Source organism: Salinibacterium sp. SWN167 (genome assembly GCF_015864665.1).
Classification (GTDB): Bacteria; Actinomycetota; Actinomycetes; order Actinomycetales; family Microbacteriaceae; genus Rhodoglobus.
The window spans coordinates 340130-570815 of record NZ_JADYWU010000001.1; the positions used below are offsets into that span (position 1 = coordinate 340130).

The 230686-nt window shown below is 62.5% G+C and carries 203 protein-coding genes (1 of these 203 only partly in view); 110 read left to right on the forward strand and 93 right to left on the reverse strand.

Annotated elements, in window-relative coordinates:
* Positions 1-43 precede the first annotated feature (43 nt).
* Complete coding sequence (locus tag I6E60_RS01655; RefSeq protein WP_197178545.1) at positions 44-808, forward strand: CDP-alcohol phosphatidyltransferase family protein; 765 nt, start codon at positions 44-46, stop codon at positions 806-808.
* Positions 809-859: 51 nt separating this feature from the next.
* Here I6E60_RS01655 and I6E60_RS01660 read toward each other — a convergent pair whose 3' ends face one another.
* From I6E60_RS01660 to I6E60_RS01670, 3 genes are read right to left on the reverse strand one after another with little or no spacing between them, the layout of a single operon-like run.
* Positions 860-1786: a hypothetical protein gene (locus tag I6E60_RS01660; protein ID WP_231601094.1), complete on the reverse strand. Its 927-nt coding sequence runs from the start codon at positions 1784-1786 to the stop codon at positions 860-862.
* Positions 1783-2886 carry a Gfo/Idh/MocA family protein gene (locus I6E60_RS01665; RefSeq protein WP_197178547.1) on the reverse strand — a complete coding sequence of 368 codons (1104 nt, stop codon included), beginning with the start codon at positions 2884-2886 and terminating at the stop codon, positions 1783-1785. The genes I6E60_RS01660 and I6E60_RS01665 overlap by 4 nt, the downstream gene beginning before the upstream one ends.
* Positions 2883-4073 carry a DUF1972 domain-containing protein gene (locus tag I6E60_RS01670; protein WP_197178549.1) on the reverse strand — a complete coding sequence of 397 codons (1191 nt, stop codon included), beginning with the start codon at positions 4071-4073 and terminating at the stop codon, positions 2883-2885. The genes I6E60_RS01665 and I6E60_RS01670 overlap by 4 nt, the downstream gene beginning before the upstream one ends.
* Before the next feature lie 170 nt (positions 4074-4243).
* On the opposite strand from I6E60_RS01670, the gene I6E60_RS01675 reads away from it, so the two are divergent.
* The 3 genes from I6E60_RS01675 to I6E60_RS01685 all read left to right on the forward strand — a co-directional run bounded on the left by I6E60_RS01675 (position 4244) and on the right by I6E60_RS01685 (position 11606).
* Positions 4244-4921 (forward strand): hypothetical protein, encoded by a 678-nt coding sequence (locus tag I6E60_RS01675; RefSeq protein ID WP_197122452.1) that lies wholly within the window; start codon positions 4244-4246, stop codon positions 4919-4921.
* A 137-nt stretch (positions 4922-5058) separates the two neighbouring features.
* Positions 5059-10389, forward strand: a complete 5331-nt coding sequence (locus I6E60_RS01680) for a PKD domain-containing protein (RefSeq protein ID WP_197178551.1) — start codon at positions 5059-5061, stop codon at positions 10387-10389.
* 11 nt (positions 10390-10400) lie between these two features.
* Positions 10401-11606, forward strand: a complete 1206-nt coding sequence (locus I6E60_RS01685) for a hypothetical protein (RefSeq protein ID WP_197178553.1) — start codon at positions 10401-10403, stop codon at positions 11604-11606.
* On the opposite strand, the gene I6E60_RS14620 is transcribed toward I6E60_RS01685, so the two are convergent.
* Positions 11603-13354 carry a right-handed parallel beta-helix repeat-containing protein gene (locus tag I6E60_RS14620; protein WP_197178555.1) on the reverse strand — a complete coding sequence of 584 codons (1752 nt, stop codon included), beginning with the start codon at positions 13352-13354 and terminating at the stop codon, positions 11603-11605. The genes I6E60_RS01685 and I6E60_RS14620 overlap by 4 nt on opposite strands.
* A 169-nt stretch (positions 13355-13523) precedes the next feature.
* Here I6E60_RS14620 and I6E60_RS01695 point away from each other — a divergent pair, with 169 nt between their 5' ends.
* From I6E60_RS01695 to I6E60_RS01725, 7 genes are all read left to right on the forward strand, one after another.
* Entirely contained in the window at positions 13524-15113 is a 1590-nt protein-coding gene (locus I6E60_RS01695; RefSeq protein WP_197178556.1) for a Wzz/FepE/Etk N-terminal domain-containing protein, read from the forward strand.
* Complete coding sequence (locus tag I6E60_RS01700; protein WP_197122462.1) at positions 15113-16375, forward strand: O-antigen ligase; 1263 nt, start codon at positions 15113-15115, stop codon at positions 16373-16375. Before I6E60_RS01695 ends, I6E60_RS01700 begins: the two co-directional genes overlap by 1 nt.
* A 13-nt stretch (positions 16376-16388) precedes the next feature.
* On the forward strand, positions 16389-16832 hold the full coding sequence (locus I6E60_RS01705; protein ID WP_197122464.1) for an adenylyltransferase/cytidyltransferase family protein: 444 nt from the start codon (positions 16389-16391) through the stop codon (positions 16830-16832).
* Positions 16833-16942: 110 nt separating this feature from the next.
* On the forward strand, positions 16943-17587 hold the full coding sequence (locus I6E60_RS01710) for a peroxiredoxin-like family protein (RefSeq protein ID WP_197122466.1): 645 nt from the start codon (positions 16943-16945) through the stop codon (positions 17585-17587).
* 67 nt (positions 17588-17654) lie between these two features.
* A complete protein-coding gene (locus tag I6E60_RS01715; RefSeq protein ID WP_197178557.1) occupies positions 17655-17843 on the forward strand; it encodes a hypothetical protein in 189 nt (62 codons plus the stop codon).
* Between the two features lie 6 nt (positions 17844-17849).
* Positions 17850-18614 (forward strand): SGNH/GDSL hydrolase family protein, encoded by a 765-nt coding sequence (locus I6E60_RS01720; protein WP_197122468.1) that lies wholly within the window; start codon positions 17850-17852, stop codon positions 18612-18614.
* 54 nt (positions 18615-18668) lie between these two features.
* On the forward strand, positions 18669-19106 hold the full coding sequence (locus I6E60_RS01725; protein WP_197122470.1) for an OsmC family protein: 438 nt from the start codon (positions 18669-18671) through the stop codon (positions 19104-19106).
* 14 nt (positions 19107-19120) lie between these two features.
* On the opposite strand, the gene I6E60_RS01730 is transcribed toward I6E60_RS01725, so the two are convergent.
* Together I6E60_RS01730 and I6E60_RS01735 are read right to left on the reverse strand one after the other, a co-directional pair.
* A complete protein-coding gene (locus I6E60_RS01730; protein ID WP_197178558.1) occupies positions 19121-19738 on the reverse strand; it encodes a bifunctional 4-hydroxy-2-oxoglutarate aldolase/2-dehydro-3-deoxy-phosphogluconate aldolase in 618 nt (205 codons plus the stop codon).
* A 42-nt stretch (positions 19739-19780) separates the two neighbouring features.
* Entirely contained in the window at positions 19781-20701 is a 921-nt protein-coding gene (locus I6E60_RS01735) for a sugar kinase (protein ID WP_197178559.1), read from the reverse strand.
* An 89-nt stretch (positions 20702-20790) separates the two neighbouring features.
* On the opposite strand from I6E60_RS01735, the gene I6E60_RS01740 reads away from it, so the two are divergent.
* The 3 genes from I6E60_RS01740 to I6E60_RS01750 are packed head-to-tail and all read left to right on the forward strand — an operon-like array spanning position 20791 to position 23058.
* Positions 20791-21528: an IclR family transcriptional regulator gene (locus I6E60_RS01740; protein ID WP_197178560.1), complete on the forward strand. Its 738-nt coding sequence runs from the start codon at positions 20791-20793 to the stop codon at positions 21526-21528.
* A 43-nt stretch (positions 21529-21571) separates the two neighbouring features.
* On the forward strand, positions 21572-21763 hold the full coding sequence (locus tag I6E60_RS01745) for a hypothetical protein (RefSeq protein WP_197178562.1): 192 nt from the start codon (positions 21572-21574) through the stop codon (positions 21761-21763).
* A gap of 8 nt (positions 21764-21771) precedes the next feature.
* Positions 21772-23058 (forward strand): MFS transporter, encoded by a 1287-nt coding sequence (locus tag I6E60_RS01750; protein WP_197178564.1) that lies wholly within the window; start codon positions 21772-21774, stop codon positions 23056-23058.
* A 52-nt stretch (positions 23059-23110) separates the two neighbouring features.
* Here I6E60_RS01750 and I6E60_RS01755 read toward each other — a convergent pair whose 3' ends face one another.
* Entirely contained in the window at positions 23111-23878 is a 768-nt protein-coding gene (locus I6E60_RS01755) for a DNA alkylation repair protein (protein WP_197178566.1), read from the reverse strand.
* Positions 23879-23922: 44 nt separating this feature from the next.
* Positions 23923-24951 carry an L-glyceraldehyde 3-phosphate reductase gene (gene mgrA, locus I6E60_RS01760; protein ID WP_197178568.1) on the reverse strand — a complete coding sequence of 343 codons (1029 nt, stop codon included), beginning with the start codon at positions 24949-24951 and terminating at the stop codon, positions 23923-23925.
* Positions 24952-25075: 124 nt separating this feature from the next.
* On the opposite strand from mgrA, the gene I6E60_RS01765 reads away from it, so the two are divergent.
* Positions 25076-25783, forward strand: a complete 708-nt coding sequence (locus tag I6E60_RS01765) for a TVP38/TMEM64 family protein (protein ID WP_197122479.1) — start codon at positions 25076-25078, stop codon at positions 25781-25783.
* A 44-nt stretch (positions 25784-25827) separates the two neighbouring features.
* Here the strand turns inward: I6E60_RS01765 and I6E60_RS01770 are convergent, their stop codons facing one another.
* From I6E60_RS01770 to I6E60_RS01785, 4 genes are read right to left on the reverse strand one after another with little or no spacing between them, the layout of a single operon-like run.
* Entirely contained in the window at positions 25828-26964 is a 1137-nt protein-coding gene (locus tag I6E60_RS01770) for an ABC transporter ATP-binding protein (RefSeq protein WP_197178570.1), read from the reverse strand.
* Positions 26961-27845, reverse strand: a complete 885-nt coding sequence (locus I6E60_RS01775; RefSeq protein WP_231601240.1) for an ABC transporter permease — start codon at positions 27843-27845, stop codon at positions 26961-26963. Before I6E60_RS01775 ends, I6E60_RS01770 begins: the two co-directional genes overlap by 4 nt.
* The gene (locus I6E60_RS01780; RefSeq protein WP_231601095.1) at positions 27842-28666 is read right to left on the reverse strand and encodes an ABC transporter permease; all 825 of its coding nucleotides are present in this window, start codon (positions 28664-28666) and stop codon (positions 27842-27844) included. Before I6E60_RS01780 ends, I6E60_RS01775 begins: the two co-directional genes overlap by 4 nt.
* Before the next feature lie 35 nt (positions 28667-28701).
* A complete protein-coding gene (locus I6E60_RS01785; RefSeq protein ID WP_197178573.1) occupies positions 28702-29982 on the reverse strand; it encodes an ABC transporter substrate-binding protein in 1281 nt (426 codons plus the stop codon).
* Between the two features lie 144 nt (positions 29983-30126).
* Between I6E60_RS01785 and I6E60_RS01790 the strand changes: the two genes are divergently transcribed.
* Both I6E60_RS01790 and I6E60_RS01795 read left to right on the forward strand, forming a co-directional pair.
* On the forward strand, positions 30127-30834 hold the full coding sequence (locus I6E60_RS01790; protein WP_197178575.1) for a TVP38/TMEM64 family protein: 708 nt from the start codon (positions 30127-30129) through the stop codon (positions 30832-30834).
* A 2-nt stretch (positions 30835-30836) separates the two neighbouring features.
* Positions 30837-31505 (forward strand): CDP-alcohol phosphatidyltransferase family protein, encoded by a 669-nt coding sequence (locus I6E60_RS01795; protein ID WP_197122488.1) that lies wholly within the window; start codon positions 30837-30839, stop codon positions 31503-31505.
* Here the strand turns inward: I6E60_RS01795 and I6E60_RS01800 are convergent.
* A complete protein-coding gene (locus I6E60_RS01800) occupies positions 31502-32941 on the reverse strand; it encodes an NAD(P)/FAD-dependent oxidoreductase (protein ID WP_197178577.1) in 1440 nt (479 codons plus the stop codon). The two genes, I6E60_RS01795 and I6E60_RS01800, sit on opposite strands and share 4 nt — an antisense overlap.
* Before the next feature lie 112 nt (positions 32942-33053).
* Between I6E60_RS01800 and I6E60_RS01805 the strand changes: the two genes are divergently transcribed.
* The 8 genes from I6E60_RS01805 to I6E60_RS01840 all read left to right on the forward strand — a co-directional run bounded on the left by I6E60_RS01805 (position 33054) and on the right by I6E60_RS01840 (position 40668).
* Entirely contained in the window at positions 33054-33803 is a 750-nt protein-coding gene (locus I6E60_RS01805) for a flavodoxin family protein (RefSeq protein WP_197178579.1), read from the forward strand.
* A gap of 108 nt (positions 33804-33911) precedes the next feature.
* Positions 33912-34607 (forward strand): Crp/Fnr family transcriptional regulator, encoded by a 696-nt coding sequence (locus tag I6E60_RS01810; protein WP_197123594.1) that lies wholly within the window; start codon positions 33912-33914, stop codon positions 34605-34607.
* Positions 34608-34690: 83 nt separating this feature from the next.
* A complete protein-coding gene (locus tag I6E60_RS01815; protein ID WP_197122492.1) occupies positions 34691-35356 on the forward strand; it encodes a hypothetical protein in 666 nt (221 codons plus the stop codon).
* Positions 35357-35470: 114 nt separating this feature from the next.
* Positions 35471-36124 carry a hypothetical protein gene (locus I6E60_RS01820; protein ID WP_197178581.1) on the forward strand — a complete coding sequence of 218 codons (654 nt, stop codon included), beginning with the start codon at positions 35471-35473 and terminating at the stop codon, positions 36122-36124.
* Positions 36125-36338: 214 nt separating this feature from the next.
* A complete protein-coding gene (locus I6E60_RS01825; protein WP_307841768.1) occupies positions 36339-37442 on the forward strand; it encodes an ABC transporter substrate-binding protein in 1104 nt (367 codons plus the stop codon).
* A 71-nt stretch (positions 37443-37513) separates the two neighbouring features.
* A complete protein-coding gene (locus tag I6E60_RS01830) occupies positions 37514-38314 on the forward strand; it encodes an ABC transporter ATP-binding protein (RefSeq protein WP_197122494.1) in 801 nt (266 codons plus the stop codon).
* Between the two features lie 22 nt (positions 38315-38336).
* Positions 38337-39194: an ABC transporter permease gene (locus I6E60_RS01835; protein WP_197178583.1), complete on the forward strand. Its 858-nt coding sequence runs from the start codon at positions 38337-38339 to the stop codon at positions 39192-39194.
* Between the two features lie 106 nt (positions 39195-39300).
* Complete coding sequence (locus I6E60_RS01840; RefSeq protein ID WP_197122496.1) at positions 39301-40668, forward strand: NtaA/DmoA family FMN-dependent monooxygenase; 1368 nt, start codon at positions 39301-39303, stop codon at positions 40666-40668.
* On the opposite strand, the gene I6E60_RS01845 is transcribed toward I6E60_RS01840, so the two are convergent.
* The gene (locus tag I6E60_RS01845; RefSeq protein ID WP_197122497.1) at positions 40665-41264 is read right to left on the reverse strand and encodes a PadR family transcriptional regulator; all 600 of its coding nucleotides are present in this window, start codon (positions 41262-41264) and stop codon (positions 40665-40667) included. The two genes, I6E60_RS01840 and I6E60_RS01845, sit on opposite strands and share 4 nt — an antisense overlap.
* A 141-nt stretch (positions 41265-41405) precedes the next feature.
* On the opposite strand from I6E60_RS01845, the gene I6E60_RS01850 reads away from it, so the two are divergent.
* The 4 genes from I6E60_RS01850 (at position 41406) to I6E60_RS01865 (ending at position 43776) form a co-directional block, all read left to right on the forward strand.
* A complete protein-coding gene (locus tag I6E60_RS01850; protein ID WP_197122498.1) occupies positions 41406-41900 on the forward strand; it encodes a flavin reductase family protein in 495 nt (164 codons plus the stop codon).
* Positions 41901-41942: 42 nt separating this feature from the next.
* Complete coding sequence (locus I6E60_RS01855; protein WP_197122500.1) at positions 41943-42350, forward strand: riboflavin kinase; 408 nt, start codon at positions 41943-41945, stop codon at positions 42348-42350.
* Between the two features lie 66 nt (positions 42351-42416).
* Positions 42417-43022, forward strand: a complete 606-nt coding sequence (gene dcd, locus I6E60_RS01860; protein WP_197122501.1) for a dCTP deaminase — start codon at positions 42417-42419, stop codon at positions 43020-43022.
* Between the two features lie 88 nt (positions 43023-43110).
* Complete coding sequence (locus I6E60_RS01865; protein WP_197122502.1) at positions 43111-43776, forward strand: hypothetical protein; 666 nt, start codon at positions 43111-43113, stop codon at positions 43774-43776.
* On the opposite strand, the gene idi is transcribed toward I6E60_RS01865, so the two are convergent.
* The gene (idi, locus tag I6E60_RS01870; RefSeq protein WP_197178585.1) at positions 43773-44303 is read right to left on the reverse strand and encodes an isopentenyl-diphosphate Delta-isomerase; all 531 of its coding nucleotides are present in this window, start codon (positions 44301-44303) and stop codon (positions 43773-43775) included. The genes I6E60_RS01865 and idi overlap by 4 nt on opposite strands.
* Positions 44304-44409: 106 nt before the next feature.
* On the opposite strand from idi, the gene I6E60_RS01875 reads away from it, so the two are divergent.
* From I6E60_RS01875 to I6E60_RS01895, 5 genes are read left to right on the forward strand one after another with little or no spacing between them, the layout of a single operon-like run.
* Positions 44410-45276 (forward strand): squalene/phytoene synthase family protein, encoded by an 867-nt coding sequence (locus I6E60_RS01875; RefSeq protein WP_197122504.1) that lies wholly within the window; start codon positions 44410-44412, stop codon positions 45274-45276.
* Entirely contained in the window at positions 45273-46862 is a 1590-nt protein-coding gene (gene crtI, locus I6E60_RS01880) for a phytoene desaturase family protein (protein ID WP_197178588.1), read from the forward strand. Before I6E60_RS01875 ends, crtI begins: the two co-directional genes overlap by 4 nt.
* Entirely contained in the window at positions 46859-47227 is a 369-nt protein-coding gene (locus I6E60_RS01885) for a lycopene cyclase domain-containing protein (RefSeq protein ID WP_197178590.1), read from the forward strand. Before crtI ends, I6E60_RS01885 begins: the two co-directional genes overlap by 4 nt.
* Entirely contained in the window at positions 47224-47535 is a 312-nt protein-coding gene (locus I6E60_RS01890) for a lycopene cyclase domain-containing protein (protein WP_197178592.1), read from the forward strand. Before I6E60_RS01885 ends, I6E60_RS01890 begins: the two co-directional genes overlap by 4 nt.
* Positions 47528-48385, forward strand: a complete 858-nt coding sequence (locus tag I6E60_RS01895; RefSeq protein WP_197122509.1) for a prenyltransferase — start codon at positions 47528-47530, stop codon at positions 48383-48385. Before I6E60_RS01890 ends, I6E60_RS01895 begins: the two co-directional genes overlap by 8 nt.
* A 26-nt stretch (positions 48386-48411) precedes the next feature.
* Here the strand turns inward: I6E60_RS01895 and I6E60_RS01900 are convergent, their stop codons facing one another.
* The 6 genes from I6E60_RS01900 to I6E60_RS01925 all read right to left on the reverse strand — a co-directional run bounded on the left by I6E60_RS01900 (position 48412) and on the right by I6E60_RS01925 (position 54553).
* Entirely contained in the window at positions 48412-49800 is a 1389-nt protein-coding gene (locus I6E60_RS01900) for a bifunctional dTDP-4-dehydrorhamnose 3,5-epimerase family protein/NAD(P)-dependent oxidoreductase (RefSeq protein WP_197178594.1), read from the reverse strand.
* Between the two features lie 2 nt (positions 49801-49802).
* Positions 49803-50801, reverse strand: a complete 999-nt coding sequence (rfbB, locus tag I6E60_RS01905; protein WP_197122513.1) for a dTDP-glucose 4,6-dehydratase — start codon at positions 50799-50801, stop codon at positions 49803-49805.
* A 5-nt stretch (positions 50802-50806) separates the two neighbouring features.
* Positions 50807-51676: a glucose-1-phosphate thymidylyltransferase RfbA gene (gene rfbA, locus I6E60_RS01910; protein WP_197122515.1), complete on the reverse strand. Its 870-nt coding sequence runs from the start codon at positions 51674-51676 to the stop codon at positions 50807-50809.
* A gap of 61 nt (positions 51677-51737) precedes the next feature.
* Positions 51738-52187 (reverse strand): hypothetical protein, encoded by a 450-nt coding sequence (locus I6E60_RS01915; RefSeq protein WP_197122517.1) that lies wholly within the window; start codon positions 52185-52187, stop codon positions 51738-51740.
* 28 nt (positions 52188-52215) lie between these two features.
* On the reverse strand, positions 52216-53019 hold the full coding sequence (locus tag I6E60_RS01920) for an isocitrate lyase/phosphoenolpyruvate mutase family protein (protein WP_197122519.1): 804 nt from the start codon (positions 53017-53019) through the stop codon (positions 52216-52218).
* Between the two features lie 76 nt (positions 53020-53095).
* Entirely contained in the window at positions 53096-54553 is a 1458-nt protein-coding gene (locus I6E60_RS01925) for an MFS transporter (RefSeq protein WP_231601096.1), read from the reverse strand.
* A 499-nt stretch (positions 54554-55052) separates the two neighbouring features.
* Here I6E60_RS01925 and I6E60_RS01930 point away from each other — a divergent pair, with 499 nt between their 5' ends.
* The 17 genes from I6E60_RS01930 to I6E60_RS02010 all read left to right on the forward strand — a co-directional run bounded on the left by I6E60_RS01930 (position 55053) and on the right by I6E60_RS02010 (position 85363).
* Entirely contained in the window at positions 55053-62309 is a 7257-nt protein-coding gene (locus I6E60_RS01930; RefSeq protein WP_197178596.1) for an SdrD B-like domain-containing protein, read from the forward strand.
* Positions 62310-62637: 328 nt separating this feature from the next.
* Positions 62638-69915, forward strand: a complete 7278-nt coding sequence (locus I6E60_RS01935; RefSeq protein ID WP_197178598.1) for an SdrD B-like domain-containing protein — start codon at positions 62638-62640, stop codon at positions 69913-69915.
* Positions 69916-70130: 215 nt separating this feature from the next.
* Entirely contained in the window at positions 70131-71999 is a 1869-nt protein-coding gene (dnaK, locus tag I6E60_RS01940) for a molecular chaperone DnaK (protein ID WP_197156076.1), read from the forward strand.
* Positions 72000-72650: a nucleotide exchange factor GrpE gene (locus tag I6E60_RS01945; protein ID WP_231601098.1), complete on the forward strand. Its 651-nt coding sequence runs from the start codon at positions 72000-72002 to the stop codon at positions 72648-72650.
* A gap of 17 nt (positions 72651-72667) precedes the next feature.
* Complete coding sequence (locus I6E60_RS01950; RefSeq protein WP_197178600.1) at positions 72668-73678, forward strand: DnaJ C-terminal domain-containing protein; 1011 nt, start codon at positions 72668-72670, stop codon at positions 73676-73678.
* 5 nt (positions 73679-73683) lie between these two features.
* A complete protein-coding gene (locus I6E60_RS01955) occupies positions 73684-74118 on the forward strand; it encodes a heat shock protein transcriptional repressor HspR (RefSeq protein ID WP_197122530.1) in 435 nt (144 codons plus the stop codon).
* A gap of 16 nt (positions 74119-74134) precedes the next feature.
* Positions 74135-74917 carry a YqjF family protein gene (locus tag I6E60_RS01960; protein WP_231601099.1) on the forward strand — a complete coding sequence of 261 codons (783 nt, stop codon included), beginning with the start codon at positions 74135-74137 and terminating at the stop codon, positions 74915-74917.
* A gap of 241 nt (positions 74918-75158) precedes the next feature.
* The gene (locus I6E60_RS01965; protein WP_129072489.1) at positions 75159-76004 is read left to right on the forward strand and encodes a nitrilase-related carbon-nitrogen hydrolase; all 846 of its coding nucleotides are present in this window, start codon (positions 75159-75161) and stop codon (positions 76002-76004) included.
* Between the two features lie 74 nt (positions 76005-76078).
* A complete protein-coding gene (gene hydA, locus I6E60_RS01970) occupies positions 76079-77542 on the forward strand; it encodes a dihydropyrimidinase (protein ID WP_197178603.1) in 1464 nt (487 codons plus the stop codon).
* Positions 77543-77623: 81 nt separating this feature from the next.
* Positions 77624-78640, forward strand: coding sequence for a TIGR03842 family LLM class F420-dependent oxidoreductase (locus tag I6E60_RS01975; protein WP_197122535.1), 1017 nt, complete (start codon positions 77624-77626; stop codon positions 78638-78640).
* A gap of 4 nt (positions 78641-78644) precedes the next feature.
* Complete coding sequence (locus I6E60_RS01980; protein ID WP_197122537.1) at positions 78645-79598, forward strand: ABC transporter permease; 954 nt, start codon at positions 78645-78647, stop codon at positions 79596-79598.
* Positions 79595-80488 carry an ABC transporter ATP-binding protein gene (locus I6E60_RS01985; protein ID WP_197122539.1) on the forward strand — a complete coding sequence of 298 codons (894 nt, stop codon included), beginning with the start codon at positions 79595-79597 and terminating at the stop codon, positions 80486-80488. The genes I6E60_RS01980 and I6E60_RS01985 overlap by 4 nt, the downstream gene beginning before the upstream one ends.
* Positions 80485-81330: an ABC transporter permease gene (locus tag I6E60_RS01990; RefSeq protein ID WP_197122541.1), complete on the forward strand. Its 846-nt coding sequence runs from the start codon at positions 80485-80487 to the stop codon at positions 81328-81330. The genes I6E60_RS01985 and I6E60_RS01990 overlap by 4 nt, the downstream gene beginning before the upstream one ends.
* A 90-nt stretch (positions 81331-81420) precedes the next feature.
* Positions 81421-82563 carry an ABC transporter substrate-binding protein gene (locus I6E60_RS01995; protein WP_197122542.1) on the forward strand — a complete coding sequence of 381 codons (1143 nt, stop codon included), beginning with the start codon at positions 81421-81423 and terminating at the stop codon, positions 82561-82563.
* A gap of 150 nt (positions 82564-82713) precedes the next feature.
* Positions 82714-84039, forward strand: coding sequence for an aspartate aminotransferase family protein (locus I6E60_RS02000; RefSeq protein WP_197178605.1), 1326 nt, complete (start codon positions 82714-82716; stop codon positions 84037-84039).
* 131 nt (positions 84040-84170) lie between these two features.
* Positions 84171-84665 (forward strand): DUF6153 family protein, encoded by a 495-nt coding sequence (locus I6E60_RS02005; RefSeq protein ID WP_197178607.1) that lies wholly within the window; start codon positions 84171-84173, stop codon positions 84663-84665.
* Positions 84666-84754: 89 nt separating this feature from the next.
* The gene (locus I6E60_RS02010; protein WP_197178609.1) at positions 84755-85363 is read left to right on the forward strand and encodes a DUF305 domain-containing protein; all 609 of its coding nucleotides are present in this window, start codon (positions 84755-84757) and stop codon (positions 85361-85363) included.
* A gap of 56 nt (positions 85364-85419) precedes the next feature.
* On the opposite strand, the gene I6E60_RS02015 is transcribed toward I6E60_RS02010, so the two are convergent.
* The 6 genes from I6E60_RS02015 to I6E60_RS02040 all read right to left on the reverse strand — a co-directional run bounded on the left by I6E60_RS02015 (position 85420) and on the right by I6E60_RS02040 (position 90227).
* The gene (locus I6E60_RS02015; RefSeq protein WP_197178611.1) at positions 85420-85824 is read right to left on the reverse strand and encodes a PIN domain-containing protein; all 405 of its coding nucleotides are present in this window, start codon (positions 85822-85824) and stop codon (positions 85420-85422) included.
* Complete coding sequence (locus tag I6E60_RS02020; RefSeq protein WP_197178613.1) at positions 85824-86033, reverse strand: type II toxin-antitoxin system VapB family antitoxin; 210 nt, start codon at positions 86031-86033, stop codon at positions 85824-85826. Before I6E60_RS02020 ends, I6E60_RS02015 begins: the two co-directional genes overlap by 1 nt.
* A gap of 65 nt (positions 86034-86098) precedes the next feature.
* Positions 86099-86911 carry an ABC transporter permease gene (locus tag I6E60_RS02025; RefSeq protein ID WP_197178615.1) on the reverse strand — a complete coding sequence of 271 codons (813 nt, stop codon included), beginning with the start codon at positions 86909-86911 and terminating at the stop codon, positions 86099-86101.
* A gap of 7 nt (positions 86912-86918) precedes the next feature.
* On the reverse strand, positions 86919-87746 hold the full coding sequence (locus I6E60_RS02030) for an ABC transporter permease (protein WP_197178616.1): 828 nt from the start codon (positions 87744-87746) through the stop codon (positions 86919-86921).
* A 117-nt stretch (positions 87747-87863) separates the two neighbouring features.
* Complete coding sequence (locus tag I6E60_RS02035) at positions 87864-89042, reverse strand: extracellular solute-binding protein (RefSeq protein WP_197178617.1); 1179 nt, start codon at positions 89040-89042, stop codon at positions 87864-87866.
* A gap of 126 nt (positions 89043-89168) precedes the next feature.
* Entirely contained in the window at positions 89169-90227 is a 1059-nt protein-coding gene (locus I6E60_RS02040) for an ABC transporter ATP-binding protein (protein ID WP_197178618.1), read from the reverse strand.
* 131 nt (positions 90228-90358) lie between these two features.
* On the opposite strand from I6E60_RS02040, the gene I6E60_RS02045 reads away from it, so the two are divergent.
* The 3 genes from I6E60_RS02045 to I6E60_RS02055 all read left to right on the forward strand — a co-directional run bounded on the left by I6E60_RS02045 (position 90359) and on the right by I6E60_RS02055 (position 92682).
* The gene (locus I6E60_RS02045; protein ID WP_197178619.1) at positions 90359-91162 is read left to right on the forward strand and encodes a FadR/GntR family transcriptional regulator; all 804 of its coding nucleotides are present in this window, start codon (positions 90359-90361) and stop codon (positions 91160-91162) included.
* 97 nt (positions 91163-91259) lie between these two features.
* Positions 91260-91964, forward strand: a complete 705-nt coding sequence (locus I6E60_RS02050) for a cache domain-containing protein (RefSeq protein WP_197122556.1) — start codon at positions 91260-91262, stop codon at positions 91962-91964.
* A 70-nt stretch (positions 91965-92034) separates the two neighbouring features.
* Positions 92035-92682, forward strand: coding sequence for an N-acetyltransferase (locus I6E60_RS02055; RefSeq protein ID WP_197178620.1), 648 nt, complete (start codon positions 92035-92037; stop codon positions 92680-92682).
* Between the two features lie 71 nt (positions 92683-92753).
* Here I6E60_RS02055 and I6E60_RS02060 read toward each other — a convergent pair whose 3' ends face one another.
* Complete coding sequence (locus tag I6E60_RS02060; protein ID WP_197122560.1) at positions 92754-93335, reverse strand: NADPH-dependent FMN reductase; 582 nt, start codon at positions 93333-93335, stop codon at positions 92754-92756.
* A 105-nt stretch (positions 93336-93440) separates the two neighbouring features.
* On the opposite strand from I6E60_RS02060, the gene I6E60_RS02065 reads away from it, so the two are divergent.
* Positions 93441-93932 (forward strand): MarR family winged helix-turn-helix transcriptional regulator, encoded by a 492-nt coding sequence (locus I6E60_RS02065; RefSeq protein ID WP_197178622.1) that lies wholly within the window; start codon positions 93441-93443, stop codon positions 93930-93932.
* Positions 93933-93974: 42 nt separating this feature from the next.
* Here I6E60_RS02065 and I6E60_RS02070 read toward each other — a convergent pair whose 3' ends face one another.
* The 6 genes from I6E60_RS02070 to I6E60_RS02095 form a co-directional block, all read right to left on the reverse strand.
* Positions 93975-94238 carry a hypothetical protein gene (locus I6E60_RS02070; RefSeq protein WP_307841769.1) on the reverse strand — a complete coding sequence of 88 codons (264 nt, stop codon included), beginning with the start codon at positions 94236-94238 and terminating at the stop codon, positions 93975-93977.
* Positions 94239-94311: 73 nt separating this feature from the next.
* Positions 94312-94560 (reverse strand): hypothetical protein, encoded by a 249-nt coding sequence (locus I6E60_RS02075; RefSeq protein WP_197178624.1) that lies wholly within the window; start codon positions 94558-94560, stop codon positions 94312-94314.
* Positions 94557-95147 (reverse strand): GNAT family N-acetyltransferase, encoded by a 591-nt coding sequence (locus I6E60_RS02080; RefSeq protein ID WP_231601100.1) that lies wholly within the window; start codon positions 95145-95147, stop codon positions 94557-94559. The genes I6E60_RS02075 and I6E60_RS02080 overlap by 4 nt, the downstream gene beginning before the upstream one ends.
* A gap of 51 nt (positions 95148-95198) precedes the next feature.
* Positions 95199-95531: a hypothetical protein gene (locus I6E60_RS02085; protein ID WP_197178626.1), complete on the reverse strand. Its 333-nt coding sequence runs from the start codon at positions 95529-95531 to the stop codon at positions 95199-95201.
* Positions 95528-96226, reverse strand: coding sequence for a hypothetical protein (locus I6E60_RS02090; protein WP_197178629.1), 699 nt, complete (start codon positions 96224-96226; stop codon positions 95528-95530). The genes I6E60_RS02085 and I6E60_RS02090 overlap by 4 nt, the downstream gene beginning before the upstream one ends.
* Positions 96227-96428: 202 nt before the next feature.
* Complete coding sequence (locus I6E60_RS02095) at positions 96429-97184, reverse strand: hypothetical protein (RefSeq protein WP_197178631.1); 756 nt, start codon at positions 97182-97184, stop codon at positions 96429-96431.
* 71 nt (positions 97185-97255) lie between these two features.
* On the opposite strand from I6E60_RS02095, the gene I6E60_RS02100 reads away from it, so the two are divergent.
* The gene (locus I6E60_RS02100) at positions 97256-98068 is read left to right on the forward strand and encodes a shikimate 5-dehydrogenase (protein ID WP_197178641.1); all 813 of its coding nucleotides are present in this window, start codon (positions 97256-97258) and stop codon (positions 98066-98068) included.
* A gap of 70 nt (positions 98069-98138) precedes the next feature.
* The gene (locus I6E60_RS02105) at positions 98139-98402 is read left to right on the forward strand and encodes a ribbon-helix-helix domain-containing protein (protein ID WP_197178643.1); all 264 of its coding nucleotides are present in this window, start codon (positions 98139-98141) and stop codon (positions 98400-98402) included.
* Positions 98403-98536: 134 nt separating this feature from the next.
* Here I6E60_RS02105 and I6E60_RS02110 read toward each other — a convergent pair whose 3' ends face one another.
* Together I6E60_RS02110 and I6E60_RS02115 are read right to left on the reverse strand one after the other, a co-directional pair.
* Positions 98537-100570 carry a S8 family serine peptidase gene (locus I6E60_RS02110; RefSeq protein ID WP_197178644.1) on the reverse strand — a complete coding sequence of 678 codons (2034 nt, stop codon included), beginning with the start codon at positions 100568-100570 and terminating at the stop codon, positions 98537-98539.
* Positions 100571-101021: 451 nt separating this feature from the next.
* Positions 101022-101990 carry an AAA family ATPase gene (locus I6E60_RS02115; RefSeq protein WP_197178645.1) on the reverse strand — a complete coding sequence of 323 codons (969 nt, stop codon included), beginning with the start codon at positions 101988-101990 and terminating at the stop codon, positions 101022-101024.
* A gap of 488 nt (positions 101991-102478) precedes the next feature.
* Here I6E60_RS02115 and I6E60_RS02120 point away from each other — a divergent pair, with 488 nt between their 5' ends.
* Both I6E60_RS02120 and I6E60_RS02125 read left to right on the forward strand, forming a co-directional pair.
* On the forward strand, positions 102479-103507 hold the full coding sequence (locus I6E60_RS02120; protein ID WP_197178646.1) for a YaaC family protein: 1029 nt from the start codon (positions 102479-102481) through the stop codon (positions 103505-103507).
* A gap of 759 nt (positions 103508-104266) precedes the next feature.
* Positions 104267-104755: a hypothetical protein gene (locus I6E60_RS02125; RefSeq protein WP_197178647.1), complete on the forward strand. Its 489-nt coding sequence runs from the start codon at positions 104267-104269 to the stop codon at positions 104753-104755.
* Between the two features lie 189 nt (positions 104756-104944).
* Here the strand turns inward: I6E60_RS02125 and I6E60_RS02130 are convergent, their stop codons facing one another.
* The 3 genes from I6E60_RS02130 to gabT all read right to left on the reverse strand — a co-directional run bounded on the left by I6E60_RS02130 (position 104945) and on the right by gabT (position 109290).
* The gene (locus tag I6E60_RS02130) at positions 104945-106081 is read right to left on the reverse strand and encodes a class I SAM-dependent methyltransferase (RefSeq protein WP_197178648.1); all 1137 of its coding nucleotides are present in this window, start codon (positions 106079-106081) and stop codon (positions 104945-104947) included.
* Between the two features lie 265 nt (positions 106082-106346).
* A complete protein-coding gene (locus I6E60_RS02135) occupies positions 106347-107813 on the reverse strand; it encodes an NAD-dependent succinate-semialdehyde dehydrogenase (protein ID WP_197178649.1) in 1467 nt (488 codons plus the stop codon).
* A 118-nt stretch (positions 107814-107931) separates the two neighbouring features.
* A complete protein-coding gene (gene gabT / locus I6E60_RS02140; RefSeq protein ID WP_197178652.1) occupies positions 107932-109290 on the reverse strand; it encodes a 4-aminobutyrate--2-oxoglutarate transaminase in 1359 nt (452 codons plus the stop codon).
* Between the two features lie 162 nt (positions 109291-109452).
* On the opposite strand from gabT, the gene I6E60_RS02145 reads away from it, so the two are divergent.
* Both I6E60_RS02145 and I6E60_RS02150 read left to right on the forward strand, forming a co-directional pair.
* Complete coding sequence (locus I6E60_RS02145; RefSeq protein WP_197178653.1) at positions 109453-110988, forward strand: PucR family transcriptional regulator; 1536 nt, start codon at positions 109453-109455, stop codon at positions 110986-110988.
* A 164-nt stretch (positions 110989-111152) separates the two neighbouring features.
* Positions 111153-112517: an NAD-dependent succinate-semialdehyde dehydrogenase gene (locus I6E60_RS02150; RefSeq protein WP_197178656.1), complete on the forward strand. Its 1365-nt coding sequence runs from the start codon at positions 111153-111155 to the stop codon at positions 112515-112517.
* A 562-nt stretch (positions 112518-113079) separates the two neighbouring features.
* On the opposite strand, the gene I6E60_RS02155 is transcribed toward I6E60_RS02150, so the two are convergent.
* Together I6E60_RS02155 and I6E60_RS02160 are read right to left on the reverse strand one after the other, a co-directional pair.
* The gene (locus I6E60_RS02155; RefSeq protein WP_197178658.1) at positions 113080-115881 is read right to left on the reverse strand and encodes a hypothetical protein; all 2802 of its coding nucleotides are present in this window, start codon (positions 115879-115881) and stop codon (positions 113080-113082) included.
* A complete protein-coding gene (locus I6E60_RS02160; RefSeq protein WP_197178660.1) occupies positions 115878-117737 on the reverse strand; it encodes an HSP90 family protein in 1860 nt (619 codons plus the stop codon). The genes I6E60_RS02155 and I6E60_RS02160 overlap by 4 nt, the downstream gene beginning before the upstream one ends.
* 119 nt (positions 117738-117856) lie before the next feature.
* Between I6E60_RS02160 and I6E60_RS02165 the strand changes: the two genes are divergently transcribed.
* Positions 117857-120019 (forward strand): ATP-dependent Clp protease ATP-binding subunit, encoded by a 2163-nt coding sequence (locus I6E60_RS02165; protein ID WP_197122597.1) that lies wholly within the window; start codon positions 117857-117859, stop codon positions 120017-120019.
* 87 nt (positions 120020-120106) lie between these two features.
* On the opposite strand, the gene I6E60_RS02170 is transcribed toward I6E60_RS02165, so the two are convergent.
* Positions 120107-120943, reverse strand: a complete 837-nt coding sequence (locus I6E60_RS02170) for an exodeoxyribonuclease III (RefSeq protein ID WP_197122599.1) — start codon at positions 120941-120943, stop codon at positions 120107-120109.
* 71 nt (positions 120944-121014) lie between these two features.
* On the opposite strand from I6E60_RS02170, the gene I6E60_RS02175 reads away from it, so the two are divergent.
* From I6E60_RS02175 to I6E60_RS02185, 3 genes are read left to right on the forward strand one after another with little or no spacing between them, the layout of a single operon-like run.
* On the forward strand, positions 121015-121158 hold the full coding sequence (locus tag I6E60_RS02175) for a hypothetical protein (protein ID WP_197122600.1): 144 nt from the start codon (positions 121015-121017) through the stop codon (positions 121156-121158).
* 30 nt (positions 121159-121188) lie between these two features.
* A complete protein-coding gene (pyrE, locus tag I6E60_RS02180; RefSeq protein WP_197122602.1) occupies positions 121189-121740 on the forward strand; it encodes an orotate phosphoribosyltransferase in 552 nt (183 codons plus the stop codon).
* On the forward strand, positions 121737-123113 hold the full coding sequence (locus I6E60_RS02185) for a septum formation family protein (RefSeq protein WP_307841770.1): 1377 nt from the start codon (positions 121737-121739) through the stop codon (positions 123111-123113). Before pyrE ends, I6E60_RS02185 begins: the two co-directional genes overlap by 4 nt.
* Positions 123114-123120: 7 nt before the next feature.
* On the opposite strand, the gene I6E60_RS02190 is transcribed toward I6E60_RS02185, so the two are convergent.
* Entirely contained in the window at positions 123121-123894 is a 774-nt protein-coding gene (locus tag I6E60_RS02190) for an HAD-IIA family hydrolase (protein ID WP_197122604.1), read from the reverse strand.
* The gene (locus I6E60_RS02195; RefSeq protein ID WP_197178662.1) at positions 123891-124754 is read right to left on the reverse strand and encodes a site-specific DNA-methyltransferase; all 864 of its coding nucleotides are present in this window, start codon (positions 124752-124754) and stop codon (positions 123891-123893) included. The genes I6E60_RS02190 and I6E60_RS02195 overlap by 4 nt, the downstream gene beginning before the upstream one ends.
* Before the next feature lie 292 nt (positions 124755-125046).
* On the opposite strand from I6E60_RS02195, the gene I6E60_RS02200 reads away from it, so the two are divergent.
* The 3 genes from I6E60_RS02200 to I6E60_RS02210 all read left to right on the forward strand — a co-directional run bounded on the left by I6E60_RS02200 (position 125047) and on the right by I6E60_RS02210 (position 144386).
* Complete coding sequence (locus I6E60_RS02200; RefSeq protein ID WP_197178664.1) at positions 125047-143211, forward strand: DUF11 domain-containing protein; 18165 nt, start codon at positions 125047-125049, stop codon at positions 143209-143211.
* A complete protein-coding gene (locus I6E60_RS02205) occupies positions 143208-143657 on the forward strand; it encodes a hypothetical protein (RefSeq protein ID WP_197178665.1) in 450 nt (149 codons plus the stop codon). Before I6E60_RS02200 ends, I6E60_RS02205 begins: the two co-directional genes overlap by 4 nt.
* Positions 143658-143750: 93 nt before the next feature.
* Positions 143751-144386 carry a TrmH family RNA methyltransferase gene (locus I6E60_RS02210; protein WP_197178666.1) on the forward strand — a complete coding sequence of 212 codons (636 nt, stop codon included), beginning with the start codon at positions 143751-143753 and terminating at the stop codon, positions 144384-144386.
* A gap of 37 nt (positions 144387-144423) precedes the next feature.
* On the opposite strand, the gene I6E60_RS02215 is transcribed toward I6E60_RS02210, so the two are convergent.
* Both I6E60_RS02215 and I6E60_RS02220 read right to left on the reverse strand, forming a co-directional pair.
* The gene (locus I6E60_RS02215) at positions 144424-146760 is read right to left on the reverse strand and encodes a beta-glucosidase (protein ID WP_197122614.1); all 2337 of its coding nucleotides are present in this window, start codon (positions 146758-146760) and stop codon (positions 144424-144426) included.
* The gene (locus I6E60_RS02220) at positions 146757-147791 is read right to left on the reverse strand and encodes a LacI family DNA-binding transcriptional regulator (RefSeq protein WP_197122616.1); all 1035 of its coding nucleotides are present in this window, start codon (positions 147789-147791) and stop codon (positions 146757-146759) included. Before I6E60_RS02220 ends, I6E60_RS02215 begins: the two co-directional genes overlap by 4 nt.
* A gap of 222 nt (positions 147792-148013) precedes the next feature.
* Here I6E60_RS02220 and I6E60_RS02225 point away from each other — a divergent pair, with 222 nt between their 5' ends.
* From I6E60_RS02225 to I6E60_RS02265, 9 genes are all read left to right on the forward strand, one after another.
* Positions 148014-149282 carry an extracellular solute-binding protein gene (locus tag I6E60_RS02225; RefSeq protein ID WP_197122618.1) on the forward strand — a complete coding sequence of 423 codons (1269 nt, stop codon included), beginning with the start codon at positions 148014-148016 and terminating at the stop codon, positions 149280-149282.
* On the forward strand, positions 149279-150220 hold the full coding sequence (locus I6E60_RS02230) for a carbohydrate ABC transporter permease (RefSeq protein ID WP_197122620.1): 942 nt from the start codon (positions 149279-149281) through the stop codon (positions 150218-150220). The genes I6E60_RS02225 and I6E60_RS02230 overlap by 4 nt, the downstream gene beginning before the upstream one ends.
* Positions 150220-151137 (forward strand): carbohydrate ABC transporter permease, encoded by a 918-nt coding sequence (locus tag I6E60_RS02235; protein WP_197122622.1) that lies wholly within the window; start codon positions 150220-150222, stop codon positions 151135-151137. Before I6E60_RS02230 ends, I6E60_RS02235 begins: the two co-directional genes overlap by 1 nt.
* Positions 151134-152102, forward strand: a complete 969-nt coding sequence (locus I6E60_RS02240; protein WP_197122624.1) for a sugar phosphate isomerase/epimerase — start codon at positions 151134-151136, stop codon at positions 152100-152102. The genes I6E60_RS02235 and I6E60_RS02240 overlap by 4 nt, the downstream gene beginning before the upstream one ends.
* Before the next feature lie 2 nt (positions 152103-152104).
* The gene (locus I6E60_RS02245; protein ID WP_231600515.1) at positions 152105-152989 is read left to right on the forward strand and encodes an NAD(P)-dependent oxidoreductase; all 885 of its coding nucleotides are present in this window, start codon (positions 152105-152107) and stop codon (positions 152987-152989) included.
* Complete coding sequence (locus I6E60_RS02250) at positions 152986-154701, forward strand: dihydroxyacetone kinase family protein (RefSeq protein WP_197122626.1); 1716 nt, start codon at positions 152986-152988, stop codon at positions 154699-154701. The genes I6E60_RS02245 and I6E60_RS02250 overlap by 4 nt, the downstream gene beginning before the upstream one ends.
* Positions 154698-155177 (forward strand): ribose-5-phosphate isomerase, encoded by a 480-nt coding sequence (locus tag I6E60_RS02255; RefSeq protein WP_197122628.1) that lies wholly within the window; start codon positions 154698-154700, stop codon positions 155175-155177. Before I6E60_RS02250 ends, I6E60_RS02255 begins: the two co-directional genes overlap by 4 nt.
* A 69-nt stretch (positions 155178-155246) precedes the next feature.
* Positions 155247-156305: a D-2-hydroxyacid dehydrogenase gene (locus tag I6E60_RS02260; RefSeq protein WP_307784199.1), complete on the forward strand. Its 1059-nt coding sequence runs from the start codon at positions 155247-155249 to the stop codon at positions 156303-156305.
* A 72-nt stretch (positions 156306-156377) separates the two neighbouring features.
* Positions 156378-157625, forward strand: coding sequence for an FAD-binding oxidoreductase (locus I6E60_RS02265; RefSeq protein ID WP_197178667.1), 1248 nt, complete (start codon positions 156378-156380; stop codon positions 157623-157625).
* Here I6E60_RS02265 and I6E60_RS02270 read toward each other — a convergent pair.
* Together I6E60_RS02270 and I6E60_RS02275 are read right to left on the reverse strand one after the other, a co-directional pair.
* Entirely contained in the window at positions 157622-158038 is a 417-nt protein-coding gene (locus tag I6E60_RS02270) for a protealysin inhibitor emfourin (RefSeq protein ID WP_197178668.1), read from the reverse strand. The two genes, I6E60_RS02265 and I6E60_RS02270, sit on opposite strands and share 4 nt — an antisense overlap.
* 141 nt (positions 158039-158179) lie before the next feature.
* On the reverse strand, positions 158180-159286 hold the full coding sequence (locus I6E60_RS02275; RefSeq protein WP_197178669.1) for a M4 family metallopeptidase: 1107 nt from the start codon (positions 159284-159286) through the stop codon (positions 158180-158182).
* A gap of 168 nt (positions 159287-159454) precedes the next feature.
* Between I6E60_RS02275 and I6E60_RS02280 the strand changes: the two genes are divergently transcribed.
* From I6E60_RS02280 to I6E60_RS02290, 3 genes are all read left to right on the forward strand, one after another.
* The gene (locus I6E60_RS02280; RefSeq protein ID WP_197122636.1) at positions 159455-160741 is read left to right on the forward strand and encodes an adenylosuccinate synthase; all 1287 of its coding nucleotides are present in this window, start codon (positions 159455-159457) and stop codon (positions 160739-160741) included.
* Between the two features lie 196 nt (positions 160742-160937).
* Entirely contained in the window at positions 160938-161666 is a 729-nt protein-coding gene (locus tag I6E60_RS02285; protein ID WP_197178670.1) for a GNAT family N-acetyltransferase, read from the forward strand.
* Positions 161663-162622, forward strand: a complete 960-nt coding sequence (locus I6E60_RS02290; RefSeq protein WP_307841771.1) for a DMT family transporter — start codon at positions 161663-161665, stop codon at positions 162620-162622. The genes I6E60_RS02285 and I6E60_RS02290 overlap by 4 nt, the downstream gene beginning before the upstream one ends.
* Here the strand turns inward: I6E60_RS02290 and pgm are convergent.
* The gene (gene pgm, locus I6E60_RS02295; RefSeq protein WP_197178672.1) at positions 162612-164261 is read right to left on the reverse strand and encodes a phosphoglucomutase (alpha-D-glucose-1,6-bisphosphate-dependent); all 1650 of its coding nucleotides are present in this window, start codon (positions 164259-164261) and stop codon (positions 162612-162614) included. The genes I6E60_RS02290 and pgm overlap by 11 nt on opposite strands.
* 82 nt (positions 164262-164343) lie before the next feature.
* On the opposite strand from pgm, the gene I6E60_RS02300 reads away from it, so the two are divergent.
* Positions 164344-164688, forward strand: coding sequence for a chorismate mutase (locus tag I6E60_RS02300; RefSeq protein WP_197122645.1), 345 nt, complete (start codon positions 164344-164346; stop codon positions 164686-164688).
* A gap of 12 nt (positions 164689-164700) precedes the next feature.
* On the opposite strand, the gene I6E60_RS02305 is transcribed toward I6E60_RS02300, so the two are convergent.
* Both I6E60_RS02305 and purL read right to left on the reverse strand, forming a co-directional pair.
* Positions 164701-165537 (reverse strand): redoxin domain-containing protein, encoded by an 837-nt coding sequence (locus I6E60_RS02305; protein ID WP_197178674.1) that lies wholly within the window; start codon positions 165535-165537, stop codon positions 164701-164703.
* A 1-nt stretch (position 165538) separates the two neighbouring features.
* A complete protein-coding gene (purL, locus tag I6E60_RS02310; RefSeq protein WP_197123608.1) occupies positions 165539-167791 on the reverse strand; it encodes a phosphoribosylformylglycinamidine synthase subunit PurL in 2253 nt (750 codons plus the stop codon).
* A gap of 288 nt (positions 167792-168079) precedes the next feature.
* On the opposite strand from purL, the gene I6E60_RS02315 reads away from it, so the two are divergent.
* Positions 168080-168403: a YciI family protein gene (locus tag I6E60_RS02315; RefSeq protein ID WP_197178676.1), complete on the forward strand. Its 324-nt coding sequence runs from the start codon at positions 168080-168082 to the stop codon at positions 168401-168403.
* Positions 168404-168489: 86 nt separating this feature from the next.
* Here the strand turns inward: I6E60_RS02315 and I6E60_RS02320 are convergent, their stop codons facing one another.
* The 6 genes from I6E60_RS02320 to I6E60_RS02345 all read right to left on the reverse strand — a co-directional run bounded on the left by I6E60_RS02320 (position 168490) and on the right by I6E60_RS02345 (position 171870).
* Positions 168490-168885 carry a hypothetical protein gene (locus I6E60_RS02320; RefSeq protein ID WP_231601101.1) on the reverse strand — a complete coding sequence of 132 codons (396 nt, stop codon included), beginning with the start codon at positions 168883-168885 and terminating at the stop codon, positions 168490-168492.
* Positions 168886-168960: 75 nt separating this feature from the next.
* On the reverse strand, positions 168961-169362 hold the full coding sequence (locus I6E60_RS02325) for a hypothetical protein (protein ID WP_197178678.1): 402 nt from the start codon (positions 169360-169362) through the stop codon (positions 168961-168963).
* 16 nt (positions 169363-169378) lie between these two features.
* Entirely contained in the window at positions 169379-169615 is a 237-nt protein-coding gene (locus I6E60_RS02330; protein ID WP_197178680.1) for a hypothetical protein, read from the reverse strand.
* Positions 169616-169681: 66 nt separating this feature from the next.
* A complete protein-coding gene (locus tag I6E60_RS02335; RefSeq protein WP_197178682.1) occupies positions 169682-170263 on the reverse strand; it encodes a hypothetical protein in 582 nt (193 codons plus the stop codon).
* Positions 170264-170311: 48 nt separating this feature from the next.
* The gene (locus I6E60_RS02340; RefSeq protein ID WP_231601102.1) at positions 170312-171202 is read right to left on the reverse strand and encodes an ABC transporter ATP-binding protein; all 891 of its coding nucleotides are present in this window, start codon (positions 171200-171202) and stop codon (positions 170312-170314) included.
* Positions 171199-171870: a FadR/GntR family transcriptional regulator gene (locus tag I6E60_RS02345; protein WP_197178684.1), complete on the reverse strand. Its 672-nt coding sequence runs from the start codon at positions 171868-171870 to the stop codon at positions 171199-171201. The genes I6E60_RS02340 and I6E60_RS02345 overlap by 4 nt, the downstream gene beginning before the upstream one ends.
* 140 nt (positions 171871-172010) lie before the next feature.
* On the opposite strand from I6E60_RS02345, the gene I6E60_RS02350 reads away from it, so the two are divergent.
* The gene (locus I6E60_RS02350) at positions 172011-172478 is read left to right on the forward strand and encodes a DUF1643 domain-containing protein (protein ID WP_197122662.1); all 468 of its coding nucleotides are present in this window, start codon (positions 172011-172013) and stop codon (positions 172476-172478) included.
* A 50-nt stretch (positions 172479-172528) separates the two neighbouring features.
* On the opposite strand, the gene I6E60_RS02355 is transcribed toward I6E60_RS02350, so the two are convergent.
* Positions 172529-172849: a type II toxin-antitoxin system RelE/ParE family toxin gene (locus I6E60_RS02355; protein ID WP_197178686.1), complete on the reverse strand. Its 321-nt coding sequence runs from the start codon at positions 172847-172849 to the stop codon at positions 172529-172531.
* Positions 172846-173082 (reverse strand): type II toxin-antitoxin system ParD family antitoxin, encoded by a 237-nt coding sequence (locus I6E60_RS02360; RefSeq protein ID WP_197180001.1) that lies wholly within the window; start codon positions 173080-173082, stop codon positions 172846-172848. The genes I6E60_RS02355 and I6E60_RS02360 overlap by 4 nt, the downstream gene beginning before the upstream one ends.
* A 133-nt stretch (positions 173083-173215) precedes the next feature.
* On the opposite strand from I6E60_RS02360, the gene I6E60_RS02365 reads away from it, so the two are divergent.
* Together I6E60_RS02365 and I6E60_RS02370 are read left to right on the forward strand one after the other, a co-directional pair.
* Positions 173216-173665, forward strand: coding sequence for a Fur family transcriptional regulator (locus tag I6E60_RS02365; protein ID WP_197178688.1), 450 nt, complete (start codon positions 173216-173218; stop codon positions 173663-173665).
* Positions 173666-173742: 77 nt separating this feature from the next.
* Positions 173743-175242, forward strand: a complete 1500-nt coding sequence (locus I6E60_RS02370; protein WP_197178690.1) for a catalase — start codon at positions 173743-173745, stop codon at positions 175240-175242.
* 122 nt (positions 175243-175364) lie between these two features.
* Here the strand turns inward: I6E60_RS02370 and I6E60_RS02375 are convergent, their stop codons facing one another.
* The 3 genes from I6E60_RS02375 to I6E60_RS14595 form a co-directional block, all read right to left on the reverse strand.
* The gene (locus tag I6E60_RS02375) at positions 175365-176105 is read right to left on the reverse strand and encodes a sulfite exporter TauE/SafE family protein (protein ID WP_197178692.1); all 741 of its coding nucleotides are present in this window, start codon (positions 176103-176105) and stop codon (positions 175365-175367) included.
* A 94-nt stretch (positions 176106-176199) separates the two neighbouring features.
* Positions 176200-176664 (reverse strand): GNAT family N-acetyltransferase, encoded by a 465-nt coding sequence (locus I6E60_RS02380; RefSeq protein WP_197178694.1) that lies wholly within the window; start codon positions 176662-176664, stop codon positions 176200-176202.
* Between the two features lie 64 nt (positions 176665-176728).
* A complete protein-coding gene (locus I6E60_RS14595) occupies positions 176729-177697 on the reverse strand; it encodes a phage tail protein (RefSeq protein WP_197178697.1) in 969 nt (322 codons plus the stop codon).
* Positions 177698-177812: 115 nt separating this feature from the next.
* Here I6E60_RS14595 and I6E60_RS02390 point away from each other — a divergent pair, with 115 nt between their 5' ends.
* Positions 177813-180041, forward strand: coding sequence for a beta-glucosidase (locus I6E60_RS02390; RefSeq protein ID WP_197178700.1), 2229 nt, complete (start codon positions 177813-177815; stop codon positions 180039-180041).
* Here the strand turns inward: I6E60_RS02390 and I6E60_RS02395 are convergent.
* Positions 180028-181491: a glycosyltransferase gene (locus I6E60_RS02395; protein ID WP_197178702.1), complete on the reverse strand. Its 1464-nt coding sequence runs from the start codon at positions 181489-181491 to the stop codon at positions 180028-180030. The two genes, I6E60_RS02390 and I6E60_RS02395, sit on opposite strands and share 14 nt — an antisense overlap.
* A 70-nt stretch (positions 181492-181561) precedes the next feature.
* The gene (locus I6E60_RS02400; RefSeq protein WP_197178704.1) at positions 181562-182944 is read right to left on the reverse strand and encodes a DUF2254 domain-containing protein; all 1383 of its coding nucleotides are present in this window, start codon (positions 182942-182944) and stop codon (positions 181562-181564) included.
* Between the two features lie 95 nt (positions 182945-183039).
* Here I6E60_RS02400 and I6E60_RS02405 point away from each other — a divergent pair, with 95 nt between their 5' ends.
* The gene (locus tag I6E60_RS02405; protein ID WP_197178706.1) at positions 183040-184275 is read left to right on the forward strand and encodes a mechanosensitive ion channel family protein; all 1236 of its coding nucleotides are present in this window, start codon (positions 183040-183042) and stop codon (positions 184273-184275) included.
* 12 nt (positions 184276-184287) lie between these two features.
* Positions 184288-185130 (forward strand): type II CAAX prenyl endopeptidase Rce1 family protein, encoded by an 843-nt coding sequence (locus tag I6E60_RS02410; RefSeq protein ID WP_197178708.1) that lies wholly within the window; start codon positions 184288-184290, stop codon positions 185128-185130.
* Between the two features lie 49 nt (positions 185131-185179).
* Here I6E60_RS02410 and I6E60_RS02415 read toward each other — a convergent pair whose 3' ends face one another.
* The 3 genes from I6E60_RS02415 to purS are packed head-to-tail and all read right to left on the reverse strand — an operon-like array spanning position 185180 to position 186633.
* Positions 185180-185644 carry a DUF3817 domain-containing protein gene (locus tag I6E60_RS02415; protein WP_197178711.1) on the reverse strand — a complete coding sequence of 155 codons (465 nt, stop codon included), beginning with the start codon at positions 185642-185644 and terminating at the stop codon, positions 185180-185182.
* Positions 185645-185662: 18 nt separating this feature from the next.
* Positions 185663-186361, reverse strand: coding sequence for a phosphoribosylformylglycinamidine synthase subunit PurQ (gene purQ, locus I6E60_RS02420; protein WP_197122684.1), 699 nt, complete (start codon positions 186359-186361; stop codon positions 185663-185665).
* Entirely contained in the window at positions 186361-186633 is a 273-nt protein-coding gene (purS, locus tag I6E60_RS02425; protein ID WP_010204162.1) for a phosphoribosylformylglycinamidine synthase subunit PurS, read from the reverse strand. The genes purQ and purS overlap by 1 nt, the downstream gene beginning before the upstream one ends.
* Before the next feature lie 75 nt (positions 186634-186708).
* On the opposite strand from purS, the gene I6E60_RS02430 reads away from it, so the two are divergent.
* Positions 186709-187974 (forward strand): MFS transporter, encoded by a 1266-nt coding sequence (locus I6E60_RS02430; protein WP_231601103.1) that lies wholly within the window; start codon positions 186709-186711, stop codon positions 187972-187974.
* On the opposite strand, the gene I6E60_RS02435 is transcribed toward I6E60_RS02430, so the two are convergent.
* Entirely contained in the window at positions 187934-188491 is a 558-nt protein-coding gene (locus I6E60_RS02435; protein WP_197122685.1) for a YceI family protein, read from the reverse strand. The two genes, I6E60_RS02430 and I6E60_RS02435, sit on opposite strands and share 41 nt — an antisense overlap.
* A gap of 71 nt (positions 188492-188562) precedes the next feature.
* Here I6E60_RS02435 and I6E60_RS02440 point away from each other — a divergent pair, with 71 nt between their 5' ends.
* Positions 188563-189573, forward strand: coding sequence for a serine hydrolase (locus I6E60_RS02440; protein WP_197178713.1), 1011 nt, complete (start codon positions 188563-188565; stop codon positions 189571-189573).
* Between the two features lie 49 nt (positions 189574-189622).
* On the opposite strand, the gene I6E60_RS02445 is transcribed toward I6E60_RS02440, so the two are convergent.
* From I6E60_RS02445 to I6E60_RS02470, 6 genes are all read right to left on the reverse strand, one after another.
* Positions 189623-189973, reverse strand: a complete 351-nt coding sequence (locus I6E60_RS02445; RefSeq protein WP_197122687.1) for a cytoplasmic protein — start codon at positions 189971-189973, stop codon at positions 189623-189625.
* 39 nt (positions 189974-190012) lie between these two features.
* Entirely contained in the window at positions 190013-190900 is an 888-nt protein-coding gene (locus I6E60_RS02450) for a VOC family protein (RefSeq protein WP_197178714.1), read from the reverse strand.
* Between the two features lie 71 nt (positions 190901-190971).
* Positions 190972-192174 (reverse strand): pyridoxal phosphate-dependent aminotransferase, encoded by a 1203-nt coding sequence (locus tag I6E60_RS02455; protein WP_197122691.1) that lies wholly within the window; start codon positions 192172-192174, stop codon positions 190972-190974.
* 23 nt (positions 192175-192197) lie between these two features.
* Positions 192198-192767, reverse strand: coding sequence for an Lrp/AsnC family transcriptional regulator (locus tag I6E60_RS02460; RefSeq protein ID WP_197178715.1), 570 nt, complete (start codon positions 192765-192767; stop codon positions 192198-192200).
* Complete coding sequence (locus tag I6E60_RS02465; protein WP_197178716.1) at positions 192760-194109, reverse strand: M20/M25/M40 family metallo-hydrolase; 1350 nt, start codon at positions 194107-194109, stop codon at positions 192760-192762. Before I6E60_RS02465 ends, I6E60_RS02460 begins: the two co-directional genes overlap by 8 nt.
* A 2-nt stretch (positions 194110-194111) precedes the next feature.
* Entirely contained in the window at positions 194112-195272 is a 1161-nt protein-coding gene (locus I6E60_RS02470; RefSeq protein WP_197178717.1) for a Xaa-Pro peptidase family protein, read from the reverse strand.
* A 254-nt stretch (positions 195273-195526) separates the two neighbouring features.
* Between I6E60_RS02470 and I6E60_RS02475 the strand changes: the two genes are divergently transcribed.
* Positions 195527-197137 carry an ABC transporter substrate-binding protein gene (locus tag I6E60_RS02475; RefSeq protein WP_197178718.1) on the forward strand — a complete coding sequence of 537 codons (1611 nt, stop codon included), beginning with the start codon at positions 195527-195529 and terminating at the stop codon, positions 197135-197137.
* Between the two features lie 73 nt (positions 197138-197210).
* Here the strand turns inward: I6E60_RS02475 and I6E60_RS02480 are convergent, their stop codons facing one another.
* On the reverse strand, positions 197211-198314 hold the full coding sequence (locus I6E60_RS02480; RefSeq protein WP_197178719.1) for a TIGR03617 family F420-dependent LLM class oxidoreductase: 1104 nt from the start codon (positions 198312-198314) through the stop codon (positions 197211-197213).
* Between the two features lie 460 nt (positions 198315-198774).
* On the opposite strand from I6E60_RS02480, the gene dctP reads away from it, so the two are divergent.
* The 3 genes from dctP to I6E60_RS02495 all read left to right on the forward strand — a co-directional run bounded on the left by dctP (position 198775) and on the right by I6E60_RS02495 (position 202244).
* Positions 198775-200022 (forward strand): TRAP transporter substrate-binding protein DctP, encoded by a 1248-nt coding sequence (dctP, locus tag I6E60_RS02485; protein ID WP_197178721.1) that lies wholly within the window; start codon positions 198775-198777, stop codon positions 200020-200022.
* Positions 200023-200132: 110 nt separating this feature from the next.
* Positions 200133-200723 (forward strand): TRAP transporter small permease, encoded by a 591-nt coding sequence (locus I6E60_RS02490; protein ID WP_197122705.1) that lies wholly within the window; start codon positions 200133-200135, stop codon positions 200721-200723.
* 9 nt (positions 200724-200732) lie between these two features.
* Positions 200733-202244: a TRAP transporter large permease gene (locus I6E60_RS02495; RefSeq protein WP_197122707.1), complete on the forward strand. Its 1512-nt coding sequence runs from the start codon at positions 200733-200735 to the stop codon at positions 202242-202244.
* Positions 202245-202315: 71 nt separating this feature from the next.
* Here the strand turns inward: I6E60_RS02495 and I6E60_RS02500 are convergent, their stop codons facing one another.
* The 5 genes from I6E60_RS02500 to I6E60_RS02520 all read right to left on the reverse strand — a co-directional run bounded on the left by I6E60_RS02500 (position 202316) and on the right by I6E60_RS02520 (position 207158).
* Positions 202316-202714: a Zn-ribbon domain-containing OB-fold protein gene (locus I6E60_RS02500; protein WP_197178722.1), complete on the reverse strand. Its 399-nt coding sequence runs from the start codon at positions 202712-202714 to the stop codon at positions 202316-202318.
* Positions 202715-202723: 9 nt separating this feature from the next.
* Positions 202724-203896 carry a thiolase family protein gene (locus tag I6E60_RS02505; RefSeq protein ID WP_197122711.1) on the reverse strand — a complete coding sequence of 391 codons (1173 nt, stop codon included), beginning with the start codon at positions 203894-203896 and terminating at the stop codon, positions 202724-202726.
* Entirely contained in the window at positions 203893-204714 is an 822-nt protein-coding gene (locus I6E60_RS02510; RefSeq protein WP_197122713.1) for an enoyl-CoA hydratase-related protein, read from the reverse strand. The genes I6E60_RS02505 and I6E60_RS02510 overlap by 4 nt, the downstream gene beginning before the upstream one ends.
* Before the next feature lie 43 nt (positions 204715-204757).
* Positions 204758-205864, reverse strand: coding sequence for an enoyl-CoA hydratase/isomerase family protein (locus tag I6E60_RS02515; protein WP_231601104.1), 1107 nt, complete (start codon positions 205862-205864; stop codon positions 204758-204760).
* Between the two features lie 256 nt (positions 205865-206120).
* On the reverse strand, positions 206121-207158 hold the full coding sequence (locus I6E60_RS02520) for an MBL fold metallo-hydrolase (protein WP_197122717.1): 1038 nt from the start codon (positions 207156-207158) through the stop codon (positions 206121-206123).
* A gap of 152 nt (positions 207159-207310) precedes the next feature.
* Between I6E60_RS02520 and I6E60_RS02525 the strand changes: the two genes are divergently transcribed.
* Entirely contained in the window at positions 207311-208294 is a 984-nt protein-coding gene (locus I6E60_RS02525) for an oxidoreductase (protein ID WP_197178723.1), read from the forward strand.
* A 35-nt stretch (positions 208295-208329) separates the two neighbouring features.
* Here I6E60_RS02525 and I6E60_RS02530 read toward each other — a convergent pair whose 3' ends face one another.
* The 6 genes from I6E60_RS02530 to I6E60_RS02555 form a co-directional block, all read right to left on the reverse strand.
* Positions 208330-209406, reverse strand: coding sequence for an alkene reductase (locus tag I6E60_RS02530; RefSeq protein ID WP_197178724.1), 1077 nt, complete (start codon positions 209404-209406; stop codon positions 208330-208332).
* Between the two features lie 78 nt (positions 209407-209484).
* Complete coding sequence (locus tag I6E60_RS02535; RefSeq protein WP_197178725.1) at positions 209485-209973, reverse strand: N-acetyltransferase; 489 nt, start codon at positions 209971-209973, stop codon at positions 209485-209487.
* 48 nt (positions 209974-210021) lie between these two features.
* The gene (locus I6E60_RS02540) at positions 210022-210657 is read right to left on the reverse strand and encodes a hypothetical protein (RefSeq protein ID WP_231601105.1); all 636 of its coding nucleotides are present in this window, start codon (positions 210655-210657) and stop codon (positions 210022-210024) included.
* 10 nt (positions 210658-210667) lie between these two features.
* Positions 210668-211009 carry a hypothetical protein gene (locus I6E60_RS02545; RefSeq protein WP_197178727.1) on the reverse strand — a complete coding sequence of 114 codons (342 nt, stop codon included), beginning with the start codon at positions 211007-211009 and terminating at the stop codon, positions 210668-210670.
* A 125-nt stretch (positions 211010-211134) separates the two neighbouring features.
* A complete protein-coding gene (locus I6E60_RS02550; RefSeq protein ID WP_231600524.1) occupies positions 211135-211599 on the reverse strand; it encodes a Clp protease N-terminal domain-containing protein in 465 nt (154 codons plus the stop codon).
* The gene (locus tag I6E60_RS02555) at positions 211589-211807 is read right to left on the reverse strand and encodes a helix-turn-helix domain-containing protein (RefSeq protein WP_129072396.1); all 219 of its coding nucleotides are present in this window, start codon (positions 211805-211807) and stop codon (positions 211589-211591) included. Before I6E60_RS02555 ends, I6E60_RS02550 begins: the two co-directional genes overlap by 11 nt.
* A 215-nt stretch (positions 211808-212022) precedes the next feature.
* Here I6E60_RS02555 and I6E60_RS02560 point away from each other — a divergent pair, with 215 nt between their 5' ends.
* Complete coding sequence (locus I6E60_RS02560; protein ID WP_197178729.1) at positions 212023-213675, forward strand: molybdopterin-dependent oxidoreductase; 1653 nt, start codon at positions 212023-212025, stop codon at positions 213673-213675.
* A gap of 65 nt (positions 213676-213740) precedes the next feature.
* On the opposite strand, the gene I6E60_RS02565 is transcribed toward I6E60_RS02560, so the two are convergent.
* Positions 213741-214109, reverse strand: a complete 369-nt coding sequence (locus tag I6E60_RS02565; protein WP_197178731.1) for a VOC family protein — start codon at positions 214107-214109, stop codon at positions 213741-213743.
* Positions 214110-214169: 60 nt separating this feature from the next.
* On the opposite strand from I6E60_RS02565, the gene I6E60_RS02570 reads away from it, so the two are divergent.
* The 3 genes from I6E60_RS02570 (at position 214170) to I6E60_RS02580 (ending at position 215640) form a co-directional block, all read left to right on the forward strand.
* Positions 214170-214658: a MarR family winged helix-turn-helix transcriptional regulator gene (locus I6E60_RS02570; protein ID WP_197178732.1), complete on the forward strand. Its 489-nt coding sequence runs from the start codon at positions 214170-214172 to the stop codon at positions 214656-214658.
* Positions 214589-215236 (forward strand): DUF4166 domain-containing protein, encoded by a 648-nt coding sequence (locus I6E60_RS02575; RefSeq protein ID WP_307841772.1) that lies wholly within the window; start codon positions 214589-214591, stop codon positions 215234-215236. The genes I6E60_RS02570 and I6E60_RS02575 overlap by 70 nt, the downstream gene beginning before the upstream one ends.
* Before the next feature lie 65 nt (positions 215237-215301).
* Positions 215302-215640: a hypothetical protein gene (locus I6E60_RS02580; RefSeq protein ID WP_197178733.1), complete on the forward strand. Its 339-nt coding sequence runs from the start codon at positions 215302-215304 to the stop codon at positions 215638-215640.
* Positions 215641-215647: 7 nt separating this feature from the next.
* On the opposite strand, the gene I6E60_RS02585 is transcribed toward I6E60_RS02580, so the two are convergent.
* The gene (locus I6E60_RS02585; protein WP_197178734.1) at positions 215648-216046 is read right to left on the reverse strand and encodes a hypothetical protein; all 399 of its coding nucleotides are present in this window, start codon (positions 216044-216046) and stop codon (positions 215648-215650) included.
* A gap of 107 nt (positions 216047-216153) precedes the next feature.
* Here I6E60_RS02585 and I6E60_RS02590 point away from each other — a divergent pair, with 107 nt between their 5' ends.
* Positions 216154-216657, forward strand: coding sequence for a GNAT family N-acetyltransferase (locus I6E60_RS02590; RefSeq protein ID WP_197178735.1), 504 nt, complete (start codon positions 216154-216156; stop codon positions 216655-216657).
* 63 nt (positions 216658-216720) lie between these two features.
* On the opposite strand, the gene I6E60_RS02595 is transcribed toward I6E60_RS02590, so the two are convergent.
* Together I6E60_RS02595 and purD are read right to left on the reverse strand one after the other, a co-directional pair.
* Positions 216721-217641, reverse strand: coding sequence for a phosphoribosylaminoimidazolesuccinocarboxamide synthase (locus I6E60_RS02595; RefSeq protein ID WP_374189210.1), 921 nt, complete (start codon positions 217639-217641; stop codon positions 216721-216723).
* On the reverse strand, positions 217638-218888 hold the full coding sequence (gene purD, locus I6E60_RS02600; protein ID WP_197178736.1) for a phosphoribosylamine--glycine ligase: 1251 nt from the start codon (positions 218886-218888) through the stop codon (positions 217638-217640). The genes I6E60_RS02595 and purD overlap by 4 nt, the downstream gene beginning before the upstream one ends.
* 67 nt (positions 218889-218955) lie before the next feature.
* On the opposite strand from purD, the gene I6E60_RS02605 reads away from it, so the two are divergent.
* Both I6E60_RS02605 and I6E60_RS02610 read left to right on the forward strand, forming a co-directional pair.
* Positions 218956-219309: a sterol carrier family protein gene (locus I6E60_RS02605; protein ID WP_197122740.1), complete on the forward strand. Its 354-nt coding sequence runs from the start codon at positions 218956-218958 to the stop codon at positions 219307-219309.
* Between the two features lie 14 nt (positions 219310-219323).
* The gene (locus I6E60_RS02610) at positions 219324-219686 is read left to right on the forward strand and encodes a hypothetical protein (protein ID WP_197155800.1); all 363 of its coding nucleotides are present in this window, start codon (positions 219324-219326) and stop codon (positions 219684-219686) included.
* Positions 219687-219762: 76 nt separating this feature from the next.
* On the opposite strand, the gene purF is transcribed toward I6E60_RS02610, so the two are convergent.
* A complete protein-coding gene (gene purF, locus I6E60_RS02615; protein WP_197178737.1) occupies positions 219763-221220 on the reverse strand; it encodes an amidophosphoribosyltransferase in 1458 nt (485 codons plus the stop codon).
* A gap of 140 nt (positions 221221-221360) precedes the next feature.
* Here purF and purM point away from each other — a divergent pair, with 140 nt between their 5' ends.
* From purM to I6E60_RS02630, 3 genes are all read left to right on the forward strand, one after another.
* Entirely contained in the window at positions 221361-222467 is a 1107-nt protein-coding gene (purM, locus tag I6E60_RS02620; RefSeq protein ID WP_010204103.1) for a phosphoribosylformylglycinamidine cyclo-ligase, read from the forward strand.
* 70 nt (positions 222468-222537) lie between these two features.
* Entirely contained in the window at positions 222538-223437 is a 900-nt protein-coding gene (locus I6E60_RS02625; RefSeq protein ID WP_197178738.1) for an EamA family transporter, read from the forward strand.
* 84 nt (positions 223438-223521) lie between these two features.
* Complete coding sequence (locus I6E60_RS02630; protein ID WP_197178739.1) at positions 223522-224874, forward strand: aminotransferase class V-fold PLP-dependent enzyme; 1353 nt, start codon at positions 223522-223524, stop codon at positions 224872-224874.
* A gap of 80 nt (positions 224875-224954) precedes the next feature.
* On the opposite strand, the gene I6E60_RS02635 is transcribed toward I6E60_RS02630, so the two are convergent.
* Positions 224955-225188 carry a DUF3073 domain-containing protein gene (locus I6E60_RS02635; protein ID WP_197122748.1) on the reverse strand — a complete coding sequence of 78 codons (234 nt, stop codon included), beginning with the start codon at positions 225186-225188 and terminating at the stop codon, positions 224955-224957.
* Between the two features lie 155 nt (positions 225189-225343).
* On the opposite strand from I6E60_RS02635, the gene I6E60_RS02640 reads away from it, so the two are divergent.
* Positions 225344-226465: an NAD(P)-binding domain-containing protein gene (locus I6E60_RS02640; protein ID WP_197122750.1), complete on the forward strand. Its 1122-nt coding sequence runs from the start codon at positions 225344-225346 to the stop codon at positions 226463-226465.
* 84 nt (positions 226466-226549) lie between these two features.
* Complete coding sequence (locus I6E60_RS02645) at positions 226550-227710, forward strand: AAA family ATPase (RefSeq protein ID WP_197178742.1); 1161 nt, start codon at positions 226550-226552, stop codon at positions 227708-227710.
* 24 nt (positions 227711-227734) lie between these two features.
* On the opposite strand, the gene I6E60_RS02650 is transcribed toward I6E60_RS02645, so the two are convergent.
* Entirely contained in the window at positions 227735-228628 is an 894-nt protein-coding gene (locus tag I6E60_RS02650; RefSeq protein WP_197178744.1) for a LysR family transcriptional regulator, read from the reverse strand.
* A gap of 127 nt (positions 228629-228755) precedes the next feature.
* Between I6E60_RS02650 and I6E60_RS02655 the strand changes: the two genes are divergently transcribed.
* The 3 genes in view from I6E60_RS02655 to I6E60_RS02665 are tightly spaced (each overlapping or abutting the next) and all read left to right on the forward strand, a layout consistent with a single transcriptional unit that may run on beyond the window.
* Positions 228756-229667: a pseudouridine-5'-phosphate glycosidase gene (locus I6E60_RS02655; RefSeq protein WP_197178746.1), complete on the forward strand. Its 912-nt coding sequence runs from the start codon at positions 228756-228758 to the stop codon at positions 229665-229667.
* Positions 229606-230565 (forward strand): carbohydrate kinase family protein, encoded by a 960-nt coding sequence (locus I6E60_RS02660; protein ID WP_231601106.1) that lies wholly within the window; start codon positions 229606-229608, stop codon positions 230563-230565. Before I6E60_RS02655 ends, I6E60_RS02660 begins: the two co-directional genes overlap by 62 nt.
* Positions 230562-230686 carry the 5' end (the start) of a phosphoribosylanthranilate isomerase gene (locus tag I6E60_RS02665; protein WP_197122760.1) on the forward strand. 493 nt of this gene lie beyond the right edge of the window, so the window shows 125 of its 618 coding nt (coding positions 1-125); its start codon is at positions 230562-230564; its stop codon lies beyond the right edge, outside the window. The genes I6E60_RS02660 and I6E60_RS02665 overlap by 4 nt, the downstream gene beginning before the upstream one ends.

Below are 230686 nucleotides of genomic sequence, written 5' to 3' on the forward strand. Positions count from 1 at the left end.
GACAGCTCTCGACCCAGCCCCGAGCCTAGGGCTATGGTGAAACATGACCGCCACAGGGGAACGCCCAGAAGTGCCGGAAACATTCGGCGCGATTGTCCGCTCGCTCGCGTCTGCTCAGAAGCCTGGGCGGGGTGCTCCGCCGTATTCTCGGTGGATCAACCGCCGCCTTGGACGCCTCCTCGCCGCCGCGGCCTATCTCGCCGGCCGCACGCCCAACCAGGTCACGGGTCTCAGCGCCCTCATGACGGCGATCGCGCTTGTGCTCGTGGCAACCGTGCAGCCGAGCTGGTGGCTTGGCATCCTCGTGGCCTTCCTGCTATTGCTCGGGTACGCCCTCGACTCTGCTGACGGCCAACTGGCGCGGTTGCGCGGCGGCGGTACGAAAGCGGGAGAGTGGCTCGACCACGTGGTCGACGCGTTCAAGATCGTGATTTTCCATGGTGTCATCCTGATCTCGCTGTACCGTTTCGACACTGGATGGCCCGACACCATCTTGCTGATTCCGCTCGGCTTCATCGTGGTGTCGTCGGTGTTCTTCTTCGCGATGATTCTCACCGATCAGTTGCGCCGCATTGCCTCCGCCGAGCGCGGGCGCGCCTATGCCAAGCCCAGTGGTGGTGGCGGCTGGCTGCAGACGATTGTCGCGATTCCCACCGACTACGCCGTGCTGTGCCTCAGCTTTGTTCTCTTTGGCTGGATGGACGGCTTCGTGGTGTTCTATGGCCTGCTGTTTCTCGCCAACGCGCTCATTCTCCTCGCTGTGCTTGGGCGCTGGTTTCGGCAGTTGCGCGCGATCGACGCGAGTTAGCACAGCCGGTTAGGCTCCCACGCTCGCCGCACGAATCGTTGCCGACGCGAGCTAGTTTTCGAACTCGCGCACGAGCGCAACGGTGCTCTCGATGTGAGAACGACTGGATGCCCCAAACACGATTGATTCGATTCCGGGCTGCGCAGAGATCCACTCCAGTGCCTCTCGCGGCGGGATCGCTCCCGACGCAAACACCGACATCGCGACAGCACGGAACGGCCGCTTGGCCAACGCATCCTGATACGCCTCGACGCCGCCCGACATCCGGAAGCCGATCTTGTTGATGTTGGAACACACGAGAGGATTCTCGATGCCGGCCTGATCGAGGTGATCGAGTAGCATCGGCAGGTTCATCGTGATGAAGCCGGGCTCGGCGCCGTAGCGCGTGCGCACGTGGTTCGCGAAGATCGCAAAGGCATCGGTAAAGCCGAGCCCCAGCAGCAGATCGACTACGACGTTCTGCAACCAGACCACCGGGGTGCGCACGCCAGCGAAGCCAGCCATTTCGGCATCCACCAGCAGGGTGATGATGCCCTCGATGTCTTTCTTGGCGAGCGAACGACCGCCGCGCATCATCGCGTTGAGCATGCCTTCATCGGGCATGAAGCGATTGAGAGCGCCCAGAATGCCGCTCTCGGTCACGGCGTCGGCATACTTGTGCGCGTAGGGCATGCAGGGGAAGAACGAGAACCCGTCGTAGCGTTCCGGCTCAGCCCGCACTCGCTCCACCACGTCGGCGATGCGATCGTGCGTCGTGCACATGAGGGTGCGGATGCCGCTGGCGTAGGCATCGTCGATGACCGCCATGATCGCATCCAGATCCTGAAAGCGCATGGCCTGCTCGCGCGCTTTCTCCTCGGAGCGGTGGTTGATGCCAAAGAACTGGTTATCGCCAAACAGCACCGGGTCGAGTTTCGACGAACCGGGAGTGGTGAGCGGGCCGCCGGAGTCGGCGGTGCGCGGTGCGGTGGTGCTCATGAGCGTCTCCCTAGAAGGCTTCCGCGGCGGGCTTTGGGCGAGGTCGAAGCCGTGGTCTCTCCGACGAGGGTGGTCGTGGCGGGCCCGGCAGCGGCATCCGCTGTCAGCAGTTCGATGATGCGGTCGGTGATGGCAGCACTCGCGAAGTCGTTGGTGGCGGGCAGCGAGGGGTCACCGATGCGCTGCACGAAGTGATCGAGTTGGGCGCTGTACTCCTCTCCGCGGAGGTAGAACCACACCTCATCGGTGAGCTCGGTGGTCGACCTGATCGTCCAGCCGGGTTCGTAGCCCTCGAGTTCGGGGGCGGTGCTGCGCAGGTAGACCTGAATCTCTTGGCGGTCGGCAATGATCTTGCCCTGCGTGCCGAAGATGCTCACCCGGGTGGTCATCTTGCGGTACGACTCATCCGACCAGTTCACCGAGAGCTGCCCGCTCACACCGTCGGCGAAATAGATCGTGCTGTAGACCTCGTCTTCGGTACTCTCCGAAAAGACGCTGCCCAGAATCGTGCCGCCGACGCCGGTCGCGTTGCCAACAAACCACGTCGCGAGGTCGAGCGGATGCGCGGCATAGTCATAGAGACAACCGCCGCCCTCGGTGCGCTTGCTGCGCCACGTCGTGCCCTTCGCCTTGAGCACGACCGGGCCATACGATTCGGCCTGCAGGTGAGTGACCCGGCCGATCGCGCCCGTCTCCAACAGCCGTTTGGCCTCGCGGAAGGTGCCGACGAAGCGGTTGTGATAGCCGACCTGCGTGACGAGGCCACGGACGGCTGCCACTCCCGCAAGCTCGGCGGACTCCGCGGCGGTGAGCGTGAGGGGCTTCTCGCAAAATACGTGAAGCCCGCGGTCGAGAGCCGTGCGCACCATCGCCGCATGAAACCGGGTCGGGGTCGCGATGAGCACCGCATCGAGTTCAACGCTGTCGAGCATCTTCTCGAAATCGGTGAAGGTCTTCAGGCCCGTGTACTTCGACAGCACCCCCAAGATGTAGCCAGCCGAATCGACAACCGCCTCCACCGAGACGTCCGGATGCGCCCGAATCATCGACAAGTGTGAGAGCCCCATTTTGCCGAGCCCGACCACGCCCACGCGGATCATGCGTTCGCTCCGGGTCGCGGCGACGGGGTCGAGCGCGGAGCCGAGACGGGAGCCGTGCCAGCGGGAAGGTGCTCGGCGAGGAGCTCCGCGTACTGCCCCGCGACGCGTTCCCACGTGAATTCGGTGGCGTGCCTGGCGCGGCTGGCGGCCGCGAGCGAAGCCCGGCGATCGGGCGCCGAGAGCAGCATCGTGATGTGGGCGGCTGCGTCATCCACGCCCGAAAAATAGAGTGCACCGTCACCGGCAACCCAACGGTTGTAGGGATTGTCGTGAGCGATCACCGCATTGCCGGCGGCCATCGCTTCGACGAGCGAGGGGTTGGTGCCGCCCACCGTGTGGCCGTGCAGGTAGCCCAGGGAATGGAATCTCAAAGACGACACCTCATCGGGTTCGTAAATCGGGCCGACGAACAGCACCTCGTCGCTGGCGGCTTCGCGCACCGCCCGCGCATAGGGATCGCTGTCGTCGTAGGTGCCGAAGATCGCCAACTGGTGATCGCGGCGTTCTCGGGAAAACGCGGTGACAAGTTCGAGAATCGTGTTCTCGGGGATGGGCCGACAGATGAGCGTGAGATAGCGTCCGGGCGTGAGGCCGCGACTCGTCACGGGGAGGGTATCTGCCGCCGTTACGGCATGGGCTCCATAGGTGATCGTCACGATTTTCGAGCGACGGGCGCGCGTGGCCAAGTAGGTTTCGATCACCGGATGATCGGCAATGAGTCGATTGCCCACCCAACAGGCGATCCGTTCGTTTATCCACAGAATTGCCTGCCGACCTTTGCCCCAGCGCGAACGAGACCACTCGATGCCATCCATGTTGATGACATTCGGGATGCGCTTGAGACGCTGCAGGATGTTGAACACGGCCGTGTTGTACCCAAACGTGAGGCAGATATCCCGGTGTCGAATCGCATGCCGGATTGAGGTGAGGTCGAAGCGTGCGGTGCCCAACCATCCTTCGCGTTGTTCCGGAATCAGCACCCGTTCGATGCCGTGCCACAGGTCTGTCGTGATGGCGCCGGTGCCCGGAACTTGGCAGTAAACAACAGGGCGCCAGCCGTGGTCACGCAGAAAAATGGCGACGTTCTCGGCGGCAGTTTCAAAGCCACCGTAGGCGGCAGGAATGCCGTGAGTTCCGAGGAGGCGAACGATCGGTTCGCGCTCGGCAGGGGGGCGTGGGCCGTTCAACTTTCCCTCCTCCGTTGACGGACTCAAGAACTTCGACCAGACTCCCCACTGTCTGGCTTGGAAGTGTACGCCGCTCACGTTTCTCTCTGTGGCCCCAGAACGGGGGGTACGGTGTTGAAAGGCGCGGGTGTACCGTCCAGTACCGACCACTCCCGAGGCACGGAGCTGCCATGACTATGTCGAAGCACCCAGGAACCGAGTTAGAGCCTGAAGCTGTGGCGGCCACGCCGTCGTGGCTAGGCACTCGCCCCCGTCGCGTGATTGCGGCCGGCATCGTGATTGCGCTCCTTGTCGTGCTCGGGGTGGTGCTGTTTGGGCAGTTTGCGCCGACCGCGACTCCCGGCGCTGCGCCCGCGGCGACGCCGAGCGCTGGGGCGTCAACCGAGTCGCCAGCAGCGACGGCGACAGCGACAGCGGCACCGGTCGACGGGCCAGCCGTGCCCGATGTCACACCCGTTCCGATCGAGGAGCCTGCGGATGTCACCGCCGGCCTCGTGGCAAAAGTCACGAAGGTTGAGGAGGTCGATGGCACCGCTCGCGGCCCCGGTGAAGTCGCCGGTCCGTCGTTGCGCGTCACGGTCACGATGACGAACTCGACCGCGTCAGTGGTCTCGTTGCGCACCACGGTCATCAGTTGTTACTTTGGCGCCGATCGCACGCCGGCGCCCGAACTTCGCGAGCCCGGAGGGGCACCGCTGCCGGCATCCCTCGCGGCGAATTCGGCGATTGACGGTGTGTATATTTTCACTGTTCCTGCTGATCAGCGCGGCAATGTCACGCTTCTGGTTGACTACTCCGTCGACGTGCAACCGGTTGTTTTCCAAGGGGATATTGCGGACCTGCTGTAACGATCGGTCTACCCACCTCGGCGGGCGACCCCCGAAACGTGACCCCCTTTTGGGGGGCACCCAAAAGGGGCGGAGGGGGAGTATGGTGACCCACCAAGTGGAACCTGAATAGCCACAAACCCCCGAGAAGGCACATCATGCGCTTAACCCGCCGGATGCCACCGAACCCGCTGAGGCTTGTTTCCGCCGCAGCGGCGATGACATTAATTGCGACTTTGCTCACCGTAACGCTGCCCACCGCAGCTGTTGCCGACACTGCGGCTGCCCCGCCTGTGCCCACCACTGTGTCCACTGATCCCTTACCCACGCCCCAGATCAATGGTGTGGTCTGGGACCAGGTCATCGTGGGCAACACCGTCTACGCGTCTGGCGATTTCAGCTCAGCCCGCCCCTATGGTTCGCCCGCGGGCACCAACGAGCAGAGTCGCTCGTACGTGCTCGCGTACAATCTCACGACTGGCGCCCTGCTGCCGTGGGCTCCGACGTTTAACGGGCAAGTTCGTGCACTGGCCGCATCTCCCGACGGAAGCCGGCTCTATGCGGTCGGCGACTTCACATCGGTGAACGGCGTCTCGAAAAGTCGCATCGTTGCGTTCAGTACCGCCACGGGGGAAATCTACGGCGGCTTCGACGCTGGCGCGAACTATCGCGTTTATGCGGTCGTAGCCACGAACACTCAGGTCTTCTTTTCGGGACCATTCACCTCGGTCAGTGGCAACACTCGCCTCGGCGGCGCGGCAGCTCTCGCGACGAACGGCAGCGTGACCTCCTGGGCTCCCGAGCTCGCCGGCGGTCGTGCCTTCGGCATCGTTGTCTCCCCAGACGAATCCAAAGTCGTGATTGGCGGAGACTTCACGACCGTGAACGGATCGAGCGATCCCGGCTACGGCCTTGCCATGGTCGATTCCACGGTCGGAGCACTCATCACGCCCTTCGCCACCAACAATCAGGTGCGTAACGCTGGCCTCAACGCCGCCATTTTCTCGCTCGCGTCTGACGGCGACAGCTTCTACGGTTCCGGTTATGTCTATGGCTCTGGCGGCAACCTTGAGGGCGTCTTTCGGTCGAACTGGTCGGATGGCGAACTTGTCTGGGTCAACGACTGCCACGGTGATACCTACTCGGTTGCACCCTCGCCCAACGGAGCCATCTATGCCGCTGGCCACTCGCATTACTGCGGCAATATCGATGCCTTCCCGCAGACAAACCCCTGGTCGTTCAACCGCGGAATCGCGTTCTCGAAAGACGCCACGGGCAGCATCTCGCGCGACCCGTACGGCTACCACGACTGGTCGGGCAACTCGAGCCCCTCGCTCCTGAACTTCTTCCCCGAGATCAACCTCGGAACCTTCACCGGCCAATACCAGGGACCGTGGGATGTCGCGACGAACGGTGAGTACACCGTCTTCGGCGGAGAGTTCACTCGCGTCAACGGCCAAAACCAGCAGGGGCTTCTGCGGTTCGCCGTGCCCGAGATCGCGCCCAACCTCGACGGACCACGACTAACCGGTGCCGACCTCGTTCCCTCGATGAGTTCTCCCGCTCCCGGCACAATCGCGCTGAGCTGGACCGCCGACTGGGACCGTGACAACGAGAACCTCACGTACCACCTCATCCGCGATGGCAAGAGTGGTTCGCCGATTTACGTGACCGAGCAGGCGTCGCGATTCTACGACCGGCCGACCATGACGTACGTGGATACCGGCCTCACGCCGGGCCAGACGTACACCTATCGTTTGCGCGCGATCGACCCGTACGGCAACAACGGCTGGGGTTCGACCGTGTCGTTCACTGCGGGGGCCACTGGCCAGTTGAGCGATTACGCGACGGCTGTGATGGAGGATCAGCCCTCCCACTACTGGCGCCTCGGCGAGAGTGGAAACACCGTGGTGGATAGCGTCGCTCGCGACAACGCGACGGCGACCAATAATGTGGGCTTCGGAACATCCGGAGCAATCATCGGCGACAGCAACACCGCTGCAACCTTCACGGGAAGCTCGAACAGCTATGCCGGATCGAACACCCAAATCTGGCGCGACAACACCTTCTCGGTCGAAGCCTGGTTCAAGACCGGCACCAACTCCGGCGGCAAGATCGTCGGCTTCGGTAACCGCCAAACCGGCAACTCGAGCAACTACGACCGCCATGTGTACATGGACAGTTCGGGCCGCCTGAACTTCGGTGTCTACACCGGCAGCACTCGCGTCGTGCAAAGTGCGAAGTCGTACAACGACAACGAGTGGCATCAGGTCGTCGCCAGTATGGGCGCCGATGGAATGGAAATGTTCGTCGACGGAGTGCGTGTTGGTGTAGATCCCGACGTGGTGTGGGGCCAGAACTACTGGGGCTACTGGCGCATCGGTGGAGACCGCAGTTGGAGTGGCTCTGACTACTTCAACGGTGCCATCGATGAAGTGGCCGTGTACCCGAACCCCCTCACCGCGGCCCAAATTCAGAACCACTTCGAGCTCTCGGGCCGGTCGCTCTCCGGACCGCCCGCACCGACCGACGCCTACGGTGCTGCGGTCTACAACGCGAGCCCGCAGCTGTATTGGCGACTCGGTGAAGCCTCCGGTGCCGTCGTGAATGATGCAGGACTGCAGGGGATCGATGGAGCCCTCAGCGGAACCTACACCCGCAACGTGCCCGGTGCTCTTGGGGGCACGAGTGACTCGGCAACCCAGTTCACACAGGCGCTCGCGGCAACGACGACCTCGCTGCCCAACCCCTCGACGTATTCGAGCGAAGTGTGGTTCAGAACTACGAGCGCTACGGGCGGAAAACTCGTGGAGTTCGGATCCTCCGCCACCGGCACCGCCAGCAACTATGGCGACCACGTGATGATGCGCAACGACGGAACGCTCGTGTTCGGAACGGGCAACAGCACCGTTTCGAGCACCGCCTCGTACAACGACGGCCAGTGGCATCAGGCGGTAGCGACCCAGGGATCAGCAGGGCTGCAACTGTTCGTGGATGGCGCGGTCGTGGCATCCAGTGCGGCAACACCGACCCAAACGTTCTCGGGCTACTGGCGCCTGGGCCGCGGTAACACGGTCGGAGTGGCATCGTCGAACTACTTCAACGGGGATCTCGATGAGTTCGCGGTGTACCAAACGGTGTTGACCCCGAGCGAAGTCAGCTCACACTTCTTGATCGGAACAGCGAATGAAGCACCGCTTGCGGAGTTCACGCACGCGGAGAGCGACCTTGTCGCGAGCTTCGACGCGACCGGATCGAGCGACCCCGACGGCACGATCGACGCCTACGAATGGGACTTCGGTGACAGTGAATCGAGCACGGATGCCGTGGTCGACCACACCTATGCCGCCGCGGGAACCTACGACGTCACCCTCACGGTGACCGACAACAAGGGAGCCTCGGCAACCGCCTCCGCCACAGTGACGGTGTTGGCTCCGAATGTGGCGCCGACTGCAGCCTTCACGAGCGAAACCACCGACAACGTGGTGAGCTTCGACGCGAGCGGTTCGGCCGATAGCGACGGCACGATTGGCTCGTTTGCGTGGGACTTTGGTGATGGAGCATCCGACAGCGGAGAGAGTACCTCGCACCTCTACGCTGCGGCCGGCGACTACACCGTGACTCTCACGGTGACCGATAACCAGGGTGCGACGGGAACGATCAGCCACGTCGTGACGGCCCTCGATCCGCCCGTCGTCACCGTGCTGGCCCGCGACGAGTTCGCTCGCTCCGAAACCTCTGGCTGGGGCACAGCTCTCGTCGGCGGTGACTGGTCGACGAACAGCAACGGCAACTTCTCGGTCGAATCGGATGTCGGTGTCGTGAACCACAGTTCGTCGGGTACCACCCGGCACGCGTGGTTGCCGAGCGTCTCCACGGACGACGTGACGGTGAGCGCCAGCATCTCGATTGACAAGGCGATCACGGGCGGCGGTGCCTACACCGGCATCACGATGCGCGAAGTCGGCAACGGGTTCTACCAAGCCCGCGTGCGCTACTTCTCCAACGGCACCCTCGCCTTCCAGCTGCTGAGTGGCAGTTCGACCAACATTGCGTACACGGATGTTGTGGGCCTCACTTTCAGCCCCGGCGACGTGCTGCTCGTGAAAGCGCAAACCTTCGGAACTTCGCCCACGACAATTCGCGGCAAGGTCTGGAAGCAGGGAACTCCTGAGCCCAGCGACTGGACCCTCACGGCAACGTCGTCGGTAGCGAACCTGCAGACCGCGGGTGCGGTCGGTCAGTACAGCTACCTGTCTGGCTCAGCCACGAATGCTCCCGTGCACGTGAGCTACGACTCGTTCCTAGCGACTGCAGGCCATGCCGACGAGCCCGTGACGCCGACGAACTTGTTGCCCACGGTATCGTTCACTAGCTCGGTGAACCTATTGACGGCGAGCTTCGACTCGAGTGCATCTAGCGACCCCGATGGCAGCATCGCCTCTCGATCCTGGGACTTCGGAGATGGTCAGTCGAGCACGGCAACGAGCCCCGATCACACGTACGCGGCGGCGGGCACCTATCAAGTCACGGTGACAGTGACGGACAACCAGGGTGCAACAGATGCGGTAACTCACCCGATAACGGTGAGCTCGACTCCGGCGAATCAGGCTCCCACCGCCGCGTTCACCTCGTCGGCGACCGCGCTCGCCGTGGCGTTCGATGCGACAGGATCGACGGATGCCGATGGCAGCATCGCGAGCTACGCCTGGGACTTCGGGGATGGCCAGAGCGACACCGGCGCCACGCCTTCGCACACCTACGCGAGCTCGGGCACCTACACCGTGGTGCTCACGGTGACGGATGACGAGGCCGCGACGGGCACGGTCAGTCACGATGTGGTCGTGACGGCACCGCCCGGTGCCGCGTTCGCGGAGGACACCTTCGAGCGCACGGTTGCCGCCGGTTGGGGCAGCGCGGATACGGGAGGTGCGTGGTCGTCGAGCACGAACTCGACCTACACCGTAGGTAACGGTGCTGGCGCCTTCGTGCACACGAGCACCGGCACCACTCGCCGCGCGTTGCTCGAGGGCGTGAGCGAAACCTCGGTCGAAGCGCAGGTGGAGATCACGGTCGACAAGGTCGCCGAGTCTGGGCACATTGTCGTCGGCGTGATCGGTCGTCAGGTCGGGTCGGCGTTCTATCAAGCGCGGCTGCGCCTGCAAACGGGCGGCGTCGTCGGGCTGCAAATCATGGCGGGCTCCACGGTGGTGCTGGCCAACATGAATGTGCCGGGGATGACCTACGCGGCCGGAGACACCTTCATCCTGAAGACCAGTGTGGAGGGCACGAGCCCGACCACGATTTCGGCCAAGTTGTGGAAGGAGGGAGACACCGAGCCGGCCGCCTGGCAGCTCGTGACTACCGATTCCACGGCAGCGCTGCAGGCGGCAGGTTCGGTCGGATTTGAGAGTTACCTCTCGGGTTCGGCACCCAACGCCCCCGTGACCGTGAGGTTCGATAACTTCAGCGCGCGGCCCGTGCAGTAGGCAGCCTGAGCGTGGCAGGCAGACGGTCGGCCCTGGGAGCAATCGGCTCTCAGGGAATGCAGGCTCTCTCGAGCTTCACGATTCAGGTGCTTGTCGCGCGCACTCTCGGCTTCGACGGGCTGGGCGCCTTCGCCATCGCGTACGGCGTGATGGTGCTCGTCGCCGGGCTTGCGAGTGGGATGGTCGGCGACTCGCTCGTCGTACTGGAGCGGCGTGCTCCGGCCGTGCGCTCGGCGCTGCAGCAGTTCGCTCTCGGAATTGCTGCGGTGACCGCGGTTCTTTCCGCAGCGATCGCGGGAGCATCCGGTCTCATGGATGTCGCCACCGCCGTCATGTTCGGAGCCGGCGTCGCCCTCTTCGCGCTCGAAGAACTCATGCGTCGACTGCTCATGGCCGGCTTCGGGTTCTGGCGCGTCATGATGATCGACTTCGCGTCGTTCGCGGTCGCGCTCGCCGTGATCGGGTTGAGTGCGCTCGCCGGAGCCCTCAGCCTCTTCGCGTTTCTCGGGGCGGTTGCGGCAGGCCAGCTCGCCGCTCTCGGGCTCGGCGCAGTGCTGCTGCCGCGGGAAGAACGCTTCGTCGTAGGCTTCGTGCGTGGGGGCGTTGGCACCGTCTTTCGCTACGGCAGCTGGCGGGCGGGCCAACAGTTCCTCCGCCCCGCCCTGCTCACCGTCGTGCGCACCCTCGTCACCGTGCTCGCCAGCCTCGCCGCGACCGGACTGCTCGAGGCGGGCCGCGTGTTCGTCGCCCCGGCCACCCTCGCGGTCAGCGGCCTCAGCTCGTATCTCTTTGTCTCCTTCGCGCGTGACAACAGCAAGCCCCTGGCCGAGAAACTACGGCGAGCGGATCGTGCCGTCAGTACTCTGGTCAGCCTCACCGTGGTCGTCGGCGCTCTGCTCGTCGCGCTGCTGCCGTGGGGAGGCGCACTGCTCTTTGGCACCGCGCCCGACCTGCTCGCCGTGATCGGGTGGATCGCCTACACCGCGTCTATTGCCGCCGTGACTCCGTATGGTGCGCTCGCGGCGGTCGGCGGAAAGCAGGCGGCCGTATTTGGAATTCGGGCGGCCGATACCGTTCTCGCCATCGGATTCGTGAGCGCGGTGTTGCTGGCCGGGGGAGACGTGCAGTGGGTTCCGGCGGCGTTGGCTGCGGCATCCATTTTGGGCGGTCTCGGTATTCGGTGGCTGATCCTGGTGCCGCTCGTGCGGGCGGGCTAGCGCTCGATGACGCTGCCGTCGAGGTGCTCGAGCCCGGTCTGCTCCTGCCCGGTGCCGCGCGCGAAGTCAGCGAGCGAGCTGAACGGCGTGACCCCGATCGCGTTGGTCGGCCACGCGATGAGCGTGCGCGGTTCGAGTTCAGTCGCGCGCACGTAGAGGTTGTTGTCGACGGTGATGCCGAAGTCGCGGGCGCTGCGGGTGCGGGAGTAGTCCTCGATCCAGATGAGAGCTTCACTGCTGCCGACGAGAGTGTTGCCGACGATGCTCACGTCGGTGCCGACCCACGTCATCTCGGGGTCATCCCGATACCGCTCGTCGTGGCCGGCCTCGTTGTCGTCGCTCTTGAGCCGTTCGTCTTGCAGCACGGCGATGGCGTTGCGGCTGCCCACCACGATGTTGTCGCGAATCTCGACGCTGCTCGTGTCGTTGATCTTCATGCCAAAGATGCGGTTGTCGGCGAGGTAATTGTCGGCCACCAGTGCGCGGGCCGAGATCTCGAGAAAGAGACCATGCCCGGCATTGCCCACGAAGGTGTTGCCCGTGATGGTCAGGTCGCGGCAGGACTGATCGAACCAGAGCGCCGTCGCGTTGTTGTCGGAGAAGTCGGAGTTGCGAATCTCAACCGTGCGCGAGCGCGTGAGTTTGAACCCGCCAGCGACGGGTGCACGGTTGAACCACTCGGTGTTGTTGCCGGATGCCTTCAACCCATCGACCAGCAGATTGTCGGCGTAGTTGGCTGCCACCCCGATCATCCCGCTCTCGGTAACCGTCACCTGGCGGATCGTCGTGTTGGCCGCCGTGATGAACAGCCCCGTCGTGGCCGACTCGGTGATCACCACGTTCTCGATTGTCACGTCGGGGCGCTCAACCGTGACCGCGCCAAAATCGGGCACCGACGGTGCAAAGCGACGCACGCCAATCCCGCGAATCGTTGACCCTTCTGCTCGGATGCTCAGGGCCCGCTGCAGCGTGCTCGCCCTCACGGTGTGGCCGCTGGGGTTCTCGCCGATGTACAGCACGCCCGTGCTCTCGTCGTGGAAGAAGCTCGACGCCGTCACCTCGTCGCGCGAGCCGACCTGCGTGAGCGGGGCGTCATCCAGCCACAATTGATCCGGATGCGCGGCGAGCGGATGCTCGGCAGTCACGAAGTTCCAGTACTGCTCAGTGTTGTCGGGAGCGCCCCGCTCGTAGGTGGGGCTCGAGTCGAAGACGGTGCCCCAGGCCACTGACCAGAGTTCGCCACCGGACTGCGTGACGTCAGGCTGCCAGCCCTCCACAATCTCGCTGCCATCAAGCCAGACGACCTCACCCGGATACGACTGCACCGTCAGCGGCACACCTTCGGCAATCGTGAACGCCTCGTGGTACTCGCCGGCGCGCAACACGATCATGCCGCCCGCGGTAACCCGCGCCAGCGCCGTCTTGATCGTGCGGAGCGGTGACTCGAGGCTGCCGTCCGCGTCGTTGTCGCCCGAGGGCGAGACGAAGAGAGCGCCAGCCTGGATGTCGTAGCTGGTGGTTCCGAGTTCGGCTGCTCCGGCATCCGCAGCCCTCGCCGCAACATCGTCGGGGGCGCCGACGCCCTCGACAACAGGAACGTTCGTTCGAGCGGTGCTGTTGGCGCTGCCGCCGAGAGATGAGACCACTAGAGCACTCGCAGCGATGGCGAGAGCGAGCACGATTGCGACCGCAGCGAAGACCTGTCGGCGTCGAAAACGCCGATTCGTCGTGCCTGTCGCAACGCTCACTAGCGCTCCTTATGGCGTGAAAACCGCAGCAATCGGGGGTGCGCTGCGGAATCGATCCGGTATCTATTCTCCCAGAATCGCCCGGAAGCTACTAGGGTAAGGAAACCTGCAACGCTTGTTCAGCACACTGTCGTGCTGATTGTTACCCATCCCGATTGGGGTTCAACGCGTGGAAAGTTTGAGCTATCTCGAAATTTTCCGGCAGCGATGGCGTGCGATCCTTATTGCTGTCGTGGTCGGAGTGGGTTCCGCTGCGCTTATTGCGTTCAGCATCGCGCCGACCTACACGTCGACCGCCACTCTCTTCTTGTCGGTGAAAGACGTCAACGCCACGCTCGCGGAGCGATCGCAATTCTCCCTTGCTCGGGTCAACTCATACACCGACCTCGTGCGCAGCTCCGAGGTTCTTGAGCCGGTCATTTCAGACCTCGGCCTCGACCTCACGGTGCAAGAGTTGCGCAGTCAGGTCTCGGCAACCAACCCCAACAGCACCGTCAACATCAACATCGCTGCTCAGGCCAGTAGCGCTCAGGATGCCGCCCGCATTGCCAACGCGGTTGCTGACAGTCTGTCGCGCCTTGTTTCCCGCGTCGAAAATTTCGGCACGTTCTCGGTCTCGCTTGAGCGACTCATCCCGGCGCTGCCGCCAGCGGCACCGAGCGCTCCGCAGAAGACGGTCATTCTGGGTCTCGGCCTGGTTGCGGGGCTCGCCGCCGGCGCTGTACTTGCCCTGCTTTTGGCGCGCTTCGACCGTCGGATGCGTCAACCCAGTGATGTGCGCCGCGTCACAGGATTGCCCGTGCTGGCGGCCGTTCCGCGAGGGCATCGTCGCTCGCGAGGCAACGGTGCTGACCCCGAGTCGACAGTAGAGGCTGCGTACACAGAAGCTCTCGCCCGCATCACCCAGGCCAACGGTGGCACGGTGCCGCGCATCCTGTTGCTCGCGCCGGCCGGAGCCACAGCCAATCACGCTTCGGTCTCGTTGGGCGTTGTCGGTGCAGTTTCTGCAACCGGCAGGCAAGCGCTCTTTGTCGAAGCGGAAGTTTCTGGGGGCGATGACACCGCCCTTGGCCACTTCGCCGGCACCGCAGGACTCGCTGAACTGCTCAATGAGTCGACGACTCTGCCTGAAGTCACGCGCACGCTCGATGGTTCGGAGGCACTATTCGTCTCCGCCGGGGTCGCCGAAACGACCGAAGTTGCCGCCGACAAGACCCTGCGATCGGTGCTCACGCGGCTCATTTCGCGAGCGGATGTTGTGATCACGCAAGCGACAGCCGAGAGTCGCCCGCTGAGCATTCCCCTCATCGCCCCGTTCGTGGAGGTGGCCATGATCGTGGTTCGCTACAACCACACCTCCGAGGCTGAACTTGCGCAGACGGTCAGCCAGCTTCGTATTGCCGGTGTTCGCCCGCTCGGTGTCGTGCTGACGGATGTGCCGAATGCTCGCCACCTCGAACTGATGGCGACGTGGACTCCGGATGACTTCGCAGGCGGCGCCGCGAAAGCGCACGTGCATTTGCGGCGCAAGGCCAGCAAGCCCGCGGCGCCCACAGCGACCGCTACTGCCACCGCGGACCCTTCAACGGACACCAAGGTTGGTCCGGACAGGAAGAAGAACATGGCATCCGAATCCTCACCTTCGCCGACGCCCGTACCGAAGCCGTCACCGCCTAAGCCTGCCCCGCCCTCAGGACGCACAGAAACTGCCGCTGCCGCCGAGCGCTCAAGCGAGAATGAACGCGTGGTCGTGGACTAATGATCGCGACAGAACAGCGGGAGCGCAGTACCGTCTCACGTTCCTTGATCGGAACGTGGCTCCTCGTTGTTCTGAGTGTCGTCTCGTGGCGACCCGATGCCCTTTTTGATGGCGGCTTTGACGTCGTGGTCATCGCAAAGGCCCTTGTCGCCTTTACAGCTTTTCTGTGCGCAGTAGCGATTCATTCGCGTGCTCGTGTGCACGCGCGAGTCGGCGTGCGATCGGTCATCCTGCTCTTCATCGTTGTGGGGCTCTCGTGCGTTGGCGCACTGGCAACAGATAGCGCGATGCCGTCGCTCGTGCTCGCGGTGCGCATCGTGCTGCTCGCCGCAACCGTGTACGTGCTGGCGAGCAGTGCTGCGCCGCTTGAGGTGTTGACGTCCCTGTTCATTGCGATGGGCATCCTGACTCTTATCGGTGCGGCGAGCGGGCTACCCGAGTTTCTGAGCGACGGCCGACTGCCGAGTGGCATCCCCGCCATGAAGCCCAACGAGCTCGCCGGGCTTGCCGCGCCGCCTCTGCTTGCGATTGCGATCGATATCGCGCGGCGCGGTCTCACGCCGCGCAAGTCGGTGCTGCTCGTGACATTCGCAGCGATTCTGCTGGCCACCGGATCTCGCACCACCCTGATCGTCGTCGTCATCGCGATGGTGCTGGCCGTCGTGCTGGCGTGGCCGGTTCCGCACTCCACGGGCATCGCGCTCATTCTGCTCGTGCCTGTCTCCTATGCGATGGTGGCGTTCACGAATGTGGTGTCTGAGGTCGCTATTCGCGGGCAGGATGTCAGTGAACTCGCCACTCTCAGTTCCCGCACGATTGCGTGGCAAGCCGTCTTCAGCATCCCGATGGACACCTGGCACAAGTGGATCGGCGTCGGCCTCGCCGCTAAGACCATTGAGGTCGATCAGCGCTGGTGGGATGTTCAAGTGCTCGACAGCAGTTGGATCTCCATCCTGTCGCAGGCTGGCATCCTCGGCCTGATCGCAGTCGGCATCTGGGTGCTATTCACGCTGAGGGACAGTCTCAAGAATCGCGAACTTCGCACCCTCACGCTTCCCCTGCTCGTTCTGCTTCTCGTGCGCAGTGCGCTCGAGAACGGCCTCATCGAGTCGAGTGTGATCTTCACACTCTTCTTCCTCACGTCGCTCCTCCTCGAGCGAGGGCACCGCTACCCCTTCGAACACGACCGCTCCGTGCGGTTCGCGCTCGCCGTGGCACCGCTGCCTACCCCCACCACAGAACTCACGCCTTCCCCGACCTGAACCCGGTGAGCATATGTCTCAAAGAATTGGATACGCCGCAGGAGCCTACGATCTCTTTCACGTTGGCCACCTCAACATTCTCAAACGCGCCAAAGAACAGTGCGACTACCTGATCGCCGGTGTTGTCTCCGACGAAATGCTGGAGCAGACCAAGAAAATGCGCCCCACAGTTCCCCTTGAGGAGCGCTTAGAAATCGTGCGCAGCATCTGTTATGTGGATGAGGCGGTCGCCGAAACGGTGCCAGACAAGTTGGAGATGTGGCGTCGTTTGCAGTTCACTCTGTTCTTCAAGGGCGACGACTGGCGCGGCACCGAAAAGGGGCTGAAGTTGGAGCGAGAGTTCGCTGCCGTCGGGGTAGAGGTTGTGTACTTCCCGTACACCGCCAATACGTCGAGCACCGGCCTGCGGCGGGCGCTGGAGTTGATTGAAGAGATGTCGGCTCGCGCTCGGGCGTAGTGGAGCAAGCGCCCCCGATTCACGCGGCAACTATTCAGACACCCGGAATAGCGTGGCGTTGCGGGCGGTTCACCCCTGCAACGACTTTTTCCCCAATTTTTTGGAGCGCCATGAATCTCACCCAGCAGCTTAAAGAACGTGCCGACAACAGTGCGGCAACAAAATCTGCCGAAGACAGCGCGACTCTCACGAACTCGGTGACCGAAGTCGAAAAGGCTGGCATCGTCAACAACGCGCTCAAGGTCGGCGATACCGCTCCCGACTTTGCGCTGCCGGATGCCGAAGGCAACACGGTACGCCTGAGCGAACTGCTCGAAAAGGGCCCGGTCGCAATCGCGTTCTACCGCGGCTCCTGGTGCCCCTACTGCAACCTCGAGCTCAAGGCGCTGCAGGAGACTCTGCCCGAGTTCCGTGCCGCCGGAGCAACCCTGGTAGCTATCTCGCCCCAAACTCCCGACGAATCCCTCTCTCTCGAAGAGAAGCACAACCTCGAGTTTCCGGTGCTCTCCGACGGCGAGCTTGAAGCGATCAACGGCTTCGGACTCCTTCACCCCGTGGATGACCGCACCAAGGCCTTCTACGAGAAGTCCGGCTACGACCTCGTGAAGTCCAACGGTGCGACCGGGTGGCAGCTGCCGCTCCCCGCCACCTACGTGATCAAGCAGGACGGCACCATCACGTTCGCGTTCGTGCAGGCCGACTACAAGTTGCGTGCCGAGCCCTCCGATGTGGTTGCGGCCATCAAGTCCCTTTAGGTCGTTGGCCACGCGCCGACCTCTGGCGCGCGGCCGCCGCCCTCCGGCTCAGGCGTAGGCTGGCGGGATGATTGAAACTCAGACACTTTTCGATGGCAGTTGGGCGTGGATTGCCCTCGCTATTGTCACCGCCGGCCTTGCGGAAATGAAGCATCGTCGGCGCTGGGTGTGGTTTCTTCTCGCCCTTATTTTCGGGCCGATCGCCACTGCGCTCGTCGTGATCTGGCGCCGCCCCGATTCCCCCTTCGGAAGGTAACGCAGTATGTCTCACCAGTTCGCTAGCTACGTCGCCATTGGTGACAGTTTCACCGAGGGCGTCGGAGATGAACTGCCGGATGGTCGGGTGCGCGGTTGGGCAGATCAGGTTGCTCTCGGGCTCGCGCTCGCCTCGCCCGAGCCGGTCACCTACGCCAACCTCGCGATTCGAGGCCGCCTTCTGGCGCCCATCGCGGGGGAGCAGCTGCAGGCAGCGGTTGCCCTCCGGCCTCAGCTGATGAGCCTCAACGGCGGCGGAAACGACATCATGCGCCCCAAAGTTTCGCTGGAGTCGATCACCGACCAGCTGCTGGCCGCCGTCGACACGGCGACCGCCAGCGGCATCCACGTTCTCCTGCTCAGCGGCGGCAACCCGAGCAAGCACTTGCCGTTTGGTTCGGTAATGGCCACGCGCGGCGACAACCTTGCGCGAGAAGTGATGGCGCGGGCGTCGAAGGACAACGTGACGTTCGTCAACAACTGGGCCGACCAGGAGCTTACGAAACTGCAGTACTGGTCCGTTGACAAGCTGCACCTCAACGCGCGCGGGCATGCGCGGGTGGCGAGCAACGTGTTGTCGGCACTCGAGATTCCGGTGCCCGACTTCGCCGCCGATGAGGGGCCAGCGGATGATGCCCGCCCCCGCACCGCAGCCTACTGGCGTGAATACGTGCTCCCGTGGATCGGCCGCCGTCTCACGGGGCGTTCCTCGGGTGACAACCGCGAACCGAAGAGTGCAACCCTGCAGCCCGTGGAAGTCGAGGGGCGCTAGGTTTTTCCGGCGGCGTTGGCGAGGCTGGCGCCGCACAACGATGAAGGAGCTCTCATGACAACGGCACCGACGACGTACGAAGTACACGGGCGAAGTGTCGCCGGGCAGGAGGCGTCGATTCAGGCCGGGAATCAGACGATTCCGATCGATGCGCTGTGGGGTTCCGCAGAGTCTTCTGCGCTGCCGGGGCCAGCAGATCTACTCGCGTCAGCGTTGGCCGCATGCATGCTCAAGAACCTCGAGCGATCCGGTGCGCTCATCCCGTTCAGCTACGAGAGCGCTGAAATTGATGTTCGCGCTCGACGCCAAGATGCGCCGCCGAAATTCGTCGAGTTCGAATACGAAATCCGCCTTGTCACGAACGAAGACGAACGACGGGTCGAAATGTTGCACCGCAACCTCAGCCACTACGGCACCGTGTACAACACGCTCGCGGCAGTTGCCGACGTGCACGGCACCATCGTTGTGGTCAAGCCCTCCGCCGAGAGCTAGGCGCGCGCGGCGAGCTAGTTGCGAGCGGCCAGCAGTTTCGCCAGGCGGGGCAACTGGGTTTCGTCGGCGAGTGCCGAACCGACCGCAACGACCTTCGCGCCCGCTGCGAGGTAGTCGCCCGCGTTACTGGCATCCATTCCGCCGGTCGCGACGAAGTTCATTCCGGGGAACGGGCCGCGCATGACACCGAACCAGTTCGTGCCCAAGAGGGACGCCGGAAAAGCCTTCACCCAGGTGAGGCCAGCGGCTTGTGCGGTCTGAACCTCGGTGGCGGAGGCGACGCCCGGCAGCGGCGGCATGCCCGCTTCGAACGAGGCGCGAACGACCTCAAGGTCGAAGCCGGGGCTGACGGTGAACGCCGCTCCGGCATCCGCGGCTTGGCGAACGTGTTCGAGGGTGACGACGGTTCCGGCGCCAACGGCCTTGCCGAGTTCCTTGCCCGCGGCGACGACGGCGCGCAACGCTTCAACGTCTTCATCGCTCTGGATGGGCACCTCTACGGAGTCGATGCCAAGCTCCCACGCGGTGCGTGCCAGAGCAACACTGCGCTCGACGCCGAAGCCGCGCAGGATCGCCATGAGGGGCTGACCGTCGAAGAGCTGGTCGAGCGAGGCGTTAGAGATCTGAGTCATGGAAAGTGCCTTTCAGGAGCGATCGAGAGTTGCGGTGAGTAACTAGAGCGTGGGGAGGTCGGTTGTGGATTGCAGTACGAGGGCTGCGCGATCGTGGCCGAGGCTGAGGCGCTGTTCGGCGGTGCTGCCGGCAAGGTAGCCGGAGAGGTAACCGGCCGCGAAAGCGTCGCCGGCGCCGACAGCTTCAACGACGTCGACCTTGTGGGCGGGAACGAAGACGCGGTCGTCGCCGCTGAATTCAGTGGCGCCGACATCGCCGTCTTTGATGACGAGGATGCGGGGGTCGGGCAGCAGGGCCCGCACGGCATCCGGCGTCGTGGTTCCCCACAGCACTTCGGCTTCATCGAGGCCGACGAGCACGATGTCGCACTGCTGGGCGAGAGCAAGAAGGGTGGGGCCGGCTTCGGAGACTGGCCAGAGCGCGGCGCGGTAGTTCACGTCGAAGCTGAGGGTCGTGGCGCTATGCTTCGCGCGGTCGATTACCGACTCGATGAGGGCATTACAGGTCGGCGACAACGACGGGGTGATACCCGAGATGTGGGTGAGGGCTGCCTGCTCGAAGGGGACATCAGTGAGGTCATTGGGTGTCATCGCCGACGCGGCAGAACCCGCGCGGTAGTAGATCACGCCATTGCCGGGATCTTTGAAGTAGAAACCCGTGGGGGCGTCGTCGCTGAACTTCACGAGGCTCGTGTCGACTCCGCGCTCGCGGAGTTGGCGTTCGACGCGACGACCGAAAGCATCCGCTCCCAGGTGGCTTACCCACGCCGCATGGTGACCGAGAGCGGAGAGGTGCACGGCCAAGTTGGATTCGGCGCCACCGGTCTCGAGGCGGAACAGCTCGGCTGTTTCGAGAGGCTCGGCAACGGTGGGCGTGATGAGCACCATCGTCTCGCCGATGGAGATGATCTCTGGTTGCGTCGTCGTCTGCATGGTGTGTTCCACAGCTCCACTATCGACCATATGCGCAGTCTGTGCAACACTGTTGCATATAGTGCAACATACGCGAGCGGGTCAGGATTTCGTTTGCGCAGCAAGGAGAGGGAGCCCGGATGTCGCAGAGCGTTCGTCGTGCAGCACGCATTGTCGATTCAATAGCCCTTCGCCCGGCCAGCGTTAGTGAGCTCGCCGAGGAGTTCGGAGTGCACCGCTCCACGATGTTCCGCGAGGTGCAGTCGCTCGAAGAGGTCGGCTATCTGCGCAAGCGAAAGAATGGCGAGTACGTGCTCGGCCTGCACCTCATCGCGCTCGCCCACCAGGCATCCGACAGTCTCGATTTGCGCGAGATCGCCCACGATCGCCTTGTGAAATTGCATCGCACGGTCGGCAACACCCTCCACCTCGCTGCCCTTGTGGACCACAGCATTGTCTACGTCGACAAGGTCGAAGACACCAGCGGCGTGCGCATGTATTCGCGCATCGGCAGCCCGGCACGGCCGTACTGCAGTGGCGTCGGCAAGGCGATTCTCGCTGAACTGTCGGCGAGCGATCGGGATGCGGTGCTGCGGGATGCGGTCTGGGAACCGTTCACGGCCAAGACCCTCACGACGCGCCCCGAGCTCGACGCTGAACTCGAGCGCGTCGCCGCCCGCGGCTGGGCAGTAGACGACGGCGAGTTCGAAGACTTCGTGAACTGCGTCGCCGTACCCATCTATGGGCCAGCCGGTGTCGTCGGCGCACTCTCGAACACCGCAATTCGGATGGCGGCCGACCTGAATGCCCTCAGAGCGCATCTGCCGCTGCTGCAGAGCGTCGCGCGTGAGATCTCGGCGGAGCTCGGTGGCGCCTGAGTGCGACCGGAATTTTCCTCGCATATTCGCTTAGGGTTGCAGCATGGCCAAGATCACCGTCCTCCTCTATCGCCTCGGCGCGACGGCAGCGAGTATCGCGCAGAGCGTTGTGCAAGCAAACGGTGGTGGCAATGGCGACCCTCAGGTCTTCGACGAAACATCGAAGCGCGCCGCGAAGCCGGTCGCGCCTGCAGCAGAGCAGCCTGAGATCACCGAGAAGCGCCACGACAGTTAGTTCGATCGATGACAGGCACACCGCGGTTTCTCGTCAGTAGAAACTTCGCGCTGCTGTGGGTAGCTCAAGCCACTTCATCGTTCGGTGAGTTTGTCCTCGGTGCCACCGTCACGGTGTGGCTTGTGCTTGACCTCGCGAATGGTGACCCGCTACTCCCGACTTACATCGCAGCTGTGGTGATTGCGGCATCCGCACCGCGTTTGCTGGTGGCGCCATTCGCGGGGGTGTGGGTAGACCGGTGGCAGGCCAAGCGCACCATGATCGGGGCTGATGTAATGCGTGCCGCCCTCGTCGCTCCGGTCATTGTGGTCGCAGCGATCACGCCGGGCAAAGAACTGATGATCGGTTCACTGCTCGGACTGCTTGTGGGCATATCGGTGCTCTCGCAGTTTTTCAATCCCGCACGCGCTGCCCTCATGCAGGTGGTCATCCCTGCTTCGCGGCGCGTGGATGCGTCGAGCAAGAGCATGTTCGCGGGTTTGGGCGTTGCGGCAATCGCGGCTGCGCTCGGCCCCACACTGTTCGCGCTCTACGGTGCTATTCCGGCGCTCACAATAACCATGCTGAGCTTCCTGGTGTCCGCGCTCGTCATTACCCAAACGAGAAAGCTCGCGGCAATACCGATCTCAGATCCCGAAATCACGTCGTTCTGGTCTCGCTTTCGGCGTGGCCTCGCCACAGCATGGCGAGTGCATTCGGTGCGGCTGGTGATCATTGGTGTTGGCCTTTACGGCGTCTCGTTGGGAATCAACAACGCCGTGTTGGCTCTCTTCGCCCTCGAAACGCTTCACCTCAGCGCCGCGCAGTATGGAATTGTTGCTGCGGCCTTCTCGGTCGGCGGTCTTATTGGCGCCGTTCTCGCCACGCCGCTTCTGAGTAGGGTCGGAAGTGAGCGGCTCTTTCCTGCCGCGATCGTCTTGCTCGGGCTGTCCTATTTCGGTTACGCCCTGACCCGTAACTTCTGGCCGGCGTCGGCGCTGATGCTGCTTTTGGGAGTCATATTTGCGATCTACGTGGTGGCCCAAGGGCCGATTCTGCAGGCAGCCACCCCGCCGGGATTCATGGGGCGCATCACGGCAGTGAGCGTGCCCATTCTTGGCCTCTCCTCAACGCTAGCGACGGTCATCACCTCGCAGCTTCTCGCGTGGGCCTCGCTGCGCGCTTCCGCAGCGGGAGTGACCTTGGACCCACAGGCGTACGCCGTGGCTATCGCCGTAGGTGCGGCGGTGCTGTGCGTCGGTGGCGCGGCGATGGCGGTCGGTTCGCGGCGAAGATTGCGTGAATCGAGGCCGTAGGCTCCCCGTTTGAGCGCAACAGGACCGGTGCAAGCCCCGAGGCAAGCCCGAACTAAGCGAGCGAAGCGCGCACGTGGTCGCGCTCGGGCTGGGGCAAGCGCTCCGTAGCGCGACGAATGGCGGGCGGCGGCATGCTCGACGCGTGCGTCTTCAGAAACGCAAGTACGGCATCCGGATGCATGGCCAGCAGTTCGCGCAGCACCCACCCGAGCGCGCTCGACACGGTTTTGCGCCGGTCGTCCACGCAGTTGGCGAGTAGGCGAAGGCAGGGGTCGATCGGCAGGAAGACGGCGTTCTTGCCGCTGTAATGGATGAGACTCACCATCGCGATGCGCCGGTGCCACTCACTGTCGGAGCGGCTCCACTCGTCGAGGACGGGATACACACGCTCCGGCTGGTCAGCCAGCGCGAACGAGTACAGCCGGGCAAGGTCATCGGCGTGAGCCCAGTTGTCGATGCGATCGATCCAGCCGACGGCGGTGCCCCAGAACGCGGCGCTGTCAGTCGTGGTCCACGAACGCGCGCCCATGCGCCGGCGATAGAAATCGAGCGCCGCAAACATCACATCGCCGTTGGCGGCAAGATTCCAGATCTCATCCCAGGCCACGAGAACGGATGCCGCATCCTGGTCGGTGAATGAGAAGCCAGCCGCGCCTCGGCGGCGCCGGTCGGTCGTGCGCAGACCGAAGTACTCGAACTCGGAGCGACGATCGGCCCGCACGAGTTCGCCGCGTTCGGGCGAGATGCCGGTCTCTGCAGCGTGCGCGGAAAGCGCACCGAGTACCTCGTCGTAGTGCTGCTGCGCCGTGGGAGAGCTCACGCTCTAACCTCCCACAGCGACTGCAGCTGGCGGGCGATGGCGGGTTAGGAAACCGCGCTCGACGCCGCCCACAGGTTGATGCCGGCATCCTTGGCGTGCTCGTCGATCGCTGCCAGTTCGGCTGGCTCGAACGAGAGGTTCTGCACTGCGGCAAGGTTCTGCTCCAGCTGCGAAACACTCGAAGCACCGATCAGCGCGGAGGTGACGCGGTCGTTGCGCAACGCCCACGAGATCGCGAGCTGCGCGAGCGACTGGCCGCGGCCGGAGGCGATGTCGTTGAGTGCCTTCACTCGGCCGAGCGTTTCGTCGTTGAGCATTCCCGACTTGAGCGAGCCGCCCTTGGCTGCCCGCGAGTCGGCGGGAACCTCGCCGAGATAGCGATCGGTGAGCAGTCCCTGAGCGAGCGGCGAGAAGGCAATAACACCGAGGCCGAGTTCCTCAACCGTGTCGAGGAGGCCGTCTTCAACCCAGCGGTTGAACATCGAATAGGAGGGCTGGTGGATGACCAGGGGCGTTCCGAGGTCGTTCATGATGCGCACGGCTTCCCGCGTGAGTTCGGGGGAGTAGCTCGAGATGCCGGCGTAGAGTGCGCGGCCCGAAGTGACGGCGGTGTGAAGCGCGCCCATCGTCTCCTCGAGGGGAGTGTCGGGGTCGGCGCGGTGCGAGTAGAAGATGTCGACGTAGTCGAGACCGAGTCGGTTCAGGGACTGGTCGAGGCTCGCGAGCAAGTACTTGCGCGATCCCATCACGCCATACGGCCCCGGCCACATGTCGTAGCCGGCCTTGCTCGAGATGATCATCTCGTCGCGGTAGGGGCGGAAATCTTCGCGCAGAATCTGGCCGAAGTTCGATTCGGCAGAACCGGCGGGAGGGCCGTAGTTGTTGGCGAGGTCGAAGTGGGTGACACCGAGATCGAACGCGCGGCGCAGAATCGCGCGCTGGTTGGCGAGAGGCTTGTCATCCCCAAAGTTTTGCCAGAGTCCCAGCGAGACGGCGGGCAGTTTTAGGCCACTACGCCCCACACGGCGGTAGGGCATCGGTTCGTAACGGGCATCATCAGCGACATAGACCATTCGCTAATGCTGCCATAAATTTCCTCACGAAAGCAGGGAACGGGAGTTCCTCATCGGGACCAGTGTGCTGCTGAGTAAGCCCGATCACACACCTCGGGTCCAGGGGAGCCGTAGCATTGGGCTCATGACAAAGCCCCGCGCCTCAACTTTGTGGCGCGCTGGCGTTCTTGTCGCAATCCTCGTGGCGATCGTGATCGTCGCGTTGACCGTGCAGATCCCCTCTACGGATGAGATTCACGAATGGACGAAGAGCGCAGGAAGCCCGGGGATCGCCATCTTTGTGGCTGGGTACGCGCTTCTCACGCTCACTCCGATACCGAAAAGTGTGCTCAGTATCGCGGGTGGGGTTGCCTGGGGGCTCTGGATCGGCAGTCTCATCGTGCTGATCGGCGCCCTGATCGGCGCTGCGCTTTCGTTCTGGCTCGGACGATACTTGGGGCGGGATGCCGTCGAGCACTTCACGGGCGGGCGAGTGCGCGTTGTCGATGACATGTTTCAGCGCCGGGGCCTGCTGTCGGTGATTGCCCTACGCCTCATCCCCGTGCTCCCGTTTACCCTCATCAACTACGCCGCAGGGCTGACCGCCGTGCGCGTGCGGGATTACGCCCTCGGTACTGTCATCGGCATCATCCCGGGGACGCTCGCGTATGTCGCGGTGGGCGCTTACGGTGCAGAGCTCAATGACGGTTTTTACTTCGCGCTCGGAGCCATCGGGGTCCTCGCGGTCGCTGGTGTACTTGTGGTCAAGCGCCTCCGCAAGGACGATCCCACGTCGCAGCTCGAGCCCATCACGTCAGCAGTCGACGAGCAGATCGTGCCCGATAAGGCCTAACGCTCGGCGGGTGAGCTGTGCTGCCAGCTTCGGCGATTGCGCGGCTAAGAGAGAACCGTCCAGAGCGCTTCGCACGGCAGAGAAACCGTGACGGAATCGCCCGCTGCGAGAAGATTGCCGGGGGCGGCCTCGGTGCGGATCTCGGCGTCGCCGACTCGAACGAGAAGCTCGCGACGCGGGCCGCGCTGAATGGCCGAGGTGACGACGCCGTACAGCTCGCGCGGGCCCCGACTCTGGCACGCGGTGGCATCTGAATCGCGAGTGACAGGTGGCGAGGCATCCGTTCGGTTATCGGGGACGCGCGCTGAAGCAGAGACCGCTTCCTGGCGGAAGACGAGCGTTGCGGGGCCCGATTCAACCGTGGAACTGATGGCGACGGCGCCGATCGCGGAATGATGCACCCCGTTCCTGACCTCCCCGGCGAACGCATTCTTGCCGCCAAGAAGTCGAGCAACCGCGAGCGATGCCGGCCGGTGAAAAACATTGTCGACGGTGTCGTGTTGCAGCAACTGACCGTTCTCAAGGACAACGACCCGTTCGGCCATCGCGCTCGCCTCATCGCGGTCGTGGGTAACGAAGAGGATGGTCGGATTCACGGCCTCCCGGATGCTCGCAATCATGGCGTGCATCTCATCCTTGAGTCCAGGGTCGAGGGCGCTAAACGGTTCGTCGAGCAGCAGCACGGATGGCTGTGCGGCGAGAGCTCGTGCCACAGCGATTCTCTGCTGCTGGCCGCCCGAAAGCGAGTGTGGCGAGCGGGATGCGAATGCCCCCATCTGCACCAGCTCTAGGTGCTCGCGGGCGCGCTCCCTAGCCTGCCCGCGGCTGAGTCCTGCCGCGCGATCGGCGAAGGCGACATTGTCGAGAACCGTTAGATGCGGAAACAGAAGCGGGCGCTGGAACACCATCGAGATACCGCGCTGCTCTGGAAGAAGCGCGGTGACATCCCGACCGCTGAGGCGTACTTGGCCACCATTGGCATCCTCGAGGCCGGCGATGATGCGCAAGATCGTGCTCTTGCCTGAACCGCTCGGCCCCACAATCGCGGTGCTCGTGCCCGGCAAAATATCGAGGTTCACCTCGCGCAGCGCGGCAGGGGAGGCGGCCGAGTAACTCTTCGTGATGCCCGTGAGGGTGATCGCAGAGGTCTCCACGTCAGTGGTCTGGGCGTGAGTGGTCATCGTTGCTTCCCTGGGTCGAGATTGCGGGTGCGAGCAATGAAGCCCAACAGAATGAGGGGTGGAATGACCGCGGAGAGCGACAACACCGCCACGCTTGATTCGTTGCCGACACCGGATGCACTTGAGGCAATGATCAGCGGCAGCGTAATCATGTGGCCGCCTCCCACCACGAGCGTGATGAGGTAATCGCTCCAGCCGACCAAGAACGCCAAGAATGCAGAGCGTGCCAACGCCGGAGCGATTAGGGGGAGGTGGATGCGCCACAGTGTGAGCCGTGAGCTCGCCCCGAGCGTGCGGGCTGCGTCATCGAAGCCGTCGTCATAAGCGGCGTAGGCGGCGCGCATCGAGAACGTTGTGTACGGAATCGCCACCGCAACGAGCACGAGAACGACGCCGACTGCCGGGGGTACCCACGCACGCAACAGCAGCACATTGAGGCCGAGCACCGCGGCAAACGGCGGCAGCAACACAGGAGAGAAGAGCAGAACGGTAATCGCCTTGCCGAAGCGAACGTGACCGCGCGAGAGCGCGCGGGCGGCCATCGCTCCGAGCGGGGTCGCGATCGCGGCCACTACGAGCGACAACAGCAGCGAGTGGAGGAAGGCGCGGCCGCCGCCGTTGGCGATTGCGGCGGTGAGGCCGTCGGTGCCGGCTTCCATCGGAAATGCGGCGGGGTGCATCCATTGGTTGGCGAACGACCACAGCATGAGGGGTAAAAACGGCAGCGCAAACCACAGCGCGATGAGCGCGGTCGAGACGATACGCAGCACACGGGCAACGCCGCGAGACTGAGTCAGCGGGCTGCCGTGGTCGCCGGGCATCCGCCGGGGTGGGTGCACGACCGGCTTGTCGAGGCTGACGCTCGTGGTGCTGACGCTCATTGCCACGCTCGCATTCGCCGAAGCCCGAGCATGGCTACGCCCACGATCGCCGCAGTGAGAAGCAGAGTAATCACGGCAACGGCGGCAGCCTCGGGCCGAGCGGTGAGGCTTGCCGAGTTGAATAGCCGCAGCGCCATGACCGAGAGCGGCTCGGGGTAGGTCTTGCCGAGCAACCACGCGACCTCGTAAGAACCCAGCGTGTACGCAAACGCGATAGCGGATGCCACGAGCAGCGAAGGGGCGGCGAGCGGAAACAGCACGAGTCGTAGTCTCGCCCCGCGGCTCGCACCGAGCACAGCGGCAGTTTCGTCGTAGGACGTGATGCGGGTGGCGAGGGTGCCGACAATGATGAGCGCGACGAAGGCGGATTCTTTCCACGCGTACTCCGCGATCACGGCGAACCAGGTGGGGCCGGCGACGAGCGCGGGCCACGATTCTGGCGGGATGCCGAGAATACGGGCGAGCACGCCAGAGTCGGAGAGCAGAAGGCCGACGCTCGCAGCTCCGACGAGGTGAGGCACGGTGACGGCCGCAGCGCTGAGTGCGCCCACGATGCGGCCACCCCAGTTGCCCGAGATGATGAGCACGGCGGTGAAGAACCCGACGACCGCAGCGATCGTGGTTGACACGACGGCGATCCCAAGAGAAAGCAGCGCGGAGCCGAGCAGGTTGTCGGTGCTTTCGAAGGCGTCAACGCTCAACGCGGGCGTGCCCACGAGTGGCATGAGACCGAGACTTTGCACCACAGTGGTGCCGATGCCTCCGATCACTACGATCGCGACCGGAATGATCGCCGGGAGCACGAGAAGCGTGGCGCGCATCCCCTGGCGTCGCGGCCGACTCTGCACCGCCGTCATCAACGCGCAGCGATCGTAGTGCGCCAACCGTCATCGAGTGCAGGAACCCATTCGGCCGAGAGTTCGGGGTTGGCATTCTGCGAGAGGATGTCGAAGGTTGGCACAACAGGCGACTGCGGCAGGGCATCGAACAGGGCGCGATCATCGGCGGAAAGCGCATCCAGATCCAGCACAGTGAACTGGCCCCACACGGCAGGGTCAGCCTTCGCGACCTGCTGCTCAACCGACAGAGCCTCGTTGGCGACGACCATCGCGCCAGCGATGTTGCCGGAGTTGCTGGGGATGCCGAAGAAGCTGGCATTGCCCAGCGTTCCGTCCTCCACCGTGAGCACTCGTGTGGTCTCGGGGAGCGTGCCGTTCTCCACGAGTGCGGTGAGCGTGGCGGGACCATACGTCATCATCATGTCGATCTCGCCATCGGCAAACAGCTTCGTCAGTTGTTCCGAGGTTGCGGGATAGGTGGTGCCTTCGCGCCACAGTGACGGCGCGAGCTGGTCGAGTCGTTCGTAGAGCGCAGGGGAAAGTTCGGCGAAAGCGTCATCGCTGTAGACCGAAGGAACATTCTCATAACCGCCCGAGACGCTGTAGAGCACCTCGCGTAAGAAAGCGGATCCCGTGAAGTCGGGAGCAGCCGGGTAGGTGAAGCGACCGGGGTTATCTTCGGCCCAGTCGAGGATGCCCTCAATGGTGGTTGGTGGGTTCGGCACCGTGGCCTCGTTGTAGACGAAGGAGAATTGCGCCTTGTGCCAGGGAGCCTCGCAGCCATCCACAGGAGTGCCGAAGTCTTCGGTGAGCAGTGGGTCAGAGTCGGAGACCAAGGTCATGTTGGGCAGCAGATCTGTCCACTCGCAGAACCAGGCATCAGCCTGTTTGCCAGTGCGGAAGTTGTCGCCGTTGATCCACACGAGGTCAACAGCACCATCCGTATTACGGCCAGCCTGCAGCTCAGTAAAAACGCGGTTGAGCGCATCCTTGGTGTCGGCAATCGGAACACGTTCGAGCGTGACGCCCTGCGCCGCCGCAGCTGGAGCAAGAACGTCATCAACGTACGCGTTGCCCTGATCGTCACCGCCCCACATCCACAACTTCACGGTCTGGCCGTCGGCAGCGATCTGCACATCAGCCCAATCAAAGAACTCAGGACCTCTCGGAGTGTTTGTCGGTGCCGAGCACGCGCTCAGGGCCAACGCGGTCACTGCTGCAGTAGCAAGCACGGGGAGGATGCGGCGGCGGGCAGTGGTGGGGGAAGCCGCACGACGAAACGGTAGCCAGATCTGCACGCAGGTGCTCCTAAGTAATTGAGGGCTCACGGGAAACTGTCGAGATGCCCCGCACAGCGCACTCCAGATTAAGCGCGAACAACTTATTACTTCAGTAAGCCACATCACATACGGACTTCATAGCTCCGACATAGCATTGCTGAAATGAAAAACAAACGCGCCTCAGCGCTCTGGAAAGCTGGCGCGTTCGTCGTGTTCCTCGTGGCCATTGTCATTGTGGCGTTCACGGTTGAGATTCCGAGCGTTGAAGAGATTCAAGCGGCAGCAGAAGGCACCGGCGTGCTGGGCGCCGTAATCTTCATCCTTATTTATGCGGTCCTCACCCTGACTCCAGCGCCCAAAGCCGTGATCAGTATTGCCGCAGGGCTCGCGTGGGGTCTGTGGATCGGCACCCTACTCGTGCTCGTGGGCGCCGTTATTGGGGCAGCCCTCTCCTTCTGGATCGGTCGCGTGCTCGGACGCGAAGCTGTTGAGCAGTACACGGGCGGCAAGGTTCGCGCCGTTGACGAGATGCTGCAGAAACGCGGCTTGCTCTCCATGATTGCGCTGCGCCTCATCCCTCTCATTCCTTTCACTGTTATCAACTACGCCGCTGGCCTCACCGCCGTGCGAGTGCGCGACTACATGATCGGCACCGCCGTCGGCATCATCCCCGGCACCATGGCGTTCGTCGCGGTCGGGGCCTATGGCGCTGAACTCAACACCGGGTTCTTCATCGCTCTCGGAGCGCTCGGCGTGCTCACGATCGGCGGCGGCATTGTTGCCGCACGACTGCGCAAGAAAGATGCTGCGACTGCCGCAGCCGCCGGTGATGAGGATGCCGCCAAAGAGCTCAACGCGGAGAACAACTAGCCGTGCTGGATGCCCAACTGCGCCGAGCGGTCAGTCGACCGCTCAACGGCATGGCATCCGCCCTCGACGTGCCTTGGATCACGCCCGACCGCATCACGATCGCCGGGCTCGTTGTCGGCCTGAGTAGTGCTGCGCTCGCCGCAACGCAATGGTGGAGCCTCGCGCTCATCGCGTGGCTGCTGTCGCGAGTGCTGGATGGGCTCGACGGAACTCTTGCTCGACGGCGGCTCGCTGCGGCATCCGCTTCGGGTCGGGATGGCGTTGATGCCTCGAGCTCCGCTGCTGCGAGCCAAGCGGGCGGCTTTCTCGATATCGTCGCCGACTTCGTGGTCTACGGCGCGACGGTTCTCGGCGTTGCGATCGGTGCGACCACCGCATTCGGGGCGCCCTGGTGGCCGTTCTTGCTCGTCATGTTCAGCTACTACCTCAACGGGGCCGCGTTTCTCGCGTTCTCCTCGATAGCTGAACGCACCGGCCGAACAGTCTCAGACGAAGACAACCGCTCGCTTTTCTTCCTCGGTCGTATTGCCGAAGGCGGCGAGACGGTATTTACTCACGCACTCTGGCTGATCGTGCCGTTCTTTGCATGGCAGATCGCGATTGTGTGGAGCATCATCGTGTTCGTCAGCGCCACCCAGCGGATGATCGTCGGCTACCGCCTGCTGCGCTAGTCTTTCGGCTTTCCCAACGTTGCCCGGCGAACCCGAGCCAACAGTTGGATAGCTGACTTCACGACGCCGCTCTTCAAACGGTATTGAACGTCAGCGATGGCCGCATTCCAGAGGGCATCGCTGAAGGTCGGGTAGGCGTGGGTCGCCGAGGCGAGCGCGCTCGTGGAGAGTTTCGCGCTGACGGCGAGTGTGAGCTCTCCGAGGCTTTCGCCCGCGCGCGGTCCGACGATGGTGCCGCCAAGTACCCGGCCGCGAGTATCGACGACGATCTGCGCGAAACCCTCTTCTTCACCTTCGGCAATGGCGCGGTCCGTTGAGAGGTGTTCGCCGGTGTAAACGCGGTGCTTGCCGGGCACGGCATCCGCCGCGGTGATACCGACGGCTGCGATTTCGGGCGAGGTGAACGTGACGCGGGGCACGAGCTGGTCATTGAACTTGCGGCGTAGGCCCAGGGCCGCGTTGGTGCCTGCAATACTGCCGCTTACTCCGGCGATGTGGCTAAACTTTGGCAACCCGGCGGCGTCGCCGGCCGACCAGATGTGCGGGTTGGAACTGCGCAGCGAGGCATCGACATCGATGAATCCCTCGGCCGTGATGTTTACGCCAGCGGCCTCGGGGGCGAGAGTCCCCACCCGGGTTGAGCGTCCGATCGCGGCAAGCAGGCGGTCGAAGGGCACACGGCTGCCGTCGTCGAGCACGAGCTCTCCGGCTAGTCCGTCGGTCGAGATGACCTCGGCGGCAGAGCGGCCGTTGAGCACGGTGATGCCGTCGCCGTCGAACGTCGCCTGCAGGATGCTGCTGGAACGCTCATCCTCAGTGGGAAGGATGCGGTCGCGGCGGTTCACAATCGTCACGGCGGAACCGAGTCGGGCCATTGCTTGGCCGAGTTCACTTGCGATCGCACCGCCGCCCAGCACGACGAGGCGGGGTGGTAGTTCGTCGAGTTCCCAAATGCTGTCGCTCGTGAGCATCTCGATGCTGTCGGTGCCGGCGAACTTGGGGAGGCGCGGTTCGGTTCCCGTCGCGATCACGGCCTGCACGAACGTGTGGCGAGTGCCATCGATTTCTAGCGAGTGGCGGCCAGTAAAGTGAGCATCCCCGTGGATGACCTCGATGCCGAACTCGGCAAAAGCCTCGGCGGAATCGTGCGGCTCGATCGTGGCAATCGCATCCTCGACGTGCCCCATCGCCCGCGCAAAGTCGATTGTTACGTTGTCGGCGGTGATGCCGAAGCGTTCAGAAGTCCGCATGACGTGAGCGGCATGCGCTGTAGCGATCAGTGACTTCGAGGGAACGCAGCCGGTCCAGAGGCAGTCCCCACCGAGGCGGTGGCGTTCGACCATCAACACCCGTGCACCGAATCGGGCGGCGGTCTTGCTAGCGACAATTCCGGCGCTGCCGGAGCCGATGACGATGAGATCCCACTGAGCGGGCATGCGTGTTCCTTTCGAGAGGGCGTTTGCCCCAGTCATGTTTAGCAGCGCATTGTTCAGCGAACCGTACGCTAGATCACAGTTCGCAGGGAGGGCTCGCCCGTAACATCGGGTCATGGCTACCGAAACTAACGTGAACACCGTTCCTGCTGACGCTCCCCGCTACGACGGGCTGAAGGCCGTCTTCATCAACTGCACGCTCAAGAAGAGCCCCGAGATGAGCCACACCCAGGGCCTCATGGATTCAAGCATCCAGCTGATGCGCAGTGCCGGAGTGCACGTCGATAACGTGCGCTTCATCGACCACGACGTTGCCATCGGTGTCTACCCCGACATGCGCGAGCACGGCTGGGAGAAGGATGCCTGGATGGACGAAGTCTGGCCTCTTATCGAAGCGGCCGACATCCTCGTCATCGGTGGACCGATCTGGCTGGGCGACAACTCCTCTGTCACCCGGATGCTAATCGAGCGTCTCTACGCGATGAGTGGCGAGTTCAACGACAAGGGCCAGTACGTGTTCTATGGCAAGGTCGGCGGCGCGCTCTTCACCGGCAACGAGGATGGCGTGAAGCACTCCGCCATGTCGGTGCTCTACAGCCTTCAGCACATTGGCTACGTCATTCCTCCCGCAGCGGATGCTGGCTGGCTCGGCGAAATCGGCCCCGGCCCCAGCTACCTCGACGAAGGCTCGGGCGGCCTCGAGAACGACTTCACGAACCGCAACACGACCTTCATGTCGTGGAACCTCATGCATTTGGCATCGATCCTCAAGAACGCCGGCGGTATCCCCGCTTACGGAAACACCCGCAAGGCGTGGAACGACGGCGAGCACTTCGGCTTCGAAGCTAACCCCGAGTACCGGTAACCCTCAAGTGAGCATGTCATGATGGATCCGTGCGGCGAGAGAGTGGCGTCAGCCCCCCTGGCGGGCGAACGCCCGTGGTCGCCGCAGCGAAGGGATCCTGAACCACTCATGCCGATCGACAACGGTTCGTTTAGCTGCCTCAGCGAAGTCGACCTGTTCGCCGACCTGTCGCCTGCCGAGATCGAGCAGATGGACCGCATGGCGCCCTCGCGCTCGTACTCGCTCGGCGAAATGGTATTCAGTCAGAGCCAGCCGGTGACCGCTCTTTTCATTTTGAAAAAGGGTCGCATCCGCATCTTTCGGGTCACCGAAGACGGTAAGGCACTCACGATGGCGATCCTCGAGCCGGGCGCAGTCTTTGGCGAAATGATGATGGTCGGCCAGCGCATGTACGACAACTACGCCGAAGCGATCGACGACGTTGAGATCTGTCTCATGAACACGGCGGATGTTGAGCGCTACCTCATCGCCGACCCACGCATCGCAATCCGCATCTCGCGCCACCTGGGCGAGCAAGTCGTTCGGCTCGAGGAGCGCCTCACTGACCTTGCATTGCGTCCGCTGCAGTCGCGCGTGTGCAGCACGCTGTTGCGCCTCGCCGAGGCGGCCCCCAATTCGCGCTTCACGCATCCCACGATCCGTCTGAGCCACGACCAGCTGGCCGGGCTTCTCGGTGCGACCCGCGAATCCACGAGCAAGGCCATGTCTGATCTGGCCAGCCGCGGCATCATCCGGCAGGGGCGGGCTCGCGTGGTGATCCTCGATGCGGATGCTCTGGGCCAGCTAGCTCGCCAGTCAGGCTAGTGGCACTCGCGGGTATTTCACGTCCTCGATGAAGTAACTATTACTCTCTTCCGCCTAGCTGGTCGCGGGGCTACTCTTCAACTATGAACACTGGATGCGATGAAAACTCGGTGACCGGGCGACGTCACGGCGGGCGGGTGACAGCTGCCGCAGCATCCGCACTGATCGCAGTGTTGGCGCTTGCCGGCTGTGTGCCGTCGGGATCAACGTCGTCGACAAGTTCCTCGAGCGTTCCCACCGCCTCGTCAACGCCGAGCTCGACGCCGCTACCCACGCCGGAGCCGTTGATCATCCCCGGCTGCGACACGTTGCTGCCGCTGAGCACCGCCAAGGGTCTGCTCTCTACAAGCACTCAAAAACTTGACGAGCAAGATAGTTTCACGCTGAACGGCGGCGAGTTGCCAGAGATCGCGGCCGTGATGACAGATGCCACGATTGCAAAGAATTGCATTTGGGGCGTGCCGAATTCCGACGGCTACTTCTCGGTGGCTATCGGTGATATCGCTGAGCCTGATCTCTCTGATCTCAAGGGCGCGCTGGCCGCCAGCGGCTATCAGGGCACCACAATCAACAATGTGGCCACTCTGGAGTTCACGACGGAGAACGAAATTGGAACGACCGCGGCCACTCACCTGTTTACCGGCGACCTCTGGATTCACGCCACAGGCACCTCAGTTGACCTGACGAACGCTGCCGCGACGGCTGTTCTTGATCAAATGCGCCTCGCGAACCCCACCCGCACGTACTGAGTGACACTGAAGCAGACCATTTCGTAGCAATTCTCACATTTTGGCCACAACTCTGTAGCTGGCAGACAGGTGGGTCTACCCTTCTGGCATAACGACGGATGCGAGGAGAGCCCCATGAGTGAGCAACTACGACCTGTCCAAGTTTCGATCGCTGCGGCATCCGCTGCCCTGATCGTGCTGGCCTTGACCGGCTGCGTGCAGTCTGAGACGGATGCCGCGATAGACAGCGCGACGGAACCGTCGCTGGCGCCGTCAAGCGCACCGACCGAACCTACCGCTGAACCAACTCCCGTTGTGGAGTCGCTCGTGATTCCCGAGTGCTCGACGATGGTGCCCCTCGATGTCGCCAAGAGCTCCTTCTCTGAATCCACGGTCCTTTTAGCGGAGGAGAATTTTCTGGACGTGAACGAGTGGTCTATGCCCGAAGAGGCTGCTGCGATCTCGAATGCATCGGTCGCGAAGGACTGCTGGTGGGGAGTGCCCCGCGGCGATGGGTTCTTTGGGCTCGCGGTCATCGATATTGACTCCACCCACCGCGCGACGCTAGCTTCCGCCCTGCTCGACGAAGGGGCAGTGGAGACAGCGTTAGGGAGCGTGACTGTATTGAACGTGTTGACCTTGAGTGGGTTGAACGACATCTATGACACTCACTATTTCGCCGACGACGTGTGGATTCACGGCACCGCCAATAATGACCGGCTGTCTACAAAGCTTGCGGATGCTGCCCTCGAGCAGATTCGCGTAGCGAATCCCACGCGCGCCTACTGACTCCACCTTTCCTCCGCTAACGTCAGTAGCAACCACTTCTGCGCTCCCGGGGCGCACGATCTGTCTACCCGCAGCACAGCAATCACCGCGGATGGCCGATGGGGGATGGCAACCAAAGCGACCGTAAATCAAGTTTGCACAGTCAATCTTGATCATGTACGTTTTGTCTAGCCATCCAATGACGGATAAGGCCTAGGAAGGAACCTGGATCCAAGTGAACACAACTCTTGATTCCAAGAAACTGCGAGGCCTCGGCATCGCATCGCTCTTGGTAACAGCACTCACGCTCTCCGCCTGCACAGCACCAGCAGAAGAATCCACGCCCGACGCCGGTGACCTCCTGATCTCTCAGGAAGCCTGCGACCGCAACGCCGCGGTCGGCACCATCACCTACATCTCCGGCTACGGCTACTCGGCCAGTGCCGGTCAGCTCGACGTCTTCTTGGCCGACGAGCTCGGCTACTTCAAGGACCTGTGCCTCGACGTAGAGATCAACGCGTCCGGCGCGAACGGGCAGCAGCTCGTCTCGTCAGGGCAAGCAGAATTCACGGCCCTTGGTTCGGCATCCGATGTCATGCTCGCTGCGGCGAACAGCAAGAACCTCACCGCGGTCGCGACCTACGGCAACACCCCGCCGTTCTCGATCTTCGCCAACGAGAAGATTAAGATCCTCAAGGACCTCGAAGGTGGTTCGCTCGGCTACTTCATCAACCTCACTCCGATCGCTTCCGCCATGCTGGATGCCGCTGACGTCGATGTCAGCAAGGTCGAACTGATCAAGATGACCAACTACGACCCGACCGTGGTTACTCGCGGCCAGGTCGACGCCATCGTCGGCTACGCCTCGAACCAGCCCGAGAACCTTCGCGCTCAGGGCCTACCGTTCAGCGAGTTCTTCCCCTCTGACGTTGGTGTTGAGGGCACGTACAACGTCATGGAGGTCAACTCCGAGTTTCTCGCCGACAACCGCGAAGTCGCCGCTGACTTTATGCGCGCCTCACTCCACGCCCTGCAGTTCTGCCTCGACAGCTCCGACGAATGCATCGACATGATCGCGCAGCTCGCCGAAGACAACGGTCAAGGTTCTGCCTTCCCGCGTGATCAGCTCGAGCGCACCTGGAATGTGGAATCGCAGTGGGTCAAGGACAGCAACAGTGGGCTCCCCGGAACCCAAACTGCCGCTGACTGGGCTGCCGAATACGAACTCGTCAAGAAGTTTGGAAACGTCGACAACCTGCCCGCCATCACCGACATGATGGATGAAACGCTCGTCGCTGATCTCTATGCAGGTGGCGAACTGATCTGGCCGGGAAACTAACCCGACCACCCCACTCGGATGCCGCACCACCCACCCGGTGCGGCATCCGGCATCACAACCAGGGAGTAACTGTGGAAACCGCACAGCCACACGCCGGCGTTCATATCGAGAACGTCTCTAAGAGCTTCGGCCCCGAGGGGGCACGCACGCTCGTGCTCAACCATGTGAGCCTCTCGATCAAGATGGGCGAGTTCGTTTCGGTGATTGGCCCGAGCGGCTGCGGAAAGTCGACACTGCTCAAAACTGTTGCCGGCCTCATCGATGCCGACAGCGGCGTCGTCAAGGTCGACGGGATGACGGTGAAAGCCGCGACGAAGAACAAGATGATCGGTCTTGTTCCTCAGTCTCCGGCGCTGCTCCCGTGGCGCACCGTGCTCGACAATGTGCGCCTGCCGATGACGGTGAACCCGAAAGCGAACGCGAACCGCAATCTGCGTGACCCCCGCGAGATTCTGGAGTCCTTCGGTCTAGGGGCCGCGCTCGACAAGTATCCCGGTCAGCTCTCCGGCGGAATGCAGCAGCGCGTCGCTATTGCCCGCGCTTTCGTGTTCGACCCGAGCGTGCTGCTCATGGATGAGCCCTTTTCGGCGCTCGATGAGATGAACCGTGACGCTCAACGGCTGGGTCTCCTCGATTTCTGGCAGTCCAACCGCAAGGCCGTCATGTTCGTGACTCACTCGGTGCCCGAGGCGATCATGCTCTCCGACCGCATCGTCGTGATGGGCGCGCACCCCGGTCACATCGCCGAAATCATCGACGTTCCCCTGCCGCGGCCTCGCACGATCGACGTGTACGCGACCGACGAGTTCCGCGACCTTGAAGGCCACGTGCGCGAAACACTGCGCGAAGTGATGGGACAAAAGAGTGCCTAAGTCACGCAAGAACGAGGACAGCATGTCAGCAACCGATACGTCGACTCTCGCGGTTCAGGCCGCGACGAGTGCAACGGGCCGCCGCATCTCACCGCTGGCGTCCGCCAAGCTCAAGCAGAACCTGCGCTGGACCAACTGGGCTCCCGCCGTGATCACCTTCGTGATCGCGGCTGCGCTCTGGCAGATCACGGCGATCGCGAATCCGTATGTGATCCCCACGATCGACCAGGTCTGGATGAGCCTCATCAAGGACGCCGACACATACTGGGCCAACATGCTCGTGACGGGTCTTGAGGTTGCCGTGGGCGCCAGCTCGGGCATCATCGCCGGCTTCATTCTGGCGATCATCATGGCCGAGTTCCAGGTTATGGAACGCGCCGTCATGCCGCTCGTCGTGGTCGTGATGGTCACGCCGATCGTCGCTATCGCTCCGGCTCTGGTCGTCGCGTTCGGCTTCGGCATGACCCCGAAGTTCATCGTGACCGCGCTGGTCGTGTTCTTCCCCATGCTCGTCAACTCGCTTGCCGGGCTGCGGGATGTGGATGACCGTGCGCTCGACGTGATGAAGACACTGCATGCCAGCCGCTGGGAGATCTTCCGCGACCTGCGTTTCACCGGTTCAATGCCCTATGTCTTCGCGGGGCTGCGCATTGCGCTTCCGCTCGCGATTGTCGGTGCGGCTGTCGCCGAGTTCGTCGCGGCCGGCCAGCAAGCAGGCCTCGGATCCCTCGTGACCATCGCCGCCGCGCAAGCAAATCTGCCTGTTACCTGGGCCAGCATCGCGCTGCTTTGCCTCATGGGCGTCATCCTGATTTCTCTCCTCGCTCTCGTTCGCAAGCGAGTGCTCTGGTGGAGCGACGGAGCCGCTGTGGGTCGCTAAATCCCCACGCGCGGCAGCTTTTCCCACCACCACTCTGCCCGCCACTACTCTGCCCTTTTCCGCACCCCCACCCCCAGAATTTCTCCCCACCACGAAAGGTTCCATCATGAAGAAGCTTCGCTTCGGTCTATTCGAAAACCCTCAGGCCAACGACTCGGGAACGTCGACCTGGCGTCATCCCGACAACAAGCGGGACATGTTCGACCGCCTCGACTACTGGCGTGAAATCACGACCATCTGCGAAGAGGCCGGCTTCGACTTCATGTTCTTGGCGGATGCCTGGGGCTGGGCCGACGTCAACGGCGAGCGTCCCGAGATCTGCTCGGTCGAGGGCCTCGACCTGCCGCGTCTCGACCCCGCGATTCTGGCTGCTGCCCTCATCTCGACCACCACGAATCTCGGACTCGTGCTCACGGGATCCACTCTTCTTGAACAGCCCTACGCCTTTGCTCGTCGCATTGCGAGCCTCGACCACCTCTCGGGCGGTCGCATCGGCTGGAACGTCGTCACGACGGGAACCGCTGAGACGGCATCGCAGGCGTTCGGTGTTCCGATGGTGGCGCACGATGAGCGCTACGACATGGCCGATGACTTCATGGAGGTCGTCTACAAACTGTGGGAGGGCGCGTGGGAGCGTGACGCTCTTGAGCGCGACAAGAACGGTCGCTTCGCCGACCCCGCCAAGGTTCACCGCATTGAGCACGACGGCCCGTACTTTAAGTCGCACGGCTACGGAAACTCCTCGTACTCACCGCAGGGCACCCCGGTGCTCTTCCAGGCCGGCACCTCACCGCGCGGCCGCGAGTTCGGTGGCAAGCATGGCGAGGCAGTCTTCCTCGGGGGCGGTGCTGTGGAGAAGGTCGCTGAGCAGGTGGCATCCATTCGTGAAGAAGCCGTCAAGAACGGTCGTGCTGCCGACTCGGTCAAGATCATGTCCGCCTTCACGTGCGTGATCGGCGACACCGAAGATGAAGCAAAGGCCAAGCTGCAAGAGGTGTTGGATGCGGAGAGCCCCGACGTGGCCGTCGCCTCCTACGCGTGGTTCACGGGCCTCGATCTGTCTTCCTTCGACCCGGCGACGCCGATGAAGGAGCTGCACACCGAGCTTTCGCAGACCCAGATCACCCGCTTCGGCGACCAGACGGTTGGCGATGTCCTGGCGCAGTGGCACGGCAACGGTGTGCGCAGCAAGCCCTTCGTGGGCACGGCTGAGCAGATCGCTGACGAGATGATCGCTCTCGCTGAGGGCGCCGACCTCGATGGCTTCTTGTTGACGCCGATGATTCAGCCGAGCTCAACCGTCGAGTTCATCGAGAAGGTGCTGCCAATTTTGCGGGAGCGCGGGGTTGCTGGTGAAGGCTATGACGCTCCGACGCTGCGCGAGCGCCTGCTCGGCACCGACGACTCGATCTTGCGCGATGACCACCCTGGAGCGGCGTACCGCGCAACGGCCGCGGTTGAAGCGAAGAACTAGCTCGTAGCGCGGCGAGCGGGACGGTCGCCATCTTCTCCGGCAAAGACGTAGTCGCCAGAGCGGATGCGGTCGATCACGTCTCGAGCCCACTGCTGTTCTCCGCGCAAGCGAGAGGTCGCCAGTTCGAAGATTTCGCGCACGTAGGCGGGAGTCGAGGTCGAGGTTGCAACATCACCAATGTGGTACGCGTTGCTGGCAATGCGGGCGTCGATTTCGGTGACGCGGTGTTCGAGGCCGGCGAGCACTTCTTCGCGCTGCAGGGCGTACATGAACGAGGTGAGCACCATGACGGGCTTGGTGTCGAAGACTTCGACTGTCCACAGGGCGTCGCGCAGCATCCGGAGCAATTCGACTTCGCCAGCTTCGGTCATGCGGTAGGTCGTGCGCTCGGGGCGGTTGCCGGCAGACTCGGTGCCGTTCTCGGCGAGATAGCCATCGTTCGTGAGCGACCGCAGGGCGTTGTAGATCGAGCCGGGCTGAATGTTGGCCCATTCGTCGATGTGCCAGGTCATCAGTTCACGGCGCAGAAAGTAGCCGTGAACTGGTTGGAACTGGTTCACAGCTCCCAGTACGACGAGGCGAGTTGTAGTCGACATGCCCCCAATGGTAGGGCAAGGGGTCCGCTCGCAGGGCAGAAAGTCAGTTGTTTACATGATCAAAAATGACTAACATGTAGTCATATGTTCAAACTTGACTAGCGGTCGCTGGTTGAACATTTCAAGCAAAGGAGTCCGCCCATGTCGCACAAGACCACTGCGGAAGAAGTATCCCCTCAAGTCGCGCTTCGACGAGCGCTCTCGCTCTTTCCGACTGGTGTCGTCGCCCTCGCCGCGGTTGTTGACGGCCAGCCCACCGGCATCGCGGTGAACTCCTTTATCTCCGTTTCTCTCGAACCGCCGCTAGTCGCGGTCTGCCCCGCGCGCACCTCGACTACCTGGCCCGTGTTGGCTCGTGCCACGCGCATCGGGCTGAGCGTTCTCGGCGCCGATCAAGAGCAGACGGCGCGCAGCCTCGCCTCGCGCACGGGCGATCGCTTCGCCAACATTGACTGGCGTGCAACCGAGGGTGGGGCCATCCACATGGACGGTGCGGCGCTGTGGCTCGAGTGTGAGATTCGCCATAGCTTCGATGGGGGCGACCACGAGATTGTGACTCTCGAAGTTATCCACTCCGAGGCTTTTCCCGAAGTTACCCCTCTTGTCTTTCACCTCAGCCAGTTTCGCGGGCTGTAGGTCGCGAAAGTGCTCGACGTGCTCGCCGCTAGGGTTGAGCTAATGGAGCATCCACCGACGCTGAGTTTTCGCGGCACCGTCGTGCACGGTGATAAGCGCGGGCGCGAGCTGGGGTTTCCCACGGCGAACATTTCGATCGGCGACCACGCTGATCTTCCCGTCGATGGCGTTTACGCCTGCTGGGTCACTTTTCCGCCGGCGACCGAGGCTCATGGCGCGACCATCAGCATCGGTGACAACCCCACTTTTGACGACGTGACCGAGCGTCGGGTCGAAGCCTTTATCCACGATTTCGATGGCGACCTCTATGGGGCCGAGGTCGAGTTCACGGTGCACTCGTGGCTGCGCGGAATGTTCCGCTACGAGAGCCTCGACGAACTGATCGAGAAGACAGCGGCGGATGTCGCGGCCTCCCGCATCGCTCTCGCTCTTCCGTCTCAGCTCCCGTAGCTTTCACGTCTCCCCACATTTGCTCATCTGAGCATCTTTGCCCTGGGATTTCGTTAGTCTTAGGCCATGCTTCTCAGTGATCGCGACATCCGGGCCGAACTCGCCTCTGGCCGCATCGGCCTAGACCCTCTCGATCTCGACATGGTGCAACCGTCGAGTGTCGATGTGCGGCTCGACCGCTTCTTCCGCCTCTTCGATAACCACAAATACCCGTTCATTGACCCGGCCGTTGATCAGCCCGATCTCACTCACCTGATGGAGGTGGATGCCGACCAGCCGTTCATCCTTCACCCCGGTGAGTTTGTGCTCGGTTCCACGTTCGAACTCGTCACTTTGCCCGATGATGTTGCTGCTCGCCTCGAGGGCAAGAGCTCACTGGGGCGCCTCGGTCTGCTCACGCACTCCACTGCGGGCTTCGTTGACCCTGGCTTCTCGGGTCACGTCACCCTCGAGCTCAGCAATGTTGCAACGCTGCCGATCAAGCTCTGGCCCGGCATGAAAATCGGGCAACTATGCTTCATCAAGACCACGTCGCCGGTGGAATCGCCCTACGGCTCAGGCCAGTACGGTTCGCGCTACCAGGGTCAGCGTGGTCCTACGGCCAGCCGCAGCTTCCAGAACTTTCACCGCACCGATGTGCGGGCGAATGATGCGGGTTCGCTCGGGGGCTAAACCTGTTCTAGTGACGCGTGAGTGAACCTTAGATCACGATTCGGATTCTCATACTTGTTTAATCCTCACTCTCACCTAATGTCGTCTTATGAACACATTCGGGGATTCGGGATCACACACTGCACGACTGACCACGCGAAGGATTGTCGCTACAGCATCCGCGGTTGTGGTCGCTCTCGTGCTGGCTGGATGCACGAACCCTGTGGGCGAAGGTACTCTCTCATTCGAGCCCACAGCGACTCCCGTTGAATCCACTTCAGCGCCTGTCGCTGAGCCGCTCGTGATCCCGTCCTGTGAGGAATTGCTCCCCTTGAGCCAGGTGGCGCAAGAGATGGGCGACACCACTGAACTCTTGCGGGTAGAGAACACCGGCGAGTTCGAGCTCGCGTGGCCTGGTCGCTATGAAGGGTTCGAGGACTTCTTGGCGGAGGTCCCGCTGAGCCAACAGTGCACCTGGGCTCCCACGGGGAGTTTTGAAGTCTTCGTAGAGCTGATGGTCGCCGATACCTCGAACACTGACCTCGACGCGCTGCGTGCTCACATTCTGGATTCCGGCTACGTAGCGGCTGAGAACGGTGGGGTTGAGACATACACCGGGCAAGCCGAGGGCTCATCGCGCGATCGATTCCCGACCCATCTTCTCGTCGACGACCTGTGGATCTACGTCACGCCCTATAGCCAGGAACTGGCCCTCAGCTACGGCAACGGTGCGCTCGAGCAGATTGCCGCAGCTAACCCGACTCGCGGCTACTAACCGTCGAGCTGCTCCAGCTGCTCCAACTGCCAGCCGAGCCACGGGCTGAAGGCGAACGGCGTACCGGCCACGGCGGCGTGCAGCGATTGCGGATCAACCCACTCGAATTCGTCGACTTCGTTGGGGTTCGGGGCTGCGGCATCCGCCGTCACTGCACGGTAGACGGGGCAAATCTCGTTCTCGACGATGCCGGAGGAGTCGACGGCGCGGTAGCGAAAGTCGGGCAGTACGAGCTGAACGTCACCGACGGTGATGCCGAGCTCGTACTTGGCCCGGCGGATGATCGCCGCAGCCATAGCTTCACCGGGGGCCGGGTGCCCGCAGAACGAGTTCGTCCAGACACCGGGCCAGGTGAGTTTCGAGAGCGCGCGACGGGTGACCAGCACCTTGCCGTCCGCGTTGTAGACGTGGCACGAGAACGCGAGGTGCAGGGCAGTGTCGGTCGTGTGAACGAGGGCCTTGTCGGCAACACCAATGTGTTCGCCGGACTCGGAGAGAAGTACAACCTGCTCAGGGATTTCACTCATGATCGCGATAGTCTGCCTAGGTGGAAAGAATCGAAATGCCGCACCTCATGTGTCGGCCTGCACTCAGCCTAACTAATGCGCTTGGGCGTGCGGACGGCGGGTGCGCGTGAGCTCGCGCCTCAAGCTGTACGACCGCGTTGCTGAAGACGCGGCGAGCATCGTCATTCGCAGCTATTCCACGTCGTTTTCTGCGGCATCCCGCCTGCTGGGCGTGGAGGTTCGGCAGCACGTCGAGAACATTTACGCACTGGTTCGCGTCGCCGATGAGATCGTCGACGGCGGTGCCGAAGAAGCCGGCCTCGACGTGATTGCCACGAGCCGCCAGTTGAATGAACTCGAGAAGGAAACCGAAAACGCGATCGCGAGCGGTTTCAGCTCGAACCTCATCGTTCATGCCTTCGCCCTCACCGCGCGCGAGGTGGCCTTCGGCCCAGAACTCACGGCTCCCTTCTTCGAGTCGATGCGCATGGATCTTAACCAGAAAGAGCACGACCAGGCCAGCTTCGACCGCTACGTATACGGCTCTGCCGAAGTCGTGGGGCTCATGTGCCTGTGCGCTTTCTTGCACGGCCACGAGGTCAGCGACGAGCAGCGCGCCAAGTTTGTGCACGGCGCACGAGCGCTGGGCGCAGCCTTTCAGAAGGTCAACTTCTTGCGCGACTTGGCCGACGACTTTGAGACTCTCGGTCGCAGCTACTTTCCGGGCGTCGACGTTGCAACGTTCACCGAAGCCGAGAAGATCCGGCTGCTCGACGACCTCGATGCCGATCTGCGGGATGCCGCGATCGGCTCAGAACTGCCGGCGAGCAGCAAGAAGGCTGTTGCGCTCGCCCACTCTCTCTTTGCCCAACTCTCCACGCGCATCCGGGCTACTCCGGCCAGCGAACTGGTGAAGACGCGGGTGCGCGTTCCGAATGTTGTTAAGCTGCGGTTGGCTGCGGTCGCCGCGATGGGAGTGACCCCTCGACCATGAGTGACGTTGTTGTAATTGGTGGCGGTATTGCCGGGTTAGCGAGTGCGGCATTGCTCGCGAAAGAAGGCCATTCGGTCACGCTGCTGGAGGGCCGCCCGGAGGTGGGCGGCCGCGCTGGTTCGTGGGAGCACGAGGGTTTCCGTTTCGACACGGGCCCGTCGTGGTACCTGATGCCTGAGGTCTTCGACCACTTCTACAAGCTGATGGGCACGACTGCCGCCGAGCAACTCTCGCTCGTCACCCTCGACCCCGGTTACCGGGTTTATTTTGAGGGAGAGAAAGAATCCCTCGACATCTCCACCGATCTCGAAGAGAACCTCGCGCTATTCGAGAGCATCGAGCGCGGTTCGGGCGCCCGCATGCGCAAGTACTTGGCCTCGGCCGAAGACACCTACGAGCTCGCTAAAAAGTACTTTCTCTACACGAGCTTCGCCGACCTGCGCACGAGTGCGACGAAAGAGGTGCTTGCCAAGGCGGCCCGCTTTATCCGTTTGCTTATCGAACCCCTGTCGAAGCTGGTTGCTCGCACCGTCAAAGACGACCGGTTGCGCAAAGTGCTCGGCTACCCGGCTGTCTTCCTCGGTTCCTCGCCGTACCTCACGCCGAGCATGTATCACCTCATGAGCCACCTCGACCTGTCAGATGGTGTGCTCTACCCGATGGGCGGCTTCACCCGGGTGATCGAAAGCATCGCTGACATCGCGCGGGCTGCTGGCGTCGACATCCGCACCGGTTCGAAGGTCACGCGCATCGTGACAGTCGATGGCGTTGCAACAGGTGTTGAGTACACGGATGCCGCGGGCAAGCGTCACACCCTGAACGCCGAGACCGTGGTCTCGGCCGCCGACCTCCACCACACTGAGACCACCATGCTGGAGTCAAGCGAGCAAACCTATCCCGCTGAGTACTGGGAGAAGAAGGTTCCCGGCCCCAGCGCGCTGCTGTTGTACTTGGGTGTGAAGGGCGAACTGCCCGAGCTCGAGCACCACACGCTGCTGTTCATGAAGGACTGGCAACAGGGCTTCGAGGCCATCTTTGGCAACGAACCCAAGGTGCCCGAGCCGGCATCGCTCTACATTTGCAAGCCCAGTGGCGTTGACCCGCATGTGGCACCCGAGGGATACGAGAATGTGTTTGTGCTCGTGCCAATTCCGGCCGACCCTGCCATTGGCCACGGTCAACTCGCAGGCGCCGGAGCTGGCGATGCGCGCATCGAAAAGCTCGCCGACTCGGTGATCTCGCAGATCAGTGAGTGGACCGGCATCCCCGACCTCGCCGACCGCATCACGGTGCGCCGCACGGTAGGCCCTGGCGACTTCGCCGATGACCTCAACGCGTGGCGCGGCACCGCCCTCGGCCCGGCGCACACGCTCAAGCAGAGCGCGTTCTTCCGCGCCGGCAATGTGAGCAAGAAGGTCAAGGGTCTCTACTATGTGGGTGGGTCCACCATCCCCGGCATCGGCCTTCCTATGTGTCTGATTAGTGCCGAAGTGCTCGTGAAGCGCCTGCGCGGCGACACCTCTGCTGGCCCGCTCGCTGAGCCGTTGACGCCCGTGGTCGCACCTCAACCGAGGCCCTGGCCGTGATTGTTCTCTACCTTCTTGCTCTGCTGATTTCCCTCACGGGAATGGTCGTGCTCGATCGGCGCTTTTCGCTGTTCTTCTGGCGGGATGCCCGGCGCGCCCGCATCGTGCTGCCGGTCGGCGTGCTCTTCTTTCTTGTCTGGGATCTTCTCGGTGTCGGCCTCGGCATCTTCTTCCGCGGCGAGACCGAGTTCATGACCGGACTGCTGGTGGCACCGGAGGTTCCGCTCGAAGAAGTCTTCTTCCTCACGCTGCTCTGCTATCTCACGATGAACGTCTACGGCGCCCTCTCGCGGGAACGCCCACATCCCTCCGTTCATCCCGCGGGCACTGGTTCGGCGGCCACCACCGAGGGGCGAGCGTCATGACCTACTGGCTCCTGAATGCCGTCTTTTTGGTGATCGTGGCGGCGCTCGCGGTGGCCGCGATCGCCACCTCACGCGCCCCGCGGTGGCGTGCAATTGCGATCACCGCCGGTATTCTGCTCGTGATGACCGCGGTCTTCGACAACGTGATGATCTCGGTCGGCCTGGTGGGGTACAGCGCGGATGCCATCAGTGGTGCTTTCATCGGTGTCGCTCCGCTCGAAGATTTCGCCTACACAATCGCCGCCGTCGTCGGGCTGCCGTGCTTGTGGACGCTGCTGGGTTCTCGCCGAAAGGACTCCCATGCTTAAGGATCTGTTCCTCTCCTCGCGACCGCTCAGCTGGGTCAACACGGCCTTCCCTTTTGCGGCCGCGTACTACCTGACCACCGGCGCCATCGACCTCACGTTCGTACTCGGCACCATCTTCTTCCTCGTGCCCTACAACTTGGCGATGTACGGCATCAACGACGTTTTCGACTACGAGTCCGACCTGCGCAACCCGCGCAAGGGAGGAGTCGAGGGTGCGCTTCTCGACCCGCGGATGCACCGGCCCACGCTCATCGCCGCCGCCGTCACGACCATCCCGTTCCTGATCTATCTCGTGGTGGTCGGTAACCCTCTCTCGTGGCTCGTGCTACTGATCAGCATGTTTGCGGTCGTCGCCTATTCGGCCAAGGGTTTGCGCTTCAAGGAGCGCCCGTTCCTTGACTCGCTCACCTCGAGCACCCACTTTGTCTCGCCCGCGATTTACGCGCTCGTTCTCGCCGGTGCCGTTTTTACGCCGCAGCTCTGGGCGGTACTGGGAGCTTTCTTCCTCTGGGGGATCGCCTCGCACGCCTTCGGAGCGGTGCAAGATGTGCTTGCCGACCGCGCGGCAGCCATCTCGTCCATCGCGACCGTCATTGGGGCGCGAGCCACCACCCGCTTCGCCGTTGTCGCGTACTTGGCCGGCGGCATCCTGCTGCTGTTTGCTGATTGGCCCGGCCCGCCCGCGGCGCTCCTCGTACTGCCCTATGCGGCCATGTGCGCACGATTCTGGAACATCACGGATGCCACCGCCGAGTCAGCGAACCGTGGCTGGAAGAACTTTCTGGCCCTCAACTTCATCACCGGGTTCTTCGTGACGATGCTGCTCATCTGGTGGGTGTTCATCCGCTAGCTTCTGGTTATCGCAGCGCTGAAGCTCTAATCCCGCACGCCACCACGGCCCAGATATTCTCTGAGCGCAACATCAGCATCCCGCGCCCTGAAGCCGGTGGCCTCAATCTTGGTGAGGTCGAGCACACTATTGAGTGGTCGAGGAGCGCCCTGAGCTGTGGCGAAATACTCGGCCGATTCGACTCCGGTCACGCGAGCTGCGTCGTGACCGGTCAGCTCAAAGATCCGTTGGGCTATGGCGGCCCACGATTGTGGCTGGCCCGCATTGGTCACGTTGTAGGTTCCAAACGCTGCGCGAGTAGCAATCAGATGGCGGATGCCCGCTGCGAGATCACTCGCAAAAGTGAGCCGCCCGACCTGGTCGTTGACCACGGACGGAGAGCTGCCGCGCTCGGCAAGGGAGGCCATGGTGCGCACGAAGTTGGCTCCTTCGCCGATGATCCAACTGGTGCGCACGATGTAGTGCCGCGGTACGGTCGAGACGATGGCGTCTGCCGCTGCCTTCGTTTGCCCATAGACGTTAAGCGGTGACGCCGGCTCCGTCTCCGGGTGCGGTGCGGTTGTGCCATCGAAGACGTAGTCGCTGGAGATGTGGATGAGGGTCAGGCGATGCTCCGTCGCAATGCGAGCAAGGGCTGCCGTGGCGGTCACGTTGATAGCCCATGCTGCGGCACGACCTTGTGCCGTTTCGGCGGCATCCACTGCGGTGTAGGCGGCGGCGTTGATCACGACGTCGTAGTCGGGCCAATGGATGTGGTCGAAGCATCCGCTGTCGCTGAGGTCAATGTGGTCACGAGTCGCAAACTCGGCTGTCGGTATCGTTTCGCGGAGTGCCGTGCCCAGCTGGCCTGCCGCTCCAAGCACCAGTGTTCTGCGAGGAGCGAGGGGGGCTACCGCCGTGAGCCGCGGATGCGACCGGTCCTTGTCGCTGAGTTCGGCATCCTGCAGGGGGATCGGCCAGTCGACGGCAATGCTCTCGTCGGCAAGGTTGAGGAAGGTGTAGCTGGCGCTGGAGCTCCAGTGCTCGTTGACGAGATAGCTATAGGCGGTGTCAGGCTCAAGTGTTTGGTAGGCATTGCCGACGCCGCGGGGAATGTAGATGGCGCGTGCCGCGTCGAGCTCCGCGGTAAATACTGTGCCGAACGTGGCGCCAGCACGGAGGTCGACCCAAGCTCCAAAAATGCGTCCTGTGGCAACCGACACGAGTTTGTCCCACGGTTCAGCGTGGATGCCACGAGTCGTTCCGATGGCGCCGTTGAAGGAGATGTTGTGTTGCACTGGGCCAAAGTCAGGAAGCCCAGCAGCGATCATTTTTTCGCGCTGCCAGTTCTCTTTGAACCAGCCACGATTGTCGCCGTGCACCGGCAGCTCTAGCAGCAGCAGTCCGGGGATAGGGGTCTCTGTAACGTGGGGCATCGCTACCGAGCCTGCGACAGATAGCGAGCCTCGGTGGCGGCCTTCTGCGGCTGCCACCAGTCTTCGTTGTCGCGGTACCACTGCACGGTTGCCTCGATACCGACCTCAAAATTGGAGAACTGCGGCATCCATCCGAGTTCAGTGCGAAGTTTCGTGGAGTCGATGGCGTAGCGCACATCGTGCCCGGGGCGCTCCGCAACGTGATCGTAGGCATCCGTCGGTTGGCCGAGGGCAGTAAGGATCAGCTCCATGACTTCTCGATTGTTTTTCTCGCCGTCAGCCCCGATGAGATACGTCTCGCCGATGTGGCCTCGCTCGAGAATCGTCAGCACGGCAGCGGAGTGGTCGGCGGCGTGAATCCAATCCCGCACGTTGAGGCCATCGCCATAAAGCTTGGGGCGCTCACCGGTGAGCACATTGGTAATCTGGCGAGGAATGAACTTCTCAACGTGCTGGCGTGGGCCGTAGTTGTTGGAGCAGTTGCTGATGGTGGCCTGCACACCAAATGACCGAACCCACGCGCGCACGAGAAGGTCTGATCCTGCTTTGGTCGATGAGTACGGGCTCGACGGGTTGTAGGGAGTCTGCTCGGTAAAGCGGCTCGGGTCATCAAGCTCGAGATCGCCATAGACCTCATCGGTGGAGACATGGTGAAAACGCTTCTGGTGGCGTCGCACCGCTTCGAGCAGGATGTAGGTGCCCACGATGTTGGTGTCGAGAAACGGCCGTGGGTCGTCGAGCGAATTGTCATTGTGAGATTCGGCGGCGTAGTGCACCACGATGTCGGTTCCGGCGACGAGCGCGTCAACCACCGAGGCGTCGGTGATGTCGCCCCGGACAAAGCTGAACCGTGCCGCATCAAGCCCGTCGAGCGACGCACGATTACCGGCATAGGTCATTTTGTCGAGCACGGTGACGTGATGGTCGGTGTTCTCGAGAATGTAGTGGACGAAATTCGAACCGATGAATCCAGCGCCGCCGGTCACAAGCATCCTGCTCATCTGGTCTACCTCCCGCGTTCGAGCATTTCGAGCAAATACGAGCCGTATCCCGATTTAGTGAGGCGTTCGGCGCGCTCACGAAGTTCGTCGTCGGTCAGCAATCCTCGGCGCCATGCGACTTCTTCGGGGCAGCCAATTTTGAGCCCCTGACGTCGGGAGATCGTGCGGACATAGTCACTGGCATCCGTCATCGAATCAAAGGTTCCGGTGTCGAGCCAGGCCGTTCCTCGCGGCAAAACTTCGACCTTGAGTTTTCCGGCGTTGAGGTAGGCGCTGTTCACGTCGGTGATTTCATATTCGCCGCGGGCGGAAGGGGTGAGCCCGGCGGCGATATCGAGCACGTCATTGTCATAGAAGTAGAGCCCGGGCACGGCGTAGTTGCTTTTCGGATGGGCCGGCTTCTCATCGAGGGAGACAGCGATAAATTGAGAATCGAATTCGACAACGCCATAGGCTTCGGGCTCCGCTACCCAGTAAGCGAAGATGGCAGCGCCGTCGATGTCGGCAAAGCGGCTGAGCTGAGAACCGAGGCCCGGTCCATAGAAGATGTTGTCGCCCAATACCAGCGCCACGGAATCATTGCCCACAAAGTCGGCACCAATAACGAAGGCTTGGGCGAGCCCGTTCGGTTCGGGCTGCACGGCGAAAGTCAGAGAAATACCGAACTGCGAGCCATCGCCGAGGAGTTTCACGAACTGCTCCGCGTCATGCGGGGTGGTGATGATCAGGATGTCGTTGATGCCGGCAAGCATCAGCGTAGACAGGGGGTAATAAATCATCGGCTTGTCATAGATGGGCACGAGCTGTTTGGAAATGCTCAGCGTTATCGGGTGGAGCCGTGTTCCAGACCCGCCTGCAAGGATTATTCCCTTCATGAACCCAGTATTGTGCGCCAGCTGTACATCGCCTAGCGCTTTACAGGATTGGTCCGCAGTCCTACTGGTTCTGAACGGTGAGGTTTTTGGCCATGGTCTCGAGCACTGTGACTGTGGTCTCGTATTGCTCAGGGGTGACGCCTTCAGTCGCCTTTTGGCGGCCCGCGGCGATCACGACGGTGAGGCGGTCGACAACAACACGGCCGCGATCGGTGAGTTCAAACAGTGCGCCGTCGGTTGTGAGCCACTCGCTCTCGACAAGTTCATTGAGCGACTCGAGCGACGTGGTGTGCAACCCCTGCGTCGGGGGCACAGCGCCGTTTGCGCGGTCTAAGAACGGCGCGATTTCGATGTCGAGAAGCTCGACACCGGCAGCGCCTTTCGACAGCACAGTGAGCAGTTGCCATTGGCGGCGAGTAATTCCGTGCTCTTCGAGGGTGGTGGCGAAGAGCTCATCAATGATGCGATCGACGAGCTTCACCCAGTAACTGATGGGTTGTTGCGTGTCCATAATCCGACAGTACTCCTCGTGCCGCGAATTAGTAGACGAAACCGAGTTCTTCGGGGTAGTCGCCCAGAGCAGTGAGCTGGGTAGCCGCCTGCTGCAGGTGAGACAGGGTGAGACCGAGCGTGCGCGGTCCAAAGCTCACGCGAGCTACGCCGAGCTCGGCGAGAGTTTTTAGCGGCACATATCCTGTTCCGCCAATCACCGAAATGGGCCCATCGATCTGAGCGATCGCTTGGGCGACCATTTGCTCGTTAGTGAGGCCGAGAACGAAAATGCAGTCGGCGCCAGCGGCAAGGTAGGTGTTTGCGCGGGCGACCATGTCATCCCATTCGCCGCCACCGGCCAACACATCAACGCGGGCGTTGATCGCGATGGGCACACCGGTAGCGTCGCCAGCTGCGCGGGCCGCAGCGACCCGTGCAGCAGCGTGGTCGAGGTCGAACAGCGGAGCTTTGGCCGGGCCCGAGCTGTCTTCGATGTTCAGCCCAGCAGCGCCAGCCGCGATCAATCGTTCGACGTTTACTTGCACGCCGTCGGCATCCGGCGAGTAGCCCTTTTCGAAGTCCACCGAGACGGGGATTTCGACGGCAGTACAGATAATGGATGCCGCCTCGATGGCCTGATCAACGGTGAGGCCTTCGCCGTCGGAAACTCCGCGGGCGAAACTCACGGCATGGCTTGCGGTGGCAAGGGCGCGAACGCCGGGAGCCTCGGCAACCACGCGGGCGGTGATGGCATCCCACACGTTGGAGACAATCAGGGGCGTGCCAGGGATGTGGAGTGAGCGGAGAAGTTCGGCGCGGGCGGCGGGGGAGCTGGGGGCGATTTCAGTCATGCTCCCAGCATGCTCCGCGTGCGCGCTGGACACCAGTGAATTTCAGACGCGACCAGCAAACTCTCGGCAACGCGAGCTAGTCGATCACTGACTGTTTCGCCTTCACCGGCAGCATCAGCACGAGGCCGGCGAGCAGCACGATCACGATTCCGATGATGCCGTAGCGGGTGTCGCCGGTCATGGCGACGAAGAGCGTGAAGAGTCCAGGGGCGAGGAAGCTCACGGCGCGGCCAGTCGTGGCGTAGAGGCCGAAGATTTCGCCCTCGCGGCCGACTGGAGTAACGCGAGCGAGGAAGCTACGGCTTGCCGCCTGCACCGGTCCGACGAACAGTGTCAGGAAGAGGCCAGCGATCCAGAACCCGGTTTGGGCATCGCCGACGAAAAGCACCGCGAGGCCGGCGAGCACGAGGCCGATGAGAGAGCCGATGATCACATTCTTAGCCCCAAGCTTGTCGTCGAGCCATCCGCCTACAAAGGTTCCGATGCCAGCGACGAGGTTGGCGGCGACGGCGAAGTAGATGACCTCGCTCGGGCTGAAGCCAAACACCTGCGCCGCAATGATCGCGCCGAACGTGAAGACGGCGGCGAGGCCATCACGGAACACCGCGCTCGCGAGCAAGAACATGAGAACCTGCGGGCTCTTCTTGGCGAGGGTCTTGATAGTGCCGAAGAGCTTGGCGTAGCTGCCGAAGAAGCTCACGCGGTTCTCGCGGGCGCCAGCAGGAATCTCGGGCACTGCAATCAGCACGGGGATGGCGAAGATCGCGAACCACACCGCGGAGGCAAGCACGGCGTACCGCACATCGAGCGCACCGCCATCAGCGCCGAAGGGCACATTGAGCAGACCGTTACCGGTTTCGCTTCCAAAGTTCTGAATAAACAGCACGAGCAGGACGATCAGCAGCACGATTCCGCCGATGTAGCCGAGCCCCCAACCGAACCCAGAGACGCGGCCCACTGTCTTAGGGGTGGACACCTGCACGAGCATCGCGTTGTAGTTGACGCTCGCAAACTCAAAGAAGATATTGCCAGCCGCGAGGAGTGCGGCGCCCAGATAGATATACGACGGCACGGGCACCACGAAGAACATGGCACCCATTGCGACCACAACGAGGCCTGTATTAATAGCAAGCCACAATTTTCGGCGACCGGAACCATCCGAACGTTGACCCAAAATGGGAGCGAGGACGGCGACGAGGATGCCCGCAATGGTGAGTGCGCCCGAGATGATGGTGGTGTTGTTGGCTTTGGCCAGAACGAGCGCCGGGTTCTTGTCATCGTCGGCCGCTGCGGCCACGATCTCGGGGTCAATGAATAGACCACTCGCCAGGTACGTACTGAAGACGAAGGTTGTGACGACCGCGTTGAAGGCTGCGGAGCCCCAATCCCAGAGCGCCCACGCGCGCACGCGGCTCTTGGGGATCGGTGAATCAGCGAGGAGTCCCTGCCCGACAGTGCCGATTGCTCGCGTGTTCGAGACGCGCGGAACAGCAGGCACGCTAGGGACGTCGTTGTCGGGAGTCTTGTCCGTCATGCGAACAGGCTAGTGGTGTGCGGTAAACAATGGGGGCTGAAGTTGCGATGCGCGTGTTGGGCTGCCCAATTCTTCACGAAATCAGCGTCGCAAGCTAGACCACTTGCCGGTCGTTGGGGTGCCCGCGGCGGTGAGCGGAGCCTCGGCGATGGGCATTGTTCGTCGGCAGTCGTCCCGGCGCTCTTAGGCTCCGCCCGATGCCAGATTGTGAGAGATAGTCGCGTGATTCAGGGGAAGTTGTGCGGTTTTGTCACAAGAGACATTTCGAATCAATGTGAAGATTTCGGTATCAATGAGGACAATTCGGGGTACGTTTAACGAAGTAGACGTCTTCGTATACCCCATCACCCGGGTTTGTCGAATGGTCTAGTCGTGTTCGATGCGGAGATCTGGCCGTGTCGGGACGTCCCGACTTCAGCCCGTGCATTTCTGCCCTCTCACGACGGTGGATCTGTTTGATCTCTGTGATCAAATCACCCGCAATGTAAGGCCATTACCTGTGAAGCTTTTTCTCCGCCCACTGCTCGTCGCCGCGTTAATCGCAGCGAGTGTCACCGTTCCCGTCACTGCTGCAAGTGCGGCAGGCAACCCCGACGTGCAGCTTGATCGTGAGGTGAGCGCCTCCACTCTGTACGGCAGTGATGTCTCGGTCACGCTCTCGGCGCAGCAGTCATCGGTCCCGGCGATCAACGCCTACAACCTAACTTTCACTGACATTCTGCCGGTGGGCGCTACGCTGACCGACTCGACTTACCCCGTGAGTGAACAGATCCTGTTGTCGGATGGAACGACCAAGGTCATTTGGAGCAACGTCGCTGACCTTTCAGCGGGCATCGTGGTGCCGCTGACCTACTCCTTTGCGTATGACCTTGTCAGCTATGACGTGGATGACTCCTTCACGAGCACCGCTGAAGCCTTCGTCAACTCCAACCCTCGCATCGTCGATGAGTTCGATCCCGTCACCGGCGAGGTTGACGAAGCCACTCGCACCGGCTGGGATACGGCAACCTCCACCACTACGTTGGTGCCGTTCGAGCTCAAGAAGCGCGAACCGAGTACCGAGGGGGAACTCCAGCGCGGCGTTCACGACAACAAAACGGTCTACACGCTCGAAATCACCAACAACAGCGTTAATGACAGCACCAATTTTTCGATCGTTGACTACCTTCCGGCCGGTCTCGAATTCCTCGGATGCTCCAACCAGGACAACACGACCGCAACCGTCGAGGAGTACGCCGGTTCCGGTCGCATCGACGACACCCCGTTGCCGGCTGCTGTTGATTGCAACGGTTTCGTCCCCACGTCTTCGACGGTGACCGTTGACCCCGACGGAGCGGGTCCGCTCCCTAACGCTGTTTACACGAGGGTTGAGTGGTCCTCTCTAGGCACTATCGCCGCCGGCGCGACGCTGACCATTAAGTACGCCGCCGCTATCCCGCTGCGGGAGAACGAAGCATCCGCGCTCAACGCCACCGCGAACCTCGACAACAACACGGGTCCACTCACCGAAGAAGAGCAGCAACTCAAGAACTACGCGGTTGCCACGGGAACCTACGGGGCGTCGGTATACACCGATGACGACACGGCGACAGTGACTGCCGAAGACGTCGCCATTCAGAAGTCCGTCGATCAGCCGGCCATCGCGCAGGGCGGTACGAGCATCTGGTCGCTTGACTTCCAGTCCTCGGAATACGCGCTATCCACGAGCATCCTTTCGGTGGTCGACACGATTCCGGATGGCCTCGACTACGTCGCGAGCTCGCTAACTCCTGAATCGGTAGTGACCAATGCCGACGGAACGATTACCGTCTCGTGGGATGCGGCCGCGTTCGCAGGGGCATCCGCATCCGGCACGATCACTATTACGACGACAACACGCACTGCCTACCGCAACGGTGGTGGCCCGGTGAGTTCCAACGACTCGTGGACGAACTCGGTCGCCCTCGTGGGGACCGCGGAAATCATCACGGACAGCGGAGCGAACACTTCGACCCTTCCTGTGATCGATGAGTCGAGTGCAGGCCAGACCGCGCAGGGTGTCAGCATAAACAAACGCGTCGCTCAGCCGTCGGACATTGCGACTACGTGTGGGGCTGAATCTGGTCTGGCCTTCAGCGAGACCGTTACTGGTCCGTTCCATCCCGGCGACCTCGTGTGTTACGAATTGACCGTTGACTTTCCCGGGATTCTCGACTCCCTCGAAGTTAGCGTGGCCGACTTCTTGCCCGCCGGTTTCACCTATGAAGCTTTCGAGTACACCTCGGCCAGCACCTTGACGGCAGCCGATGGCATCGTCTTCTCCAATGACGCGGGCTCACCTCTGCTCAACTGGAACGTGGGCGAGGTGGATGCCTCGGCCGAATTCCAGGTTCTTGTTTCTGCCAGAATCACCGATCCGGCGGCGATCACTGATGGTTCGATCACCGCGAACATCATGAAGATGACCTACAAGAACACCGCCGGCGATGTGTTCCAGCTGCGCGATCACGCGGACACACTTGTCGAGAAGCCGATCGTCGCTGTGGCCAAAGGCATCACAGAACTCAACACGAATCCCATCAGCGGCGCGCCCGTTGACACCCTCACGGTGCAGGCGACTGATCGGGTGACCTACTCCATCACCGTGACCAACGAGGGAAGCCAAGCGGCCGAGAACATCTCGATCCGAGACAACCTGCCCGCGCTTCTGGAATGCTCCGACATTGAGAACATCAGCGACGCCGGTGCGTGTGGTTCTCCGGCACCCGTGCGCTCCATTGAGTGGATCGTCCCTGGCCCCGTTGCTGCCGGTGGCAGCTACACCGTGACCTACGACGTGATCACCCCGGCAGACTCGTCGCTGGGTGATGTGTTCCTCAACACCACCGGTGTTCGCAACTACGAAGGCGACACCAACAACGGCGACCCACAGGTCTACGTTCCCGAGAGCAATATCGATCCCACTCTCGAAGACGACGCGAACGGCGACGAGGCGACCGACACGGCGACCGCTAACGTCGACCGGCCCACCGTCGTGAAGACCGCGACGACCTCGATCGACGAGGGGGGAAACAACGCTGCTTCCGAAGCGACGACCGGCGAACTCATCACCTACACGGTGACCACCACAATTCCTGAGGGCGGAAGCGCTTACGAAAACCCAGCGGTAACCGACACGATCAGCGATGACCTCGAGATCGTGGGCACCCCGACCTTTACGGTGGGCGGCAGCGCCCCGCAGAACGCGACGGTAAGCGGCCAACTCGTCACGGCGCCGTTGGGGGCGACGTACACAAACGCGGCCAACAGCGGTGACGACCTTGTCGTGCTCACGATTGTCGTGCGCGTGCTCGATGCGAGCGGCCCCGTCCGTGGCGATGTTGTCTCCAATAACGCCACCTTCGCATGGGACCACGTCGATGGCTCGAGCGATTCCGGGGTGAGTGACAGCGTCACGACGACCATCGTTGAGCCTGACATTTCACTGCAGAAGAGCAGCAATGCTGTCGGCGGCGAGGTGGTTGCGGGTCAGCTTGTTGAGTACACCCTTGAACTGCGCAATAGCGGCGCGGCGGATGTCTCGACAGCCCACGACACTGTCGTCGTTGACACCTTGCCCGATGAGGTTCAGCCCGTCGACGCTGCCGGCGATCCCGTCACTGCTGACGCTACGCTCCCCGGTGGTGGCGTGTGGGACGAAAGCGCCCGCACGATCACGTTTACCGTCGCGAGCATTGCGCCCGGCGCAGGCCCCGACCTCACGTATAGCGTTCTGGTCGATGACCCCCTGCGTGGCGGCGCGACCATCGTGAACACGGTGGATGCGACCACAACCTCGATCGCCGGAACTGATCCCGACGAGCGCACCTCCGACTCCGTGCTCGGAACGGAAGCGGGCGGCTACCAAGACTCCAGCATCGTAACTTTGCAGACACCGGGAGTGCACGTCAGTAAGACTGCGACTCCCGCTACGCTGACGATTGGTGAGGTCGTTACCTACACCGTCGAAGTGACCGTCCCGGCGAGCGTTGTTGCTGACGACACGACCATCATCGACACCATGCCCGCCAATGTTCGGTTCGGTGCGTTCGTTGATTCAGCGTGTGACCAAGATGGCACGCCGTGTGCGGCAACCACCGAGGTCATCGGTTCGCCGAGTTCGACCGACCGCACCATTGGTTTCTTCATCGGTGACTTCGACCCTGCTGCGGCTGAAGACCGTGTCATCACCTTCCGGTACACCGGAATCGTGACGACGGCGGCCACAGACGGCAGCACGCTCGTGAACACTGCTCGTCCCTACTGGAACGACACCAACGTCATCACGGGCACGCCGACTACGGTGCCTGACCCTGCAGATTTCGATGCCGTGGGATCGCCGTCGACCGCGAACACTGCGGTTGTCGAACCGACGCTCACGATCGACAAGGCTGTCGCCGGACAGATTGATGACTCTGACGCTCGCCGTGCCAAGCCTGGTGATCCTCTTGAGTACACGATCGTCGTGACCAATACGGGCACGTCGCCCGCATTCGACGTCACGGTGACGGATGCTCCGGATGACCGGGTCACAGCATTCACCACGGTCGACCCGGCCGGTGTCACGAACACCGACGCTGACCCGTCAGATGGAACTCTGAGCTGGAACATCCCCGGCCCGATCGCCGTTGGCGCTTCGGTGACCATCACGTACACGGTGACGATGCCTCTCCTCGACGAGGTCGATGAAGTGGTGAGCGGTGCAGAGATCGTCAACACCGCGGACATCCCGGAATACTTCGGTGTTCCTGCAGCGGACCGCGACGCTCTGATCGACTACAACACCTACGACGACGTGACCGCTGATGTGGTGAGTGTCGAGCTCGACCTCGCCTCGATCGGTGACTACATCTGGTACGACGTCAACAATGACGGTGTGCAAGATGCCACGGAGCCGCTGCTCGAAGGCGTCGGCGTCACCGTCGTCTATCTCGGTGCTGACGGAATCTTTGGCACTACCGACGACGAAACCTTCACCACGGCCGCTGACAGTGCCGGCGAGTACCTCGTCGAAAACGTGCCGGGCGGCACTTACCGCGTCACGGTCGATGCTGCGACTCTTCCGGCTGGAATGACTCCAAGCTATGACCTCGACGGAACCACGCTCACTCCTAACGGCGTGTGGCAAGGAACGCTCGCTCAGAACGCTGCGAAGCGCGACGTGGACTTCGGTTACACCGGTACCGGCTCGATCGGCGACTACATCTGGTTCGATCAGAACTCGGATGGCGTTCAAGATTCCAATGAGCCTGGGCTCCCCGGCGCGACCGCCACAGTCATTTCGGGTGGGCTCGACGGCGACCTCGCGACTACTGCCGACAACCTGACCTTCACGACCTCGACGGATAGCGACGGAAAGTACTCGGTAGGCAACTTGCCCGCTGGTCCCTACACCGTCACCGTGAGCGACCTTCCTTCGGGATATGCCGTGGTCTCCGACCCCAACGGGGGAACGAGCTCGACGTCGACCACCTCATTGACGGCCGGCCAGAACCGCGTCGATCAAGACTTCGGGTACAACGGCACCGCATCCATCGGTGACTATGTCTGGCTCGATCGCAACAACGATGGCGTTCAAGATCCCACTGAGCGTGGCATCAACGGTGCTCAGGTTCAGCTGACGTGGTTCGGCGAAGACGGCATTGAAGGCACCAGCGACGATGGTGTGTTCACGACGACTACCGACGCTCTGGGCGCCTACCTCTTCCCGAACTTGTTGCCGGGAGAGTATTCCGTCGAAATTCTGGGCGGATTGCCTGACGGAGTCGACAACAGCTTCGACCGTGATGGCAACAACGACTCGCAGACTTCGGTGACGTTGGACGTTGGCGACGCCGTGACGGATGTTGACTTCGGCTACTTTGCCGACTCCGTTATCGGAGACCGTGTCTGGTGGGACCGCGATGCTGACGGAGTTCAGGATGTTGGGGAGCCCGGCCTCGGCAACGTTGACATCAGCGTCACTTACTTTGGTGCCGACGGCGTCGCGGGCGGAACTGGCGCCAACGCCGACGTCGTCTACACCACGCAGACTGACGCAGACGGCGACTGGATCGTCATCAACATTCCTGACGGCGAGTACCTCGTAGAGGTGACCGGCGGCATTGCCTCTGGCTTCGTCCCGACCTACGACGACGACAGCGCAACTGTTGGTCTCGGTAACCAGTCGCAGATCACGCTCGATGCCTCCGACCTCAACCAAGACTTTGGTTACGCCGGTGACTCGAGCATTTCCGACACGGTCTGGCTCGACCTCGACAAAGACGGCGTGAAGGATGCTGGTGAGCCTGGTCTCCCCGGTGTCGATGTGACTCTGGTTTGGTTTGGTCCGGATGGAGTGGCTGGCGGGGGCGACGACGTCACGTTCGTCGAAACCACCGATGCCAACGGCGAGTACCTGTTCGATGGGCTCCCCGAGGGCAACTACACGGTCACGGTAGACACCGCGACTTTGCCGGCTGGGCTGCTCCCCACCTTTGACGCTGACGCTGGCGCCAACCAGCCGACGCCGGGAACGCCTGCTTCGGGCGTTGCAGCGAACTCAACGACAGCCGTAGCGCTGCCGGCGGGCACCGATCTCGACACCATCGACTTCGGCTATGCCGCGACAGGGTCACTCGGTGACACGGTCTGGCTGGACCAGAACGGCGACGGCGTTGTTGATTCTGACGAAGCCGGAATCCCCGACGTTGGCGTAACGCTCACATGGGCTGGCCTCGACGGCATCCTCGGTAACGCCGACGACGTGGTCTCGACTACGACGACGGATGAGAATGGAAACTACCTCTTCGAGGACCTTCCGATCGGAACGTTCACGGTGGAGTTGTCGAACCTGCCCGCAGGAGTCGTAGCGACATCCGACCCAGACGGTGGTTTCGATGACTCAGCGCAGGTCACCCTCTCCGCCAGCGAAGAGAACCTCGACCAGGACTTCGGCTACCGCGGTGACGCAGGTGTCGGCGATCTGCTCTGGCTCGACGTCGACAACGATGGGGTGCAGGGCACTAATGAGCCTGGCCTTCCCGGAATCGTGATCACTGTCACGAGCCCCGGCACCGATGGAGTGTTCGGCACGGCTGATGACATCGTCATTATGACGACGACAGATGAGAACGGCAACTACCTCGAAGAGGGGCTGCCTGCCGGAGAAGTGCAGGTCTCATATGACCCCACGACACTCCCCGAGGGATACGTGCCCAGTGCTGATCTCGATGGTGGTGACTTCTTCGACACGACGGCAACGTTGGTCTCCGGAGAGACGCTGCTGGATGTCGACTTCATTGTTATCGGAAGCGCCACCCTCACCGGAGTCGTGTTCGATGACCCTGATGGGGACGGCACCCGTGACAGCGGAGAAGCAGGCATTCCGGATGCCACGGTTGATGTGGTCTGGGCTGGGCCGAACGGTCCCGTCACGATTACGGTAATCACCGACGCAAATGGCGAGTGGATCCTCACGAACCTGCCGGCGGGAACCTACACGGCAACAGTCGACCTCGACACAGTTGATCCTGACTACCGGCCGACTACGGGAACATCGTCGACGGTAGAGTTGCCGGCCTTTGGTTCGCGCTCCGTCATTCAGGGTCTCACGACGATGTTGCTCGCGTTCACCGGCACCAATATCGCTTGGGGCGGTGGGCTTGCGGTGCTTCTGTTGCTTGCGGGGCTTCTGCTCGTTGTGACGCGAGCTCGTGCTGGCGGCAGAGAGACGCGGGCGTTGACAACAGGCAAGTAGTAGCGATTGCACGATAGGCGCGGTGAGTGCGCGGGACCGGATGGTTCTGTTCGCACTCACCGCGTTTGTCGTTGTGGTGGGGTAGCTGGGCGTTAGTTTGGCCTTGTCCTCTATAGGGCCCACAAAGAGGGGGACGTAGACGCTTCTGTGTACCCCTTTTTGTGGGCTATTGGGTGGACTAGGTCTCGTTTAGGCTTGAAATCGGTTTACCTGACGGGCACCCGATATTTCGCTCGTCTGGAACGAACCAACCCGACACCACCCGAGTTCTCTACGGCCTACTTCCCGATATTAGGTAGGCCCTAGGTCAATCCTTAAGGCCTTACCCGTGAAGTTTTTGCTGCGCCCATTGCTCGTCCTTGCCCTGATTGTGACGGGAATAACAGTTCCGGCTGCCGTCGCTACGGCAGCGGGCACCCCCGACGTTCAACTTGACCGCACAGTGAGTGCGTCAACGCTGTACGGCGACGACGTCTCGGTCACGCTCTCGGCGCAGCAAACCTCGGGTAGCAACGCCTACAACCTGACGTTCACTGACGTGCTGCCAGCGGGGGCGACACTCGTGGACTCCACCTATCCGGTGAGCGAAACCATCGCGCTGGCGGGCGGCGCAACGAAGCTCATCTGGAACAACGTGGCAGACCTCTCGTCGGGAGTCGTCGTGCCGTTGACCTACTCCTTCTCCTACAACACCAGCACCTACGATGTGGACGACTCGTTCACGAGCACCGCCGAGGCTTTCGTTAACTCGAACCCTCGTGTGCTCGTAAAGTTCAACGCACTCACGGGCGATGTTCTCACCAGCTCGCGAACCGGGTGGGCAACTGATGAGTCGACGACGACTCTCGTTCCCTTCCTTCTCGACAAGATCGAGCCGAGCACCGAGTCTGAGCTTCACCGCGGTGTGCACGACAACAAGACCGTGTACACCCTCGAGATCACCAACAACGGCGTTAACCCCACCACCAACTTCTCCATCATCGACTACCTGCCGGCCGGTCTTGAATTCCTCGGTTGTTCGACTCAAGATAATAGTGCCGACGGCACCGAAGAGTATCCCGGTGCCGGTCGCATCGATGACACTGCGTTCCCCGCGGCCGTTGACTGCGATAGTTTTGTGCCCTCGACGTCGACCGTCACGGTTGACCCGGATGGCAGCGGCCCGTTGCTGAACGACGTCTACACCAAGGTGGAGTGGAATTCCCTCGGAACCCTCGCTGCGGGCGAGACTGCGACGATCGTGTACGCGGCAGCTATCCCGCTGCGCGAGAACGTTGCCTTCACGGGTGAAGCCACCGCGAACCTCGACAACAACACGGGGGACCTTACTGAAGACGAGCAGCAGCTCACGAACTACGCGGTTGCGGCCGGCACCTACGCGGGCACCGTCTACACGGATGCCGACGCGGCCACTATTTCTGCTGAAGATGTCGCCATCCGCAAGTCCGTTGACGATTCCGACATTTCGCAAGGTGCCACGAGCATCTGGACGCTCTCATTCGACTCCTCTGAGTACGCCCTCGCGACGAGCATCATCACGGTAACCGACACCATTCCTGACGGCCTCGATTACGTCACCAGCTCGCTGACTCCAGAGTCGGTAGTGACGAACGCCGACGGAACCATCACCGTGTCGTGGGATGCCGCAGCTTTTGTGGCGGCATCCTCGCTCGAGGAGATCACCGTAGAGACGCTCACGCGTTCGAACTACCGCGTGCGTAACGGCGCCGGTCCCGTGAGCTCGAACGACTCCTGGACCAACACTGTTGAGCTCGGCGCCGACGCTGAGATCATCACCGACAACGACGGAACAACGTCGACTCTTGCTGTTGTTGACGCGTCAAGTGCGGGGCAAACGGCCCAGGGAATCACGATCGACAAGAAGGTCGCTGAGCCCGCTGAGATGTTGACTCCGTGTGACGCGAGCTCTGCACTCACCTTCAGCGACGGCGTCACTGGCCCGTTCCACCCGGGCGACAGGGTTTGCTATGAACTGACCGTCACGTTCCCCGGAAGCCTCGACACTCTGGATAACACCGTCAATGACTTTCTGCCCGCGGGATTCACTTTTGAGTCGTTCGCTTATGGAAGCGACCACCACGACATCGATGCCGCGGACATCACGTTCGTGAACCCGCCGGTATCGGCCACTGACCCGACTCCGTCGTCTCTCTTGACGTGGACCATCGGCGATGTGAATGCCGCTGCTGTCTTCCAGGTTCTGGTGACGGCGAAAATCACCGACCCTGCCGCGATCGCTGATGGCGACATCACGGCGAACATTATGAAGATGACGTACCAGAACACCGCGGGGGATGTGTTCCAGTTGCGTGATCAGGCAGACACTCGTATCGAGAAGCCGATCGTCACGCTCAGCAAGGGCATCACGCACCTCAACACTGTTGCGGTTGCCAATGGCCCGCTCGATACTCTTGCGGTTCAGGCAACGGACCGCGTGACCTACGCGGTTGTCATCACGAACTCCGGCAGCCAGGACTCCGAGAACGTGTCCATTCGTGACAACCTGCCCTCGTTGCTGGAATGCTCCGAGATCGAGAACATCAGTGACTCTGGTGTCTGTGGCGCCTCGACGTCGCTTCCGCGCTCTATCGAGTGGACGATACCGTCGTTGGATGCCGGGGACTCGTACACGGTTACTTACGATGTGATCACTCCCGCTGATTCTTCGGCTGGCGATATCTTCGTCAACACTGCTGGGGTGCGCAACTACGAGGCCGAGACCAACTCTGGTGGCCAGCAGGTGTACGTTCCCGTCAACAACATTGACCCGACGCTTGAGGCGAGCGCGAACAGCGTTGAGGCCAAGGACACCGCGAGTGTAAACCTGCGTCGTCCGACACTGCTGAAGTCATTTACGACCTCGATCAACGAGTCAGGCAACAACCTCGGCACTCAGGCCACGATTGGTGAGACAGTCACCTACACCGTGAAGACCACAATTCCCGAGGGGTCGTCGGTCTACGTCAACCCGACCGTTACTGACACTCTCAGCAGCCGGTACGCAATCGTGGGAACACCGACCTTCACTGTGAATGGTGGTGCTTCGCAGAACGCCACCGTTGCCGGACAGAAAGTCACCGCATTGATCGGCGCCGACTACGTCAACGCCCCCAATAGCGGTGACGATGACGTCATTCTGACGATCACCGCACGCGTGCTCGATATCGCAGGACCCAAGCGTGGCGATGGCATCACCAACCGCGCGTCGCTCACGTGGCAACGAGTGAACGGCACTAACGATTCGCAGCTGAGCAACACTACGACGACGCGAATCGTTGAGCCCGACATTAACCTCACCAAAAAGAGCAACGCTGTTTCTGGACAGGTTGAAGCTGGCCAGATCGTGACGTACACGCTCGAACTGCGAAACAGTAACGCGTCGAACGTGTCGACCGCGTACGACACCACTGTTGTCGACCACGTGCCGAACACTGTTCAGCCGGTTAACGCCAGCAATGTTCCCGTAACGACCGACCAGACTTTGCCCGGTGGCGGAATCTGGGACGAGAGTGAGCGCACGATCACGTTCACTGTCGCATCGATCCTGCGCGGCCAAGGCCCTGACCTGACCTACAGCGTTCGCATTGTTGACCCGCTTCTGAGTGGTGCGACGATCGTCAACACGGTCGACGCTATTACGTCGTCAATTGCCGGCGGAAACCCGAACGAGCGCACAGCGCTATCACCGCTCGGAACCGAAGCGGGCGGCTACCAGGCCAACGACGACCTCACGCTGCGGGCTCCCGAGCTCGGTGTGAGCAAATCGGCAACGCCGTCGTCACGCACCATCGGTGAGGTCATTACCTACACCGTCGACGTGACCATCCCCAAGGATGTTGTTGCCTACGACGCAACCATCATCGACACGATGCCCACCAACGTGCGCTTCGGTGAGTTCGTGAGCTCGACGTGCGATCAGGCTGGCTCGCCCTGTGCTGAGTCCGCTGCGCTGATCGGTTCGCCGACCACGACGGACCGCACCATTGGCTACTTCATCGGTGACATCGATCCCGCTGAGGCTGAAGTGCGCACCGTCACGATTACCTACACCGGGATCGTCACGACTGCTGCGGCATCCGGAAACACCCTGACCAACACGGTTCGTCCGTACTGGAACAACACCGACACGATCACGGGTTCGCCCACGACCGTTCCGGCGCCGGGTGACTTCGACAAGGTGGGCACTCCGTCAACCGCGAACGTCTCGGTCATCGAACCGCGACTGACGATCGACAAGGATGTTGCTGGCCAGGCCGGAGACTCTGACACTCGTCGTGCCAAGCCGGGCGAAGATCTCGAGTACACGATCGTCGTGCGCAACGCGGGCAACTCGCCCGCCTACGACGTGACCGTCACTGACACCCCCGACTCTCGCGTCACGGACTACACGTCTGCTGCCGTTGTGGGCGTTACCCCCACCGACATCGACCCGTCAGATGGAACTCTGGGCTGGACTATCGCTGGCCCGATTGCGGCGGGCGCGTCGGTGACGATCAAATACACCGTCACGATGCCCGTCGTCGACGAAACGAGCGAACTCGTTTCGGCGCGCGAAGTCATCAACACCGCTGACGTTCCTCACTACTTCGGTGTGGCCCCGAGCGCGCAGGTGACCGGTATCGACTACAAGGACTACGACAACGTGACTCCGGATGTCGTGAGCGTCGAACTTGACCTCGCCTCCATCGGTGACTACGTCTGGTTCGACGTCAACAACGACGGTGTTCAGGATTCCACTGAGCCCGTTCTTGCGGGCGTCGGCGTCACGGTTGTCTACGCGGGAATTGACGGCATCTTCGGCAACACCGACGACGAGACCTTCACCCGCACGACCGACAGCAACGGCGAATACCTTGTCACCCAGCTGCCCGGTGGGTCATACCGTGTAACCGTGGATGCGTCCACGCTTCCCGCTGGAATGACTCCGAGCTACGACCTCGACGGCACCACCGCAACGCCTAACGGCGTGTGGCAGGGAACCCTCGCCGAGAACGACAAGAAGCGCGACGTCGACTTCGGTTACACGGGATCCGGCTCGATTGGTGACTTCATCTGGTTCGACCAGAACAAGGACGGCGTTCAGGACGCCAACGAGCCCGGACTTCCGGGCGCGACGGTCACGGTAGTGTTTGGCGGCCTCGATGGCGACCTCGCCACGACCGCTGACAACATCACGTACACGACGTCGACGGATGAAGACGGCAAGTACCTCGTAGAGAACCTGCCTGCAGGCCCCTACACCGTCACTGTCAGCGACCTGCCTGCGGGCTACTCGGTTGTTTCCGACCCCGACGGCGGCACGAGCGCGACCTCGACGACGTCATTGACGGCCGGCCAGAACCGTGTCGACCAAGACTTCGGTTACGCGGGCACCGCATCCATCGGTGACTTCGTGTGGATCGACCGCAACGGCGACGGCGTGCAAGACAGCACTGAGCCCGGCATCTTCGGTGCCACCGTTGAGCTGACCTGGTTCGGCGAAGACGGCGTGCTCGGCGGTGGCGATGACGGCGTGTTCACGACGACGACTGACGGCGACGGCCTCTACAGCTTCCCCAACCTGCTCCCCGGCAACTTCTCCGTCGCAGTGACGGGCGGGCTGCCTGCTGGCGCCACCAACAGCTTCGACCTCGATGGCGACAACGACTCCGAAACGCCGGTCTCGCTAACGATCGGTCAAGCGGTGACCACCGTCGACTTTGGCTACGACGTCACGTCCGTAATCGGCGACCGCGTCTGGTGGGACCGCAACAAGGATGGCGTGCAAGACAGCAACGAGCCCGGGTTGGCTGGCGTGAAGATTCTCGTCACCTACCTGGGAACAGATGGTGTTCTTGGCGGATCCGGCGCTGCTGGTGACATCGAGTTCGAGGCAACGACAGACAGCAACGGTGACTGGACTGTCACTGAGATCCCCGACGGGAACTTCATCGTCGAGGTTGTCAGTGGCGTGCCTGCTGGCTTCAGCCCGACCTTCGACAACGACAGCGGAACCGCGTCGCCCGACGAAGAGTCTGCGGTGACGCTGGTTGGCTCTGACCTCAACCAGGACTTCGGCTACGCCGGAGACTCGAGCATCTCCGATACGGTGTGGCTCGACCTCAACAAGGATGGCGTCAAGGATGCTGGCGAGCCTGGCTTGCCTGACGCTGAGGTAACCCTCGTCTGGTTCGGCCCGGATGGCGTAGCAGGTGGCGGCGATGACGTCACGTTCGTCGAAATCACCGACTCCAACGGTGAGTACCTCTTCGATGGTCTGCCCGAGGGCAACTACACCGCCACGGTTGACACGACGACGCTGCCTGCTGGCGTAACCCCGACATTTGATGCGGATGCTGGCCCCAACCAGCCGACGGCGACCACGGTTGCTTCCGGCGTTGGCCCGAACTCCACCACTGCGGTCTCGCTGCCTGCAGCGACCGATCTCGACAACATCGACTTCGGTTACATCGGTACCGGAAAGATTGGCGACACCGTCTGGCTCGACCAGAACGGTGACGGCATCCTTGACGACACTGAGTCCGGCATCGCCGAGGTGGATGTCACGCTCACGTGGGCTGGCCTCGACGGCATCCTCGGCAATGAGGACGACGTTGAGTCGACAACGAAGACGGATGCTTCGGGCAACTACCTCTTCGAAGACCTTCCTTCAGGACTCTTCACTGTTGAACTCTCGAACCTGCCCGCAGGCCTGACGTCGACAGTTGACCCTGACGGCGGAGCTGACGACGTCTCTGAGCTCACGCTCACCGGTGGCGAAGAGAACCTGGATCAGGACTTCGGCTACCGCGGTGACGCGGGAGTCGGCGATCTGCTCTGGCTCGATGTCAACAACGACGGTATCCAGGGCACCAATGAGCCTGGCCTCCCTGGCATCGTGATGACCGTTACGAGCCCCGGCTTCGACGGAATCTTCGGTAACGAAGACGACATCATCGTGACAACCACGACCGATGAGAACGGCAACTACCTCGTTGAGGGACTGCCGGCTGGCGAAGTGAAGGTCTCCTATGACGCGACGACGCTAACCGAAGGTTATGTGCCGAGCTCAGACCTCGACGGCGATGTGCTCTTCGAGACGACGGCAACGCTCGTCTCGGGCGAGACCCGCCTCGATGTTGACTTCATCGTGGTCGGTAGCGCAACGCTCAACGGTGTTGTATTCGATGACCCGAACGGCAACGGCGTTCGTGACAGCGGCGACCGCGGCATCCCCAATGCTGAGTTGGATGTTATCTGGGACGGCCCGAACGGGCCCGTCACCGTGCGCGTCACCACCGACGAGAACGGTGCGTGGGAACTCACGAACCTTCCCGCCGGAACGTACACAGCAACAGTCGACCTTTCGTCGGTCGACGCCGAGTACCGCCCGTCAACGGGTACTACTTCAACGGTCGAGCTGCCCGCCTTTGGTGAGCGCTCGGTCATCCAAGGACTCACTACGCTGATGCTCGCCTTCACGGGTTCGAGCATCGCCGCCGGAGGCCTGCTTGCTGGACTGCTCTTGTTGAGTGGATTGCTCTTCCTTCTGCCGACACGTCGGGTGCGTGGCGGAGGGAAACAACTCCTCGCTATCGAGAAGTAGCGGTTACAGCAGCAAGCGAGAAGGCGCGATGAGCGCACCGGGCGTCGGGCTCGGTGTACTCATCGCGCCTTTCGTTGTAACCGGTGACGAACATCACCTTGAGTCACTCCCACTCAACTTTCAGCTATTCGGCTTGACTCTCGACGCGTGCAGGAGCAAACTTGATACAGCGCGACTCAAGTTCGTGCTTCACGAGACTTAAGGAGTAAGAGCACATGGCTCGAGCAGTAGGTATTGACCTCGGAACCACCAACTCGGTAGTTGCCGTCCTCGAAGGTGGAGAACCCACCGTCATTGCAAACGCCGAAGGAATGCGCACCACGCCTTCCGTCGTCGCATTCACCAAGGATGGCGAAGTCCTCGTTGGTGAAACCGCTAAGCGCCAGGCCGTCACTAACGTCGATCGCACTATCGCATCCGTCAAGCGCCACATCGGTACTGACTGGACCGTCAAGATCGACGACAAGAAGTACACCCCGCAGGAAATTTCCGCTCGTACGCTTGCCAAGCTCAAGCGCGATGCCGAACAGTACCTGGGTGAAGACGTCACTGACGCAGTAATCACCGTTCCCGCTTACTTCAACGACGCTGAGCGTCAGGCGACGAAGGAAGCCGGTGAGATCGCGGGACTCAACGTTCTGCGCATCATCAACGAGCCCACCGCTGCTGCACTCGCGTACGGCCTCGACAAGGGCAAGGAGGACGAACTCATCCTGGTCTTCGACCTCGGTGGTGGAACGTTCGACGTTTCGCTGCTCGAAGTGGGCAAGGACGACGACTTCTCCACCATCCAGGTCAAGTCGACCTCGGGTGACAACCGCCTCGGTGGTGACGACTGGGATGCCCGCGTTGTCGACTACCTGATCCAGCGCTTCAAGGACTCGACCGGTGTTGACGTCTCAGGCGACAAGATCGCGAAGCAGCGCCTCAAGGAAGCTGCCGAGCAGGCCAAGAAGGAACTCTCGTCGCAGATGACGGCAAGCATCCAGCTTCCCTACCTCTCGCTCACCGAGAACGGTCCGGCCAACCTCGACGAGACTCTCTCGCGCGCCAAGTTCGAAGAACTGACCGCAGACCTCCTCGAGCGTGTCAAGAAGCCCTTCAACGATGTCATCAAGGAAGCCGGCGTCAAGCTGAGCGATGTTTCACACGTTGTACTCGTGGGTGGATCGACTCGTATGCCCGCCGTTGTTGAGCTCGTCAAGAAGCTCACCGGTGGCAAGGAACCGAACAAGGGCGTCAACCCTGATGAGGTCGTAGCCGTTGGTGCTGCACTTCAGGCTGGCGTGCTGAAGGGTGAGCGCAAGGACGTTCTGCTCATCGACGTCACCCCGCTGAGCCTCGGTATCGAGACCAAGGGCGGAATGATGACCAAGCTCATCGACCGCAACACCGCGATCCCGACCAAGCGCAGCGAGACTTTCACCACGGCGGATGACAACCAGCCTTCCGTGTCGATTCAGGTCTTCCAGGGTGAGCGTGAGTTCACTCGCGACAACAAGAACCTCGGAACGTTCGAGCTCACCGGCATCGCGCCGGCGCCTCGTGGCATCCCGCAGGTTGAGGTCACCTTCGACATCGACGCTAACGGCATCGTGCACGTGTCCGCCAAGGACAAGGGCACTGGCAAGGAGCAGTCGATGGTTATCACGGGCGGTTCAAGCCTGTCGAAGGAAGACATCGAGCGCATGGTTCGCGAAGGTGAAGAGCACGCTGCAGAAGACAAGGCTCGCCGTGAGGCAGCCGAGGTCCGCAACAACGCTGAACAGCTTGCGTACTCCACCGGAAAGCTCATCACCGACAACGCTGAGAAGCTGCCGGAAGATGTGAAGACCGAGGTTCAGGCTGATGTTGACGCGCTCAACACTGCGCTCGCCGGTGACGACGAAGCAGAGGTCAAGACCGCGTTCGACAAGCTCACCGAGAGCCAGCAGAAGCTGGGCGAAGCAATCTACAAGCACCAGGAAGAAAACCCTGAGGCCGCTGCAGAGGGCGACACCGCGACCGCTGATGAAAGCTCTGACGAAGACATCGTCGACGCTGAAGTTGTTGACGAAGACGAAGCTGACACGGACAAGAAGTAGATGCCTGACAAAAACAAGGACCACGACGATAACCAGGATCCGGTGACTCACGACGACAGTCGTGTTGATCCGGAAACCGGCGACGTGAGTGCGGCCGACTCGGCTGCTGCAGAGCACTCTGCAGCAGCCGAGGGGCAGCCTTCCTCCGACAAGGAGCCTGCTGCGGACGCTACGAAGGCCGCCGATGAGTTGAGTCAAGAAGACAAGCGTCTTCTTGAGGAAGCTAGTCGGGACCTCGTCGCTGAGATGCGCGATCAGATGTTGCGCGCCCAGGCTGAGCTGGTGAACTTCCGCACTCGCGTTGAGCGGGATCGAGTAGCGAACCGCGAAGCCGTGATCGCCGACGTCATCCGGTCGTTGCTGCCTGCCCTCGATGATCTCGATCGTGCCGACAAACACGGCGACATTATCGAAGGCACCCCCATCGCTCTTGTTGCGCAGAAGATCAACTCAAGTTTTGAACGCTTCGGCTTGCGCAAGATCGGCGAAAAGGGCGAAGTCTTTGATCCTGCGTTCCACGAGGCTGTTGTTCATTTGAACGATCCTGAGGCGACCGAGAACACGATCGCTGATGTCGTTGAGCCGGGCTACATTCTTGGTGAGCGCGTTGTTCGTGCCGCGAAGGTTGCTGTCTCCGGCCCCACTGATTAGGGCGGGGGTGGCGTGTAGTGGCTAGCCAAGATTGGTTCGATAAGGACTTCTACAAGGTGCTTGGAGTATCGAAAGATATCTCTGAGGCCGAGTTGAAAAAGACCTATCGCAAACTCGCGCGTCAGTTTCACCCGGATTCGAACCCGGGAGATCCGAAAGCCGAAGAGCGCTTCAAGGAAATTAGTGAAGCGCACTCCGTGCTTTCTGATCCTGAAACGCGCAAAGAATACGATCAGGTTCGTGCCATGGGCTCGGGCGCTCGCTTCCAAGCGGGCGGCCAAGGCGGTCAGGCCGGCGGCTTCGAGGATGTCTTTGGTGGGATGTTTGGCGGTGGCCAGAGTTATGGCGGCCAGAGTTATGGCGGCGGTCAGGGCTATGGGGGAGGTCAGTCGAGCGCGAGCTTCGAAGACCTTCTTGGTGGCATGTTCGGCGGTCAAGCCGGTCCCGGTGGTGGCCCCGGATTCCGGGGTGGCCCCGCAAAGGGCCGCGATTTGGCAGCAAATACGACGCTAGATTTTGCGACCGCGATTAACGGCGAAACGATCAAGCTCCAGCCAGCCGGCGGTCGTCCGATGAACGTCAAGATTCCTGCGGGAGTCAGCGACGGTCAGAAGATCCGCCTCAAGGGCAAAGGCGAGGCGAGCCCCAATGGTGGCCCCGCTGGCGACCTGGTGCTCACAGTCGCTGTGCGCAAGCATCCGGTGTTCGAACGTGACGGCAACAACCTTCGGGTTGTCGTGCCCGTGACGTTTGCAGAAGCTGTGCTCGGCGCCACTATTGAGGTGCCGACGCTGAGCGGTGCACCGGTGAAGCTGAAAGTTGCGCCGGGAACCCCGAGCGGGCGAGTATTGCGCGTAAAAGGTCGCGGGGTCGCTACGACGAAGGCAACTGGAGACCTGCTTGCCGAAGTGCAAGTGGCCGTGCCTAGTCACGTTCCGGATGCCGCGCTCAAGCACCTCAAGGCCTTTGCTGAAGCGATGCCCGCAGAAAACCCGCGGGACGATCTGATTGCTAGAGCCAGGAGCTAATAGTCATGGATGAGCTGAGCCCCGCCTTTGCTATCGCCGTTGCGGCGGAGTTGGCGGGCATGCATCCGCAGACGCTGCGACAGTACGACCGTCTGGGTCTCGTGTCTCCCACGAGAACCAGCGGTCGTTCGCGGCGCTACTCCATGCGCGACGTGATGCAGTTGCGCGAGATCGCAGCCCTCAGTGCTGAAGGTCTCAACCTTGAAGGCATCAAACGAATCCTCGATCTTGAGAATCAAGTGACGGAACTCAGCACGCGCGTTCGCGAACTCGAAGCGGCGCTTGCTGATGAACTCCTTTCGAAGCCCGGCCGCCGCGTCTTCGCCGCCGGTTCTGCTGGTGAGGTGATCTCGCTCAAAGCGGGAACCCGCGCCGAACGCGCCGACCAGGTCGAACTGTGGCGACCTTTCCTGCGGCGCGATAACCAACTTCCGTGGTGATCGTGAGCACCCGATGATGATCCGTGAAGCTCCACCACTCGGCGGTTCCCCCATCTTGCGGCAGCGCTGGAGCGAGGTGACATTCTTGCACTGGCAGGTTGATCCGGCCATGGTGGCTCCGCTGCTGCCGGAGGGATGCCGTCCCGACACGCTCAACGGCAGCACGTGGGTGGGACTCATCGCCTTTCAAATGTCGCAAAGTTCGTTCTTTGGTGGCCCCCGCATCCCGTGGCTCGGCGACTTTCCCGAAGTCAACGTGCGCCTCTACTCTGTTGATGCCCATGGACGACGCGGAGTGGTCTTCCTTTCCCTCGAGGCGTCGCACCTGATTCCAGTGCTCACCGCGCGGCTTGCTTTTGGGCTGCCGTACCAGTGGGCATCGATGAAGATCGGGCAGCGAGACGGACAGATTGCTTACAAAACGAAACGTCACGGACGACCGGATGCGGCATCCCACATCATTGTGAAACCGGTAGCTGACCCGGCGGCGAGCGTTGCGCTCGCGGCTGACCCTCTGGCAACGTTTCTGACCGCGCGGTGGGGGTTTCACGAAACTCATCGTGGACGCACGATCTACTCGCGCAACCACCACGAACCGTGGCCGTTGCAACCGGCCGAACTGGTCTACCTCGATGATGGTTTGCTCGCCGCTGCGGACTTTGAGGGTCTAGCCGATCGCGTTCCCGACTCGGTGATGTACGCGAGCGATGTTACGACGGTGTTTGCGGCACCCCGTCAGCCGGCCCTTGCGCGCCAGCCTCGACCGAGTGCAATCTGGACATCCGCGCCTTCTGCGTAGGTATTTGCAGAAATATTGTGGAATTGCATAGACAATTTTGTGCAACATGGTCTCATCAGCACAAATGAGCATTGCCTCTTGCTCTCGACAGGGACATGATGAGTAACCACACCGTCACACAAGCACAACACGATTGAAACGATGAACCTAGAGAATAAGGGCACGGGGATAGTTCCCGTTCGCGCGTCATTTTCTCGGTTTATCGCCGCAGGCAACGACGCCGAATAACGCAGGAGGCACCATGACGACAGTTCGCGCAGCAATCACACAGACCACTTGGACGGGCGACAAAGAGTCGATGCTCGACAAGCACGAGCAGTTTGCTCGGGATGCGAAGGCGCAAGGCGCCCAGATCATCTGCTTCCAAGAGCTTTTCTACGGTCCGTATTTTGGGATCACTCAGGACAAGAAGTATTACCGTTACGCCGAGCCTGTTGATGGCCCGATCGTTACGCGCTTCCAAGCCCTGGCTAAAGAGCTCGACATGGTCATGATTCTGCCGATCTATGAAGAAGCGATGACGGGTGTGTATTACAACACCGCCGTCGTTGTTGATTCGGATGGCACGAACCTCGGTTCGTACCGCAAGCACCACATCCCTCACCTCGACAAGTTCTGGGAGAAGTTCTACTTCACGCCCGGCAACTTGGGCTTCCCGATGTTCAACACCGCCGTCGGCAAGGTGGGCGTTCACATCTGTTACGACCGCCACTTCCCCGAGGGATGGCGCGAACTGGGCTTGAACGGCGCCGAGATCGTCTTCAACCCCAACGCGACGAAGCCCGGCCTCTCCAACCGTCTCTGGGAGGTCGAAGGCCCCGCAGCAGCAGTGGCCAACGGCTACTTCGTACTTCAGCCCAACCGTGTCGGCCTCGAAGACAACGAGTACGGCGACGAAGCCGTTGACTTCTACGGCACCAGCCAGGTCATCGACCCCCGCGGAAACTTCGTAGGCGAACGTGGCTCAGGAACCGATGAAGAGATCATGATTCGCGATCTCGACATGGACCTCGTGCAGGAGATGCGCGACGACTGGCAGTTCTACCGTGACCGTCGCCCCGACGCGTACCTGTCGATCCCTAAATAAGCCATAACTTCAACCCCCAGGTTGTTTTGGTGCCCGGGGAACAGTAGGCACACGACATCGCAGAGGAGCGAATCATGGCCACCACTCTCATTTCCGGCGGTACGGTCGTCAGCTCAACGGGGCGCGCCCCAGCAGACGTCCTGATCGACGGCGAAGTAATCAAGGCAGTGCTGTCACCAGGCAGCACGCTTTTTGGAACTGACATTGCGGCATCCGTCGACAAGGTCATTGATGCCACGGGAAAGTACGTCATTCCCGGTGGCATCGACGCGCATACGCATATGGAGCTGCCCTTCGGCGGCACCGCGGCAATCGATACCTTCGAGACGGGCACTCGCGCTGCGGCGTGGGGCGGTACGACCTCGATCATCGACTTCGCTGTGCAGACCTATGGGGAGCGTCTTCAGGATTCGCTCGCCGCGTGGCATGGCAAAGCTGCCGGCAACTGCGCCATCGACTACGGCTTTCACCAGATCGTCGGCGACGTCAACGCTGAGTCGCTCAAGGCGATGGAAAAGCTGCCAGACGAGGGCATCACGAGCTTCAAGATGTTCATGGCGTACCCGGGCGTTTTCTACTCGGATGATGCACAAATTCTGAAGGCTATGCAGGTGTCGCGCGACACCGGCCTGATGACGATGATGCATGCCGAGAATGGTCCCGTCATTGACGTTCTCGCCGAGCAGCTCATCGAACAGGGCAAGACTGACCCGTACTATCACGGTGTCGCTCGTGCCTGGGAAATGGAAGAGGAAGCGACGCACCGCGCGATCATGCTCGCGAAGCTCACCGGTGCTCCGCTCTACATCGTTCACGTCAGCGCAAAGCAAGCTGTCGAACAGATCGCCGGCGCTCGCGACCGTGGCCAGAACGTGTTCGCCGAAACCTGCCCGCAGTATCTCTACCTGAGTCTTGAAGAACAGCTGGGTGCTCAAAGTGAGCAGTACGGTCACTTCGAAGGCGCTAAGTGGGTGTGCTCGACTCCGATTCGTTCACGCGAAGAGGGACATCAGGATGCCATGTGGCAGTCGCTGCGCACTAACGATGTGCAGATGGTTTCCACCGACCACTGCCCGTTCTGCATGAAGGACCAGAAAGAGCTGGGACTCGGCGACTTCCGCAAGATTCCGAACGGGATCGGCACCGTCGAGCACCGCATGGACCTCATGTATCAAGGTGTTGTCACCGGTGAGATCACGCTCGAGCGTTGGGTTGAGCTTACGAGCACCACTCCCGCGCGCATGTTTGGTGTGTACGGCCGCAAGGGCGTCATTCAGCCAGGCGCCGACGCCGACATCGTGGTGTACGACCCCCAGGGCCACACCTCGATCGGTATGCCGATTGATGAGAACGGCAACCCCACGGGCAAGAAGCACCACATGAACATGGACCACGCAGCCTGGGAGGGTTTCGAGATCGATGGTCACGTTGACACCGTTATTTCCCGTGGCAAGGTCATCGTCGATGATGACCAGTACATCGGTTCCAAGGGCGACGGTCGCTTCATGAAGCGCGGCCTCACTCAGTACCTGACCTAAACGGTTTCGCTGCAGCATCCGCTGGCTACCACCAGCGGATACTGCACTTTAAACGACTTTCCACCACGAATGAGGAGCCCCATGGACTTCGGAGCAGTACTTCAGACCAACCCGCCGTCAGCACGTACGGTCCAACTAGCGAAGCTTGCAGAGGCGCATGGCTTCACCTACGTCTGGACGTTCGATTCACACATCCTGTGGCAAGAGCCCTATGTGATCTACAGCCAGATTTTGGCCGAGACGCGCAAGGTCATCGTCGGCCCGATGGTCACGAACCCGGCCACCCGCGACTGGACCGTCACGGCTTCGACCTACGCCACGCTTAACGAGATGTACGGCAACCGCACCGTCTGTGGCATTGGCCGCGGCGACTCCGCTGTGCGCGTGACCAACGGCAAGCCGACAACGCTGAAGGATCTGCGGGAGTCGATTCACGTCATCCGTGAACTCGCTAACTCGCGTTCGGTCGAATATGGCGGAGCGCAGTTGCAGCTGCCGTGGAGCAAGGGTTCTGAGCTCGAGATGTGGGTTGCAGCCTATGGCCCGCTCGCGCTCAAGCTCACCGGTGAAGTCGGCGACGGCTTTATCTTGCAGCTCGCTGACCTCGATATTGCCGCCTGGATGATCAAGAAGGTGCGCGACGCCGCTGAGGCTGTCGGTCGCGACCCGATGTCGATCAAGTTCTGCGTTGCCGCGCCGATGTACATCGGTGATGACTGGGAGCACATGCGCGACCAGTGCCGCTGGTTCGGAGGCATGGTGGGAAACCACGTGGCCGACATCGTGAAGAAGTACGGCTCTGACGGAGACGTGCCGAAGGCGCTCACCGACTACATCGAAAAGCGTGAAGGCTACGACTACAACCAGCACGGCCAAGCGGGCAACACGCACGCGGCGTTTGTGCCCGACGAGATCGTCGATCGGTTCTGCGTCATGGGAACCGCCGAGGAGCACATCGAGAAGCTCGAGAAGTTGCGCGAACTCGGTGTCGATCAGTTCGCCGGTTACCTGCAGCACGACAACAAAGAAGAGACCATGCGGGTCTACGGCGAGACGGTAATCCCGGCCCTCACCGAAACAGTGACGGCGAAGGCCTAACCCGATGACGGCAACCCGAAACGATCAGCGTGGGGAGGTTGCCGTCCGCCCTGCGAACCAGTCGGGTGCGGTGGCTAACCCCGCGCGCACTCGGCTGTTCGGCGGTTTCTTGTGGGGAATCGCCGGCGTCGTGCTCATCGCGTTGATCTGGGAGGGCTACAAGTTCTTCGGCCCCGACAACGGTGTGCTCATCGGCGAACTGCGTGTACTTCCGCGCACCACCGACCTTGCCATGCCCCACCTGTGGGACATGCTGACGCGACTCGCAGAGCCCGTCACGCGAGCAGATGGGGCGCTTCCCCTCTGGGCAGTTGTGGCGCTTGCCTCGCTCATGACACTCGGGATCGCTGCCGCCGGCTGGGCTGTCGGAGTGATCGTGGGAGTCGTTTTTGCGCTCCTCATGCAACGCTGGCGTCTCGCCGAATTCGGTCTGCTTCCCTGGATCGTCATCAGCCAAACCGTGCCGCTCATCGCCTTCGCGCCCATCGTCAAAAGCTGGGGCTCGCGAGTCGAGATCGGCTCCTTCGAATGGCAAGACTGGATGTCGGTGGCGCTCATTGCGAGCTACCTGGCGTTCTTCCCCATCACCGTTGGCGCGCTCAAGGGACTGCAGTCTCCCGACCGCATCCACGTTGAGCTCTTCGACACGTATGCCGCTGGCTACTGGCCGACGCTCGTGCGACTGCGCTTGCCCGCCGCCGTTCCATACCTTCTGCCTGCGCTGCGACTCGGAGCAGCGAACGCTGTCATCGGCGCGGTTGTTGCCGAAGTATCCACAGGACTTCAGGGCGGCATCGGACGCTTGCTCATTCAATTTGCCGGTCAAGCATCGGGAGACCCCTCGAAGGCGTGGGGCCCCATCTTCGGCGCAATCGTGCTCGGCCTTGTGGCCGCCGGTTCCGTTGCGCTGCTCGGCATGATTCTCAAGGACTACAGACGAACCGAGGAGGCCGCATGAGCGACCAGATCCCGACCACCACTTCCGCTGCAGAGACGATGACTGGCGCTGCTGGCGCCGACGCCGCCGTGGAAGTTCGCGGACTCAACAAGCAGTTCCAGACCGCCTCGGGCATCGTTCATGCGCTCGAAGGAATCGACCTCACTGTTGAGGCCGGCGAATTTGTCTCGCTCATCGGGCCGTCGGGCTGTGGCAAGTCAACGCTCATGAGGCTCATTGCTGACCTCGATGTTCCGACCTCGGGCGAACTGACCGTGTTCGGTAAGACCGCTACGCAAGCTCGCCTCGACCAGGACTATGGCATCGCTTTTCAGCAGGCCGGGCTTTTGCCGTGGCGCACGGTTGCCGCGAACGTTGCGCTTCCGCTTGAACTGCACGGGGTGGCATCCGCTGCTCGGCGCACTCGCGTTGCTGACCTGCTCGAAATGGTGGGGCTTACCGAGTTCGCCGACCGTTTTCCCGACCAGCTGTCGGGTGGCATGCAGCAGCGTGTGGCGATTGCCCGCTCGCTGGCAGAGCAACCGCGACTGCTGCTGATGGATGAACCATTCGGCGCCCTCGACGAGATGACGCGTGAGAAGATGCAGACCGACCTCGTGCGCATCGCCGCTGACACGGGAGCTGCTGTGGTCTTCGTGACCCACTCAATTCCGGAAGCCGTGTTCCTCTCTGACCGCGTCGTCGTGATGTCGCCGCGTCCGGGACGAATCAGCGACATCATCCCGATGCGATTGGATGCTGCCGAGGGCCGCGAAGAACGCGACGACGACCTGCGCGAAGCATCCTCGTTCTTCGAAATGGTGACCGAAGTGCGTGAAGCACTGCACGGCGGAGCCTCGGATGGGGAAAACCCCGCACCGCGCGCCGCCCGGGGAGTGGACACCCGATGACGACGAACACGACAGCCAACGCGATCATTGGCGCCGGAACCGGAGCCACCCGCAGCAAAGACTGGAGCCCGCGAACGGAGTCGATCCTTCGCGTGGTTGCCCCCGTCACGCTCGGTATCATCGTGCTCGCCATCTGGCAGTTTCTCGTCACCGTTGGTGGCGTCTCCGACTACCTGCTGCCGAGCCCGACTTCGATCATGGCGGAACTGGTCGCGTACTGGCCAGCCGTCGTCTCGGCAACGGTGCTCACCGGAACGAACAGCCTGCTGGGTCTGCTCGTTGGTTCGCTGCTCGGAATCATTCTCGCTGCGGTCGCCGCACGGTGGCGCATCGCAGACCAGATGAGTGCACCGATCATTGCTGCGCTCGCGGTCGTTCCGATCGTGGCGCTGGCCCCGGTGCTCAACTCCATGTTTGGGGCCGACAGCCAGTTCGGTCGCCAAGCGATTGCCGCGATCGCCTCGTTCGTTCCCATCTTCATCAATACCCTGCGCGGGTTCCGCCAAACGCGGCCAGTGCACCGTGACCTCATGAAGGCCTACGCAGCAAGCTCCGGGCAGATGTTGCGCTCGCTCACACTGCCGACAGCCCGCCCCTTTATTCTCACTGGCATCCGTATCGCTTCGTCGCTCGCCGTCATCTCCGCTCTTGTGGCTGAGTACTTCGGTGGACCGCGCGGCGGTCTCGGCAGTCTGATTGCGACCTCGGCAGCCTCAAGCGCGTATTCCCGCGCGTGGGCCTATGTCGGGGCATCCATCGCACTCGGTCTGCTCTTTTACCTCGCGACGCTCGCACTCGAACGACTAGTGCTGCGCCGTGTACCGACCGGGGGCTCCCGATGACAGCACCCCGCGCAGAACAGGGAAGGAGATAACCGCTCCACCAGCTCTACCAGCAGTATCCACTTGCACCGTGAATCTGGAAGGTCTGACATGAAGTTCACCAAACGCCGCGCACTCGCGGCCGGAGCGTTCGCCGTAACGGCAGCGGTCCTCCTCGCAGCATGCTCCACCGCCGAAGAGCCCACCACAGAATCTGGGGAAGCGCTCACTGAAGTGAAGCTCCAGCTCCAGTGGCTGCCTCAGGGGCAGTTCGCTGGCTACTTTGCCGCCGCCGATCAGGGCTACTTTGAAGAGGAAGGTCTTGACGTAGAAATCATCCCGTCGGGCGGCGACATCGTTCCGCAAGACGCTCTCGCCAACGGCGACGTTGACTACGCCGTAGCGTGGGTTCCCAAGGTTTTGGGTTCCATCGAACAGGGCGCCAACCTCACCGATATCGCTCAGATCTTCCAGAAGTCGGGCACCCTTCAGGTGTCGTGGGCTGACTCGGGTATTGACTCGGTCGCCGACTTCGAAGGCAAGAAGATCGGTTCGTGGGGCTTCGGAAACGAGTGGGAAATCTTCGCAGCAATGGCTGCGGAAGGCCTCGACTCCTCCACCGTGCAAATCATTACGCAGGACTTCAACATGAACGCCTTCCTGCAGGGTGACATCGACGCCGCGCAGGCCATGACGTACAACGAGTACGCTCAGCTGCTCGAGTCGACCGACCCCGACACCGGAGAGCTCTACCAGCCCTCTGACTTCAACGTCATCAGCTACGAAGACACCGTTGGCGCCATGCTCCAGGATGCAATCTGGGCTGACACCGAGCGTCTCGACAGCGACGAGGACTACCAAGAGACCACGGTCAAGTTCCTCAAGGCTGTAGTTAAGGGCTGGATCTACTCGGCTGAGAACCCTGAAGGTGCTGCCGAAGGCACCGTTGCTGCTGGTTCCGGTTGGGGCCCCAGCCACGAACTGTGGATGGTCAACGAAACGAACAAGCTGATCTGGCCGGCCGAGAACGGCATCGGCGTCATCGATGAAGCCGCGTGGGACCGCACCGTTGAAGGCGCCATCAGCGCCGTCAACGAGACGGGCGCAAGCCCCATCACCACGGCACCGCCGGCAACGGCATGGTCGAACGACTGGATCATGCAGGCACTTGAAGAGCTCGAAGCCGAGGGTGTTGACACCACCGGTTCCAGCTTCGCACCGATCGATGTCACCCTCCTCGAGGGCGGCAACTAGTCACACTGAATAACCGCTAGACGGATGCCGCCCTTACGCTTGTGAGGGCGGCATTCGTTTCGTTGTTGCACGGCATCACTTGCCACCGAGCGACACTCGCAGTACCAGTTTCATGTCAGCACCGCGTAATCACTCTGAAGGGCCAGCGCCATGACCGAGCACGACTCCCGAGACCTCGATGCGTACGCGCTCGAACTCGATCAGGCCCACATCTTTCATTCGTGGTCGGCGCAGACTCCCGCCCATGCTTCCGCCGTGAGCATCAAGAGTGGGCTCGGCACCCGCGTGTGGGATCACGCCGGGAATGAATATCTCGACTTTTCTAGCCAGCACGTCAACGTGAATCTGGGGCACCAGCATCCGGCCCTGCTTGAGGCAATCCGGGTGCAGTCTCAGCTGCTTGCGACGATCTCGCCGCCGACGGCCAACGTGACCCGTGGTGAGGCCGCGAAGCGACTGGCCGCGGTCGCGCCCGAGGGCTTCAATCGCGTGTTCTTCACCAATGGCGGCTCGGACGCCAACGAAAATGCCATGCGGATGGCGCGGCTCTACACCGGGCGCGACAAGATTCTTTCGGCGTACCGGTCGTATCACGGCAACACCGGCAGCAGCATTGTGGCCACGGGGGATCCGCGCCGTATCCCGAACGAGTTCGCGCGCGGGCATGTGCACTTCTTTGGTCCGTACCTGTACCGCTCCGAGTTCTGGGCGACGACGCCCGAGCAGGAGAGCGAACGTGCACTGCAGCATCTGCGGCGCGTGATCGAAGCGGAGGGCGCGGAGACAATCGCTGCCGTGCTTTTGGAGCCGATTCCGGGAACTCCGGGCATTCTGGTGCCGCCGGCTGGCTACCTCGCTGGCGTGCGCGAACTGTGTGATCAGCACGGCATTCTGCTGATCTTCGACGAAGTGATGTGCGGGTTTGGGCGCACCGGTGAGTGGTTCGCGTTCGATGCCTTCGACGTGCGGCCCGACCTCATCACCTTCGCCAAGGGAGTGAACTCGGGCTACGTTCCCGTCGGCGGCGTGATCATCGACGACCCGATTGCAGCGTTCTTCAACGACCGGGTGTTCCCCGGCGGGTTGACGTATTCGGGGCATCCGCTGGCCGCCGCCACAGTTGTGGCCTCGCTCGACACGATCGCCTCCGAAGGCGTGCTTCAGCACGTGCGCGATATCGGGGAGAACCACATTGGGCCGGCCTTGAACGTGCTCGCCGAACGCCATCCGTCGATCGGTGAAGTGCGCGGTCGTGGAGTGTTCTGGGCGATCGAACTTGTGACCGACCGGGGCACTCGTGAACCCGTTTCCGCCGCGACCATGGGGCGTATTCGGGCTGGCCTCGTGGAGCGCGGTTTGCTGCCCTTCGTGACCGAAAACCGCATCCAGGTGCTGCCACCGTGCGTCGTCACTGCCGCCGAAATCGCCGAGGCGATGGAGATCTACGATGCGGTGCTGACGGCCGAACTGGGCTAGCTGAAGCAGAAGTCTTTCGCTGGGGTGAGACGCGGACACATCGTCGCGCGTTTTTCGGCAAGCGCACAGGGGAATGGATCACACTCAGGGGAGCACCGCCGCAGATTCACCCTCTGAGAAAAGTTTGAGCCATGATCCCCCGCAGCGCAGAACGACCTCATCGTCAGGTCGACGCTGCGCCCACACAGCGCGTGAGCACCTCCTTTTCTCGTCTGCTGCGAGCGTCCTGGCAGCTCGTTGCGATGACGTTCCTCGCGCTGGCGCTCATCACCGGCATCGTGGCGATGCATTCGCTCGTGTCGTCCGGCTCGCATTCTGAGATGACGATGGCGGCCACGATGTCTATGGGCGACGGCGCTGCAACGGAAGCAGCGCCGGCTGGCGCCGCCCTTGCCGCCCTTGCTGCGCTCGATTGCTCCGGATGCGGGGGCGAGGCATCCATGGTTCTCATGTGGTGCGTGCTCGCACTGCTGACCGTCGCGCTCCTTCTGGCGGCGCCTGCCGTGATTCGAGGCTGGGGCCGTTTCCTCAGCCAGCGGTCGTTGCTTGCGGTGCTCGTCGCTCGGTGGGCTCGTGCTGTCGCCCCGCGCCCGAATCTCGCCACTCTCTGCATTAGTCGAACCTAGGAAGCGCCCTGTCGACTCAGCGTCGACGCGCTCTTCGCGCGACCGTTCTGGTCACGCTCCTACTAATGACTTATGTGGAGAACTAAAAGATGAATACTCGTTCGGCGGCTACGGCCGCAATTGCCCTGACGGCGCTACTGACGCTGTCAGGATGTGTCAACGGAATGACCGACGTGGGGCCCAACTCCGACTCGTCATTCACCAACGCGGCCACAGCCGCTGACGCCAACATGACGGATGTGATGTTCACGGCGATGATGATTCCCCATCACGAGCAGGCCGTGGAGATGGCCGATATGGTGCTCGCCAAGGACGAAATCGACGAGCGCGTCGTTGCGCTCGCCCAAGATATCAAGGCCGCGCAAGGCCCCGAGATCGACCTCATGAGTGGCTGGCTCGATGACTGGGGCATCGACATGGGCGATGGCATGGGCGAAATGAGCGGCATTGATGGCATGGCCCATGGCGACGGGATGATGAGTGAATCCGACATGGAGGAGCTCAACGCGGCCAGCGGAGACGAGGCCTCGCGCTTGTTTCTTGAGCAGATGATCGTGCACCATGAGGGAGCGATTGATATGGCGCAACCGGAGTTGGATTCCGGGCAGAACGCGGATGTTATCGAGCTCGCTCAGAAGATTATGGACGCGCAAACTATCGAAATCGCGCTCATGCGCGACATCCTTAGTTCTCTGTAGCGGAAAAGGGCCTGCCGCTTACGAGCGGTGGGCTCGCCCGCGCCGCAACGACGGCCTTATTCGGGCACGAACTCCTGACGCACAGCACCGTTGGTTGCGCTCTCGATATAACCGAAGTCGTGGTCGCTATTCAGGATGATGGCGTCGTTAGCCAGGGCATAAGCGGCGATCAGGCAATCAAAGGCGCCGGCCGCGCGTACGCGACCGTTAGCCCACAGGGCGTGCTGAATGTCGAGGGCCTGGCTGGTCGAAGGGTGTTCGAGCGCAGGGAGCAAATGTTCCATGTCTTCGCGCAGCTCCGCGTACTCGGCATCCGTTCGCGCTGAATGGCAGTACTCCAGCACTTGGGGCGGGCACGTCAGGATGAGGTGTTGAGGCGAAAGCGACCGCAGGCGTGCCGCAATCGTCGGGCTCCTGCTGGCTTTCTGCCAGATGCTGTTGTCGACGAGGTAGGTGGCCACTACTGAGCGGTCGGTCGCGCTGTGGGAGCGCCGATCTGATCGTCATCAAACGTGCGACCGATGATGCGCTCAACGGCAGCCGGTTGGCGGCGCAACGCGATAAGAGTGCGCAGCGCTAAATCGACCGTCTCTCGGTTGCTGCGTGAGCCGGTGAGGTCTCGCGCGGTCCGCAGTTCGGTGGGATCGATGTCGATGGATGTCACGGTCATGAGTGGCCCCTCTCTATATACCTCAATATATAGCACGAGGCGCCTCGGCGACGAGGCTGTGGAGGCTACTCGCGCTCGTCAGCCCCGCGCGCCAGGCGCTGCGAAACCCACACGGGGATGAACGAGGCGAGAATCACGACGGTCGCGACGACGTTGACCATGGATGCCTCGTTGGGTCGTGCCATCTGGTTCATGATCCAGAGTGGCAGGGTGTCGACACCGGGCGGGGCGGTGAAGATCGTGACAACAACCTCGTCGAAGCTCAGCGCGAACGCGAGAATTGCACCGGCCACGAAGGCGCTGCGAAACTGCGGGAACGTCACGAGCCGGAAGGTCTGCAGCGGCGTCGCTCCGAGGTCGCGCGAGGCCTCTTCGATGCTCGGGTTGATGCGGCGCAATCGAGCAAACACGTTGTTGAAGACCATGACGATACAGAACGTTCCGTGCGCGATGATCATCCCGAAATAGCCCACGTCGATACCGATGGGTTCGAGAATCTGGTTATACGTGTTGTTGAGGGCAACACCGGTCACGATGCCGGGTAGCGCGATCGGGAGAACGACAAGCAGGTTCACGCTCTGCTTACCGAAGAAGGTGTAGCGCTGCAGGGCGAAGGCGACGAGCGTGCCCAGGATGAGCGCGATGGCGGTAGCGCCGAGCCCCACCAGCACAGAGTTCAGTAGTGCAGCCCGAATGGGCTCGTCGATGAACGCAGCTTCCCACCAGACGGTGGAGAACTCGGCGATCGGCCAGCTCGACAGGCGCGCGGCGCTGAACGAGTTGATCACGACGAGGAACAGCGGGATGTACATGAACGCGAGGGCGATCGCGACGATAGTGCCGAGGGTGAACTTGGCGCCGAGGGAGAGTCTCAACATGGCGGCATCACATCCGTTCTAGTGCGCCGGTGCGCTGCACACTGACGAGGTAGATGACAACAAAGGCGATCGGCACGAGCGAGTACGCGGCGGCGATCGGGGGGTTCAGGTTGATGTTCGAGGCGATGATGCTGCCGATCATCTGCGTCGACCCACCCACGAACTTGGCGGCGATGTAGTCGCCCAGGCTGAGGGAGAACGTGAAGATCGAGCCGGCGATAATCGCGGGCTTGATAAGGGGGAGAACGACAGTGCGGATGGTGAACCCAGCCCCAGCTCCCAGGTCAGAGGAAGCGTCGAACAGGTTCGGGGGCAGCTGACGGATCGCGGTGTAGACCGGCACCGCCATGTACGGCAGCCACAGGTAGGTGAGCGTCAGCACGACGGTGACGATGCTGAAGCCGGGGCCGCTGATGCCGAGCGGGCCGAGCATCGAGTTGAAGAAGCCGTCTTCGGTGAAGGTAATGCGCATGGCCAGAATCTTCACGAGGTAGCCGGCCCAGAGCGGCAGAGTGATCGCGACGGCCAGAATGGCGCGCAGCTTGGGCGAGGCGACCTTCGCCATGAAGATGCCGAGCGGCACCGAGATCAGGATGCTCAACGCCGTGACCGCGAGGGCGATGCCGAGGGTGCGCAGCGAGGTGGTGGCATAGGCGGGGTTCGCGATGATCTGCTCAAAGTTGCGGAGAGTGAAGCCCGGCTTCACCTTGGAAGTGAAGGGGTCGGTCACCCAGAACGCCGTCACGAGAAGCATGACGAGCGAGAAAATGTAGATGCCGATGAGCCACAGCATGGGCAGCGCCAGCAAGGCCGAGAGTTGCGCGCGGCGATTCATGGGAGTCCGATCGGTTGGTGCGTGGAGAGAAGTGCGGGTGCGAAGTTCAGGTAGCGAAGTGCGGGTCGAGCGAGGGATGAGGGGTGAGCGAGCGAGGCCGCCCACCCCTCGGGCTAGCTAGCTCTTGACGGTGAGCCAGGCATCCGTCCACTGCTGGAAGTTCGTGCAGGTGACGTCAGTGCGACCATCGATGCACTGCTCGATGGGGGTGGTCCAGAACCAGACGTTGCTGAAGTACTCTTCGTCGGTGGCGTTGAAGTACTCGCAGTGGGCTGCGGCTTCGTCGCTCGTGTCGCAGAAGGCAGCGTTGGCGGGAGCCATACCGAAGTTCGTGGCGATAGCGCCGTTCACTTCGGCGGAGCTGGTGTAGTCAACCCAGGCGTAGGCACAGTTGGGTGATTCCGATTCGGCGGCGATCATCCAGGCGTCCGACCATCCGGTTGATCCCTCTTCAGGAAGAACGCTCTTGAACTTGTCGTCGTCGGTGAGCTTGCGCAGGATCTCCCACGAGGTGCCGAGTGAGGTGGTTCCACCGGCGAACGAGGTGATCTGAGCGGCAGGGTCAGCCCAGTACTCGGAGACGATCTTGTTCTGCTGCTTGAGCAGGTCGATCGCAGCGTCGAGCTGGTCCTGGTCGAGGGCGTACGGGTTGGTGATGCCGAGGTCAGGCTCGTGAGCCATCAGGTACACGGCAGCGTCAGCAATGTAGATCGGTGCGTCGTACGCGATGATCTCGCCGGCGTAGGGGCTGTCAGCTTCCCACGCAACATCCCAGCTCGTGGGCTCTTCGGTCACAACATCGCTGTTGTACTGCAGGATGTTGGCGCCGCGGCCGATCGGAACACCGTACGACTGGCCGTTGATGGTGTCATAAATCTGACCCTTCATGCCCTCAACGATGTCGTCACCGAAGTTGGGAACCAGGTCGAGGTTGATCGGCTGAACGTCGCCACCCGCGATGAGGCGAAGGCTCGCGTCACCCGAAGCGGAGACGAGGTCGTAGTCACCCGTGCGCATGAGCTGAACCATTTCGTCGCTGGTGCCAGCAACGCGACGGTTGACCGTGCATCCGGTTTCTTCAGTGAAGGCGTCGGACCACGCGGGCTCAACGAAACCGCTCCACGCGATGATGTTGACTTCGCTTTCCATCTCGCCCAGCTCTTCGAGCATGGGGATGTCGGGCACGTCGATGCTGAGGCCGCCGGTGGCGGTGCTGTCGGTATCAGCCGAACAGCCGCTGAGGGCGAGAGCGGCAACAGCGATAAACGCTGCGCCGGTCATGATCTTGAATCGCATGATGACTCCTTGTGTGATTGGTGGGGTGTAGTGCGGATGCTGTGTGACTGTGGCTGGCCCGGTTGTGCCGGATTTGCCGGTATTGCAGGGGTGATCTGTGGGGCGATGTGCCTGTTGGCCGATCGGTTAGCCGATGCGCGAGGCGTGGTCGGTAGTCCATTCGACGCGCACTCGGTCGCCGCGCGCGAAGGCGGATTCAGCGGAGGGATGGTGGTCGTTGGCGCGTTCGGCAATCACGCGAACACCCGATTCGGTGTCAACGAGAAAGCGCGTGGTGGGCCCGGTGTAGACGGTTTCGGCGACCGTGCCGAGCAACGAGACGGTTCCGGCGCTCGCCGCAGTGTCGGCGGTGAGCAGGCGCACACGTTCGGGGCGCACGCTCGATTGCGCGCCATCCGCAGAGAGCTCGGCGGGGATGAGGTTCGAGAGTCCCAAGAAGCGGGCGACGAACTCGGTCGCGGGGAATTCGTACACTTCGCGGGCGGTGCCGACCTGTTCGACGCGGCCGTTGTTGAAGACGGCGACGCGGTCGCTCAGAGTGAGGGCTTCTTCTTGGTCGTGAGTGACGAAGATGAAGGTGATGCCGACTTCACGCTGAATTTGTTTGAGCTCGATCTGCATTTCTTCGCGCAGTTGCTTGTCGAGGGCGCCGAGCGGCTCGTCGAGCAGCAACACTTGCGGGCGCAGGATCAGCGCGCGAGCCAGGGCGATGCGCTGGCGTTGGCCGCCCGAGAGTTGGTGGGGCAGGCGGTCGGCGACGGCCGAGAGCCGAACCTGTTCGAGCGCTACGCCCACTTGGGTCGCGCGTTCGGCTCGACTGACGCCGGCAACGCGCAGGCCGTAGCCCACGTTCTCGGCGATCGTGAAGTGCGGGAACAGCGCGTAGTCCTGAAACACGGTGTTGACCTGGCGGGCGTGCGGCGGAACGGCGGTTACGTCGGTGCCGGAGAGGTGGATGCTGCCACTCGTGACGTTCTCGAAGCCGGCGATCATCCGCAGCACGGTGGTCTTGCCTGATCCGGAGGGGCCGAGCATCGAGAGAAACTCGCCGGGCTTCACGTCGAGGTCAAGCGCCTCGACGGCGGTGAAGTCGCCGAACTTCTTGGAGACGCCGGCGAGGCTGACGGCGCCGGGCGCGGGAGCGGCATCCGTGGGGGACGGGGCTTGCTGAGCGGACGCGTGCACGGGTGACTCCTTGGAACGACGGTGATCTCTGAGTGAGAGTAAACCTATAGAACCAGAGTTCATATTTCAAGCGTGTGTCCAAATCGTCACAAAAGGGCAACGGCTCAGGTGATCAGTGCGAGAATTGAGCAATGCACTCGACCGACTCGGCAGACGCGCCGCGAAAAAGTGCGGTGGTCGTCGATGACACCGCACGCTCTCGCGATGCCTCGAGGCCTGGCCGCTTGCAGGGTGCGCTCTTTCAGTCGATCGGTGATGCCGGTCGCGCCGAGCTCGTGGAACGCCGTCTCGCCAGTGCAATTACGGGCGGACACTTGCGAGCGGGAGAGCGTCTTCCCTCTGAGAACGACCTCGCTCGAAGCTTCGGCGTAGCGCCGACGACCGTGCGCGAATCGCTGCTGGCTCTGCGTAGCCAGGGTCTCGTGGTGACTCGTCGCGGTCGCAATGGCGGCAGCTTTGTGGCGGACTCAGCCGACCCCGTAGCGCACGCGCGCACCGCCTTGGCGGCAACATCCCGCGTCGCCCTTCGTGATTTGGGCGCCCACTATGCCGCCATTACCGCGGCGTGCGTTCGCTTGGCTGCGCGCCGAGCGGTGCCCTCCGAGGTGCAGCAAGTGCGCTCGCGCCTGGGGCGGCTCGACGAGTCAGACCTTGAGCAGTGGCGCAGCACCCTCGACGATGCGCAGATCGAACTCGTCGCGCTCAGCCAATCGGCTCGCCTCACACGGGAACAGATGCGATTGCAGGCCGAAATGTCGCCAATGCTTCGCCTGATTGACGTGGATGAGACATCCCGTCGGGCTCAACCGGTGCTGCTGGCCAGTGTGGTGGATGCCGTTGAAGCGGGCGACGACCACGAAGCTGTTGCCGCCACCGAACGCATGGTCGATGCCGTGATCAACGCCCTCATCGATCTTCAGTCCCAATCGCGGTGAAGTAGCGGTGCAGGGCATCTGGTGCATAGGATGCCACGAACAGGATCAGTCAGAGTAGGCGGCACCCGATGTTTACCAGCCAGAGCGCGGCGCAGCGATGACGACAGCAACGAGCACGAGCACAGCAGCTCGCGCGGCGGCCATCGTCTCGCAGTATTTCAGCGCCCCGATTGCCAGCCTCGAAGCCACCGCAACTCTGCTCGGCACCGAGCTCGCGGCATCCGGAAACCTCGGACCGCTCTCGTCTCAGCAGCTTGATGCGCTGGTCGAACCACACGCTCTTGCGACGGTGTCGCTGCCCGATGTGCACATCTACGGCGCCGGGTTTATTGCGGCCGTTGGACTGCTGACGGATGAGCGCAATCACCTGTCGTGGTGGCAGGGCGATGACCCCAAACGCCTGCTTTTAGCCGCGCAATCGGTAAACAAAGAGCACATCGATTACAGCGAACTTGAGTGGTTCCGAGTGCCGATGGAGACCGGCCGTGGCCACGTTGCCGGGCCTTATGTTGACTACCTCTGCAGTGACGAATACACGATCACGATCGCTGCTCCCGTGCACATCGATGGCACGTTTGTCGGCGTCGCTGGCCTCGATTTACTGATCGATTCGGTCGAGCGACAGCTCCTTCCAAAGCTCGCCGAACTCGGCGACAAAGTGACCCTCGTGAACAGCGTTGGTCGCGTCGTTATCTCGACTGACCCGCGTCATGCCACCGGGGATGCCGTGCGTGGTGGTGCCCTCGCTGAGCTCGAGCGCACGGCGTGCGAGGGCGTCGCGCTGGAGATCATCGCTGAATAATTCAGGCGTCGGCGAGAAAGCATCGCTCCGTATCTCTAACGTGTAAGGCGAGCCGCCGTATGCTCTTCGTATGGCGACGACGGGTGCACAGGCGAATTCGCCGGAATCCAATGCGGGAGTACCAATGCGTCTTGCTGCGCTGGAAGATTTGTCCGGTGTCGTGGGCACTCTTGTGGAGGCGTTCGACAGGGACCCGGTGTGGGCTTGGGCGTTTCCCGATCCCCAGTTGCGTGCTGCGCAGCACGCAACTGTCTTTCGGATGACGGTCGCCCACGCCATTGCGAATAACGCCGCCTGGCTCACCGCAGGTTGCGGAGCGGTCGTGACGGCGTTTGGCCCCGGCGTCAGTGAAATGTCCGATTCAGATGCGGAACGGTTCCCGACCGTTCTTCGTGGTTTTCTCGGAGATCACGCCGACGGAGTAAACGGTCTCTTCGAACGCTTCGAGCACGCTCGCCCTGTCGTTACTCCGCACCTCTACATTTCCATGCTCGGCGTTCAAGATCAGGCACGCGGAAACGGAATCGGGATGGCGCTGCTCGCTCGTGTCTTAGCGCAGGCAGATGCTCAAGGAATTGGAACTTATCTAGAGTCCAGCAACGGTGCCAATGACCGACGCTATGAGGCAGCGGGATTCAGGATGCACGGCAGTGTTCCTGTAGCGCCGGGGTTGCCGGCGGTCAACACAATGTGGCGGGATCCGGCCCGAGGCAAATAGGGCATCCCCCCCCGAACGCCGAAACGGCTCCCCGGGTATTGCGGGAAGCCGTTCGAGGGGTACGCGGGTACTTAGGCGGCGGCGGTGGCCAGCTGCTCGGCGCGCACAGTTGCCATACCGCGTGTCCACGCGGTGAGCTGGTCAACCATCGGTTCGAGGGTGCCGGCGTTCTGTTCGGTCGGGGCGAAGACGGTGAAGTTCTCGAAGTCGGTGAACAGCGAGAACATGACCGAGCGCTGCACGTGAGCTACTTGTAGCTCGGAGAGCACCCCGCGCAGGTGCTCGACGGCGCGAACGCCGCCCATGGAGCCGTAGGAGACGAAGCCAGCAGCCTTGTTCTTGAACTCAGCGTTGAGGAACGAGAGTGCGTTCACAAGAACGGGACCAGCGGTGTGGTTGTACTCATGAGCGACGAAGATGAAGCCGTCGAATTCGCTAATCTTGGCTGACCACGCCTTGGTGTGGTCGCTTTGGTAGTTCTGGTACGCGGCGGGGTAGGGCTCGTCGAGCATCGGGAGGTCGAAGTCAGCGATGTTGACGAGTTCGAACTCGGCGTCTTCGCGGGTCGAAACCTGGGCGAGAACCCATTCGGCGACGGACTGGTTAACGCTGCCCGGGCGGCTGGCGCCCGTGATGATCGCAATCTTGGTCATGCTGTATCCCCTTAGGACGAATTTTGTTGACGTGTCACTAAAGATGTTGTCATATCAACAATAAGGTGTCAAACTAAATCTTGCGAGCGATGAAAAGAGGCTGTGATGACGAACGCACAGGAAATGGATGACCGCGAGAACGCCGTGTGGCGTGGTTTCGTGAGCGCAACACAGCAGCTGGCGTCGTCTCTCGACAGGCAGTTGGTTCAGGATGCTCAGCTCTCCGGCCCGGAGCACGTGGTGCTCACGGCGCTTGCCGAGCACGCCCAGCAGTCCGACATTCTCATTCGCGCCCGTGACTTGGGCTTTGCGCTTGGCTGGGACCGCAGCCGTCTCTCACACCTGCTCAAGCGCATGGAGATCCGCGGCCTACTGGAGCGAAAGAGTTGCCCCTCGGATGCTCGTGGCCTGGACCTGCAGATCACCGCCGACGGTCTCGAAGCCGTGCACCAGGCATCATCCGGCTACCTCGAGTTTGTGCGCACGCACTTCTTCGACCTGCTGACCCGCGAGGAGCAGGATGCCCTGGCTTCGGCCAGCGACAAGATCAAGTCCACGCTCGAGCCGCAGTGCGATTCGGCGGTTGCTGCTTCGTAGCGCCGGGCTCGCAACGAAGCGCGGTCAATGCGGCCGGTTCCGCTACTCGAGCGTTTTTTCAGCGGGCTTCTGAGCGTTCATCTGCACGACGCCGGCGAGGGTTACGAACACTGCAATGCCGACGGCGAGCATCGCGACTGTGAGCACCGCGGCGTCGGCGGGCAGCATGGCGCACGCGGACGGGGTGTCGTCATAGTCGCAAGTGCGCCACGGCTGGAGCAGATAAATCACGGATGTGATCGAGCCGATCACGATGATCGCGATTCCCGTAAGGAAGAGCCTCAGCCCTCGTCGTTTGATCTTCACCACCTCACCCTACGGCGCAATGATGAAAATGTCTCGAAAATTAATGCCCACGCGGCCAGGGTGGCCAGCGCGGCTATTCGGGGATCTCGTCGGGCGGTCTCTGGCCAGCGCTAACGGCCAGGGCTATGAGCGCAACCGCTGAAATGGCGAAGACGGCGAATCCCGCAACGGTCGCACCGGCGACCCAGTCCGCAGCCCTGGTCGGGTCCAGTCCTTGCTCTTCGCGAAGCCGATAGTTCACGCCTTCGATCACGGTGAGCGCGACCGCGGTGATGAGTCCGAGGCCACCCACCACGGAAAACCAGACGATGGCGCGCTTCACTGAGTGACACCCTCAGGAGCTAAAGTCGTCGCGTCGTTCGGTTCCGGATGTTGCTCGGTCGACGCAAGCGTCTTCTCAAGAACCTCGAACCGCAGGTCGTCCCGCTGGGGGATCCCGAACCGCTCTTCGCCGTAGGGAAAAGGCTTCGTGATGCCGGTGCGCACGTACCCGCGGCGTTCATAGAACGCGATGAGCTCTTCGCGCACATCGATCACCGTCATCTGCATCACGCTCACTCCCCACTCGCGGGCGGCGAACACTTCGGCCTCCGCGAGTACCAGCTTGCCGACCCCGCCGCCTTGCTGATTCGGGTCGACGGAGAACATCCCGAAGTACCCCGTGCCGTGGTCGTCGGCAACGTGGGCGCAGGCCACGAGCTGGTCGTCACGCTCGGCGAGCAGGATGCTCGACCGCGGCCGAGCGAGGTCGGCTTCCAGCGCTGCGGCATCCAAGCGTGCACCCTCAATCAGGTCAGCTTCGCTCGTCCACCCGGCCCGGCTCTCTTCGCCGCGGTACGCCGCAGTGACGAGCGTCAGCAGTGCCGGGATGTCGTCGCGGGTAGCCGTGCGAAAGTTCAGGGTACTCATCCCAGCATCCTAGGCGCGGTCATCGGCGGTGGAGGTTGGCTGACTGCGCCATCATTGCTGGGCGGGTCGCACTTCCATCGTCTCGGTGTCGCCGCTGGGGATGAAGAGTTCTTGATCTGAGCAGATGGGGCCAGCAATCGTTTCCGTCGCGCCCGACGCGAACGTGGCGCGCACATCATCCGGAATACAGTCGACGCCGAGAAGGACCGTTTCGCCTTCTGCCGCGATAACGAGTTCTTCCGTGCCGGTAGTGATGATCACCTCGTTCGAGCTTTCATTGAGGATGGAGATGCCCTCGCTGCCTCCACTACTGCACGCAGTCAAGACTGCTGTCGTAGCCAGAAGCACTAGCGCGGCCGGGGCCAACCGTGTGCGGTTCCTCATGAGTCTCGTTTCGGCTGGTCATGCGTTGCGAATTCCGCGGTGATGAAGGGAAGGTGCTGGCGGGGGAAGACCGCAGTGACAACACCACCGCTCGGGAGGGTGGCCCCCACGGCGTAAATGAGCGGATCGGGCGCGACCTCAACGCCATCCACTATTCGTCCATCGATAACCACGGTGGTTGGTCGAGTGATTCTTCGTTCTGGCATCGGAGCGCGTCGCTCGCCGTGCTGCTCATCAAGCCCAAGCTCTTTCTGGAACTGATTCATCAGGATGTAATTGGCGTGTTGGGTGAGGAGGGCGCCGACATCGGTGACCTCCGATTCATCACGGTGCCAATGCGTTTGCACGGCTTCCCAAAGTGCGGGGTACCGCATACTTTCGACCTGCTCAATCAGCCAGGCGGGTCGTGGCCAGGGTGGAACTTCCTCGATCGCGCGACGGGTATGTTCGTCGAGGATTTCAAGGTTCACCGGATCGGTTTTGTCCGTAGGGTTGCGCCACAGCGTCGCTGAGACGCTCACGCTCATGGCGGAAAAGCCTGCGCTGTCGGTGGCCGAGTTCACCGCGAGAGAGGTTGACTGCACGGACGATTGTGCGACTAGGCCGATCACCGGAATTGGCATCTGCTTGACCAGCTCCTCGTGCTGCATGCGCGGGTCGGGTGCGTCTGCGGGGATGACGCCGGTGAAGTGCATGGTCTTATCGTGCGCCCCGCGGCAAGAAATGACAACTGCTCGACAGGGCTATCGAGGTGCGAGGTGCTCCCGCGGTGAGAGCGCTAGCTTTCTAGCGAAGTGTGCCCCACTAATGCCATAGAAGTATCAGTTGGGCGCTCTAACCGATACTTCCGTGGCATTAGCGCGATGCCTCGTGACGCGCAGCCGCCACATTTGCTCGTTAGTCGGAAGATGTAGCCGAGGGCTGCTTCAGGCCGAGGAACGGGCTGAAGGCATCGGCGTACTCATCGCTCTGCCCGGTCCGCACAACCGTGGCACCGTAGCTGAAGCTAATGCTGGCCAACGGCCAATCGAATTCCTCGGCGTCCTGCGCAGAATCGCCCGTCGGGTCTAACGCAAGATCGTCGATCTTAATGAAAACCCATTGAACGCCGTCGGTCGCAGTTCCGGTCCACCGCCAGCACTCGTCACCGGCGTCGGCGCACCATTCGGGCACATCGTCGAGCACGAAGTTGCCGAGCCCCGCATCCTGCGTGACTTGGCTGGCAGCGTCGAGAACCCGCTGCCACTCGTTCGGCTCAGGGACGCTGTCTGAGGTGAAATCGCAACAGTTGACCGTAATGAGCATCGATTCTCCACCGTAGCCATTGCCCGACTGGGGATACCAGTTCTTGTCGGCGAACCAGTCCTGTTCGGGTTCGCTGGATGTCAGAGCGAGCCCGGACGAGTCGGTGATCACCATGCGCAGCTGCTCGACCAGTTCACGAGCGCCGGATTCCAACTCAGCCTGATCCGGATACTCGAGCAGCTTTTCTCCGTCGTTTCCTTCGTGCGCGGGATAGTTGACCCAATCGACCGTGACCTCAGTGCCCGTCGCGTCGGTGTAGGTGGTCGTGGGGGAAGGCTCGAAGCCAAGAATGCTGCACCCGCTGAGGAGAAGAGAAAGAGCGGCGAGGAGCACGGCATGGGTTCGCATAGCCTCAGTCTCGCACGACGGTGAGGGGTTGCTGGCTTAATCTCAACTTTCCTCGCGGCCATAATGGGTCAATGCCGATCCTCAACAAAGACATGACGTTGTGTATCTCGCTCGCCGCACGACCCTCGAACCTCGGCACGCGATTTCACAATTATCTCTACGAAGAGCTCGGCCTGAACTTCATCTACAAAGCGTTCACGACGAGCAACATCGAGGATGCTATCGCCGGAGTCCGCGGCCTGGGCATCCGGGGCTGTTCCGTGTCGATGCCGTTCAAAGAGGCAGTGCTTGAGCTTGTGGATGTTGTCGAGCACTCGGCCGCAGCGATCGAGTCGGTGAACACGATCGTGAACAATGACGGCGTGCTCACGGCATCCAACACGGACTATGAGGCCGTGGCCGACCTAATCGCCCGCCACCAGCTCGACCCGAGTGTGTCGGTGCTGGTTCGCGGATCGGGTGGCATGGCCAAAGCGGTCGTCGCAGCCTTCCACGGTGCCGGCTTTGCTGACGTGACCGTGCTCGCGCGCAACGTCGAGGCGGGCGAAGCGATCGCCGCGAAGTATGGCTACCGCGCCGTGAGCGTCGACCCGCAGCCGGGCCACGCGGTGATCGTCAACGTGACCCCGCTCGGGATGGCGGGAGACGCCGCCGACGAACTCGTGTTCACGCCTGACCACATTCGCGCCGCGCAGACGGTGTTCGATGTGGTGGCGTTCCCGGCCGAGACACCGCTCATTCGGGCCGCTCGGGATGCCGGAAAGCTCGTCATCACGGGTGCCGAAGTCATCGCACTCCAAGCCGCGGCGCAGTTCGTTCGCTACACCGGCGTCACGCTGGCGCCCGAGCAGATCGCGCGTGCTTCGGCGTTCTCGCGGGAGTAGGGCTCGTTCTGAGGCTGGCCCGCTACACTCTTCCCTCGTCGATGGCCCAATTTCGTAATACATTAAACGTATGAGTACAGGTGAGTCGGTAAACGGAGTTCCCGTCACGGAGGAGCAGATCGCTGCATGGGCGGCTGGAGCGGAGGCCGGGTATGACGTCGCCAAGCTGAAAGAGCGTGGACGTGGCCGCCCCGGACGAGGTGCCGAGCCTTCGCAGGTTGTGGCGCTTCGGCTCACTCCAGATGAACTTGCCGCGATCGACGCCCGCGCGGCACTCGAACACAAGACGCGGTCGGAGGCTATCCGCGACGCGCTCACCTCGTACGTCGCGTGAAAGTTCACGATTCGGCGCTCAAGCACGGTGTTCGTCCGGAAGACTCAGTCCACGCCGCGACATGGGCGCTCTGGATCGAAGACCTTGATGATGATTCGCCTGCGCGCATGTTCCGAAGCGTCGGGGCCTGACCGCTACGCCCGGGTTCGTGTCTGCACACTGGTGCGAATGTCGCCGGTTTCGATGTTCTGTCGGACCAATTCCTGCCGCATCTGTTGGAATACGGGCGCCACGCCTGTGGGGTCTGCGATCGTCAGAATCGCGGCGAACTGGACACCGGATTCGGGGGGATCCTCATCGAACCGTGGCAGGTAGTCAACTGCAAGCTTCCAATTCGACGAGAAGCCGACACCGGTCATTCGTCTGTGGAACGACTTGACTACCTGCCATTTAAGGGCTTCGTCTATAAGTTCTTTCTCTGCGTGCGGATCTCCCAAGCCGTCACGAGGAGCGTTCACTGGATACAGGCGGTTGCGGAAGCCTCCATCTCGTTGCTGCTGCATCAATCGGGCTCCTACGTTCATTCGGACACGCTCGGCGCCGTGCTCATAAGCGAGCAGCGGTCTGGCGACGACGGTGAGCCGCGCATCCCCACGGCACTTTCCGCCGCGAACGAGGGCCTCGGGCCAGACAAACTCAAGTTCTGCGTCCTCTTTCGGACGCAAAATGCTATTCACTACGAGGGTGATCTCGGAGTCCGCTCGCTGCAGCATTTCTTCGGCAGAGATGGGCACTCCGAATCCGACAAGATCTCGTGCCACACGCTTAAAGTCCTTGTGGCCGAAAAGTTCCGGTGTCCGTGCGTAGTGCACGAGGAGGGCGAGGAGCACCTCCCTTGAAACGTCACCGTCGATGAGTGAGTCAAGGTCGGCAAGCGCGCGCGCGACAAGAGGTGCCGCGTAGCTCGTGCCGGCTTCTGCGATGAGCGTGCCAAATTCGTCCACAGATATTAGTCCAGACCCTTCTGCCGGGGTAGGAGACCCCGAGCCACCGACGTGTCCAAAATCTGGCTTGATCGCGCCCTTGAGCCCGGGGCCTCGCTTGCTATAACGTGCCAGAGCAAAAGGAACTTGATTGTCGAGACCTGGCGGGTTGAGGGCGGACACGGAAACGTTGTAAAGACTCTCACCTGGTTCGGCGAGGACCGCTGAAGTGTCGCTCACTAGGCTGGCGAGCGCCGTTGTGTGGTCTGACGACCACTCGGTTCGAAACTGCGCTGAGGACAAATTGCCCGCTGAGATCACAACGATCACGTCATAAGTGGCGGAAATGTAGTCGAGGCGACGAGCGACGTATCCGTAGCGGTCTCGCTCACCTGGGGCAGTGAAGTTCATGCTGAAGTTAAAAACTCGGACCCCATGGTTTCGGCGAAAGTCTTCGATGGCAGCTTCGATCTCGTCCATGAAGTCCGGAATACCGCCGGGATAGTAGCCGTCAAACGGCAAGCCGGTTTGCGCGGGATCGTCGGGCAGCACATCGATGTCGAAGATTCGGCAACCGTGGGGTTGGTTGATGTACCAATTGAGTGTTCCAGCGGCAATGAGCAGTCCGGCGATAAAGCTGCCATGCTTGAGTTCGCGATCCTGTTCGGCAAGCTGCCCCCAGCGGGCCCCGATCCACGGACCAGCTGTATCGCTGACACCACCGTCGATTATTCCGACGGCCGAAGCTGGTTCCGACTGGTCGCGTTCGAAAATCGCTACGGGAGCAGAGCGCCCGAGGGGGAATGATGACGAGGCCGATGGTGTGACAATCGGTGGAAGAACAATCTGGCGGACCATCGGATTAGCTTCTATGGCTCTCAGCGCTTTGTGGTGAACCATCGGCTCAAAACTGACGACGCTGCCTGCGGTTTGAAAGCGTTCGAGTCTCCTGTCTGTGTCAGATTGCTCGAACGTTAGCGCTCCGGCATCTCCATCCGCCGTCACTCGCGTGTGCAAAACGAGGGATCCGGCTTTGCCGAGCATCTCGGCACTCACGCCAACAGCAATGAGGGACGAACGAAGTTCTGATAGCGCGAAGTCTTGGGCTTCGGCGAGAGTCCGATCATGGGTAGCGCTGGAACGACGAAACAGTTCGACTAAGTAAGCGCCGCCTGTACCGGGCCGGCTTACCCATGCCGCGCCGGTCTCCGCGCTGAAGGCCCGCTTGTTTTCATCGGACCACAAAGTGATCGACTCGACTGCGGATGTCTCGCATCGGTTTCGGCTGGGGGCCGGTCGCAACCGACCAGTGGTATCTTTCCGCATCTCTACGACTGCCTCAGCCTCTTCAATCGCGCTCAGGACGAGTCGAAGCGCTGTTGGGGTCGCCGCGAAAATCGGTTCACCTATGTCTGCGGTCGCCACGTGCGGAGTCCAACGGGAGCGGAAGATTTTCTTCTGGGGCCGATGTGACTTTGCCGTCGCTCGAGGTGCCATCGTGACTATGACGTGCCCGAGGCCGAGTCCTTCAGCATCGAGCGCCGCAATTATTTCTCTGATGGACTCCAGTAATGATTCTCGATGTGCAACAAACTCTTTGTCGCGACCAAGGAAAAAATCTCGCCCGTTACCCACCGGAGGCGTGCGCTCACGGTCAATATTTATCGCCCGTGGGTTTAAGACGATCTGTACGGGTTCATTTGCCATCGCTCGGACCCTCACCTATCGAGTCGCTTAGACGTCGTTGAATCGTCTTCGTGCTGCACTTGAAAAGCTGCGCCAGCTCGGCGTGACTGAAAAGCCCGTCAGCGGTGGCGAGCTCTACGGTTAGAGGTGCTTCATCGAGCTGGATCTGGCGCCTACGATCAGACTCGACGCGAATTGAAGTAGATTGCGCTACTTGCAGCGCTGTTTCGATGGGCGCAGATTCAGGATCATCGCGGAGCAGCCGACGTTTGCGGTACTTCATGGCCATCGTTTGAACTTCGGCTCCGGAAGCACCGTCACAGAGCCAGGCGATGAGTTTAGCCTCAGCGGCAAGTCCGTCATCGAGTAGCCTGTCTGCGATCACAATCCGTTGCTCAAGGCCTGGTAGCGGGACCGCAAGTTGCACCTCAAATCGACGCCATATCGCGGGGTCGAGAAGCATTTCGTGGTTTGTGAGGCCGATGGTGATTCCTTTTCCTTCCCTCCCGTCCATGTTCTGGAGAAGCGCGTTCACTACGCGTTTAATTTCTCCGACTTCGTTTGGGTCGTCGCGGAGTTTGGCGATCGCGTCGAACTCGTCCAGCACGAGTACGCACTCGTACCGGTTCGCAAAGTCAAATAGTGAGCCAAGGTTCCGAGCGGTGTTGCCGAGGAAAGAACTGATCAATCCATCCAAGCGAGCGACGACTACGGGAAGCTGCAATTGCTGGGCTAGCCACATCGCTACGGTGGTCTTCCCTGTGCCTGGCGCGCCGTAGATTAGAAGCGATTGCGATGGATTCAAGCCGGCGTTGAGCAACTCGTCGGACTTTGCCCATTCACGCACAAGAGCATCAATATTTTCTTGCAACGATGCAGGAAAAAGTGGCAGTCTCGCATCGAGCACCTCCGGCATGTAGACGGTGGCGAGTGGGGCAGCCGAGTCTTTATCGACGGGAACGCGGACGCTCGAAGTCATGCGTTCCCCGAGAGAAACGGCGCTTCGCCTAATTCGGCTTGGCGCGAGAGAAGCCGACCGCTCGCGATTGTTTAGCATTTTCACCAATGCGGCGGCGTCACGCTCATCGCCCGCATCTGACATTGCTGTGGCAAGCCGTTCGATTTGATGGCGCAGCGGGTCGCTATCGTGCGCTAAAGCGACACGGAGGAGAGATTTTAGGATAGAAAAGTGCTGCATATGGACATCTTAGCCTCGTGCTCGGACAATTTTGGGCAGATCGCGGACAGTATGAATTGGCGCAGACGTTCTTGTGACTCATGGCGCTGTTCCGCTCGCCAGCGTCGTGTTCTGAGGGTTCGCCCAAACAGCTGTTAGAAATGTGGTGTGGCTACTGGCCAGGGGCTCCCTGCCGGTTTTCTGCTGATGGCGGATTCGCCGCCCGGAGCGGTCGTAGGTTTGGCTTGCGCGCACGGCCTGAAAACACGGACAACCCTTACCGTTGGGGCATGGCAAAAACTTTATACTCCATGGGCACTATGAGCGCAGTTGAGGCATGGAGAGAGATTCGCTCTATTCGTGCGGAACTGACCGGCTCGTTAGGTACTATATTGCGTGCGGATCGCTCCCGACGGGACGAGTTTCATATGGCGTTGGAACAAGGTCAACAGCAATTCGCCGCTGCGCCACTAATTGGCTATGAGAGCCGAGCGCTCAACCTTTTCTATGGGCTTTCGCAAGCGGGCCGCGCCATCGCTGCTGGCTCGAAAAGCCTTGGGAGTGCCGCAGGCGAACAATGGCAGGGAAGTGGTCATGGGATCAAGTTCAGCGTGGGCCTACAAAAGGGCCTGTGGGACGCACCAATAAATTTGCAAACTAATCATCGCGATCTGTTTTCACGCGTTTCGCTCGCAACGGACTCGCCTCATAAGTTTGACTCCATCACGTTTGGCGCACTAGTCAACCAGCTGGTCGACTATACGATGGCGTTTCGTGAGCCAGAGGGCTATCCACGGCCTTTGCATGACGTGCGAGTGTACGGCGCCTCGACTTCGTTCCCGGTCGATATCGAGGTGGCAGTCCCCGGTTCAGTGGCCGGAAGACGGATGAATGCCGGCGAAGTTGGCGCGTTGTTTGGGAAATATCCCGCACTGGCGCCTTTCAGTGCGAGTCCCGTGGGCGACGAGATCCGGTGGAGCCACAATGAAGGGTATTGCCTCGTGACTGTTCCGAGTCGAGAGTCTTTTCTGGAAGAAACCCACGGAACGCTAATTTTGAAAGGTTCAACTGTCTATCGAGGCAGCAATGTGCTTCTGCCGTGTGCGGCAGCTGGCTGCGGGCCGCTCCGCCCCCTGATGGCGTGGTGGCTCGTATTGTATGCCCTCTCGATGCTCGCAAGGTACACCCCGAGTAAATGGATGGAGACGCTGTCGTTGGCGCAAAGCCCAGTTGCGTCGAAGGTCGAGTTCATCTTGGACACGGCCATGGAAGCGGTCCCCGAGCTCCTTGTCGACGAGATGGAGCGGCTTCGAACCTAACCCGCCGCAAGGGGGTTCTGTGGCTTATGTGGAGCATCCGACAAATGGACGCTGAGAACCTGGTGTCATTGCTGCGAAACCTTTTTGAGAGCGGGAGACCCTAAGTGCGGGGGCGGGATTTGAAGCCCGCCCCCAGAGCTACAAGGGCTCGATTGTGATGGTGATTCCAGTTACAGTGGCGGTGATAGTAACGCGGAAGCCTGCCGTCATCGGGTTCTCCTTTCAATTGGCGTGCCCCCTCCTGTCTTCGCGGACGAGGGGGTATTTGCTTGACGGTCATACTCTCCCCGTTCAAGGCCTAATTAGCAAAGAAATCTATGGGCATTATCGGCGGCGTATGGTTACTGTTTGAGCGGTACTAGTTTACGTTTGGTGCGGCATCTGAATTCTTTTTTGGCGGAGCCTTAACGCGGCTCCTGCGGTAGGTTAAAGGGAAGTAATTCTTATACCCCATGGATACCTGTTACCCCCGGACCCCATGCTTCTCCGCTGAGGTCGTCAACTACTTCGACGGAGCACTGTATGGACGTACCCTCTGAGGCTATCGAAGCGCTAGATCGTGCCACGGCGAAGTCGAGGCGCAAGTCAAGCGTCTACTTCCCGATCGCTTACGTGAAGCTGGGAGATGGAGCTCCGATGGCAGCCCGGCTCTTTCGGTCGGACGGACTCCGACTGAAGCTTCACATGACGCTTGCGATGCAGGCTACGAAAGCTCCATATACGATGCCGAATCGTCCTACTCGATCTCTTGCTCGGTTAATGAACTTGCCCGCCGGCACCGGTCCACGGCGGGTCAAAGAAGCGATCAGGCTGCTTTTTGCAGAAAATCTGATTACAACTTCGCCCTTGGCGGATGGCAAAGAAGGTCTGCTTCTTCTGCACCCGGATGGTTCAGGTAAAGAATGGGACGGCAATGGCACCCGGTGGATTGGCGTTCCGCTCGCGCTTTGGTCGAATGCTTGGATTCTCAAGCTAAGCGGTCGCGCTCTCGTCGTATTGCTCGCGCTGCTCGAACTCAACGGTGGTTCGAAACATCCAGATGGTGAATTAATGGATGGCCACCGGAAAAAGCAGTATGGGCTCTCGGACGACACTTGGACTCGAGCCACTCAAGAGCTCGAACGTTATGGGCTACTCCGAACTACCAAAGTCCGTTGGGGGGATGATGATTATGAGATTCGGCAGCGAAAGCGATATTTCATCATTCGAGAAAAGCTTGAAGTCACCCCTGACTGGAGCGTTGAATGACCTTCGCGCAATTCGACTGTAACTTTAAACTCGTTGAATTCTAGAAAATCGGTGCCGTCGGGCCTCTTGTGTGCGCGACGAGAAGCGTGGCTATCCCAGTGAGAGCCGCAACCTGCCTCAAGAATTTGTGGCTCGTCCTCGGCCCCGCGAGCGTCGCGCTCAGGCGATTTCTTGACCGCGGCCCCACGGCTACCCGCGCACCGACACCGTCACCGTGAACTTGCTGTTGCGTCCCGCTTGGCGGGTGGGGCCGACGGTGCGGTTCAGGTAGTCGCGATACCCGAGGTGGGTGTTGAAGACGACCCACAGTTCGCCGCCGGGTTTGAGCACGCGGCGGGCGTCAGCCAGCATCCGCAACGCAACGCCCGCATGCACGGTGGCGCCGGTGTGGAAGGGCGGATTGCACACAATCAGATCAGCACTGGCCGTCGGCCGTTCGGCGAGGGCGTCTTCGCGCGCGGCCTCAACGTGCGCTCCGACTCCGTTCGCGTCGGCCGTTTCGCGGGTCGATGCCACAGCGGCAATGGACTGGTCAACGGCAACCACGTGCAGGTCGGGGCGGGCCAGGGCGAGCGAGACGGCGAGAACTCCGGTGCCGCTGCCGAGGTCGACGGCGGTGGCAGCATCCGGTTTCATCTCGGGCAGGAACGTCATGAGAAAGCGGGTGCCGATGTCGAGGGTGGCCCCGGCGAAAGCGCCACCGTGGGCGCTGACCGTGAGCTCATCGACGGGAAGCTCGGGTTCGCGGAGCACCGACGTCGTCGGGTAGCGAGCCTCGGTACCGTCACGTCGCGGGCCGAGCGACGTGAGCGTGCGTGACTTCTGGCGGGCACGACCGGCGTTCACGTCATCGAAGGAACGGCCGAGTACCTCATTCATCGCCAACGTCATGTGCTTGATGCGGCCGCCCGAAATCACGACCACGTCGGGCGACGCGAAGCGGGCAATGGCCTGAGCCCACTCATCCAACTCGGCCAAGCTGCGCGGCAATTGCATCAGCACCAAACGGGCGCCCGACAGCAGCTCGGCGCCCAAGGTGTGTGACGTGTAGTGCGGGGCAAGGTCACCCGCGTTCTCGGCTAGGGCCAACTCCGAAACCAACGAATCCTGAAACACGCGGATGCCGCGGCAGTCGTGCAACGAAACAGCGCCCAGCGTGAGTGCCCCATAGTTGTCACCCATCACGACGAGCTCACCGGGTTGGATGTCGGCCAACTGCGGAGCGGCCTCATCAAGAATCAGACGGTCGCTGGCGTCCACCGCAAAAAGGTTAGGGGCTTCCACGTCGGGCCAACGTCGCAGAGTGGCGAACAAGTGCTCAGACATGGGGACTCTTTCGGTGGCGCGGCACCGCAAACAACGTGTGCGGCGGAGCCTCAAGCGTAGCCGAGCGCCTTGAGCCAGCCCGGCTCGCAGAAGTGAGCGACCCCAGCGCACCGCAGGCCGAGCCCATTAACCCAGAAAGCGAGCAGCCCCGGCACTAGGTGGGGCCACTCGCTCACGGGAATCTAGTTGTAGCCGCGCGTGATGTGGGGCTCGTCAATGCACAGAGGGCATTCCTCGAGATGCGCCGACGGGGTGCAGTTGCACATTAGCTGTTGGGAACGAGCGTGTACTTAGTAGAGAGGTACTCGTGGATGCCTTCCGAGCCGCCTTCGCGACCGATGCCGGACTGCTTCACACCACCGAAGGGTGCTGCCGCGTTGGAGAGCACGCCCACGTTGAGGCCCATCATGCCGGTGTCGAGGGCGTCGATCATCCGGTTTCCGCGAGCAAGGCTTTCGGTGAACACATACGAGACGAGGCCATATTCGGTGTCGTTCGCGAGGCGCACGCCTTCGGCTTCGTCGGTGAACTCCACGATAGAGACAACCGGTCCGAAGATTTCTTCGCGCAGGATGTCGCTGTCGGCGGGAACGTGGGAGACGATCGTGGGCTCGTAGAAGCTTCCATCGCCTTCAACGCGCTTGCCGCCGGAGACGAGAGTCGCGCCGCGCTTCACGGCATCTTGAACCAGTTCGTCGGCCTTGTCCACGGCCTTGTCGTTGATGAGCGGGCCGATGTTGACGCCGTCTTCGGTGCCGCGACCGATCTTCATGTCGGCAACGCGAGCAGCAACCTTCTCGGCGAACTCGGCGGCAACCGAGCTGTGCACGATGAAGCGGTTGGCGGCGGTGCAGGCCTGGCCGATGTTGCGGAACTTGGCCGCGATCGCGCCGTCTACGGCCTTGTCGAGGTCAGCGTCATCAAAGACGACGAACGGGGCGTTGCCGCCGAGTTCCATCGAGGTGCGCAGAACGTTTTCGGAAGCCTGCTTGATGAGCGCCTTGCCGACGGGGGTGGAGCCGGTGAACGACAGCTTGCGAAGGCGCGAGTCCGCGATGATCGGCTCGGAGACTTCAGAGGAGCTCGAGGTCGTGACGATGTTGAGCACGCCTGCCGGCAGCCCGGCCTCTTCGAACAGCTTCGCCAAGAACAGAGTGCTGAGCGGAGTGAGCGCGGCGGGCTTCACGACAACCGTGCAACCAGCGGCCAGAGCGGGCGCAATCTTGCGGGTCGCCATCGCGAGCGGGAAGTTCCACGGCGTAATAAGGAAGCACGGGCCAACCGGACGCTGCGACACGATCATGCGACCGGTGCCCTCGGGGGTGTTGCCGAAGCGACCCGAGATGCGCACGGCCTCTTCGCTGAACCAGCGCAAGAACTCGCCGCCGTAAGTGACCTCACCGTTGGCCTCAGCGAGAGGCTTGCCCATCTCGAGCGTCATGAGCAGAGCGATGTCGTCGCGGTGCTCCTGCACGAGGTCGAAGGTGCGACGCAGAATCTCGCCACGCTCGCGAGCGGGAGTCGCAGCCCAGGCGTCCTGCGCAGCAACGGCCGCGTCGAGCGCCCGCATGCCGTCTTCAGCCGAGGCATCCGAAATGGTGCGGATGACCTTGCCCGTAGCGGGGTCGGTCACGTCGAGAGTTTTGCTGCCTGTTGCGGCAACCCACTCACCGCCGATGAAGAGCTGGTTCGGCACGGCTTCGAGAAGCTGGGTTTCGGTGGAGTTCGTCATGCGGTGTGCACCTTTCGTGGTGGGAAATCTGCGAGTCAGTCAAACAGCGCTAGCTGAACTTCGGCTTGGCGCCGCATGGGCGGGCACTGAGCGCGCGCTCAGTGCCCGCTGCGGTGAATCAGGCGTTGGCGAGAGCGTCGCGCACGACGTCGAGGCCGTCGGCGATGAGCTCGTCAGAGATCGAGAGCGGTGGGAGGAAGCGGATGACGTTGCCATAGGTTCCGCAGGTCAGCACGACAACGCCGGCGGCGTGCGCTGCAGCCGCGACCTTCGACGTGAGGGCGGCGTCGGGCTCTTTCGTGGTGGGGTCAACGAGTTCCATGGCGATCATGGCGCCACGGCCACGAACATCTCCGATGCGCGGGTCGCCGGCGCGGAGGCCGTTGAGGCGGCCACGGAAGGCGGTTCCGATTTCGCGGGCACGCTCGATGGCGCCCGACTCTTCGAAGGTGCGGATGGTGGCGAGCGCCGCGGCACAGGCGATGGGGTTTCCACCGTAGGTTCCGCCGAGTCCGCCGACGTGGGCGGCATCCATGACATCGGCCCGGCCGGTGACAGCCGAAAGCGGGAGGCCGCCGGCGATGCCCTTGGCCGTGACGATGATGTCGGGAACGAGGTTCTCGTGGTTCGAGGCGAAGAGGTCTCCCGTGCGGGCGAAGCCGGTCTGCACTTCATCAGCGATGAAGATCACGTTGTTGGCGGTGGCCCAGTCGGCGAGTGCCGGGAGGAATCCGGGGGCCGGCTCGATGAAGCCACCTTCGCCCTGGATGGGCTCGATGATGATCGCGGCGAGGTTGCTGGCGCCGACCTGCTTCTCGATCTGCAGGATGGCGCGGGCTGCGGCATCCTCGCCACTGATTCCGCCATCGCGGAACGGGTACGACATCGGTGCACGGTACAGCTCGGGGGCGAAGGGACCGAAGCCGCTCTTGTAGGGCATCGACTTGGCGGTGAGACCCATCGTGAGGTTGGTGCGGCCGTGGTAGGCGTGGTCGAAGGCAACGACGGCCTGCTTGCCGGTGAAGTAGCGGGCGATCTTGATGGCGTTCTCGACAGCTTCGGAGCCCGAGTTGAACAGCGCGGTGCGCTTCTCGTGCGTGCCGGGGGTGATCTCGTTGAGCTTCTCAGCGACCTCGATGTAGCCCTCGTAGCCATTGATCATGAAGCACGTGTGGGTGAACTGGGCGACCTGAGCGGTCACGGCTTCGACAACGGCAGGGGCCGAGTTGCCGACACCGGTCACCGCGATGCCGGAACCGAAGTCGATGAGGGTGTTGCCGTCGATGTCGCGAAGCACGCCACCACCGGCAGCTTCGACGAAGACCGGAAGGGTGATGCCGATCGCGGAGGGCACAGCCTGCTTCTTGCGCTCCAGCATTTCCTGCGAGCGGGGGCCGGGAATGGCGGTGACGAGTTCGCGCTTCTGCGGAAGCGAGGGGCCGCCGAGCGGGGCCGTGGGGGTGGAAGAAGTAGACATGGCCACCGGGATCCAATCTGTGGAGATGACCCGCACGCGTCGAGGGCGCGCGGGTCGTGCGAAAACGTTGGGTTCAACCTAGTGGCCGGATGCTCGGCGCAACAGTCACAGAGTGGCAGCTTGGGCGGCGATTGCTGACAGAATGGCAGCAGGAGGATTGCCATGCCCACACCCCTCAGCGAGATCATCGCGACCGAGCGTCTCGCGCTGCGCCCGCTCACCGATTCGACGACCTTCGAGCGCTCCGTCACGTGGGTGCACAACTCCGACCTCAACGACCCGACGCCATTCGTGTCGGAGGGTCAGTTGCTGCTCACGACCGGTCGCCAATTCGTCGATAACGCCGACTCGACAGCCGAGGCCGACTTCGATTCCTACGTCGCCCGGCTCGTGGCCGCCGGCGTCGCCGCCATCGGTTTCGGCACCGAAGTAATCACCCACGGAGTGCCCGCCGGCCTCGTCGCCGCCTGCGCCACGGCCGGCTTGCCGCTCTTCGAAGTGCCGTACCGCATCCCGTTCATCGCCATCAGCCGACTCGTCGCCGACAACGAAGCGGAACAAGCGCGCGCCGGCTTCGACCGCGCGCTCGCCGCCCAAAACGACATCGCTCGCGCCGCCGTCGGCAAAGGCCGCCTTGCCGCCGCTGCCGCCGTCGCCGCTGAACGACTCGGCTGCCGCGTCTGGATTTTTGACGCCGACGGCGAGCTCGTGAGCGAACCCGGCGACAGCCCCAAGCCGACACGATCGGCGGATGCCGCCCCCGGTATCCACGCGGCCGTCACCGATCTGCTGGGTCGGGCTCGTCGCGCGCGCGTCGCCGACGGCGCTGCTGGCGAGTTTCGCGTCGTGCAGACTCTCGGCTCCACCGGGAGGCTGTGTGGCGCTATCGCGTGGGTTCGCGACACCGAATTTGGGGCGCTCGAGCGTTCGGTCATGACGGTGTTGGCGGCGCTCGCCGAGGTGTCGCTCGAGCAGACCGAGAATTTGCGGGTGGGGCATCGGGCGATTCTGGAGCAGTTGTTCCAGCTGCTGAAGGATGGCCGGGTCGACAGCGTGCGGCGGGCGGTGCGGGTGGCGGGCATCGAGTTGCCGGCTGACCGATTCGCGGTCGCGGCCCTCGATCTCAGCGAGACGAGTGCGAGCGTGCGTGACGTGCTCGAGCGGCGGGCGGCGCGCTCAGACAGTCACATTTTCGCGGTGGCGGATGGGCGGCACTTGCTCGTGCTGATCGATGCCAAGCAGCTCGCCGCCGAACGTCGATTCTTTGCCGCGAGCGATCTCACCGTCGGTCTCTCGGCCGAGGTTGGCTGGCCCGAGCTCACGGTCGCGATCACCCAGGCCGTGCGCTCGCTCGAAGCATCACCGCCGGCCACGGTCACCGAGTTCGCGAGTCTCGTCGGCGAGAGTTTCTTCGGCCTGCTGGCGTCGAGCTCGGTCGCCGATATCGCTCACGCCCGGCTCGCGAGCGTCATCGAATCCACCGAGGGCCTCGGGCTGCTGCGGTTCGCGCAGGTGTGGCTGCGGCACAACGGTCAGTGGGATCCCGCGGCACGCGAGTTGGGCATCCATCGGCATGGTTTGAAGACGCGGATGCAGCGGCTCTCGGAGCTCACCAATCTGAGCCTCGACACCTTCCAGGGCCGGGCCGAATTATGGGCGATGTTGGCGGCGATTGACCTCGGCGAGACCGGCTCCTAAGCGCGGCCGAGCTGGCTCCCACTCGGCCCCCGATTTGTCCGCCGCGCCAGCACCTCAAATCAACCTCGAAAAACTCTGACTTCCAATTTTCAGGATTTCGGATGTAGCCTACGAACAATTCACGGCGACGTCGCCGGACCTTTTCGAGCAGCGAGGAACCTCTCATGAAGACTTTTCAACTGATCAATCCCTACACCGGCGAAGAGGGCACCGCATACCCCGCCGCGAGTGATGAAGTCATAGAGCAGACCGTCGCGGCAGCGCACTCTGAATACAACGGCGGAATGAACCGTGATCAGGTAAAAGAGCGTGCCGCAATCGTCACGCGCATCGCCGATTTGCTCGCCGAGCGCTCCGCCGAATTCGGCGAAATTATCGTTCGCGAAATGGGCAAGCCGCTCGCTCAGGCAGTCGGCGAAGTCGAGTTCTCGGCCGACATTTTCCGGTACTTCGCCGACAACGCCGAAGAGTTCCTCGCCGACGAGCAAATTCCGTCCGGAGCCGGTACCGCGTGGATTCGTAAGAGCCCGATCGGCCCCGTCCTGGGCATCATGCCGTGGAACTTTCCGATCTACCAGATCGCTCGCTTTGCGGGCCCCAGCATCATTCTCGGCAACCCCGTTTTGGTCAAGCCGGCGCAGCAGTGCCCCGAGTCCTCGGCGGCGCTTGAAGCCCTCATTCACGAAGCCGGATTGCCGGTCGGCGGCTACCAAAATGTACTCGCTGACAACGACCAAATCGCCAAGATGATTGACGACCCGCGCATCCAGGGAATCTCCCTGACGGGTTCCGAGCGTGCCGGTGCCATCGTGGGTGCCGCCGCCGGCGCGAACCTCAAGAAGAGCGTGCTCGAATTGGGCGGTTCTGACCCCTTCATCCTCATGTCGACCGACGACATGGATGCCACGGTCGAAGCTGCTGTCGCCGCCCGCGTCGACAACAACGGCCAGGCCTGCAACGGTGCCAAGCGCTTCGTCATCATCGACTCGCTCTACGAAGAGTTCGCCGAGAAATTCAGCGCCGCCATGGGAGCGATCACCGTGGGTGACCCCATGGATGAGAGCACCGAGCTCGGCCCGATGTGTTCAGTCGCCGCCGCCAAGGGGCTCGAAGAGCAGGTAGCCGAAGCGGTCGCCGCTGGTGCCACATTGCGCGTCGGAACCGGCAAGCGCGACGGCACCAAGTTCGCTCCCGCCGTGCTCGAAAACATCAGCCCCGAGAACCCCGCCTACATCACGGAGTTCTTCGGACCGGTCGCTCAGCTGCACCGCGTCAGCAGCGAAGAAGAAGCCATCACGCTCGCCAACGCGACGCCGTTCGGGCTCGGTTCGTACGTCTTCACGACGGATGCCGACCAGGCCGACCGCCTCGCTGACGGTATTGACGCGGGCATGGTCTACATCAACGAGGTCGGGGCGGATGCTCCCGAGTTGCCCTTCGGTGGAGTCAAGAACTCCGGCACCGGTCGCGAACTCGGTGCCCACGGCATCGACGAGTTCATGAACCGCAAGCTGGTTAAGCGCCCGTAATTACTGCGTAAAAAGCCCCGGCCGCACTGCATTGAGCAGTCGCGACCGGGGCTTTTTGCGTGCATTCTTGATCAGGGCGTCTCGGCTGAGTACGCTCTGCACCCTCCGCAATTGCACGGGCGCCAGTAACGTGCCGACGCTCAATCCGCCCTAATCGATCGGGAAAAGAACGACGATAAGAACCGCCATGAGGATAAGAGCGAGGGCCCCGACCGCGGCCATCACCCCGACCCACAGAGGGGCTTTCACTTGATCCTTTTCTCGTCGTGCTCGAAGGAAAATGCCCACTATTGCTATTAGGGCTATGAAAAGTACGGCTGCGAAGCCGAGCAGTACCTGAGTTGACATGGCTCCCGCCGTGAGAATTGTGCCGTTGAGCGCTGAGAAACAGACCCGTTGTGAGCTCCAAGTTACGTGGTCCATCCGCCACAGGAAATACGTGGACGTTACGCCAAGGCCTATGCCGAGTGCGGCGACAATCGCTCCGGCTGGAAGTCCTACAGCCGTTCCCGAGACGACTAGCCCGGCACTCGCGTAAGACGCGCCGCCTCGGCTATAGGCGCTATGCGCCCTCCGCAATCGCCCGGGCGGCAGCAGCATCCGAAGTTCGCCCCAGTTTTTCGAGACTTTCGGCGAGATCGAACGCGGTGATCTGACGCAATTGAGCGTGCTCGGCGGCCTGCTCCATCACTGAGTTCAGCACGGCAACGGCTTCATCGTGACGGCCTTCGGCGGCGAGAACACTGGCCACAAAGCGTTCGCAGTTGGCTCCAGCGATGGGGTCTCCAGCAGCACGGTATTCGTCGGCAGCGGTGAGGGCGAGGCTGACGGCTTTCTTGGGCTTGCCCAGGCTAGCCAGAGCTCGCGCCTTCGAATCAGTGACGTCGGCGTGCAACCAGTCGGCGCCGTGTTCAGCCGCGAGAGCGAGCACCTCATCGAGCTGCTTGAGGCCTTCCTTCTTGCCCGCTTCAGCGTGAGCGCGGCCTGATTGGTGAAGCACTCGCACGAGAAGGTTGAGGTTCTCGGGGGTGGCCCGCGCGTGAGTCACCGCCTGTTCAAGCAGCGCCGCAGCGCTGTCGTGATCACCGTGTTGCGCGTGCAAGCCAGCGTTGTCAGCGAGCGTGCGTGCCGCGCTCTGGGTGTCGTCGGCTTCGAGGTAGAGCTCAGTTGCGGTCTCCCACGTGCCCACGGCCGAGCCGGGTTCACCGGCATCCGCGAAGCCATGGCCGAGCCAGTAGAGGGTCTCGCCGCGGCTTCCCGCCGGGGCCTCAGCCGCAGTCTCTTCTTCATACAGCGAGAGCAGCAGGTCAATGCCTTCGGATGACTCGCCGGCGCGAACCAGCGAACGGCCGAGGGCGTAGCGCGCCCCCACCGTGTCGATCTCGAGACGCTCGGCGTAGCGAACTCCGAGACGGAACCGGCTGGCGGCATCCGAGAACGCTTCTGCCTCGTCGTAGAGCCGGCCGGCAAGAATGGTCATGTCGTGCAGGGGGCCGACCGCGTCGATTGCGTGAGCACACTCAGCGGCGGCATCAGCGCTCGCGGCCGCCTCAGCAAACTCACCGCTGCCGCCCAAGATGCGCGCCCGCAGAGCGTGGGCATGCGCCAGAACGCCGCGATTGGATGTCGACTCCACGAGTTCGGCGACGTACGCGAGTGCGCCATCGGTGTCGCCCGCGCTCGCAGCGAGGTCGGAGAGATACCGCAGCGCGTGGTCGCGCAGCAGAGGCACATCTCCTTCTTTAGCGTGGGTGAGCGCGGTGGCGGCGAGCTCGGTCGCTGCCTCGAGGTTGGGTTCTTCGCCGCGCAGCAGCACGCTCAGCAGCGATACTTCTAGGTCAGCTTGCTGGGCGGGAGCGAGGGCGCTTGACGCATCCACAGCGATACGGAGGGCATCGAGGTCGTCCTGTTCGGCACGGCCGAACAGCGAGAGGCCGAGAAGTTCTTCGAGGGATGCTTGAGCGTCATCGCCATGCTCGCGCAGCGCGGGCATGCGGGTGGCGAGCAACGCTTCGGCTTCGGCGAGATCGCCCGAGGCGACGAGTCGCGCGATCAGCGCACTGAGCGCGGCGGTGTGTTCCTGGCCCGTCGTGAGCTCGACTGCAGCGCGCGCGGCGGGCAACGCGGGGGCAAGCCAGCCGATCGCGATCAGTTCTTCGGCGCGCAGCAACCAGCCGGCGCCATCCGTCGGTTCGTCATCGGCGGGCGTGCCGAGGCCGAGAGTTTCGCTCGTGAGAGGAAGGTCGAACTGCTCGTTGGCGAGTTCGTGGGCTTTCTGGATGCGGTGGGCGCGGTAGTTGTTGCCGGCACGTTCGTCGAACTGGTCGCCGATCTTTGCCGCGGCAGCCCACAGGGCAGCGGCGAGTTCTTCGGCCGTCCACGCACCATCGTGTTCTCCGAAGAGCCCGACGAGTTCGCGGTTCTCCGCACCGCGAACGGTCTGGGAACCGAAACCGGCGCGGGTCACGGCGTCGAGAAGCACTCCGGCAGCCACGAGGCCCGAGAACTGGTTGTCGGCGTTGAGTTGGTCGTGCACGAACCACGAGAGGTGGCGTTCGAGCATCGCCAAGCCGCGTGCTTCGTTGCCGGTGACGGCGCAGAAGATGAAGTGGTTGGCGATGATTCCGAGGTTGTCGGCGTTGTCGCGGGCGAGGGTGTAGCTGCGAAAGTGGGCGGCCTTGGCATCGTCAAAACGGCCGACGCGCAGGTAGGGCAGCAGGGCACGGGAGAGCGCCGCTTCCGGCTCGTCGCCGCACTGGTAACCGCCAGCGATGAGTTCATCGAACAGCACGATCGCTTCCGCATCGCGACCGGTTTCGGTGAGGAACCCGCTCGAGTCGCTGCGCACACAGGCATCGCAGTGACTGTATTCGTCACGCGGGGTCGCAACCAGTTGGGTGCGAAGGGCTTCGGCGCGCTCGAGCTCGCCGAGGCGCCACGCTGTTGAGAACTGTGACGTCAGCACGCCGCTCTGGCCGATTCCTGCGGTGCGGTAGTGCGCTTCCATGTCGGCGAGCGCGCCATCGATGTCGGCAGTGTCAAAGATGGGCGAGCTTGCGAGCGAGCTGGCAATCCATTTGAACTGCCACATGAGGCCGGCACCTTGGTGACCAATGTCATCCGGAAAACGCACCGGATCTTCGTCGTGTTTAGCCAAGCACCACGCGAACGATGACAGCAGTACTTCGGTGTCGCCGCTCATGTTGGCGGATGCCGTCAGCCGCACCCGGGCGCGGTATTCGAGTTCTTCATCCCCGATTTCGACCGCCAGCGCGACGGCCTCTTCGACGCGAGCACGTTCCTCGGGGCCATACGCAATGGAATCAATTTCGCGGAACAGTTCGGTGATGCGGTCGGCGCTCATAGGGGAGAACTTTCTGGGAGGGAATCACCGAGTGCGACACTCATGGCAATCAGATCGGACATTGAATTGGTCATCATGGCGCGGTCGCGCACGCTGAGGGGGCGTTGGCTCGTGAGCAGTGCTTGAACGTAGAGCAGCTCGATGGTGCGGGAGAAGACGGCGTCGTCGCGCAGGGTCGAGAGAGTGACGACAACGGGGTTGTTCCAGTTGAGGCAGAGGCGCGCGAGGCTCTTGCTGGTGCCGTCGCTCGCGAGGCGGTCTTCGGCGAAGACATCCATTTTGCCGAGCACGTTCTTCCACAGTCCCGGGCGGCTGATCTCGCGGGCGGTGCGGCGGTCGATGGAGCGCAGCACTTCGGGGTCGGCCAAGTAGAGGCCCGTGACGTCGGCGGCGGGCACTCCGCGCACGATCACGGCGCAGTCAGCATCGGCGAGCACGGCGCTGGCGCGGTCTTCGAGTTTCGCGACGACGCTGCGCACGTCTAGCGGGGGCACTTCGAGAAAGTCGAGCTCGTCGAGCACGCTCACGCGATCGACGGTGAGGCCGTCAACAATCGTGGGCAGCATCCGCGCTATATCGGTGTCGTAGATGTAGCCGCCGTTGATCACGGGGCGGTCGGGGCTCGCGATGCTGGCGATCTGGCGAAACTCGTCGACCGTTTCGGCGTAGCGCAACTGGGTGTGATCGCGAGTGAGGCTTTCGATGGTCATGCGCCCGAGAGTGGTTTCGACGCTGAGCCAGGGTGTGATGAACTTCGCGAGCTCTTCGTCGTGAATCACCAGCGACTTGAGGGCGAGCGCGTGAATCTGCACAAAGTCGTTCAGCTGGGCCGGATGCCGGGCCGCCATCTCGAGCACCCACTGTCGCAACACGGTGCCGATGGCGGTGCGCGTGTGCTCGAGGATGTCGTCGTCGACGAGCGATTCGCGGCTCGCCGTGGGGGTGAGTGCGGTGCTGTTCAGCACGACGCGCACGAAGAATGCCCAGTCGGGAACGAGCGCATCCACGTTTTCGCTCAGCAACATGCGGCCGAGGTAGACACGGTTTGCTTGCCGGGCGCCGGGCGGCGGCGAGCTCGGCAGCACGTAGGCGACGCCGGTGGTGTTCGTGCCGGGCACGCTCAGCGGGATCGCGGCAAAGGGCTCCACGCCCAGTAGCTCGCTGCCGTACCGGAGCAGGTCGGATGCTGACTCCGTGTGCGCCTCGAGAAACGGAGCCTCGTGCGTCACGGTTTCGGTGCCGCCGCCGGGCAGGTCAACGCGCACACCCACAGGCAAGAACTCGGCAAAAGTGCGGGCGAGCGCCAACACGGTGGGGGTGCTCAGCAGGTCGTGCTGATCGAAGCGAGGCTTGAGCGACACGGTGGTGCCGATGGGCAGGTCACCCTCCAACTCGCGCACGCTGAACGTGCCGTCGCTATTGCCGATCCATTCGACCGGGGCTGAGCCGCGAGCGGAGCGTGACTGAATCACAATCTGATCCGCCACCATGAAGCAGCTGAGCAATCCAATACCGAACTGGCCGAGGTAGTCGCTGCGAGGCAGATCAAAAATGTCGCGCTTGGATGATCGGCCCACGGTCGACAACAGCTCAGTCATCTCGGCGGCAGTGAGCCCGATACCGTCATCCTGAAACTGGAAAGTGTCGTTGTGCTCGCTGAGGGGAGTGATGCGGATGCCGCGGCTCGCGTCTGCGCCTTCGAGCTCTGCTCGCGCGGCCAGGGCGTCGCGCCCGTTCTGCAGTAGCTCGCGGAGATACACGCGTGGACTGGAGTAAATGTGCTTGCTCAGAAGGTCGACGACCCCCGTGAGATTCACTTGAAAGGACTGGAGATCGTCTCGGGAATCGGCGTTCACTAGAAAAGTCTCTCACTTGATCGCCAATCTCTCGAAGTCCACAGCATTCACCTAGCCACGGACGGGCGTACGGGTATAAAGTTGAGTCATATCAACTCAAGTTTGCGGAGGGTTTGTAAATGGCGAACATGCAGGGTGCCCCAAGTACCGATGAAGAGCAAAAGAGTGCTCTTGAGCAGTACGGCGTCAATCTCACCGAGATTGCTCGCAGCGGCAAGCTCGACCCCGTTATCGGGCGCGACGCTGAAATTCGCCGCGTGAGCCAAGTGCTGACGCGCCGCACTAAGAACAACCCTGTGCTCATTGGTGAGCCCGGCGTCGGAAAGACGGCTGTTGTCGAAGGCCTCGCTCAGCGCATCATCGCCGGCGACGTTGCCGACTCCCTCAAAGACAAGCAACTCATCTCCCTCGACCTCGCTGCCCTCGTCGCCGGTGCCAAGTACCGCGGAGAGTTCGAAGAGCGCCTCAAGGCTGTGCTCAAGGAGATCAAAGACTCTGACGGCCAAGTCATCACCTTCATCGACGAACTCCACACCCTCATGGGTGCTGGCGGCGGCGACGGCTCGGTTGCGGCATCCAACATGCTCAAGCCCATGCTGGCCCGTGGCGAACTGCGACTCATTGGTGCCACCACGCTCGACGAATACCGCCAGTACATTGAGAAGGATGCCGCGCTTGAGCGCCGCTTCCAGCAAGTATTCGTCGGCGAGCCTTCGGTCGAAGACACCGTCGCTATTTTGCGTGGGCTCAAGGAGCGTTACGAAGCCCATCACAAGGTGGCCATTGCCGATTCCGCTCTGGTAGCTGCCGCAACGCTGAGCAACCGCTACATTTCGGGCCGCAAGCTGCCCGACAAGGCCATCGACCTGATCGATGAGGCCGCGAGCCGTCTCAAGATGGAGATCGACTCCTCGCCCGTCGAAATCGACCAGCTCAAGCGTGCCGTCGATCGACTTCGCATTGAAGAGCTCGCTCTCAAGAAGGAGAAAGACGACGCGTCGAAGGCCCGTCTGACGAAGCTGCGCGAAGACCTCGCGGTTCAGAGCAAAGAGCTCCACGAGCTCGAAGCCCGCTGGAAGATCGAGAAGTCGAGCCTCACCGGTGTTGGTGACCTCAAGACGCGCCTTAACGATGCGCGCATCAAGCTTGACCGTGCCATGCGTGACGGCGAATACCAAAAGGCGTCCAAGCTCAACTACGAGACGATCCCTGAAATTGAACAGGCGATTGCTACCGCCGAAAGCAATGAACCAACCGGCCCTCGCATGGTCAATGACCAGGTGACCGAAGAAGACATCGCTGCCGTTGTTGCCGCCTGGACGGGCATCCCCGTCGACCGTCTCACCGAGGGCGAGACCGAGAAGCTGCTTCACCTCGAAGCTGAACTCGGCAAGCGCCTCATCGGGCAGAAGGAAGCCGTGCAAGCGGTCTCCGAAGCGGTGCGCCGCACGCGGGCCGGAATCTCCGACCCCGATCGCCCCACCGGCTCGTTCCTCTTCCTCGGGCCCACCGGTGTCGGAAAGACCGAGCTTGCTAAGGCGCTCGCTCAGTACCTCTTCAACGACGAGAAAGCTCTCGTGCGCATCGACATGAGTGAGTACGGCGAGAAGTTCTCCGTCTCGCGCCTCGTCGGTGCCCCTCCCGGCTACATCGGGTTCGAACAGGGCGGTCAGCTGACTGAGGCTGTGCGCCGTCGTCCCTACTCGGTGATCCTGCTCGACGAGGTCGAAAAGGCGCACCCTGAGGTCTTCGACATTCTGCTGCAGGTGCTCGATGATGGCCGTCTCACCGATGGCCAGGGTCGCACTGTCGACTTCCGCAACGTCATCCTGATTCTCACCAGCAACTTGGGTAGCCAGTTCATTACCGACCAAGAGCTGCCGTGGGATGCCCGCAAGGCCGCCGTTGACGACCTCGTACGCAAGTCGTTCAAGCCGGAGTTCATCAACCGTCTCGACGACATCGTGGTGTTCCAGCCGCTCTCGACCGATGACCTCAGCCAGATCGTTGAGCTCGACATCGATCGTTTGGGCAAGCGTCTCACCGATCGTCGCCTGCAGCTTGCTGTGACCCCGGATGCTCGCACCTGGCTTTCGGAGCGTGGCTACGACCCCATCTACGGCGCGCGACCGCTTCGCCGACTCATGCAGCGCGAGATCGACGACAAGCTCGCGAAAGCGTTGCTTGCTGGCGACATTCGCGACGGGGACACCGTGCTCGTGGGGCTCGCCGAGAACGGCGAAGGCCTCAAGGTGTCGCGTTCGGAGCCTGACGAGGGCTAACGCGCGCGCTTGGGCGAACTGCCTAGGCGAACCGCTTGGGCGAACTGCCTAGGCGAACCGCTTGGGCGAACTGCCTAGGCGAACCGCTTAGAGAAACATTGGCCGATCGTCGTCGTTCTCGGTATCGATCGCGAGTTCGACGACGACCGGAACGTGGTCGCTAGGGCCATCGCCTTTGCGCTCGTCGCGGTCAATCGATGCGCCCGTAACGAGTTCGTCGAATGCGGGTGAACCGAGCACGAAGTCGATGCGCATGCCCTCGTTTCTGGGGAACCGTAGGCGCTGGTAATCCCAGTAGGTGTAGCCCTCAATGTTGCGGCTGCGGAGAGTGTCGATCATCCCGGCCTCTTCAAAGGCCCGGAACGCTGCGCGTTCAGCGTCGCTCACGTGGGTCTTGCCTTCGAACGCGGCGATATCCCACACGTCATGGTCGAAGGGCGCAATGTTGAAGTCGCCCATCAGGGCGAGAGGCTGTTCCGGGTTCTCCCGCATCCACTTGGTGGCCTGAGTGGCAAGGTTGGCGAGCCACTCCAGCTTGTAGCTGTAGTGAGGGTTGTCGAGCTCACGACCATTCGGCACATACAGACTCCAGAGGCGGGCGCCTTCGACAGTGACGCCGAGAGCTCGTGCCTCGATCGGCACTGTGCCGTCATCGAGCGGTTTGCCGAACCCCGGCTGGGTATTGAAACCGACCGTGACATCGTCCATCGGGAGGCGGCTAGCGAAAGCCACACCGTTCCACTGGTTGAGGCCGTGAAGTTCGACCTCGTAGCCCGCTTCGGTGAACGCTTCGAGAGGAAATTGCTCAGGCTTGCACTTGATTTCTTGCATCGCCAGAACATCAATATCTTCGCGGAGCAGCCAGTCGACGACTCGGCTGACTCGGGTTCGGATGGAGTTCACGTTCCAGGTGGCAATGAGCATGCTTCAACGGTAATAGGTCTACCCCCGCATTGGGCGACGACAGAGGCCGCTCTGCCCCGTAAAGTCTTCGTATGCAGCAAGATATCCTTCTCGACGAAGCTGCGGAAAAGGCTGACCGTCTCGACCGCCGTAACGCGACAATCGTCGCCATCTTGGGCTTCGTGGGCGTCACCATCTCGGGTGCTTTGCTGGTTTTCGGCGAGACCATCCTCTAGGGGACTCCCCAGAATGGGTATTCTGTACTCGTGACCGACGCCAAGCAACAGCTCATTGAGTACATTTCCGCCGATGCCGTGTTCCACGGTGATTTCACTCTGACGAGCGGAAAGAAGGCTACGTACTACGTTGACATGCGTCGCGTTAGCCTTGACCACCGGGTCGCTCCGCTCATCGGTCAGGTCATGATCGACCTCATTGCCGAGGTTCCCGACATTGTTGCTGTGGGTGGGATGACGATGGGGGCCGATCCGATCGCCGCGGCAATTCTTCACCAGGGTGCCGCTCGCGGCCTCACCTATGACGCTTTTGTCGTGCGCAAGGAACCCAAGGATCACGGCCGTGGTCGTCAGGTCGAAGGGCCTGAGCTCGAAGGCAAGCGCGTCATCGTTCTCGAAGACACGTCAACGACCGGCGGTTCACCGCTTGCCGCAATCGAGGCGCTCGAGAAGGTCGGCGCGATCATTGCCGGTGTTGCTGTTGTTGTCGACCGTGACACCGGAGCCAAAGAGCGCATCGAAGCTGCCGGCTATCCCTACTACTCAGCGATCGGGCTTGGTGACTTGGGGCTCACTCCGTGACCTCTGGCGACAACGGTTCGGGCGTTGGCGACGACCAGCAGCCTCGCGAGTCCTCGTTCAACTGGGGACTCACACCTACCGAGCCCGAACAGCCCGAATCTCCTGAGGTTCCTGCGAACTCGCCTGCTCCGGAACGCCCCCACCCCTTCGTTGCACCCACGGTTCCTCAGCCAACCGCGCTTGAGGTTCCGCTTCCCCCGCTGACGCCGCCACCCGGCACTCCGCCAGCGCCTCCGGCAACTCCCGAGATTCCGGGGCTCCTTACGCTTCCGCCGCTACCAGGCGAAACCCCTGCGGTCCAGCCGCCGGCATCACCGGCGGCAGCCCAGCCAGCCGAACCGGCTCAGCCTGCCGAACCGGCGGTGCCGCCGCGCGAGCCGCTCGTTGAGCCACCACCGACAGAAGCCATCAATGTCGCCGATCTGCCCACTGGCGCTTTCGACATTTCTGACCTGCCCACGGGAGCTCTCGACATCTCCGACCTCCCGACCGGTGCAATGGACATTTCGGACCTGCCGACGGCCGCGATCAATTCCGCTGACCTGCCGACAGCTGCGATGGATGTCGCGACTCGGCGACAGGCTCAGCTGCCGGCTTCGGTCGACGATTCGCTTGAGGGCGCGACCGAACTGTTGGGCGCACAGTCGCTCGGGGGCATCTCGGCAGAGTCGGAATCCGTCGAGCACGATGCCGTCAGCGACCTCTTCGGCGAAGACAAATTCGTGGAGTACGAAGATCAGGCGCTCGTCGCGCAGGTGCCAGCGGTCATTTCGCGGCCTCGGGTGCCTCAGCCGCCTCGGCCGCCGATTCCGCGCGGTCAACTCATCGGGTTGGCAATTGCCGGAGGCCTTGTCGCTGCACTCGCCTTGGTCGCTTTGTTCTTGGCGGGTACTCGCCTCGGTCCCTCGATGATGCCCGCTGCCGTTGCCTCCCCGACGCCGTCGGCAACAGCGACCGCTGCGGTTCCCATCGTGGGGCCGGTTGCCGTGGGCACGTATCAATGGAATGAGCTCGCCGGTGGTGAGTGCCTCGATCCGTTCGCCTCCGCGTGGGAGCAGGAATACACCGTGGTCGAGTGCGAGCAGCCACATGCGGCCCAACTTCTTACTATCGGCCAGTTCGATGACGCGGCATCCGATCCGTATCCCGAAGCCGACGCGCTCGCATCGCGCACAGCGGCAGCCTGCTCGACGGATGCGGTCATTGACTTCGCCGCGGCACAATCATTCGCCGACCTCGAAATCGTGGCGAGCTTCGCTGCAAACGCGAGCGACTGGGACGCCGGAAACCGCGACTACTACTGCTTCGCGACGCGGACCGGCGACGATGCCCTCACGGCATCCGTCGCCCAACCACAAACACCAGCCGAGTAGCGCGCCCCTAGCGGAGCAGGTCGGCGACGCTATCGAGAACTTCGGTGGGGCGGAACGGGTAGCGGTCGATTTCTTTTTGATCGCTGATTCCGGTGAGCACCAAAACGGTGTGCAGCCCGGCTTCAATGCCGGCGACGATATCGGTGTCCATGCGGTCACCGATCATGCCTGTGGTCTCGCTGTGGGCACCGATTCTGTTGAGTGCCGAGCGGAACATCATGGGATTGGGCTTGCCGACGATGTACGGCTCCCGGCCGGTGGCCTTGGTGATGAGAGCGGCGACCGCGCCCGTCGCGGGCAGGGGGCCGTCAGCGCTCGGGCCCGTGGCATCCGGGTTGGTCACAATGAAACGGCTGCCGTTGCCGATAAGGCGGATGGCCTTGGTGATGGCTTCGAACGAGTAGTTGCGGGTCTCGCCAATCACGACATAGTCGGGGTTGGTTTCGGTCATGATGAACCCGGCCTCGTGGAGGGCGGTCGTGATGCCGGCCTCGCCGATCACGAAGGCGCTGCCGCCCGGAATCTGCTGCTTCAAGAAGTCGGCGGTGGCGAGAGCCGAAGTCCAGATGGCGGATTCGGGAACGTCAAGGCCTGATGCCCGGAGGCGGGCGCTGAGATCACGCGGGGTAAAGATTGAGTTGTTGGTGAGAACAAGATAGGGCTTCTTCTCGTCGCGCCACTGCTGGAGGAGTTCGGCGGCGCCGGGCACCGGGTGGTTCTCGTGTACCAGCACACCATCCATGTCGGTGAGCCAGCATTCGATTTCGTCACGATTCCTCATGCGCTCATGTTAGCGAACACAGTGTCATCTGACAGCCGTTTGGTGATGATGGCGATCGCGTCGGGATTTTGTTCCACCAGCACCACGCGACGTCCTAGAGCTTGCGCGACGGCACCGGTGGTTCCGCTGCCGGCGAAGAAATCCAGGACCCAATCACCCGGTTGGCTGGATGCTTGAATAATGCGCCGCAGAATGCCTTCGGGTTTCTGGGTGGCGTAGCCCGTCTTCTCTTTACCGGTAGGGGAGACGATGGTGTGCCACCACACATCGGTCGGTAGTTTTCCGCGGGCGGCTTTCTCAGGCGTCACGAGCCCGGGAGCCATATAGGGCTCGCGGTCGACTTCTTCGTTGTTGAAGTAATAGTTCTTAGGGTTTTTGACGTAGACGAGAATCGTGTCGTGTTTCGAAGGCCACTTCTTGGTAGCACGGGCGCCGTAGTCGTAGGCCCAGATGATCTCGTTGAGGAAGCTGTCTCGGCCAAAGAGGGCGTCGAGAGCAACCTTGGCGTAGTGCACTTCGCGATAGTCAAGGTGCAGGTAAAGGGTGCCGCGATCGTCGAGCAGCCGCCAGGCTTCCTGCAATCGGGGCTCGAGAAACTCCCAATAGTCGGCGAAGGTGTCGTCGTAGGAGTAGAGCACTCCCTTGATGGTGTCGTAGCTGTTGCCGCCGAAGCCCGTGCGACTGCCTTCAGCCGAGCGCTGAGTGCTAATTGCTTGGCGGCGTTGTGTGCGCCCCGTATTGAACGGGGGATCGATATAGATCAGCCGGAAGCTCTCGTCGGGAAGGGCGCTGATGGCCGGGAGGTTGTCGCCGTGCACAACGAGGTCAGGGCCGTCGGGGGTCCATGGTGGCTGCATCATCTGAGATTAACAGTCGCTGGCTCAGATTAATAGCAGGGTTGGGTGGGGTGCCCGAGGAGCGGAATCAGTCACAGTTGCACTACGAAAGCACCTCCGAAGCCTGATTTTTTCGTGTGAATCCTCAATCAGTGGTTTATGGTTAGAGGAGATGCGCTCACCCGAAGGGCAAATCATTGACGATGCGATGACCCGCAAAGTCAGGGATTTAAACCCGGGGGAGAGAGAATTGCGGCACACCAGCATCGACGTGGAGCGCACTCGGCGTAGCGCTCGAAGCGCGTTAATGCGGGGCGTGGCGTCTATCGTCGCCTTCGGTCTTCTCGTTACCGGGCTCACCGTCATGCCGACCACTTCGGCCGAAGCTGCTGTTGTGCAGTGGGGTACCAACGCCGGTACGTCTCCCAGCTACCAGACCACCGTCAACGGTGACTTCCTCATGGCCGGTAATGGCGTTCTCGCCTGCAACCGGCCCCTCTACACGGCTGCCCAAATCGGTAGTTGTACTGATCTGCACTCCGCCTCCGGCGGAAACGGCAATACCGCTAACGACAACTTCTACCTCGAAAACTCGAACACAGTAGCGGGATTCACCACCAACTCCAGCTCGGCGAACATCACGATTCCCGCGGGGGCATCCGTAAAGAAGGCCTTCCTGAGCTGGAGCGCCAACACTGGCGTTTTCACCGGAACTGCGGCTAATGCGTGCACCACTGTCAATGCCACACGCGGAACCGCTCTGATGCCCGCTGGCTCGGCTACCGGATACCGCACCGCTGCAGCGAAGCTCAAGGTGGGAATCGGCCCGGTCACGACCGTCGCACCGGCAACAGTCCTAGAAGATCCTGTTGGTACCACGTCGGCGATCTACTACAGCGCGAGCGCCGACGTCACAAACGCTTTTGCTGGTGCCGCCACAGGAACCCCGCTCACGGTCTCCGCTGGTGACATTTGGGCTCCTCAGGGTGCCGGTTGCTACGCCGGCTGGACCCTGACCGTTGTCTACGACTACGGCGTCTACATCCCGAGCAACCTCAACTCGGCTCCGCACCGCATCATCTTCTACGAAGGTCACGTTCGCATGACCGCCGCTGAGGCTCCCCTCACGGTAGCTTTCAACGGTTTCAGCGCCGTTGACACCGGAACCCGCGCCGGTTTCTCGCTCTATGAGGGCGACCGCATCATTCAGGGCGACATTGCTGAGTACTCTCGTGGCAACGGCGGCTTCACCCAATTGCCCAACAGCGCGGGCAATACCGGCAATATCGGTATCGGTCGAGGCGAGGGCTCCGTTCGCTACACCGCCCTTACCGACACTGGGCCGTTCACTAACCAGAGTGTGGATGTCGCCACCGTCGATTTGCCCAATGTGCAGACCGGCGACACCTCGGTGAACCTGCGGATGAGCACCAGCGGTGACTCCTATTTGCTGCAGAACGCTATTCTTTCGGTGCCGAGCGCGGGTATCAACGTCTCTAAGACCTACGATGGCACGCTCGACCAGCAATCTCGCACGTCAACGGAACCGGCTACGTTCACGGTCACGGTGACGAACTCCGGTGTCGGCGTTCTTCAAAACATTGTTGTCGCAGATGACCAGACCGACTGTGCCCGCACCCTCACTGGAGTCACGCTCGCGCCGCTTCAGTCGTATACCTACACGTGTGTCGCCAACGGGCCCACCACTGCCAGTTACGACTCCACCGCCACTGCGACAGCAAGCACTGTCGTGGGAAACAACTCCGCGACGGGGACCGACTCCACGCGCGTGCTGCTCTCCTCGATCGCTCTCTCCAAGACGAGCGCGCTCGCCGGTGGAGCAACGGGCCGCGCTGGCGACACCCTGAACTACACATTCACCATCAAGAACAACGGTGACTCGCCCCTCACAGGAGTCGCGGTTACCGATCCGATGACCGGGCTGTCGGCTATCACTTACACGTGGCCGACGGCCACCGCGGGTGCGCTCGCGGCTGGTGCCTCCGCCACCGGTACGGCGACCTACACGCTCACCCAGGCCGATGTGGATGCCGGTTCGATCGCGAACACCGCGACCGCCACCGGAACGGATGCTGACGGCGGCATCAAGCCGGTCGCGACAGCAAACCGCACCACCCCCATCCCGGTGAATGCTGTTCTCGAAACCAAGAAGACGGCCGCCTATGCCGGTGCCGGAGTCGGCAATGTCGGCGACGTCGTGAACTATTCGTTCTCCGTAAAAAACACGGGTAACGTCACGCTCACCTCGGTCACCCTGACCGACCCTCTCACCGGGCTGTCCGCGATCGCGGTCACCTGGCCGGGAACCGCGGGTCGTCTCGCACCGGGTCAGACCGCCACGGGAACGGCGACGTATACGGTGAAGCAGGCCGACGTTAACGCCGGCAAGATCGTGAACCAAGCGACGTCGGCTGGCCGCACCCCCAAGAACGTCGCTGTCACGGGCCTGAGCAACGAGGTCACGCTGGCTACCGCGCCTGCAGCTCCCGGGCTCACCACCACGAAGTCGGGAACAGTAGCCAACCCCAAGGGCGTTGGCAGCGTCGTCACCTATACCTTCAGCGCCAAGAACACCGGAAACGTGACGCTCACCGGTGTCGCCATTGCCGACCCGCTCGTCGGGCTCTCCGCCCTGACCTACTCGTGGCCGGGAACCGCCGGAACTCTGGCTCCGGGCCAGACCGTGACCGCCACCGCGACGTACACCGTAAAACAGTCCGATGTGGATGCCGGTCTCGTGCGCAACACCGCCACCAGCTCGGGAACCTCACCCAGCGGCACCGCCGTTGCTGCGGCATCCCCTCGCGTAGATGTGGCGCTGCAAACTCGCACTCCCGCTGTTTCGCTGACGAAGACGGGTGCGCTCGCGGGCGGTTCCACCGCTGGCAGCACCGTGAACTACTCTTTCGTTCTCACTAACTCGGGCAACGTGACGCTCACGAACGCGGGAATCACTGACCCGCTCTCCGGTCTCTCGGCCATCACCTACGGCACATGGCCCGGAACCGTCGGCACCCTTGCTCCCGGCCAGTCCGTCACCGCAACCGCCACCTACACGGTGAAGCAGTCGGACGTCGATGCTGGCGCGATCGCCAACAGCGCGACCGCAAAGGGCACGCCTCCGACCGGTGCTGACGTCACGCGTACGACTCCCGCCACCGTGCCGATCACCGCCGACGCCAAGATGATCGTCACCAAGTCGGGCGCGTACACGACAGGCTCCGGCGCAGTCGGCTCGGTCGTCACCTACACGTTCAGCGTGAAGAACGACGGAAACGTTACTCTCAGCCAGGTCGTTCTCGCCGACCCACTCTCGGGCCTCAGCCCGATCTCGGTAACGTGGCCCGGTGCATCCGGAGTGCTCACACCAGGGCAGACGGCCACCGGAACCGCGACCTACACGGTGAAGCAGTCCGACGTGGATGCCGGCTCGGTCAAGAACACGGCAACCGCCACGGCTAAGACTCCCACCGGCGCTACCGTAACCCAGCCCTCAGCCGAGTCTGTGGTGCCTACGGTCACGCCGACCCGAGCGATCACCACCACGAAGTCTGCCGTTATCGCCGGTGGCGCGACCGGCAAGGTCGGCGACGTCATCACCTACTCGTTCAGCGCGAAGAACGACGGAAACGTCACGCTCTCGGGTGTGACCATCGCTGACCCGCTGACGGGACTCTCAGCGCTCACCTACACGTGGCCGGGCGCCACCGGAGTGCTCGCGCCAGGCCAGACCGTCACCGCGGTAGCGAACTACACGATCAAGCAGTCTGATGTGAATGCCGGCTCGGTCAAGAACACGGCAACCGGTAGCGGAACCCACGGCGGCACAGCCGTGACTGACCCCTCGGACGAGGTCACCGTTCCGACAGTGGCCGCGAGCCCCGTCATCACCACGCTCAAGTCGGGGGCGCTCGCCGCCGGCTCTACCGGCCGCGCTGGCGACACCGTGAACTTCTCGATCAAGCTCACCAACTCGGGCAACGTAACCCTGACCTCGGTGTCGGCAACCGACACACTCCCCGGTCTCTCGGCGCTCACTTACGGCACGTGGCCGTCGGGCACCGCCGGTACGCTCGCGCCGGGCCAGTCGGTTACGGCAACAGCGACCTACACGCTGAAGCAGTCTGATGTGGATGCCGGCTCGGTCTCGAATACCGCGACTGGTTCGGGAACACCGCCGACCGGTGCCGCAGTGACCAGCACGAGCCCCGCCACGGTTCCGATCACCGCTGGCCCCGCACTGACCGTCTCCAAGTCGGGTGCGGTCACCACGGGCAACGGTTCCGTTGGCGACATCATCACCTTCTCGTTCGTCGTTCGCAACACCGGCAACGTCACCGCCACCGGCGTCGGTATTACCGACACCCTCGCCGGTCTCTCGGCCGTTACCTTTGGCACCTGGCCGAGTGGCACAGCCGGCACGCTCGCTCCGAACACTCAGGTAACTGCTACCGCGACTTACGAAATTGAACAGCTCGACGTCAACTTTGGCTCTGTCCGGAACACCGCTACGGCATCCGGCAGCACGCCGTCGGGCGGTACCGTGTCAGCAACGTCGCCACAGGCAGTCGTTCCGACGGTGGCATCGTCGCCGGCCATTACGACCACGAAGACGGCAAGCGTTTCTGGCACGGGTGCGGTTGGCGATGTCATCACGTACACCTTCACCGCCAAGAACACGGGTAACGTCACGCTGAAGGACGTGACGATCGCTGACCCGCTCACTGGTCTCTCGGCACTGACCTACGGTACGTGGCCGGGTTCCACGATCGGAACGTTGCAGCCCAACTGGGAGGTCACCGCCACGGCGACCTACACAATCGTGCAGTCCGATGTTGATGCTGGCTCGGTCAAGAACATCGCAACCTCGACGGGCAAATTTGGCACCACTGCCGTGAGCGGTCCTTCGCCTCAGGTGACGACTCCGACGATCGCCTCCGTTCGCACTATCTCTCTCGCGAAGACCGGCGTTCTCGCTGCCGGCGCTACGGGCGTCGCGGGCGACACTGTCAACTACACCTTCGTCGTTCGCAACACGGGCAACGTCACGCTCACGAGCGTGGGGCTGACCGACCCACTGCCCGGCCTCTCCGCTGTCACCTTCGGTACGTGGCCGAGCGGAACCGCGGGTCGCCTGCTGCCCAATACGCAGGTCACCGCCACGGCGAGCTACGTTCTCAAGCAAACGGATGTCGATGCCGGTTCGGTAGCGAACACGGCAACGACGCGTGGTACTCCTCCGACCGGCGCAGCTGTGTCGGCTACGACTCCGGCCACCGTTCCTGTTGCAGCGAACGGCGCTCTCGCTGTGGCGAAGACGGGTGCCGTCACGTCGGGCACCGGCGGAGTCGGCAGCACGATGACCTTCTCGTTCACGATCACGAACCCCGGAAACGTCACGATGACGGGGGTCGCCATTGCGGACTCGCTCGTGGGGCTCTCGGCACCCGTCTACACCTGGCCCACCGCGACTGCCGGGCGCATTGCTCCGGGCGAGACGGCGACAGCAACGGCCACCTATACGGTGAAGCAGGCTGACGTCAACGCTGGTTCGGTAGCGAACACGGCTACTGTCTCGGGCACGACTCCGACCAACGCAACGGTGACTTCTGCGTCGTCAACTGCCACCGTTCCCACGATCACCGGTGCGCCTCAGCTCACCACCACGAAGTCAGCGAATGTGACGTCGGGTGCCAAGGTCGGCGACTCGATCACGTACTCCATCGCGATTTCTAATACGGGCAACCAGACCGTCACCGGCGTCACTCTGACTGACTCGCTCGCGGGTCTCTCTACTCCGGTGGTGACGTGGCCTGGGGTTGCGGGAACCCTCGCTCCCGGCCAGACCGCTACAGCTCTCGCGACCTACACCGTCAAGCAGTCGGATGTCGACTCCGGTTCGATCACGAACACGGCCTCGGCTGCTGGAACTGCGCCCGGCGCGACCCCGGTAACCTCAGCGTCCAGCCCCGTAGTCACGACCACCGTCACAGCAGCGCCTACGATTTCGCTCGCGAAGTCGGGCACACTTCCGGCTGGTTCCACGTCGGTTGCTGGCGAGGTCGTCACGTACAGCTTCGTCATCCGTAACACCGGCAATGTCACGATCACGGATGCTGCGGTAACCGACCCGCTTTCGGGTCTCTCCGCCATCACCTACGGAACGTGGCCGTCGGGCACCACAGAAACGCTCGCGCCGAACACTCAAGTCACTGCCACCGCGACGTACACGGTGAAGCAATCGGATGTCGATGCGGGTTCGATCGCGAACACCGCGACGGCAACGGGCACGGGAGTCATCGGCGGCGCCGCTGCTCCGAAGACGAGCAGCGCCACAGTGCCTCTCGCGACGACCGCCAAGCTCACCGTCTCCAAGACCGGTGCCACGGCTGCGGGAGCGAACAAGGTGGGCGATACCGTCACCTTCTCGTTCGTTGTGAAGAACACCGGTAACGTCACGCTCTCGAGCGTGGGCATCACCGACTCTCTCGCGGACCTCTCGGCTGTCACCTTCGGCACGTGGCCGGGCGGCACCACCGGAGTTCTCGCTCCCAATGCGCAGGTAACCGCGACCGCGACGTACACAATCAAGCAGTCTGACGTGAACGCGGGCTCCGTGAAGAACACGGCTACGGCATCCGGAACACCGCCGTCGGGCCCTGTTGCGACGGCAACCTCGACGCAGGCTGTTGTGCCGACGGTTGCAGCATCCCCCGCACTCGTCACCACCAAGAGTGCTGTCGTGGGCGGCACCGGAACCGGCGTGATCGGCGACACGATTACGTACACGTTCACCGCGAAGAACACCGGTAACGTGACGCTCACGGGCGTCACTCTGACCGACCCGCTCTCCGGACTCTCCACGCCGACCTACGTATGGTCGGGTGGCGTCAGCGGCCAGCTCAACCCCAACGGCACCGTCACCGGTACCGCCACCTACACAATCACCCAGGCGGATGTCGACGCCGGTTCGGTCAAGAACACTGCGACGGCAACCGGTACACCTCCGACCGGCGCTGCTGTGACGGCTCCGTCGCCGGAACTCGTGACGCCGACAATCGCGTCTGCTCCGACGATCGCTGTGACTAAGTCGGGCGCTCTCGCGCCGGGCGCGCAGGGTGTTGCGGGTGACGTTGTCACGTGGAGCCTCTCGCTCACGAACTCCGGCAATGTGACGCTCACCTCGGTAGCGGTTACTGACTCGCTTCCCGGCGTCTCCGCCGTGACCTACGGCACCTGGCCCTCGACGGCAGGAACCTTGGCTCCGGGCCAGAGCGTCTCAGCGACGGCAACCTACGTTCTTAAGCAGGCCGACATCGACGCCGGCGCTGTCTCGAACACCGCTAATGGTTCGGGTACTCCGCCGCGGGGTTCACCGGCAACGGCGACTGCTCCGGCAACCCTTCCCCTCGCGTCGAACTCTACGATGACGCTTGCCAAGACCGCGGCCATCGTTTCTCCCGGCACGGGCGTTGTGGGCGACACCATCCGCTACACCTTCACCGCGGAGAACACCGGTAACGTCACGCTGACCAACGTGATCATCGCGGACCCTCGCCCCGGTCTCAGCGCACTTACCTACGGCACCTGGACCAGCGGCACTGTTGGCCGCCTCGCTCCCGGCCAGACGGTGACCGCGACGGCTGACTATGTGATTCGCCAGGCCGACCAGGACGCTGGCGTCGTAAACAACACGGCCTCCGTTTCGGGCAAGCCGCCCGTGGGGCCGAACACCACCGCGTCGGCGGCCGCAGTCGCAACTCCCACCGCCACGCGCGTTCCCGGCATCCTCACCACTAAGACCTCGAGCGTTGCCGGAACCGGTGCCGTCGGCGACGTCATCACCTACACGATCACCGTGCGCAACACGGGAAACACGACGCTCACGTCGGTGTCGGCGAGTGACCCACTCTCTGGCCTCAGCACGCTCACCTACGGCGCGTGGCCAGGCGGAGTGACGGGAACGCTGCAGCCGAACACGCAGGTTGTCGCCACCGCGAAATACACGATCAAGCAGTCCGATGTGAACGCCGGCGCGGTCACAAACACGGCAACGGGTCAGGGCACGTCGCCCTCCGCCGGCGTCATCACGGATCCCTCCGATGAGGTCACCACTGCGACGGTTGCCGCCAACCCGGTAGCCACGTTCTCCAAAACAGGGGCTCTTGCGGCCGGTGCTGTCGGCGTTGCCGGCGACGTGATCACCTACACCTTCACGACAAAGAACACCGGAAATGTGACGCTCACGGGCGTTGCCGTCAGCGATCCGCTGACTGATCTCGGCACGATTTCGTACACCTGGCCGGGTACCGCTGGCGTGCTCGCCCCGGGTCAAACCGTCATGGCAACCGCCAACTACACGGTGAAGCAGTCCGATGTGGATGCTGGCTCTGTCAGCAACACCGCAACGCTCACCGCGACCCCGCCGTCGGGTACTCCCTTCACGGAGACCGACTCGGAGACGGTGTCGATTGCTGCTGCCCCCGGCATCACGGTGAGCAAGCTCGCTTCGGTCGGTGGAACCGGTGAAGAGGGCGACGTCATCACGTACACGATGACGATTCGCAACACGGGTAACCAGACGCTCACCGTGGTGACGCTCGTCGATAACTTGCCCGGGCTGAGCGCTCCGACCTTCGTCTGGCCGGGGACTCCGAACGAGCTTGCGCCGGGTCAAACGGCGACCGCTAGCGCGACGTACACCATTGACCTCGATGACCTCAACGATGGTGAAGTAACGAACACCGCGAATGTCACTGCTCAGACTCCCGGTGGTGGCCCCGAGGTCTCCGCGAGCTCTGGCGCCGTGGTCGTAGCGACGGGTGACCAGCGGCCCGAGCTGACCACCACGAAGACTGCCAGCGTTGTGCCGAGCCCCGCCGCCGAAGGCACCACGATCACGTACTCCTTCGTCGTGGAAAACACCGGAAACGTGACCATCGAGAACATCGTTCTCAATGACCCCTTGCTGGGTGGAGCAACGCCGACGCTCTCGGCAACATCGCTTGATCCTGGTGAGTCCGCGACAGCAACTGCGAACTACACGATCACCCAAGCGGATGTCGATGCTGGCTCGGTGACGAACACCGCGAAGGCCGTCGGTGGCACGACGGCAGACCCCGCAGTTCCCGTTGAAAGTCCGGTCTCCTCGGTGACCACTCCGACTGAGCCTGCTGCCCCCGGTATTTCCGTCACGAAGTCGGGCACCGCAGCGCAAGACGCCGGTGACCTGATCGACTGGAGCTTCACTGTTACCAACACCGGTAACGTCACCCTCAGCGGCGTGACCCTCAACGATGCTTTGGCGGGGGTCACTCCCGTCTTCGGTACCTTCCCCAGCGGAGTCGCTGGCCAGCTCGATCCCGGCGACAGCGTGTTGGCAACCGCCGATGACTACGTTGTGACGCAGGCGGATGTCGACTCGGGTTCCGTCGTGAACACCGTGACCGCATCCGGTACTCCGTCGCGCGGTGCCGTCGCGAACGCGACCACCGCGGCAACCGTGCCGCTGGCTCCCGACGCCGGAATCACGATCGTCAAGGCGGAGGACGCAACTCCTGCTGGCCGTGCGCTCGGCGACGAGGTTTCCTTCACGTTCACCGTGACCAACACCGGTAACGTCACGCTGAGCTCCATCAGCATCATCGACCAGCTCGATGGTGTCTCGGCGATTAGCTATGACGACTGGGACGGCAACCCTGCCGGTACGCTCGGCCCGAACGACGTTCTGACTGCCACTGCGACCTACGAACTCACTCAGGACGACATCGATAACGGTTCCGTCGACAACGACTCGAGCGTGCTCGCCTCGACACCTGCTGGCGTCATCCTCGATGAGGACTCCAACACCGTCACGGTCACGACCGATGCTGCCGCTCCCGTTCTTGTCACCACGAAGGCCGCCGTGCTCAACGGCACCGGCGTTGTGGGCGACACCATCAGCTACACGATCACGCTGCTCAACGACGGAAACGTCACACTCACGGATGCGGCGATCACTGACTCGCTCGCGGGGCTCAGCGCGCTCGTGTACGGCGAATGGGTCTCCGGCGTCGATGGCGAACTTGCTCCTGGCGAGTCCGTATCGGCCACGGCGAACTACACAATCACTCAGGCGGATGTCGATGCTGGCTCGGTCAGCAACGTAGCGACCGGTGACGCCGAGTCCGCTCGCGACGATGCTGCCGTCACTGACGACTCGCCCGCCGCGGTCACACCGCTCGTCACCCAGTCCGCTCTTATCTCAGCAACGAAGACCGGTGTTCTCGAGTCCGGTGCTGAGGGTGAAGCGGGAGACCTGATCGAGTGGTCCTTCACGATCACGAACGATGGAAACGTCACGTTGACCGGTGTCATTTTCACAGACACCCTCACCGATCTTTCGGCCATCACCTACACCTGGCCGACCGCCACCGACGGCGTCTTGGCTCCGGGCGAGACCGCCACAGCGGTAGCAACGTACGAGCTCAAGCAAAGTGACGTGGACTCCGGCTCCGTCGTGAACCTCGCTACGCCATCCGGGGTCGACCCCAACACCGATGATGTCGATGGCACCGAGGTCGCTGCGACCGTTGTTGTTGAACCGGCTGCAAGCCTCAGCGCGATCAAGACCGGCGAACTGCGTGCCGGCGGAATCGGTCAAGTCGGCGACGTGATCGACTACTCCGTTACCGCCACCAACACCGGTAACGTCACGCTGCACGCAGGTCAGTTGCTCGACCCGCTTCCCGGCATTAGCGACCCCAACATCGTCTGGCCAGACCCGGCACAGCCCGGCGTTCTCGGCGTGGGCGAATCGGTAACCGGTACCGCGGAGTACACCCTCACTCAGGCCGATGTTGATCTCGGGTACATCGAAAACACGGCAGACGTTCAGGCCCTCACCCCGAACGATGCGATTGTTCCGGCAACCACCAACACTGTTGTGATCCCGACGGTTCGCCCTGCTCCGATCCTGACCGTCGATAAGTCGGCCGTTGTCGCCGACGATGGCGAGCTCGGTGACGAGATCGCGTACTCATTCACGATCACGAACGACGGAAATGTCACGATCGACGGCATCACCCTGGCTGACCCGCTGCCCGGCCTCACCGGTCTCACGGTCAACTGGCCCGTCGCGAACACCACGCAGACGCTTGCGCCCGGTGAGAACGTCACCGCCACAGCGACCTACACAATCATTCAGGACGACGTGAACGCGGGAGAGGTTCGCAACACGGCAACCGCGAGCGGAACCGGGGCGCAAAGTACTCCGGTCACCGGCTCGTCGCCCGAGGTTGTTGCCGAACTCGTCGAGGCTGACCCCTCGCTGAGCGCGACGAAGAGCGCGGCACTTGCTGCCGGCGCTACGGGCGTCGCGGGCGACACCGTGGAATTCAGCTTCACCGTCACCAACGACGGAAACGTTTCGCTGACATCCGTCGACCTGATTGACCAGCTGCCGGGTCTCACGGGCGTCACGTTCGGCGCGTGGCCGACGGCGACCGACGGGCTTCTCAACCCCGGCGACGACGTCACGGCTACAGCGACGTACACGCTCCTGCAGAGCGATATCGATGCTGGTTCTCTCGCGAACAGCGTCAACGCCATGGGTGTTCCGCCCACGGGTTCCGCTGTAACGCAGCCGGCTTCCGCAACCCTTCCTCTCACGGCAACCCCGAACTTCACCGTCACGAAGACGGGTGACTTGGGAACCCAGCTGGGTGAAGTGGGCGATATTGTCGACTACTCCTTCATCATCACCAACTCCGGAAACGTGACCCTGAACGGTGTCGTGCTCATCGACTCGATGCCTGGAGTCAGCACTCCGGTGATCGTCTGGCCCGGAGCCGACCGCGTGCTCGCTCCCGGTGAGATTGCAACGGCTACCGCTGAGTACACGATCACTCAAGACGACGTCGATGCGGGCTCCGTGACGAACACGGCCGAAGCGCTCGGCACAACGCCCGAGGGGACCGAATACTTCGAGTTCTCTGACCCGGCCGTGAACCCCACGGTTGATCGCACGGCATCCGTCACGATTGACAAGGTCGGCAGCGCTCCGGATGGCGCGGCTCTCGGCGACCTCGTGCACTACGACTTCACACTGCAGAACACCGGTAACACGACACTCACGGGCGTAGCGATTGACGACCCGCTCGTCGGACTCTCGACCATCGTGTACTCGTGGCCGGGTGCTGACGGTGAGCTCGCTCCCGGCGAGACGGCGACCGCCACCGCGACCTACGCGATTACTCAGGCTGATATTGACCGCGGCTACGTTCGCAACTCAGCGGATGTCGATGCCACGTCACCGCTCGGTGCAGTCGAGGATTCGGTTGGCCCCATTGATGTGCCGACGGATGCCGCTGCTCCAGCGATCGAGACCACCAAGAACGGTGCGCTCGAGGCAGGCGCAACCGGGTTCGCCGGGGACACCGTGGAGTACTCCTTCACTGTGCGCAACAGCGGAAACGTGACGCTCACCGGTGTCACACTGACCGACCCGCTCACGGGCCTCAGCGCGCTGACCTATACGTGGCCGACTGCCACAGACGGCACCCTCGCTCCGGGCCAAAGCGCAACTGCTGTGGCGACCTACGAGCTCACGCAGGCCGACGTTGATGCCGGCAAGGTCGACAACCAAGTCAAGGCTGAGGGAACCACTCCTGCCGCAGGCACCGTTGAGCAGACTGCCGACGAGACCGTGACCATCACCCCAGCACCAGTGCTGACGCCCTTCAAGTCGGGAACCATCCTGAACGGTGGCGTCGGAGAAGTTGGCGACACCGTGGAGTACCGCCTTACTGTGACGAACAACGGAAACGTCACGCTCTACGACGGACAGTTGCTTGACCCGTTGCCAGGCCTCTCGGTTCCGGTCATCACGTGGCCAGACGCGGCGAAGCCCGGCGAGATTCCCGTGGGCGAATCAGTGCTCGGTGTAGCGACGTATCAACTCACGCAGGAAGACGTCGACCGCGGCTTCATTTCGAATATTGCCGATATGTCTGCAGAGACCCCGGCCGGTGTTCTCGTCATTGAGACCTCCAACGAGGTCATTGTTCCGACCGTTCTTCCTGCCCCCAACATCACCGTCACGAAGTCGGGCGCACCTCAGGGCACGGCTGACCTCGGCGACACGATCGACTACTCGTTCGAGATTCTCAACTCGGGTAACGTCACGCTGGATTCCGTCACGCTGACCGATCCGTTGCCGAACCTCTCGGCGATCACGATTACGTGGCCGACTCCGACGAGCCCCGGCGTGCTCGCTCCCGGTGAGATCGCAACCGCTACGGCAAACTACGAAATCACTCAGGATGACGTGGATGCTGGCGCTGTTCTGAACATCGCCACCGCCGATGGCGTTGACCCCAACGGCACCGACGTCACGGATGACTCGGAAGCGAACACCGTTCCGACGGAAACCATTCGCGCTCTCGTGGAGCTCACCAAGAGCGGCGTTCTCGCTGACCCGGCTCGAGCCGACGAGGGCGACACCGTCAACTGGTCGTTCGAGTTGACCAACTCAGGCAACGTGACCCTCACGGGCGTCGAGATTGTGGACACCTTGCCGGGCCTTTCGGCTCTGACCTACACGTGGCCGGACACCGCTGGCACGCTCGAAGTGGGGGAATCGGTTACCGCGACCGCGACATCCACTCTTACTCAAGAGCAGATCGACGCGGGAACAGTTGCTAACGACGCGACTGGTTCTGGAACCCCTCCGCGCGGCGATGCTGTCAGCGATCCGGCAACCGCTTCGGTGGTTTTGGCTCCGCAGGCGGGCATGGCCGTCACGAAGGATGGAACTGTTGATGGCGCCGGTAACGCTGGCGACACGATCGACTACGACTTCAGCATCACTAATACGGGAAACGTCACGTTGACGTTGGTCGACCTCGTTGATGCCCTCGTCGGTGTCAGCAGCCCGGTCTTCACCTGGCCCGGAACGACCGGAGAGTTGCAACCCGGTGAGACGGTTACGGCTACTGCCGACTACACGATCACTCAGGATGACGTCGACCGCGGCAGCGTCTCCAACGTCGCTACTGCGAGTGGTAAGCCGCCCATCGGCGACACGATCACGGTGAGCACGACAGTCACCGAAACGACGGTCGCTCCGGCCGCTGCGGCACTGTCGCTGACGAAGTCGTCGAGCACCGGCGCCAGCGCCGGTGTCGGGGACATCATCACCTACACGTTCGAGGTGGAGAACACCGGAAACGTCACGGTCGACGAGATCGTGATCACCGACCCGCTACCCGGCCTCAGCACTCCCGTGGTCGACTGGCCCGGAGCCAACGGTGTTCTCGCCCCCGGCGAGACTGCAACGGCAACCGCGACCTACGCGATCACTCAGGCTGATGTTGATGCCGGCACGGTCGATAACACCGCAGTCGCCAACGGCACCTCGCCGACCGACGTAGCCGTGCCGAGCAACACGGCCTCGGTGCAGACGCCGACGGATGCGGGTGCCCCCGACATCCTCGTCACGAAGAGTGGAGCCCTCGCTCCTGGTTCCACCGGTTTCGCCGGTGACCTCGTGGAATACGAGTTCTCGCTGACGAACAACGGTAACCAGACGCTCACCGCAGTCTCGCTGACTGATCCGCTTCCGGGTCTGTCTGCTCTCGTGTACTCCTGGCCGACCGCTACCGCGGGCACGCTCGCGCCGGGCGCCATCGTGACGGCCACGGCTACCCACGAACTGACTCAGGCTGATATCGACTCGGGCTCGGTGGCCAACGTCGTGACCGGTAGCGCAACGCCGCCAGCCGGTGTCGCCTTCACCGAGCAGGCTCCGGCCGCCGTGGCGATCGCAGCGAACGGCGAGCTTGAAGCTACAAAGTGGGGCGTACTGCGCGCCGGCGGTATCGGACAGGTCGGCGACTGGGTCGACTACCGCCTCGAAGCCACCAACACCGGCAACGTGACCCTGACTGACGGCGAACTGCGCGATCCGCTTCCCGGATTGAGCGTTCCCGTGATCACATGGCCGAACCCCGCGCAGCCTGGCGTTCTCTTGCCCGGCGAGACCGTGATCGGTGAAGCATCGGTTCAGCTCACTCAAGAAGACATCGACCGTGGCTACATCTCGAACATCGCGGATGTCGGCGCTACCGACCCGAACGATGACGACGTTCCGGCTACCACCAACGAAGTCATCGTCACGACTGTTCAGCCGCAACCGAGCATGACGGTCGTGAAGTCGGGCGCGATCGCTCTGACGGGTGAGAACGGCGTTGGCGACACCGTGGACTTCGAATTCGAGGTTCGCAACACCGGTAACGTCACGATCGGTTCGATCGTCGTCACCGACCCGCTCCCTGGAATGACCACCCCTGACGTGCAGTGGCCGACCGCGATAGAAACTCTCGCACCGAACGAGACGGTAACCGCAACGGCGAGCTACGACATCCGTCAGTCGGATGTTGACCGCGGCTTCGTAGAAAACACGGCGAGCGCTACGGCAGTTCCGGTGCGCGGCGATCCGATCGCGGCCACCTCGAACACGGTCGAGGTTCCCACGGAGGCTCCGAGCGTTGTGGTTTCTGTCACCAACACCGGTGCGCTGACGAACCCGGGCCCGGCTGTGGAAGGCGACACTGTCACCTGGAACTACAGCTTCACGAGTACGAGCAACGTGACGCTCTCGGGCGTTGAGCTGAGCGACTTCACCGGCTCGTTGCCCGCGGGCGATTACACCTGGCCCGGTGTCGTGGGCGTTCTTACTCCCGGCGACACGGTCACGGCAGTTCGCGTGCAAACGCTGACGCAGGCCGATATCGACTCGGGGGCTGTCTCAAGCGTCGTCACCGGTGAGGGAACTCCTCCCGTTGGTGCCGCGGCTAGCGCCACGGCTCCGGCAACCGTCGCTCTCGCGGCGGATGGTCTGCTGCAGGTAACGAAGTCGAGCGAGTTGGCTGTTGCGGGCGAGAACGGTCCGGGCGACACAATCAACTACACGATCGTGGTTACCAACATCGGAAACGTCACGCTGCGCACGGTGACCATCACCGACAGCATCGACAACGTCTCGATCAACTCGATCGTCTGGCCCGCCAACAGTGGCGTACTGGCTCCGGGGGAATCGGCGACGGCCAGTGCGACCTACGTTCTCGAACAGGATGACGTCGACCGCGGTTACGTCGACAACACGGCATCCGTCCGAGGCGTCACGCCGGGCGACGACCCGGTCACGGCGACCTCGAACGTCGACCGCGAGCTCACTGCGGTAGCTGACCCCAGCATCACGGCCGAGAAGTCGGGCGTCATGACCTCGGGTTCGGGCGAAGTCGGTTCTGAAATCACGTACAGCTTCATCGTGAAGAACACCGGAAACGTCACGCTGCGCCTCGTTGGCGTTCTCGATCCGCTGATTGAAGTTGTTCCCTCCGATCTCACCTTCCCCTCGGCCACCGGTATTCTCGGCCCAGGCCAGCAGGCTGTTGGTTCCGTCGTCTACACCGTCACTCAGGCGGACGTCGATAACGGCACCGTCGAGAACACGGCGACCGCGGTCGGCACTGCGCCCGATGGCAGTGAAGTGACTGGCGTCTCGAACACCGTGCTCAATCCGACCGACGAGGCTGCACCCTCCATCGTCACTTCCCACACCGCAGCGCTCGCGGCCGGGGCAACCGGCGTGCTCGGCGATGGCATGGACTACACCTTCACCATCACGAATGACGGAAACGTCACGCTCGATGGCGTGACACTCTCGAACACGATCCCGGGCCTCACCGGCTTCGTCTACACGTGGCCAGACCCGGCCGCTCCGGGCGTTCTCGCGCCGGGCGAAAGCGTCACCGTCACGGCGACCCGTCTTGTTGATCAGGCGGATGTCGACGCTGGCGAAGTACGCAACGTCGCGACCGGTGAGGGCAACTCTCCGGCCGCAACCGCCGTTGATGCTGACTCTGCGGTGACCATCGTTCCGCTCATCGAGGCGCTGTCGAGCGTTGACATTGCCAAGGCTGGCGAACCGCGTGCCGCGGGCGACCCCGTCGTGGTCGGTTCGTGGATCGACTACACCTTCACCGTCGAAAACACGGGCGAAACCACTCTGAGTGGTGTCACCGTCGCTGACCCGAAGGTTGGAACGACCGCGGTCGTTTACGGCGCTTGGCCCGCAGCGACCGGAGTTCTCGCTCCGGGCGAGTCGGTCACGGCAACCGCGAGCTACCAGGTCACGCAGGCTGAGTTCGATGCCGGTTCGGCGTCGAACACCGCAAACGTGACCTCGACGAATCCGGCGGGCGACGACGTGATCGACACGTCGAACACGGTTGTGGTGCCGACCGCTTCTGGCACTCCAGACATCGGCATCACGAAGACGCAGGTGCTCGAAGCGGGCGCCACCGGCATGGCCGGCGACACCGTGGAGTACAGCTTCGAGGTCACCAACACCGGTGATGTCACGCTGAACGGTGTCACGATCGCCGACGACCAGATCGATCTCAGCACGCTGACGATCACCTGGCCAGGCACTCCGGGCGTGCTCGCTCCGGGCCAGTCGGCAACGGCAACGGCGACCTACGTGCTCACTCAGGATGACGTGGATGCTGGCTCGATCAGTTCCGACGCTTCCACGGCGGGTACGCCGCCAGTGGGCGCTGTGGTGACGGCTACGGCCACCGGCTCAACGCCGATTGTCGAAGACCCGTCGATGACCATCACGAAGACGAGCTCGTTCGCGACCTTTGCCCAGCAGGGTGCCACCGTGAACTACGTCATCGAGGTCGTCAACACCGGTAACGTCACGCTCACCGCCGTCGTAATCAGCGATCCCAAGCCGGGTGTCTCCGCGCTCACCTACAACTGGCCGGGTACTCCTGGCGAGTTGGCTCCCGGTGAGTCGGTTACCGCCACGGCGACGTACGTGATTACTCAGGGTGACGTCGACGTTGAGCAGACCACTAACGTCGCAACGGTGAACGCTGATGCCCCGTCGGGCGCCATCGCGCCGGAAGAGGCGACCGACGTTCTCGCGATCCCGAATGTGCCGAACATTGCACTGACGATCTCGGGTGTGCTCGGGGCGGGCCAGCAGGGCTTCCCCGGCGACATCGTGATCTTCACGTACGTGGCAACCAACACGGGAACGCTGCCGCTGACGAACGTCTCGATTGCAGATCCGCGCTCCGGTCTCTCGGCCATGAACTACGGCGCGTGGCCGGGCGCGGTTGGGCAACTCGCTCCTGGTGAGTCGATTACGGCAACGGCGACCTACGTCATCCGTGAAAGCGATGCCGGAACGACGCTGTACGAAACGGCAACGGTCACCAGCACCGAGCTCAACTCGGGTGACCCGGTCGTCGCCACCGCACAGACAAGTTTGCAGCTACCTACCAAGGCGCTCTCTTACACTGGGTCAGACCCCCGAGGAACCCTCGCAACTGGCGTGGGCACCCTGCTCCTGGGCCTCGCACTGATCCTGCTCGCCCGCAGAAGACAACGACAGGAAAATTCATGAAGCTCCGCACACGACTGACCGCTACCGCTGTTCCTCTTGCGATTCTCGCGCTCACGCTGGCGGGATGCACCAACGGCACTGAGGAACAGCCCGACGCAGCCGAAAGCTCGGCAGCGGCAGAGCAGACCCCCGGGGTAACTGACATCACGGATGCTCCTGGCACTGGCGAAAACCTCGAAGGTGCTCTTGCTGATTCCACGGTTGAACAGTGCGAGCGCGACGGCGACGAGTGGATTGTGAACGGGTCGGTAACGAACTCGACTGATGCGAGCGCCACCTACCGCATCTATGTCTCACTCCTCAACGGCGCCAATGACACTCGTGCTCTCACCCAGGTGGATGTCGACGCAACGGAGCCCGGCGCGACCACCGACTGGGAGACTGTCATTCCTGTCGCCGAAGACGAGCTCACCTGCGTGCTGCGCGTCGAGCGCTACGAAGGCTAGTCGCGCGGGGTCGCCTGACGCCGCAGTGCCGGAGCGTGCGTTGCCGCTGCGAGGCGGTACTCACGCTGGGCCGCCGACGACTATCGTGGAATCGTGACTGAACCGAACCCCAGCGTCGAGCTGTCGACCTACGGCGTCGGGCCTTGGCAGGGCGAATTGCCCACCGAACCCCACTACGACCCTGTGCTGCTCGAACGCGGCGATAGCCGCAACGTTATCGACCGGTATCGCTACTGGAACATGGAAGCGATCGTCGCCGATCTCGACGTGACACGTCATCCGTTCCACGTTGCCATCGAGAACTGGCAGCACGACATGAACATTGGGTCCATCGTGCGCAGCGCCAACGCGTTCGGCGCCGACACCGTGCACATCATTGGGCGGCGGCGCTGGAACAAACGCGGCGCCATGGTCACCGACCGCTACCAGCACGTGCTGCATCATCCGGATGTCGCAGCCTTTGTGGAGTGGACTCAAGCCAACGACCTGCCGATCATTGCGATCGACAACGTGCCCGGCAGTGTCATCATCGAAACGTACGACATGCCGAAGCGCTGCGTATTGCTCTTCGGCCAGGAGGGCCCCGGGCTCTCTCCCGAAGCGATCGATGCCGCCACGGATATCGTGGAGATCAGCCAGTTCGGTTCGACCCGTTCGATCAATGCTTCCGCCGCGGCCGCCGTAGCGATGCACAACTGGATCACTCAGCACGTCAGCTTCACGAAGTAGGCCCGCGCGACTCGATCGGGCCCACTTCGCTTTGCCGTTAGTCCCTTACGACTACCGCGACGGGCGCGATGATCATTCGGTGGTGTCCGGCAACTCGTGATTCACCGGTCACCGTGAGCGATAGCCCGTCCGTTGCGGTGTCGCTTGACGTTCCGACGCTGAAGATCAGCTCGCCCGGCTCGACAATGCGCTTCATCTCGATGCCGGTGTAGGCGCTGAGCTCAGGGCTGATCGTGAACGAGACGTGCGCCGTTTCGCCCGGTTCGAGGGAAACGCGCGCGAAACCGACGAGCTTCTGAACCGGTCGAGCCACGGTAGCAACGGGGTCGGAAAGGTAGACCTGAACGGTCTCGGAGCCGGCGGACGCGCCCGTGTTCTTCACGTCGACGGACACTGTGGTCGCGCCGTCGATGTCGACCGTCTCATCGGCGAGCACAGCCGGGGAGAGCGAAAACGTGGTGTAGCTGAGCCCGTGACCGAACGCGAATGCCGGTGAGGTGGACTGGTTGGAGATCTTGTCGATAGTGCGGGTGAGTGGCGCTCCCAGGTAGAGGTGTTGTCCGCCGCCCGTCGTGAGGGGAATCTGAACGGGGAGCTTTCCCCCGGGGTTCACGCGACCGCTGAGCACGCCAACAATTGCGCCGGCACCTTCTTCGCCCGGGATGAAGGATTGAACCGCAGTGCGCACGCGATCACCGTACGTGAAGGCGTAGGGGCGCCCGCTGTTGGTGACTAGAATTACTGAAGCTCCGGTGTCGAGCACCGCATTCACGAGTGCTGCCTGCGTGCCGGGGAGCGCGAGATCGACGGCGTCGCATCCCTCACCAGAGGTTCCGCGCCCAAACATTCCGGGCAGGTCGCCCACCGTCAGAATGACCACGTCTGCGTCCCGTGCCAGTTCAACGGCTCGCTCGAGGTTGCCCGTCTCCGGGCCGAGAATGCTGGCGCCAGCCTCGTGGGTGACGGTCGAGTGGGGGAACTCGGCGCTCAGGGCGTCAAGGAACGACGGCACCTCGATGCCCAGTCCGAACTGCGGGTAGCGCGGCAGTACGTGCACGGGATAGGAGTAACACCCGAGCAGTGTTCGAGGATCGGCAGCCATGGGGCCAAGCACGGCAATGCGCCCGGAGAACTCGGGGGCGAGGGGGAGCAGGTTGTCATCGTTGCGCAGCAGCACGATGGATGCTTCGGCCACAGTGCGCGCAAGGGCTCGGTTGTCAGCGGAGTCGAGGTCGATGACCCGACCGCCCGTTTCGGGGTTTTCGTCAAGGAGACCCAGCTGTGCTTTCTGCAGCAGCACGCGATGAACCGCGCGATCGACAAGAGCTTCGTCCATCTCTCCGGAGCGCACCGCTTCGACGAGGGGAGGGAAGCACATACCGTTGGGGAGCTCGACATCCATGCCGGCCGCGAGCGACAGCGCGCCAGCAGAAGCGGCGTCAGCGGCAACCCCGTGAGCGCTGGCGAGGAAAGCGATGGCCCAGTAGTCAGAGATGACCGTTCCGGTGAAACCCCACTCGTCGCGAAGGAGTTCGGTGAGTAACGCTCGATCAGCGGCAATGGGAACGCCGTCAATATCGCTGTACGAGTTCATGACCGAGCGCACGCCGCTGTCACGCACCGCAACCTCGAACGGCACCAGCATGACATCCGCGATCTCACGCGGACCCGCCGAGACGGGGGCGTGATTGCGCCCCGAGGCTGACGCCGAGTAGGCCACGAAGTGCTTCAACGTGGCGATGAGGCCACTGGCCTCCAAACCGCTGGTGTACGCGGAACCGACGGCGGCCACGAGTACCGGGTCTTCGCCGATCGTTTCCTCAACGCGACCCCAGCGGTAGTCGCGCACGACATCCAATACCGGTGAGAGGCCCTGATGTATCCCGAGAGCCCGAAGGTCGGCGCCGATCGTTTCGCCCACCTTCCTGGCAAGAGCGGGATCGAAGGTTGCTCCCCAGGCGAGCGGAGCCGGGTAGACCGTCGCCCCCAATGAGTTGACGCCAGTGAGGCACTCTTCGTGGGCAATAACGGGGATGCCGAGCCGCGAAGCATCCACGACCAGTTGTTGCTTTTCTTTCAGCCGTTGAGTGACCTCGGAAACCGTTCCCGGCTCAGTGCCAATGACGCGGGTGAAGTGGCCGAGCCCAAGCGGGGCAACCTGATCGAACGGCGGGCGGGTGGCACCGAGAGTGTCTTGCATCGGGGCAACGACTTCGCCGGCACCACGCTTGTCAAACCAATAGCCGACGAGTTGTGCGACCTTTTCTTCGAGCGTCATTTCCTCCAGTGCCGCGGTTGCGCGCTGCTCATCAGAGAGCGAGGTGTCATGCCAAGCCGCGGAGCGTGTGGGGGAAGAAACGGAGGAGGTCGTCAAGAGTTGTTCCTGTCTAAAGGCGGTGCCGTTGATTCACGGACGACGAGGCGGGTAGCGAGTTCGATGTGGTGGGAGTCAAGATGCTCACCGGCGGCGAGCTGCTGCACGGTGCGAAGAGCCACCCTGCCGATGTCCTGCAACGGCTGATAAACGCAGGTCAGCGGGGGATTCGCCCACGACGCCACATAAGTGTCGTCATAGCCGACAAGGCTCAGGTGCTCGGGAACGCGGATGTCTAGCTGGCGCGCCGCTTCTAGTACGCCCATCGCTTGCGCATCACTCGAGGCGACAATGGCGGTGGGGCGATCGGTGCGACTGAGCAACTCGTGAGCAACGCGTTCAGCGGCATCGTGATCGAAGCTCGTGTGGGTGATGAAATCATCCGGGACGGCTATTCCGGCGGCATCCGCTGCGGACCGAAAGCCATCGACGCGGGCGCGGGCGCTGAGCGATTCAGCCGGGCCGCCAATGATCGCAATGTTTCGGTGGCCGAGGCCAATGAGGTGCTCCGTCGCGCTGCGGCCCCCGATCCAGTTGGTGGAGCCTACCGAAGCGACCGACGACTCATCCATGCGAAGGGGGTCGATGAGTACGATCGGGAAAGCTGATCGAGAGATCGCTTGATGGGTTGGCTCTGACATATCGACCGTGAGGATGATGGCGCCCACCCGCCCCGATCGATTGAGTCGGCGAATCACCTCCTGATCGGATTTGTGGGGACTAGGGCGAAATCGGCCAACGACTACATCAATTCCAGCCTCTTCGGCAGCGAGGGTGACGCCGCGCAAAATTTCCATGGCGTACGGACTGGTGAGTTTGTCGACGAGAAATTCGATCGTCGGGGCTGCGGCCGCGCCGCGCGGGCGACCGGCACCGTACCCGGTCGCTTCGATGGCGACTTCGATTCGGGCGCGCGTGGATGCCGCGACGTCGCTACGGCCGTTGAGCGCTTTTGAGGCGGTAGCGATAGAAACGCCGGCATGCTGCGCGACGTCATTCAGCGTTGGCCGCTGTGCTTTCGTGCTTTCCATGGTGCTCCTAGTCCCGAGATCGAAAGACTATCCAAGAACTCGAAAACTTTCAATAATTCGCTCACATAATTTTGCTGCACTCGGCAACAAATATTTGACAGTACCCGCTTTCTCGCCATAGTGTGACTCTCGAGACACCGAAAGTGCTTCGAAACATTTTCGACAAACAACTCAACGAAGAGAATTGGGACACATATGTTGCGGGCCAAAAAACAAAGATTTATGACTGGCGTTGCGGTGCTAACAGCGGGAGTTCTCGCGCTCACCGGATGCAGCGGCTCCGGTAGCGACGGCGGCTCTTCGACGGCAGTCGTCTGGGGCGTAGAGGGCGGGCAGTCAGCCTCCTACGAAGCAGCGGTTGATCGTTGGAACGAAACCAACCCCGACAGGCCTATCGAACTTCAGATGTTCGGAAACGACGGCTACTCCGACAAGCTCCGCATCGCTCTCGGAGCAGGTCAAGGGCCCGACTTGATGTTCGGCTGGGGCGGCGGAGTGCTCGAGGGCTACGTCGACGCCGGCTACATCGATCCCATCGAAGATCCCGAGATCACCGACCGTTATCTCGATGCCGTGAACGACAACGCCACCTTCGATGGCGCGGTCTATGGTGCTGCCATCAACAACATCCAGCCCGTTGTCATCCTGTACAACAAGGCTGTATTCGAAGAAGTGGGAGCTACTCCTCCCGAATCATGGGACGACCTGATGGATCTCGTTCCGGTCTTCAACGACGCCGGCGTCGCGCCGATCGCGCTGGCTGGAGCGAGCAAATGGCCGCAGCTGCCGTACATCTCGTACCTGGTCGATCGAATCGGTGGCCCTGAGGTCTTCGACGCGATTGTCGCTAATGAGCCCGACGCCTGGTCAGATCCCGCTATCGCGGAATCGATCGACATGATTCAGGACCTCGTCAAGGCTGATGGCTTCAACTCAGACTTTGCCGCACTCGACTACGGAAGTGGAGCTGCGGATGCACTGCTCTACACCGGCAAGGCCGCAATGATGGTCGCTCTTTCTCAGGCCTACTCAAACATTCAGACCAAGGCCCCTGATTTCGTCGACAGCGGCGATCTGGGCTACGTCACCTTCCCCACTGTCGGCTCAGGTTCGGGAGACACCACAGACCTCGTCGGAAACCCGTCGAACTACTGGTCGGTAGCGTCAGCGGCGACAGACGCTAATAAAGCGACTGTCACTGACTTCCTGGCGACCGAAGTGATGAACGACGCCTACATTGGTGAGGTCCTTGAGCGCTCTGCCGTTCCCGGGGTAAGCGACGCGAAAGACCTGATTGACCAGCGCGACGACGCCGACTTCCAGTCGTTCGTCTTCGATCTGTCGGATGACGCTGCGAACTTCCAGCTCTCCTGGGACCAAGCACTATCACCCGCTCAGGGCGCCGAACTCACGGTTCAGCTCGACCGAGTGTTCCTGCAGGAAATCGACGCCGACGAGTTCATGCAGCTCATGAACGCGACAATCAAGTGACGACCGTAACAACGACGACGGGGGGCATCCGTGCTCCCCGTCGTGGGTCGGCGCTCGCGGCTAGACAACGGTCGGGCGGGCCGTCACTCTGGTTCCTTCTTCCCGCAGCGCTCCTGTTCGGTGGCTTCGCCATCCTGCCGTTGCTGGGAGCAGTAGTTCTGTCGTTCACGCAGTGGAGCGGGCTCGGCACGCCGCAGTGGCTGGGAGCCGACAACTGGCTCTGGTTCGTCACAGACCCAGTGACCTACACGACGCTCGGCATCACGTTCGCCGTGATGTTCGGCAGCCTGCTTGTTCAGGGCCCGATCAGCATGCTTCTTGGCGTCTGGATCGCGCGCTCGGGAGGGTTCCGATCCTTCGCCGGACTCATCTTCTTTGTCCCGCTTCTGCTCTCGTCTGCGGCGGTAGCGCTCGCCTACAAGAACCTGCTTGACCCTAACTTCGGACTCTCCACGCAAGACGGCTTCGGATGGCTCGCGCATAACTGGCTCGGAGATAAAAACACGGTGCTCATCATGGTGATTCTGGTGATCGCGTGGCACTTCGTTCCCCTTCACACGCTGCTGTACCAGGGCGGTGTGCGTCAGATCCCCGCTTCGCTTTATGAGGCGGCATCGATCGACGGCGCCGGCAAAATCATGCAGTTCTTCACGATCACCGTTCCGCAGTTGAAGTACACCATCGTGACGTCATCCACGCTGATCGTGGTGGGATCGTTGACCTACTTCGACCTCATCTTCGTGATGACAGCCGGTGGGCCGGGATACGCGACACGCGTGCTGCCGCTGCACATGTACCTCACCGGGTTCCGCTCGGCAGAGATGGGCAAGGCAAGCGTGATTGCCACGGTTCTCGTGCTGATTGGGCTTGTGCTTTCGCTTGCGCTGACGCGCTGGAGCGGGTTCTCGAAAATGAAGAGTCAACAGGAGGGAATGTAATGAGTACCACCACTTCAGTGGATCCCGTGCGGGTCACTGCACCTCCCGTTACTGCACCGCCGACTAAGTCTGCGCCCGTGCGCCGGCGGCCATCGTTGTTCAGTAAGCACACCAACATTCCTGGCGGTCTGGGTGGCGCGCTCTGGCTGATTATCGTTGTCATCCCTCTCTATTGGGTTCTGACCACTAGTTTCCGCAGCAGCACTACCTTCTTCTCCGACGCACCGTTGTCGCTTCCCTCCGAGCCGACGCTCGCCAACTATGTCAAGGTCTTCGACTCGGGATTCTTCGGGTACTTTACGAACTCGGTCATCGTGACGATTGCAGCCGTCATTATCGCCGTGTTCGTCTCGCTCCTGGCGGCGTACACAATTGCGCGAAATACCCACGTCGTGTCACGGACTGCATTTTCGCTGGTATTGCTCGGCCTCGCCGTTCCGCTCCAAGCGGCAATCATCCCTATCTTCTACATGCTTTCTCAGATGGGGCTTTACGACACTTTGCTGGCCCTGATCATTCCGTCAGCCGCCTTCGCAATTCCGATCACCGTGGTCATCCTGGTGAACTTTCTCCGGGATATCCCCGGTGAGCTGTTCGAGTCGATGCGTCTCGATGGCGCCACCGACTGGACGATGCTGTGGAAGCTTGTGCTTCCGCTGTCGCGTCCGGCCTTGATTACGGTCGGCATCTATAACGCTCTGGGTGTCTGGAACGGATTTCTCTTTCCGCTCGTGCTCACTCAAAGCCCATCCGTGCGGGTTCTTCCGCTTGCGCTCTGGAGCTTTCAGAGCGAACTCACGGTGGACGTTCCCGGGATTATGGCCGCAGTGGTCATGTCGATGATCCCGATCTTGACCTTGTACATCTTCGGGCGTCGACAGCTCGTTGCAGGCTTGACGGCGGGATTCGGAAAATGAGCGACAATTCATCAACAGATTCAACGTACGCCTCGAGCGCATCGTGGCCCATTGCCGCTGCGATGCTCCCCTTCGCAGCGAGTCAGGATGCTAGCCCCGAGGCGTGGTTCGATCAGCTCGCCCAGGTGGCATTCGAAGGTATCGATAGCGTCGACGTCACCGACAACTGGGTGCAGGCGGGCGATCTTTCGTCGGCACGACTCGAGGAACTGTCGGCCGTTATTGCAGAAGCTCACCTTCGACCGATTGCAATCTCAGCAATACGACGAAGCGTGATCGACCCGGTGGCTGGCGACGACAACCTCGCCTACAGCCATCGCACCCTCGACGCTGCTGCCAAGCTTGGCATCCCGCTGGTGAGTTTCGGGCTGCACCGACCACTCTTGCCAGGACAAAAGACTTCGCAGTGGTTCTGGACCGAACCCGGGCCGGTTGACGATCAAGACGACGCGACCTGGGATCTCGCGACCACGCGCATCCGCGAACTCGGCACGCACGCCGCCGACCTCGGAATCGCAGTCTCGCTGGAGATGTATGAAGACACGCTGATCGGCACTGTCGATGGCGGCCTTCGACTCGTCGAGTCGGTAGGCCTCTCCAACGTCGGCCTTAACCCCGACCTTGGCAACATGTACCGACTGCATCGCGATATCGAGGACTTTCTCGAAGCAAGCGCGCGCTGCGCCCCGGTGTCTAACTACTGGCACGTCAAGAACTATTTTCGAGACGAAGATCGCGAGCGTGGCTTCGTCACCACGGTGCCCGCGCCCATGGAGTTCGGCTCGATGAACTACCGGGCCGCCATCGCTGCGGCGATCGCTGCGGGTTTCGCGGCACCGTTCTGTGTCGAGCACTACGGCGGTGATGGCCTGTCTGTCGCGGCCCGCAACGCAGACTACGTGCGCCGCATGATTGCGGTCGCACTCGGAGAAGCACGCACCGCCGTGCGCGGATTGGAGAGCTGACAATGACAAACGTGACGGTAATCGGACTCGGCGCGATGGGGCTGCCGATGGCAACCCACTTGACTAAATCCTTCGACGTGAAGGTGTACGACATCAACCCTGTTGCGCTCAACAAAGCCGCAGCGGCCGGGGCTACACCGGCGTCGTCACTCGAACAGGCAGCGGATGGTGCCGACGTCGTCGTACTGATCGTTCGCGATGCAGCACAGCTTCAGTCCGCATTGTTTGGAACCGGCGGAGTTGTGGACGGGCTAGCGCCCGGATCAGTCGTAGTCATCACATCGACTGTCGGCGAAACCGCCCTAGTGCGCGCTGCCGACCTTCTGCACGCACGGGGCATCCTCTGCGTAGACGCCGCCCTTTCCGGTGGCCCGGTTCGGGCAGAAACCGGCGACCTCCTGATCATGGTCGGTGGCTCGCCTGAGGCACGGTCGGTAACCCAGCCGGTACTCGATGCGCTCGGTTCGACCGTGTGCGTCGTGGGCGACAAAGTTGGCCAAGGCCAGCAGCTTAAGGCCGTCAATCAGCTTTTGTGCGGCATCCACACTGCCGCTGCGGCAGAAGCCCTTGCCCTGGCGCATCAGCTCGGTCTTGACCTCGACATGGTTATTGACGTTCTTGGCGCGGGCGCTGCCGCCTCGTTCATGTTCGCCGACCGTGGTCCGCGTATTGCGCAGCAGCTACGCGGGGAAACCCCGCCGTTGCGTTCGCGACTCGACGTGATCGGCAAAGACATGGGTATTGTCGGCGACGTTGCCCGCGAGCGGAAAGTCAGCGTTCCGTTGGCGAGCGCGGCGGAGCAGCTGTATCGCATGGGCGAAGCAGCGGGACTTGCTGCAGAAGACGACTCGATCATCAGCACTCTTTTTGCTGCGAGCGACAAATGACCGTTCTTTTCAACGACCCTTCAGACTTTGCCGAGGATGCTCTCGACGGCTTTGTAGAGCTCTATGCCGATCGCCTGTCAGGAGTACCCGGTGGTGTGGTCGCGCATCGCCGCGGTGAGCCCAAGGTTGCTGTTGTTATCGGTGGCGGATCGGGCCACTACCCGGCATTCGCCGGTCTTGTTGGCCCCGGCTTTGCGACCGGTGCCGTTGTCGGCAACATCTTCACCTCCCCGTCGGCCGCACAGGTGTATTCGGTAGCGAAGGCTGCGAATGAGGGCCGTGGTGTGGTTTTGAGCTTCGGCAACTACGCCGGAGACGTGATGAACTTTGGAATCGCGGCTGAGCGTCTGCGCAGCGAAGGAATCGATACGCGGGTTGTGCTCGTGACGGATGACGTGGGCTCATCGCCCGACGCGGATCAACGCCGTGGAATTGCCGGCGACTTTACGGTCTTCAAAGTGATGGGTGCTGCCGCAGCGGAAGGACTCTCACTCGACGAGGTTGAGCGTCTTGGCCGGGCTGCGAACGACTCCACTCGCTCACTCGGTGTTGCATTCTCTGGATGCACGATGCCGGGTTCAGCCGAGCCGCTGTTCTCCATCCCGTCCGGCTCGATGAGCGTTGGGCTCGGAATCCATGGCGAACCAGGGGTGCGCGACGTTCCGCGGCTCACCGCCGATGAACTTGCTCGATTGCTTCTCGATGGTGTTCTGAGCGAACGGCCTGTCGGAGACTCGACCCGCGTCGCTGTCATCCTCAACGGGTTGGGAACGACGAAGTATGAAGAACTCTTCGTCGTGTGGAAGGCGCTTTCGCGATTGCTGAAGGATGCTGGTTTAGCGGCAGTAGGAGTTGAGGTCGGAGAACTCGTAACGAGCCTCGACATGGGCGGCTGTTCGCTCACCCTGATGTGGCTCGATGAAGAACTCGAGCGCACCTGGACTGCTGACGCTTACACTCCGGCGTACCGAAAGATCAGCGCGGGCCTCGACAAGCTGACCCCGGTCGAGCCGGGAGCAGCATCGATCGCTCAGGCCTCCGCCCCAGAATCTACGGAAGCATCGCGGGCGCTGATGCCCCTGCTGGTGGCTGCAGTCTCGACCGTTCGCGCTGTCCTGCACGACAACGCTGTCGAGTTGGGCGACATCGATGCGGTCGCAGGTGACGGGGATCACGGCCGCGGAATGGTCAAGGGTATTGACGCCGCTGCAGGAATCGTCGACAACTCAACGTCGGGAGGCGTTGCCGGGAACCTCCGCCAAGCCGGGCGCGAGTGGGCCACACGCGCCGGCGGAACCTCCGGAGTTCTCTGGGGTGCCGGCCTTGAAGCCGCAGCGGAAGCGATTCGCGATGACCGTCTTGAGTACGACGCCACTGTCGTAACGGACGCTGCCGAGGCATTCCTCGAGGCTATTCAGCAATTAGGCGGAGCTGAGGTGGGCGACAAGACATTCGTCGACGCGCTCGTGCCGTTCATCCACACTCTCAAGCGCGACGTAGACCGCGGTGAGGAGCTCAGCGCTGCCTGGAGTAACGCGGCCGATGCTGCAGCACTAGCAGCAGCAGCCACAGAGAGCCTGACGCCCAAGAAGGGCCGGGCTCGACCACTCGCCGAGCGCAGCATCGGAACACCCGACGCTGGCGCAACCTCATTCGCGTTGATCGTTGGAGCACTCGCTCAACCCCGCACAGCCTGGAAGGCAGATTCATGAGCACTACGACCCCGCTGATCCGCGTCGTTATCGGTAGCGACGACGCCGGATTCGAGTACAAAGAGATATTGAAGGCGGATCTCGAAGCCGATCCGCGTGTAGCCTCCGTCGTCGACGTCGGAGTCTCCGAAAGCGAATCCACGGCGTATCCGCACATTGCAGTGGATGCCGCTCGCCTAGTTGCCGCTGGCGAAGCCGATCGCGCTCTCCTCGTGTGCGGCACTGGTCTTGGCGTCGCGATCGCCGCCAACAAAGTGGAAGGGATCCGTGCGGTGACTGCCCACGATTCTTTCTCTGTGGAGCGAAGCGTTTTGTCGAATAATGCCCAAGTGCTGTGCTTCGGTCAGCGCGTTGTCGGGCTTGAACTCGCACGACGCCTGGCGCGGGAATGGCTCGGCTACACCTTCGACTCGTCGAGTGCCTCCGCCGAAAAGGTCGCAGAGATCGAACGCTACGAACTGCGTCCCTCTGTCTGATTAGCGGTTTCCCGCACATCCGCCACTCGCCTCCCGGGCTCGGCGGCACAACTAAAGGAGTCGGTTCGAGTGGGAATCGCAGCAACGAGATTAACGGTCGGGGTGGCCACGCCCCTCAGCGAAGAACTGTGTGCGCTGATCGAATCGTTGGAACCGCGCGTGCAACTGATTCGCGACCAGTCGTTGTTGCCTCCGATGCGATTTACGGCGGACTACGCGGGCGATCCTGACTTTCGTCGCACAGCGCAGCAGCAGTCGCAGTTTATGCAACTGCTCAACTCTGCCGACGCCCTCTACGGAATCCCCGATCTGTCGACGCCTCTGCTGAAAGAGGTCGTGCAGCAGAATGACCGTCTTCGCTGGGTTCAGACGATGGCGGCGGGCGGTGGAGCTCAGATTCGAGAAGCGGGCTTCACGCGGCACGAGCTCGATCGGGTGGCGTTCACCACCTCCGCGGGAGTGCATGGCGGGCCGCTCGCGGAATTTGCGTTATTCGGGTTGCTGGCCGCGAGCAAGTCGCTCCCTCGGCTGCTTCGGCAGAGCCAGGCACACGAGTGGAGCGAGCGGTGGCCGATGGCGCAGCTCAGCGACCACACGATACTGCTGCTCGGACTCGGCGGGATCGGATCGGCGCTCGCCGAAAAGTTGAGTGCGCTCGGCGTCCATGTCATCGGGATGAGCCGCCGCGGCGAGATGGTTCCCGGAGTCGCCGAGATCATCGAACCGCACAACCTGCCCGCGGCGATCCAACGCGCCGACGGAATCGTGGTGTCGTTGCCAGGCACGCCCCACACCGAAAAGCTCGTCGACGCCGAATTTTTCACAATGGTTAAGCCCGGTGTCACTGTGGTCAACGTGGGGCGCGGCAGCGTGATCGACGAACAGGCTCTCATCGCTGCGCTCGAAGACGGTCGTGTCGGCTTTGCGGCGCTCGACGTCGTAGAAACAGAACCTCTGGTGAAGTCGAGCCCGCTCTGGGAGATGGACAACGTGCTGCTGAGCCCGCACACTGCAGCGCTGAGCTACGCGCAGGAAGAGCAGATTGCGCGACTCTTCGCTCGAAATGCCAGCGCTTTCCTGGATGGTCGTCCCCTGCGCAACGTCGTCGACACGGTGCATTTCTACTAACGCTGCTCTCTCGGCGGCCGTCGCGATGCACAATGGAGTAATCAGCACGTCAGCTTCACGAAGTAGGGAACTATGACACAGCCCGCGAAAGTCACCATTATTGGCGCCGGAATCGTAGGGCTGTCAACGGCCTGGTTCTTGCAGGAGCGTGGCGTGGAGGTCACCGTGCTCGACCGCACGGGCGTTGCCGCTGGTGCTTCGCTCGGTAACGCCGGCTGGGTTGCTCCCGCACTGACACTTCCGCTGCCGGAGCCCTCGATCTTCAAGGTCGGCATCAAAGCGGTTATCGACCCCACCTCGCCCGTGTACGTTCCGGTCGCCGCCAACTCGACGCTGCTGCGCTTCCTCGCCGGCTTTGCGCGTCACTCGACGCCCAAGATGTGGCGCCGCAACATGGTCACGTTCGCCGAGATCAACAAGTGGAGTCTCGAATCCTTCGACCGGATGGAAGACGGCGGAGTCTCTGCAGCCCTCAAGCACGCCGACCCCTTCCTTGCTGCTTTCACTAATGAATCCGACCGCCGTGTCATCACCCACGAATTCGATGAGGTCGCGGCCGGCGGCGGTCACGTGAGCTTTGAGAAGATCACCGGCGACGAGCTGCGCGAGTTTGAGCCGAGCGTCTCGAAGCTCGTGACCCATGGGCTGCGCGTGGATGGCCAGCGTTTCATCAACCCTCCCTCGTTCATGGAGGTGCTGGCGGCATCAGTGCGCGCTCGCGGAGCCACGATCGTGGAAGGCGCGAAAGCGACCGGCATCCGCGACCTCGGTGCTGCCGGAGTTGCCGTTGATGTCGAGGGCCAGAACGCGGTACTCAGCAACGAAGTCGTCATCGCGACCGGAACCTGGCTTGGTGACCTCGCCCGCCAGTTCGGCGTGCGCCAAGTTGTGCAGTCGGGCCGCGGCTACAGCTTCAGCGTGAAGCCGCCTGTGATTCCGACACACCCGATCTACCTGCCCGCCCAACGCGTAGCCTGCACGCCCCTCGGGGATCGGCTGCGCGTGGGAGGCATGATGGAGTTCCGGTCGGTCGATGCGCCTGCCGATTCTCGTCGCATCCAAACCATCGTCAACGCGGCCAGCCCGATGTTCGACGGCGTCGACTGGGATGCCCGCGAAGAAGAGTGGGTCGGCTCGCGCCCCTGCACTCCCGACGGCCTACCGCTTGTCGGAGGCACGCGCTCGCCGCGCGTTCACGTCGCCGGCGGTCACGGCATGTGGGGCGTCACCCTCGGCCCGCTCACGGGCCGGATTCTCGCCGACTCGATCACGGGTGGCGACAAGCACCCGCTACTCGACGCTTTCGACCCACTGCGCTAGCGTTCGCCGTCGAGCTCGTCGAGCTCGTCGGGACTGCGCTGCTCCTCAGTACCGTGCACGGTGTCAGGTCCCCGTTCGGTCTCTGCCGAGGGTGAAGCTTCAGCGTCGCACTCGGGCACGGGCTGTGACTCGGGCTGTGGACGTCGCGGGCTGGCGTCGGCTTCACGCACCCGATCGACCAGCTCTCGCCAGGGGCCCACGAGCTGCTGCTCGGGGATGACGGCTTCGTGCGGTTCGCAGTGGATTTCATAGGTGTAGCGGTCGGGCATCGTGTTCTCGGTCGGATGCTCGTTCCACGGGATTTCGGAGATGAGCAGATACCACTGGTCGGGGTCCGGCTGCTCGTCGACAACGACAGCCCACTCCACGCGTCGGCCGAGGAGCCCTCCGCTTCGCCACACCTGTACCTTCACACGTGCATGCTATCCGGTTGTCGTGCGGGCGAACAGGGTGCGGTACCCGAGATCGTAGGCCTCCAGAGGCGAAAGGCGGGTGGAGCGAACAGCGCTGAACCCGACGAGCGCTGACACCGTGGGGGCTCAGCTCGCAGCGGCTCAGGCTGCGGTCGGCACCACTCCAACGAGCGCCCAGCCTGAAACGACCGCGCGCTGCTCCTCAGAGCCGTCACCGAAGCGCGCAATCGCCGCAGCGATGGTGGCAGCAGCGAACTCCGAGAACTCGCTGCGAGGTGTGAGCGAGCCGTTCGTGAGGGTGTCGAACCAGATCTGACCGGCGCGCTCCCAGGCGAAACCGCCGAGCGTATCGGCGGCGCTCCAGAAGGCGCGGTTGGGGATGCCCGAGTTGAGGTGCACGCCACCGTTGTCTTCTTGCGTCACGATGAAGTCATCCCAGTGTGCCGGCTGCGGGTCTTTGCCCAGCACATCGTCGTCATAAGCGGTGCCTGGCTCTTTGAGCGAGCGCAGGGCATTGCCCTCGACCTCGTCAGTGAAGATTCCTTCGCCGACGAGCCACGATGCTTCGCCTGCGGTCTGGCCCCACGCATACTGCTCTACGAGCGCGCCGAAGACATCGGAGACGTGCTCGTTGAGAGCACCACTCTGCCCCCGGTAGACGAGGCCAGCGGTGAACTCGGTGACTCCGTGCGCGAGTTCGTGGCCAATGACGCTGAGCGAGCGAGTGAAGCCGGTGAAGACCTCGCCATCACCATCACCGAAGACCATACGGCTGCCATCCCAGAAGGCGTTGTCGTACTCCTTACCGAAGTGCACGGTCGCTTCGAGCGGCGCCGAGCGGTCGTCGATCGAATCGCGCTCGAACACCTCCCAGAACAGGGCGAAGGTGTGGCCAAGACCGTCGTACGCTTCTGAGACAGAGGAGTCGCCCGTCTCGGGCTCGCCCTCTGACCGCACGAGCACGCCGGGCAGTGTCTCGCCCGTTTGCGCATCCGAGATCGCCCGGCTGACGGTGCCGCGCGCAACGGCGGTCTCGTCGGGGCGCAGTGACCGCGGCGGGAGCATGTGTTCGTGGCGACCATGATCGAGGTGGTCGTGCCCGATGTCGGTGAGGGAGCGCCGCGCAGCCTGCGCAGCTCGCTCAAAGCGGGGGTCGTCGAGCGTCGCGATTCGCGACAGCAAAAACGGGGGCACGATCGCGCACCGGGCGCGAGGCGATTCAGCGGGGGAAACGGGGGAGTTCGGCATCCGGAACATGCTTCATGCTGACACGAACCACCGACGCTGGCGACGAACACTCACGATTCTCACGGAGTCCCCAGCAACGCCGCCACGCAAGAAATCGCTACGACAAGCACAAGACTGCTCTCGGGTAGACTGAGGTGTAATCCCCCCACTTCTTCGAAGGGATCCACCATGCCAGCAATCGTCATCATCGGCGCCCAATGGGGCGACGAGGGCAAGGGAAAAGCAACCGACCTCCTCGGTAGCCGCATCGACTATGTCGTCAAATTCAACGGCGGAAACAACGCCGGACACACGGTCGTGATCGGTGATGAAAAGTACGCTCTTCACCTTCTGCCGTCGGGCATCCTCACTGAAGGCGTCACCCCGATCATCTCCAACGGTGTCGTCATCGACGTCGAGGTGCTGTTCGAAGAGCTCGACGCTCTCATCGCCCGCGGCGTTGACGTGTCGAAGCTGCTGGTGAGCGCCAACGCGCACGTGATCACCAACTACCACCGCACCCTCGACAAGGTGACGGAACGCTTCCTCGGCAAGCGTCAGATCGGTACGACCGGTCGCGGAATTGGTCCGGCGTATGCCGACAAGATCAACCGTGTCGGCATCCGGATTCAAGACCTCTTTGACGAGAACATTCTTCGTCAAAAGGTCGAGGGCGCTCTCGACCAGAAGAACCACCTGCTCGTGAAGGTCTACAATCGTCGCGCAATCGAGGTTGAAGAGATCGTCACCGAACTGCTCAGCTATGCCGACCGTTTGCGCCCCATGGTCGCCGACACCGGTCTGCTGCTGAACAAGGCACTCGACGACGGCGAGATTGTGCTCTTCGAGGGTGGCCAGGCCACGATGCTGGATGTTGACCACGGCACATACCCGTTCGTCACGTCGTCCAACTCCACCTCCGGTGGCGCGGCTACCGGTTCGGGCGTTGCCCCCAACCGCCTCGAGCGCATCATCGGAATCGTCAAGGCCTACACAACCCGTGTCGGCGCTGGCCCGTTCCCGACCGAACTGCACGATGAGTCTGGCGAGTTCTTGCGTTCCCACGGTTTTGAGTTCGGAACCACCACCGGACGTCCGCGTCGCTGTGGTTGGTACGACGCTCCCATCGCCCGCTACACGGCGCGCGTGAACGGTGTCACCGACTTCGTGCTCACCAAGCTCGACGTGCTCACTGGCCTCAAGACGATTCCTGTCTGTGTCGCGTATGACGTTGACGGTGTGCGCTTCGACGAGATGCCGGTATCGCAGTCCGACTTCCACCACTCGGTGCCGATCTACGAAGAGTTCCCCGGCTGGGACGAAGACATCACCGGCGCACGCACCTTCGAAGACCTGCCCAAGAACGCGCAAGACTACGTGCTCGCCATTGAAGCAATGAGCGGCGCCCGCATGTCAGCCATCGGCGTTGGCCCCGGCCGCGACGAAATCATCGTTCGTCACGACCTCGTCGACTAAGCCTCGACACCTAGTTCGCTCTCAAGCGGCACGCATCGGAGAGATCCGGGGCGTGCCGCTTCTGCGTTGGCGGATGGAGCGGATGACGTGCCGAGGGAGAGCCAATCGGGGATTGCTGGACTGAAAGGCCGTATTCGGTGGGTGAAAGTCCGAAAAGCGCGGGCGTGGGGGCTCCGCAGGGTGGGAGTATTTGTGAGTGACCGTAACGCGCCCGCAGCCCCGCATCCTTCAAGGATCCTTCGTCTCCGTTGAACCCCTGACCGAAGAGCACCTCGCTGACCTCTGGTCTGCCCTCGGTGTGCCCCCGGTCTTTGCCGGCGGCTATGGTGGTGGCCCGGCTGGATTGCCCGCCGACGAAGCATCCTTCGTGGAATGGTTGCGCGCTGGCTACCTCGGTCACTCCGACCGGCTGCCGTTCGCGGTGCGCTTGAGTTCCGGCCCCGATGCCGGCCGTCTCGTGGGAATCAGCACCCTCGGTGACCTGGACGAAGCCAACGCTAACGCGCACATTGGCTGGACTGCCTACGCGCCGAGCGTGTGGGGCACCGCCGTGAACCCTGAAACGAAACTCCTGCTGCTCGGCTTCGCCTTCGACAACGGCTACAACCGGGTGCGGCTCCAAGCGGACTCCATCAATGCCCGTTCGCGCGCCGCGATCCTCAAGCTCGGCGCCACCTTCGAGGGCATCCAGCGCCAACACCTGCTGCGGGCCGACGGCTCATGGCGCGACACCGCCGTGTACTCCGTGATCGACAGCGACTGGCCGGGCGTGAAGGCCGGGCTGCTCGCGCGCCTTGACGGGGCTTCGATGCCCAGCGTTGGTGCTGCGACGGGACCTGTTGCGGTGGATGCTGGCGCGGCGGATACGGGTGCAGTGCCCAGCGCGACCTCCCGTGATGCTGCCGAGCAGGAGCCGCGCGCGTGAGCGCCCCCGTTGCTCCCGCTGGCCGGGTCGAAAAGCATGACACGGCATCCCCGATCGGAACCTGGTTGCGCTTTGCCGGGGCAGGGCTCGTGTGGGGCTCGAGCTTTCTCTTCATCAAGGTGGCTCTGGATGGCGTGAGCTTCGGCCAGGTCGCCTGGAGCCGGGCGGTGCTCGGCGCCCTCGCGCTCGTCGTGGTGTTCGCGGTTAGCCGCCGCAAGCTGCCGCGCAAACCGATCGTCTGGGCCCACTTCACGGTGCTCGCGTTCCTCTTTGCGGTGTTCCCGTACCTACTCTTCGCGTGGGCGGAGCAATACGTGAGTTCGGGCCTCGCGAGCATCTACAACGCCACAACGCCCATCATGACGGCGATCTTTGCGACCCTCGTATTTCGAGTCGAGAAGCTGTCGCGCTCACAGATTGCGGGCGTCACGCTCGGCATCTTTGGGGTGCTCGTGATCATCGCCCCGTGGCAAGCCGGCGACATCAGCGGCAGCCTGCTCGGCCAGCTTGCGTGCCTCGGCGCAGCGCTTTGCTACGGCGCCGCCATGAGTTATCAGCGCAAGTTCGTGGCGCCGTACAAGGTTCCCGGCGTCACTTCCGCGACCATGAACATCGGCATCGCCGCCGTCATCTACCTGATGCTCACCCCGATCATTGCCACCGGCCCGGTGAACCTTACCCTCCCGGTCGTCGCCAGCCTGCTCGCGCTCGGAGTGCTCGGCACCGGCATGGCCTACGTCTGGAACTACCGGGTGCTCGCCGAATGGGGCCCGACCCGCACTTCCACCGTCACGTACATCACGCCGGTGATCGGCGTCATCCTCGGCACCGTCATCCTCAAAGAGACCATGTCGTGGCACGAGCCCGTCGGCGCAGTACTCGTGATTCTGGGCGTGCTGTTAGCGCAGGGGCGGCTTAAGCTCCCCGCGCTGGGGTCCCGGAAGGCTAGCCGTTGAGGGCCGCGTCGACAATCGCCTTTGCTTCGGCCTGCACGAGCCGCAAGTGCTCGGCGCCCTTGAACGACTCGGCGTAGATCTTGTAGACGTCTTCGGTGCCGCTGGGGCGCGCAGCGAACCACGCAAACTCCGTCGTCACTTTCACGCCGCCGATCGCGGCGCCGTTTCCGGGAGCCTCCGAGAGCTTTGCCGTGATCGGGTCACCCGCGAGTTCGGTGGCCGTGATTGCAGCCCCACTCAACTTGCCCAGCTTGGCCTTCTGCTCCTTGCTGGCCACGGCATCCACGCGTTCGTAGGCGGGGTCGCCAAACTCGTCGACCAGCTCTGCGTAAAGGACGGATGGCGTCTTGCCCGTGACCGCCAGAATTTCGGCGGCCAGCAGGGCCAGCAGGATGCCGTCTTTGTCGGTTGTCCACACGGAGCCGTCTTTGCGCAAGAAGCTCGCGCCCGCGCTCTCCTCGCCGCCGAACGCAACCGAGCCATCGACGAGTCCGGGCACAAACCACTTGAAGCCGACCGGCACCTCGATAAGGTCGCGGCCCATCGCGGCAGCAACCCGGTCGATCATGGAACTGGAGACGAGGGTCTTGCCGACGGCGGCATCCGGATTCCAGCCCTCGCGGTGCGTGTAGAGGTACTGGATGGCCACGGCCAAGTAGTGGTTCGGGTTCATGAGGCCGGCGTCGGGCGTGACGATGCCGTGGCGGTCGGCGTCAGCGTCGTTGCCGGTGAGGATGTCGAACTCGTCGCGACGGGCGACAACGGAGGCCATGGCCGACTTCGACGACGGATCCATGCGAATCTTGCCGTCCCAGTCGAGCGTCATAAACGCCCAGGTCGGGTCAACGTCGGGGTTCACGACCGTGAGGTTGAGGTCGTACTTCTCGGCGATCAACTTCCAATAGTTGACGCTCGCACCGCCCAGTGGATCCGCGCCGATGCGGATGCCGGCCGTGCGAATGGCGTCGATGTCAATGATGTTCTCGAGGTCGTCAACGTAGCGCCCGCGGAAGTCGTAGCTGCCCGCTGGCGTATTTTCGGCGCCGGCTCCGGCGTCGCTGGCTGTGCCCACGTGCTTAACAGCCGTATTGCCGTCGGCAATGATCGCGTTCGCGCGGTCAGCGATCCACCCGGTCGCGTCGCTGTCGGCGGGGCCACCGTGCGGAGGGTTGTACTTGAAGCCGCCATCGCGGGGCGGGTTGTGGCTCGGGGTGATGATGATGCCGTCGGCCACGTCGTCGTTGCCGGCAGCGTTGTAGGCGATGATCGCGAGGCTCAGGGCGGGCGTGGGAACGAAGTCGTCGAACTCATCCTTCAGCGCGAGAACGCCGTTCGCGGCGAGCACGTCGAGAGCGGTGGTCTCGGCCGGCTGAGAGAGCGCATGAGTGTCGCGGCCAATGAACAGGGGCCCCGTGATGCCCTGCGCGGCACGATATTCCACGATCGCCTGCGTGATGGCGGCGATGTGCACTTCATTGAAAGCGGTGTCGAGCGCGGAACCACGGTGGCCGCTCGTGCCGAACACGACGCGCTGCTCGGGCACCGAAACATCCGGAACCAGCGCGTAATACGCCGCCACCAACTCGGTCACATCAATGAGGTCGGATGCCTGGGCTGTCGTGCCTGCGCGATCGTTCATGCGCTCCAGTCTTTCACCTTCGCTCGGCGGTGGGCGCGTCATGTGGCAAACACGCAGCCTTCAGAACCCCTAAAGTCGTTGTATGGCAGCAGGAGATCAGGCCCACAACGACAACGTCGACCCCGAAGTGCGCGAGCAACTTCTGGGCGCCCGCCGCAGCATCGACAACATCGATGCGGCGCTCATCCATTTGCTGGCCGAGCGCTTCAAGTACACGCAGCAGGTCGGTCATCTCAAAGCCACCAAGGGCCTGCCCGCGTCAGACCCCAATCGTGAGCGCGACCAGATCGCCCGCCTCAAGTCACTCGCCGAAGAGTCGCACCTCGACCCGGCCTTCGCCGAGAAGTGGTTCAACTTCGTCGTCGCCGAGGTCATTCACCACCACGAGCAGATCGCGTCGGGCAGCGAACCCGACTCCGCCAAGTAGGCACGCAGCAGGCTAGACCGCGCGGATGCCGTGCTGATCGAGCACGTCGAGGAACGTTGTCGGCTCGGGCCGCACCCGGTGGTTGTCGGTCTGCTCGGCCCAGAGCACGGTGCCGGTCGCGTCCGTGATGATGACGGTCGGCACGACGGTATCGCCATCCGCGGGTCCTCCCGCGCTGAAGATGACGGGCGTTCCGCCGGGTTGCACGAGGTCGAGGGCTGCGGCGGCGGCGGCATCCGTATCGATGTAGAAGCTGACGGGGATGTCGAAGCGGTGCGAGAGCTCGACGGTGTCGGCGGGCTTTTGGGGGCTGATGATCGCGACGGCGACTCCACGGCGATCGAGCTCGCGATACTGGTCGGCGATCTGGGCGACCTGAGCCATGCAGAACGGGCACCAGTTGCCGCGAATGAACATGAGCACGTGCGGTTGCTGGGTGAGGACGCTGCTGTCGATGGCAGCGCCATCCACGGTGGTGAGCGGGAACAGCGGCAGGGGCTTGTCGACGCGCACGGGGCGAGCGGAGACGTGCTGCACCGAGTACCAGTAGTTGTAGCCAAGAATCACGGCCAGGCCGAGAAGGGCTACAGCGACCGCGAACGGCCCGGCGACGAACGCCGCGAGAATGCCGACCACCGCAACCGAGAGTTGAACCCACGGATGCCGGCGCTGAGCAACAACAAGGCCGGGCATCAGCAAGGCCAAATAGAGCGCGTACGCAGCCCACGGCAGGGCGGCAGCGAGCCACCACGGTTGTGATTCCGTGATGGCGCGCACGACGACGAACGCGATCACCCCGAGGGCGAGCGCGGCCGTGACCTCGCCGTAGACCCTCTTGATCAGTTGCACGTTAGGCGCCGAAAGCCTCCGCGAGCGTTCCGCGGTGTGCGGTGAGCAGCTCTTCGAGGGTCAGGGTGAACTGGTCCTGGATTTCGAGGGCGGGGGAGGCGGCATCCGTGACTCCGATGCGCACGGCAGGGTAGCCGCGGCCTTCGCAGAGTCCGCGGAATTTCACGTCGTCTTCGCGCGGGATCGAGACGACCATGCGGCCGGTTGATTCGCTGAAGAGGGCGGTTGCGGCATCGATGTCGTCACGCTCGAGCAGTTCGCCCAACCAGACGCGTGCGCCAACGCCAAAGCGCATGACGGATTCGGCGAGAGTCTGAGCGAGCCCACCGTCGGCGAGGTCGTGCGCGCTGGCGATGATGTTCTGCTCGTTGCCGGCCTTGATGAGGTCAGCGAGGCGACGCTCGGCAGCGAGGTCAACCTTGGGCGGCAGGCCACCGAGGTGGTCGTGAATTGTGCCGGCCCAGGCCGAGCCGTCTAGCTCAAGCGCGGTGGTGCCAAGCAGGTAGATGTTGTTGCCTTCGTCTTGCCAGCCGCTCGGGATGCGCTCAGCAACGTCACGGATCAGGCCGAGCACCGCGACCACGGGGGTCGGGTGGATGGGCACATCGCCGGTCTGGTTGTAGAACGAGACGTTCCCGCCGGTGACGGGGATTTCCATCTCGAGGCAGGCATCCGCGAGACCTTCAACGGCCTTGCTGAACTGCCACATCACTTCGGGGTTCTCGGGGCTGCCGAAGTTGAGGCAGTCACTGACGGCGACGGGGTTGGCGCCGGTGGCGGCCACGTTGCGGAACGCTTCCGCAAGAGCAAGCTGGGCTCCGGCGTAAGGGTCGAGCTGGCAGAAGCGACCGTTGGCGTCGGTCGCGACAGAGAAGCCGAGACCGCTCTCTTCGTCGATGCGCACCATGCCGGCGTCATCCGGGAAGCTTAGGGCGGTGTTGCCGAGAACGTAGCGGTCGTATTGGTCGGTGATCCAGCTCTTGTCGGCGAGGTTGGGGCTCGCGAGTAGCTGCAGCATCTGGTCGCGCAGTTCGGTGCCGTCCTTGGGGCGAGCGAGGCCGGAGGCGCTGTCGGCCTGAAGCTTGTCGATCCACTTCGGGTACGCGACGGGGCGGTCGTAGACGGGGCCATCGATGGCGACGGTGCGCGGCTCGACGTTCACGATCTCTTCGTCGTGCCAGTTGATGATGAGGCGGCCGGTGTCGGTGACTTCACCGAGCACGCTGGTTTCGACATCCCACTTCTCAACAACCTTGAGGAAGCCTTCGAGCTTCTCGGGCTTCACGATCGCCATCATGCGTTCTTGGCTCTCGGACATCAGAATTTCTTCTGCCGTGAGCGTGGGGTCGCGCAGCAGAACCTTCTCGAGTTCGATGAACATTCCACCGTCACCGTTGGAGGCGAGCTCGCTCGTCGCGCAGCTGATGCCGGCAGCACCGAGGTCTTGGATGCCCTCCACGAGGTCGCCCTGGAAGAGTTCGAGGCAGCACTCAATCAGCACCTTCTCGGCGAAGGGGTCGCCGACCTGAACGGCGGGACGCTTGGTGGGCCCGCCTTCGGAGAAGGAATCCGAAGCGAGGATGGATGCTCCGCCGATGCCATCGCCACCGGTGCGGGCACCGAACAGCACAACCTTGTTGCCCACGCCGCGAGCGTTGGCCAGGTGCAGGTCTTCGTGGCGCAGCACTCCCACGGCTAGTGCGTTGACGAGCGGGTTCGCTTGGTAGACGGAGTCGAAGTACGTTTCGCCGCCGATGTTGGGCAGGCCGAGGCAGTTGCCGTAGAAGCTGATGCCGGAGACGACACCCTTGGCAACGCGAGCGGTGTCGGGGTTGTCGATGGCGCCGAAGCGGAGCGCATCCATGACAGCAACGGGGCGAGCACCCATCGAGATGATGTCGCGAACGATGCCGCCGACACCGGTCGCAGCGCCCTGGAACGGTTCGATGTAGCTGGGGTGGTTGTGGCTTTCGATCTTGAAAGTGACAGCCCAACCCTCGCCAACGTCAATGACGCCCGCGTTTTCGCCCATGCCGACCATGAGGTTCTTGGTCATGTTCTCGCTGACCTTCTTGCCGAACTGGCGAAGGTAGTTCTTGGAAGACTTATAGGAGCAGTGCTCACTCCACATCACGGAGTACATGGCGAGCTCACCGCTCGTGGGGCGACGGCCCAGAATTTCGCGAATCTTCGCGTACTCGTCTGGCTTCAGGCCGAGGGCGCCGTAGGGCTGCTCCTTCTCGGGCGTAGCCATCGCGTTCGATACCGTGTCGGCAACATGCTGGCGGGAATTGGTTGAGACGTCAGTCACGAGGGGCTTCTCCCAGAAGATTGTGGATGCCGGGGTGCTCACGCCGGCCGCCTCCAGTCTACCTAGGCGAGGGCTCGACGAGCCCCAGCAGGCCAGGCCCCTAATCCGATGAGCGCTCTGCGCGATGGTGAAGTTATCTGGCGCTGGGGGTCGGATCGGGGCAGAGTTGTTCGTAGTAGAGATGAGAGGCAGCCCAGAAGGGCGCCCCGTTGACTAGGGAGCGGCTTCGAAATGCACTATTTGTTGTCAGTGATCCATGATTCGGCCAGCCTGGCCACCCCATCCGAGATGGCCGCCATCGACGTTTTCAACGAACGGCTGCAGGCTGAGGGCCAGTGGGTCTTCGCCGGTGGTCTCGGCTTCCCGACGACCGCCACCGTGGTCGATCACCGCGACAAAGAAGTGCTCTTCACCGACGGCCCGTTCGTCGAATCTAGCGAGTACCTGGCCGGCTTCTGGATCATCACCGCACCCGATCTCGACGCAGCGCTTAAGGCAGCGTCCGACGGGTCGAAGGCTTGTAACCGAAAGGTTGAAGTGCGCCCGTTCCTGTGAACGGATCCGACGCGCAAGAGGTGATAAGTCGTTCCTGCGGATGCAGCGAGCGTCGTCGACGCTGTGCGGTCGGATAGATCGCAGACTCAGAACGCCATCAGTGTGAATCCCGCAACGACGCTCAGGAGGCCGATTCCGGTGAGGATTGAACCGATGAGGATCGCGCCGTTCGTGCGGCGAGGCCGCGCGAGACTCCAGCGAGAGGGATGGCACTGGTCGTAGTGCAGAGTGACGTGGGCACCGACATCCATGATGGGAACTTCTGACGGCTCGTGAAGGATGGAGTATTGCCTGCCGTCGCCATCGGACCATCGGAAGCCCTGAAAGCCTCCGGCTTCGAAAACCTCGGCAGTGGTCGCGATCCACTTGCACGCCCGCAGAGCGAGAATCCACCCGAAGATGAGCAGCGGGATGCCGGGGACGAGTCCCACCCAGGACATCGTTTCGAGCACCGCTCCCCACGCGCCTTCAGGTCCGGTCATCCTGCAATATTATCGGCTGCTCACTGCGGAGATCGCATGCTTCGAGAGGGGACCGGTTCAGGCCAAACCCATCGCTCACCACCTGACGTCCGCGACACACAGACCGTCTTCGATCTCGCGGTAAAACACAAAAATCGGGCTGACGTCGCTAGTCTCGCTCGATCCTTCGAGGTTGATGCTCCACGAGGCTTCGAGCGACGGTCGGTCGAGGGACGTGGCCGCATCGAACTTTTCGGGCTCACCAGCACGCAACCCGTTCCAGGCTTGCGCATCACCAAAGTCCGCTGCGAAATCTTCACACGCGAGCGCGTCTTGATCACCCGACGACGCAGCGCGGATGAGCTCCCGCGTGGTGTCGATGACACGAGCACCGTCGGCGCCCCAGATGGCGGTGTCGATCCAACGCCCCGAAAGGATCGCCACGGCGATGACCGCAATGATCACTCCAGCGACCGGCAGTAGCTTTCGCGTCTTCATTGGGCCACCATAAGCGTCACGCGTTGGAGCGCGACTCGTTGTTGAGCCCAGCCAAGCTGACGACGAAGCCCCCGATCATGATGACCCCGCCAATGCCCCCAACGATGAAGGGGAGCAGGAATGAGGGAGGCGCCGCGTTAAGTGGCCCCGCTTCATCAATCCAGGTGCCGTACTGGATGCCGTAGAAAAACAGCACCACCAGAATGGCCGCGCCCAACAGGCCGCTTGTCACGGCCCAGATTTGGTTTCGCATAGTTGGGTCCTCCGCGAGTGGATGAAAGTAGATGACGGTCGAGTGCTGCGTGCGCAGTTCGAGCAGTTAGCCCTGGCCGGGCCCGCCCCAGCGCCCACCGTCGGGAGGTTCTGGGCAGACGGTGTCTTCCGTGAAGACTCCGATTTCCGCGCGTACGGCCACTCCGTCAGTGGTGCGGTTCACGGTGTAGGCGATGCCTTCGAGGGAGTCTTGTTCCGGAACATTGCCGAGGGTCGCACTGTCTATTTCCGGCCCGCCGGATAGCGCTAGCGCCCCGGGGTCAATTAGCCCAGCGGTCGGATGCTCCTTGAGCCAGTTCGCGGTGTCGACCACGTCGGCCCCCGTGATTATCCAGTATCCCGTCCGCGTCTCCATGGGGGAGCACGGCCACGCATAGTACGAGTAGGCGAACGGCGGTGTGGTTTCTGGAGCGCTTTCGGAAGGAACAGCATCGGGCGGCAGGGTCGCGCCATCGAGCCACGAGTCGGCCTTCGCGACGGCGGCAGCATCCACCTTCGTGGCGGCGGGAGACGGGGAGGTGGATAGCGATGGTTCCGGAGCGGCAGCGCCGTCATCCGCCACAGCTGCGCACCCCGCCAGCAGCGCGATGCTGACTGACAAGGCGAAGACACTGAGTAGACGTGGCATTTGCTCACCTTACGTCGTGACGGTGACTCTGACTAGATGATCGCCGAATTAGACCGCGGCGAGATCGAGCGAGCGCTTGCGGCCCGGCAGCGCGAACCAGCGGCCGTCGTGTTGGCCGACGCGGATCGGATGCGCGAAGGCGGTCGTGACGTTCGCGGTAGTGAGCACCTGTTCGGCTGGCCCGGCCTGCGAGATCCGCCCGTTCGCGATCAACGCGGCATGGGATGTCGTGGAGGGCAGTTCTTCGAGGTGATGCGTCACCAGAATCGAGGCCAGGCGCGGAAAGCTGTGGGTGAGCGCATCGATGGTTTCGAGGAGTTGCTCGCGCGCCGCGACGTCGAGCCCGGTGCTGGGTTCGTCGAGCAGTAGCAGGTCAGGTTCGGCGATGAGGGCGCGCGCGATGAGTGCTCGGCCGCGCTCTCCTTGCGACAGGGTCGGCCACCGGTGGGCTTCCTTGCCGGCCAGCCCCATCTGTTCGATCAGTTCTGTCGCGCGGTTCGCCTGCTGCGCGGAAGGATCCCAGCGTGCGGGAATCTCGAGGGATCCGGTGAGGCCGGTGAGCACGACATCCCGAATCGTGAGAGGTGCGTGAAGCGGATGACGCGGGTTGACGTGCCCGATCGAGCGACGCAGCGCCTGCAGTTCGACCCGCCCGAGGCGTTGCCCGAGGATGTCCACGGTTCCGGAGGTGGGGTGCGCTGAGGCGCCGACGAAGCCGAGAATGGTGCTCTTGCCGGCGCCGTTGGGCCCGAGGAGTGCCCAGTGCTCGCCCGCGCGCACGGTGAGGTCGACCTCGCGGAGGATGGTGCGCTCGCCGCGGCGGAACGTGACGCCGCGCAGCTCGACGACGATGGGGTTGCCGCTCGCGGAGTCGTTGGGACTCACGGGGGTGCTTTCGTTCACGAGGGTGCTTTCGCTGATCAGGGTGCTGTTGTTCATGAGAGGGCTCGATGCGCGCCGGTGAGGTGCGCCCGGCTGCGCTCGGCCGCGGCGGCCGGGTTGCGTTTAGCGATCGCTTCGACCAGCGCGCTGTGGGCGGCTTGGTCTGCTTCGTAGTCGTGGATGGGCCGCAGCTTCAGCATCTCGATCATCGCTTCCCGCACTCGCGGCACGAAGCCGTCGAACAGTTCGAGCAGCACTTCATTGTGGGATGCCGCGACGACTTCCCGGTGAAGCGCCATGTCGACGCCCGCAAACTCTTCGGCCGTGTGGTGCGAGCCCGAGCGACGAGCGAGTGCTCGGCGCATCGCACGCAAGTCTGAGGGAGTGCGTCGATGTGCCGCGAGGGCGGCAGCTTCGGCCTCGATGGCAACCCGAGCTTCGAGGACGGATGCGACGGACACTCGGCGCAGCACGACATCCCAGTCCTCGGCGATGTCGGTCGACATCACGAAGACGCCCGAGCCTTGACGGCTTTCGAGCACGCCTTGACCGGCGAGTTCACGGATGGCCTCCCGCAGCGTTGAGCGCCCGACCCCAATCTCCAGGGCCAACGTCGTCTCGCCCGGCAGCTTGTGCCCCAGGGCCCATTCGCCAGCACGGATGCGCCCGAGTAGCACTTCGGCTGCCTGCGCTGCAAGCCGACCGTGTTGCACTGCTGATGCCATGCAGGTGCTCCGATCGCTGTGTTTGTCTGCCTCAAAACTCTACACCTCAGACAAGTTGGGTTCGCAGCGTTGGCTCGGACGGTGAGTGCGCCTGGCCGGAGAGTGCGGTGTGACAGGATGAATTGGCCGAAGGAGACCCGATGACCGAGTTTGTCTCTGCGACTGCAGATATCCGTGGCGACTACCGTTATTCGTTGACTCGCGTCTGGGATCCGACGCTTCCGACGATCACGTTCGTGCTGCTCAATCCGAGCACGGCAGATGCCGAGCACCTCGATCCGACGCTGCGACGCTGCGTTGGCTTTGCCAAACGCGACGGATATGGCGGGATGGTGATTCTCAACCTCTATGCGTTCCGCACCAAGGACCCGAAGGTGATGCTCGCGGCGGCTGATCCCGTTGGCCCCGAAAATGACAGCGTGCTCGGCAACCTGACGGGAACAGTCGTCGCGGGATGGGGCGCCAACGCGTCCCCGAAGCGTGTAGCTCAGGCGATGGCTGTTCTGCCGCAGTTGCACACACTCGGACTCACCAAGGATGGTCACCCGCGGCATCCGCTCTACGTGCGCAAAGATGCGCCGCTGGTCGAGTGGAGGTCGTCAGAGTGAAAACTTCGACCGTTTCGTGCCTGTTCTCCCGCCACTGCATACGCGGCGCGTCATAGATCGGAGAGTTCTGTGGGGATATCGCGCCGGGTATGAAGGATGCGGTGGATGCGCACTGCATCGGAGTCATCTGTGTAGAACGCGACGTAGGGGAACTTTTGCAACGCAAGCCCTCGAAGCTCCGGCATGCCTAGCTCGACGGCGAACCGCGGCGACCCGATCGACGGTTGCGACCCGAGTAGGTCGCGCGCCTTCTCCAGCGCATCAACAAACGCCAGTGCGGCGTCAGCGGCGCCCTCTGACAGGTAGTGCTCCACGGCAGAGTCGATATCCTCATCGGCGCGTCTGGTCGTGACGACGCGGCGGGACGTCACGGGGTGTCAACGCTGTGGTTGTTGATTCGCTCACGAAGTTGGTGGAAGTACGCATCATCGAGTTCGGATCCTGGCCCCGACGTCATCCCCTCCACGACGAGTGCACGCAGTTGCGTGCGAGCATGCTCATGCCGGATCAAGTTGCGCACGAACTCGCTACTCGTGCCGTACCCGTGCTCACTTACCTGTTCTTCGACGAACTGCTTCAAAGCGTCAGGGAGGGACACATTCATCGTTGCCATTCCTTCACTGTACGCGCGATGGCAAAGTTTGTCATCGATTCTTGGGGTCTTCGGTCGCGACGAGAGCTACGAATTCACCGCAAGTTGTCTTGAGTTATTCAAAACAACTGATACGGTCGTAGGCATGGAAACAGTAACGGATGCGGCGCTCGCCGATACTCTGCGAGAGGCCGGTCTCAAAGTGACCGAGCCCCGCGTCGCTGTGCTGACCGCCCTCACCGAGATCCCGCACTCCGATGCCGACACGATCTTCGGGGCTGTGCTGCCGAGCTTGCCCGGCACCTCCCTCCAAGCCGTGTACGGAGTGCTCGCGGCACTCACGACGGCGGGCTTACTGCGCAAGATCGAACCGGCAGGGTCATCCGCCCTCTATGAACGCCGCATTGGCGACAACCATCACCACATCGTGTGCACCGAATGCAGTGCTGTGCGCGACGTGGACTGTGTTGTTGGTCACGCGCCGTGCCTCACCCCATCTGACGCGGGCGGCTTCACTGTGCACACCGCCGAAGTGAACTTCTGGGGCGTTTGCCCCGATTGCCAGAACGCTCTCACCCAAAAGAGCGCAGACTGAACAACACAGACAGAGCTGTCTACGCTGTCGCCCCATCTTCAATTCGCCACTAATCACCCCCACATAAAGGAGACATCGTGACTGAACCCACGACAACCCAGGCCGGCGCACCCATTGCGAGCGACGAACATTCGCTCACCACGGGTCCCGATGGCGTAACCGCACTTCACGACCGCTTTTTGGTCGAGAAGCTCGCCGCGTTCAACCGCGAGCGTGTGCCGGAGCGCAACCCCCACGCCAAGGGTGGTGGAGCATTCGGAGAGTTCGTCGTCACCGAAGACGTGTCGCAGTTCACGAAGGCCGCCGTCTTCCAAAAGGGCACTAAGAGTGAAACCATTCTCCGCATCTCGTCGGTAGCCGGTGAACAGGGCTCGCCCGACACCTGGCGCGACGTTCGTGGATTCGCACTGCGTTTCTACAGCACCGAGGGCAACTACGACATCGTCGGAAACAACACCCCCATCTTCTTCTTGCGCGATGCCATGAAGTTCCCCGACTTCATCCACTCGCAGAAGCGCATGGGCGACTCAGGCCTGCGCAACGCCGACATGCAGTGGGACTTCTGGACCCTCTCGCCCGAAAGCGCCCACCAGGTCACGTACCTCATGGGCGACCGTGGTCTCAGCAAGTCGTGGCGCCACATCAACGGCTACGGATCGCACACCTACCAGTGGATCAACGCCGCCGGAGAGCGCTTCTGGGTGCAGTACCACTTCCACTCCCGCCAGGGCGTAGAACTGATGGAAGCCGCGGATGCTGAACGCATCGCCGGTGAAGACGCCGACTACTACCGTCGCGACCTCTTCGATTCCATCGCCAAGGGCGACTTCCCCACGTGGGACGTCTCGGTTCAGGTCATGCCCTACGAAGAAGCCAAGACCTACCGCTTCAACCCCTTCGACATGACCAAGACCTGGTCGCACGATGACTACCCGCTGATTCCGGTTGGCCACTTCACGCTCAACCGCAACCCGGAGAATTTCTTCGCGCAGATCGAGCAGTCAGCGTTCTCGCCGTCGAACATGGTTCCCGGCACCGACATCAGCCCCGACAAGATGCTGATGGCGCGTGTGTTCTCCTACCCGGATGCCCAGCGCAACCGCATCGGAGCCAACTACAACCAGCTCCCCGTGAACCAGCCTCACGCCTCCGAAGCGCGCAACTACCAGCACGAAGGCGCCATGAACTACAAGATCGGTGACGCTGCAGCACGCACGTACACGCCGAACTCGTTCGGTGGCCCCGCAGCTCAGCCCGAGCTCGCTGGCGAAGGCGGCTGGGCAAGCGACGGCGAACTCATGCGCAGCGCTCAGACCCTGCACTCCGAAGACGACGACTTCGGTCAGGCCGGAACGCTCTACCGCGAAGTCTTCTCGGCAGAGTCGAAGGCTCGCTTCATCGAAACCCTCACCGGACAGGGCCGTGGCATCACGATCCCCGAGATCCTCGAGCGTTTCTACTGGTACTGGGGCAGCGTGGATGCCGAACTCGGCGCCACCCTGCGCAAGACCGTTCCCGGCAACGGTGACACCGCCAACGAGGAAGCTGACCCCGTCGGAGTCGGCCCCGCCGAGTAACACTGAGCTGAAACGGCATCGCTAACGCGAAGTCGAACACCGGATGCCCGGTCCCCGAACGTTGGGGGCCGGGCATCCGTGCCTTAAGAAGCGAAGAGGCCTGCTCCGCAAGCGATCGTGCGTTAAGAGGCGAGGGCGAGAGCGCCATCGATGATCGCGACGGTTCCTCCGAGGTAGGCCACGGTGATGACCGCAATGCGAGCTGCTCGATGGCTGATGTGGCGAGTGAGCACTTCACCCAGCGCGAGCCCGACGAGCAGTGAGCCGATGATGAGGATCCAGCTGGCGACATCCAAATTGGGTACCACTCCGCCGGAGAAAATGGTTTTTGTGATGAGGGCAGACGAGCCCACAATCACAAAATACGGCTGCAGTGTGGCCGCGAAGTTCACTTGAGGCCAGCGCATCAGCACCGCGTAGATGCTGAGGGCCGGGCCGCCGACGCCCGCCGCCGTATTCATGAAACCTGATGCTGCCCCCGCCACAATTGCCGCCGGGCGGGCCGGAACGATATGTTCCGCGCGCGTAATGAGCAACGTCGCGGTGAGAGCCACGATCACGAGCACGCCAACGCTGAGCTGCAGCACGGAGCCGGGAAGGCGGGTAACGAGCAGTGAGCCCGGGATGATGGCCGCGACGGCCGGGATCGCCAGCCACGCCAGGGTGCGCCACTCGATGTGACGCCAGACGCGGGGGATGATGAGCAGCGATGAGACGACACCGCACAGGTTCACGACGAGCACGCCGTCGAAGGGGCCGAGCAAAATCACGATCAGCGGCGACGCTACGAGCGCGAACCCCATGCCCGTGATGCGTTGAGAGAGTGCTCCTATAACGACGGCGAGAGCGACAAGAGCGAGCACCGCCCCAGCCTAAGCGGATGCCGGGTTTACCAAAGACCGCAGCAGGCTCAGAGTGCGGGCTGCCCGTCGCGAGGCAGCGGGGATGGTGGCAGGGCTAGAGGTTTTTGGCGTAGCAGACGCTCAGTGGCTCGCCCGCATAGTCGCCGAAGTTTTCGATGCGGCTGTAGCCCTCGCGTTCGTAAAAGCGCATGGCGTCGGGCTGGGCTGTTCCGGTTTCGAGCGCCAACGTCGTTGCTGACTGTGCGCGGGCCCATTCTTCGAGTCCCTTGAGTACAGCAACTGCAATACCGGTACCGCGCTGAGCGGGCGTGACGTACATCCGCTTCACTTCAAAGATCTCTTCGCTCAGCTCACGGAGCCCGCCGCAACCAGCCGGAACGCCATCGACATAGGCGATCAAGAACACCACAACCGAGTCAGCGTTCGGCTTGACGCCGGGTTCGCTGTCTTCGGTTCCGTACCGCGCTGTGAGCTCGGCGCGCTGCGCAGAACGCAGCATGACCGAGTCGGCATGCTCAAAAGGAACGCTGCGGAGTTCGAGTTCGTAAGTGTCTTCCACGTCAGAATTCTAGTCTGCGTGTCACACGGAGCTCGCCAAGTGTCGACGACGCTGTTAGCGGTGATTAGTTGCGACTCGGGAAGATTCCTAGGTGGCAGAGTGTCCACGTCATGTTGTTAGGCGTGACCGCGCTCATGTCGGGAATGTTGAAGGTGGTGCGACCATCACCGCCGTAGGTGGTCCCTAGAAGCGAGAAGAGTGCAGTGTTGTTTGCAATTGACAGTTCACGCCCATCGGCCACGATGCCTTCACCGGCGTAGCTTGATGCTGTCAATGAGAGGGTGCCCAGATAGCATTCGTAGGTTCCGCCGTCACCCGCGCGATTAACGCTACTTCCGAAGCTGTTGGAGAGAGCGGAATTACCGGTCGCGCCAGTTGCGCCTGTTGCGCCGGCAGCTCCTGTTGCCCCGGTCGCGCCAGTTGCGCCGGCAGCTCCCGTTTCGCCTATTGGGCCCGCGTCGCCCTGAGGCCCCTGCGGGCCGGCCGGGCCGTCAGCGCCGTTGGTGCCCGTTGCGCCGGTGAGGCCTGTGGCGCCGGTGAGGCCGATGGGGCCGGTCGCTCCGGTGAGTCCTGTAGTGCCGTCAGTACCATCGGTACCATCAGTGCCGTCTGCACCCGCGGCGCCAGTGGCTCCCGTCGGTCCTCTGAGCGCGGTGCCTCCGTTCGCCCCGGTGAGTCCTGTTGCGCCATTGAGACCGTCGGCGCCATCAGCTCCGTCGCTACCATCAGTGCCGTTTTTCCCGTCTTCGCCGTCCGCGGCAGCGTCGGTCATGAAGACTGCTTCGACAAAACCGGCACCGCACAAGTCGCCGGCGTCAATGAGCTTGATAGCCGAGGCGGTGGTGTCGACGCAGGCCTTCTGCAGTGCATCCGCAGAACTGCCCTGGCTCGTGCAGCCGGCAAGCATGACGGCTGCGACGGCTGCTCCTGCAAACAGTCGAAGTGAACGGGACGGCGTACGGGAGGCTGAAGGCAAAGAGGAGATCCAGACATAGGAGAAGCGCAGTAATGCGTCACGGGTTGATACAAACATAACGAAGTTCTCTCAGTTAACCCAAGTGGTCTCGGCCCCAGTATGGGGGTGCAGCGGGCGTTCTACCTGCCTGCCATGGTGGGTGAACACAGCTACAGGGTGCAGAATTCGAAGCATGATGAATGCGAACGGCGGTGGGCAGCGCGGTGGCGAAGAACTGATCAGTGACGTAGCCGAACCCGTCGCATTAATAGCTTCCTCCCACGCCTTCGAGGAAGCGGTGGCCGCTGTTCGCGCCGGCACAATCGATGCGGATGAGGCCTCAGCCCAACTCATCAGACTGCTGACCGACAAAGAGCTGCTCGGTCTGCTCGACGGTGACTCTCCCCGGCGACTCCTCCCCTTCATTCCTGCCCTTCTCGGGCGCCGACCATTCGTGGCCGGTGCAGTGTCACGGCTCGGCATCCCCGGCATCCGCTTCAGCGATGGTGCTCGGGGCGTCGTGATCGGCGCGGCCACAGCGTTCCCCGTGACTATGGCGCGGGCAGCAACGTGGAACCCAGAACTTGAGCAGCGAGTCGGCGAAGCGATTGGTGCTGAGACCCGCGCGCGGGGCGCCAACTACTCGGCATCGGTGTGCGTGAACCTGCTGCGGCATCCGGCCTGGGGTCGCGCGCAGGAATGCTACGGCGAAGATCCGGTGCTCGTCGGTCAGATGGGCTCGGCGCTCACCCGCGGCGTTCGGGTGCACACGATGGCGTGCGTCAAGCATTTCGCGCTCAACTCCATGGAGAACGAACGCTTCGAAGTGGATGTCGCCGTCGATGACCACGCGCTGCACGAAGTGTATTTGCCCCATTTCAAAGCGACGGTGGATGCCGGAGCCGACTCGATTATGAGCGCCTACAACCGGGTTCGCGGCGAATATATGGACGTCAACCGCCCCCTGCTCACTGATGTGCTGCGCGACGAGTGGGGCTTCACCGGGTTCGTTACGAGCGACTGGGTGTTCGGCACCCACGATGCAGTCGCGAGCCTCAAAGCCGGCATGGATATCGAGATGCCGTTGCGGATGCTGCGGGCTCGTGCCCTTCCCGCGGCGCTTCGTAGCGGCGAGCTCGACCGCGCGACGGTGTTGGAATCTGCCCACCGCATCCTGCGCACCAGCATTCTGCATGCGGCCACGCGCGAGCAGCAGGAGCCGAGCGCCAGCGTCGTTGCCTCTCCCGCCCACCGGGCTCTCGCGCTTCAGGCTGCCGCCGAGTCGATCGTGCTACTCAAAAACGACGCTGTCGATGAGACCCCGCTGCTGCCGTTGCCGCGCACCACGCGCCGGCTCGCCGTCATCGGGCGGCTCGCTGACGAAGCGAACCTGGGCGACCACGGCTCCTCGCGCGTTCGTCCGCCGTCGACCGTTTCCCCGCTGCAAGGAGTACGCGAAGCGTTCCCTGCGGCCCACATCACGAGCGCCACCGGGCAAAACGAGAGCGCTGCCGCGACGCTCGCTGCGCAGGCAGAGTTCGCTATTGTCGTCGTCGGGCTCGACCAGCACGACGAGGGGGAGTCGGTGGTCACCGGGGGAGTCGATGTGGGCATCCTCGGGCGCGCGTTCACCTCGGGGTTGTCTCGCCGCATCTTCACCGGCCTGGCACACCTCGCGGCACGCTTCGTTCGCGGCGGCGATCGCAGTTCCCTCGAACTTCGTCCTTCGGACGCGAGCCTCATTCGCGCGGTCTCCGCCGCGAACCCGCGCACCGTTGTGGTGCTGATTGGCGGCAGTGCAATCGTGACCGACGAGTGGCGGGATCGTATTCCTGCGCTGGTTCTCGCCTGGTACGGCGGCATGGAGGGCGGGCATGCGCTCGCGAGCATGCTTACGGGAGACACCGAACCCGGAGGCCGGTTGCCGTTCGTCATCCCGCGCGACGCGGCGCAGTTGCCTCCCTTCGACAGCGCAGCGAAGGCCGTGGTCTATGACAACTCTTGGGGTCAACGCCACCTCGATGCCACCGGCAGCACTCCCGCCTTCCCCTTCGGATTCGGCCTGGGCTACACGACGATCACGCACGAACTACTCGACCACACGTTCGCCGATGCCGGCGGTACCGCTCGTGTGCTCGTCACCAACACGGGCGACCGCGACGGCTCCACCGTCGTACAGCTTTACGCTGCTGACGTGGCGGCCGAGCATCCGGTCGCCCAACTAGTGGGCTTTCAGAAAGTGATGGTGCAGCGCGGGGCAAGCACGACCGTACAGATCGCGCTCGATGCGGGGCCAACGTTGCAGCGAGATCCGAATTCTCGACAGTGGAGCGCGCGGTCAGGTGAGTGGGCGCTGATCGCCGCTCAGCACAGTCCTTCGAACTGGACTGGCGCCGTGCCGTTGCGCCCTATCGCCGGCTAGCGCCGGTAGCCGCGTGCGGGAGCGGGTCAACGCGAACACGCAGGGAGTCGTCGTGGCGCAGAACGGCCCGGATCAAGCGGCGGCCCTCCCAGCGAAGCGACGCAAGTGTCTGATCGGGGCGGAGCACTAACTCGCCCTCGGTCGACGCGTAGCGCTTCTGCAGGTCTTTCAGCTCGTCTGCTTTCAGTAGTGCCACCGTGCTGTTGTCCGTGGGGTCGGTCAGTCGAACCAGAGCGGAATCTCCGCGCAGATCGCTCGCCACCAGTCGTTTTTCGCTGGCGGCAAGAATAGCTTTTTGAGCGTCTCGGGTCACGACGATCGGGCGGCGCGGGCCATCGAGCAGGCCGGTAAGAACGTCCGCTGCGGCATCTGGCCGGCCAGTTTTCTTCGCGGCTGTTTGCATCCGTTCGAGGCGGCCAGGCTCGCGCAAAATCTGGTCGATCTTCCAGCCGAGCGTAATAACGTCGTTGCAGCGAACAGCAGCACCCTGTTCCATCAGGTAGTCACCGTTACGCACTTCTTGCCCCGGGATGGGGTTCACCAGCACCATGGGCAAGCCCGCCGCCATACATTCGGAGGCCGAGAGGCCACCCGGTTTACCCACAAAGAGGTCGGCGCTTCTCAGCAGTGCGGGCATCTCGGTTGCGAATCCCAGAATGTGGAAGCGATCGTCAGTGCCAACGAGTTTCTCAATGTCGTCACGAGTCTCCTCGTTGTGTCCACACACGACGGTGGCTGTGAAGGCTGAGCGCATATGCAGTGTCTGCCGCACCGCAGCGACGGCGTAGTCCCCGCCCGCTGCGCCTGCAGAAATCAAAATGTGGGGAACGTCATGGGCGACGCGGTCGGTTTCGGCATCCGGATACGAACTGATCGGGATGCCGGTGGCGGCTACACGATCGGCGGGCAGGCCGAGCGCCATCAGTTCCACCCTGCCTTCTTCGCGCGCCACGTTAAACGAGTGGAACGCGCTGGTCAGCCAGAGGCCTTGAGGATCGTAGTCGGTGGTGACAACCGCTGTTTTGGCATCGATGACTCCGCGCATGAGGAGCGTGGCCATGAGCTGGGCGGGAAGAAAGTGGGTGCTGACGATCGCGGTGGGTTGGAAGCGTTTGATCTCCCGAATCACGGGAAGAGAGTTGGCCTGCGTCCAAGGGTCGATCGGTCCCCTGCGCCAAAAAGGGGCGTCGCTCACGTCGTACGCCCACTCAAGCACCCACGGCAAACCTTTGGCGAGCACGAAGTAGCCCTTGCCCAACACGTCGCGGTACAGAGTGCTGCTCACCTGAAGCACGTCGAGCACTTTTACTTCGACGACATCCTTGCGCGCATCACACGCTTGGCGCACTGCCGCGGCGGCGCTGTTATGCCCCGAGCCGACACCAGCAGACAAGATCAGTACCCGCTCTCCTCCAGCAGTGGGGGAATGAGCGGGGAGGGTCTCTGGCATGGGGGAAATGATAGTCGAGCCCGGTGCGGCTGCGCCCGGAGTTTGTGCAGTTCCGTTCCCGGCAAACTTCTTAGAGCCAGCGATGCTCTGAGGTCGCTACGCGTGCAGCCTCGGCGAAGCGGGCGAACCGTTCGCGCTCCACCGCGTCGTACGTTTCGGCGGCCACGGATGCTTCGAGCCGGTCGATCTGCGCCGCCACCGCTTCGGACTGCTCGGTGCGTTGCGCGCGGTAGCCCACCTCTTGCAGCAGTTGGTACAAACGCTCCACCACCCCGGGGTCGCTCGCGCCATAGCGCCGTGGTTGCGTCAGGGCGATGTCGAGCAGGTTGATGAAGTTGTGCGGCTTGATGATCACGCGCACGAGGTTGTCATCATCGGTGAGACCGCGAGACTGAATCTCAAGGTCGGCGATCGAGCACAGCGTCGCCGAAATGTGGCCGAGGGTATGCACGGCCGTCGTCGGGTCGTTGACTCCGGGGGAGAGGGCGCGTGCCGTGATATCGACGAGCTGGCGGATGCCAAAACCGATATCTTGGCTGGCCGTGCGCTCGTAGGCGAGGCTGACGGCACCGACCAACGCGCTGTTGATGGTGTCGCGGTCGTCGTCATCCAGGTGGCGCATCGGGTCACGCGGCCACCAGCGCAGCACGGGGGTGCCGCTGACCATGTGATGACCAACGGTGTGTTCTTCCCGCGCCACGATGTCGTATTTGATGGCGATTGTGAGTAGCCGAGAGCGGTCGCTAGAGCGAATAAACCCGGACCGCTTCGCGAGACTTAGCTCGATACGTTCAGCGGGCGGCCAGTCGGGCAGTTCCGTTTCGCCGGTTGCCATGGTGGATGCCACGAGCTCGATGGTCTTACTGGTTTCGAGGTAGACCTGCCGCATCGTCGTCTCGATGCGCAGTTGCCGCGCGAGGTGCGCCAGGAACAGCGTGAGCATGACAACGCTCGCCAGGGTCAGGAGCGACGCCAACGTCACCGCAAGGCGCGGCACGATCGGGTCGATGCTGTCGTCGCCATCCTGAACCGTGCGCAACACCGTGAGTGCGTAGGCGAAGGTGCCGACGAACACCGAGAGAGTCCAGTGCACCGTCTGGTCTTTGAGGAAGGTGCGCAGCACGCGCGGGGAAGCCTGGCTGCTGGCTAGTTGGAGCGCGACGACGGTGAGCGAGAAAGTAAGGGAGGTCGCCGTGATCAGCGAACCCGAGATGGCGGAGAGCACGGCGCGCGCGCTTTCGGGGCCACCAGCAAACAGGATGCGTTCGAGGCCCACCGGTAACGACGAGTCAACGGCGCGGTCGATCAGGGGCAACACAATGCCCAAGATCACGGCGAGAAGAATGGAAATCGTGGGCAATGGCCACAGCTCAGCGGCGATCCCTTCGCGCACGGTGGCAATCCAGCGGCGCAGGGAATTGCGGCGTGCACTCTGTGTTGCTAGTTCGCTCATCACATCCCTCTCCTGTCGCCCTAGTTAATCACGTCAGGCTTCGTGTGGCGCGTGCCCCTAGGGTGGAACAACGCGAATGAAAGGAAATCACTCGATTGTTTGAATGGGTATCGTGGCTGGGGCTCGCTGTGGCCGTAGTGGTTGCGCTTGTCGCCGTCGTCATTGGCATCGGAGTGATCTCTCTCATCGTGAGAGGAATCTCACGTCTGCGGCCCGGGGTCTATAAGACTCTCGCTCAATCGCGTCAGCGTTTGAGAGTACTTATGGCGTTGCTCGCCGTGTGGGCAGCAATCTCGATCACGCTCCCGGTCGAAGATCTGAGTGACATCGTCAACCAAGTTTTCTTGATCGCGGTAATCGCGGCCAGCGGCTGGTTGCTCATCGCCATCATCAACGTTCTGCTCAACCGGACCATCGCCCGGTACCCCACCGACGTTCCCGACAACCGAGCTGCGCGTCGCGTGCGCACTCAAGTGCAACTGATCCGTCGCGTGCTCGCGGCCGTGATCGTCATCGTCACTATTGGTGCCATTCTTCTCACTCTTCCGGGGGCAGAAACCCTCGGCGCAAGTGTTCTCGCTTCAGCCGGCCTCGTCAGCGTCGTCGCCGGTATTGCTGCGCAGTCCGCTCTTGGCAACGTGTTCGCGGGAATGCAGCTTGCCTTCAGCGACGCCATCCGCGTGGACGACGTCGTGATCGCCGACGGTGAGTGGGGCCGCATCGAAGAAATCACCCTCACCTACATTGTTGTCAGCATCTGGGATCAGCGCCGCCTCGTGCTGCCTTCCACCTACTTCACGACGACGCCGTTCCAAAACTGGACCCGCAACGCCACCGAACTTCTCGGCGAGGTCAACTTCGACCTCGACTGGCGCGTCAACATCGACCAGATGCGCGAGCGCCTCAGCAAAGTTGTCGAGCGAACCGAGCTGTGGGACGGCCGCACGGCCAACATCCAAGTCGTGGATGCCAAGGGTGGTTTCGTTCGAGTGCGCGTGCTGATTAGCGCCGCCGACTCCGGCGCGCTCTGGGATCTGCGCACGCACGTTCGCGAAGAAATGGTCACGTGGTTGCAGGCCAAGAATCCGGCTGCGCTTCCTCGCACGCGAGTGCTCATGGTCGAGAATGAGGCAGCGGTGCGCACCAAGTCATCGCCAGCCTCGCAAAACCGCGGCCTCTTCAGCGGTAGCGCCGAAGCGGATGCTCGCCGTCAAGAATTCACGGGAGCGATTCCGGTTCAAGACAACGTGCCCGAGAACCTGGTTGGCCCAGAAGAGACTGATGCCGATGAGGCTCAGTCGTCCACCGCCAAGCGCGTCATCAACGACTAGGAGTCATTCAGGATGCCCGGCCTCGACAACGTTGTCAGCTCCCCGCCACTCAGTTCACGCAGTTGGGGGCTGGTGCCCGCAGCGCTATTGAGCGGATCGGCGGTGCTCCTGTTCTCACTGCGACTGCCACTGCTCGGCTATGTCGTGGTGGCATTGGCTCTCGCCGCCGCCTGGCTCACCGACCGCAACAAGCACACCGAGGGTCTCGCGAAAGACCTGCTCCTCATCGCGGTCGGCATGATCATCGTCTCCACGGTGTCGGTCGAAGCCGACATCAGCTGGGGCAACTTCTTCTTGCTCGGGTTTGTGCTGGCTGCAGCGGTTGCTGTGCCCTACGCGCTGTCTCGCTTCGTGTTCAAGGATCGCCTCATCCGGTTTCCGTGGCGGGGCGGCTGGCCGTGGAACCGCGTTCAGTGGGGCTACCTGTTTCTCGTGGTCTTTCTCGGTTGGCTCATTTTGCCGTTCTACTTCATCACGAGCGGTGTGTATCTCAACTGGCCGATCGTCACGACGCCCGATGAGATCGGTCGGCTTTTCGTCGGTGTGAATGCTGTTGGCACGTGGGATGAGCTGTTCTTCATCCTCACCGTGTTCGTGCTCTTCCGCCGGCACTTTCCGGTGTGGCAGGCGAACCTGCTGCAGATGGTGATCTTTGTGGCGTTCCTGTGGGAACTTGGCTACCAGTCGTGGGGCCCACTGCTGACAATCCCGTTCGCCCTGTTGCAGGGCTGGATCTACTCGACCACGAAGTCGCTCGTCTACGTGCTGAGCGTGCACCTACTGTTTGACGCGGTCGTGTTCCTCGTCATCGTGCATGCCAGAAACCCCGGAGTGATCGGGTTCTTCCTGCTGTAGGAGGCGGTGCGGCGTGCTGTCGATCGGCGAGGCCGTCGATCCGGCGAGGTTACTCTTTGCCGCCGGGAGGGCCTGCGATGAGCAGAACGACGTAGAGCAGAATGACGGCGCCCGCGATGAGGGCCACCAAAATGTACGGGCGGTTCAAGAACCACCGCATCGTGCGGTCGATCCAGCCAGCATCACGCGGATGACCGGATGCTTCCTTGCGCCAGTCACCCTTCAGGCGGCCTGAGCGTGCAAGCCACAGCTCCACCGGAATCGTGGCGTACGGAATGACCGCGCTACCGATAGTGAGAACGGCGGTGCCGACGCTCCACCGCTGGTTCACCGTCAACAACACGGCAGTGGCACCGTAGGCGAGGAAGACAAAACCATGGATGGCCCCACCGATCGACACCGCGACATCCAGCCCCGCCGTAGCGCGCAAGATGAGACCGGTGATGAGCAGAGTCCACGTGACTGCCTCAGCGAACGCGAGAACGCGGAACAGTGACTTGGGGGTCGCAAACATGAGGCTGAACTTTCAGTATTAGGCGTTGGCCATCAACGAGCTGATCGCGCTCGTGAAGAACGTGAGGCCGTCGGTGCCGGAACGCATTGCCGCGCGAGTGTCTGGACCAAAGCCAGGCTCGGTCGCGTGCTCGGGATGAGGCATAAGACCCACAACGTTGCCGCGAGCATTCGAGATGCCTGCAATGTCGTTCGCCGACCCGTTGGGGTTGACCTCGAGGTAGCGGAACACGACCTGGCCTTCGCCCTCAAGGCGATCAAGCGTTTCTTGGTCGGCAATGTAGCCGCCCTCACCGTTCTTCAACGGGATGATGATCTCTTCGTCTTCTTTGAAGCCGTTGCTCCAGGCGGTGTCGACATTCTCGACGCGCAGCTTCTGGTCGCGGCAGACGAAGTCGCCGTGATCGTTGCGCACGAGGCCGCCGGGAAGCAGGTGTGATTCCACCAAGATCTGGAAACCGTTGCAAATGCCCAGCACAGGCATTCCGGCGTTCGCGGCCGTGATGACCTCGCTCATGATGGGCGAGTGCGCTGCGATAGCACCGGCACGCAGGTAGTCGCCGTAGCTGAAACCGCCGGGCAGAACGATGGCATCCACGTTCTTGAGGTCGTGGTCGCCGTGCCACAGGGCTACCGGCTCACCGCCACCCAGTTTGACCGCACGCTGAGCGTCACGGTCGTCGAGCGAACCCGGAAAGGTGATGACTCCGACGCGCACTATGCGCCCTGAGCGTCGTCGGCGGGGCGAGCCTCGCCAACGTAAATGACGTCTTCGATGACGGTGTTGGCGAGGAGATCGTTGGCGATCTCGCGGGCCTCAGCCAGTAGCTCGTCAGTGATAGGGCCCTCAACGGTGAGCTCAAAACGCTTACCGATGCGCACCGCGCTGAACTCGCTCTTGTCGAGACGGACGAGGGCGCCGGCTACGGCCTTACCCTGAGGATCGAGGATTTCAGCCTTGGGCATTACCTCGACGACGATTATTGGCACCGAATCACTCCATGATTTCGCGCGGGCGGATTGCACCAAGTCTAGCGGAGGGTGGCGGTACGGCAGACTGTCCTCATGGACATCGACCGCGCAGTGCAATCCCGCATCGTTCGCACGCTCGTTGCGGGCCAAGTGCTCGCCGGGTTGGGCCTCGGAGCGACCGTGGCGGTGGGTGCGATTCTGGCCGCCGATCTTGGCGGCGAGGCGCTCTCGGGTGCGGCGGCGACATCCAGCACGCTCGGAGCTGCGCTCGTCTCTATTCCTCTGGCGCGGTTGGCCGCTCGCTGGGGTCGTCGCCCCGCGTTGGCGCTCGGGGCTGGCGTTGCCGCCGCAGGCTCGCTCATCACTGTCATTGCTGTCGGTGCCGGGTTCTTCCCACTCCTGATTCTGGGGTTTGCGATGCTGGGCGTCGGTACGGCGGTTGGCCTTCAGGCGCGCTTTGCCGCGACGGATGTTGCGGCTCCCCAGCACCGAGGCCGTGACCTCTCACTCGTGGTCTGGTCGACAACGATTGGCGCTGTGGCCGGCCCGAACCTCGTTGGTCCTGGTGAAGCGATAGCGCAGTGGCTGTCGCTGCCAACCAATACAGGCTCATTCGTTTTCGCGATTGCGGCGCAACTCGGCGCTGTCGCGCTCTACCTCGTGGCACTGCGCCCCGATCCTCTCGTTCTGGCTGGCAATAAGCCTGTCGAGCCGGCAGCGGCCGCGGATGCCGGAATCGTCCGCGGTCGTGGCCCACTCGTCTTCGCAATTGCTGCCATCGCCATTAGTCACGCAGTCATGGTGTCGATCATGGCGATGACGCCAGTGCACTTGCTCCATCACGGAGCGAGCCTCACCGTCATCGGCTTCACCATTAGCTTGCACATTGCCGGAATGTATTCGCTGTCACCCGTCTTCGGTTGGGCGAGTGACCGTTTCGGTCGCATCCCAACAATTCTTATCGGGCAGGCGCTCTTTGCGGCATCCGTGTTGGTCGTTGCGCTCGGTCAACTGAGCAACACCGCCGTTACTGTCGGACTGGTGTTGTTGGGTCTCGGCTGGAGCGCCTCAACGGTTGCTGGTTCGGCACTCGTTGCTGACCTCTCGACGGGAGCGATGCGGCTGCGTATTCAGGGTCGAAGCGACACCATCATGAGTCTTGCTGGGGCAGTGGGCGGCGGGTTCGCCGGGCCCATCCTGATCGTGGTCGGCTACGCCGGACTCGCGTGGGGCGCTGGCGTGCTCGTGCTCATTGTTACGGCGGCAGCGCTTGTGGTGTGGCGAGCCAAGCCCGTCACACCACCCGTGCCGCGTGATACTACTTCTGAAGTACAGCCTGCAGGTCAAACGTCAGAGTGATGTTCTCGCCAAGAAGAACACCACCGGTTTCGAGAGCAGCGTTGTAGTTGATGCCGAACTCGGTGCGGTTGATGACGGTGGTGGCGCTTGCCGCGGCAACAGTCTGGCCGTAGGGGTTGGTGGCGATGCCGCCAAATTCGCCCTTCAGCGTGACGGGCTTGGTGACGCCACGAAGTGTGAGGTCGCCCTCAATGGTGAGGTCGTCGCCATCGATGTCCATCGAAGTCGATGTGAACGTGGCGGTGGGGAACTCCTCCACGTTGAAGAAGTCGTTGGTGCGCAGGTGACCGTCGCGGTCGGGCTGGTTGGTGTTGATCGTCGCCATGTCGATGGTGGCGGAGATCGAGTTCTCGGCAGGCACTTCTGAGGTGACGATGGTGCCGGAGAAACCGTCGAAGGTTCCGCGAACCTTGCTGATCATGAGGTGCTTGACCGTGAACGCAACGGTGGAGTGCGTGGGGTCGAGCTGCCAGGTTCCGACAGCGAAGTTGGTGTGGGTGTCAAGAGAAGTAGTCATGTCTACGGGCAACTGTGACCGGTGTCTTCTTATTCCACGATTCGGTCAGAACTTCTCGGTAGGCTCGCACTATGGACACCACAGGACTCAACGAATTTCTTGAGCACAATGACTTCTCCGGCACTGTGTTGATCAAGCGCGGAAACGCCACCATTTTCGAGGCCACCACGGGCAAGGCCACTCAACGTTGGGATGTGCTGAACACGGCAGAGACCCGCTTCGATTCGAGTTCCATCACCAAACTCTTCACGAGCGTCGCTGTCCTTCAGCAGGTCGGCAAGAATGACCTCGACCTTGAGACATCCATTCACCATTATGTTGACCTCGCCGACACCGAGATCGACCCCGCCGTCACGCTGCTGCACGTGCTCACCCACACCAGTGGTATTGCGGATGACGTGGATGAAGAAGAGGGCGAAAGCTACGCCGATCTGTGGGCGGAGTTCCCCACCTACACAATTCTTGAGCCCGCCGACCAGCTCCCCACCTTCGTGAATAAGGAGTCGCTGGCGGAGCCCGGCGTCGAGTGTGTCTACACAAACGCGGGCTACGTGCTCGCCGGTCTGGCGCTCGAGAAGGTCACCAAGACCGACTACCGCCAATTCATTTTTGATGAGGTCTTCACGCCCGCGGGCATGGTCGACTCTGGCTTCTATGACCGTCGGGATGCCGCCCCGCGCGTTGCCGAGGGCTGGGACTACATCGACGGCCGTTGGGTTTCCAATATCTACAGCGCCCCGCCCATTGGTCTGCCCGATGGCGGAGCTCACGTCACCGCCGCCGACCTCATTCGCTTCATTCAGGCAGTGCGCAACGGTGAGCTTCTCGACACCGAATTTACGGAAGAGTTTCTCACCCCGCAGGTGCAGTACGACGAAGAGACCTGGTACGGCTTCGGGCTTGAGTTCGACATGAACGAAGACGGCACCGTGCGCAGCTACTTCGCCGACGGTGTGAGCCCCGGTGCCTCCGGAATCGTTCGCCACTACCTCGAGAACGGTCTCGACGTTGTGGTGCTCTCGAACTCTGAAGAGGGCGCCTGGCCGGTTATCCGCGAAATCGACGAACGCCTCGGTGGGTAACACTCTTACGGGGCGAAGAGTCGCGTCTTCTTGCGGCCACCAGAAGACGCTAGGGCGCGGGCTGAGCTGGGCCCAGCGAAACGGGCGTCGCCGTCTCTGATGCGGTGCCTTTGAGCTCCACGAAAATCACGTGGGTGGGGCTGTCGCCGATGTTCTCTCCGGAGTGGCGTTGGGCGGGCAACCACATTGCCAGGCCCGTTGCCAACTCAACATCGCGATGGTTCTCGCCAGCGTGTAGGCGGCGGCGAAAATCGCTGAGAGTGATCATGACACTGTCGGGATGCTCGTGCGGTGTCGTGGTGTCGCCGGCCGCATCGATGTACTCAAGCACTCGTACGCGGTCATTCTCGAACACCACTGAGTAGTGTTCCGGATTCGTTGCTACAGGATCGGCGTCCATGGGAGACAGTGTGCGCCTCGAATGTCGCCTTGGCAAGCACTATTTTTCGCGCCGGCCGTTGCCCTGGTTCGCGGTGGTGCGCACGTGAATCGTGTTCGCCCACGGGTCATCGAAACTGAGGGTCTGACCATCGTGGCGTAACTGGATGCCGTGGTGCGTCATCCGTTCGCCAAGCGCTCCGAGGTCGTCGGCGCTCGGCACCGCAATGTCGACTTGGGCGAGACCGAGTGCGGGCAGCCGCGGACCAGCGCCGCTCGAATTCCAGGTGTTCATGGCCATGTGGTGGTGGTAGCCGCCGGCGCTGACAAACACGGCGCTTCCGGGGATCTCGGTGGTCGCTTCGAAGCCGAGTCGATTGACGTAAAACTCGCGCGCGGTGGCGATGTCACCGACTTGCAGGTGCACGTGGCCAATGCGGGCGCCACCGATGACAGGCTGCTCGACGGCGGCTTCGGTGAGGTTCTCTTGCAAGAAGCCGTTGGGGTCGAGAAACAGTGTCGCCATTTCGACGGCGCCGTGGGTCCAGCTCCACTGGGTGCGGTCGCGATCCCAGTACAACTCGACGCCGTTGCCTTCCGGGTCAGTGAAGTAGAAGGCCTTGCTCACGAGGTGGTCGGCGCTGCCAGTGAAGGTCTTCGGATAGCGAGTGGCTACCGAATAAACGGATGCCGCCAGGGCTTCTTCGGTGTCGAACAGGATGGCCGTGTGGAACAGCCCGGCATCGCGGGGGCTCGCGTGCGTGAGGGCGGGCGAGTGCTTGAGGATGACCACGGGCGTGGTACCGCGACCGAGAACGACCGTATCGGAAGACTCGCTCAGCACGGTGAGGGCTACGGCATCCCGGTAGTACGCGGTGAGCGCATCGAGGTTCGCGACGCTGAGCGTCACTGCGCCCATAGCGGTGTCGGGTGCGAGCAGTTCGGTCATGATGCCTACAACCTTGCCGCCAACAGCGTTATTCCGGAAGAGCTTTCTGGCAGGAGGGGGTGCGGGCGAGCCTAAGCGGCCGCGCTCACGCCTTTGAGCTCCGCGAGTTCGCGCAGGCCAGCAGCTAAGCGCGAGACGCCCTCCTGGAAGATTTCATCGCGGCCGTTCGAGCCGTACATGACGCGAATGTAGCCTTCGCCAACCTCGCCGAACCAGTTGCCGGGCGAGACGCCGAGCTGCTGGGTGCTCACGAGGTGTTTAACGACCTCAAGAGAGGTGCCGAGCTCGGAGATGTTGACCCAGTGGTAGAAACCACCGGCAGGTAACGCCGCGCCAACACCCGGAATGCCCTGGAGTGCATCATGGATGGCGTGGCGGCGCTGGTCATAAATGGTGAACCATTCATCGGTGTAGGCGGGGTTCTCGTAGGCGGCGGCAACACCGTATTGAGCGAAGGTGTTGGTGGGGCCGACGTAGTTGAACGTCGCGATCTTGAGCAGCGGCATGATCTCGGCCGGGGCAACGAGGTAACCGACACGGAACCCGGTGAGCCCGAGGTCTTTCGAGGTGCCAAAGACGGTGAGGGTGCGTTCGCGCATTCCGGGCAGAGTCGCGAAGTTCACGTACTCTGCTCCGTCGTACACCTGGCGTTCGAAGTCCTGGTCGATGATCACGCCGAGGTCGAACTCTTCAGCCAACGCTGCGAGTTCCATCAGGTTCTCGCGGGTGTAGACGGTGCCGGTCGGGTTGTTGGGGTTGGTGATCACGATGGCGCGCGTGCGTTCCGTGATGCGCGAGCGGAACTCATCCATCCGCAGGGCGAAGCCATCTTCTTCGTACGTCGGAACTTGCACACACACCGCACCCATCTGGTGGATGTCGTTGATGTTCTCTGCGAAGCCGGGGCTTGTGACAAGAACCTCATCGCCCTGACCGGGACGGATGCAGATGCGAATCGAGAGGAAGAGGGTGAAGGCCGAGCTGGGGCCAACCATCAACTCCGTTTCGGGGTCGATCTCCATCCCGTTGAAGTCCCACAGCTTATTGACGAGCGCGGTCTTCAGGCGAGGCTCGGCGTACCCGTTGTCGAGCGAGTAGTGCGTTTTGCCGTCATCGAGGGCTTGCTTGGTGGCATCGATGACGTGATCCGGCAGGCACTTGTCTGGGGCAAAAGGATCCGCGCCCATCATCATGATCCGAGTCTCGGGATCGAGCCCTGCATAGAGGGAAAAATCGGGAGCGGCGAGGTCTCGCCACGAATCATCAATGCGCACGGAGCTTCTTTCTGTTGGAGCGGTTATTCGTCGATGTCGAGGATGTGACTGAGCGGCGACGTGTCTTCGATGCGGCCAAGGCTGATCATCGCTTCCACGCGCTGCAACCCGGGCACGGCTCCGAGTTTTTCGAGAAGTAGAGACTGCAGTTCGGCATGATCCTTCAAGCGGAACCGCGCCATCATGTCGTAAGTTCCGCTCAAAATCAGCACCTCGGTAAGCGAGGGGATCGCCCGAAGCGCTTCGATGACACTGGGCATGCGGGCATCTGAGGTGATCTTGATCGGGATGACGACCAGCATGGGGCGGCCCATGGCCGACCAGTCCATCTCGATGCTGCGGCGGCGGATGACGCCCGTGCGTTCGAGGCGCGCGACGCGCTCTCCGACACTGGGCGCCGACATGCCGACCAGGGCACCGAGGCTGCGAAGTGAAATGCTGGAGTCTTCGTGCAAGTGGCGGATGAGCTGGAGATCGACGGTGTCGAGGTCAACCGGCGGCGTCGTGGGCTGCAGCAAGTCCATGATCGTCGGCGACGAGGCGATTGCGTCTTTCGTCGACTGTGCTGCGGCCTGGGCGGCGGCGTCAGTCATTGTTCGCGAACCCGTTGGCCTCAAGATTGTTGAGCAGGTCGAGCGTGAACTGGATGTGGGTGAGGTAGTCCTCGAGGTAGCCGTGTTCGTTGTAGCCGTGCATGTTTCCCTCCGGTCGCAACGTTCCGGTGGGCGAAATCAGGGGAGCCCCAAGATGTTCAAGGAAGAATGCTCCCGGTCCGGAACCCGTCATCACATCGTAGACGACAGGTTCTGCCTCAAAGGCTTTAGCGGCAGCCTCCAGAACAGAGACGGCAAACGGAGTATCTACCGGCGAGAACGCGGGCTGCATCGTGCGGATGAGCTCGACCTGGATGTCAGGCGCGGTGTCGCGGAGGAACGCCTTCACCGTCTCGAAGCAGGCGTGCGGGTCCATGCCGGGAACGAGCCCGAAGCGAACCTTCGCGGTGCCCTTCGCCGGAACACTGTGGCTCACGCTTGGGTCAATGTCGAAGCCCGAGAGGCTCATCGACGGGGTGAAGATGAAGCGCTCCTTCAGCTCTGCCGCGGGCAGATCCTTCAGAGGATTGACGCCCGGCAGGCTGATGGCGTCGCCGGGAAGCGAGAGCTCTTGCGTGCGAGCCTTGGCCGCGGCATCCGGGCGCAACGCAGAATCCGTGAAACCGGGAACGGCGATGAGGCCGTCCTCCGTCGTGAGAGACGTGATCGCCCGCATCAACTCAAGCGGTGCGGACCGCAGAATCTGCGAATACGAGGGGTGCTGATTGGAAGCCAGGATGTTCAGGCTCAGGCTGATCTCCATGCCGCCACGGCATCCGAAGCCGACTGCGGGGCGACCGTCGTCTTCACGAAGGTAGCTCTCCCACAGCACGGCGTCGGCGCTGAGGCGTTCGGAATTCTCGGCCAACACCGTTTCGAGGCCGGGGCTACCGATCTCTTCACAGGGGTCGGCGAGGTAGATCATGCTGTACGGCAAGCCGTCCGGGTGATCCTCGATGAACAGTTCGAGCGCGCGCAGGCGGCTCGTGACATCGGCCTTGTCGTCACAGGCACCGCGGGCCCACATGGCGCCGTCGCGGATTTCTGATTCGAAGGGGCCGGAGATCCACTGGTCGAGGTCGCCGACAGGCTGCACGTCGTAGTGGTTGTAGAGCATGAGCGTTTTGTCGCTCGCTCCGGGGAAGTAGGCGACGACGACCGGCCCGTATTCAGGAATCTCGATGCGCTCGACGCGCTCGCTGAGCCGGCGAAGCTTCTGCTCCAACCAATCAGCGGCAGCTTCGATCGCAACGCGATCGCTTGCCACGGAGGGGAAGCGACAGAATTCCTGCCATTCGCGGATGCTCTGCTCACGCTCGGCATCAATACGGGGGTCGCGCATGATTAGACTCCTCGGGAGATGGCGACGGGGGTGAGCTCGTACGGGTAGTCCGTGATGCGCTCGGCGCCGGTTTCGGTGACGAGAACGATGTCTTCGAGGCGAACTCCGCCGAAGCCCTGGCGGTAGCAGCCGGGCTCGATGGCGATCACGTCGCCGGCAACCAGCACGGCGTCGTTCTGGCCGAGGCCGGGAGCTTCATGAACTTCGAGGCCGATTCCGTGGCCGAGGCTGTGGAAGTAGCCCTCGTTGAGAACCTCACCCGGCTTCTTGGTGAGCTGCGTGGGGTAGCCGGCGTTGCTGATCGGCTCGCACGAGATGCGGTGCAGTTCGGCAACGGGAAGACCGGGGCGGATGGCCGCGAGCGTGTTGTCGAACGCCTCCTTGACGATGCGCCAGTACGTTTCGAGCTCGTCGTTGATCTCGCCCTTGACGAAGGTGCGGGTCATGTCAGAGTTTCCACCGGACTCAGTGTCGCGGGGGCAAATGTCGACCGTGACGGGCTCGCCCTCGAAGATCTGGCCTGAGCCAGCGTGGTGGCCGATGCAGGTCTGCTCGCCGTGAGCCACGATGAGGCCCGCGTCTTCGCAACCGTTGCGCAAGAACGCGGCGCGGATGCCCGTCTTCAAGTCTTCACACGTGAGGGGCTTGCCGTCGAGCAGTAGTCCACCATCGGTATCGACCGTGGCGGCTTCCATCTGGGTGGCGACGTGGGCAACGCCCGCTTCGGCGGCGATCTGAGCGCGGCGCATTCCGGCGAGCTCAGCGGGGGACTTCACGCGGCGGCGCATCTCGAAGAGGTGGTTGTCGACGTTCAGTTCGATGCCAGCAGCACGCAAGTGATCGGCAACGCCGAGCGGGAAAGTGGAGGGGACGCTGGCGCTCGTGACGCCGGTGCGCTTGCATGCCTCAACCAAGCAGTTGAGTTCGGCGAGGTCGGGGCCCTGTCCTGCGGCGCGGAAGACATCGAAACCAAGCTCTTCGAGAGGGAAGACGGTCATGTTGTCGACGTCGCGCATCCGGGCCGCTTCAAGCGACTTGATGGCGGTGTACCGCTTGCCATCGACCTCGATGTAGAGGAACGGATCGTGTACCTCGTGGGTGATTACGTGTCGCATATCTGCGGACAGCGTGCTCGAAAACATGAGGACTGGTGCGCTCGTCATCGTCTCTACTTCTTTCTCTGCTCGGTGGGGCTGGATGCCGTCATGGCGAAACCTTACGGCATCCCCACATGCGTAATGATAGGTCATGTGTCGGTTTTGTAAATTGTTTGTAAGGCGACTAGCGAATACAACCTAACAACGAGATAACATTATGACACTTTACGTTAGGTCGCAGTTTCGTAGCCCTAAAGTAAATCCAACGCCCGGAGCCACTCACTGCTGGCACCGTAGGCGCTCACTGCACAGGAGGAAGCATGAAGACATCACGTTTCGGGTTGGGCGCTGTTGCGCTCGCCTCGGCGGTCTCGCTCACTCTCGCCGGCTGCGCTAGCAGCGATGGTGGAGATTCAGGCGACGTTAACCAGATCATCACTACCAATGGAAGTGAGCCGCTCGGCCCGCTCGTTACCGTCGGTACTACCGAGACCGGTGGCGGTAAAATCCTGACGTCCATCTACGCGGGTCTGGTTTCGTATGAGGCAGACGGAAGCATCCGCAACGACGTCGCTGAGTCGATCGAGTCGGAAGATGGTCAGCACTGGACCGTCACTCTCAACGACGGTTGGACCTTCACCAACGGTGAGGCAGTAACCGCCAGTTCGTTCGTTGACGCCTGGACCTATGGCGCGACGTTCAGCAATGCACAGGCTTCGTCGTACTTCTTCGATGACATCGAGGGCTTCAGCTACGAAGCAGACTCGGAGCTGACTGGACTCAGCGTTGTCGATGACCTGACATTCGATGTCACTCTTGTTGCCCCTGAGGCTGACTGGCCGTTGCGCTTGGGCTACACGGCATTCATGCCGTTGCCCTCGATTGCTTTCGACGACATGGAAGCTTTCGGCGAGAACCCCATCGGTAACGGTCCGTACATGATGGATGGCGATGACGCGTGGGAGCACGATGTGCAGATCTCGCTCGTCACGAACCCTGACTACGACGGTGTGCGCACGCCAGCCAACGGTGGTGTCACCTTCAAGTTCTACACGTCACAGGATGCTGCCTACGCGGACGTTCTCGGTGGAAACCTTGACGTTCTCGATGCTGTTCCCGACAGCGCTTTCGGCATTTTCGAGGATGAGTTCGGCGACCGCGCCATCAACCAGCCGGCTGCCATCTTCCAGGCGTTCAACATTCCTTACTACCTCGATCACTTCAGTGGCGAAGAAGGAAAGCTGCGTCGTGCCGCTATCTCGATGTCGATCGACCGCGACGAGATCACCGACGTAATCTTCCAGGGCACCCGCACGCCGGCAACCGACTTCACGTCGCCCGTGATTGACGGATACTCGAGCGATCTCGATGGCGCCGAAGTTCTCGACTACAACCCTGAAGAAGCGCAGAAGCTGTGGGCTGAAGCAGACGCGATCTCACCCTTCGGCGACAGCACGTTCGACATTGCCTACAACGCAGACGGTGGCCACCAGGGTTGGGTAGATGCGGTTGCAAACAGCATCAAGAACACTCTCGACATTGATGCCGTCGGCAAGTCGTACCCCGACTTCAAGTCGTCGCTCGAAGACCGTGTTGCAGGAACCCTCACCGGTGCAACTCGCGCCGGATGGCAGGCCGACTACCCGTCGCTGTACAACTTCCTCGCACCGCTCTACCAGACCGGCGCTGGCTCGAACTATGAGGGCTACAGCAGCTCTGAGTTCGATGGTCTCCTGAAGGAGGGTGCCGCAGCGCAGACCGTTGACGATGCAACCGCCCTTTATCAGGATGCTCAGGAAGTTCTGTTGAAGGACCTGCCCAGCATCCCGCTGTGGTACTCCAACGCCACCGGCGTCTCGGCTGACACTGTCGAGAATGTTCAGTTCGGTTGGGATTCAGTTCCGCTGTACTACCAGGTCACCAAGGGCTAATAGCTCTCACGTGAACTAGCACCAGGGATCAGCCCGGGTCGACTTCGGTCGGCCCGGGCTTTCTGGCGTGCGTCTAAACGGCACCCGTTGGTGTGGTGTCGCCGGCTTTTATCGTCGCAATGGTCTTTGCCCATACGTCAGGATCTCCAACTAGGTGGGGGAGGGAAATCCTGTCGGCGTAGTCGCCGTGGCGGGCCAACATGGCGCTCCCCACCTCCTGCGGCTCAGCTTCCACTGCGAAAAGCTCCAGCACGTCATCGCCTATGAGCTTGGTCATTCGGCTCCAGCGGTCTTTCGACTTCTCCACCGACAGCGCGTGGAGTCGATCGCCGAGGTCGCCCAAGTCGTGTGCTTCCCAGACAGGGCGGTAGCTGCGGGTGCTACCGTAGAAGGCGACCTGATATCGGACCTGCTCCCGATTTTTGACGAGCTCCTCTTCAGTGGCGCCCGTAACGAGGAAACCACCGGCCGTGATCGTGAAGTCATCACGCTTGCGACCGCCAGCGGCGAGCCCGCGTTCGATCGCGGGCATCATGACGGCATCTAGATAACCGCGGGTCCAGAACCCGTGGAGGACGATTCCATCCCCCACCTCGGCGCTGACCTCCGCCATGCGTGGGCCCACAGCGGCGAGCCAAATTGGCGGTGGTGCCGGCGTCCGAGTGTGCGGCACGAAGTATTCAGTCATGAGTGAGTGCTCGTAGAACTCTCCAGAGAACGCCAGTGGCGTGTCCTCGCGCCATGAATCCCAGATTGCCGTCGTCGCAAGCACAAACTCTCGCATGCGAGCGGTCGGCTTACTCCAGGGCATGGAGAAACGGCGGGTGATGTGCGCGCGGATCTGAGTGCCGAGACCAAGGTGAAAACGTCCGGCGGTGAGCTCTCCCAGTTCGTGGGCGGCATACGCAAGAGTCATGGGGGTTCGTGCGAACGCGACAGCAATCTTTGTTCCCAGGTCCATATCTCCCGAGTATTGGCTCGATACGGCGCATGCAACGAATGGATCCCCGGTCACTTCGGCTGCGAAGATACCGTCAAAGCCGAGTTGCTGAGCCAGCAACGTGCTCTCTGCCGTATGCCCAAGGTCGCTCAGATGAGTGTCGACCTTCAGGGCGTTGCTCCGCCCACTCTCGTCGCTTTCGCTGATGAGACCTCTGTGGTCGTCACGCTGCCGCATGGGCTCTCACTTCCTCGTGAACCTTGTCGTACGTCGAGCTATGAGCCGCTCTCGTGCTGAGAGTGGTGTCGACTCTGGTCACCGTAACACCGCCGCCGCCAGTTTGTATGCATTGCGTCAAATGGGCCGCGGGGGCATTCTCGGCTCACAAAGACGAGTTCACGGTGCCATTTTTGGCAAAGTGCTGGCCGCGCCGCTATTTTGGCGATGATTAGCGCACGCCGCGAGCCGCCGAAACCGTCATTCGTATACAAATGGCGTTAAATAGGCGCAGAAACCTTGACTTAACGACGAAATACTCGAAGTATGTATACCAAACGCACCAAGCTAGTCCAATGAGGGGCTCGCTTCGACGGTCTATCAGCCCCGTCATGGAGAATTCCGGCTCCCTCAATGTTAATGATGACATCAGAGAAGGACTCACATGATGACTATGGGAACGAAACCACGCCGGCGGATCATGGCGACGATAGCAGTGGGGGCTGCCGCTGCGTTTGTGCTGTCAGGGTGCTCCCGCGCTGACATCGGTGGAGGAGAGGTTGCCACCGGCAACGCGCTGCCCGCCGGCTCATCGGCAGCTGACTTCCAAGAAGCGCTGAGCGACATGCCAGACACGACTTTGACCTTTCAATCGACTGTTTCGTCGGCCGACAGCCCCGACGCAGAGTCAACGCTGGAATTCATCGAGCGCGTCAACGAGTATTCGGGCGGCAAGATCATGCTCGACGTTACCTGGGCGAACGGAATCGTACCCAACGTCGTTGAGGTCGACAAGGCTCTGGCTGACGGCCGCATCGACATTGGGTATGCCTGGCCGCAGTACAACGCCTCGGAGTACCCGGCCAACAACTTGCTCGTAAACCTGACCCTGCTCCGTGACCCGCAGATGGTGCCTGGTTACTACTCGATTATGGCGTCGCTGCAGCAGGAAGGCCTTCAGACTCCCGAGATAATGGAAGAGTACACAAAGCAGGGGATCACGCCCCTCACCGTCATGGGCGCCGACGGTCCATCCATCATCGCGTGTACTGAGCCTGTTCTCACCCTTGCCGACCTCGCGGGTAAGCAGATTCGCGCCGGCGGAGTCGCGCAGTCTCGTCAAATCGAAGAGCTGGGTGCAGTGCCGGTTTCGATGCCGTATACCGAGGTGTATGAAGCACTGCAGCGAGGGATACTTGACTGCTCGATGTCAGCTCATGCAATTGCTGTTATTGCCGGTCACACCGAGGTTGCTCCGTTCATCATGCACACCACTGCCGCGAGCTTCGTGTCGACTCCGTCGAACTTGTACGCCGGGCCGGTGTTCACGACGCTCCCCGTCGTGGCGCAGCAGCTCATCCTTGAATCGGTCGACATCATGCGGGGAGCGTCCATTGAGTCTGGCCTCAGTCGTATCGCTACTACTTTCGCTGATTCCGTCGCTGACAATGGCGGGGCCTTACTGGCCTTCGACCCCGAGGTCGACGCGAGACTTGCCGAGATCAACGAAGGTATCGTCCAGGATGCGATTGACTCGGACTTGCTCGATGGAGCATCGCTGGTACAGCGCATCGAGGCGGCGAACGTCGAATGGCTGGAAATCGGTACTGAGCTCGGTTATACCGAAGACGGTCCCGTCGAGGAATTCCCGGAGTGGTATATCGGTACCGACTCGGAGCCGTGGGCAAGCATGGTGAGCGAAATGATCACGCAGAAGCGGTTCAGCTAGAGCTGCCTGCGAGGGCTCGGTGCCACCTGGCCCCGAGCCCTCGCAACCCTCGAGGCTCGTCCGCGTGCCAACCCCTCACTACCCACCGACCCAAAGGAGCAACGACAACGATGTCCCAATCCGCAGCGTCGCCGCCGACAGTAGGCGGCATAATCATAAAACTCCCGGACAGGCCAGCGAAACGCTTCGCGCACCGGGCCACCTTCATACTTGAGGTGATTGCCTCGGCACTCATCTTCGTCATGATGCTGATCGTGCTGGTGAACGTGATTAGCCGCTACGCATTCGGTCAACCGATCCAGGGCACAAACGAACAGGTTGGATTCATCCTGCTCCCGGCAGTGGTATTCATCGGCTATGTCGTGGCCCAGGTGCGTGGCGCGACGATCGAAGCCGACATCGTCTACCAAAAGTTCCCGAGGCAGATTCGACGTGAAGTCCGGTTTGTCACTGGTATCTTCTCGATGATCGTCACTTTTGGCTTCGGCTGGTACGGCATGATCGAGGCAATTCACGCAAACGAAATTGGTAAGAGTGCCCCGGCAAGCGATGTTTTCATCGCCCCAATTTACTGGTTCGTGCCTGCCGCTTTTGCGGTGCTAGTTGTTCTGTTCGCCCTCGACGCCTTTCGCGCCATCCGGGGCCGTTTCGACAAAGAGGACTTCACCGAAGAAGCCCTTACAGATGCGGCGATAGGTTAGGACCCAGCTATGACTGATCAAAAGACCAGCGTGTTCGAGCCCGGTGTCGCCGTGGGTAGCACAGCTGTGGCGCAACAATTTACCAAAGAGAACCCGAGTCCCGGCCGCCTCTGGGCCTATCGGGTCGGCATTGCCCTTGCTCTCGCCGTCCCCCTGAGTGGCGTGTTCATTGCTCCAACTCGTGAGCTCGTCGGACTCTCCGCGATTTTACTGATGTTCGTTTTGATGCTCATGAGAATCCCCATCGCTTTCGCGCTGGCGATACCTGGGCTCCTCGGTGTTTACTCGCTCAACGGGATTGCCGCGCTGGCAAATCTACTTAAGGGAGAGCCTCTTATCGCGGCCTCACAGTGGGCACTGAGCGTGCTGCCGATGTTCGTGCTGATGGGGCTGTTGCTGTGGCAGTCAGGAATCACGACCAAGATGTACGAAACTGCGCGCAACTGGTTGGGCTGGCTGCCCGGCGGCTTGGGCGTCGGCACGAACATGGCAGGCGCAGGACTGGCTGCTGTATCGGGGTCGACCATGGGCACGACGTATGCGCTGGCCCGCATTGGAATCCCTGAGATGCTCAAGGCCGGGTATGGGAAGCCGATCGCTATCGGTTCGGTTATCGTAGCCGGACTTCCCGGGCAGCTAATTCCGCCCAGTATCTTCCTTGTGGTCGTTGCCGGACTTCTTGAGAACCCTGTGGGCCCTCAGCTGATGGCGGGGCTCATTCCGGGCATTACGGTGGCACTCCTCTTCTCTCTGATGATCGTCGTCTTTTCTGTGTTCATCCCGAAGTGGGCTGGCCGCGGAGCAACGGCCGCGGTGAGGCCGACCATTAGCTGGAGCGGGCGTTGGCGTTCGCTAGCCGATATCTGGCCGGTAGCTGTGCTCATCTTGGTCGTTCTCGGCGGCATGTTCATGGGCGTGTTTACCGCCACCGAGGCAGGAGCCGCGGGCGCGTTTGGTGCACTCATCTTTTGTGTGTGGTTCCAGCGCAAGAACAAGCCGTTGGCAAAGGTCGGAACCTCGGCCGTGGAGACGGTCAGCAGCGTGGGTTCCATCTTCTTGATGATCGCTGGCGCGCACATACTCGGCTCGCTGGTTGCCGTCTCAGGTCTGGGGAGATTGTTCTCCGATTTTGTCTCGAACACCGGGATGGGGCGCGTTGAATTCCTGATCCTCGTCATGTTCATCTACATCCTCTTGGGCATGTTCATGGATCCGCTCGCGATTTTGCTGACGACCATTCCCATTCTGATGCCTGTACTAAATCAGCTCGGTGTTGACCCACTCTGGTTTGGCGTCTTCGCCGTCTTCATGGGTGAGCTCGCGATTCTCACACCGCCAGTGGGCATGCTGAGTTTTGTGATCCACAAGATCGTTCAGGATCCGGCGGTCAATCTGGGCCAGCATTTCAAGCTGACGGACGTGTTCAAGGCCGTGATGCTGTTCCTGCCGATGGCGATCATCGTGGTTCTCATCTGGATCTTCTTCCCAGAGATTGTTACCTGGTTGCCTAACCAGATGTAGAGAAGCCCCACAACGAACAAAGACCGTACGCACCCGCGTACGGTCTTTGTTTTATGCAGTGACTGCGCGCATCACGGGATGCGCGGAACGAAGAACGGGATCACTTCCCCGCCACGATCCACGCTGGACTTGTCGAACGCGACCCTCATCCGCGCCCCCTCCGGCAGGAGCGAATCCACTTCGCCAAACCGGGTCCACCACCATGGGCCCTCATCCAATCGGACGATTCCGACGAAGTCGCGGCTCGGTACGCCGCCCGCCCCGCGAATGTGGATGATGGATGAACTGACGACGGTGGCGTACCCCGATGCCGCAAACTGTTCGATCCGGTCCGGATCCATGTGTGGGGTTTCTTGCACGTCAAGCACTCGGCCCGTTTCTCGATCACGGGTGAGTAGGAACACATCGCGGCTCAAGGCTTCAAAGAAGTCTGATGATGCGGCGTCGCGAATTACGACGGGATGGTTCATCTGTGCCTCCTAGTTAGTTCCGAGGATGAGGGTCGAGTGGTGGTCGAGGATCCCGCCGTTGCCCGAAACCAGAACCCGGTCGTGAGAGACGGACTGCCGCTCGCCTGCTTGCCCCCGTGCCTGGATGATGCCCTCTGAGAGTGGCGTCATCCCCCACATGTAGTAGGAGGAGAGTTGTCCGCCGCCCGTGTTGAGCGCGAGATGACCGCCAGGGCCGAGCATTCCGGGCTCCGATACAAACGCCCCGCCCTCACCTTTGTCGCAGAAGCCATAATCTTCGAGGCTGACGAGCACCGTGTAGGTGTAGCAATCGTAGAGTTCAACTACGTCGATCTCGTCAAGGTTCGTGCGTGCCATTTCGAGCGCTCTGCGGCCAGATTGTGCGGCCCCGGTCACAAGTCCGAAGCTATCGTTGCGCCGCCCTGTCGAGCCAGGATGGCCTTGGCCCCAGCCGAGGACTTCCACCGGAGGTTGCTTGAGTGATCGTGCTCGCTCGGCCGACGTGACAATTACGGCGATGCCGCCATTGGAGACTAGGCAGCAGTCGAAGAGGTGGAACGGCTCCGCGATCCACCGCGAGGCGTGATACTCCTCGAGGCTGAGGGGCGTTCTGAATTGGGCGTGCGGGTTAAGTTCTGCCCATCGCCGCTGAGCTACGGCGATAGCCGCGAAGTCGTCGTTAGTGGTGCCGTACGCGTTCATGTGGCGCTGTGCTGCTAGGGCGTACATGGTCGTCGGTGAGGTGATGCCGCTCGCGGCCGTTAACCCTGGCCAGCCCGTTAAGGTCGGGGCCACTTTGTTGTAGGACGCCCCCGAGCTTGCTCCGCTGACGAGCGGAGCGTCCGCCCACACACAGGCGACTGTCGTCGCCGTACCCGACATTATGGCCATCGCAGCGTGCTGAATCATTTGGCCGGCGGTAGAGCCAAAGGCTTGCATCTTCGTGAGGAGACGGAGATCCTTGAGTTGCAGGTCAGTTTGGAGTGAGAGGCCGACTGAGTCGTCGAGCCCACCGGAGACAATGAGCCCGTCGATATCTCCGAGGTTGAGGCCGGCGTCGACGGTGGCCGCGCGCACCGCCTCGCCCGCAAAATCCCGAGCAGTGGACCCGTAGACCTTGCCGAGAGGGGTCATGCCCAGGCCGACGATCGTCGGGTTCAGAGCCCTGCGGGAGCCGTTCATCGTCCGGTCCATTCTGGCTCGCGCTTCTCGACGAAAGCCCTCAAGCCTTCGCCGGAGTCGTGACTCTTTCTGAGCCTCGCCATCTCATCGTTCGATCGTGCCCAGTAACTTGACTCCTCGATGGCGGTGCCTTGGCTGATCGCTTTTGCGATTCTCTTGCTGGCCTGAACTGACAGAGGGGAATTCGCAGAAATTCGCTGAGCAAGCGCAAGCGCGTTCGGCATCAGGTCCTTCGCCGGCACCACGGTGTTGATGAGGCCAAGGCGTAACGCCGTGTCAGCTTTCATCGATTCACCGGTGAGGATCGCCTCCATGGCCACCTTGCGTGGTATCTGCTGAGGGAGGCGAAAGGCACCTCCCGCGGCCGCCAAGATTCCTCTTCGCACCTCGGGCAGCCCGAATGTGGCGTGTTCAGCAGCCACGGCAAGGTCGCTCGCTAGAACGAGTTCAGTGCCTCCGCCGAGCGCGTAGCCGTTCACCGCCGCGATGATCGGCTTAGAAATCTCGTGATGGGCGAAGCCCCCGAAACCCCAGACCTCAAGCCGTGGGTCGCGGGGAAGTCCTACATCGGCGGATGCTTCTTTGAGGTCAGCCCCCACACAGAAACTCTGCTCGCCCGCTCCGGTAATGATGACAGCTCGCACGGCAGGATCGTCGTCAGCGAAGTCGAGCGCGATGCCGATTCCCAGCGCCATTCCCTGGGTGATCGCGTTGTGTGCTTCGGGGCGGTTCAGCGTCACGACGAGGGTGTGACCCTCCACCCGGGTGACTACCAAGCCACCGCTTGCGGTGTGTATCTGTTCGCTGGCGCTGATCATTCGTACTCTCCTCGTTCGCCGGCCTGATCATCGTGACGACGAGTCAGGGAGATGATTGTTGGCTCGGGGTGGGGGAGTGCCGCGGTTCGGCTCCCAAATCGACGGGGAAGTTGGCAATGTCGCGGAGACTTTCCTCGCTGACATCCGCGAGATTCCTAGGCTCCCAGCGCGCCGCTCGTTTTTCGAGGAGCGTCGCGGTGACACCTTCGGCTAGGTCGCTGCGCGCACTGAGACCAACCATGTAGCGAAACTCCTGCTGCAAACACCCCCAGAGATCTAGATCGGCGGCGGATCGAATCGCGGAGAAGGTGGCTTTCACTGCAAACGGCGATGCAACACGTATTTTTTCAGCCGCGCTGATGGCAGTACCTGACGAGCTCGCATCGAGGCGATTGAGCATATCCTCAACACTGTCAGCGTTGTACCAGTACTCGGCCATCACGCTTTGCTCTGCCACGGTGGCCGCAGGCGCCGGGGAAGCAAACCTATTAATGACGTCCTGGACGGTGCTTTCACCGCGGGCAGAGAGCGCGGAGACAAGGCTGTCGAGTGCGGAATGCGGCACGTAATCGTCGGCGAGGCCACAAAATAGGGCATCCGCTGCATCCATGGTTGAGGATGTGAGAGCCCAGTGCATTCCCCATCCGTGTCGTACACGCGCGAGGTGGTAACTCATTCCCGCATCAGGGGTAAGCCCGATTTTGGTCTCGGGCATCGCCAGGCGAGAGCGTTCCGTAACGATGCGGTGCGATGCATGCCCAGCGAGACCGAAGCCTCCGCCCATCACGATGCCGTCCATCAAAGCCACCACGGGTTTGGGGTAGGTGGCGATCAGAAAATCTAGCGCGTACTCCGCTCGCAGGAAGTGATGGTCGCCCTCGCCCTCGCTCGCACCGTCTGATCGTAAGTCCCCTCCAGCGCAAAACCCTCGGTCGCCGGCGCCGCGGAGCACCACGAGCTTAACCGCCGGGTCCGAACGCCACAGCGTAAGTGCGGTCATCAACTGGGAGACGAGATTCAGATCCAGCGCGTTGATTCGGTGAGGGCGATTAAGGGTGGCTATTCCTACGTCGCCTGAGACCTCGAGAAGAAGGCTTCGGTCGTGTGTCACATCGAACCCCGCATTCTTTGGCCGAGTCGGATTGCTCATCGGCGAGACCCACGACTCTTCGAGAAGGCGAGCACATCATGCGCGGGCAGACGTGACATCCAAAGCTCTCAAGATGGGCTTTCGTATGCAATTATCGTCAATGAAGCAAATATCGTCAACTAAAACGAGCGCAATTTGATCCAATTGTATGCATTAGCGTCAACCCGGTCTGATCATCACGAGAGCGATTCAGGCCCTGCGGGCCGCAATAACAGAGTAGGCGTTGAGCGAAAGCCCGAGGCGTTTCTTGCCGCTCTTAGCCCGTGGTCGAATCTCCACCGAGAAACGCTTCGGCGGCACCAGACCGAACGAAGTCCATGTGCATCTCAGTTTGCAGGAGTGCCGACGCAATATAGAACCCAGCAAGGTTCTCCCAGCCAGCAGTCCACGTAAGTCGGGAAGCGACCTCCCAGACCGTTGACTCACCGTTCGTCGCGAGAGCATCCGCAACTTCCTTCGTGCGTCTGAGGTGGTGAGCCGCCATTGACTCGGAACGTTTCGCTAAGCCGCGGAAGCGATATTCGTGGCCAGGGGCCGCTTCGCACCCGTCTAGCTCGGCTGTGCGGCGCAGTCCCTTGAGGTACGCAGCCATAGGATTCTCCTGGCTTTTCCCACCGAGCCCCAACCCCGGATGGATCCGGGGCAGGACATGGTCGCCGGTGAACACGAGCGAGGCTTCGGGATCGTGAAAGCACAGGTGTCCGGTGGTGTGACCGCCGGTGTGCATCGCGCGAATGTGACGTCCCGGTATTGCGAGTTCTTCCCCGTCAGCGAGCAGCACATCGGGCGTCGGGGCGAGTGGCGGCTTGGCACCCTCCAGCTGGCTCAGCTCACGGAGTTGTGCGGCGGGGATACCCCAAGACCCGAGGTCCCAGCGTTTATCGCGACCGGCTGCAGCGGCAACGGATGCAGTGAACTCATCGGCGCCCACCATCAGCGATGCGCCAGTAGCATCACGGAGTTGCTCCACCTGCCCGGAGTGGTCGGGATGCAAATGCGTCACCACGATCGACTGGATTTGCGAGAGGTCGGAGCCGATCTCCGGGAGGAAAGACTCGAGCCGGAGCGCATTTTCTTTCGTTCCCCAACCCGGGTCGATTACATGCAGGCTGTCATCGGAGCCGACGATCACGTAGCAAAAGCTGTATCGCAAGTGTGGGCCAGGCATTTCCATTGTCACCGACCAGACTCCATCGGCTACTCGATCGGGAGCGGGAAGCTGCCCGTCAGCGATCGCGCTGGCTTGTGTCGGACTGACGGGGGCGGGAGCGTGCGCTGAGGAAGGCCTGACCATAACGTCAGCATATCTGAAATGTATACATTGAACCCTCGCGGTGTTTCGTGTGGTAGAGCCAGTCCCTACCGAATGGTCTATTCCCGAATTGAATCTGGGAGTGTGCTGGCGGCCTTGACCTAGAGTGCACTCCAACTCTTAGAGTCAGGACCATGATCTCCCTCGAAGAAATGACAGCCCGCCAGCAACCCCTCGAATCGAACTTCGGATACCGCAGCACAGCATCCGAAGTGATCGCCGGCTTCGACCTCGCCGGCAAGACCGCCGTCGTCACTGGCGGCTACTCAGGCCTCGGCTTCGAAACGGTGAAGGCGCTCGCCGAAGCGGGCGTTGCCGTGATCGTTCCCGCCCGTCGACCGGAGAAGGCGACCGAAGCGCTCGAAGGCCTGGCGAACGTTCGCGTCGAGAAGATGGACCTCGGCGACCTCGACTCTGTTGCCGCCTTCACCGCTGGGATGCGCGAAGCCGGCACCCGCGTCGACATCATGATCAACGCCGCCGGAGTCATGGCAACCCCCGAACTGCGCACGCCCCAGGGCTGGGAAATGCAGTTTGGAACCAACCTTCTCGGACACTTTGCTCTCGTTGCCGGCCTCGAAGCCCTGCTGCAGGATGGCGCGCGAATCGTGTCGTACTCGTCGATCGGCCACTGGCGTTCGCCCGTGAACTTCGACGACATCAACTTCGACACCACCGACTACGAGCCCTGGGTTGCCTACGGCCAGTCGAAGACAGCGGATGCCCTGTTCGCTGTTGCTCTGGATGCTCGCCTGGCCGGCCGCGGCATCCACGCGTTCTCGGTGCACCCCGGTGGCATCATGACCGACCTGCAGCGCAACATGCCTCGCGAAGAGTTGCTCGCACGCCAGTGGATCGACGAAGAGGGCAACCCGAATCCGCTGTTCAAGACGCCGGCTGAAGGTGCGTCGACCGGCCTCTGGGCGGCAACTGCTCCTGAGTTGGCCGAGCGTGGCGGTGCGTACTGCGAGGACTGCTCGATCAAGGGTGTCGTGGCGGATGACGAGACCGACATGATGATCGGCGGCGCTAAAGCATGGGCGATCGATCCCGAGGCTGCCGAAAAGTTGTGGGCGGTCGCGGTGAAGGCGACCGGCTTGGATCCGTTCTCTAGCTAAGCCAGCGGACGCGAGCCGGTCGCCGCGGCGGCGCGCTAGCTCGGTTCGAAGGTGGGGTAGTCGGTGTAGCCCTCGGGGCCGTCTCCGTAGAAGCTGGCGGCATCGGGGGTGTTCAGCGGCAGGTTTTCTTGCCAGCGGTACACCAGGTCGGGATTTGCGATGGCCGGGCGGCCGACGACGACACCTTCGGCGTGGCCGTCACTCACCAGGCTAAGAGCCTCATCCCGAGTCGTGATCTGCGCGAAGCCACTGTTAAGCAGCACGGGTCCGCCGAAGCGGGTACGCAGCTCTTGCACGAAGGCGCCGGTGGGTTCGGCGTGCAGAATGCTGAGGTAGGCGAGGCCGAGCGGGGCGAGACCGTCGACGAGAGCGCCGTAGGTCGCGAGTACGTCAGCGCTGTCTGTCTCTAGCGCACCTTGGATGTTGTGTGCTGGCGAGATGCGGAGGCCCACGCGGCCGGCGCCAATCGCCTCGGCGACGGCGGTCGCAACTTCGATCACGAAGCGAGCGCGGTTTTCGGGGGAGCCGCCATACCGGCCCTCGCGCTGGTTGGACGCGGGGGAGAGAAACTCGTGCAGTAGATAGCCGTTGGCGGAGTGGAGCTCAACGCCGTCGAATCCCGCCGCAACAGCGTTGCGCGAGGCCGTGACGAACTCGTCAATCACGCCGGCGAGCTCGCCGTCGGTGAGGGCATGGGGAACCTGGAAGGGCTGCTTGCCCTCGTAGGTGCGAGTTTCGCCCTCGATCGCGATCGCGCTAGGGGCAACCGGGGTGAGTCCGCCGTTCGTGGCTTCGTGGCTCACTCGCCCGGCGTGCATGACTTGCGCGACAATCTGGCCGCCCGCCGCGTGCACTGCGTCGGTCACGTGCTTCCACCCTTCGAGCTGCTCGGGCTCGACCAATCCGGGCTGGCCCGGGAAACCCCGCCCAGCATGGCTCGGGTAGGTGCCCTCGGACACAATCAGACCGAGCGAGGCGCGCTGCGCGTAGTGCTCGGCGACCATCGGGCCAGGGATGCCGTCTTTGCCCGAGCGGGTGCGAGTGAGTGGTGCCATCACCAAGCGGTTAGTCAGGTTCAGGTCGCCGAGGGTCGTGGGCGAAAACAGGTTCACAGCGGATCTCTTTCTGTCGGTCGTATCAAATTCAACATCAACCGGCGTGCACTATTCCTCCCTGAGAAGATGCTCCGACTAGGGGTTCGGGCTGAGGGTTTTCCGCATCTGCTGCGTAGTGACGGTGTAGCCCGAGGAGCCATACAGCGAGACCGCGGGAGTGTTGTGCCCGAAAACGTTCAGCTCGAGGGCTGGCACGCCGGCATCCAGCACCGCAGCTTCGACTGCTGCGAGAAGCGCGCGACCGAGTCCGCTACCTCGGCGATCTTCCGCCACTTGGATGTCGAACAGATAGGCGAGGTCGGGTGACCCCTGCGGGTGGTCGAGACTGACCCATGCGTGCCCGACGGTCGCGCCGGCGGCATCCGTTCCCTGCAGGAACAACATGCGGGGAGTGTCGATGCCGTATGGCAGCAGGGAGGCGTTGTCGGCGACGGCCCGCTCAATCGAGCCTTCGAGTGGCCAGCGCCCGATCGCGACTTGTTCCGCGGCGAACTCGGCCGTCGTTGCGTGCTGCCACGCATCAAACTCGCTGGTGGTCATGGGGCGGACGTTCACGGTGGTCATAAAGCAATGATTGCAGCGGGAGGCCAAGTTCGCGCCGATCGCGCGGGCTTAGGCCGGGGTGAAGGTCGCAAACGGCGACGCAGCCACTATGTAGGTGACCCACAGCGCGGTGATGATTGCGATGCTCGTGATCACTCGCGGCGTGGTCAGGGGCCGGGCGCGAGGGTTGGCGGCCGCGAGAATGACGACCGATACTGCGGGAAGGTGCAGCGACATCCCCCGGGCAAGAGCGATCCACTCGCTAGTGCCACAGGCTTCGCGAAAACTCTGCCCGGAGTCGCCCCATGCTGCTGCGGCGAAGAGATGGAGAGGAACGACCGCGATGAGAAGGATTGCGACGACAGCGGCGGTGGTCAAGGGCAACAGCTCGGGGCGTGCCGCGTGAATAAGGCGTCGCAGCCAAAACCACGCACCGATAGCAGCGGCGGCGAGCAATGGAGAGGCCACGGCGGCAAGATCGAGTTCAGAGGCGACGCGCCCGCAATCATTCCAGCGGTCGAGGGCGGGAAACATGGCGATGCTCGAGCCCAGGCTGAGCGCCACGCAGGAGAGAAGCGCAACCCAAATCACCGCGACTCTCCGCAGTGGTGTCAGGTGAGGGACGTGTTCAGCGTGGTCGGTCACGGCGTGATGTCGGCGTCGTCCGACGAATGCTCCGGCTCGACGGGATACTGCACGAAGCATACGTAGTGCGCTACCTCGCGCTCCTCGGTGGAGACTCCGAAGATGAGGTCTCGTTGAGGCAGTCGCGTAACTGTTCAGAGCCGCCGAGCGCTGGAGCGGTGCTCCACTCTACGAACTTCGCTTCGGGCCTCACGGCATCCGGAAACTGTCGTTCGACCGCATTCCACAGCTCATCCGCCTTCTCCTGCAGTTGTTCCTGCTGCCAGTCGAATTCGTCTGTCGGCGTGCTGGATGCCGCACCGGGGTTGGGGGCGGCATTCGGTTCATGTGCGCGGCACGCAGAAAGCGCGAGCGAAGCCATGCTCAAGGCCACGATCGCTGTGGATAAACGAGAACGCTGCGCGACATTCATAAATCGAATGTAGCTCAACTTGTCGAACTTGTCGCTCGTTCATTGTCTGGTTGTCGCTGCGGTTAGGTGCCTGGATCGCGCGCAGCGCACGGGTCGTTTCTTCGAGAACAATCTGAGCACCGATTCTAAGCGAGGGCGATCAGCCGGTCGCGCGCTGCGTGCCGGTCAACTGCAAGCGCGGTTAGGAGGGCTGCGGCTGAGTCGGGCTCGCGGCGGTCGAGGAGCGCGAGGAGGAGGTGGCGCGACGTCACTGTTTGCGCCTTTTCGGCGGCAGCGCTGACCAGAGTCTGTTGAAGAACGGCCTTAGCGCCCGCCGTCAGGGGAACTCGTTTCGAGGCGGCGGCGTGGGCGGTTGGGCTGAACGTGCCGACATCGAGCCCGATCGCCGTCAAGGCATCTCGGTCGAGTTGGTCGGCGGCTTCCGCGGCACTCGTAGCGTCGACTCCAACGGCTCGAGCGAGCTCCTCTTCGTGCAGCAGAGCCAGCAGAAGGTGGTCGGTGCCGAGGCGCCGGTCGCCCCGCCGCGCTGCCTCGTGCCGGGCATCCTCGACGGTGGTTCTCGCAGATTGTGTCAACGTCTCAAACATCATTTCCCTGCTTTCCATATTTGAGGTGAACGGACTGTCGTGTGACACCCAGCGCGTCGCCGATCTGCTCCCACGACCAGCCATCGCGGCGAGCCTGCGCAACATGGGTCGCTTCGACGTGCTCCGCGAGGCGGTGTAGTGCCCCGACCGCACGCAACCCGGTTGCGGGAGTGGCGGTGCGGAGCTGTTCGCCCAAGTTCACTGAATCCATAGTGTCAGTTTCACTTGACGAAGCGATGTTGTCAAGTAAAACTGACAAACCTTACGTGTTTGACTCATTTCAAGCCCCGCCGCCGTGCACACAGGAGCCGCGTCTACTCTGGGTTAGACCTCCCGTTTCCGCGGTTCTGGAAGTGGAGGGTTGAACTCCAGCCCGGCGTCTAGACCCACGGTCTCTCGTCTTACTAAGGAAGAAGCGATTCACCTGTGACCTCCGCGACGAAGACTGCCCCGCCCGCCGCTCTCAGTGTGAAACGCATTCGCAGCTGGGCGGCACTGCTGGGTGTGCTCAGCGCCGCCGTCGTGCTCGCCGTTGCCGAGTTCTTCGCCGTCTTCATCTCTCCCGCCAGCAGCCCGGTGCTTGCCGTGGGATCGCTCGTGATCGACCTCGCGCCGCCGTGGTTGAAAGACCTCACGATCGCGCTCTTCGGCACCAATGACAAGATCGTGCTGCTGCTCTGCGTGGGGCTCTTGGTGCTCATTCTCGCTGTGGCGGTTGGCCTCGTGGAGTATGCGCGGCCCAGCTGGGGCGTCATTCTGCTCGTCTTCATCGGCGTCGTCGCGACGATCGCGGTCACGACCCGCGCCCAAGCGTCCGCAAGCTGGCCGATGCCCACCGTTCTCGGCGTTGTTGCTGGAGTGCTCGTGTTGCGCATCACGATGATTCGCTTGCGCCGTTGGGTCAGTTCCATTCCGGTCGCGCCAGCCACGACGCCCGCCGGTACCGCAGCGGCCGCACGTGCCGCTAGCGCTCAACGGTCATCCGCCAGTCCCACTCGCGTGCCGGCCGCCTCGCGACGTGACTTTCTGCGCATCGTCGGCGTCGCCTCCGTCGGCGCGGTGCTCGTAGGAGTCGGCGCGCGTGTCGTCAACGCCAGTGCCACCGTCGTGGATGCCGTGCGCACCGCTCTCAAACTGCCTGCCCCCGCGGTTGCGGCCCCCGCTATCCCTGCCAGCGCGAGTCTCGATGTGCCCGGCATCTCGACGCTCATCACCCCGAACTCCAACTTCTATCGCATCGATACCGCCCTCGTTGTTCCTAACGTTGATGCGGATGAGTGGAGCCTGAAGATCACGGGAATGGTCGAGAACGAGATCGAAATTTCGTTCGCCGAACTGCTCGAGCTTCCCCTCGTCGAGACCGCCGCGACACTCTCGTGCGTATCGAATGTGGTCGGCGGCAATCTCGTGGGCAACGCTATGTGGCTCGGCTACCCCATCCGGGAGCTGCTAGCGAAGGCGAAGCCACTAGCCGGCGCCGACATGGTGCTCTCTCGCAGCATCGATGGCTTCACCGCGAGCACGCCGCTCGAAGCGCTGCAAGACGAGAACCGCGAGAGCATTTTGGCGGTCGGGATGAACGGCGAACCGCTTCCGCAGCAGCACGGCTTTCCGGTGCGGATGGTCGTCCCTGGTCTCTATGGCTACGTGTCGGCGACCAAGTGGGTCGTCGAAATGCAGGTCACGCGCTTCGCTGATGCCACCGCGTACTGGACCGATCGCGGCTGGTCAGCCAAGGGCCCCGTCAAGACTCAGTCCCGCATCGATGTGCCGAGCTCAAGCGCCACGGTCACCGCAGGCAGCGTCGCTGTCGCGGGCGTCGCCTGGGCTCCGCACACGGGAATCACCGGCGTCGAAGTCCGCATCGACGGCGGCGCGTGGCAGGCTGCCGAACTGGCGACCGCAATCTCCGCCGACACGTGGGTGCAGTGGGTGTACCCGTGGGAAGCCACGAGCGGAAGCCACATCATCGAATCACGCGCGACGGATGCCGGCGGCACCACCCAATCGGGAGACCCCGTGCCCGTCGTGCCCGACGGCGCCGAGGGTTGGCACCGTGTTGGGGTGCAGGTCTCCTAGCTGCCACCGCTCGATGCTGGCCGGCTCTGATCGCGGCCCGCGACTGTCCGCCGCGCCCCTGCCCGCTAGGCGCGGTCGTGCAGTGTGATGTTGTAACCATCGAGGTCGGCGAACGTGAAGGTGCGACCGAACGGACCGTCGACGGGCGCCGAGGTGATGGTGATGCCGTTGGCAGCGAGAATGTCGTGGATGCCCTGAGCGTCGGGAGCGTGCATCCAAATGCCGACACCCAGCCCGAGCTGCGTGACGGAATCGAGGTCAATGCCTGGGGCGGCGGAACGCACGGCGAATGCTGCCGGGGTGGTGCCGAAAACGATGGCGTGGGGTGGGCCTGGCTGGCGGGTCAGACCGAGGTACTTTTCGTAGAAGGCGCCTGCGGCGTCAAGGTCGCGAACCTGTAGTGAGATGAAGCCGGGGCCGGATGCGGTGGTCATTATTCTCCCTGTATGCATGTCAATTAGTTGACACCTGACACTCTATGTCAGAATATTGACATGACGCAACAGCCGACCGGAATCAATCTCGAAACCTCGCTGGGGTACCTCCTCAAGGAAGCCTCCAGTGCCCTCCGGTCTGCGATGGAAGCCGTGCTGCGCCCGCTCGATATGAACATCACGCACTACTCCTGCCTCGAACTGCTGGCCCAACGCCCCGGCCTCTCGAACTCGGATCTTGCCCGCGGAGCCTTCGTTACCCGCCAAGCGATGAACGTGCTGCTGCAATCTCTCGAGCGCGACGGTTTCGTCACCCGCCCCGAACGGCCTGTCGCTGGTCGGGTGCTCCCTGTTGAGCTCACCGCCAGCGGCCGTCGCCAGCTGGCCACCGCCAGCGCGGCAGTCAAAGAAGTTGAAGACCGGATGAAGTCCACCCTGAACGCGGACGAGCAAGCGATGCTGGGGGATCTCCTCTCGCGGTGCGTGACGTCGTTGCGCGAGCAACCGGCATCCGCCGCCCAGCAGGCCGGATCGCAGCCGCAATCGTGAGCGAGTCGGTCTACCGGCGCGTGCTCGGTGCTGAACTCGACGAGCTAGCGCCTGAGCTTCGCCCGTACTTCGACGGCGGCCAGCGCGGCGGCGTCGGCAGCGGAGTCTTCGAGGTTGCCGGCTCGCCGCTGCGCATCCTGAAACCGGTGCTGGCGTTTATGGCGTGGCAGCGCATCCTCTTCCCGGAATATGCCCACAACGTGCCGTTTGACGTCATCAACACCCCGACCGGGGGTGGCCGCCTCGGCGCGGTGCGCACGTTCCACTTCGCCGCTCGCGACCGCACCTTGCGCGACGAAATGCGCGTCCGCGACGGCCACTTGCACGACTTCTTGGGGCGACGAGGTGGCTTCGAAGTGCGCATGGCGCTGAGCGTTACCGATGGCCGCATGCAGTTGCGCTCCGATCGCCAGTGGCTGCACTTGGCTGGCCTGCGCCTCCGCATCCCCGCGCTCGCCACTGTCACGGTCGACGAGTCCTGGGCCGACGGACGACAGCATGTGGATGTTCGGCTCCACACCCCGCTGCTCGGTGACTGGTTCCGCTACGCCGGGCACTTCACCTACGGCTACCAGTAGATCGGTGGCGGGGATCCCGCCACCACCCGTTTACATCGGCGCAATTCAGGCGCACTATGGGACTCATGAGCCCACAGAGCGAGTCGCTTCAGATCGAAATCGAAGAAGTCGAGATCTCCGGATTGGCACGCATGCTCACCACGCTCTCCACCGGTGTTCCGAACCAAACGCTGCGGTTCATCGGTCGCGTCGGCGATGAAGCCCGCTATACGAGTGGCTCCTTTTCATCGAATCACATGTTCGACCCGATGAACCCGGATGAGGCTTACGCGCCCCGCATGGCCGAAACCTTGGCGAAGCTTCGCCACGAGATCGAAGCGGATGGCTGGGTCGAGACCGCCCAGGGCGAGCAGTCGTGGGCGCTCACATTCGCTCGGCCCGAGGGCGGGAGCAACGGCGGCTAAACCCCTCTTATCGTGGGCGCGCCGCGTCTGCTGGGAGCCGGCCGGGTATCAAGGATTCCCGGCGATTGAGAATCGCGCCGCCTACGAGCACTCCGCCACCAATCCACGTGAGCGCGATGCCGAAGATCGCGGGCACGGTCCCTTGGTCGAGAAACACCGTAGCGGGCTCTTCAGAAGCGTCGAAGGGGGAGTACTCGCAGTTGAAGCCCAGAGGGAATAGCGAAAATGATGCAATGATCCGGTATTCGCCGGCCCCCATCAGCGCTTCCGGGCGAGATGTGTGGTCAGTGCAGTTTCTCCATTTACCCTCGTAGTTGTTCGAGCCGAGGTTCAGCAGCACTCCTCCCAAAACGATCATGCCCAGCGCGATGAGCACAAAGCCCTCGACCCACGTAGCTCGCTTCATGATCCCCGAATCCCTCAGCGGCACCTAGCCGACTCGTAGCTGAAGATTACTTCACAATCTGTGGTTGGGTTGATAATTGAGAACTCAGACCGCCTTAGTATTGGCGCATGCCGACCCGCCTCCTGAATGCGTCTGACCGGCCGCTTCTGAGAGAGGCAACACTGGCGAACATGAACTGGTGCGGGCCGCGTTTCGGCTTCGACGACCTCGACCAGTCAGCAGAACTCGCGCACTACTATTCTGGCTTCCCGAGCGAAACCGACTTCGGGATGCTGGATGAAGCTGACGGTGTCGCCCGCGCAGTCGCCTGGCTGGTCTTCTTCCCCGCAGAGCACCCCGGCTACGGTTTCGTCGATGCGGCGATCCCCGAGCTGAGCATCACGACGTTCGAAGGATTTCGCGGGCAAGGCATCGGCTCGGCGCTTCTCGAGCAACTCCTCGCGGAAGCCACAGCGAGAGGCGTGGCCGGCATCAGCCTGAGCGTGGAAGATGGCAACCACGCCCGCTCGCTGTACTCACGGTTCGGGTTCCAGGTGGTCGGTCGCTCCGGTGGCTCCGACACGATGCTGCTGCGGTTGCCGCGAACGGCGTCGACGGACTCGCAGCCTTAAAGAAAATCAGCCCGAGCCGTGAGGCGAGCGGGCTGATCGTGATTCATTCAAGCTAACACTGAACTACGCCGTAAGCCGCTCAATCAGCTCGCGATACCGCGCCGCGGTCTGCTCCACGATGTCGGCGGGAAGCTCGGGCGGAACGCCCTGCTTGTCCCAGTTGGCGGAGAGCCAGTTGCGCACGATCTGCTTATCGAAACTTGCGAGGCGGCCAGGGCCGCCGGCGGCGTAGAGTTCGGCATCCCAATAGCGGCTCGAGTCGCTCGTGAGAACTTCGTCGGCCAGCACGAGAGCACCGGTCTCGGGGTCAGCGCCGAACTCGAACTTGGTGTCCGCGAGAATCACGCCACGAGTCTCCGCAATGGCGGAGGCCCGGGCGAAGATGTCGAGCGAAGCATCCCGAAGCGCGGTCGCAACCTCAGCACCGACGAGTTCGACGGTGCGCTCAAAGCTGATGTTTTCGTCGTGCTCGCCCAGCGGCGCTTTCCAGGCAGGGGTGTAAATCGGCTCGGGCAGGCGGTCGCCATCGCTCAAACCAGCAGGCAGCGTAATGCCGCACACGCTCTGCGACTCCTGATACTCCAGCCAGCCACTGCCCGAGAGGTAGCCGCGAACGACACACTCCACGGGATACATCTCCAGCCGCTTTACGATCATCGACCGATCGGCGAGCTCTGCGGGCGCTTCGACACCAGCGGCATCCGCCAAATGGTTCGGCATGTCTGCGAGCTGCTCAAACCACCACTTGCTCAGTTGCGTCAGCAGCGCGCCTTTGCTGGGGATGCCCGGCTCCAGCACATGGTCAAACGCACTGACCCGATCACTGGCAACCATGAGCACAAGCTGTGGCTCGTCGGCGCGCACGTACAGGTCCCGAACCTTGCCGGAATACGTCAGCGTCCAGGCGCTCGCCGCAGCATCAGCCGCAGCAGAGTCAGAGCCAGCAGCATCCGTCCGCGCAACACCGTTCACAGCGTCACTCACTGGGCGACGCGCAAAGCGATATCGCTGCGGAAGTGTGAGCCCTCAAGGTGGATGTGTCCGAGCGCTTCGTACGCACGTTCGCGGGCGACCGCAAACGTCGCGCCGGTCGCGACGACACTCAGCACGCGTCCGCCGGTGGCGACGAACTCGTCACCCTTTTTGGCGGTGGCCGCGTGGGCGATGGTGATTCCGGGAACGGCGAGGGCGGCATCCAGCCCCGTAATAGGGCGACCGATCTTGGGGTTATCGGGGTAGCCCTCGCTCGCGAGCACAACCGTGACGGCAACGTCGTCGGAGAACTCGGGGGTGGCGTGGTCGGGGAGGCCGCCGGTCGCCGCCGCGTAAAGCAGCGAGCTCAGCGGTGTAACGAGGCGGGGGAGCACCACTTGAGTCTCGGGGTCACCGAAGCGGGCGTTGAATTCGATTACGCGGATGCCTTCCCGAGTGACAATGAGGCCGCAGTAGAGCAGTCCGATAAATGGTGTCTGTTCTTCGGCGAGCTGTCGGACCGTGGGCAACGCGATGGTGTCAATGACTTCCTCAACGAATCCGTCGGGGAGCCAGGTGAGCGGCGAATAGGCGCCCATGCCGCCCGTGTTGGGCCCGTCGTCACCGTCGTAGGCGCGCTTGTAATCCTGCGCGGGCGACAGCGGAACAACGTTGTGGCCATCACTCAACAGGAAGAGGGAGACCTCTTCGCCGGCGAGGTATTCCTCGACGAGCACGCTGCCGTAGGTGAGCCAGTGCTTGGCGTGATCAACGGCGGCGTTGCGGTCACCCGTGACGAGAACGCCCTTGCCTGCTGCGAGGCCGTCGGCCTTTACGACGTAAGGGGCGCCGAACTCGTCAAGAGCCGCAGTGGCTTCTTCGAGCGAGCCGGCGCGATGGGCACGACCGGTGGGCACGTTGGCGGCATCCATGATGCGCTTGGCAAAAGTCTTGCTGCCCTCTAGCGCGGCGGCAGCCTTGCCGGGGCCGAACACGGCGATACCGCGGCGGCGAAGAGCATCAGCGACGCCCTCAACGAGGGGAGCCTCGGGCCCGATAACAACCAACTCAATGTTGTTGTCGAGCGCGTACTCGGTGACAACGTCACCACGCGTGGGATCGAGCGCCACCGTTTCCACGACCGACGCGATGCCGGCATTGCCGGGCGCAGCCGTGATTTCGTGCGTCTCCTCCTCACTGAGAAGTGACGTCACAATGGCGTGCTCGCGGGCACCGGATCCAAGAACAAGAATTCGCACAACGACAGCCTAACGAAGCCCACCGCCACAGTTGTTAGCGTTCAGCCCAACTTGCTAGCGTTCAGGCATGGCAAAGCTGAAAATAGCCCCCATCGCAGGCGAAGCGAGCATCCGGATGGTGCGTGACGGTCGCGCAGACCGCGACGCTACCGCCACAGCGGTTCGCTACCTCTTGCAGGTGTTGGCGACGAACGCCGAAGGCAATTCGGTCGAGGTTCGCGTGCCGCCCTTCGGCGCTGTTCAAGCCATCGAGGGCCCTAACCACACCCGCGGCACCCCGCCCAATGTGGTCGAGATGGATGCCGCCACCTGGATTGCGCTCGCCACGGGAACGCGAGAGTGGGCCGAGGCCCTCGACTCCGGCGACATCAGTGCCTCGGGGTCGCGTGCCGACCTCAGCGAATACCTCCCAGTTGTGTGAGGGAGAATAGTGCCGTGAGTATTACGCCAGAACACGAGCCCGCGGCATCCGCCCCGCAGCAGCCTGCGATGAAGACCACGGTCGAGGCTGGCAGTGTGAGCATTCGCCGTGTTCCGAAATACGGCGCGTTCATGACGGTTGGTGGAGGCGTTGGTGCCATCGTGACGTTCATTCTCACGATGTCGTTCCCCGTTGACGGGTCGGTCGGCTTTGGCGCGCTCTTTGGTTACTTCAGTCTGTTCGGGATTCCTGCCGGGGTCGCCCTCGGCGCCGTTCTTGCGCTCATTCTCGATCGCGTGTCGAGCCGTCGCGCGAAGACAGCAACCGCCGAGCACGAGACCGTAGAGCCTGAGGCTTACGAAGGAACGCTCGAATAACACCGAACTGCACCGCGAGGGAGTTCACCGCGAGGGAGTTCACCCCGCGGAAGTTCACCCCGAGAAATGCGTCGCGCTAGCTCAGTTGCGTGAGCTCAAGCCAGTCGAGGTATTCAGGAGTGATGTTGCCCGAAACGTATTCGCCGGTGAAGCAGCTCATTTCGAGAGCTGACACGTCGGATCCTTCGGTGATCGCAGCCTGCATATCGGCGACCTCCTGGTAGATGAGAGCGTCAGCGCCCATCTCCAGAGCGATCTCGGGAATCTTGCGCCCGTGGGCAACGAGTTCAGCGCGCGTCGGCATGTTGATGCCGTACACGTGTGGGTAGCGCACGGGAGGTGCAGCGGAGGTGAAGGTGACCTTGTTGGCGCCAGCCTCGCGAGCCATCTGCACGATCTCTTTCGAGGTGGTGCCACGCACGATGGAGTCATCCACAATCAGGATGTTCTTACCCTTGAACTCGGTGCCCATCGCGTTCAGCTTCTGCTTGACGCTCTTCTTGCGTTCGGCCTGGCCGGGCATGATGAAGGTGCGGCCAACGTAGCGGTTCTTGTAGAACCCTTCGCGGTATTCGACGCCAAGCTTCTGGGCGACCTGCATTGCGGCGGGGCGTGAGGAGTCGGGGATGGGCATCACAACGTCGATGTCGCCCATGGGGGTGAACTTCGAGATGGTGTCGGCCAGTTTGTCGCCCAAGCGCAGGCGAGCTTCATAAACGGAGATGCCGTTCATGATCGAGTCGGGTCGGGCTAGGTAAACGTATTCGAACGAGCACGGGATCAGCACCGGTGCTTTGGCGCACTGCTTGGAGAACATTTCGCCGTCGGGTGTAATGAAGATCGCTTCGCCGGGGGCAACATCCCGCACCAGTTCGTAGCCGGCGCTTTCCAGCACGAGAGATTCGGATGCCACGATCCACTCGTAGCCGACGAGACCAGTTTGGCGGCGGCCCAACACCAACGGGCGGATGCCGAAGGGGTCGCGGAAGGCGAGCAAGCCATGGCCAGCGATCAGTGCGATCGCGGCGTAGGAGCCCTCGACGCGGTCGTGCACGCGCTCGATAGCGGTGAAGACCTGCTCGGGGTCGAGGTCGAGCCCCGACACTTGCTCTTGAAGTTCGTTGGCCAACACGTTGACGAGCAGTTCAGTGTCGCTCGTGGTGTTGAGGTGGCGGCGGTCGATGCGGAACAGTTCATCAGTGAGCTGCTGCGTGTTCGTCAAGTTGCCGTTGTGAACAAGGATGATGCCGTAGGGCGCGTTCACATAGAACGGCTGGGCTTCATTCTCATTTAAGGCGTTGCCCTTGGTGGCGTAGCGCACGTGGCCGAGCCCAGAGGTGCCGATAAGGTTGCGCATGTCGCGCGTGCGGTATGCCTCACGCACTTGGCCGTTGGCCTTCTGCAAGTGCAGAGTGCTGCCGTCGGCGGTGGCGATACCCGTGGAGTCTTGACCGCGGTGCTGCAGGAGCAGCAGGGCGTCATAAACCTGCTGGTTGACGGGCTGAGAAGAGACGATACCGACAATGCCGCACATGCTTTCGCGTGGCTCCCTGAGGTCGTAGAGCGCGTACCCGGTGTGAGTACGGTCTAGCTTCTCACATCTGGCAGTGCGGTTGCTGCCGTGGAGCGGGGGTGCTGCTGCGCGTAAAACCCGCAGACCGGTACGCTTGAGCCGTGACCGAGAACTCTTCTTCCAGCTATGCCGCAGCCGGTGTCGATACCGCTGCTGGTGACCGCGCCGTCGAACTCATGAAGGCGGCCGTCAGTGCCACTCATGGGCCCAACGTGGTCGGAGGTTTTGGCGGTTTCGCTGGCCTCTATGACGCCTCGTTCCTTAAGGACTACACGCACCCGCTGATGGCGACATCCACGGATGGCGTGGGCACGAAGGTTGCGATCGCTCAGGCGCTCGATAAGCACGACACTATCGGCCAAGACCTCGTCGGCATGGTCGTTGACGACATCATCGTGGTCGGCGCCAAGCCCCTCTTCATGACCGACTACATTGCGTGCGGCAAGGTCGTTCCCTCGCGCATCGCCGACATCGTTGCGGGTATTGCTCGCGGATGCTCGGCTACCGGTACCGCGCTGGTGGGCGGCGAAACGGCAGAACACCCCGGCCTTCTCGGCCCTGACGACTACGACGTTGCCGGTGCGGCAACCGGCGTGGTTGAAGCCGGATCTCAGCTCGGCCCGCACCTCGTGGCCGATGGCGATGTTGTTATCGCGATGGAGTCCTCGGGCATCCACTCGAACGGTTTCTCGCTTGTGCGCCACATTCTGGCGAACAACAAGGTCGGCTACAGCGACCACCTCAACGAGCTCGGCGGAGTCGTCGGCGAAGTGCTCCTCGAGCCGACCCGTCTCTACACAATGCCGCTGCTCAACCTGCTCGACGCCCAGCCCGGTGCTGTGCACTCGCTCAGCCACGTCACCGGAGGCGGAATCGCCGCGAACCTCGCGCGCGTGCTGCCTGTCGGCTCGTGGGTTGAAGTTGAGCGCTCGACCTGGTCGCCGCCCACCGTGTTCCGCGTGCTGTCTGACCTGGCTGGTTCCAGCCTCGAAAGTGCCGAAGGAACCTGGAACCTCGGGATCGGCATGATCGCGATCGTGGCCGCGGATGCTGCCGACGCCACCATCGCCGCCCTCACCGCCGACGGCATCCCCTCGTGGGAAGTCGGTCGTGTCTCGATGGCCGCTCGCGATTTCACTGGCTTCGAACAGGGAGCCAAGGGTGTCAACGGTGGCGCTGTGCGCCTGAGCGGTTCGTACGCGAACTAGCGCTACCTTCGGTGGGTGCCCGCAGCGCCCACCATTCGTGATCCTGACGTTGTTCTGAGGCGTTGAAGCCATGCCCCTTCGTTCCATCCTCGCTGCAGTGCTCGTTGCCGTCATTTGGGGCCTCAACTTCGTCGTCATCGACGTAGGCCTCGAAGGCATGCCACCCACGCTGTTTCTGGCGTTGCGCTTCATGGTGGTGATTGTTCCCGCTATCTTCTTCGTGCCGCGGCCGAAGTCGAGGTTTCGCGACGTAGTGCTCATCGGCTCGTTCATGAGCCTCGGGCAGTTCGGCCTGCTGTACACCGCGCTCGCCATCGGCATGCCGCCCGGCCTCGCCTCACTCGTGTTGCAAGCGCAGGTGGTGCTAACGGTGGTGTTCGCCGCCCTCGCACTGCGTGAAACCCCCACGCGCAGTCAACTCGTCGGCGTCGCACTCGGGGCAGCCGGCCTTGTTGTCGTGGGGAGCGGGCGCGGGGTAGAAACTCCCGTTTTGGCCTTCTTCGTGACCCTGGCCGCTGCTGCATCCTGGGCCATCGGCAATGTCATCGCACGCCGGGTCGGGCGCATCGGCACCACGTCCTCGCCACTGGCCGGACTGTCGCTCACGGTCTGGTCGGCCCTGGTCGTACCGATCCCCATGCTCGCACTCGCCTTCGCGATAAATGGGGCGGATGCTGTCGGCTTCGCCCTCACCCACCTCACCGTTCCGCAGCTGCTCTCGACCGCTTACACCGCGTGGCTCGCCAGCCTTGTCGGGTACGGCATCTGGAACACGTTGCTCGCCCGGCACGCAGCATCCGCCGTCGTGCCCTTCACGATGCTTGTTCCGCCGATCGGCATGGCCACCGCGTGGTTAGCGCTCGGCGAGGTGCCGACGGTGATCGAAGTTATTGGTGGACTGATGCTGCTTCTCGGCGTCGCCATCACCACCGGGTTGCTGCGCCGTCGCCGCGGGCGCGCGCTCACCTAGGCAACGACTTCGCTGCAGCAGTGTTTTCGCTGTGACCCGGGTGCCACCGAAGCGAATCCGGTGCCGTGCGCTTGAATGGGCGCTATGGCAACTAAGCAGCCCGACAACTCGATTGACGTCGACAACGACGAGCAACTCGCAGAACCTGAACACGAGCACACCGTGGTGGATGAGCAGCAGGACGCCGAGGACGATGACGACACTGACGACGCCGACGCGGATCAAGCGGGCGCCACAAACCGCCCCGAACCGCTGCTGACCCGCGATGGTTCCCCGGCCGCCGCGCTGTGGAGCCTGAACTCCCGCTGGCGCCACATCAACCACGGTTCCTTCGGGGCGGTCCCCGTCTTTGCCCAACTGCGTCGCCTCGCCTACCTGCAAGAAACCGAGAGCGCACCGCAGCGTTGGTTCATGGCCGCACCCGAGCGTCTCGCTCAGGCCCGCGAAGGTCTCGCCGATTTCCTTGGCGTGGATGCCGACCGCTTCGGGTTCGTCCCCAACGCCAGCGCCGGAATGACGGCCGCCATCCGCGCCCTCATGCTCAACGCCGGTGACGAGCTGCTCATCACCGACCACGCCTACGGGGCAGTCGCGTTCTCGGCTCGCCGTGAAGCCCGCCAGCGCGGAGCCAAAGTGCGCACCGTGCCCATCGAACTGGATGCCACGCCCGAGCACATCCTTACGGTTCTCGGCAAAGCACTCGCCAAGAAGCCTGCTGGCCTCATCATCGACGCCTCAACCTCGGCCACCGCGCGTGAGTTCCCGGTCGCGGCGCTCGCCGAGTTGGCCACGAAGCACGGGGTGCCTCTGCTTGTGGATGCAGCCCACGCCCCGGGAATTCAGCACCGCCCGGCCGAGGGCATTGCGGCATCCGCTTGGGTGGGCAATTTACACAAGTTTGCCTGCGGTTTTCGGGGAAGCGCAGTGCTCGTGGCCGAAAAGAAGTTCGCCAAAAACCTGTACCCGGTAATCGATTCGTGGGGAATGGATGACCCCTTCCCCGGTCGCTTCGACCACCAGGGCACATTCGACTACACGCCGTACCTCGCTAGCGTCGACGCCATCACGGGGCTCGAAGACCGGATTGGCTGGGATTCCATTCGCGGCTACATCGAGTCACTACTCGACTACTCGACCGACGTTGTTGCCGATGCGCTCGATGCTGCGTCTGGCGAAGAGTCGCGGGTGGATGTCGCAGCCCCCGCTCCGGGAATGACCCTCTTGCGGCTCCCCGGCACCCTCGGCGCAAGCCATGACGATGCGCAAGCTGTTCGCCAACGCATCACGGACGAACTCGGATTCGAAACTCAAGTCACTAGCTTCCGTGACACCGGCTATCTGCGGCTTTCGGCGCACGCCTACAACACTGCCGATGACTATGAGCGTTTCGCCGAAGACGCTGTGCCGACTCTCGTGGAGTGGTCGCGCGAGCGCTAGCCCGGCACCACGTTAACGCACGAGGCGAGCATCCGACCCCGGAGGGTCTGGTGCTCGCCTTATGTGTAGAAGGTGCGTTATTAGGCGCTACGAGTTTCCTCGTCGTCCTCGTCATCTTCTTCACGGTCGTATTCGTCGCTGTATGAACTACCAGCGGAGTACTCCGGCCACTTTTCGCTGTCTTCCGACACCGGAGCAGCGCTTTCTGACCCGCTCAACTCGCGAGCGAGTGCACCATAGTTGGTGTCTGGGCTGAAGTACTTCAAATCCCGCGCCACCTTGGTGTGCTTTGCCTTTTGACGGCCGCGTCCCATTCGAGACCCCCTCATACTTCTGTCCCGGTGCACTGACGGTGGCCAGCGAACGAGCGAACAGGGATGGATGAAAACTAACCTGAAGTTTAGCACGATGGACAGAAAGGTCTTCGTGGGCGATGCACAGGTGGCCTGTTCACGGGTAACGTTAGCCCGTGACATCCACCACTGAAACCGACACCTCTGTTGTCGTTATTGGTGCTGGCCAAGCGGGCCTCTCTGTTGCCTACTATTTGCGGCGACTTGGCCTCGACCCTGGCAATGATTTTGTGCTCCTTGACCGTGGCCCCAATACGGGGGGCGCGTGGCAATTCCGCTGGGAGGCACTGCGCATTGGTTCCGCCCACCGCATCAATGATCTTCCCGGTCTCGACGAGCTGGGGCTCAGCTTTGAGACCGCCGACAAACATATGCCGGCCAAGAAAGTTGTCGCCGACTACTACCGCGCCTACGAAGAGCACTATGGCCTGCAGGTCGTGCGTAATGCGGATGTGATCGCCGTCGATAACCTCGGCGAACATCTGAATGTAACTTTCACCCTCGATGGCGAAGAAACTAAAACTGTCAGCACGATGCTCGTCATCAACGCCACTGGCACCTGGGGTGCGCCGTTCATCCCGTGGTACCCGGGGCTCAAATCGTTTGAGGGCCGCCACCTTCACACCAGCGAATACCGCAGTGCCCGCGAGTTCACCGACCAGAGTGTTGTCGTGGTTGGTGGAGGAACGTCAGCGATCGGGTTCCTGCTCGAACTCGAAAACATCGCCAGCAACCTCACCTGGGTGAGCCGCCGCCCCATCGACTTCCTCGAAGACGGCGGCCTCAACCTTGAAGCGCGCAAAGAAGCTGTGCTGGTGCAGGATGAGGCGGCGCGGGCGGGCCGAGCCCTCCCCAGCATCGTCAGCGGCACGGGCGTTCCGCGCACCCGCCGCATCCAAGCCGGCATCGAGCGGGGCGTTTTGACGCCGCGCCCCATGTTCTCCAGCATCGAACCCGGTGGGGTGCGCTGGAAAGACGGCGCCTTCCAGCAGGCGGATGCCATCATTTGGTCCACCGGTTTCCGCCCAGAACTGCGCCACCTTGCTCCGCTGAAACTGCGCGAGAAAGAGGGCGGCGTGGCCGTCGGGCAGGGCGTGGCGTGGAAAGACCCGCGCATCTTCTTCGCCGGGTATGGGCCGCAAGCATCCACTATCGGTGCCAACCGTGCGGGGCGGATGATCGCACGTCAAGCCATCGCCACCCTCAGCAAGATTCAAGCCATGAAGAACGGGCGCTAGCGAGCGCTGCTGTTGCGCAGACCAGGCGGCAGGTTTGTAGTTGGCAGTTGATCGGATGACGGCTGTTGAGTCTAGGCTCGCGGCATGATCACGACGCTGGCGATTGAAGGTTTCCGCTCTTTGCGGCACATAGTGCTGCCCCTCACCGGGCTCACGGTGATCTCGGGAGCTAACGGCGTCGGGAAGTCGAGCGTCTACCGCAGCTTGCGCCTGCTTGCTGAGGTTGCCCAGTCCGGTGCCATTGCGGCGCTCGCGAGAGAAGGCGGCGTGCAGTCCCTGTTGTGGGCGGGTCCAGAGGCAGGAGCCTCTGCGGCACGTCGTTCCGGGCATCCGGTCGAGGGAACGTTGCGTCGCGATGTCGTCGCACTCAAGCTCGGTTACGCCAGCAGCGACTTCGGCTATGCCGTCGATTTCGGGCTGCCTACCAATCAGCGGACCATGTTTGCTCGTGACCCGGAGATCAAGGCAGAAGCCGTCTTCAACGGCTCGGTGTTGCGCCCTGCCACCGCGCTGACGGAACGGCGCAACGGGGCAGTGCGCGTGCGGGGTGATTCGGGCGAATGGGTACCGCACGACTACCGGCTGCGGCCCACCGAGAGCATGGTGGCCGCGTTCGCGGACCCGTCGACAACCCCTGAACTGCTGACGGTGCGCGAAAACCTCGGTTCATGGCGCTTCTACGACCACTTTCGCACCGACCCGCACGCGCCGGTGCGGCAGCCGCAGCTGGGTACTCGTGCTCCGGTGCTGAGCCACAGCGGCACCAACCTTGCGGCCGCACTGCAGACGATTCGCGAGTTCGGCAATGCCGCTTTGCTTGACCGCACGATTGCGCGAGCCTTCGATGGCGCTTCGGTGAAGGTGCAATCCAGCGAAGGGTTGTTCTCGCTCGTGATGGTGCAACCCGGGCTCTTGCGGCCGCTCGATACCCACGAGCTCTCGGATGGCACCCTGCGGTTCTTACTGCTGGTTGCGGCATTGTTGTCGCCCAACCCGCCCGCGCTGCTCGTGTTAAACGAGCCCGAGACGAGTCTGCATCCCCGGTTGCTTGCACCCCTGGCGGAGCTAATCCAGGCGGCAGCCGAGCAGACTCAGATCGTGGTGGTGTCGCACGCCTCTGAGCTTGTTGAGCAACTCGACGAATCAGGAGCGAGCCGCATCCATCTCGTCAAAGTCGACGGTGAAACCGCGGTTGACGGGCAAGGGATGCTGGATGAACCCGCGTGGAGTTGGCCGAAGCGCTAGTCAGTTGTGCGGCGGCGGCGCTCGCTAGCCAGCGGATGCCACCTCGCGAATGAGGTCGCGCAGCTCGCCGAGCTGGGGCCGGTTGTCGCTCGCCCGCCACTGCATCTCGAGTGCCAGTGTTGCGGGTTGTGCGAGCGGAATCGCCACGAGATCTTCGGGTAGGTGGCCGATGAGTGCGGCGGAAACGAGCGAGAAGGCTCGAGCTTCTGACAGCAAGTACAGTCGCGATCCGACGATGCGGGGCGGGCTCACGAGAAGCAGCGGAGTAAGCCCGCGCGAGGTGCAGATTTCGAGTAGGTAGTCGAAGTAGGCGGGGTTTTGTTCGCGCGGCCAGAGCAGCAGGGGGAGATCGCCGAGTTCGGGGAGTTCAAGGTGGGCAGCCTTCGCTAGCGGGTGGTTGCGGCTGAGCGCGACGAAGACTTGTTCGCGCACGATCACTTCGGTTTTGTAGCCTTCGGCGGCATCCAAAAAACGACCGAGGCCGATATCGGCGTGTTCGCTCACGAGACGAGTGGAGACGCCGCCCGTGTCGACAAGAACGTCTTCGATGCGCACAGAAGACAGGCTGTGCTCGGCCCGACTGATCACGGCGGGGAGGAGTCGGTTGACCACACTGGGGGAGGCCACAATGCGGGCCGTGCGGATGCGGCTCGGCTCGTAAAGCTGCACCTCGCGAACCACCTGATTGGCGTGGCTAAGCAGTTGGCGGCCCTCGGTCGCCATTGTCTCGCCGGCGTGCGTGAGCTTTGCTGAACGGCCGGATCGGTCGAGCAGGCCGACCCCGAGAGCGCGTTCGAGCCGACTCACTTCTTGACTCACGGTCGGTTGCGAGATCTGCAGTGCCTCGGCGGCTCGTCCGAAGTGTCCGGCATCGGCCACGGCAACGAAGATCTCCACCTGACGCAGCGTAATTTTCATAGGCTAAGGCTATCTAACCCGCATCGACTCTTTCTGGTTTCTTTGCAATTGACTGGCTACGGTTGAAGTAACGGCACGCCTCCGGCGCAGCCTCAGCGACGAGCATCAGCGAAGAAAGAGATTGACTATGTCTACTCCCGTCATCCACGTTTCCCAGGAAGTTCAGGATGCTGTTCGCGAGAACCGCCCCGTGGTCGCCCTCGAGTCCACCATCTTCACTCACGGCCTTCCTCGCCCGCGCAACCTCGACGTTGCTCTTGAAGCCGAAGCGGGGCTGCGCGCTCAGGGCGTGACGCCCGCCACGATCGGTGTCTTCAACGGCGTAGCGACGGTCGGCCTCAGCACCGAACAGATCACTGAGCTTTCCAACACCGACAAGATCGCCAAGGCAAGCCTGCGCGACCTTCCCGTCGTGCGCGCCCTCGGCATCCACGGTGGCACCACCGTCGCAGCAACCGCGTTCCTCGCTCACCACGCGGGCGTCAAGGTCTTCTCGACCGGCGGTCTCGGTGGCGTTCACCACGGAGCCTCCGAAACCTTCGACGAGTCGGCCGACATGACCACGTTGGCGCAGATCCCCATCCTCGTCATCAGTGCCGGAGTGAAGTCGATTCTCGACATCCCCGCCACCCTCGAGCGCTTCGAGACCCTCAACATCCCCGTCATCGGCTACGGCACCACCAAGTACCCGGGCTTCTACGTCACCGACTCGGGCTTCTCCATTGGCTACGCGGTTGACACTCCCGAAGAGGTCGCCGCGGTCGTCACCGCTCGCGATGAGCTCGGTCTGCCGCAGTCCGTATTGCTGGCTAACCCCGTTGCCGCCGATAAGCAGCTTCCGCCAGAGCAGCTCGACGACATCCTCGCTCGCGCTTGGGCCGAAGCCGACAAGCAGGGCATCAGCGGAAATGCCTCGACCCCGTTCCTTCTCGACTTCATCCAGAAGGACACCAAGGGGCTGAGCCTCGACGTCAACGTTGAGGTCTACCGCGGCAACGTTGCTCTCGGCGGACTCGTCGCCACGGCGCTCACCCGCTAGCGGCGAGCCCCTCGTGCTCGGAATCATCGGCGACCTCGTTGAAGACGTTGTCGTCTGGCTGGCTGAACCGCTGAGGCACGGCACCGATACGGCGGCGGAGATTTTTCACACCCGCGGCGGTAGCGGTGCGAACGTCGCCAGTTTTGCTGGGCGACTCGGCCCCACGCGCTTCATCGGCTGTGTCGGCAACGACCACCTCGGCACCCTGCTCGTCGAGGGTCTCGAGGCCGAAGGTGTTGACGTGCGCGTGCAGCGCAAACACGTCACCGGCACCGTCATCATCCTGATCGACCAAGACGGCGAACGCAGCATGGTGCCCAACCGCGCGGCTGCAACAATGCTCGACGAGGTGCCTGATGAGTGGCTCGACGGGCTTGAGCTGTTGCACGTCTCGGCCTACTCCTTCAACGGTGCACCCGTGGGCGAGACCGTGATTGACGTGATTCGTCGTGCCAAGCAGCGCGGGATTCTCGTCTCGATCGACGTCTCGTCCACCGGCATGCTCGCCCAGTACGGCATCGACCGCTTCCTCGATCTCATGGCTGACCTCAGCCCCGACTTCTTGATCGGCAACGCCAGCGAAATGGAATGCCTTGGAGTCGTCGTCGACGGGCAGCCGGGTGCTGTCGCTGCGAGACTCGCCAACACCATCATCGTGACGAAGGCGGGAGCGGATCCCACCCTCGTTCACGCGCCTGGTCGGGAGCCGCTGACGGTTGCTGTGCCACCGGTTCCCGAGGTCCGAGACCTCACCGGCGCCGGTGATGCCTTCGCTGCAGGATTCCTGACCTCGTACCTTGCCAGCAGAGACCTGCAGAAGGCGTGTGTGGGCGGTCACGCTTCCGCGGCGCTCGTGCTGGCATCGCCGGGAGCATCCTCCGGAGCAGCGTCGAAGTGACACGTCTCTTCGTGAAGATCTGTGGCATCAGCACTGCGGATGCGGCAGCGGCGGTCGCCGACAGCGGTGCCGATGCGATCGGGTTCGTTTTCGCTCCCGGCAGCCCCCGTGAGGTCAGCGC

Coding starts and splice junctions, on each gene's coding strand:
- I6E60_RS01655 (WP_197178545.1), top strand. CDS start 44: ATGACCGCCACAGGGGAACGCCCAGAAGTGCCGGAAACATTCGGCGCG.
- I6E60_RS01660 (WP_231601094.1), bottom strand. CDS start 1,786: ATGAGCACCACCGCACCGCGCACCGCCGACTCCGGCGGCCCGCTCACC.
- I6E60_RS01665 (WP_197178547.1), bottom strand. CDS start 2,886: ATGATCCGCGTGGGCGTGGTCGGGCTCGGCAAAATGGGGCTCTCACAC.
- I6E60_RS01675 (WP_197122452.1), top strand. CDS start 4,244: ATGACTATGTCGAAGCACCCAGGAACCGAGTTAGAGCCTGAAGCTGTG.
- I6E60_RS01680 (WP_197178551.1), top strand. CDS start 5,059: ATGCGCTTAACCCGCCGGATGCCACCGAACCCGCTGAGGCTTGTTTCC.
- I6E60_RS01700 (WP_197122462.1), top strand. CDS start 15,113: ATGATCGCGACAGAACAGCGGGAGCGCAGTACCGTCTCACGTTCCTTG.
- I6E60_RS01705 (WP_197122464.1), top strand. CDS start 16,389: ATGTCTCAAAGAATTGGATACGCCGCAGGAGCCTACGATCTCTTTCAC.
- I6E60_RS01710 (WP_197122466.1), top strand. CDS start 16,943: ATGAATCTCACCCAGCAGCTTAAAGAACGTGCCGACAACAGTGCGGCA.
- I6E60_RS01715 (WP_197178557.1), top strand. CDS start 17,655: ATGATTGAAACTCAGACACTTTTCGATGGCAGTTGGGCGTGGATTGCC.
- I6E60_RS01720 (WP_197122468.1), top strand. CDS start 17,850: ATGTCTCACCAGTTCGCTAGCTACGTCGCCATTGGTGACAGTTTCACC.
- I6E60_RS01725 (WP_197122470.1), top strand. CDS start 18,669: ATGACAACGGCACCGACGACGTACGAAGTACACGGGCGAAGTGTCGCC.
- I6E60_RS01730 (WP_197178558.1), bottom strand. CDS start 19,738: ATGACTCAGATCTCTAACGCCTCGCTCGACCAGCTCTTCGACGGTCAG.
- I6E60_RS01735 (WP_197178559.1), bottom strand. CDS start 20,701: ATGGTCGATAGTGGAGCTGTGGAACACACCATGCAGACGACGACGCAA.
- I6E60_RS01740 (WP_197178560.1), top strand. CDS start 20,791: ATGTCGCAGAGCGTTCGTCGTGCAGCACGCATTGTCGATTCAATAGCC.
- I6E60_RS01745 (WP_197178562.1), top strand. CDS start 21,572: ATGGCCAAGATCACCGTCCTCCTCTATCGCCTCGGCGCGACGGCAGCG.
- I6E60_RS01750 (WP_197178564.1), top strand. CDS start 21,772: ATGACAGGCACACCGCGGTTTCTCGTCAGTAGAAACTTCGCGCTGCTG.
- mgrA (WP_197178568.1), bottom strand. CDS start 24,951: ATGGTCTATGTCGCTGATGATGCCCGTTACGAACCGATGCCCTACCGC.
- I6E60_RS01765 (WP_197122479.1), top strand. CDS start 25,076: ATGACAAAGCCCCGCGCCTCAACTTTGTGGCGCGCTGGCGTTCTTGTC.
- I6E60_RS01770 (WP_197178570.1), bottom strand. CDS start 26,964: ATGACCACTCACGCCCAGACCACTGACGTGGAGACCTCTGCGATCACC.
- I6E60_RS01775 (WP_231601240.1), bottom strand. CDS start 27,845: ATGAGCGTCAGCACCACGAGCGTCAGCCTCGACAAGCCGGTCGTGCAC.
- I6E60_RS01780 (WP_231601095.1), bottom strand. CDS start 28,666: ATGCGCGCCACGCTTCTCGTGCTCCCGGCGATCATTCCGGTCGCGATC.
- I6E60_RS01790 (WP_197178575.1), top strand. CDS start 30,127: ATGAAAAACAAACGCGCCTCAGCGCTCTGGAAAGCTGGCGCGTTCGTC.
- I6E60_RS01800 (WP_197178577.1), bottom strand. CDS start 32,941: ATGCCCGCTCAGTGGGATCTCATCGTCATCGGCTCCGGCAGCGCCGGA.
- I6E60_RS01805 (WP_197178579.1), top strand. CDS start 33,054: ATGGCTACCGAAACTAACGTGAACACCGTTCCTGCTGACGCTCCCCGC.
- I6E60_RS01810 (WP_197123594.1), top strand. CDS start 33,912: ATGCCGATCGACAACGGTTCGTTTAGCTGCCTCAGCGAAGTCGACCTG.
- I6E60_RS01815 (WP_197122492.1), top strand. CDS start 34,691: ATGAACACTGGATGCGATGAAAACTCGGTGACCGGGCGACGTCACGGC.
- I6E60_RS01820 (WP_197178581.1), top strand. CDS start 35,471: ATGAGTGAGCAACTACGACCTGTCCAAGTTTCGATCGCTGCGGCATCC.
- I6E60_RS01835 (WP_197178583.1), top strand. CDS start 38,337: ATGTCAGCAACCGATACGTCGACTCTCGCGGTTCAGGCCGCGACGAGT.
- I6E60_RS01840 (WP_197122496.1), top strand. CDS start 39,301: ATGAAGAAGCTTCGCTTCGGTCTATTCGAAAACCCTCAGGCCAACGAC.
- I6E60_RS01845 (WP_197122497.1), bottom strand. CDS start 41,264: ATGTCGACTACAACTCGCCTCGTCGTACTGGGAGCTGTGAACCAGTTC.
- I6E60_RS01850 (WP_197122498.1), top strand. CDS start 41,406: ATGTCGCACAAGACCACTGCGGAAGAAGTATCCCCTCAAGTCGCGCTT.
- I6E60_RS01855 (WP_197122500.1), top strand. CDS start 41,943: ATGGAGCATCCACCGACGCTGAGTTTTCGCGGCACCGTCGTGCACGGT.
- dcd (WP_197122501.1), top strand. CDS start 42,417: ATGCTTCTCAGTGATCGCGACATCCGGGCCGAACTCGCCTCTGGCCGC.
- I6E60_RS01865 (WP_197122502.1), top strand. CDS start 43,111: ATGAACACATTCGGGGATTCGGGATCACACACTGCACGACTGACCACG.
- idi (WP_197178585.1), bottom strand. CDS start 44,303: ATGAGTGAAATCCCTGAGCAGGTTGTACTTCTCTCCGAGTCCGGCGAA.
- crtI (WP_197178588.1), top strand. CDS start 45,273: ATGAGTGACGTTGTTGTAATTGGTGGCGGTATTGCCGGGTTAGCGAGT.
- I6E60_RS01890 (WP_197178592.1), top strand. CDS start 47,224: ATGACCTACTGGCTCCTGAATGCCGTCTTTTTGGTGATCGTGGCGGCG.
- I6E60_RS01895 (WP_197122509.1), top strand. CDS start 47,528: ATGCTTAAGGATCTGTTCCTCTCCTCGCGACCGCTCAGCTGGGTCAAC.
- I6E60_RS01900 (WP_197178594.1), bottom strand. CDS start 49,800: ATGCCCCACGTTACAGAGACCCCTATCCCCGGACTGCTGCTGCTAGAG.
- rfbB (WP_197122513.1), bottom strand. CDS start 50,801: ATGAGCAGGATGCTTGTGACCGGCGGCGCTGGATTCATCGGTTCGAAT.
- rfbA (WP_197122515.1), bottom strand. CDS start 51,676: ATGAAGGGAATAATCCTTGCAGGCGGGTCTGGAACACGGCTCCACCCG.
- I6E60_RS01915 (WP_197122517.1), bottom strand. CDS start 52,187: ATGGACACGCAACAACCCATCAGTTACTGGGTGAAGCTCGTCGATCGC.
- I6E60_RS01920 (WP_197122519.1), bottom strand. CDS start 53,019: ATGACTGAAATCGCCCCCAGCTCCCCCGCCGCCCGCGCCGAACTTCTC.
- I6E60_RS01925 (WP_231601096.1), bottom strand. CDS start 54,553: ATGACGGACAAGACTCCCGACAACGACGTCCCTAGCGTGCCTGCTGTT.
- dnaK (WP_197156076.1), top strand. CDS start 70,131: ATGGCTCGAGCAGTAGGTATTGACCTCGGAACCACCAACTCGGTAGTT.
- I6E60_RS01945 (WP_231601098.1), top strand. CDS start 72,000: ATGCCTGACAAAAACAAGGACCACGACGATAACCAGGATCCGGTGACT.
- I6E60_RS01955 (WP_197122530.1), top strand. CDS start 73,684: ATGGATGAGCTGAGCCCCGCCTTTGCTATCGCCGTTGCGGCGGAGTTG.
- I6E60_RS01960 (WP_231601099.1), top strand. CDS start 74,135: ATGATCCGTGAAGCTCCACCACTCGGCGGTTCCCCCATCTTGCGGCAG.
- I6E60_RS01965 (WP_129072489.1), top strand. CDS start 75,159: ATGACGACAGTTCGCGCAGCAATCACACAGACCACTTGGACGGGCGAC.
- hydA (WP_197178603.1), top strand. CDS start 76,079: ATGGCCACCACTCTCATTTCCGGCGGTACGGTCGTCAGCTCAACGGGG.
- I6E60_RS01975 (WP_197122535.1), top strand. CDS start 77,624: ATGGACTTCGGAGCAGTACTTCAGACCAACCCGCCGTCAGCACGTACG.
- I6E60_RS01980 (WP_197122537.1), top strand. CDS start 78,645: ATGACGGCAACCCGAAACGATCAGCGTGGGGAGGTTGCCGTCCGCCCT.
- I6E60_RS01985 (WP_197122539.1), top strand. CDS start 79,595: ATGAGCGACCAGATCCCGACCACCACTTCCGCTGCAGAGACGATGACT.
- I6E60_RS01990 (WP_197122541.1), top strand. CDS start 80,485: ATGACGACGAACACGACAGCCAACGCGATCATTGGCGCCGGAACCGGA.
- I6E60_RS01995 (WP_197122542.1), top strand. CDS start 81,421: ATGAAGTTCACCAAACGCCGCGCACTCGCGGCCGGAGCGTTCGCCGTA.
- I6E60_RS02000 (WP_197178605.1), top strand. CDS start 82,714: ATGACCGAGCACGACTCCCGAGACCTCGATGCGTACGCGCTCGAACTC.
- I6E60_RS02005 (WP_197178607.1), top strand. CDS start 84,171: ATGATCCCCCGCAGCGCAGAACGACCTCATCGTCAGGTCGACGCTGCG.
- I6E60_RS02010 (WP_197178609.1), top strand. CDS start 84,755: ATGAATACTCGTTCGGCGGCTACGGCCGCAATTGCCCTGACGGCGCTA.
- I6E60_RS02020 (WP_197178613.1), bottom strand. CDS start 86,033: ATGACCGTGACATCCATCGACATCGATCCCACCGAACTGCGGACCGCG.
- I6E60_RS02025 (WP_197178615.1), bottom strand. CDS start 86,911: ATGTTGAGACTCTCCCTCGGCGCCAAGTTCACCCTCGGCACTATCGTC.
- I6E60_RS02030 (WP_197178616.1), bottom strand. CDS start 87,746: ATGAATCGCCGCGCGCAACTCTCGGCCTTGCTGGCGCTGCCCATGCTG.
- I6E60_RS02035 (WP_197178617.1), bottom strand. CDS start 89,042: ATGCGATTCAAGATCATGACCGGCGCAGCGTTTATCGCTGTTGCCGCT.
- I6E60_RS02045 (WP_197178619.1), top strand. CDS start 90,359: ATGCACTCGACCGACTCGGCAGACGCGCCGCGAAAAAGTGCGGTGGTC.
- I6E60_RS02050 (WP_197122556.1), top strand. CDS start 91,260: ATGACGACAGCAACGAGCACGAGCACAGCAGCTCGCGCGGCGGCCATC.
- I6E60_RS02055 (WP_197178620.1), top strand. CDS start 92,035: ATGGCGACGACGGGTGCACAGGCGAATTCGCCGGAATCCAATGCGGGA.
- I6E60_RS02060 (WP_197122560.1), bottom strand. CDS start 93,335: ATGACCAAGATTGCGATCATCACGGGCGCCAGCCGCCCGGGCAGCGTT.
- I6E60_RS02065 (WP_197178622.1), top strand. CDS start 93,441: ATGACGAACGCACAGGAAATGGATGACCGCGAGAACGCCGTGTGGCGT.
- I6E60_RS02080 (WP_231601100.1), bottom strand. CDS start 95,147: ATGAGTACCCTGAACTTTCGCACGGCTACCCGCGACGACATCCCGGCA.
- I6E60_RS02085 (WP_197178626.1), bottom strand. CDS start 95,531: ATGAGGAACCGCACACGGTTGGCCCCGGCCGCGCTAGTGCTTCTGGCT.
- I6E60_RS02090 (WP_197178629.1), bottom strand. CDS start 96,226: ATGCACTTCACCGGCGTCATCCCCGCAGACGCACCCGACCCGCGCATG.
- I6E60_RS02095 (WP_197178631.1), bottom strand. CDS start 97,184: ATGCGAACCCATGCCGTGCTCCTCGCCGCTCTTTCTCTTCTCCTCAGC.
- I6E60_RS02100 (WP_197178641.1), top strand. CDS start 97,256: ATGCCGATCCTCAACAAAGACATGACGTTGTGTATCTCGCTCGCCGCA.
- I6E60_RS02105 (WP_197178643.1), top strand. CDS start 98,139: ATGAGTACAGGTGAGTCGGTAAACGGAGTTCCCGTCACGGAGGAGCAG.
- I6E60_RS02115 (WP_197178645.1), bottom strand. CDS start 101,990: ATGACTTCGAGCGTCCGCGTTCCCGTCGATAAAGACTCGGCTGCCCCA.
- I6E60_RS02120 (WP_197178646.1), top strand. CDS start 102,479: ATGGCAAAAACTTTATACTCCATGGGCACTATGAGCGCAGTTGAGGCA.
- I6E60_RS02125 (WP_197178647.1), top strand. CDS start 104,267: ATGAACTTGCCCGCCGGCACCGGTCCACGGCGGGTCAAAGAAGCGATC.
- I6E60_RS02130 (WP_197178648.1), bottom strand. CDS start 106,081: ATGTCTGAGCACTTGTTCGCCACTCTGCGACGTTGGCCCGACGTGGAA.
- I6E60_RS02135 (WP_197178649.1), bottom strand. CDS start 107,813: ATGACGAACTCCACCGAAACCCAGCTTCTCGAAGCCGTGCCGAACCAG.
- gabT (WP_197178652.1), bottom strand. CDS start 109,290: ATGTCTACTTCTTCCACCCCCACGGCCCCGCTCGGCGGCCCCTCGCTT.
- I6E60_RS02145 (WP_197178653.1), top strand. CDS start 109,453: ATGCCCACACCCCTCAGCGAGATCATCGCGACCGAGCGTCTCGCGCTG.
- I6E60_RS02150 (WP_197178656.1), top strand. CDS start 111,153: ATGAAGACTTTTCAACTGATCAATCCCTACACCGGCGAAGAGGGCACC.
- I6E60_RS02155 (WP_197178658.1), bottom strand. CDS start 115,881: ATGAGCGCCGACCGCATCACCGAACTGTTCCGCGAAATTGATTCCATT.
- I6E60_RS02165 (WP_197122597.1), top strand. CDS start 117,857: ATGGCGAACATGCAGGGTGCCCCAAGTACCGATGAAGAGCAAAAGAGT.
- I6E60_RS02170 (WP_197122599.1), bottom strand. CDS start 120,943: ATGCTCATTGCCACCTGGAACGTGAACTCCATCCGAACCCGAGTCAGC.
- I6E60_RS02175 (WP_197122600.1), top strand. CDS start 121,015: ATGCAGCAAGATATCCTTCTCGACGAAGCTGCGGAAAAGGCTGACCGT.
- I6E60_RS02190 (WP_197122604.1), bottom strand. CDS start 123,894: ATGAGGAATCGTGACGAAATCGAATGCTGGCTCACCGACATGGATGGT.
- I6E60_RS02195 (WP_197178662.1), bottom strand. CDS start 124,754: ATGATGCAGCCACCATGGACCCCCGACGGCCCTGACCTCGTTGTGCAC.
- I6E60_RS02205 (WP_197178665.1), top strand. CDS start 143,208: ATGAAGCTCCGCACACGACTGACCGCTACCGCTGTTCCTCTTGCGATT.
- I6E60_RS02220 (WP_197122616.1), bottom strand. CDS start 147,791: ATGGAAAGCACGAAAGCACAGCGGCCAACGCTGAATGACGTCGCGCAG.
- I6E60_RS02225 (WP_197122618.1), top strand. CDS start 148,014: ATGACTGGCGTTGCGGTGCTAACAGCGGGAGTTCTCGCGCTCACCGGA.
- I6E60_RS02235 (WP_197122622.1), top strand. CDS start 150,220: ATGAGTACCACCACTTCAGTGGATCCCGTGCGGGTCACTGCACCTCCC.
- I6E60_RS02240 (WP_197122624.1), top strand. CDS start 151,134: ATGAGCGACAATTCATCAACAGATTCAACGTACGCCTCGAGCGCATCG.
- I6E60_RS02245 (WP_231600515.1), top strand. CDS start 152,105: ATGACAAACGTGACGGTAATCGGACTCGGCGCGATGGGGCTGCCGATG.
- I6E60_RS02250 (WP_197122626.1), top strand. CDS start 152,986: ATGACCGTTCTTTTCAACGACCCTTCAGACTTTGCCGAGGATGCTCTC.
- I6E60_RS02255 (WP_197122628.1), top strand. CDS start 154,698: ATGAGCACTACGACCCCGCTGATCCGCGTCGTTATCGGTAGCGACGAC.
- I6E60_RS02265 (WP_197178667.1), top strand. CDS start 156,378: ATGACACAGCCCGCGAAAGTCACCATTATTGGCGCCGGAATCGTAGGG.
- I6E60_RS02275 (WP_197178669.1), bottom strand. CDS start 159,286: ATGCCGAACTCCCCCGTTTCCCCCGCTGAATCGCCTCGCGCCCGGTGC.
- I6E60_RS02280 (WP_197122636.1), top strand. CDS start 159,455: ATGCCAGCAATCGTCATCATCGGCGCCCAATGGGGCGACGAGGGCAAG.
- pgm (WP_197178672.1), bottom strand. CDS start 164,261: ATGAACGATCGCGCAGGCACGACAGCCCAGGCATCCGACCTCATTGAT.
- I6E60_RS02300 (WP_197122645.1), top strand. CDS start 164,344: ATGGCAGCAGGAGATCAGGCCCACAACGACAACGTCGACCCCGAAGTG.
- purL (WP_197123608.1), bottom strand. CDS start 167,791: ATGGCTACGCCCGAGAAGGAGCAGCCCTACGGCGCCCTCGGCCTGAAG.
- I6E60_RS02315 (WP_197178676.1), top strand. CDS start 168,080: ATGCACTATTTGTTGTCAGTGATCCATGATTCGGCCAGCCTGGCCACC.
- I6E60_RS02320 (WP_231601101.1), bottom strand. CDS start 168,885: ATGACCGGACCTGAAGGCGCGTGGGGAGCGGTGCTCGAAACGATGTCC.
- I6E60_RS02325 (WP_197178678.1), bottom strand. CDS start 169,362: ATGAAGACGCGAAAGCTACTGCCGGTCGCTGGAGTGATCATTGCGGTC.
- I6E60_RS02330 (WP_197178680.1), bottom strand. CDS start 169,615: ATGCGAAACCAAATCTGGGCCGTGACAAGCGGCCTGTTGGGCGCGGCC.
- I6E60_RS02335 (WP_197178682.1), bottom strand. CDS start 170,263: ATGCCACGTCTACTCAGTGTCTTCGCCTTGTCAGTCAGCATCGCGCTG.
- I6E60_RS02340 (WP_231601102.1), bottom strand. CDS start 171,202: ATGAACAACAGCACCCTGATCAGCGAAAGCACCCTCGTGAACGAAAGC.
- I6E60_RS02345 (WP_197178684.1), bottom strand. CDS start 171,870: ATGGCATCAGCAGTGCAACACGGTCGGCTTGCAGCGCAGGCAGCCGAA.
- I6E60_RS02350 (WP_197122662.1), top strand. CDS start 172,011: ATGACCGAGTTTGTCTCTGCGACTGCAGATATCCGTGGCGACTACCGT.
- I6E60_RS02360 (WP_197180001.1), bottom strand. CDS start 173,082: ATGAATGTGTCCCTCCCTGACGCTTTGAAGCAGTTCGTCGAAGAACAG.
- I6E60_RS02365 (WP_197178688.1), top strand. CDS start 173,216: ATGGAAACAGTAACGGATGCGGCGCTCGCCGATACTCTGCGAGAGGCC.
- I6E60_RS14595 (WP_197178697.1), bottom strand. CDS start 177,697: ATGTTTGTATCAACCCGTGACGCATTACTGCGCTTCTCCTATGTCTGG.
- I6E60_RS02390 (WP_197178700.1), top strand. CDS start 177,813: ATGATGAATGCGAACGGCGGTGGGCAGCGCGGTGGCGAAGAACTGATC.
- I6E60_RS02395 (WP_197178702.1), bottom strand. CDS start 181,491: ATGCCAGAGACCCTCCCCGCTCATTCCCCCACTGCTGGAGGAGAGCGG.
- I6E60_RS02400 (WP_197178704.1), bottom strand. CDS start 182,944: ATGAGCGAACTAGCAACACAGAGTGCACGCCGCAATTCCCTGCGCCGC.
- I6E60_RS02410 (WP_197178708.1), top strand. CDS start 184,288: ATGCCCGGCCTCGACAACGTTGTCAGCTCCCCGCCACTCAGTTCACGC.
- I6E60_RS02415 (WP_197178711.1), bottom strand. CDS start 185,644: ATGTTTGCGACCCCCAAGTCACTGTTCCGCGTTCTCGCGTTCGCTGAG.
- I6E60_RS02430 (WP_231601103.1), top strand. CDS start 186,709: ATGGACATCGACCGCGCAGTGCAATCCCGCATCGTTCGCACGCTCGTT.
- I6E60_RS02435 (WP_197122685.1), bottom strand. CDS start 188,491: ATGACTACTTCTCTTGACACCCACACCAACTTCGCTGTCGGAACCTGG.
- I6E60_RS02440 (WP_197178713.1), top strand. CDS start 188,563: ATGGACACCACAGGACTCAACGAATTTCTTGAGCACAATGACTTCTCC.
- I6E60_RS02445 (WP_197122687.1), bottom strand. CDS start 189,973: ATGGACGCCGATCCTGTAGCAACGAATCCGGAACACTACTCAGTGGTG.
- I6E60_RS02450 (WP_197178714.1), bottom strand. CDS start 190,900: ATGACCGAACTGCTCGCACCCGACACCGCTATGGGCGCAGTGACGCTC.
- I6E60_RS02460 (WP_197178715.1), bottom strand. CDS start 192,767: ATGACTGACGCCGCCGCCCAGGCCGCAGCACAGTCGACGAAAGACGCA.
- I6E60_RS02465 (WP_197178716.1), bottom strand. CDS start 194,109: ATGCGCGACCCCCGTATTGATGCCGAGCGTGAGCAGAGCATCCGCGAA.
- I6E60_RS02470 (WP_197178717.1), bottom strand. CDS start 195,272: ATGACGAGCGCACCAGTCCTCATGTTTTCGAGCACGCTGTCCGCAGAT.
- I6E60_RS02475 (WP_197178718.1), top strand. CDS start 195,527: ATGAAGACATCACGTTTCGGGTTGGGCGCTGTTGCGCTCGCCTCGGCG.
- I6E60_RS02480 (WP_197178719.1), bottom strand. CDS start 198,314: ATGCGGCAGCGTGACGACCACAGAGGTCTCATCAGCGAAAGCGACGAG.
- dctP (WP_197178721.1), top strand. CDS start 198,775: ATGGCGACGATAGCAGTGGGGGCTGCCGCTGCGTTTGTGCTGTCAGGG.
- I6E60_RS02490 (WP_197122705.1), top strand. CDS start 200,133: ATGTCCCAATCCGCAGCGTCGCCGCCGACAGTAGGCGGCATAATCATA.
- I6E60_RS02495 (WP_197122707.1), top strand. CDS start 200,733: ATGACTGATCAAAAGACCAGCGTGTTCGAGCCCGGTGTCGCCGTGGGT.
- I6E60_RS02500 (WP_197178722.1), bottom strand. CDS start 202,714: ATGAACCATCCCGTCGTAATTCGCGACGCCGCATCATCAGACTTCTTT.
- I6E60_RS02505 (WP_197122711.1), bottom strand. CDS start 203,896: ATGAACGGCTCCCGCAGGGCTCTGAACCCGACGATCGTCGGCCTGGGC.
- I6E60_RS02510 (WP_197122713.1), bottom strand. CDS start 204,714: ATGATCAGCGCCAGCGAACAGATACACACCGCAAGCGGTGGCTTGGTA.
- I6E60_RS02515 (WP_231601104.1), bottom strand. CDS start 205,864: ATGAGCAATCCGACTCGGCCAAAGAATGCGGGGTTCGATGTGACACAC.
- I6E60_RS02520 (WP_197122717.1), bottom strand. CDS start 207,158: ATGGTCAGGCCTTCCTCAGCGCACGCTCCCGCCCCCGTCAGTCCGACA.
- I6E60_RS02525 (WP_197178723.1), top strand. CDS start 207,311: ATGATCTCCCTCGAAGAAATGACAGCCCGCCAGCAACCCCTCGAATCG.
- I6E60_RS02535 (WP_197178725.1), bottom strand. CDS start 209,973: ATGACCACCGTGAACGTCCGCCCCATGACCACCAGCGAGTTTGATGCG.
- I6E60_RS02540 (WP_231601105.1), bottom strand. CDS start 210,657: ATGCTTCGTGCAGTATCCCGTCGAGCCGGAGCATTCGTCGGACGACGC.
- I6E60_RS02545 (WP_197178727.1), bottom strand. CDS start 211,009: ATGAATGTCGCGCAGCGTTCTCGTTTATCCACAGCGATCGTGGCCTTG.
- I6E60_RS02550 (WP_231600524.1), bottom strand. CDS start 211,599: ATGATGTTTGAGACGTTGACACAATCTGCGAGAACCACCGTCGAGGAT.
- I6E60_RS02555 (WP_129072396.1), bottom strand. CDS start 211,807: ATGGATTCAGTGAACTTGGGCGAACAGCTCCGCACCGCCACTCCCGCA.
- I6E60_RS02565 (WP_197178731.1), bottom strand. CDS start 214,109: ATGACCACCGCATCCGGCCCCGGCTTCATCTCACTACAGGTTCGCGAC.
- I6E60_RS02570 (WP_197178732.1), top strand. CDS start 214,170: ATGACGCAACAGCCGACCGGAATCAATCTCGAAACCTCGCTGGGGTAC.
- I6E60_RS02580 (WP_197178733.1), top strand. CDS start 215,302: ATGAGCCCACAGAGCGAGTCGCTTCAGATCGAAATCGAAGAAGTCGAG.
- I6E60_RS02585 (WP_197178734.1), bottom strand. CDS start 216,046: ATGAAGCGAGCTACGTGGGTCGAGGGCTTTGTGCTCATCGCGCTGGGC.
- I6E60_RS02590 (WP_197178735.1), top strand. CDS start 216,154: ATGCCGACCCGCCTCCTGAATGCGTCTGACCGGCCGCTTCTGAGAGAG.
- I6E60_RS02605 (WP_197122740.1), top strand. CDS start 218,956: ATGGCAAAGCTGAAAATAGCCCCCATCGCAGGCGAAGCGAGCATCCGG.
- purF (WP_197178737.1), bottom strand. CDS start 221,220: ATGTGCGGCATTGTCGGTATCGTCTCTTCTCAGCCCGTCAACCAGCAG.
- I6E60_RS02625 (WP_197178738.1), top strand. CDS start 222,538: ATGCCCCTTCGTTCCATCCTCGCTGCAGTGCTCGTTGCCGTCATTTGG.
- I6E60_RS02630 (WP_197178739.1), top strand. CDS start 223,522: ATGGCAACTAAGCAGCCCGACAACTCGATTGACGTCGACAACGACGAG.
- I6E60_RS02635 (WP_197122748.1), bottom strand. CDS start 225,188: ATGGGACGCGGCCGTCAAAAGGCAAAGCACACCAAGGTGGCGCGGGAT.
- I6E60_RS02645 (WP_197178742.1), top strand. CDS start 226,550: ATGATCACGACGCTGGCGATTGAAGGTTTCCGCTCTTTGCGGCACATA.
- I6E60_RS02650 (WP_197178744.1), bottom strand. CDS start 228,628: ATGAAAATTACGCTGCGTCAGGTGGAGATCTTCGTTGCCGTGGCCGAT.
- I6E60_RS02655 (WP_197178746.1), top strand. CDS start 228,756: ATGTCTACTCCCGTCATCCACGTTTCCCAGGAAGTTCAGGATGCTGTT.